The 182,717-nt window shown below is 71.5% G+C and carries 170 protein-coding genes and 3 pseudogenes (1 of these 173 only partly in view); 84 read left to right on the plus strand and 89 right to left on the minus strand.

Annotated features, from left to right (window positions below; translation table 11 throughout):
• Nucleotides 1–2,177: the 3' portion of a hypothetical protein gene (locus QSK37_RS19925; protein ID WP_285623136.1), read on the plus strand. 1,342 nt of this gene lie to the left of the window's left edge; only the last 2,177 of its 3,519 coding nucleotides appear in the window; the start codon falls outside the window, past its left edge; it ends in the stop codon at nucleotides 2,175–2,177.
• Between the two features lie 8 nt (nucleotides 2,178–2,185).
• Here the strand turns inward: QSK37_RS19925 and QSK37_RS19930 are convergent, their stop codons facing one another.
• The 6 genes from QSK37_RS19930 to QSK37_RS19955 all read right to left on the minus strand — a co-directional run bounded on the left by QSK37_RS19930 (nucleotide 2,186) and on the right by QSK37_RS19955 (nucleotide 9,438).
• Nucleotides 2,186–2,542 (minus strand): hypothetical protein, encoded by a 357-nt coding sequence (locus QSK37_RS19930; RefSeq protein ID WP_285623139.1) that lies wholly within the window; start codon nucleotides 2,540–2,542, stop codon nucleotides 2,186–2,188.
• 1 nt (nucleotide 2,543) lies between these two features.
• Nucleotides 2,544–3,185 carry a DUF6585 family protein gene (locus tag QSK37_RS19935; protein WP_285623142.1) on the minus strand — a complete coding sequence of 214 codons (642 nt, stop codon included), beginning with the start codon at nucleotides 3,183–3,185 and terminating at the stop codon, nucleotides 2,544–2,546.
• 227 nt (nucleotides 3,186–3,412) lie between these two features.
• Nucleotides 3,413–4,108, minus strand: a complete 696-nt coding sequence (locus QSK37_RS19940; RefSeq protein ID WP_285623145.1) for an HAD family hydrolase — start codon at nucleotides 4,106–4,108, stop codon at nucleotides 3,413–3,415.
• 650 nt (nucleotides 4,109–4,758) lie between these two features.
• A complete protein-coding gene (locus QSK37_RS19945; RefSeq protein ID WP_285623148.1) occupies nucleotides 4,759–6,033 on the minus strand; it encodes a lanthionine synthetase C family protein in 1,275 nt (424 codons plus the stop codon).
• An 11-nt stretch (nucleotides 6,034–6,044) separates the two neighbouring features.
• Complete coding sequence (locus tag QSK37_RS19950; RefSeq protein ID WP_285623150.1) at nucleotides 6,045–9,008, minus strand: lantibiotic dehydratase; 2,964 nt, start codon at nucleotides 9,006–9,008, stop codon at nucleotides 6,045–6,047.
• 304 nt (nucleotides 9,009–9,312) lie between these two features.
• Nucleotides 9,313–9,438, minus strand: coding sequence for a hypothetical protein (locus QSK37_RS19955; RefSeq protein WP_285623152.1), 126 nt, complete (start codon nucleotides 9,436–9,438; stop codon nucleotides 9,313–9,315).
• Between the two features lie 48 nt (nucleotides 9,439–9,486).
• Here QSK37_RS19955 and QSK37_RS19960 point away from each other — a divergent pair, with 48 nt between their 5' ends.
• Genes QSK37_RS19960 through QSK37_RS19970 form a run of 3 tightly spaced genes read left to right on the plus strand, consistent with a single transcriptional unit; the run spans nucleotide 9,487 to nucleotide 13,642 of the window.
• Nucleotides 9,487–10,542, plus strand: a complete 1,056-nt coding sequence (locus QSK37_RS19960) for a lanthionine synthetase C family protein (protein WP_285623154.1) — start codon at nucleotides 9,487–9,489, stop codon at nucleotides 10,540–10,542.
• On the plus strand, nucleotides 10,542–12,494 hold the full coding sequence (locus QSK37_RS19965) for an ABC transporter ATP-binding protein (protein WP_285623156.1): 1,953 nt from the start codon (nucleotides 10,542–10,544) through the stop codon (nucleotides 12,492–12,494). The genes QSK37_RS19960 and QSK37_RS19965 overlap by 1 nt, the downstream gene beginning before the upstream one ends.
• Nucleotides 12,491–13,642, plus strand: coding sequence for a JmjC domain-containing protein (locus tag QSK37_RS19970; protein WP_285623159.1), 1,152 nt, complete (start codon nucleotides 12,491–12,493; stop codon nucleotides 13,640–13,642). Before QSK37_RS19965 ends, QSK37_RS19970 begins: the two co-directional genes overlap by 4 nt.
• Here the strand turns inward: QSK37_RS19970 and QSK37_RS19975 are convergent.
• Nucleotides 13,639–14,559 carry a serine protein kinase RIO gene (locus QSK37_RS19975; RefSeq protein WP_285623161.1) on the minus strand — a complete coding sequence of 307 codons (921 nt, stop codon included), beginning with the start codon at nucleotides 14,557–14,559 and terminating at the stop codon, nucleotides 13,639–13,641. The two genes, QSK37_RS19970 and QSK37_RS19975, sit on opposite strands and share 4 nt — an antisense overlap.
• Nucleotides 14,560–14,709: 150 nt before the next feature.
• On the minus strand, nucleotides 14,710–16,560 hold the full coding sequence (locus QSK37_RS19980) for a hypothetical protein (protein WP_285623164.1): 1,851 nt from the start codon (nucleotides 16,558–16,560) through the stop codon (nucleotides 14,710–14,712).
• Between the two features lie 112 nt (nucleotides 16,561–16,672).
• On the opposite strand from QSK37_RS19980, the gene QSK37_RS19985 reads away from it, so the two are divergent.
• Genes QSK37_RS19985 through QSK37_RS19995 form a run of 3 tightly spaced genes read left to right on the plus strand, consistent with a single transcriptional unit; the run spans nucleotide 16,673 to nucleotide 21,649 of the window.
• Nucleotides 16,673–20,041: a CHAT domain-containing protein gene (locus QSK37_RS19985; RefSeq protein ID WP_285623167.1), complete on the plus strand. Its 3,369-nt coding sequence runs from the start codon at nucleotides 16,673–16,675 to the stop codon at nucleotides 20,039–20,041.
• Nucleotides 20,038–20,628 (plus strand): CBS domain-containing protein, encoded by a 591-nt coding sequence (locus QSK37_RS19990; RefSeq protein ID WP_285623170.1) that lies wholly within the window; start codon nucleotides 20,038–20,040, stop codon nucleotides 20,626–20,628. Before QSK37_RS19985 ends, QSK37_RS19990 begins: the two co-directional genes overlap by 4 nt.
• A gap of 4 nt (nucleotides 20,629–20,632) precedes the next feature.
• Nucleotides 20,633–21,649 (plus strand): hypothetical protein, encoded by a 1,017-nt coding sequence (locus tag QSK37_RS19995; protein WP_285623171.1) that lies wholly within the window; start codon nucleotides 20,633–20,635, stop codon nucleotides 21,647–21,649.
• Between the two features lie 161 nt (nucleotides 21,650–21,810).
• Here the strand turns inward: QSK37_RS19995 and QSK37_RS20000 are convergent, their stop codons facing one another.
• The 12 genes from QSK37_RS20000 to QSK37_RS20055 form a co-directional block, all read right to left on the minus strand.
• On the minus strand, nucleotides 21,811–22,233 hold the full coding sequence (locus tag QSK37_RS20000; protein WP_285572325.1) for a cupin domain-containing protein: 423 nt from the start codon (nucleotides 22,231–22,233) through the stop codon (nucleotides 21,811–21,813).
• A gap of 31 nt (nucleotides 22,234–22,264) precedes the next feature.
• The gene (locus tag QSK37_RS20005; RefSeq protein WP_285623173.1) at nucleotides 22,265–22,618 is read right to left on the minus strand and encodes an RrF2 family transcriptional regulator; all 354 of its coding nucleotides are present in this window, start codon (nucleotides 22,616–22,618) and stop codon (nucleotides 22,265–22,267) included.
• On the minus strand, nucleotides 22,615–23,121 hold the full coding sequence (locus QSK37_RS20010) for a hypothetical protein (RefSeq protein WP_285623176.1): 507 nt from the start codon (nucleotides 23,119–23,121) through the stop codon (nucleotides 22,615–22,617). The genes QSK37_RS20005 and QSK37_RS20010 overlap by 4 nt, the downstream gene beginning before the upstream one ends.
• A gap of 210 nt (nucleotides 23,122–23,331) precedes the next feature.
• A complete protein-coding gene (locus QSK37_RS20015) occupies nucleotides 23,332–24,087 on the minus strand; it encodes an amino acid ABC transporter ATP-binding protein (protein ID WP_285623178.1) in 756 nt (251 codons plus the stop codon).
• The gene (locus QSK37_RS20020) at nucleotides 24,084–24,968 is read right to left on the minus strand and encodes an amino acid ABC transporter permease (RefSeq protein ID WP_285623180.1); all 885 of its coding nucleotides are present in this window, start codon (nucleotides 24,966–24,968) and stop codon (nucleotides 24,084–24,086) included. Before QSK37_RS20020 ends, QSK37_RS20015 begins: the two co-directional genes overlap by 4 nt.
• Before the next feature lie 25 nt (nucleotides 24,969–24,993).
• Nucleotides 24,994–25,872, minus strand: a complete 879-nt coding sequence (locus QSK37_RS20025) for an ABC transporter substrate-binding protein (protein ID WP_285623183.1) — start codon at nucleotides 25,870–25,872, stop codon at nucleotides 24,994–24,996.
• Nucleotides 25,873–25,990: 118 nt separating this feature from the next.
• A complete protein-coding gene (locus tag QSK37_RS20030) occupies nucleotides 25,991–27,127 on the minus strand; it encodes a M20 family metallopeptidase (protein WP_285623186.1) in 1,137 nt (378 codons plus the stop codon).
• Entirely contained in the window at nucleotides 27,124–28,155 is a 1,032-nt protein-coding gene (locus QSK37_RS20035; protein ID WP_285623188.1) for a ketopantoate reductase family protein, read from the minus strand. Before QSK37_RS20035 ends, QSK37_RS20030 begins: the two co-directional genes overlap by 4 nt.
• Complete coding sequence (locus QSK37_RS20040) at nucleotides 28,152–28,961, minus strand: SDR family NAD(P)-dependent oxidoreductase (RefSeq protein WP_285623190.1); 810 nt, start codon at nucleotides 28,959–28,961, stop codon at nucleotides 28,152–28,154. The genes QSK37_RS20035 and QSK37_RS20040 overlap by 4 nt, the downstream gene beginning before the upstream one ends.
• Nucleotides 28,958–30,277, minus strand: a complete 1,320-nt coding sequence (locus QSK37_RS20045; protein ID WP_285623191.1) for an MFS transporter — start codon at nucleotides 30,275–30,277, stop codon at nucleotides 28,958–28,960. Before QSK37_RS20045 ends, QSK37_RS20040 begins: the two co-directional genes overlap by 4 nt.
• Nucleotides 30,278–30,341: 64 nt before the next feature.
• Nucleotides 30,342–31,262: a polysaccharide deacetylase family protein gene (locus QSK37_RS20050; RefSeq protein ID WP_285623193.1), complete on the minus strand. Its 921-nt coding sequence runs from the start codon at nucleotides 31,260–31,262 to the stop codon at nucleotides 30,342–30,344.
• A complete protein-coding gene (locus QSK37_RS20055; protein ID WP_285623195.1) occupies nucleotides 31,259–32,275 on the minus strand; it encodes an Lrp/AsnC family transcriptional regulator in 1,017 nt (338 codons plus the stop codon). The genes QSK37_RS20050 and QSK37_RS20055 overlap by 4 nt, the downstream gene beginning before the upstream one ends.
• A gap of 299 nt (nucleotides 32,276–32,574) precedes the next feature.
• On the opposite strand from QSK37_RS20055, the pseudogene QSK37_RS51755 reads away from it, so the two are divergent.
• A pseudogene (locus QSK37_RS51755) lies at nucleotides 32,575–32,808 on the plus strand (AAA family ATPase); the annotation flags it as partial.
• 171 nt (nucleotides 32,809–32,979) lie between these two features.
• On the opposite strand, the gene QSK37_RS20065 reads toward QSK37_RS51755, so the two are convergent.
• From QSK37_RS20065 to QSK37_RS20075, 3 genes are all read right to left on the minus strand, one after another.
• Nucleotides 32,980–33,972: a sensor histidine kinase gene (locus QSK37_RS20065; RefSeq protein ID WP_285623199.1), complete on the minus strand. Its 993-nt coding sequence runs from the start codon at nucleotides 33,970–33,972 to the stop codon at nucleotides 32,980–32,982.
• Nucleotides 33,969–34,328: an STAS domain-containing protein gene (locus QSK37_RS20070; protein WP_285623200.1), complete on the minus strand. Its 360-nt coding sequence runs from the start codon at nucleotides 34,326–34,328 to the stop codon at nucleotides 33,969–33,971. The genes QSK37_RS20065 and QSK37_RS20070 overlap by 4 nt, the downstream gene beginning before the upstream one ends.
• A gap of 211 nt (nucleotides 34,329–34,539) precedes the next feature.
• The gene (locus QSK37_RS20075) at nucleotides 34,540–35,508 is read right to left on the minus strand and encodes a glycoside hydrolase family 113 protein (protein ID WP_285623203.1); all 969 of its coding nucleotides are present in this window, start codon (nucleotides 35,506–35,508) and stop codon (nucleotides 34,540–34,542) included.
• A gap of 260 nt (nucleotides 35,509–35,768) precedes the next feature.
• Here QSK37_RS20075 and QSK37_RS51760 point away from each other — a divergent pair, with 260 nt between their 5' ends.
• Nucleotides 35,769–36,512 (plus strand): helix-turn-helix domain-containing protein, encoded by a 744-nt coding sequence (locus QSK37_RS51760; protein WP_432705578.1) that lies wholly within the window; start codon nucleotides 35,769–35,771, stop codon nucleotides 36,510–36,512.
• Between the two features lie 427 nt (nucleotides 36,513–36,939).
• Here the strand turns inward: QSK37_RS51760 and QSK37_RS20090 are convergent, their stop codons facing one another.
• The 4 genes from QSK37_RS20090 to QSK37_RS20105 all read right to left on the minus strand — a co-directional run bounded on the left by QSK37_RS20090 (nucleotide 36,940) and on the right by QSK37_RS20105 (nucleotide 38,943).
• Nucleotides 36,940–37,272, minus strand: a complete 333-nt coding sequence (locus QSK37_RS20090) for a YnfA family protein (protein ID WP_285623205.1) — start codon at nucleotides 37,270–37,272, stop codon at nucleotides 36,940–36,942.
• A 45-nt stretch (nucleotides 37,273–37,317) separates the two neighbouring features.
• Nucleotides 37,318–38,049 (minus strand): MerR family transcriptional regulator, encoded by a 732-nt coding sequence (locus tag QSK37_RS20095; RefSeq protein ID WP_285623560.1) that lies wholly within the window; start codon nucleotides 38,047–38,049, stop codon nucleotides 37,318–37,320.
• 57 nt (nucleotides 38,050–38,106) lie between these two features.
• On the minus strand, nucleotides 38,107–38,463 hold the full coding sequence (locus QSK37_RS20100; protein WP_285572352.1) for an arsenate reductase family protein: 357 nt from the start codon (nucleotides 38,461–38,463) through the stop codon (nucleotides 38,107–38,109).
• A 78-nt stretch (nucleotides 38,464–38,541) separates the two neighbouring features.
• Nucleotides 38,542–38,943 carry an SRPBCC family protein gene (locus QSK37_RS20105; protein WP_285623208.1) on the minus strand — a complete coding sequence of 134 codons (402 nt, stop codon included), beginning with the start codon at nucleotides 38,941–38,943 and terminating at the stop codon, nucleotides 38,542–38,544.
• Between the two features lie 259 nt (nucleotides 38,944–39,202).
• On the opposite strand from QSK37_RS20105, the gene QSK37_RS20110 reads away from it, so the two are divergent.
• The gene (locus QSK37_RS20110) at nucleotides 39,203–40,579 is read left to right on the plus strand and encodes a ricin-type beta-trefoil lectin domain protein (protein ID WP_285623210.1); all 1,377 of its coding nucleotides are present in this window, start codon (nucleotides 39,203–39,205) and stop codon (nucleotides 40,577–40,579) included.
• A 12-nt stretch (nucleotides 40,580–40,591) separates the two neighbouring features.
• Here the strand turns inward: QSK37_RS20110 and QSK37_RS20115 are convergent, their stop codons facing one another.
• The 5 genes from QSK37_RS20115 to QSK37_RS20135 all read right to left on the minus strand — a co-directional run bounded on the left by QSK37_RS20115 (nucleotide 40,592) and on the right by QSK37_RS20135 (nucleotide 44,834).
• A complete protein-coding gene (locus QSK37_RS20115; protein WP_285623212.1) occupies nucleotides 40,592–41,704 on the minus strand; it encodes a winged helix DNA-binding domain-containing protein in 1,113 nt (370 codons plus the stop codon).
• Between the two features lie 67 nt (nucleotides 41,705–41,771).
• A complete protein-coding gene (locus tag QSK37_RS20120) occupies nucleotides 41,772–41,993 on the minus strand; it encodes a ferredoxin (RefSeq protein ID WP_285623213.1) in 222 nt (73 codons plus the stop codon).
• A 16-nt stretch (nucleotides 41,994–42,009) separates the two neighbouring features.
• Nucleotides 42,010–43,218: a cytochrome P450 gene (locus tag QSK37_RS20125; RefSeq protein WP_285623215.1), complete on the minus strand. Its 1,209-nt coding sequence runs from the start codon at nucleotides 43,216–43,218 to the stop codon at nucleotides 42,010–42,012.
• A 54-nt stretch (nucleotides 43,219–43,272) separates the two neighbouring features.
• Nucleotides 43,273–43,914 (minus strand): TetR/AcrR family transcriptional regulator, encoded by a 642-nt coding sequence (locus tag QSK37_RS20130; protein ID WP_285623217.1) that lies wholly within the window; start codon nucleotides 43,912–43,914, stop codon nucleotides 43,273–43,275.
• A gap of 101 nt (nucleotides 43,915–44,015) precedes the next feature.
• Entirely contained in the window at nucleotides 44,016–44,834 is an 819-nt protein-coding gene (locus QSK37_RS20135) for an IclR family transcriptional regulator (RefSeq protein ID WP_285623219.1), read from the minus strand.
• A gap of 105 nt (nucleotides 44,835–44,939) precedes the next feature.
• On the opposite strand from QSK37_RS20135, the gene QSK37_RS20140 reads away from it, so the two are divergent.
• Genes QSK37_RS20140 through dmpG form a run of 3 tightly spaced genes read left to right on the plus strand, consistent with a single transcriptional unit; the run spans nucleotide 44,940 to nucleotide 47,745 of the window.
• Nucleotides 44,940–45,734 carry a 2-keto-4-pentenoate hydratase gene (locus tag QSK37_RS20140; RefSeq protein WP_285623221.1) on the plus strand — a complete coding sequence of 265 codons (795 nt, stop codon included), beginning with the start codon at nucleotides 44,940–44,942 and terminating at the stop codon, nucleotides 45,732–45,734.
• The gene (locus tag QSK37_RS20145) at nucleotides 45,731–46,654 is read left to right on the plus strand and encodes an acetaldehyde dehydrogenase (acetylating) (protein WP_285623223.1); all 924 of its coding nucleotides are present in this window, start codon (nucleotides 45,731–45,733) and stop codon (nucleotides 46,652–46,654) included. Before QSK37_RS20140 ends, QSK37_RS20145 begins: the two co-directional genes overlap by 4 nt.
• Nucleotides 46,651–47,745: a 4-hydroxy-2-oxovalerate aldolase gene (gene dmpG / locus QSK37_RS20150; RefSeq protein WP_285623225.1), complete on the plus strand. Its 1,095-nt coding sequence runs from the start codon at nucleotides 46,651–46,653 to the stop codon at nucleotides 47,743–47,745. The genes QSK37_RS20145 and dmpG overlap by 4 nt, the downstream gene beginning before the upstream one ends.
• A 3-nt stretch (nucleotides 47,746–47,748) precedes the next feature.
• Here the strand turns inward: dmpG and QSK37_RS20155 are convergent, their stop codons facing one another.
• Nucleotides 47,749–48,234 (minus strand): FAD-dependent monooxygenase, encoded by a 486-nt coding sequence (locus QSK37_RS20155; RefSeq protein ID WP_285623227.1) that lies wholly within the window; start codon nucleotides 48,232–48,234, stop codon nucleotides 47,749–47,751.
• Nucleotides 48,235–48,451: 217 nt separating this feature from the next.
• Here QSK37_RS20155 and QSK37_RS20160 point away from each other — a divergent pair, with 217 nt between their 5' ends.
• The 6 genes from QSK37_RS20160 (at nucleotide 48,452) to QSK37_RS20185 (ending at nucleotide 52,460) form a co-directional block, all read left to right on the plus strand.
• Nucleotides 48,452–48,583, plus strand: coding sequence for a hypothetical protein (locus tag QSK37_RS20160; protein ID WP_285623229.1), 132 nt, complete (start codon nucleotides 48,452–48,454; stop codon nucleotides 48,581–48,583).
• A 116-nt stretch (nucleotides 48,584–48,699) separates the two neighbouring features.
• The gene (locus QSK37_RS20165) at nucleotides 48,700–49,119 is read left to right on the plus strand and encodes an ester cyclase (protein ID WP_285623231.1); all 420 of its coding nucleotides are present in this window, start codon (nucleotides 48,700–48,702) and stop codon (nucleotides 49,117–49,119) included.
• Between the two features lie 202 nt (nucleotides 49,120–49,321).
• Entirely contained in the window at nucleotides 49,322–50,083 is a 762-nt protein-coding gene (locus QSK37_RS20170; RefSeq protein ID WP_285623233.1) for a hypothetical protein, read from the plus strand.
• 89 nt (nucleotides 50,084–50,172) lie between these two features.
• A complete protein-coding gene (locus QSK37_RS20175; protein ID WP_285623235.1) occupies nucleotides 50,173–50,520 on the plus strand; it encodes a hypothetical protein in 348 nt (115 codons plus the stop codon).
• An 856-nt stretch (nucleotides 50,521–51,376) separates the two neighbouring features.
• Entirely contained in the window at nucleotides 51,377–51,814 is a 438-nt protein-coding gene (locus QSK37_RS20180; RefSeq protein WP_285623237.1) for a hypothetical protein, read from the plus strand.
• Nucleotides 51,815–51,881: 67 nt separating this feature from the next.
• Nucleotides 51,882–52,460 carry a DUF3885 domain-containing protein gene (locus tag QSK37_RS20185; protein WP_285623239.1) on the plus strand — a complete coding sequence of 193 codons (579 nt, stop codon included), beginning with the start codon at nucleotides 51,882–51,884 and terminating at the stop codon, nucleotides 52,458–52,460.
• A 95-nt stretch (nucleotides 52,461–52,555) separates the two neighbouring features.
• Here the strand turns inward: QSK37_RS20185 and QSK37_RS20190 are convergent, their stop codons facing one another.
• A complete protein-coding gene (locus QSK37_RS20190) occupies nucleotides 52,556–53,830 on the minus strand; it encodes a DUF1963 domain-containing protein (RefSeq protein WP_285623241.1) in 1,275 nt (424 codons plus the stop codon).
• Between the two features lie 83 nt (nucleotides 53,831–53,913).
• Between QSK37_RS20190 and QSK37_RS20195 the strand changes: the two genes are divergently transcribed.
• A complete protein-coding gene (locus QSK37_RS20195) occupies nucleotides 53,914–54,360 on the plus strand; it encodes a GNAT family N-acetyltransferase (RefSeq protein WP_285623243.1) in 447 nt (148 codons plus the stop codon).
• 68 nt (nucleotides 54,361–54,428) lie between these two features.
• On the opposite strand, the gene QSK37_RS20200 is transcribed toward QSK37_RS20195, so the two are convergent.
• Entirely contained in the window at nucleotides 54,429–54,746 is a 318-nt protein-coding gene (locus tag QSK37_RS20200) for a hypothetical protein (RefSeq protein WP_285623245.1), read from the minus strand.
• 67 nt (nucleotides 54,747–54,813) lie between these two features.
• Between QSK37_RS20200 and QSK37_RS20205 the strand changes: the two genes are divergently transcribed.
• Nucleotides 54,814–55,248 carry a VOC family protein gene (locus QSK37_RS20205; RefSeq protein WP_285623249.1) on the plus strand — a complete coding sequence of 145 codons (435 nt, stop codon included), beginning with the start codon at nucleotides 54,814–54,816 and terminating at the stop codon, nucleotides 55,246–55,248.
• A gap of 42 nt (nucleotides 55,249–55,290) precedes the next feature.
• Here QSK37_RS20205 and QSK37_RS20210 read toward each other — a convergent pair whose 3' ends face one another.
• Genes QSK37_RS20210 through QSK37_RS20225 form a run of 4 tightly spaced genes read right to left on the minus strand, consistent with a single transcriptional unit; the run spans nucleotide 55,291 to nucleotide 59,018 of the window.
• Nucleotides 55,291–56,466, minus strand: a complete 1,176-nt coding sequence (locus QSK37_RS20210) for an FAD-dependent monooxygenase (RefSeq protein ID WP_285623251.1) — start codon at nucleotides 56,464–56,466, stop codon at nucleotides 55,291–55,293.
• A 25-nt stretch (nucleotides 56,467–56,491) separates the two neighbouring features.
• Nucleotides 56,492–57,079 carry a maleylpyruvate isomerase N-terminal domain-containing protein gene (locus tag QSK37_RS20215; RefSeq protein WP_285623253.1) on the minus strand — a complete coding sequence of 196 codons (588 nt, stop codon included), beginning with the start codon at nucleotides 57,077–57,079 and terminating at the stop codon, nucleotides 56,492–56,494.
• Complete coding sequence (locus tag QSK37_RS20220) at nucleotides 57,076–57,897, minus strand: fumarylacetoacetate hydrolase family protein (RefSeq protein ID WP_285623256.1); 822 nt, start codon at nucleotides 57,895–57,897, stop codon at nucleotides 57,076–57,078. The genes QSK37_RS20215 and QSK37_RS20220 overlap by 4 nt, the downstream gene beginning before the upstream one ends.
• Nucleotides 57,894–59,018: a cupin domain-containing protein gene (locus tag QSK37_RS20225; RefSeq protein ID WP_285623258.1), complete on the minus strand. Its 1,125-nt coding sequence runs from the start codon at nucleotides 59,016–59,018 to the stop codon at nucleotides 57,894–57,896. The genes QSK37_RS20220 and QSK37_RS20225 overlap by 4 nt, the downstream gene beginning before the upstream one ends.
• A 139-nt stretch (nucleotides 59,019–59,157) precedes the next feature.
• On the opposite strand from QSK37_RS20225, the gene QSK37_RS20230 reads away from it, so the two are divergent.
• Nucleotides 59,158–59,901 carry an IclR family transcriptional regulator gene (locus QSK37_RS20230; protein WP_285623261.1) on the plus strand — a complete coding sequence of 248 codons (744 nt, stop codon included), beginning with the start codon at nucleotides 59,158–59,160 and terminating at the stop codon, nucleotides 59,899–59,901.
• A 6-nt stretch (nucleotides 59,902–59,907) separates the two neighbouring features.
• On the opposite strand, the gene QSK37_RS20235 is transcribed toward QSK37_RS20230, so the two are convergent.
• Complete coding sequence (locus QSK37_RS20235) at nucleotides 59,908–60,405, minus strand: GNAT family N-acetyltransferase (protein WP_285623264.1); 498 nt, start codon at nucleotides 60,403–60,405, stop codon at nucleotides 59,908–59,910.
• 147 nt (nucleotides 60,406–60,552) lie between these two features.
• Here QSK37_RS20235 and QSK37_RS20240 point away from each other — a divergent pair, with 147 nt between their 5' ends.
• Nucleotides 60,553–61,302, plus strand: coding sequence for a CoA transferase subunit A (locus tag QSK37_RS20240; protein ID WP_285623267.1), 750 nt, complete (start codon nucleotides 60,553–60,555; stop codon nucleotides 61,300–61,302).
• A complete protein-coding gene (locus QSK37_RS20245) occupies nucleotides 61,302–61,940 on the plus strand; it encodes a 3-oxoacid CoA-transferase subunit B (protein WP_285623270.1) in 639 nt (212 codons plus the stop codon). Before QSK37_RS20240 ends, QSK37_RS20245 begins: the two co-directional genes overlap by 1 nt.
• Here QSK37_RS20245 and QSK37_RS20250 read toward each other — a convergent pair.
• The 5 genes from QSK37_RS20250 to QSK37_RS20270 form a co-directional block, all read right to left on the minus strand.
• Nucleotides 61,921–62,511: a TIGR03086 family metal-binding protein gene (locus QSK37_RS20250; protein ID WP_285623273.1), complete on the minus strand. Its 591-nt coding sequence runs from the start codon at nucleotides 62,509–62,511 to the stop codon at nucleotides 61,921–61,923. The two genes, QSK37_RS20245 and QSK37_RS20250, sit on opposite strands and share 20 nt — an antisense overlap.
• An 83-nt stretch (nucleotides 62,512–62,594) precedes the next feature.
• The gene (locus tag QSK37_RS20255) at nucleotides 62,595–65,009 is read right to left on the minus strand and encodes a glycoside hydrolase family 95 protein (protein ID WP_285623276.1); all 2,415 of its coding nucleotides are present in this window, start codon (nucleotides 65,007–65,009) and stop codon (nucleotides 62,595–62,597) included.
• Nucleotides 65,010–65,063: 54 nt separating this feature from the next.
• Nucleotides 65,064–65,900, minus strand: a complete 837-nt coding sequence (locus QSK37_RS20260; RefSeq protein ID WP_285623279.1) for an amidohydrolase family protein — start codon at nucleotides 65,898–65,900, stop codon at nucleotides 65,064–65,066.
• 1 nt (nucleotide 65,901) lies between these two features.
• Nucleotides 65,902–66,807, minus strand: a complete 906-nt coding sequence (locus tag QSK37_RS20265) for an aldo/keto reductase (protein WP_285623281.1) — start codon at nucleotides 66,805–66,807, stop codon at nucleotides 65,902–65,904.
• Between the two features lie 10 nt (nucleotides 66,808–66,817).
• A complete protein-coding gene (locus QSK37_RS20270; RefSeq protein ID WP_285623283.1) occupies nucleotides 66,818–67,915 on the minus strand; it encodes an aldose 1-epimerase family protein in 1,098 nt (365 codons plus the stop codon).
• Between the two features lie 273 nt (nucleotides 67,916–68,188).
• Here QSK37_RS20270 and QSK37_RS20275 point away from each other — a divergent pair, with 273 nt between their 5' ends.
• A complete protein-coding gene (locus tag QSK37_RS20275; protein ID WP_285623286.1) occupies nucleotides 68,189–68,767 on the plus strand; it encodes an RNA-guided endonuclease InsQ/TnpB family protein in 579 nt (192 codons plus the stop codon).
• A 93-nt stretch (nucleotides 68,768–68,860) separates the two neighbouring features.
• Here QSK37_RS20275 and QSK37_RS20280 read toward each other — a convergent pair whose 3' ends face one another.
• The 10 genes from QSK37_RS20280 to QSK37_RS20325 all read right to left on the minus strand — a co-directional run bounded on the left by QSK37_RS20280 (nucleotide 68,861) and on the right by QSK37_RS20325 (nucleotide 80,927).
• Entirely contained in the window at nucleotides 68,861–69,601 is a 741-nt protein-coding gene (locus QSK37_RS20280) for an SDR family NAD(P)-dependent oxidoreductase (RefSeq protein WP_285572422.1), read from the minus strand.
• Nucleotides 69,598–70,764, minus strand: a complete 1,167-nt coding sequence (locus tag QSK37_RS20285; protein WP_285623288.1) for a type 2 periplasmic-binding domain-containing protein — start codon at nucleotides 70,762–70,764, stop codon at nucleotides 69,598–69,600. Before QSK37_RS20285 ends, QSK37_RS20280 begins: the two co-directional genes overlap by 4 nt.
• Complete coding sequence (locus QSK37_RS20290; protein WP_285623290.1) at nucleotides 70,749–71,867, minus strand: dienelactone hydrolase family protein; 1,119 nt, start codon at nucleotides 71,865–71,867, stop codon at nucleotides 70,749–70,751. The genes QSK37_RS20285 and QSK37_RS20290 overlap by 16 nt, the downstream gene beginning before the upstream one ends.
• Nucleotides 71,868–73,100: an SGNH/GDSL hydrolase family protein gene (locus tag QSK37_RS20295; protein WP_285623294.1), complete on the minus strand. Its 1,233-nt coding sequence runs from the start codon at nucleotides 73,098–73,100 to the stop codon at nucleotides 71,868–71,870.
• A 65-nt stretch (nucleotides 73,101–73,165) separates the two neighbouring features.
• Entirely contained in the window at nucleotides 73,166–75,052 is a 1,887-nt protein-coding gene (locus QSK37_RS20300; RefSeq protein ID WP_285623296.1) for a right-handed parallel beta-helix repeat-containing protein, read from the minus strand.
• 49 nt (nucleotides 75,053–75,101) lie between these two features.
• Nucleotides 75,102–75,887 carry an RraA family protein gene (locus QSK37_RS20305; RefSeq protein ID WP_285623298.1) on the minus strand — a complete coding sequence of 262 codons (786 nt, stop codon included), beginning with the start codon at nucleotides 75,885–75,887 and terminating at the stop codon, nucleotides 75,102–75,104.
• Between the two features lie 17 nt (nucleotides 75,888–75,904).
• Complete coding sequence (locus QSK37_RS20310; protein WP_285623300.1) at nucleotides 75,905–77,851, minus strand: DUF8034 domain-containing protein; 1,947 nt, start codon at nucleotides 77,849–77,851, stop codon at nucleotides 75,905–75,907.
• Between the two features lie 3 nt (nucleotides 77,852–77,854).
• Nucleotides 77,855–78,769 (minus strand): carbohydrate ABC transporter permease, encoded by a 915-nt coding sequence (locus QSK37_RS20315; protein ID WP_285623303.1) that lies wholly within the window; start codon nucleotides 78,767–78,769, stop codon nucleotides 77,855–77,857.
• Nucleotides 78,766–79,662 carry a carbohydrate ABC transporter permease gene (locus tag QSK37_RS20320; protein ID WP_285623306.1) on the minus strand — a complete coding sequence of 299 codons (897 nt, stop codon included), beginning with the start codon at nucleotides 79,660–79,662 and terminating at the stop codon, nucleotides 78,766–78,768. Before QSK37_RS20320 ends, QSK37_RS20315 begins: the two co-directional genes overlap by 4 nt.
• Nucleotides 79,659–80,927 (minus strand): ABC transporter substrate-binding protein, encoded by a 1,269-nt coding sequence (locus tag QSK37_RS20325; protein WP_285623307.1) that lies wholly within the window; start codon nucleotides 80,925–80,927, stop codon nucleotides 79,659–79,661. The genes QSK37_RS20320 and QSK37_RS20325 overlap by 4 nt, the downstream gene beginning before the upstream one ends.
• A gap of 189 nt (nucleotides 80,928–81,116) precedes the next feature.
• On the opposite strand from QSK37_RS20325, the gene QSK37_RS20330 reads away from it, so the two are divergent.
• Together QSK37_RS20330 and QSK37_RS20335 are read left to right on the plus strand one after the other, a co-directional pair.
• Nucleotides 81,117–82,214, plus strand: a complete 1,098-nt coding sequence (locus QSK37_RS20330; protein ID WP_285623309.1) for an FCD domain-containing protein — start codon at nucleotides 81,117–81,119, stop codon at nucleotides 82,212–82,214.
• A gap of 57 nt (nucleotides 82,215–82,271) precedes the next feature.
• Nucleotides 82,272–83,720 (plus strand): glycoside hydrolase family 28 protein, encoded by a 1,449-nt coding sequence (locus QSK37_RS20335; RefSeq protein WP_285623311.1) that lies wholly within the window; start codon nucleotides 82,272–82,274, stop codon nucleotides 83,718–83,720.
• Nucleotides 83,721–83,733: 13 nt separating this feature from the next.
• On the opposite strand, the gene QSK37_RS20340 is transcribed toward QSK37_RS20335, so the two are convergent.
• Genes QSK37_RS20340 through QSK37_RS20365 form a run of 6 tightly spaced genes read right to left on the minus strand, consistent with a single transcriptional unit; the run spans nucleotide 83,734 to nucleotide 87,659 of the window.
• Nucleotides 83,734–83,937: a ferredoxin gene (locus tag QSK37_RS20340; RefSeq protein WP_285623313.1), complete on the minus strand. Its 204-nt coding sequence runs from the start codon at nucleotides 83,935–83,937 to the stop codon at nucleotides 83,734–83,736.
• A complete protein-coding gene (locus tag QSK37_RS20345) occupies nucleotides 83,934–85,211 on the minus strand; it encodes an NADH-ubiquinone oxidoreductase-F iron-sulfur binding region domain-containing protein (protein WP_285623315.1) in 1,278 nt (425 codons plus the stop codon). The genes QSK37_RS20340 and QSK37_RS20345 overlap by 4 nt, the downstream gene beginning before the upstream one ends.
• Nucleotides 85,208–85,879 carry a hypothetical protein gene (locus tag QSK37_RS20350; protein WP_285623318.1) on the minus strand — a complete coding sequence of 224 codons (672 nt, stop codon included), beginning with the start codon at nucleotides 85,877–85,879 and terminating at the stop codon, nucleotides 85,208–85,210. Before QSK37_RS20350 ends, QSK37_RS20345 begins: the two co-directional genes overlap by 4 nt.
• Nucleotides 85,876–86,799 carry an FAD:protein FMN transferase gene (locus tag QSK37_RS20355; protein WP_285623320.1) on the minus strand — a complete coding sequence of 308 codons (924 nt, stop codon included), beginning with the start codon at nucleotides 86,797–86,799 and terminating at the stop codon, nucleotides 85,876–85,878. Before QSK37_RS20355 ends, QSK37_RS20350 begins: the two co-directional genes overlap by 4 nt.
• Nucleotides 86,799–87,107, minus strand: coding sequence for a hypothetical protein (locus tag QSK37_RS20360; protein ID WP_285623323.1), 309 nt, complete (start codon nucleotides 87,105–87,107; stop codon nucleotides 86,799–86,801). The genes QSK37_RS20355 and QSK37_RS20360 overlap by 1 nt, the downstream gene beginning before the upstream one ends.
• Nucleotides 87,108–87,161: 54 nt before the next feature.
• On the minus strand, nucleotides 87,162–87,659 hold the full coding sequence (locus tag QSK37_RS20365; RefSeq protein ID WP_285623325.1) for a DUF2231 domain-containing protein: 498 nt from the start codon (nucleotides 87,657–87,659) through the stop codon (nucleotides 87,162–87,164).
• A 118-nt stretch (nucleotides 87,660–87,777) separates the two neighbouring features.
• Between QSK37_RS20365 and QSK37_RS20370 the strand changes: the two genes are divergently transcribed.
• From QSK37_RS20370 to QSK37_RS20385, 4 genes are all read left to right on the plus strand, one after another.
• Nucleotides 87,778–88,446 (plus strand): response regulator transcription factor, encoded by a 669-nt coding sequence (locus QSK37_RS20370; RefSeq protein WP_285623328.1) that lies wholly within the window; start codon nucleotides 87,778–87,780, stop codon nucleotides 88,444–88,446.
• Entirely contained in the window at nucleotides 88,443–89,783 is a 1,341-nt protein-coding gene (locus QSK37_RS20375; protein ID WP_285623330.1) for a sensor histidine kinase, read from the plus strand. Before QSK37_RS20370 ends, QSK37_RS20375 begins: the two co-directional genes overlap by 4 nt.
• A gap of 74 nt (nucleotides 89,784–89,857) precedes the next feature.
• Complete coding sequence (locus QSK37_RS20380; RefSeq protein WP_285623332.1) at nucleotides 89,858–90,082, plus strand: hypothetical protein; 225 nt, start codon at nucleotides 89,858–89,860, stop codon at nucleotides 90,080–90,082.
• Nucleotides 90,083–90,163: 81 nt separating this feature from the next.
• Nucleotides 90,164–91,834, plus strand: a complete 1,671-nt coding sequence (locus QSK37_RS20385; RefSeq protein ID WP_285623334.1) for an FAD-binding dehydrogenase — start codon at nucleotides 90,164–90,166, stop codon at nucleotides 91,832–91,834.
• A gap of 35 nt (nucleotides 91,835–91,869) precedes the next feature.
• Here the strand turns inward: QSK37_RS20385 and QSK37_RS20390 are convergent, their stop codons facing one another.
• Nucleotides 91,870–93,633: an ABC transporter ATP-binding protein gene (locus QSK37_RS20390; protein WP_285623336.1), complete on the minus strand. Its 1,764-nt coding sequence runs from the start codon at nucleotides 93,631–93,633 to the stop codon at nucleotides 91,870–91,872.
• Nucleotides 93,634–94,190: 557 nt separating this feature from the next.
• Between QSK37_RS20390 and QSK37_RS20395 the strand changes: the two genes are divergently transcribed.
• From QSK37_RS20395 to QSK37_RS20410, 4 genes are read left to right on the plus strand one after another with little or no spacing between them, the layout of a single operon-like run.
• Entirely contained in the window at nucleotides 94,191–95,411 is a 1,221-nt protein-coding gene (locus QSK37_RS20395; RefSeq protein ID WP_285623339.1) for a cytochrome P450, read from the plus strand.
• Nucleotides 95,405–96,733: an NAD(P)/FAD-dependent oxidoreductase gene (locus QSK37_RS20400; RefSeq protein WP_285623341.1), complete on the plus strand. Its 1,329-nt coding sequence runs from the start codon at nucleotides 95,405–95,407 to the stop codon at nucleotides 96,731–96,733. Before QSK37_RS20395 ends, QSK37_RS20400 begins: the two co-directional genes overlap by 7 nt.
• On the plus strand, nucleotides 96,639–97,865 hold the full coding sequence (locus tag QSK37_RS20405) for a cytochrome P450 (RefSeq protein ID WP_285623344.1): 1,227 nt from the start codon (nucleotides 96,639–96,641) through the stop codon (nucleotides 97,863–97,865). The genes QSK37_RS20400 and QSK37_RS20405 overlap by 95 nt, the downstream gene beginning before the upstream one ends.
• Before the next feature lie 26 nt (nucleotides 97,866–97,891).
• On the plus strand, nucleotides 97,892–98,086 hold the full coding sequence (locus QSK37_RS20410; RefSeq protein ID WP_285623347.1) for a ferredoxin: 195 nt from the start codon (nucleotides 97,892–97,894) through the stop codon (nucleotides 98,084–98,086).
• Nucleotides 98,087–98,110: 24 nt separating this feature from the next.
• On the opposite strand, the gene QSK37_RS20415 is transcribed toward QSK37_RS20410, so the two are convergent.
• Nucleotides 98,111–98,929: a hypothetical protein gene (locus QSK37_RS20415; RefSeq protein ID WP_285623349.1), complete on the minus strand. Its 819-nt coding sequence runs from the start codon at nucleotides 98,927–98,929 to the stop codon at nucleotides 98,111–98,113.
• A 326-nt stretch (nucleotides 98,930–99,255) separates the two neighbouring features.
• Between QSK37_RS20415 and QSK37_RS20420 the strand changes: the two genes are divergently transcribed.
• Complete coding sequence (locus QSK37_RS20420) at nucleotides 99,256–99,669, plus strand: CBS domain-containing protein (protein ID WP_285623352.1); 414 nt, start codon at nucleotides 99,256–99,258, stop codon at nucleotides 99,667–99,669.
• Between the two features lie 80 nt (nucleotides 99,670–99,749).
• Nucleotides 99,750–101,546 carry a glycoside hydrolase family 15 protein gene (locus QSK37_RS20425; protein ID WP_285623355.1) on the plus strand — a complete coding sequence of 599 codons (1,797 nt, stop codon included), beginning with the start codon at nucleotides 99,750–99,752 and terminating at the stop codon, nucleotides 101,544–101,546.
• Between the two features lie 12 nt (nucleotides 101,547–101,558).
• Here QSK37_RS20425 and QSK37_RS20430 read toward each other — a convergent pair whose 3' ends face one another.
• Complete coding sequence (locus QSK37_RS20430) at nucleotides 101,559–103,136, minus strand: FAD-dependent oxidoreductase (protein WP_285623358.1); 1,578 nt, start codon at nucleotides 103,134–103,136, stop codon at nucleotides 101,559–101,561.
• Between the two features lie 131 nt (nucleotides 103,137–103,267).
• On the opposite strand from QSK37_RS20430, the gene QSK37_RS20435 reads away from it, so the two are divergent.
• Nucleotides 103,268–104,113, plus strand: coding sequence for an SAM-dependent methyltransferase (locus tag QSK37_RS20435; protein WP_285623360.1), 846 nt, complete (start codon nucleotides 103,268–103,270; stop codon nucleotides 104,111–104,113).
• A gap of 168 nt (nucleotides 104,114–104,281) precedes the next feature.
• On the opposite strand, the gene QSK37_RS20440 is transcribed toward QSK37_RS20435, so the two are convergent.
• Nucleotides 104,282–105,271 carry a TIR domain-containing protein gene (locus QSK37_RS20440; RefSeq protein ID WP_285623363.1) on the minus strand — a complete coding sequence of 330 codons (990 nt, stop codon included), beginning with the start codon at nucleotides 105,269–105,271 and terminating at the stop codon, nucleotides 104,282–104,284.
• Between the two features lie 361 nt (nucleotides 105,272–105,632).
• Between QSK37_RS20440 and QSK37_RS20445 the strand changes: the two genes are divergently transcribed.
• The 4 genes from QSK37_RS20445 to QSK37_RS20460 all read left to right on the plus strand — a co-directional run bounded on the left by QSK37_RS20445 (nucleotide 105,633) and on the right by QSK37_RS20460 (nucleotide 108,265).
• Nucleotides 105,633–106,061, plus strand: a complete 429-nt coding sequence (locus QSK37_RS20445) for a helix-turn-helix domain-containing protein (RefSeq protein ID WP_285623365.1) — start codon at nucleotides 105,633–105,635, stop codon at nucleotides 106,059–106,061.
• A 66-nt stretch (nucleotides 106,062–106,127) separates the two neighbouring features.
• The gene (locus tag QSK37_RS20450) at nucleotides 106,128–106,631 is read left to right on the plus strand and encodes a hypothetical protein (RefSeq protein WP_285623366.1); all 504 of its coding nucleotides are present in this window, start codon (nucleotides 106,128–106,130) and stop codon (nucleotides 106,629–106,631) included.
• Between the two features lie 13 nt (nucleotides 106,632–106,644).
• Nucleotides 106,645–107,907, plus strand: coding sequence for an MAB_1171c family putative transporter (locus QSK37_RS20455; protein WP_285623368.1), 1,263 nt, complete (start codon nucleotides 106,645–106,647; stop codon nucleotides 107,905–107,907).
• A gap of 136 nt (nucleotides 107,908–108,043) precedes the next feature.
• Nucleotides 108,044–108,265, plus strand: a complete 222-nt coding sequence (locus QSK37_RS20460) for a hypothetical protein (protein WP_285623371.1) — start codon at nucleotides 108,044–108,046, stop codon at nucleotides 108,263–108,265.
• 254 nt (nucleotides 108,266–108,519) lie between these two features.
• Here the strand turns inward: QSK37_RS20460 and ggt are convergent, their stop codons facing one another.
• Nucleotides 108,520–110,499: a gamma-glutamyltransferase gene (gene ggt, locus QSK37_RS20465; protein ID WP_285623374.1), complete on the minus strand. Its 1,980-nt coding sequence runs from the start codon at nucleotides 110,497–110,499 to the stop codon at nucleotides 108,520–108,522.
• 217 nt (nucleotides 110,500–110,716) lie between these two features.
• Complete coding sequence (locus QSK37_RS20470; protein ID WP_285623376.1) at nucleotides 110,717–111,892, minus strand: 4-hydroxybenzoate 3-monooxygenase; 1,176 nt, start codon at nucleotides 111,890–111,892, stop codon at nucleotides 110,717–110,719.
• Nucleotides 111,893–112,060: 168 nt separating this feature from the next.
• On the opposite strand from QSK37_RS20470, the gene QSK37_RS20475 reads away from it, so the two are divergent.
• The gene (locus QSK37_RS20475) at nucleotides 112,061–112,570 is read left to right on the plus strand and encodes a hypothetical protein (RefSeq protein ID WP_285623379.1); all 510 of its coding nucleotides are present in this window, start codon (nucleotides 112,061–112,063) and stop codon (nucleotides 112,568–112,570) included.
• 132 nt (nucleotides 112,571–112,702) lie between these two features.
• Nucleotides 112,703–113,488: pseudogene (locus QSK37_RS20480) on the plus strand (beta-1,3-glucanase family protein); the annotation flags it as partial.
• 44 nt (nucleotides 113,489–113,532) lie between these two features.
• Here QSK37_RS20480 and QSK37_RS20485 read toward each other — a convergent pair.
• A complete protein-coding gene (locus QSK37_RS20485; protein WP_285623382.1) occupies nucleotides 113,533–114,759 on the minus strand; it encodes a styrene monooxygenase/indole monooxygenase family protein in 1,227 nt (408 codons plus the stop codon).
• A 155-nt stretch (nucleotides 114,760–114,914) separates the two neighbouring features.
• Here QSK37_RS20485 and QSK37_RS20490 point away from each other — a divergent pair, with 155 nt between their 5' ends.
• On the plus strand, nucleotides 114,915–115,841 hold the full coding sequence (locus tag QSK37_RS20490; RefSeq protein ID WP_285623385.1) for an LLM class F420-dependent oxidoreductase: 927 nt from the start codon (nucleotides 114,915–114,917) through the stop codon (nucleotides 115,839–115,841).
• Between the two features lie 29 nt (nucleotides 115,842–115,870).
• On the opposite strand, the gene QSK37_RS20495 is transcribed toward QSK37_RS20490, so the two are convergent.
• The gene (locus tag QSK37_RS20495) at nucleotides 115,871–116,530 is read right to left on the minus strand and encodes a nitroreductase family protein (protein ID WP_285623387.1); all 660 of its coding nucleotides are present in this window, start codon (nucleotides 116,528–116,530) and stop codon (nucleotides 115,871–115,873) included.
• Between the two features lie 127 nt (nucleotides 116,531–116,657).
• Here QSK37_RS20495 and QSK37_RS20500 point away from each other — a divergent pair, with 127 nt between their 5' ends.
• The 4 genes from QSK37_RS20500 (at nucleotide 116,658) to QSK37_RS20515 (ending at nucleotide 119,943) form a co-directional block, all read left to right on the plus strand.
• Nucleotides 116,658–117,419 carry an IclR family transcriptional regulator gene (locus QSK37_RS20500; protein WP_285623389.1) on the plus strand — a complete coding sequence of 254 codons (762 nt, stop codon included), beginning with the start codon at nucleotides 116,658–116,660 and terminating at the stop codon, nucleotides 117,417–117,419.
• A 63-nt stretch (nucleotides 117,420–117,482) separates the two neighbouring features.
• Nucleotides 117,483–118,274, plus strand: coding sequence for a maleylpyruvate isomerase family mycothiol-dependent enzyme (locus QSK37_RS20505; RefSeq protein WP_285623392.1), 792 nt, complete (start codon nucleotides 117,483–117,485; stop codon nucleotides 118,272–118,274).
• A gap of 48 nt (nucleotides 118,275–118,322) precedes the next feature.
• Complete coding sequence (locus QSK37_RS20510) at nucleotides 118,323–119,201, plus strand: polysaccharide pyruvyl transferase family protein (RefSeq protein WP_285623395.1); 879 nt, start codon at nucleotides 118,323–118,325, stop codon at nucleotides 119,199–119,201.
• Nucleotides 119,202–119,364: 163 nt separating this feature from the next.
• Nucleotides 119,365–119,943, plus strand: a complete 579-nt coding sequence (locus tag QSK37_RS20515) for a DsbA family protein (RefSeq protein WP_285623398.1) — start codon at nucleotides 119,365–119,367, stop codon at nucleotides 119,941–119,943.
• A gap of 27 nt (nucleotides 119,944–119,970) precedes the next feature.
• On the opposite strand, the gene QSK37_RS20520 is transcribed toward QSK37_RS20515, so the two are convergent.
• Nucleotides 119,971–121,314 (minus strand): MFS transporter, encoded by a 1,344-nt coding sequence (locus QSK37_RS20520; RefSeq protein ID WP_285623400.1) that lies wholly within the window; start codon nucleotides 121,312–121,314, stop codon nucleotides 119,971–119,973.
• 399 nt (nucleotides 121,315–121,713) lie between these two features.
• On the opposite strand from QSK37_RS20520, the gene QSK37_RS20525 reads away from it, so the two are divergent.
• On the plus strand, nucleotides 121,714–122,592 hold the full coding sequence (locus QSK37_RS20525; protein WP_285623403.1) for a helix-turn-helix domain-containing protein: 879 nt from the start codon (nucleotides 121,714–121,716) through the stop codon (nucleotides 122,590–122,592).
• A gap of 137 nt (nucleotides 122,593–122,729) precedes the next feature.
• Here QSK37_RS20525 and QSK37_RS20530 read toward each other — a convergent pair whose 3' ends face one another.
• From QSK37_RS20530 to QSK37_RS20545, 4 genes are all read right to left on the minus strand, one after another.
• Nucleotides 122,730–122,900: a hypothetical protein gene (locus QSK37_RS20530; protein ID WP_285623406.1), complete on the minus strand. Its 171-nt coding sequence runs from the start codon at nucleotides 122,898–122,900 to the stop codon at nucleotides 122,730–122,732.
• A gap of 376 nt (nucleotides 122,901–123,276) precedes the next feature.
• The gene (locus QSK37_RS20535) at nucleotides 123,277–124,203 is read right to left on the minus strand and encodes a glucose-6-phosphate dehydrogenase assembly protein OpcA (RefSeq protein ID WP_285623409.1); all 927 of its coding nucleotides are present in this window, start codon (nucleotides 124,201–124,203) and stop codon (nucleotides 123,277–123,279) included.
• A gap of 23 nt (nucleotides 124,204–124,226) precedes the next feature.
• The gene (locus QSK37_RS20540) at nucleotides 124,227–125,396 is read right to left on the minus strand and encodes a zinc-dependent alcohol dehydrogenase (protein WP_285623411.1); all 1,170 of its coding nucleotides are present in this window, start codon (nucleotides 125,394–125,396) and stop codon (nucleotides 124,227–124,229) included.
• Nucleotides 125,393–125,986, minus strand: a complete 594-nt coding sequence (locus QSK37_RS20545; protein ID WP_285623413.1) for an SRPBCC family protein — start codon at nucleotides 125,984–125,986, stop codon at nucleotides 125,393–125,395. Before QSK37_RS20545 ends, QSK37_RS20540 begins: the two co-directional genes overlap by 4 nt.
• A gap of 226 nt (nucleotides 125,987–126,212) precedes the next feature.
• Between QSK37_RS20545 and ctaD the strand changes: the two genes are divergently transcribed.
• Nucleotides 126,213–127,889: an aa3-type cytochrome oxidase subunit I gene (gene ctaD, locus QSK37_RS20550; protein WP_285623416.1), complete on the plus strand. Its 1,677-nt coding sequence runs from the start codon at nucleotides 126,213–126,215 to the stop codon at nucleotides 127,887–127,889.
• Between the two features lie 92 nt (nucleotides 127,890–127,981).
• Nucleotides 127,982–128,212, plus strand: coding sequence for a hypothetical protein (locus QSK37_RS20555; RefSeq protein ID WP_285623419.1), 231 nt, complete (start codon nucleotides 127,982–127,984; stop codon nucleotides 128,210–128,212).
• A gap of 1 nt (nucleotide 128,213) precedes the next feature.
• On the opposite strand, the gene QSK37_RS20560 is transcribed toward QSK37_RS20555, so the two are convergent.
• Together QSK37_RS20560 and QSK37_RS20565 are read right to left on the minus strand one after the other, a co-directional pair.
• Complete coding sequence (locus QSK37_RS20560; protein WP_285623421.1) at nucleotides 128,214–128,978, minus strand: DUF2267 domain-containing protein; 765 nt, start codon at nucleotides 128,976–128,978, stop codon at nucleotides 128,214–128,216.
• Nucleotides 128,979–129,123: 145 nt separating this feature from the next.
• Nucleotides 129,124–129,555: a DUF2267 domain-containing protein gene (locus QSK37_RS20565; protein WP_285572539.1), complete on the minus strand. Its 432-nt coding sequence runs from the start codon at nucleotides 129,553–129,555 to the stop codon at nucleotides 129,124–129,126.
• A gap of 231 nt (nucleotides 129,556–129,786) precedes the next feature.
• Between QSK37_RS20565 and dnaK the strand changes: the two genes are divergently transcribed.
• From dnaK to QSK37_RS20585, 4 genes are read left to right on the plus strand one after another with little or no spacing between them, the layout of a single operon-like run.
• On the plus strand, nucleotides 129,787–131,685 hold the full coding sequence (gene dnaK, locus QSK37_RS20570) for a molecular chaperone DnaK (RefSeq protein ID WP_285623424.1): 1,899 nt from the start codon (nucleotides 129,787–129,789) through the stop codon (nucleotides 131,683–131,685).
• Nucleotides 131,678–132,277 (plus strand): nucleotide exchange factor GrpE, encoded by a 600-nt coding sequence (locus QSK37_RS20575; protein WP_285623427.1) that lies wholly within the window; start codon nucleotides 131,678–131,680, stop codon nucleotides 132,275–132,277. The genes dnaK and QSK37_RS20575 overlap by 8 nt, the downstream gene beginning before the upstream one ends.
• On the plus strand, nucleotides 132,261–133,190 hold the full coding sequence (locus QSK37_RS20580; protein WP_285623430.1) for a DnaJ C-terminal domain-containing protein: 930 nt from the start codon (nucleotides 132,261–132,263) through the stop codon (nucleotides 133,188–133,190). The genes QSK37_RS20575 and QSK37_RS20580 overlap by 17 nt, the downstream gene beginning before the upstream one ends.
• Nucleotides 133,187–133,507, plus strand: coding sequence for a chaperone modulator CbpM (locus QSK37_RS20585; protein WP_285623431.1), 321 nt, complete (start codon nucleotides 133,187–133,189; stop codon nucleotides 133,505–133,507). Before QSK37_RS20580 ends, QSK37_RS20585 begins: the two co-directional genes overlap by 4 nt.
• A gap of 205 nt (nucleotides 133,508–133,712) precedes the next feature.
• On the opposite strand, the gene QSK37_RS20590 is transcribed toward QSK37_RS20585, so the two are convergent.
• Nucleotides 133,713–134,597 (minus strand): helix-turn-helix transcriptional regulator, encoded by an 885-nt coding sequence (locus tag QSK37_RS20590; RefSeq protein WP_285623433.1) that lies wholly within the window; start codon nucleotides 134,595–134,597, stop codon nucleotides 133,713–133,715.
• 223 nt (nucleotides 134,598–134,820) lie between these two features.
• Between QSK37_RS20590 and QSK37_RS20595 the strand changes: the two genes are divergently transcribed.
• Both QSK37_RS20595 and QSK37_RS20600 read left to right on the plus strand, forming a co-directional pair.
• Nucleotides 134,821–135,612 carry an SDR family oxidoreductase gene (locus tag QSK37_RS20595; protein ID WP_285623435.1) on the plus strand — a complete coding sequence of 264 codons (792 nt, stop codon included), beginning with the start codon at nucleotides 134,821–134,823 and terminating at the stop codon, nucleotides 135,610–135,612.
• Between the two features lie 287 nt (nucleotides 135,613–135,899).
• Nucleotides 135,900–137,525: a thiamine pyrophosphate-binding protein gene (locus QSK37_RS20600; RefSeq protein ID WP_285623438.1), complete on the plus strand. Its 1,626-nt coding sequence runs from the start codon at nucleotides 135,900–135,902 to the stop codon at nucleotides 137,523–137,525.
• An 8-nt stretch (nucleotides 137,526–137,533) separates the two neighbouring features.
• On the opposite strand, the gene QSK37_RS20605 is transcribed toward QSK37_RS20600, so the two are convergent.
• Genes QSK37_RS20605 through QSK37_RS20620 form a run of 4 tightly spaced genes read right to left on the minus strand, consistent with a single transcriptional unit; the run spans nucleotide 137,534 to nucleotide 141,016 of the window.
• On the minus strand, nucleotides 137,534–138,136 hold the full coding sequence (locus tag QSK37_RS20605; RefSeq protein WP_285623440.1) for a 3'-5' exonuclease: 603 nt from the start codon (nucleotides 138,134–138,136) through the stop codon (nucleotides 137,534–137,536).
• Between the two features lie 58 nt (nucleotides 138,137–138,194).
• A complete protein-coding gene (locus QSK37_RS20610) occupies nucleotides 138,195–138,896 on the minus strand; it encodes a 4-carboxy-4-hydroxy-2-oxoadipate aldolase/oxaloacetate decarboxylase (protein ID WP_285623443.1) in 702 nt (233 codons plus the stop codon).
• Nucleotides 138,893–139,627, minus strand: coding sequence for a PIG-L deacetylase family protein (locus tag QSK37_RS20615; RefSeq protein WP_285572558.1), 735 nt, complete (start codon nucleotides 139,625–139,627; stop codon nucleotides 138,893–138,895). Before QSK37_RS20615 ends, QSK37_RS20610 begins: the two co-directional genes overlap by 4 nt.
• 27 nt (nucleotides 139,628–139,654) lie before the next feature.
• The gene (locus QSK37_RS20620) at nucleotides 139,655–141,016 is read right to left on the minus strand and encodes an MFS transporter (protein WP_285623446.1); all 1,362 of its coding nucleotides are present in this window, start codon (nucleotides 141,014–141,016) and stop codon (nucleotides 139,655–139,657) included.
• A 250-nt stretch (nucleotides 141,017–141,266) separates the two neighbouring features.
• Between QSK37_RS20620 and QSK37_RS20625 the strand changes: the two genes are divergently transcribed.
• The 5 genes from QSK37_RS20625 (at nucleotide 141,267) to QSK37_RS20645 (ending at nucleotide 145,992) form a co-directional block, all read left to right on the plus strand.
• Nucleotides 141,267–142,193 carry a DUF6282 family protein gene (locus QSK37_RS20625; RefSeq protein ID WP_285623449.1) on the plus strand — a complete coding sequence of 309 codons (927 nt, stop codon included), beginning with the start codon at nucleotides 141,267–141,269 and terminating at the stop codon, nucleotides 142,191–142,193.
• The gene (locus QSK37_RS20630; RefSeq protein WP_285623451.1) at nucleotides 142,190–142,978 is read left to right on the plus strand and encodes an NAD(P)-dependent oxidoreductase; all 789 of its coding nucleotides are present in this window, start codon (nucleotides 142,190–142,192) and stop codon (nucleotides 142,976–142,978) included. The genes QSK37_RS20625 and QSK37_RS20630 overlap by 4 nt, the downstream gene beginning before the upstream one ends.
• Nucleotides 142,975–143,658, plus strand: coding sequence for a GntR family transcriptional regulator (locus QSK37_RS20635; RefSeq protein ID WP_285623453.1), 684 nt, complete (start codon nucleotides 142,975–142,977; stop codon nucleotides 143,656–143,658). The genes QSK37_RS20630 and QSK37_RS20635 overlap by 4 nt, the downstream gene beginning before the upstream one ends.
• Nucleotides 143,659–143,668: 10 nt before the next feature.
• Complete coding sequence (locus QSK37_RS20640) at nucleotides 143,669–144,514, plus strand: DUF72 domain-containing protein (RefSeq protein ID WP_285623455.1); 846 nt, start codon at nucleotides 143,669–143,671, stop codon at nucleotides 144,512–144,514.
• Between the two features lie 278 nt (nucleotides 144,515–144,792).
• Nucleotides 144,793–145,992, plus strand: coding sequence for a sialidase family protein (locus tag QSK37_RS20645; RefSeq protein WP_285623457.1), 1,200 nt, complete (start codon nucleotides 144,793–144,795; stop codon nucleotides 145,990–145,992).
• Nucleotides 145,993–146,089: 97 nt separating this feature from the next.
• On the opposite strand, the gene QSK37_RS20650 is transcribed toward QSK37_RS20645, so the two are convergent.
• The gene (locus QSK37_RS20650; RefSeq protein ID WP_285623459.1) at nucleotides 146,090–146,857 is read right to left on the minus strand and encodes a FadR/GntR family transcriptional regulator; all 768 of its coding nucleotides are present in this window, start codon (nucleotides 146,855–146,857) and stop codon (nucleotides 146,090–146,092) included.
• A gap of 143 nt (nucleotides 146,858–147,000) precedes the next feature.
• On the opposite strand from QSK37_RS20650, the gene QSK37_RS20655 reads away from it, so the two are divergent.
• The 8 genes from QSK37_RS20655 to QSK37_RS20690 are packed head-to-tail and all read left to right on the plus strand — an operon-like array spanning nucleotide 147,001 to nucleotide 159,207.
• The gene (locus QSK37_RS20655) at nucleotides 147,001–148,608 is read left to right on the plus strand and encodes an ABC transporter substrate-binding protein (protein ID WP_285623461.1); all 1,608 of its coding nucleotides are present in this window, start codon (nucleotides 147,001–147,003) and stop codon (nucleotides 148,606–148,608) included.
• 40 nt (nucleotides 148,609–148,648) lie between these two features.
• Nucleotides 148,649–149,608: an ABC transporter permease gene (locus tag QSK37_RS20660; protein ID WP_285623463.1), complete on the plus strand. Its 960-nt coding sequence runs from the start codon at nucleotides 148,649–148,651 to the stop codon at nucleotides 149,606–149,608.
• Entirely contained in the window at nucleotides 149,608–151,575 is a 1,968-nt protein-coding gene (locus QSK37_RS20665; protein WP_285623465.1) for a dipeptide/oligopeptide/nickel ABC transporter permease/ATP-binding protein, read from the plus strand. The genes QSK37_RS20660 and QSK37_RS20665 overlap by 1 nt, the downstream gene beginning before the upstream one ends.
• Complete coding sequence (locus tag QSK37_RS20670; protein ID WP_285623467.1) at nucleotides 151,572–152,591, plus strand: oligopeptide/dipeptide ABC transporter ATP-binding protein; 1,020 nt, start codon at nucleotides 151,572–151,574, stop codon at nucleotides 152,589–152,591. The genes QSK37_RS20665 and QSK37_RS20670 overlap by 4 nt, the downstream gene beginning before the upstream one ends.
• On the plus strand, nucleotides 152,588–153,520 hold the full coding sequence (locus QSK37_RS20675; RefSeq protein WP_285623469.1) for a dihydrodipicolinate synthase family protein: 933 nt from the start codon (nucleotides 152,588–152,590) through the stop codon (nucleotides 153,518–153,520). The genes QSK37_RS20670 and QSK37_RS20675 overlap by 4 nt, the downstream gene beginning before the upstream one ends.
• A 12-nt stretch (nucleotides 153,521–153,532) precedes the next feature.
• Nucleotides 153,533–155,332: a sialidase family protein gene (locus QSK37_RS20680; RefSeq protein WP_285623471.1), complete on the plus strand. Its 1,800-nt coding sequence runs from the start codon at nucleotides 153,533–153,535 to the stop codon at nucleotides 155,330–155,332.
• 12 nt (nucleotides 155,333–155,344) lie between these two features.
• Entirely contained in the window at nucleotides 155,345–157,144 is a 1,800-nt protein-coding gene (locus QSK37_RS20685; RefSeq protein ID WP_285623475.1) for a sialidase family protein, read from the plus strand.
• Nucleotides 157,145–157,203: 59 nt separating this feature from the next.
• Complete coding sequence (locus QSK37_RS20690; protein WP_285623476.1) at nucleotides 157,204–159,207, plus strand: beta-galactosidase; 2,004 nt, start codon at nucleotides 157,204–157,206, stop codon at nucleotides 159,205–159,207.
• Between the two features lie 44 nt (nucleotides 159,208–159,251).
• Here QSK37_RS20690 and QSK37_RS20695 read toward each other — a convergent pair whose 3' ends face one another.
• Complete coding sequence (locus tag QSK37_RS20695) at nucleotides 159,252–160,460, minus strand: ROK family transcriptional regulator (protein ID WP_285623478.1); 1,209 nt, start codon at nucleotides 160,458–160,460, stop codon at nucleotides 159,252–159,254.
• Nucleotides 160,461–160,557: 97 nt separating this feature from the next.
• Here QSK37_RS20695 and QSK37_RS20700 point away from each other — a divergent pair, with 97 nt between their 5' ends.
• The 6 genes and pseudogenes from QSK37_RS20700 to QSK37_RS51465 form a co-directional block, all read left to right on the plus strand.
• Entirely contained in the window at nucleotides 160,558–164,115 is a 3,558-nt protein-coding gene (locus QSK37_RS20700; protein WP_285623481.1) for an alpha-N-acetylglucosaminidase TIM-barrel domain-containing protein, read from the plus strand.
• A gap of 144 nt (nucleotides 164,116–164,259) precedes the next feature.
• Entirely contained in the window at nucleotides 164,260–165,183 is a 924-nt protein-coding gene (locus QSK37_RS20705; protein WP_285623484.1) for a hypothetical protein, read from the plus strand.
• A 107-nt stretch (nucleotides 165,184–165,290) separates the two neighbouring features.
• Nucleotides 165,291–165,830, plus strand: coding sequence for a MarR family winged helix-turn-helix transcriptional regulator (locus QSK37_RS20710; protein ID WP_285572611.1), 540 nt, complete (start codon nucleotides 165,291–165,293; stop codon nucleotides 165,828–165,830).
• 39 nt (nucleotides 165,831–165,869) lie between these two features.
• Nucleotides 165,870–166,946 (plus strand): trans-sulfuration enzyme family protein, encoded by a 1,077-nt coding sequence (locus tag QSK37_RS20715; RefSeq protein WP_285572868.1) that lies wholly within the window; start codon nucleotides 165,870–165,872, stop codon nucleotides 166,944–166,946.
• A gap of 16 nt (nucleotides 166,947–166,962) precedes the next feature.
• A complete protein-coding gene (locus QSK37_RS20720; RefSeq protein WP_285623488.1) occupies nucleotides 166,963–167,403 on the plus strand; it encodes a GNAT family N-acetyltransferase in 441 nt (146 codons plus the stop codon).
• A 42-nt stretch (nucleotides 167,404–167,445) separates the two neighbouring features.
• Nucleotides 167,446–168,397 (plus strand): annotated as a pseudogene (locus QSK37_RS51465) (IS630 family transposase); the annotation flags it as partial.
• Nucleotides 168,398–168,468: 71 nt separating this feature from the next.
• Here the strand turns inward: QSK37_RS51465 and QSK37_RS20735 are convergent.
• Together QSK37_RS20735 and QSK37_RS20740 are read right to left on the minus strand one after the other, a co-directional pair.
• Nucleotides 168,469–168,846, minus strand: a complete 378-nt coding sequence (locus QSK37_RS20735) for a nuclear transport factor 2 family protein (protein ID WP_285572618.1) — start codon at nucleotides 168,844–168,846, stop codon at nucleotides 168,469–168,471.
• Between the two features lie 113 nt (nucleotides 168,847–168,959).
• Nucleotides 168,960–170,147, minus strand: coding sequence for an ROK family transcriptional regulator (locus tag QSK37_RS20740; protein WP_285623493.1), 1,188 nt, complete (start codon nucleotides 170,145–170,147; stop codon nucleotides 168,960–168,962).
• Between the two features lie 162 nt (nucleotides 170,148–170,309).
• Between QSK37_RS20740 and QSK37_RS20745 the strand changes: the two genes are divergently transcribed.
• Complete coding sequence (locus QSK37_RS20745) at nucleotides 170,310–173,036, plus strand: glycoside hydrolase family 3 C-terminal domain-containing protein (protein WP_285623496.1); 2,727 nt, start codon at nucleotides 170,310–170,312, stop codon at nucleotides 173,034–173,036.
• Nucleotides 173,037–173,081: 45 nt separating this feature from the next.
• On the opposite strand, the gene QSK37_RS20750 is transcribed toward QSK37_RS20745, so the two are convergent.
• Nucleotides 173,082–173,861 (minus strand): phytanoyl-CoA dioxygenase family protein, encoded by a 780-nt coding sequence (locus QSK37_RS20750; protein WP_285623498.1) that lies wholly within the window; start codon nucleotides 173,859–173,861, stop codon nucleotides 173,082–173,084.
• A 129-nt stretch (nucleotides 173,862–173,990) separates the two neighbouring features.
• On the opposite strand from QSK37_RS20750, the gene QSK37_RS20755 reads away from it, so the two are divergent.
• A complete protein-coding gene (locus tag QSK37_RS20755; RefSeq protein WP_285623500.1) occupies nucleotides 173,991–174,812 on the plus strand; it encodes an AraC family transcriptional regulator in 822 nt (273 codons plus the stop codon).
• Nucleotides 174,813–174,859: 47 nt separating this feature from the next.
• Here the strand turns inward: QSK37_RS20755 and QSK37_RS51765 are convergent, their stop codons facing one another.
• The gene (locus QSK37_RS51765) at nucleotides 174,860–174,967 is read right to left on the minus strand and encodes a DUF397 domain-containing protein (protein ID WP_432705579.1); all 108 of its coding nucleotides are present in this window, start codon (nucleotides 174,965–174,967) and stop codon (nucleotides 174,860–174,862) included.
• A complete protein-coding gene (locus tag QSK37_RS20760) occupies nucleotides 174,949–175,737 on the minus strand; it encodes a helix-turn-helix domain-containing protein (protein ID WP_285623502.1) in 789 nt (262 codons plus the stop codon). Before QSK37_RS20760 ends, QSK37_RS51765 begins: the two co-directional genes overlap by 19 nt.
• A gap of 139 nt (nucleotides 175,738–175,876) precedes the next feature.
• On the opposite strand from QSK37_RS20760, the gene QSK37_RS20765 reads away from it, so the two are divergent.
• The gene (locus tag QSK37_RS20765) at nucleotides 175,877–176,509 is read left to right on the plus strand and encodes a hypothetical protein (RefSeq protein WP_285623504.1); all 633 of its coding nucleotides are present in this window, start codon (nucleotides 175,877–175,879) and stop codon (nucleotides 176,507–176,509) included.
• Between the two features lie 415 nt (nucleotides 176,510–176,924).
• Here the strand turns inward: QSK37_RS20765 and QSK37_RS20770 are convergent, their stop codons facing one another.
• Nucleotides 176,925–178,160: a cytochrome P450 gene (locus QSK37_RS20770; protein WP_285623506.1), complete on the minus strand. Its 1,236-nt coding sequence runs from the start codon at nucleotides 178,158–178,160 to the stop codon at nucleotides 176,925–176,927.
• A 376-nt stretch (nucleotides 178,161–178,536) separates the two neighbouring features.
• Between QSK37_RS20770 and QSK37_RS20775 the strand changes: the two genes are divergently transcribed.
• From QSK37_RS20775 to QSK37_RS20790, 4 genes are all read left to right on the plus strand, one after another.
• The gene (locus QSK37_RS20775) at nucleotides 178,537–179,469 is read left to right on the plus strand and encodes an ABC transporter ATP-binding protein (RefSeq protein ID WP_285623509.1); all 933 of its coding nucleotides are present in this window, start codon (nucleotides 178,537–178,539) and stop codon (nucleotides 179,467–179,469) included.
• Nucleotides 179,469–180,242, plus strand: a complete 774-nt coding sequence (locus QSK37_RS20780) for an ABC transporter permease (protein WP_285623511.1) — start codon at nucleotides 179,469–179,471, stop codon at nucleotides 180,240–180,242. Before QSK37_RS20775 ends, QSK37_RS20780 begins: the two co-directional genes overlap by 1 nt.
• 13 nt (nucleotides 180,243–180,255) lie before the next feature.
• Nucleotides 180,256–181,050 carry an ABC transporter permease gene (locus QSK37_RS20785; RefSeq protein WP_285623513.1) on the plus strand — a complete coding sequence of 265 codons (795 nt, stop codon included), beginning with the start codon at nucleotides 180,256–180,258 and terminating at the stop codon, nucleotides 181,048–181,050.
• A gap of 402 nt (nucleotides 181,051–181,452) precedes the next feature.
• Nucleotides 181,453–182,394 (plus strand): S1 family peptidase, encoded by a 942-nt coding sequence (locus QSK37_RS20790; protein WP_285623516.1) that lies wholly within the window; start codon nucleotides 181,453–181,455, stop codon nucleotides 182,392–182,394.
• Nucleotides 182,395–182,717: the final 323 nt, after the last annotated feature.

Raw genomic sequence — 182,717 nt, forward strand, 5'->3', positions numbered from 1 at the left:
CCGTCAAGCGCGACCTGCAGAACACCATGCACGGCCGGACCAAGAAGCAGCTCAAGCCGGTGAAGGACGCCCTCGGCAAGGTGGCCGGTGGCGGCGCGCCGGAGCCGTCGGCCGCGACGCTGGGGCTGCGCGACGCCGTACGGTCGCTGCTCGACACCCCCGGTCCGCGGCGCGAGAGCGGGCCGGAGCCGCCCCGCCCGAAGGCCGAGCCCTCCGGCACCGGCCGGGAGCTGGTCGAGTCGGCGCTCGCCATCGCCGACACGGCCGTGGCCGAGGTGTTCGCGCAGGCCGAGGCGAGCCTCACGGACCTGCCGCCCGGCGGGGCGCTGGACCTGCTCCGCCGTGAGGTGTCCGGCCGGGCGGCCGAGACCGCCTACCGGCTGGGCCGCCCGGTGGCGGCCCGCCGGATCTGGAGCCGGATGCTGGCCGCCGACCCGTACGACCTCGCCGTGCTGCACAACCTGGCGATGGCGCAGACGGCCGCCGGAGACCTGCCGGCGGCGGCGGAGGGCTGGCAGGCGTACCTCCATGCGCTGTACGCGCTGGACGTGGCGGCCGGAGACCCGCGCGGCCACGCGGCGGAGCGGGCGGAGCTGCACGGCGTCCTGGCCGGGGCCTTCGGAACGGCGGCGCTGGCCGTGCCGCCGCCGGACCAGGACGAGCCGCGGGCCCGTGAGGTCATGGCCGTGCTGGCCGGCACCGCCCGGGTCGCCGCGTACGAGCGGCACCTGCGGCTGGAGCTGCTCAACCGGCGCGTCGCCGGGCACGGCGTGCGGCTACGGCTGGGCGTCTCCCCGGACGCGCCGCAGGAGGTACGGGAGGCGGCGCGGGACCGCGCGGTCGCCGACGCCCGCACCGCCTGCGCGCGTCTTCCCGGCCGGATCGCCGAGCCGTTCGCGCTGCTGTGCGAGCGGGTGCTGGCGGAGGACGCGCCGCCCGCCCGCTCGGCGGCCGCCAAGGCCGAGGAGGAGACGCACACCGACCTGGTGAAACGGCTGTTCCAGCAGAAGCGGCGGTTGCGCACCCTCCTCGTCGAGGACCGCACCTGGTGCCTGTCGGTCTACTCCGGCGACGTGATCGCCGGACTCGCCCGGATGGACACGCTGCCGCTCGACGCCGACGACGACGCGACGGTCGCGGCCGTACAGCGGATGGACAGCGGCACCGACCCGGTCACGCTCATCGGGGAGCTCAACCGGCTCGCCGACTTCGCCTGCAGGGTCGCGCTCAACCGGGTGTTCGACGAGGCCGAGGGCGACGACCCGCTGTTCCCCGAGCGGTTCCGGGGCACCGGCAGGTCCTGGGCGCGCAGGGCCGTCTCCTCGGAGTTCATGGGGTACCTCGACGATCCGGGCATAGCGCACCCACAACTCGTCCGGGACGCCGTGTCCATCGCCAACCGCTCCCGCGAAGAGCTCGACGAGGCGTCCCGCGAGGTCCTGGAACGGGCGATCGGTACGCTGGCCACCTGGTCGGACCGCCTGCGCGGCGCGTCCGGCCCGCCGATCCTGCGGGCCGAGCTCCTGAGCGTGCTGGGTCGTCACACCGAGGCGTACCGGGTCCTGGACGCGGCGGCCGAGGAGGCGTTCGCGCCCGGCGCCGGCGAACGCATCGAGGAGGCCCGGATCCACATCGACTTCGCCACCGACGACTTCGCGCGGGCCGTCTCGCGCGTACGCGGACTGCTGGCGGCGGGCGAGACCGACGATCGGAGGCGGCTGCTGGCCACCGCCTACCGGGGCTGGATCAACGTGGCTCCCCCGGGGCCGGACCCGGCGGACATCGCCCGGGACTTCGCCTCCTGGAGCGACCCGCAGTCCGTCCGTGACCGCCGCTTCCTGCTGGCCCGCGCCACCCTGGCCCGGCTGAAGAGCGCGTCAGGGGCCGCCGTGACGGCCGCCATGGAGCGGTTGCTGGCGGACGACCCCGGCAACCGGGTCGCCGAGTTCCAGCTCATCGGCAACGGCCTCGTCGCGCAGATCGAGGAGCTGCGGCTGCGCGAGCGGGAGAGCCTGGGACCCGAGCGACGCCGCCACTTCGAGGCCCGCCGCACGATCTCGGACCAGTGCCGGACGCGCTGCGAGGCCTACCTCGCCGAACCCGACGACCCCGACGACCCGCTGGCCGCCGACCGCCGTAAGGCGCTGACCGACCTGCTGGGCCGGCTCCGGCGCTGAGCGGCCGGTCAGGGTCCGGCCGTGCCTCGGCGCAGGGCCCGGCCGGTGTACACCACGAAGGCCGGGACGAGCGGCAGCCCGGCGAGGCCGAGCACGCTCCCGAGGATGATGAAGAACCAGCCGTGCTGGTGGACACCGTGCGCGTGGTGCTCGGCCATCTCCTCGTAGCCGAAGGTGCCGTGGCCGGTGACGCACTTGTCGCCCGGCGACATCTCATTGACGCCCGTCGCGTAGCCGCAGGTCACGTGGTCGAGGTCCGGGGTCGCGCCGAGGTCGTGCACGCCATGCGCGATCGAGAGGTACGTGAGGAGGGCCGTCACGGTCACCGCGACGGCGCTCGCGAGCGCCCGTGCCGCCGACTCCATGTCAGCGCCGCCAGGAGGCGTCGTCGGTCTCCCGGGTCAGGGTCAGGAACGCCCCGACGTTGGGCACGTCCGGGACGCCCGCCTTCGCCCAGTTGAGCCGTTTGCCGTGCCGGCGGACGCCGACCTTGCCCTCGTGTACGTTCACCTCTTCCAGCTCCGCCCACGGGAGCGATTTGCGGCCCCGTCCGATTCCCTCGGGCCGTACGGTGAACCAGCCGAACTCGACCGGTTCGCCGCCGGCGAGGGCCTCCCGGAACCGCGGAAGCTGGGCCTCGGTCACCAGCGGCCCGACGACCTCGGCGAACCGTTCGAGTCCGGAGGAGTTCCGCCGGGTCCCCACGCCGACCAGGTTGAACAGGCGGCCGTCCGTGTGCACCACGTCGAAGTCGTAGGTGGTACTGGTGTAGGAGCCGTTGGTGCGTTTCTCGGTCACCCGCTGGACGAACCGGGCGACGTCGGCCCACCGGACGGCGTCGGCCGTGTCCTTCTCGTGGTGGCCGTAGACACAGCCGTTCTCGTACACGTGGGCGACCGTGAACTTCCGCAGCACCCGATTGCCCCAGCCGCCCTCCAGCGCGAAGGGCTCGATGAGCCCGCCCAGGCCCGCCTCGTCGGCGGCCCGTTGGATCGATCCGGACGTCATGAATTCCCTCCGCGAGTTCCGAGCGGAGCTCACCCAATCGCCGATTGGTCACGGGACGGCAATGTTCGGGCCCGAGTACGCGAAATGGCGACCACGCATGCGCGCCGTGGCGACTCGTTCCTTAAGTGGCGAGCCCGTGTGCGTGGAATGGCGACTCGCGATCGGCGAACGCGGTGAAGCTTTCGCCGGCGCGCGCCGGTCGAGGCCATCCACGTCCTGCACGGCCTTCAACGAATGCGCTGATGCCAATCCGCCAGAAGCGGTGTCACGGCCCGTAGGTCCCCGCCGTCCACCGTCGTCGAGGCCCTGTCACGCGCCTGCTGGTCCGCGTTGAAGGCGACACTGAGGCCGACCTCGTCGAACAGCGGTAGGTCCGACCGGCTGTCGCCGATGGCGGCGCACTGGGACGGGCCGAAGCCGAGGTTCTTCGCGTAGCGGAGCGCGAAGTCGCGTTTATCGAACTCATCGAAGGTGGTCCGCACTCGGCCGGTGAAGGCCCCGTTGAGGATCTCCAGCTCAGGTCCGCAGTAGGCGGCGAACCCGAACCTCTTCCGGAGATGCTTCCCGATCGGCTGCCAGGCCAGGGTGGCCAGTACCGGCAGCAGACGATGAGCACGGCACCACTGGACCGTCTCCGCGATTCCGTCGACGAGCGGCAGTTGAGTCAGCCAGTCGTCGATCTCCCGTTCGGTGCGGTCCGCCCATGCGAGGGCGTCCACCGCCGCGATCTCGGGGTTGGTCAACTGACCGGCCGCGTAGGCTGCCTCGGCCTTGGCCATCTCCTCCTCCGTGCCCAGATATCGGGCTACGTGGACAGCGGAGCCGGGGGCCGGTACGAGGGTGCCGTCAATGTCGACGAAGACTACGCCGACCCATGCCGACGGGTCGGAAACAGCCTTCCATCCGTCACGGCTTTCCCTCACAACCCGCTCCTTTCTCGTCGGGCGGACGGCTCCGCCGGAGATACGGCGCCGAACGGTGCCCCAACGCTGCTCCCCGCCGCCTCACAATCCCATACCGTGTGAGCAGGGACCGGCCAAGGTGATCAAACTGGCGAGGACACCGGCCCGGTGGGGGCAGCAGTCGGATGAACGCCACCGGTGGGTTACGGGCATGACGGTTCCGGCACCGACCTGCCGGGCGTGAACGATCCCATCGGCGGGGCCGGGACGGGGAACGGGGCCGGCACGGACCTGGCGGGCAGCGGAGCCGCCGGCCACGCTGGGGCGACGCACGCGCTCAGCGGGCCGGCACGGCGGCGCACCGTTCTCGAACACGCCCGCTCACCGCGCGAGACCAGCCGCCCGCCGGAAGAGCTGCACCGTACCCGAACGCGTCCCCTCGCCGTGCGAGACCAGCCGCCCGCCGGAACGGCGGCACCCTGCCCGAACAGGTCCCCTCGCCGCACGAAACGACCCGCCCGCCGGAACGGCCGCACCGTACCCGAACACGCCCGCTCACCGCACGAAACGAGCCGCCTGCCCGAAACGGCGGGGCCGTGCTCGGACGCGTCCCGCTCGCCGCGCAGGACGACCCGAGCGCCGGGACGGCGACGCGTCGTACCCGCTCACCGTCAGTTCAGCAGCAGGGCCGTGTCCCAGCCGGTGTTCGCGGGTCCGTCGTTCGCGTAACCGTGGAGCGCGAGCGCGATGCCGGCCGCGCCCTCCAGGAAGCCCGCGCGGTCGGGTGCGACCGCCGCGCCGGCTCCCGCGGCGTACCGGAAGCCGAACGGGGCTTCGGGGTCGAAGCAGCCGACGACCCGGCGGGCGAGCCCGTCGACCGCATCGTGCAGGTCGTCGGCGCCGTCGTCGGCCGCCATCAGGCGCGTCATGTGCAGCATGCCCGCCCAGCCGTGGCACAGGCCGGCGTCGATCATGTCCCACTCGTCCCAGGGACGCGCGAGCGCGCGGCGCAGCACCGAGGCGGCCGTCTCCCGCCACGACGGGCGGTCCAGCGCGAGGCCGGCGAGCTGGAGCGCGCGGGCGATCCCGGGCGCGCCGTAGCACCAGCTGGGCCGGTCGGGCCGCGTCGATCCGTCCGGGCCGCGGAGCTGCCGGTGGAAGCCGACGACCGATGGCCACGAATCCTCGTGGAGCCACTCCAGCAGCCACGTGACGATCCGTTCGATCGCCGCCTCCTGGTCCGGCAGGCGCAGCCCGTCCCGGTGGGCGATGGCCAGCAGGGCCAGCGGACCCGCGACTCCGTGCGCCAGGCCGAGGTTGAAATGACCCTCTCCGTCGGGCCTGTTCCTCAGCGGAGCGTGGGGCACCCACCAGCCGGGCACGCGGGCGCCGTCGACCTCCACCGGCTCGGTGAGGGCGATGAGGTACCGCACCGCCGGCTCGGCGTGCCCGGTGCCGAGCAGCAGCCGGCCCAGGCCGGTGAGCCCCTGCACGACGTCGTACGCGGCGAAGGCGGTGCCGGGCCGGCCGGCGGTGATGCGGTCGATCTCCTCGCGGGCTCGTTCGTCCGCGGCGGCGCGGACCGCGGGTTCGGCGCGGCCGAGCAGGCTCGCGTAGTCGCCGGGTCGCTTCACCGCAGCGCGCGTGGCGAACACCACGGCGGGCAGGCCGGCGAACAGGCTTCCCTGCCCGGGCATCGCGGCCTTCGCCCCCCGGGCCAGGTACGCGTGCGCGCTCGATCGGTCGCCCAGTTCGGCGTGCAGCAGCGCGATTCCGAGACATCCTTCGTTCAGCGCGGCCGGATGCCAGGTCGGGGGCGTCCTGCCGTCCGGGAACCGGTCGACCGCGCCTTCGGTGATCCGCGCGACGGCGGCCGGGTCGGCCAGCCGCCGCGCCACCTCCGCGACGATCTCCGCCGCCTCCGTCCGCACGGTGCCGGTGGTCACTCCGCCCGGCCTCACTTCGCGTGCCTGTCTCTGTCCCGCAGGGCCTGGAGCGCGCCCCGCGCGATGGCGTACGAGGCGCCCTCCGCCTCCGGGGCCGCGCCGACGAGCCGGTTGTGGTGCATGTGCAACAGCGCGGGAAGCGGCGGCCGGCGGTCCAGCGAACGGATCACTTGTCCGTACGCCGCCACGGCGGGCCGGCGGCGCGCCCAGATCTCGGCCAGGCGAGGATCGACGTTCCGCCCGTCGATGACCTCGATCGCGGTCCGGCGCATCGCCTGGAAGGCGGCGTGGTGCTCGCCCTTCGGGTAGGCGTTCAGGTACCAGTCCCGCCAGTCCGGGTCGCCGAAGCCGCGTACCAGGTCCACGTAGTTCGCCGCCGCGAGCAGTTCGGGCCGCAGGGGAAGGCGCAGGCGGAGCTGCTCGATCACGGCCTCGCTGTCCGCCTGGAAGGCCCGCTCGGCCGCCTCCAGCGCCTCGGGCCCGCCGTAGCGTTCGACCTCGGGCTCATAGGTGTCCAGCATGGTCGTCCGGGCGAGCCCGGCCCGGCACAGCTCGTCCGCCCAGTCGTGCACCAGCGGCAGGACCTCGGCGTTCAGGCGGTCCGGGCTGCCGTGGAACCGGAGCCGCAGGTGCGGTTCGGGATCGAAGTACCGGATGAAGAACCACCGGTCCACCGACGGCGGCAACGCCGCCCGCAACGCCGGCAGCCGCTGGCCGATCAGGTCGGCATGCCGGTCGGCGGAGGCGTACAGCTTGACGAACAGCCACTCTCCGCCCGGCCGGTGCGCCGACGGGCGGCTCCGCACCGTCGCCGACGTACGGACGGGCGGCTCGGAGGGGCCCGTGCTCAACGTGACGACGACCTCGTTGGCGCGCCCGTTCGACCAGCCGGTGCCGAACCCCTCCCCGCCGGGCGACTCGACCAGCAGTGTGCTCGGGCGGCGGCTGAGCTCGTGGCGGAGGATCCGGCGGTGCAGCGGCGCGTCGAGGTCGAGCCCGATGCGGTGGTCGCCGTTCGTCATGAACACCTCGGTCGGCACGCGCCAGCGCTCGCGCCACGCGTCGAGGCGGCGTTGCCATTCCGCCTCGGTCAGCCCGGCGTCGATGAGGCCGACGGCCGGCCGCCAGGTGGCGGACGCCAGGATCGTACGGCCGTGCCGGACCCGGGGCAGGAACGGCAGCATCGCGTCGAGCTCTCCCCAGGTCCACGCGTTGCACGCCCGGTGACGGGCCTCGGTCACGTCGTAGAGGAACCGGGCGATCTCCGGGCCGACCCGGCTCACGACGAGCATGTGAACGGTCGTCGGAGCGATCTCGGTGTCACGGCTCAGCGAGTGCACGAACAGGCGCCCGTGCGCCGCGCCGACGACCAGATCGTCGAGGTCGATCACGGAGGGGTCGCCCGGGTCCGCGAACGTCCCGACCGGCAGGCTGTGGTCGGTCATCAGCGGCACCCGGGCCACGTTGGCGACCCGTGTCCAGTTCGCCTGGAAGGTGAGCTGCGGCCGGACGGTGCGGTCATCGTGCAGGATCCGGGCGGTCTGGTCGCGGAGACCTTCGAGGAGGTAGGCGAAGCGGCCGCTCAGCGCGCCCGCGCGGCGCGACAGCGGCATCGTGGCCAGGGCGAGGCGGAAGTCGCCGTTCTCCAGCGCGGTCACCGACTCGGCCAGGAGGTGGGCCCCGATCTCCAGCGTCGACGGCAGGCGTCCGTCGTCGGCGCCGGAGAGGCGGTCGATCATCTCCGCGTCGAGTTCGACCTCGTGCGCGCCGTCCAGCAGCGCGCGCTGGGCGAGCTCGCCGAAGACCCGCTCGCGGTACCGGTTCGGCTCCGGCCGGGCGACATCGCGGGTCGACGTGCGGTAACCGGCCGGAGTGCCGATCCCCTTCTCCGGGTCCAGCAGTTCCTTCACCGGCACCAGCAGGCCGGTTCCGTACCTGTCCACGAAGTCGTCGTAGTAGGCGCGCATGTGCGGGGCCGCACGGTCGGGCGGGGTGACGCGAGTCAGGACCGCGGCGACGGACTCCAGCTCCTCGGCCACCGCCCGGGGAAGGGTGACATCGGCGTCGAGCCTCACGTCGACGTGAGGGGCGTGCTGCTTGTCACCGAGCCGCCGGGTGGTGCGGAGGACCGCGTTCCACGCCTCCAGCCCCTCGGCCATCGGGGTGACCGCGTAGGCGTCCAGCGCGGCGGCCGCCTCCTCCAGCCCGGTCCGCTCCCCCGCGGGAAGGCGGTCCAGAACGTGCCGCACGGGGTCCGCGTCGTCGGGCGGCATCAGCTCGGTGAGCAGCAGGTACCGCTCGACGAGCTGCAACAAGAGCCGCTCCACGGCCTCCGGCGACCCCTGGGGGAACGCCGCGCGCAGGTGCTCGGTCAGCTCGGTGAATCGCACCGGGCGGCGCGCCCGCTCGATCACCGCCTCGACCACGGGCGTGCGCCGCACGGACACCTCGAGCGCGGGTCCGTCGTCGCCCACGGGCAGGTGCGGCAGGACGAGCCGGTCACCGCGGATGAAGCAGAGGTTGTTGCGGACCACGCGCAGCCGCCGTACGACCTCGGGCTTGCGTTCCCAGTCGCGCACCAGCGCGTGCAGCCAGCCGACGTCGGGCCGGGCGCTCTTCCGGTGGTCGCCGCCGAACTCCACCTTGGCCGCGTGGTCGAAGCGCGCCTCGGACACGCCGGCCATGACGCCGAAGGGCGTGGCACGGGTCGCCATGCGGAGCGCGTAGCGGGAGACCGAGATCACGGCACGCCGCAGCTTCTTGGGGTCGACCGGCCGCCCGGCCTCCAGCGCGTCGAGCGTGTGCGTCAGCGACGGGCTGGACACGGCGATCGCCTCCCGGACCAGCGGGTCGGCGATCATCGAGCGGAGGTAACCGGCCGGGTCGTCGCCATCGCTGCGGGTCCGCGCCGCCGAGTCCGCCGGCAGCACGCTCATCCGTACCAGCACGCGTTCGGCGGCCCTGAGTCTCGGCATATCTGTCATGCAACATCTCTCCGTGCCCGCTGATTGAACTCGGATATCTGACCAGATCCGTTAAGCGAATAGTCGCGATACCCGCCCCAGAAGGTACCAGCGCGATTAGGCGAAAAGGCGCGATTTCGCGACGTCAGCGATCGGTAAGCGAACCATGGCAGACTCTCCGCGCGCCGCCGAACCTGCGGCGTTCTTCATTACAGAAGGGATTACATATGCCCCCGGTCGCATCTCCGGATGTGGATGAGAGCATCTTCGACCTGGACATCGAATTGCTGATGGAATCGGACTCCGTCACGCCGATTCAGTCGTGCAGCGGCAGTGAGAACACCTGCGGCACGCAGGTGTCCTGGAGCGGTACCTGCACCGGGACGCAGGACTGCGGCACCTGCAGCCCCACGTACGGCGCCATGGCCCCCGGCATGTGCATTTGATCGATCCCGCTCGGCGAGCCGCCGCCCGACGAATCGCAGGCGACGTGGCGGCTCGCCTTGCCCTGCGGGGAACGCATGACGGCACGGCACGGCCGGACCACGCCGGATGCGCGCAGCTCTACGCGGCACTGCACGGGCTCGAGCCCGAGGCGGGCTGGGACGAGATCGGCCATCGGTTCCTGCGGAGCGGGCTCACGACGGCCGGACCGGCCGGGCTGTTCAACCGCGGCCTCGCCGGCCTCGGTGTGGCCGCCGCGCTCCTGAAAGGCGGGACCGGCCGCTACGGGAACCTCTTGGCGAAGGTGGACGGGGCGATCGCTCTGGTGGAGAACCATGACCTCATCGAGGGGGTCACGGGCGTCGGGGTCTATCTGCTGATGCGGCCGCTGCCGTCGAAACGGCAGGCCGTGGTCCGGTCGCTGGCGAAGGCCGCCGACGGCGACCCGCCGTTCCACGTGCCGCCGCACCGGGTCCCGCAGGCCTGGTCCCTGCCCCGTGGCTACGCCGACTGCGGCCTGGCCCATGGCGCCGCGGGCCCGCTGGCGCTCCTCGCCCTGCTCAGCGAGGAACACGCCGATGTTCCCGCCGGTACGATCGCGCGGATCGCGGACTGGCTGCGGGACGCGGCGCACACCGACGAGTGGGGCATCGCGTGGCCCGCCGGCATCGCGGGCCGAGACCGGCTGCCGTCGCCGCGCCGGGCGTCGTGGTGCTACGGCGTCCCCGGGATCGCCCGCGCCCTCTGGCTCGCCGGGCGGGCCCTGGACGAGCCGGGCTACCAGGAACTCGCCCGTGAGGCGATGGCGGCGCTGCTCGACCATCCGGAGGCCTGGGGCATCGGCGACTCGCCGAACCTCTGTCACGGGCTCGGCGGGTTGCTACTGGTCACGGCGGCCTTCGCGGTTGACGACCCGCGGTTCGCGGCGCCCGCGAGAGAACTGCTCGACCGGATCCTCGGCGCCTTCGACCCGGACCTGCCGCTCGGCTTCGACACCGACGGCCCGGGCCTGCTGACCGGGGCGGCGGGTGTCGCGCTGACGCTGCTGACGGTGACCGGGGACCGCCCGGATCCGGCCGCTCGCCCGTTCCTGGTGGCGTGATGGGACGGCATCGCGCCGGCGCGGCGCTCGAGGAGACCCGCGACGAGCTCTTCGGCTCCGGCATCCGCCTTGCCCTCGGCCAGCTCCGTCACGAGGGGGCCGGACTGCGGGTCGGCTTCTTCACGATGGCCCGTGAGCTCCCGCGGCTGCTGGCCGTCACGGTCCGGCTGGGGCGGACGGCCGCCCCCGGTGCGCTCGCCGCGATCGTGACCGCCGAACTCATCGGGGGCGTCGCGACCGTCGTGACGCTGATGGCGACGTACCGTGTCCTCGTGCCGCTGATGGCCGGCGGCCCGTCCCGGGAGCGGCTGCTCGCCGCCGCGCCCGCGTTGATCGCAATCGCCCTGGCCGCCGGGACGGCCAGCGCCATGCGGGCGAGCAGCAAGGCCGCGGCGAGCCGCCTCGGCCCGCGCGCCGAACGCCTGGCGTACACGCGGCTGCTGGAGCGGGCCGCGAAGGTGGAACTCGCCGCCCTGGAGGACGCCGGCTTCCACAACCTGCTCGGGGCGGCCCGCCAGGGCACCCGGGCGACCAGGGTCGTGATCACGAACGCGATCGCGCTCCTCACGGGCCTGACCAACCTGGTGGCCTCCGCCGGGGTGCTCACGGTGCTGCACCCGGTCCTCCTGCCGTTGCTCCTGGCGACGATCGCGCCGAAGGGCTGGAGCGCCGTACGGGCCGCGCGGGCGCGGTTCGCCTCGGCCAAGCGCTACATGGACCTGACACGTCAGCTCGAAGTCCTGGGCGACCTGCTCAGCAGCCCGAACACCGGCCCGGAGATCCGGGCGCACGGTGCGGCGCCGTACCTGCTCGCGCACTACGACCGGTTGTCGTCGGTGGCCGAGGAGGAGCAGGAACGGCTGGGCCGGGCCGAGGCGCGCGGCGTCCTGGCCGGTGACGCGTTGTCGGGCCTGGCGAGCATGGCGACCTACGCCGCCCTCGGCGCGCTCCTCCTCATGGGGACCGTCCCGCTCGCGGTGGCCGGAGCGGCGGTGATGGCCATCCGCACCGGCCGGACCAGCCTGATCGGCCTGATCATGTCGACCAACCAGATGTACGAGCAGGGGCTGTTCGTCCTCGAATGGGAACGGGCGTGCACGGAGGCGGAGGAGCGCGCCATGCACACCGGCGAGCTGCCGCTTCCGCCGGGGCCGGTGGAGATCCGCGCCCGGAACCTCAGCTTCGTCTATCCGCACAAGACGCGGCCCGCGCTGGACGGCGTCGACGTCGTGATCCGGCCGGGCGAGATCGTGGCGCTCGTCGGGGAGAACGGTTCGGGCAAGAGCACCCTGGCCAAGCTGCTCTCCGGCCTCTACCTGCCCAGCGGCGGGCAGGTGACCTGGGGCGGGACGCCCATCGAGCTGCTGGACCGGCAGAGCGTCTTCGAGCGGATCGCCCTGGCCGCCCAGGACTTCCCACGCTGGCCCTTCACCGCGCGCGTCAACCTGGCCATCGGGCGTACCGACCACGCCCGCGACCGCGACCGCCTGTGGTGGGCCGGGCTGGCCAGCGGCGCCGACATGGTGGCCGCGTCGCTGCCCGACGGCTGGGAAACCCTGCTGGCCCGGGAGTTCATGGGGGGCACCGAGCTGTCCGGCGGCCAGTGGCAGCGCCTCGGCCTGGGCCGCGCGTGGTTCCGCGACGCGCCCGTTCTCGTCTTCGACGAGCCGACCTCCGCCCTCGATCCCCGGGCGGAGACGGAGATCTTCGCCAAGGTCGGAACCCTGGCCGCGGACGGCCGGACGGTCATCCTCATCACGCACCGGCTGGCCTCCGTACGCCGTGTGGACCGGATCTACGTCCTGCGGCAGGGAAAGGTCATCGAGCACGGCACGCACGAGAGCCTGATGGCCGACGACGGCACCTACGCCGAGATGTACCGGCTGCAGGCCGACCAGTACGTCGACACGCCGGCCTCCACCGCCGACGATAAGAAGGAGTTCTCGCAGTGACGGCACTCTCCACCCTCGTCGGAGACGTCGACGAATTCTTCTCCCGGCACCTCGGAAGGACGGCGCTCCACCGGCCCGGCGCCGCGTCGGAGCTGCCGAACCTGATCTCGGTCGAGGACATCGACCGGGTCCTCACCGGCAGCGCGCTCCGGACGCCCGGCGTCCGGATCGCCAAGGACGGGGCGGTCATCCCGGCGGACCGGTACGTGTCGAAGTCGACGCTCGGGTACGCGGACCTCGGCGACGTCGTCGACCCGGTCAAGGCCGTCCGGCTCTTCCGCGGCGGCGCGACCATCGTGCTGGGCACGGTCAACCTGCTGCTGCCGCACCTGCACGAGCTCTGCAAGGACATCGAGACCGACCTCGGGCATCCGGTGGACGCGAACGTCTACGCGGCGCCGCCGCACGCGCGGGCCTTCGAGGTCCACTGCGACGCCCAGGACATCATCATCGTCCAGATCCACGGCGGTAAGCGGTGGGAGCTGTTCGACGCGATCGTGCCGAATCCCGGCGGCGGAAAGGTCCTCACCGACCTGGGCGCCTCGTCGTCGCTGTACGAACTGCGGGAGGGCGACGTCCTCTACGTGCCCCGCGGCATGCCTCACCTGGTGCGCACGGCCGACTCGTCGTCGATCCACCTCACGATCAGCATCAACACCATGACCTGGGCCGACCTGCTCCGCGGCATGACGCAGGAGATCCTCCGGTCCGACGCCTTCGCCGGCGCGCTCCCCCTGGGGCGCGACGTCGCCGAACGGGTCGCGCCGATGGTCGGGAAGTACGCGGGCCTGCTCTCGGCGGCGCTGATCGACCGCGCCGCCCCGGACTCCGTTCACCGGATCATCTACGGCCGGACCGCCTTCGCCGACGGGCTCGGCACCGGCCTCTTCCGGCAGGCGCTGCTCAACGAACCGATCGCCCTGTCGGATCCGATCTCCCTGCGCCCCGGGACCTGGCCGGTGTTCACCGGCGACGGACGGCTGACGACCGGGACCGGCGAACTCCGCCTGCCCCGGGAGATCGCCGAGACGTGCCGCCGCCTGCACGACGGGCCACTGAAGGTGGGCGAGCTCTCCCCCACGCCGGAAGAGGCACTCAAGATCGCGGACACGCTCGTCAAGCTGGGCCTCTGCACGACGGGGATCTAGAACACCATCGCGAGCAGATCGGCGAACAGTTCCTGCTCATCGACCTCCAGGCCGCGGTTGGTGAACCAGCCGGCCATGTTGTGACAGTCGCGCATCAGGAAGTCCATCCCCTTGGGGTTGCCGACGATGTCGACCACCTGCGGGAGGTCGATCATCACGATGCGCTCCCCCTGGGCGAGGACGTTGTACGGCGACAGGTCGCCGTGCGCCAGCCCGGCGCGGGCCAGCTCACGCATCCCGTCGCGGAGCTGCTCGAAGTACCGGCCGAGCAGTTCCTTCGTCGGCCGGACCTGGGCGAGCCGTGGCGCGGCACCGCCCTCGCCGTCGTCGATGAACTCCATCAGCAGCTCGGTGCCGTCCACCTGCACGGGGTACGGCACCGGAACGCCGGCCTTCCAGAGCCGGTTGAGGGCATCCCATTCGGCGTACGCCCACTGACCGGCCGCGACACTGCGCCCGTGCGCGGTCTTCTTCGCCATCGCCCGGCTGTCCCGGCTGTTGCGGGTACGGCGGCCTTCGGCGTACGCCGTACTGCGGTGGAAGGACCGGTGTTCCTCCGTGCGGTACCGCTTCGCGGCCAGCAGCGAGGACTTCGCCGGGCTGTCGCCGATGGCTTCGACGGCCCGTTCGAGCAGGAAGACGTCCGCTTCCTTACCGGTTTTGAGGATGCCGAGCTCGGTATCGATCGCGGCCTGTTCCGTCACGACCCACGAGGGGCGTGGTTCCGGGCCGCGACAGCCGCGCTCGACGTCCGGCCAGGTGGTCCACCGCTGATCCGGCCCCAGCTCCTCGTCGATCGAGTGGAACTCGAAGACGTACGCGTCGGCCGGATCTGGTTCGCCTTCACCGCTGGTGGAGTCGGCCCAGCGGGAGTCGAGGTCGGAGGAGGTATCGATGAGTTCGTACTCGGAAGACAACGGGAGTGCTCCTGAACGGTGAGGTGGGACTGACGCGGACATGCCGCAGCACAGTGATGGCCATTCGTCAGCCCTCCTTAGGTCCAGGCAGCGCTCGCCGCCGCTCGATCATCCGAGGATGCCCGCCGTACCAGGAACCTCGCAACGTATTTACCGCAGTCGCCCTGAGCCGCGAGTCCTGGGCCGGTTGCGCCGACTCGCGGAGTCAACCAGATCCGCCGCGCCGTTTCGCGCCTGGTCCAGCAGTTCCAGCAGGGCGATCCGGAATGAGCGGCCCCACACAGGAGCGCCCGGGTCCCGGCGTAAGGACACGAGGAGGACGGCGTCGTCCAGCGATGGACCGGGCGAAGGCTCGCACCGCTCGATGGCCGCCCGCGCGATCGTGGTGACGTACTCGATCGCCGGGTCGCCTGCGACGGGCCCCGGGATCGTCTCCAGGTCGCGGCCCGCCGATCCTGGTCGGGCGAGGTGCGCGGCGGAGATATAGGCCGCCGCGGCTGTGGTCAGCGCCGCCCTGTGCGTCGCGCCGATCCTCCGGTACAGATCGCCGGCGTTCCGCAATTCTCCGTAGGCCTTCGGCCAGTGCTCGGCGTACGCGAGGACCATCCCCGTGGCATAGGCGACGTCGGCTCGGGTGTTCCGCTGGGCCTTGCGGAGGGTCTCCAGGTGCTCGCGGGGATAACGCGGGACGACCTGCTCGTCCACCAGGTCCAGGGCGCGTGTGGCGAGGTCCGCCCAGACCAGGGCGGCTGCCCCGGACAGCGGTCGCCGGAGCCCGGAGTCCCTGACGAGATAGTCCTGTCCGGTGATCATCTCGCCGCGGGCCGATCGCACGGCGAAACTCGCGTAGGTGCGCACCAGCAGGTGATCAGGCTTGCCCGGACGTCTCAGAAAGGCGTCGTACTGCCAGGGACGAAGCTGGTAGGTCCACTTCTCGAGGGGCCAACCGGCCGTCCTCGCGGCCCATGCGGCGTTCGCGTGGTCGGGTCGAGGCCTTCGCCGTCCCGCCGCGGCCGCCGCGGCCTCCGCCGTCACGAGCAGCGTCGCGGCGACGATCCGTCCGTGCCCCGGTTGGAAGGCCACTCCCAAGGCGAAGGGAAAGACGGCCGCGGCGAGTGGCAGCCTGACGAGCAGCGCCCCCGCCTGCCACCATCCGCGACCGTGGACATAGCCCAGGTGGGCGAGTGCGGCGATCACGGCGAGGATCAGGCCGCCGGCCACGCCCGGCAACGAGAGCGACCACAGATGTGCCAGCCACCCACCGAACGGACTCGCGGCGACCGCCGCGGCGACCAGGACGGACGCGGTCAGGGCTCCCGTCTGGATGTGCCGGAAGGTTCGTGGCAGCGGAGCCGCGGACCAGAGGGTGCCGGCGAGTTGCCCGGTGACCATCACCGCTGCCGTCCACCGCAGGATCTGGTCGGTGACGGTGGCGCCGGGCATGGGCAAGGCCGCGACGGCTACGACGGGGAGCGCCGCGACGGCCGCCAGGACGGCCTGCCAGAACCGGTCCAGCAGTGTGGGTGGGGCGAGGTCGGCCGTCTGCCGGGAGAGAGCCCGCATCTGCTGGACGCCGGTCCTCCAGAAGTCCGGATCGGTGTGGACCACTCGAATCAGGTACGCGGCGGCGGCGGGAAGGACGAAACCGGTGAAGAGCCGGTCGTCGGGCGTCACGAGTCCGAAGACGACAGCGGCGCCGAGCACGGCCTCAGCCCCTTTGGCCAGACCCAGCGCCAGTCCGACGACGATCAGCGCTCCGACTCCGACCAGCTCCGCGGCGACATCGAGCGGCCAGTGCGACAGCCACATCAGCGGCGCCCACACGACGACCGAGAGCGCCGCGGACAGTTCGAGCTGCAGTAGCGGAGGCATCGCCGAGAAAAGGTCGAGAAGGGTGTTCTCCTCCCGTGCGCTCCGGAACGCGATGCGCCGCCGGAGCACCACGCACTCGACACAGGTCGCCACCACGAGGAGCTTGAGGACGAGGGGAATCGTGGACATCAGGCCGCCCCTGTCGAAGACGCCTGCCGCGGACACGTACGCCCGTCGTACCGCAAAGACCGCCACCGGGCAAGGAGTGTTCTCACCGACCCCGGCCTGGCATGATGACTCAGTGGCCACCCCCGGAGGCCGCCTCGGGATGGCGGCCCGGTTCATCCGCCTGAGCGCCTGCGGAGTCGCGGTCACGCCCTTGGTCATCGCCGTCGTCGCGCAGCTCCGAGAACCGAGCCCGACCAGGTTGGCCTTACTGCTCCTGGCCGTGTGCGTGCTCGTATCGGCGACTGTCCGGTACCGGATCACAGCCGTCGTCACCCGAAGAACGCGCACCCGCATCCTCTTACTGGAGGTTCTGGGCGGTCTCCTCGCCCTCCTGTTCGCGGTGCCGGTGGCCGGGCCGCTGGCAGATCTCTGGGACGGCCATCCGACGCTGGTCGGTGACGCGTGGTGGCTGGCGCCCGCGCTGATTCTTCTCCCTCCGGTGATCGCGAGCTCTGTCCTGCGTCGGATCCCCGTCCTGAACCTCGTCCCTCTTCTGTCCATGGTCTTCCTCGACAAGGGGATCTTCTTCCTCGCCGCCGCGGAGTACAGCGGCGGCCACGGCCTCGTGCGGTTCGCCTGCTGGCTGGTCCCCAGCGAGATGGCCCTGATGCTGTACCTGACCTTCGTGAATCGCGGCCCCGAATGGGAGTACCGGCGTCAGGACGCGGTCGGCTTCATCGGCGCCTCCGACGACGAGCGTGACCACATCGTCGAGGCGTGGTTGGCGGACTCGGTGGTCCGCCGCGTCGCCCGTCACCGAGCCCCGAACCTGGCGTTCATCGGCACCCTGTGCTCCCAGGCGGAATCGGCGGTCATGGGCGGCCAGACCGGAACCCCCGACCTCGTCATCGGCCCGGACGACTGGCTCGACCACGCCGTCGGCTTGGTCGCCCGTGCGCGTCTCCTCATCTCGGACGCAGGCGACGAGCCCACGCGGCGCGCCGTGGACCTGGCCCTGGCCCTCTGCGCGAACACCCGATCCGGTGCGTTCCAGTACGCGAACCGCCTCGACGAGGGATTCGCCGCCCGCCAGGAGGCGCTGCGGATCTGGCGCGAGTACGGCTTGAACGACTTGTGGGCCATGAAGGCCTCCGATTACGCCGCCGCGGCCCGTCAGCAGAAGGAGTCCATCGTCGCGGCGTCTCCCGAGGAGATACTCGCAGGTCTCCTGCCACTGCTGGACAGGCGACTCAGCCCGGCGATGCGCCAGTGGGTGCTGCTGGCGGCGGCGGTCTGCCATTCTTCGCTGAACGAGCACGACGTCGCGAACGAGCTTTACGCCCGATATCGCCAGATCCGCCCCTCCGTCTTGAATCTTCTGTGGCGTTTGAACCGCGATCGACGCGTGGCCGGGTTCGCCCCGATGAACCGGGTGACGTACCGCGTGGTCGACGCCTCCAAGACGGCCATCGCGATGTCCGCGATCGGGCTGTGGCCGATGGAGGAGATCGACGATGAGGCCGCCGGGCTCGGCCCCATGATCACGACTCTCGGCTGGAAGCACGAGGAGTCGCAGGCCCTGGTGGAAGAGGGGAAGCGCCTGTGGTTCCTCGGCCGGTTCCGCGCCGCGGCAGCGGCCCTTGAGCAGGCATCCGCGGTCCTCGAACGCGACCGGCAGCTGACGCACGCCTATACGGTCTCCCTTCAGCTGGGCATGGCGCAGCGGGCGGTCGACCCGGTCGGCGCGGTGCGGAACCTGGGCCGTGCGCTGTCGCTCAGGGAAGAGGCTCGCGTCCTGGCCCTCGACGCGGATCTCCGGATGCGGATCGGAGGTGCCACCGAACCGCTCTATGAGCGGCTGCTGTCCTTGCTGGCCTCGGCGGAGCGGCGGCCGGACCCGGCATGGCCGGACCTGCCCGCCGCCGTCGCGTTCGAGCTCGCCGAGCGGGCCCGCTCGCGCGCCATGCTGGAGTTGCTCGCCGGGAACCTGCCCGAGCTGGATGCCGCCCCCTACCATGACCTGGTCGGACGCGAGCGGCGACTCCTCGCCGAAGCACGGCGGTCCTCGGTCGGAGCGGTGTCCGAGGAGGCACTGGCGGAGGTACGGGAGGCGAGGTCCCGGCTGGAGGACCTCTGGCGCGAGATGGCCGAGGTCGGCGCGGACGGCGCCGAGTACGCGCAGCTCCGCCGCGCCGACGCGATCACCTATGAAGAGGTGCGGGGAATGCTGCCCGCGGACGTCCTGCTCGCCGAGTACTTCGTGGGCGAGGACAGCACGCTGCTCTTCCTCGCCCGCGCCGACCTGCTCCAGCCCCGTCTCGAGGAGATCCCGCTGGGACGGAGCCAGATCCGTACCCTGATCGAGGACGTCTTCGGCCACGCCCAGCCCGCCCGGACGCTGCGGTCCCGCGAACCCGCCGACTGGGTGGAACCGCTCAGCCAGCTCATCGAGCCGATCCGGCGGATGAGCGAACCGCGCGACCTCGTGTGGATCGTCCCGCACGACCTTCTGCACCTGGTGCCCATGCACGCCTTACACGTCGACGGAGGCCCGCTCGCCGACCGCAACGCCGTCTGCTACGCGCCGAGCGCAGCCGTCATGCGGCACTGCCGGGCGAAGGCACGGCCAGGTAGCCGTCGAGTCCTCCTGTACGCCGACACCCGCGCGGACCTGCCGCTGGTACATGCGAGGGAGCAGGCGACCTCGATCGCACGGCTGTTCGCCGCCGACGCGGTCCTGCGCAGCGGAGCGGACGCCACGATCGACGCATTGGAGGGTGACCTCGGTTCCGGTGGCCCGGCGCGCGTCCTCCACTTCGCCTGCCACGGCCGGTTCGACCCGGAGCACCCGCTCAGGTCGGCGATCCTCATGGCGCCCGGCGCCGATGGCGACGGCGTGCTGACCGCCGAACGCATCATGGCGATGCCCCTGCCCGCCGGCCTGATCACGCTGAGCGCCTGCGAGAGCGGCGTCAGCGGACGGCGCCTGGGCGACGAGCTCATCGGCCTGGCCCGATCGCTCATCTACGCCGGTGCGGCGAGCGTCCTCGTCTCCCTGTGGGCGGTCGACGACCTGTCGACGAGCCTGCTGATGCGAGGCTTCTACTCCGGTCTCGTCGAAGGGCGGAGCCGAGCCGAGGCGCTGAGCCTGGCACAGCGGCGGCTTCGCGCGACCTCCCTCGCCGATGTCATCGACTACTGTTCCGAGGCCGTGGCGACCGCCCACGACACGATGCCGTCCGGCGTCCGGCTCCTACTGGAGCGGAACATCGCCGACGCCCGCTACCGGGCCGGCGACTACGTCGCGGCGTGCGCCGACTACGAGCGCCTGGCCGACGCGGTTCCGCCCGGACTTTCCGAGCACCGGCGGTTGACGGCGGCCGTGGCCCGTAGCCGGGCGGCCTCCCGGTACCGGGAGGCCGGCTCCCCGGACTATCTGCTGACCCCGTACGCCCACCCCTACTACTGGGCGCCGTTCGTGCTGATCGGAGACTGGCGATGACGACGGGGAACCACGACGACACCCTGCTGTCGCGAGCGACGGGCTCCTTCATGCTCCTGGAGGCGTCGTCGACGCCCGCGAGCGCGCTGGAGGTCCTCGGCTCCCGTGACTTCGGCATCGTCGTCACCGACGGAGATCCGGTCGCGGTCGTGACAGGGGCCGGCCTGCGGTCCGCGCTCGATGAAGGGATCTCCCCACTGTCCTCGGCGGCGCTCCCGCCGGCGGTCGTCGCCGACGAGGATCTGACCTTCACCGAGTTCGCCGACTCTCCCGGTGTCACCTTCCTCGAACTCGGTCCCCCGGCCATCGTGCTGACGGGCGGCGGAGCCGTCACCGCCGTGCTCCCGGTGAGCGAACTCTTCGCCTTTCTCGGCTCTGGTGCCTACGATCCCCCGCCCGACGAGATGGGCGTGCACGGAGCCAACGACGACGGCGGGCTGCACGGCCCCCCGCGCACGCCGTCGGCCCGGGTGCGATGCCGCGCTGACGGATGCCTGTTCGTCAACGACCTCGACTACTTCGATCCCCGGCATCCTCCACCATGCACGAATCCCGGCCTGCCACCCCACCGGCTGCGGATGAGGTAGGGACATGCTCGGCCAGCTCGGCAAGGACACATTCGGCCTGCTCGATCGCAGGTTCGTCATGAACGCGTTCCTGCCCGCCCTGATCCTCGTCGGATCGATCGCGATCCTGGCGATGGTCTGGTGGAACGGGGCCGCGACCTCGAGCCGCACCTGGGACCGGCTCACCCCCACGGCCAAAGGCCTGGTCATCACGGGCGTCGTGCTGCTGGCCGGAGTGCTCGCCAACGTCGTCGCCGCCCACACCTCCACGCTGATCAGCTGGTACGAAGGCCACTGGAGGTCACCGATCGGCATCCGGGTCGCGAAGGCGGGCCGCCGCTGGCACCGTCGGAGACTCGAGCGCCTCGACCCCGCCGATCCAGCCGACTACGAGCGCATCCACCACACCTATCCGCTGCCGAGCCGGCCCGATGACGTCCAGGCGACGCGACTGGGCAACATCCTGCGCAACGCCGAGCTCTACCCCTACGACCGGTACGGCATCGACGCGGCGATCGTCTGGCCGCGGCTCCACCCGCTCCTGCCGCCCGAGCTCACCGCGCCTCTTTCGGCGGCCAAGGCCGATCTCGAGTTCCAGCTGGTCGTCTCGGCACTGTCGGCGGTCTTCTCCGTGATCGCAGGAGTCCTCGCCCTGGCAGCGGGCGAATCCCCAGGGGTCTTCCTGGCCTGCTACTGGGGCGGCGGCCTGCTGGCGTGGGCCGCCTACGTCGGCGCGCTCCGTTCCGCACGCCTGTACGGGATGCGGGTCAAGGTCGCCTTCGACCTGTACCGCGGCGCACTCCTCGACCGGCTGGACCCGTCGGAGCCCGACCGCGGCGAGGAACGCTGGCGAAGGCTGGCACTGTGGTGGTACCGCGGCCTGCCGCCCGACGCCGACCTCCTCGACGAGGACCTCCCCGCCTCTCCGGCCGCCGGAACGACCACCGCCCGTCGCCGGCTGTGCCTCCCGGCCATCCCTTTGACGGGGTGGATCGCTCTCGCGGCACTCTGCACGGGCCTTCTGGCACTCACGATCCTCTGACCTCGGGCGCGCAGCCGGTGGCGGCGAGTCGTGGGACGGCACCGACCTCGGCGGAGAAGTAGTCGAGCAGGCGGGGCGGCGCGAAACCGGCGGACCTTCGGCTCCGAATCCCAGGCACGCCGGATCGGTGAACTCCACCACGGTCAGCGGACCGCCGGAGGTCATGGGCGCTCGACCGGCGCCCACAGACTCGGCAGGTTCACCACGACGCCCTCCTGGCTGGTACGCGAGATCACCACGACCGCTTCCGTGTCGCCGGGGTTCTCCTCGCGATGGGGGGCGTACGGCGGAACGAAGATGAAGTCGCCGGGCTCGGTCTCCAGCCGTACCTCGTCCTCCCCGTCGGCGAAGACGAACACCGGATTGCCCGACACGACGTAGATCGAGGTCTCCGTCTCACCGTGATGGTGGTCGCCGGAGTTCGTGGCGGGCGCCACCAGGGTCTTGCCGGTCCAGAGCTTCGACGAGCCCACCGTCTTGCCGGAGATCGCCTCCAGCCGCGTCATGCCGGAGGTCTGACTCGTCTCACCGGTCAGGTCCACGCCGCGGATGTGCCGCAGTTCGCCATGCCAGTCGTCTGCCACCAGATGCCTCCCTCTCGGGTCTGTTCCGCCGTCACGCGCTGAGGGCCGCGTCGCGCAGCAACGACACGGCGGGCTCGGGCGGGTCGTCCGCCAGCAGGTCGGCCAAGGTCACGCCGTCCAGGATGTCCTCGAACCGCTTCTGCAGGCCCGCCCACAGCTCCGACAGCCGGGCGGCCGGGCCCGGATAACGCTGGTCGCCGAGGCTCTCCCCGTGCACGGTCATCAGCCGGCCGTCGACCGCGGCGACGACGGCCGCCAGCGAGATGGAGGCCGCGTCGCGGCTCAGCCAGTAGCCGCCCTCACAACCCCGCTGGCCGCGCACGAGCTCGGCCCGCCGCAGGTCACGGAGGACCGCCTTGAGGAACCGCCGGGTCCGCCCCCTCACGCCATCAAAATAGCCCCTTCCAGGTATCTATTACGACCTTCGGCGGTCCGCGCTCCGCATCCGCTGGCGACGCGGTAGTCGCGCGCGCCGTGTTCGGTGATGGCGACGTCCTCGCCCGCGGTGGTCACGTCGAACGTCACGCAGTGGGTGGCCGGCCGTAGCAGGCGGACGCCCGTGCCGGCGTCGTACACGAGGATTCCTGTGCCCGCCAGGACCAGCAGCACGTCACGGCCGTGCGGCCGGCCGGTACGCGCTCCGTGCGAAGTGCCGCGCGGCGCGGGGATCGGCGCGTCGAGGCGCGCTCCGGTGGCCATCTCGTACCGGTGCAGCGTGCCGTCGGGACGGCGAGGAGGGATCCGGCCGTGGGCGTACACGAACGCCCCGTCGTGCCCGTGCCCGCGCGGGGCGTCCCCGTCGCCGGTCCCAGCGGCTCGCCGTCGGCTGCCCGGTCCGCGGCGCAGCCGGTGCCGCCCTCCCTGACGGCGAACGCCTCGGTCGCGCACCGCGACTCCCCGTGCCCACTCCCCCGGCGGCTCCATCGCCGCGTCCCGTCCACGGCATGGCCGGACATCCCGGTCGGCAAGAGCCCGATCAGCAGCGGTTCCGGTCCGCCGGACATGCCCCAGCGCGTGCGCTCGGGTGCGTCCCAGGCACGCAGGGGCGTGCCGTCGTTCAGATCGGTCACGCGGACCGTCCGAGCGGCGTCTTCGGGCCTAGATCCGGCGGGCCTCCAGCACGCGCTGGAGGAACTCGCGGGTCCGCGGCTCCCGCGGCTCGGTGAAGATCTGTTCGGCCGGGCCCGTCTCGAGGAGCACGCCGTCGTCGAGGAAGCAGACGGTGTCGGCGATGTCGCGGGCGAAGCCCATCTCATGGGTGGCCAGCACCATCGTCATGCCGGACTCCTTGAGCTCGCGGATGATGCTCAGCACCTCGGTCACCAGTTCGGGATCGAGTGCGGAGGTGACCTCGTCCAGCAGCATCAGGCTCGGCCGGGTGGCCAGGGCACGGACGATGGCGACGCGCTGCTGCTGGCCGCCGGAGAGCCGATCCGGGTACTCCTGTGCCTTGTCCGCCAGGTCGAACCGCTCCAGCAGCTCCTTCGCCTGGGCGACCGCCGTGGCGCGTGGTGTCCGGTGCACACGGATGGGCGCCAGCGTGATGTTGTCCAGCACCGACATGTGCGGGAACAGGTTGTACGACTGGAAGACCATGCCGATGCGCCGGCGTGCCCGGTCCGCGTCCGCGCCCACCTCGGTGAGCTCGGCGCCGTCCAGGTAGATCGCGCCGTCGTCGACGGTCTCCAGGAGGTTGACGCAGCGCAGCAGGGTGGACTTGCCCGAACCGGACGCGCCGATGAGGCAGACCACCTCATGGGGTGCGACGTCCAGATCGATGCCGCGCAGCACGGGCTGAGAGTGGTACGTCTTCCAGACGTTCTCCATGCGGAGCAGCGCGGGTGTCTCGGTCATGTGCCGCCTCCCGGTGCGCGTCGCCGCTCGGCGCGGGCCGCGAGGTGGTCGGTGAACCGGGCGAGCGGCACGGTCAACGCGATGAACAGCACCGCCGCGGCCAGGTACGGCGTGTAGTTGAACGTGTCGGCCGAGTGGATCTGGGCCTGCCGGAGCGCTTCGAGCGGACCCAGCACGGCGACGAGGGCGGTGTCCTTCTGCAGCGAGGCGAAGTCGTTGAGGAGCGGCGGCACGACCCGCCGCACCGCCTGGGGAAGGACCACGAACCGCAGGCTCTGCGCGTGGCTCAGCCCGAGTGAGCGCGCCGCCGCCCGCTGGCTGGGATGGACCGAGTCGATGCCGGCCCGGAACACCTCCGCCACGTACGCGCCGTAGGACAGGACGAGCGCCGCACCGCCCAGCACGGCCGGATCGCTCGGAGCGCCCCGCAGGTTGAGCGCGGGAACGCCGAAGCCGACGAGGTAGACCAGCAGGATCGTCGGGATGCCGCGGAAGACGTCGGTGTAGCCGACGGCGAGGGCCCGGATCGGGAAGAACACCGGGCCGGTCAGGCTTCGGGCGAGCGCGACCAGCAGGCCGAGGCACAGGATCAGCGGTTCGGCGATCAGGAAGATCTCGGCGTTGAGCCAGAATCCGCGGAGCACGTCGGGGAACGCGTCGCTGAACCGGCCGGCGGAGAAGAACGTCTCCCGCACCCGCGGCCAGCCGGGCGAGGAGACGACCACCCCGATCACGACGGCCAGGAAGAGGACCGTCGAGGCGGTCGCCACGGAGGCGGACCGGCGGCCGGTCCGCCTCAGCCGCCGCTCGCGTTCGAGCTGGCGTGCGCTCTTCACCCAGGCGGGCGGGTTCGCACCGGACTTCGCACCGGACGTGGTCACGTGAGGGCGGTCTTCTCGGGCCGGGTCACTTCAGCACCGCGGCGCCCGCGGACGAGGTCAGCCACCGGTCCTGGATCCGCGCCAGCTCACCGGAGGACTTCAGCTGCCCGAGGGCGACGTTGAGGCAGCCGACCAGCGGGTTGCCCCGTTGCAGCAGCAGGCCGAACTGCTCGTTCCCGTCGGCGCTCCGCGGGAGCTGACCGACGATCTTGGAGTTCTTCACCTGGGCGGCGGTGACGTAGAAGGCCGTCGGCAGGTCCAGTACGAGCACGTCGACCTGCTTGTTCTTCAGGGCGTTGATGGCGTCGATCTCGTTGTTGAAGACGCGCGGCTGGGTGGCCGGCTGGATCTGCCGCCGGACCGCCTGCAACGCGGTCGTCCCGACCTGGACCGCGATGCGCGCGTTCTTGAGCTCGTTGACGCTCGTGGCGCCCGCGTACGTGCCGCCGTCGGCGGCCACCACGGCCTGTGCGACGTCGTAGTAGCCGTCGCTGAAGGTGACGGCCTTCCGCCGCTCGGGGGTGACCGAGATCTGGTTGATGTCGAAGTCGAACTTCTTCGGGCCCGGCGCGTAGGAGGAGTCGAACGACTCGGTCGTCCAGGTCACCTCGTTCTTGGCGAAGCCCAGCTTGTTCGCCACGGCATAGGTGACCGCGCTCTCGAAGCCCTGTCCGTTGGCCGGGTCGTCGTTCTTGAACCACGGCGCGAACGCCGGCTTGTCGGTGGCGACCGTCAGCGTGCCGGGCTTGATCAGCTTGAGCTTGTCCTTGACGCAGGCCGCGGTGCCGGTCGCCGTGGCGCTCGTCTTGGTGTCGCCCGTGCTGTCCGCCGGGGCGCAGGCCGGAGCGACGACGGTGAGCGCGGTGAGCCCCGCGACGACCAACGGCAGCGAGGATCGGGGCAAGGACGCCTCCTGGAACACCCGGATTTTGTAGATCGGTTAAGCGTGGATCCATCCCACCGGGAGATTACTCGTCTTCGGCTCCGCCGTCGTCCCTCCGTGCCCGCGCGGGCGCCGGGCGTCAGCCGAACGACTCGATGACGGCGGCCGCCAGGGCGGCGCGCTCGATCATCCCGGACACCGTGGCGTGCTCGGTACGGGCGTGGGCGCCGGCGCCCACCGCGCCGAAGCCGTCGAGGACCGGGACGCCGAGGGCGGCCGCGAAGTTGCCGTCGCTGGCGCCGCCGACCGCCGTCTCCCGCAGGTCGAGCCCCAGGTCCTTGGCGAGGTCGCGGGCCCGCTCGTACAGGTCCGCGACGGCCGGGGTGCGGGCCATGACCGGGCGGTTCCAGCCCCCGTCGACCCGTACGCCCACCCGCGGGTCCGCCGGCCGCCATTCGGCCAGCGCCCGCTCCACCCGCCGCGCCTCGGCCTCGTCGGCGACGCGCACGTCGATGCCGGCGTGCGCCGATCCGGCGGTGACGTTGCGGCGGGTACCGCCGCCGGCCACGCCGACGTTCACGGTCGTGCCCGCCGCCAGGTCGGTCAGGGCGGTCGCCGCGAGCACGAACTCCGCCAGCGCGGTGATCGCGCTGGCGCCCGCGGTGGGGTCGAGACCCGCGTGCGCCTCGACGCCGGTCAGCGTCACGTCGAACAGGCCGACGCCCTTGCGTGCCGTCTTCACCGCGCCGTCCGCGCTGGCCTCGAAGACCAGCACGGCGGCGGCGTCGCGGCAGGCCTCCTCGATGACCGGGCGGGACGACGGGCTGCCGATCTCCTCGTCGCCGTTCAGCACCAGGCGTACGGGCGGGCGGCTCCGGCCGGTCGTACGGAGACCGCGCAGGGCCCAGACCGCCTGCACGAGGCCGGCCTTCATGTCGAACACCCCCGGACCGCGGATCACGTCGCCGTCGACGGAGAACGGCAGCTCGGCGAGCGTGCCGACCGGCCACACGGTGTCGTAGTGCGCCAGGATGACCACGGTGCCGGAGCCGCTTCCCGGATAGTCGACCACGACGGTGTCGCCGTGCGGCGCGCCGGTGTACGCGCGCAGGGACGCCGGCGCGCCCAGGCGGCGGCCGAGCCACGAGACGACCCACTCACGGCCGGCCGCGAGCCGGTCCCGGTCGTCGCTGGGGGTCTCCAGCCGGACGTACTCGCCCAGGTCGTCGAGCATCTCCCCGACGCCGGCGCGCATCCACTCCAGCAGGTCGCTCATCGCACCGGTCCGTTCGCCGCGGCGGCGTCGAGCCGCTCGACACGCGACTCGGCCATCGAGGACGCGTCGGCCTCGACCTCGGCGAGCTGGTCTAGCAGCAGGCGCAGGACGGGGACCTCGATGCCGTGCCGTTCGGCGGTGGCGACCACGGGCCCGTACTGTGTCGGCACCTCCGTCGGGCGGCGGCGCACCACGATGTCGCGCCAGATGCCGCTGCGGGTCTTGGTCTGGGTCCGCAGCCACGCGACCAGCCGGTCGGTCGCGGAGGCGGACTTGCCGGGGTCGGCGCCGTCGACGTACGCCGAGGGCTCGAACGCGTCGAACGGTTCCAGGGTGACGCCCTCCGCGGCGGCCACGGCGAACACCTCACGGGCGAGCGCGTGCGCGGCCGGGCGGTGCCGGTCGAGAAGGTCGCCCATCGCGTCGTCGGCCAGCGCGGTGGCGGTCAGCATCGCCCCGAAGCCCAGCTTGGCCCAGAGGTATCCGGGGACGTTGCCGGTGACCTCGACGGGTCCCCACGCGCCCAGGTCGGCGGCCAGCTCGCGCACCCGCGCGGAGACCGTACCGTCCATCTCCCCGATCGCGATGGCGCCCGCGCCGCCGTCGCCGATCACGCCCGGGGCCAGGACGTCGGCGAACAGGTCGACGAACGCGCCCACCGTACGCTCGGCGCCCACGTGGGAGGCGATGAGCTCCTCGTTCAGCCCGTTCTGCAGGCTGACGACGTACCCGTCCGCGGCGAGGCGCCCGGCGATCCAGCCGGCGGCGGTCCCGGTGGCCTGCGCCTTCACCGCGAGCAGCACCCGGCCGAGCGGCGCGTGCACCTCGTCGGGCGTGCGCGCCGCGGCGACCGGCTGCGGCGTCCGCACGCCGCCGCGTTCGAGGATGACGCCGTCGCGGGCGATCGCCGCGACGTGCGCGGCGTCGGCGTCCACGACGGTCACCGGGTGTCCGGCACGGGCGAGATGCCAGGCGAGGGTGCCGCCGATCGCGCCCGCGCCGACGACGGTGTACTCACGAGAGCTCACAGGTGTCCTCCTTCAGGGTCGAGGCCGGGGGTCTGCACGTCGGTGAGCCCCGGCCAGTGGGTGGGGAGGGTGGTCGTCCCGGCGGAGGCGCCGCCGTCGACCCGCAGGATCGTGCCGGTCACCCACTCGGCGGCCGGGGAGACGAGCCAGCGGACCGCCGCGGCGATGTCGCCCGGCCGCCCGCGCCGCCCCAGCGGGTTGACCGACACGGCGGCGGCGTACGCCTCGGTCACCGGGTTCGCCGCGCTGTCGACCGTGACGAAACCGGGGCTGACCGCGTTGACGCGGATGCCGGCTCCGCCGAGCTCCACGGCCGCGGCCTTCGTGAGCATCTCCAGCGCCGCCTTCGACGTGCTGTAGTGCGCGGCGCCGGGCCGGGCGCGCAGGGCCGCCCCCGAGCTGATGTTGACGACGCTGCCGGGCCGGCCGGCCGCGACGGCCAGTGCGGCGTACGCGCGGACGGCCAGCATCGGCGCCCGCACGTTGACCGCCTGGACGCGGTCCCACAGGGCCGCGTCGAGGTCCAGGAAGGCGCGGGCCGGGTAGATGCCGGCGGCGTTGACGAGCGCGTCGAGGGGCCCGCCGGACTCCCACGCCCGGCGTACGACGCGCTCGGGCGCGTCGGGTTCGGCCAGGTCGGCGACGATCGGCGTCGCCGCGAGGCCCTCCAGCGAGGCGCGGAGCGGAGCCTCGCGCAGGTCCACCCCGGTCACCGTCCAGCCGTCCGCGGCGAACCCCGCCGCGACGGCGGCGCCGATGCCGCTCGCCGCCCCGGTCACCAGTACATGGCGGCTCTCGGTCGTCACTCGATCTCCTTTCCCTTGGTCTCGGGCATCGTGGTGTAGACGACGACGCCGATGGCGGCCGCGATCGCCGTGTAGACCCAGACCTTCTCGCGGTACCCGTGGGTGGCCATCCAGGTCGTGACGTACGGCGCGGTGCCGCCGAACAGCGCGACGGCGAGGGCGTACGGCAGGCCGATGCCCGTCGTCCGCACCTCGGCGGGGAACTGCTCGGCCATCACGACCGCGCAGTTGGCGGAGTAGCCGACCAGGAAGAACATCCCGGCCAGCTCGACCAGCAGCAGCGACCAGAAGCCGTTCCCGACGAGCTGGAACAGTGGCCACGACAGCACGAGGAACCCGGCCGCGAACGCGGTCATCGTCGGCTTGCGGCCGAACCGGTCCGACAGCATCCCGCCGAACGGCAGCATCACCAGGAAGGCGACGATCGCCAGGGTGTTGGCGAGGAAGGCGCGGCTGAGCGGCACACCCTCGGCGGCGTGCGCGTACCCGGGCATGTAGCTGACCCAGACGTAGTAGAGCAGGGTTCCGGCGATCGTGATCCCGATGACGCGCAGCGCGGCGCGCGGGTGGCGCGCCACCATGTCCCGGAGCGGAGTCGGCCGGGCGTCGCCATCGCGCTTCCCGGCCAGTTCGGTGAAGGCGTCGGTCTCCTCGACGGCGGTGCGCAGCCACAGGCCGACGAGCCCGAGCAGCCCGCCGACGCCGAACGCCGCGCGCCAGCCCCACGCCGACAGCGCCCCGTCGCTCAGCGTGCTGGTGAGCAGGGTGCCCATCAGGGAGGCGATGAGCGTGCCGGCGCCGACCGAGACCTGCTGCCAGGACCCGATGAACGCCCGGCGGCCCGGTGACGCCGACTCGATGAGGAACGCCGAGGACGTGCCGAACTCCCCTCCGGCGGAGAAGCCCTGCACCAGGCGGGCGATGAGGAGCACCGCCGGGGCGACGACGCCGACCGCGCCGTACGGCGGGCACACCGCGACCACCAGCGCCGCGGCGGCCATCATCGAGATGGTCAGCGTCATGCCCGCCTTACGGCCGCGCCGGTCGGCGTAGGCGCCCAGGACCGCGGCGCCGACCGGCCGCATCACGAATCCGACGGCGAACACCGCGAGGGTCGCGAGGAGGTCGGCGGTCTTGTCGCCCTTGGGGAAGAACTGGGTGGAGAAGATCGGTGCGAACGCCGAGTAGACCGCCCAGTCGACCCACTCGACGGTGTTGCCGACCGCCCCGGCGACGACCGCGCGGCGCTGCTTGTCGGTCATCCGGACGGTCCGCCCGCCCGTACGGACGGCTTCGCGCGAGTGCGTGACGCTCATGAGTCCTCCTTCGTCGGAGGAGTGACCAGGCGCGCGTGTTCTTTGATTCGCTCGCTCCACTCGCTCATGAGGCCTCCCCGGGCGGCGCGGTCTGCCGCGGAAGGGCCGTGCGGACGTGCTCGGCGACCTGGGCGTGCGTGGCGAACCAGACGTCGTCGAAGCCGGCGATGTGGTCGAGCAGACCGGTCAGCACGACCATGCGCGAGCGGTGCCCGATGATGTGCGGATGCATGGTGAGCTGGAACAGGCCGCCTTCCGCGCGCGCGGCGTCGAACTCGTCGCACCACAGCCGGAGCACCTCGCGCGGCGGCGTGTACGGGCGCAGTGAGCCGTAGCGCTCCATCATGAAGTACGGCGCGTCGTCGCGGATCCACTCGACGGGGAGCTCGACGATGCCGGTGGGCTCGCCGTCGGCGAGGAGTTCGTAGCAGTCGTCGTCGGCCATCAGGGACGAGTCGTAGACGAGCCCCAGCTCCCGGATGATGTCCAGGGTGGCGTCGGAGAAGTCCCACGAGGGGGTGCGCAGGCCGACCGGGCGTACGCCGGTGATCTCCTCCAGGGTGTCTAGGGCGCGGACCGCGAGCAGCCGCTCGTCGGCCGGGTCGAGCAGCATGTTGCGCTCGTGGATCCAGCCGTGCGCGGCGATCTCGTGGCCGGCCGCGACATAGCCGCGCGCCTCCTCCGGATGCAGCAGCGCCGACACCGCCGGCATGAAGAACGTCGCGGGCACGCCGTGCCGTTCCAGCGCGGCGAGGATGCGCGGCGCTGCGACCCGTGAGCCGTACTCGCCCTGGGCGAGCTTGCCGGGCCGGGTCTCCCCCTCGCGCAGGGGGATGGTCTCGTGGTCGGAGTCGAACGACAGCGCCACGGTGACCTTCGCCCCGCCGGGCCACGGTGGCGTCAGCCGGCGGCCGGCCCGGACCCGGTCCACGTGCCTTCGCCAGGTCGTCTCATCCCACTGCCAGGGTTCGCTCGTCGCGTTCAACGGCCACTCCTTTCCTTACGGGGCTCCGGCGCGGTGGGGACCCAGGCGCGCTTGAGCGTGTCGAGCTGAAGAGTCGTGTCGGCGCGGCGTACGCCCGGTAGCGCGCCGACCACGTCGGTCGTGAAGCGGTACAGGTCGGCGAAGTGCCGCAGGGACACCTGCCCGCACAGGTTGAACCGGCCGGCCGTGGCCGACAGGTACTTGACGCCGGGCCGGGAGGCGAGCCGCCGCCCGGCGGAGTCCAGGTGCGCCGGCTCGACGTCGAGCCACAGCATGAACTCGACCGCGAAGCCGAGGAGCGCCGGCTCGACGAGCGTGCGGAAGCGCAGGCAGCCGCGTTCGACCATCGAGTCGATGCGGCGCGCCACCGTGGACTCGCTGACGCCCACCCGGCCGGCGAGTTCCTTCACCGGCATCCGGCCGTCCTCGCCGAGTTCGGCGGCGATGGCCAGTTCCAGGTCGTCGAGCCGGTCCGGGGGCCGCTCCCACACCTGGTCCTCGAACGGGCGCACCGGCTCCGGGCGCAGCAGCGCGGCGGCGTCGGGTTTCAGCAGCCCGGGATCCCAGTCGTGCGCGGAGGTGAAGGTCCGCATCACGGTGAACGTCTCGGTCTCGGTGAGCTGGTCGTGCGCCGGCACGTCGCGGGTGAGCAGCTGCGGCAGGTGACGGTGGGTGGGCACGACGAACTCGGCGACGGCGTCGGCGGCGCCGGTGACGACCGCCACGAAGCGCGCCTCCGGCCGAGCGGCCAGGGACGCGGCGACGTCCTCGGCGGTCCCCGGGCGGCAGGAGACCCGCGTCAGGACGGGGACGCCGAGCCCGCAGCGCAGCACGTCGACGACGCCGATCACGCGGGCCGCGCCGCGTTCGCGCAGCGCGGCGAAGCGCCGCTGCGCCGTGGACTCGCTGACGCCGACGGCGCGGGCGACGAGATGCCAGGGGGCGCGGCCGTCGAGCTGGAGCGCCGCCATCACCTGGCGGTCCACCTCGCCGAGCCGGGTGTCATCGACCATGGAGCCATAGTGGACGACCGAAACCGGCTATTCAAGGCCATCCATGATGGAATCTCGCATACTGAGCCGGATTCTGCGTTTTTCCCGCATTGAGCTCGGCTCTGTGCGGGGATTAAGGTCGCGACGGGCCTAGTGGATCGGCGGCCCATAGGAAGACCGCGACCCGGTCGTCGAAGGAGAGGTCCCGCCGGCCGGGCGCCGCGGCCTTCGCCGCCGCCACCGCCATCGTGGCGTCGGCCTGGGTGCCGTCGCGCGGCACGATGTGCCGGCCGGCCCCGCTGATGCTCGACGAACCCTCGATGGGCCTGTCCCCGTGGGTGGCCGGACACCTGGCCGGGACGCACGTGGTGGTGAGCAAGGACCAGTGGCCGAACGCACGTCGGCGAGAGCGCCGGCAGCGGCGGCTGGTCGACGAACTGCTGGCCGCCGGGCGCGACGTCGTGGTCGACAACACCAATCCGTCACCCGGCGAGCGGGCGCCGCTCATCGCCGTCGCCAGGGCGCACGGCGCGGTCGTCCGGGCCGTGTACGCCGACGTGCCGCTCCCGGTCTGCCTGGACCGCAACGCCGCCCGAACCGGACGCGCCCGGGTGCCGCTCGTCGGCGTGCTCGCCACCGCCAAGCGGCTGGTCGCCCCACGGTGGAAGAGGGCTTCGACCGCGTCGAGGTGGCCGGCGGCTGACCGGCTCAGCGTCCCGGCACGGTCACAGCCGGAAGTAGGCGCGTATGGTCGTCGCGCCGGGGACGCTGTGCGTCCGGACCAGGTCGGCGAGCTGGTTGACCAGCAGCAGCCCGCGGCCGCCCGGAGTGGCCGGGTCGACCGGGCGGCGTCCGGCCAGCGGATCGGTGATCTGCCCGCCGTCGCTGATCTCGCAGACCAGCCGCCCGCCGGCGATCCAGACCCGGAGTGTGCCCGAACCGCCGCCGTGCGCCAGGCTGTTGGCGGCGAGTTCGTTGACGGCCAGTTCGACGTCCAGGACCCGGTCCGGATCCAGCCCGCCCGCGGCGGCCTCGCGCACCGCCAGGGCCCGGACGGGAGCCAGAGTCGTGTGGTCGAACCGCACCGTCGCCACCCCCTCCGCGCCGCGTTCGCGGCCGGAGTCGCCGAAGGGATCGGGCAGGGGCACGTTGCCGGCCGCGATGGCCCGCCGCGGGGCGAACCCGCGGCTGACACGCTCAGCCGCACGGTCGACCAGGACCGGATGGGTCGTGGCGGCGTCGGCCAGCACGCGGGGATCCAGTGCCGCGGCGTCGTACGGGCACAGGATCGACACCGGCCGGCCGGCGAACGCCAGATTGATCAGCGCCTCGTGCTGGAGGCAGGCGGGGTACTCCTCGCCGGTGCGGCCCGCCCAGATCGGCTCACCGATGATGCGTATTCGGCCGTGCGGGTGCCGGTCGGCGAACGCCCGCAACACCCCCGGGATGATCCGTCCGGGGTTGCGGCCGACCTGAGCCATGTCCAGCAGCTCGACCCGCTTCAGGTCACCGCCCAGCTCGCGGCCGAGCGCCTCCCGCAGGAGCTCCAGGTTGGGCCGCGGCACGGCGACGGCGACCGGTTCGCCGGCGGCCAGGCCGCCGGTGACGAACGGCACCGTCGTGGCCAGATACTCCTCACGCCCCCGGTAGAACAGGGCCGGATGCCGGAAACTCTCGCCGGACCTCCCGGTGGCGGCGCCGGGCGCGTCGACGCTCATGGCTCCACCTCGATTCCGGGCACCCGCGGCCACAGGACATCGAGTATTCGCGGCAGGTGCGGGGGCGGGCTGTGCAGCACGATCCGGCCGTCCGGCCCGAGCCGTCCGGCGGACGCCGCGACCGCCGCCGCGCCTCCGGCGTCCACACGCGTCAGCTCCGACAGGTCCAGGTGAACCACCGGGCCGGCGAGGGCACCCGATCCCGCCGCCGCGACCGACGCGTCCAGCGCCGACTCCCACATGCTCCGGTTGACCGCGTTCACCTCCCCCGTCGCCTGGAAACCGGTCCGCCCGATCAGCGGCTCGACTCGCAGCCCGGCCGCTGGAGCCGCCGGGTCCGGCGTCGGCTGCGTCATCGCATGACCCCTGGGTAGCTATGACCGGAACAGACGCCGACAATCCTACGGACTCTTCCAAGGTGGGCACACGACAAGCGGATGACCGAAATGTCAGGATCCGGTCGACCGGGCCGCGGGACGGCGCATAAACCGCCGACCGCGGGTAGAGCCCGATCGCCGTACGCCCGGCATCGAGTGAGTCTCGGTGCGGCACGAGGAGGCGTGGGCTTCATTGGTAGGCCTTGGCCATGGCGTGGAAGGAGGCCTTGGGGGCGAGGCCGCCGTCGGGCATCAGCTTGCACACCCCGTAGGAGGCCATGTCGAGGTCGAAGCGCGGGTCGGGGTCGTGCGGGTACTCATAGCCGGCGAAGGTGAACCAGAAGGCGGTGTCCACGCCTTCATCGTCGAAGACGGCGAGCATCTCGCGCAGGTAGTGCGCCTGTTCTTCCTCGTCGCGGACGTAATCGCCGTTGACGCGGGGCGGATCGGCGTCGTGATCGACGACACCTGTCCAGCCCATGCCGCCGCGCTCGGCTGCGCCCCGGTAGGTGCAGCAGCCGAACTCGGTCGCCGCGAGCGGCTTACCGTGCCGGAAGTATTCCCGCAGGCCCCGGCGGAAGGCGTCCCCGGGATCGCCGTAGGCGTCCGCGCTCACGATGTCGAAGGGCGTCCAATCGATCTGTTCCCATGTTCCGGAGGCGTAGGTGATCTTGCCCCGGAACCGTTCGCGCACCGTCGCCGCGGCGTCGGCGAGCAATGGGTCCAGCTTGGCGGGCACCTCGGCGACCTTGGCCAGTGACTCAGGGGCGCCGCCCACCAGGGTGTCGATCCTGGCGAGGCTGTCGTCTCCCGGGAAGAAACCGGGGATGAACAGGCTCAGCTCGCAGCCGGTGACGAAGACCTCCGCCCCCACCTCCTGGGCGTGGTCCGCGCAGTCGGCGAAGTACGGCAGCAGCTCCGTTGCGGGCAGCTCGCACGGGAACGGGGAGAACCAGACCTCCAGCCCGGCGTCGACGGCATGCCCGGCGGCGACCGCCAGCCGCTCGGGGTCGCCGCCGGTGATCCGCACGGCGTCGCAGTGCAGGTCGTCGGCGATGACACGGATCTCCCGACGCACCGCCTCGGCGTCGAAGACGGGCCGCGAACACCGCCCGCCAGGGGTGAATCCGGTGTCGTAGGTGATGCCCTTGGCACGCATGTCATCGCTCCTCACCGGGTGACCGGAAACGCGGTCACCTCTCGTGCTGCTGCCCGGCCGGCGGATCCGAACGTTAGGCAGGTCGTGAAACCCGAGTCAACGAAGCCTCCTCCTTATTCACGTTGTTCTCGCTGTTCACAGCCGCTGTCGGCGATTGCAATGACGTTGCCGGCTAATGCACGCCGGGAGCCGCCCGTTGCAACGGTTGGCGCCTGGCTCGCATACTGACCGCGAGCCGACCGGATCGGGGGAACCGCCGGATGCCAGGACGCAGACTGACCAGAGCCGACCGGCGGCAGATCGCCGCCGGGTTGGAGCAGGGCCTGGACTACGCCGGCATCGCCCGCCGGCTGGGCCGCCCCACCTCGACGGTCAGCCGCGAAGTCGCGCGCAACGGCGGGCCGGGCCGCTACCGCGCGGACCTCGCCCACCTCGCCACCATCCACCGCGCCCGGCGCACCCCTCGCCCAGCGGCGGCCGCGCGGCGGGCCGGCGACCACACCGGCCCCGACGTGACGGCCGCGTTCGTGGCCGACCTCACCACGGCTCTCATCGAGACCGGCATGCCGCGCACCGCCGCCGGTGTGATGGCCTGTCTGTTCACCTCCGAGACCGGCAGCCGCACGGCCGCCGAGCTGGCGCGGCACCTGCAGGTCAGCGCGGCGACCATCTCGCACGCGGTCGGCCTGCTGCACGAGCACGGGCTGATCCTCCGCGGCCGCGACAGCCAGAGCCGGCGCCACCGGTACTTCCTCGACGAGAACGCGGGCGTCCGCTCCGCGGTCGTCGGCGTCCGCTCCAACCAGCGACTCGCCGCCACCGCGCTGCGCGGCGCCGACATCTTCGGGTCCGACACCGCTGTCGGAACCCGACTCGCCACCGCGGGCCGATTCCTCGAACAACTCGGCGACGACATCCTCCGCGCCGCCGAAAAACACGCACGCGCCACCACCGGCACCGGGCCCGAGCACACCCGGACAACCCACTCAACGACCACCCGATGAACGCCGCGAAGCGGTGCCAAACCCGGCCGCGTCAGAACATCCGGTCGTGCCACGTAACGCCGAGCTCCGCGCGGCCCACGACCAAGAGACCGCGCCGTACGGGTGGTGCCGGAACTCGTGGACGGACCCTCGCCGCGGTTCAGGTGCGGGCCGGCCGAGCAGGATCCGGGCGGCATGTCCATCACCCCGGACGAGAGCACCCGGTACGCACCGCACCGTACGACGACGACCGGCGGCTGCTGGTCGTCACCGGTGAGTCTCCTCGGGCGCCGCCGGTGACGTCAGCGCCCGGTAGCGGCGACCTGCGCCCACCTGGGATTCCTCGTCGGGTTCAACGACGCCGAGCCGGCCGGGGAATGCCCCTGCGACGGGTCGTTTCTCCAGGGTGCGGTAAACCGTCCGCTCAAGACGCCCGACCGGCTGAGGCTCAGGTGCGCGGGGCGTACATGATGACGGCGACGCCGATCAGGCAGATCACGGCGCCGATGACGTCCCACCGGTCGGGGCGGTAGCCGTCCATGACCACGCCCCAGGTGAGGGAGCCCGCGACGAAGACACCGCCGTACGCGGCCAGGATGCGGCCGAAGTGCGGGTCGGGCTGAGCGGTGGCCACGAACCCGTAGACGCCGAGCGCGATCACCCCCAGGCCGATCCAGACCCAGCCACGGTGCTCGCGTACTCCCTGCCAGACCAGCCAGGCACTGCCGATCTCGAAGACGGCGGCCAGGAGGAAGAGCGCGATGGAACGGAGGACGAGCATGGCCTTCTCACGGGTCGGCCGGCGAGGTCACGCGGCGGCGGTGGATCAGGAGTGGGAGAACAGTTCGGTCAGCAGGGCGGTGCCGTCGGCCGGGGCCCGGACCTCCAGGTGCACGACCGGGCCGTCGAGGTGGAGGCGGAAGTCGAAGAACGGACAGCAGCGCTGCTCGTCGGCCGCGAGCGCGGTCAGCGCGGCGGCGCGGTCGGCGGGCAGTGTCAGCCGGACGCCCTCGTCGATCTCCCGCCGTCCGGCGCCGTCGAGAAGCCCGCGCCAGCGCCGGGCGCGGTCGGCCATGGCGCCGCCGGTCAGCGAGCAGGCCACCGGCGCCTCCCGCCACCGCTGCCCGCCGGCGTACGGCGGGGGCTGGGACGGACCGTTCGCCGGGCCGGGGAAGCCGCAGTGCGGGTCACAGCGGCCGGACCGGTCGGGCAACGCGTCCAGGTGGGCCAGCGCCCGCCGTAGCGAGGCGGCGAACGCGGTCAGCTCGCCGACGCGGGCGTCGGTCTCGGCCAGGCGATCGGCGACGCGCGGCCGGAGGCCGGCCTTGACGTCCGCGCACGACCCCGAGGACCACACTCGCAGCAGGCCGGCGATCTCCTCCAGCGGCAGCCCCAGGTGCTTGGCCGCGCGGATGAACGCCAGGCGTTCGATCGACTCCTGACCGTAGAGGCGATATCCGGACCGGCTGCGCCCGGCCGGCAACAGGCCCGCGGTCTCGTAGAACCGCAGGGTGGTGGCCGGGACGCCGGTGCGCTCGGCGAGCTGGGAGATCCGCATGCTGGTCACGACGTTGACCGTAGACCTTCGACCCGGCTCGAAGGTCAAGGCCGGATCTCACGTGAACAGTGACCGTACGGCCTCGTCGGACCGGCCGATCACCGCCGTACCGTCATCCGCGGTGATGATCGGCCGCTGGATGAGGATCGGGTGTGCGGCCAGGGCCTCGATCCAGCGGTCCCGGGTCGCGGCGTCCCGCGGCCAGTCCGCGATCCCCAGCTCCGCGGCGACGCGCTCGCCGGTACGGGTGATGTCCCAGGGCTCCAGCCGGAGCCGGGCGAGGACGTCCTGAAGCTCCTTCGCCGTCGGCGGATCGTCCAGATACCGGCGCACGGTGTACCCGGCCCCCTGCGCGTCCAGCAGGGACAGCGCCGAACGGCACTTCGAGCACCTCGGATTGATCCAGATCTCCACCGGCGACAGCCCCTTTCCCTCACCTGGACGGCGTGACCCTGTGAGGACCCTAGAGGAAGCGGCTGCCGCGAGGCCGGGTCACCCGCCGCCCTTTCCCACCTTCTCGGCCAGGCGGTCCAGGCTGCGGTGCAGTGCCGCCTCCACGTCCGGACCGGGCGGCGCGTGATCGGGGTCGAAGAAGGACAGGTGGACGACCACCTCGCTGGGGCCCGTGCCCATGCCGGTGACCTGGAGCCATCCGGCGTACTCATCGGTGTCGCGGGTGCCCCACTCGACCCTGAGCTGGTCCGGGTCGGCACGCAGCAGGGCACGCTCCCGGTCGACGTCCGCGCCATGGGTCACGGTCACCTCCGGCGGTTCGGCCGACTCCACGTGGACGTCACGGGGCAACCAGTCGTCCATCGCCCCCACGTCGGACGCCACCGCGAAGACCGACTCCGGAGCCGCGGCGATGCTCCGGGACGCCTCGTACTCGGTCACGGTCTCTCCCTCCTGCCGGGGCGGCGCTACGGCACGCCGCACTGACCGCTCGGCTACCCGGCCCACCCGCCCCCGACACATCCGCGCTGTCAAGCGAACGGCGACGCGGTATTGACAACATTCTTAACAGAGGACGACCATGCGATAGAGCGCTCTCTCCGCCCCGCCCCCGCCCCTGTCACGTCTCGGTGCCGCGGACTCCCCCGTCCACGGCCGGCACCGTCGCGTCCGGCAGCGGCTGCCTGAGAAGAGGTACGTCGTGATCGCGGATCCCCCTGCCATATCCGCGCGGAGACCTCGGCCAACGCGCCTTCGCCGACTCATCCTGGCCGCCGTCACGGCGGCGGCCACCCTGACCGCGACCGTCGCCGTCGCGCCGAGCTCCGGCGCGTCGATCCCCCCACCGCCCTCGGGCTGGAGCACCGTCTTCAGCGACGACTTCACCGGCGCCTCCGGCACCGGACTCAACACCGCCAACTGGCTCTACGACACCGGCACCGGCTATCCGGGCGGTGCCGGGAACTGGGGCACCGGCGAGGTCGAGACCATGACCAACAGCACGCAGAACGTCTACCAGGACGGCAACGGCGACCTGGTGATCAAGCCGCTCCGCGACGGCAGCGGCCACTGGACCTCCGGCCGGGTGGAGACCCAGCGCACCGACTTCGCCGCCCCCTCCGGCGGGAAGCTTCGCATGGAGGCCTCGATCCAGCAGCCGAACGTCTCCGGCGCGGCGGCGGCCGGCTACTGGCCGGCGTTCTGGGCGCTCGGCGCGGCCGCGCGGCCGGTCGGCGCGACGAACTGGCCGAGCATCGGCGAGATCGACGTGATGGAGGACATCAACGGACGCAGCTCGGAGTTCGCCACCCTGCACTGCGGGACGAACCCGGGCGGCCCGTGCAACGAGACCACCGGCATCGGCAGCGGTGAACGCGCCTGCGGCGGCTGCCAGACCGGCTTCCACCAGTACGCGGTGGAGTACGACCGCAGCGTCTCCCCCGAGCAACTGCGCTACTACCTGGACGGCAACAACTTCTTCACCATCAACGCGAACCAGGTCGACGCGACGACCTGGAACAACGCCCTCCACCACGGCTTCTTCATGATCCTCAACGTGGCGATGGGCGGCGGCTTCCCGGCGGCGTTCGGCGGCGGACCCACCGGCTCGACGCAGTCGGGCGTGCCGATGCTGGTCGACTACGTTCGGGTGCTGACGAGTGGCGGAGGCGGCACGACGCCCCCGCCGTCGGGCGGCAAGGCCATCACCGGCTACGGCGGCCTGTGCCTGGACGACCGCTCCTCCGACACGACGAACTTCAACCCCATACAGGTCTACACGTGCAACGGCACGGCGGCCCAGCAGTGGACCGTCGTGGAGGCCGGCAGCACGCTGCACGTCCTGGGCAAGTGCCTGGACATCAACGGCGGCGGCACCGCGAACGGCACGAAGGTCGACCTGTACGACTGCAACAACACCGCCGCGCAGGTCTGGATCCCCCAGTCCAACGGCTCGCTGTACAACCCGCAGTCGAACCGGTGTCTCGACGACACCGGCTGGTCCACGACGCCGGGCACCCAGGTGGAGATCTGGGACTGCACCGGCGGTGCGAACCAGGTGTGGCACCTGCCGTCCTGACCCGCCGGCGGGCTACGCCGTCCGTACCTTGACGGTGTCGAGGCCGCTCACGCGCGCGACGTGAGCGGCCTCCGACTCCAGGGCCTCGACCGGTGGTTCGCCGGCGCCCGGGAACAGCGACACGACGATCTCCTCGCCGGTCGCCTCCCAGACGCCGGCGATCCGGCCGCCCACGATGACGACCGGCGAGATCCAGCCCCCGGCGCGGCTCACCCTGGCGCGGTGCTCCGCGGGCAGCATGCGGGTGTCCGTGGTCCCCGGGCCCAGGACGTACTGGTCGAAGGCCCCCAGGAGCCGCACCGACCGGCTGGGCGCGCAGTCGGCGAGTTCACCGGCGTGTTCGGTGAGGACGTACGCCGGCCGGCCGTCGACCTCAACCTCGGTGAGCCGCTCGCCCATCTCCGCGAACCACCGGCGCACGACCGTTCTGCGCAGGCTGCCCCGCGTCAGCCAGGCGTCGAACACCTCCGGTGTGGCCGGTCCGTAGGCGCCCAGGTACGCCGCGATGGCGACGGGCGCGGCCGCTTCGGGCTCCGGCAGCCCGTCCCACCCGGGGATGAGACGGGCGGGGCTCGTGAAGGTGACGTTGCCGCTCCGGATGGGGCCGTGGCACAGGGCGCCCTGCCACGCCAGCGGCTTGAGGAGCGCGCCCCAGCCGGACCGCAGCTGCTCCTCCATCCCCGTGAACCGTTGGTCGGCCACCAGGGCGGTGACGAGTTCGTCGCGGGTCAGCGCCGCACCGTCGAGGATCGCCGGGACCGCTTCGGCGAGCTCGCCGACCTGCTGCGGCGTCGCGCCGAACGTCCGCTGCCAGGCCGGTTTCTCCCAGACGCGGGCCGAGGCGACCAGTGACAGGAAAGCGCCCAGCTCGGCGGGCCGGAGCAGGTGCAGGGTGCCGCGCATCGCCCAGGTCTTCACCAGCGACCGGTCGGCGAGGCGGCGCTTCACCTCGCCGATCCTCGGCGTCGCCTGCCGGAGCCCGACGGCCGTCTCCGCGGCCGAGGCGACCTGCGCCTGAACGCCGCACAACCTCCCGGCCACGTCGACCGCGCCCGCGTCACCACGGGGATCGACGAACTGCCTCCGCATCCGCCAGGCGAACACCTGGCCGGCGGTGACCTTCACACCGTCTCCTTCACGCCGTGGTGGCTGATGTCGATGAGACAGTATGTGGGCCGCGGAGGCGGGCCGGTCACTCCTCGGGGGCCAGGGTCCTGCCGGTCTCCTTGTCGCGGATGGTGATGGCCTCGACCGGGCACGACTCGGCGGCGTCGAGCGCCGGCTCGGCCGGGTCGGTCTCCGGGCGCAGGGGGTGGGAGACACCGTCGACGACCTTGAAGTGGTCCGGGGCGGTGCCGGCGCAGATCCCCGAGCCGATGCAGGTCCCCGCGTCCACCTCGATCTCCCAGGTCATGAGTCCTCCTTCGTGCTCATGGGCGGTCCCAGGTGATCGGCAGTCGCGCCGGTCCTCGGGTGGCCGTTCCCGTCTTCCAGACGATGTCCTGTTCGGTGCCGGCGAACCGCAAACCCGGAAGGCGTTGCACCAGCGCGCCGAGGGCGACCTGGAGCTCCATCCGGGCCAGCTGGGCGCCCAGGCAGTGGTGCGGGCCGTGCCCGAAACCGACGTGGGACGCCTCCCGGCGGTGCAGGTCGAGGGTGTCGGGGTCCGCGTAGATCGACTCGTCGCGGTTCGCCGACTGCAGGGCGACCACGACGGGCTCGCCGGCCCGTACCGTCACGCCGCCAAGCTCGACGTCCTCGAGCGCGTAGCGCGCGCTGCCCGCGCCGCCGCCCAGGGGCACGTAGCGCATGAGCTCCTCCACTGCCTGCGGTATCAGCCCGGGATCGGCGCGTACGGCGGCGAGCTGTTCGGGGTGGGTCAGCAGCGTGTAGACGAAGTTGGGGATCTGGGAGGCCGTCGTCTCGTGCCCGGCGACCAGGATCCCCTCGGCCATCGCCAGGAGCTCCTCCTCCGACAGCCGGTCCTGCTCGTCGCGCGCCGTGACGAGCGCGCCGATCAGGTCGTCTCGCGGCTCCTCGCGGTGCTCGGCGATCAGACCCGCCATGTACTCCCGCATCCGGCCGACGTACTCGGTCACCTGTTCCGGCGTGAACCTGGTGGTGGACAGGAACGCGTCGGACCACAGGCGGAAGTCGACCCGGTCCTCGACCGGCACTCCGAGCAGCTCGCAGATGACGGTGATCGGCAGCGGCAGCGCGAAGTCCTCGACCAGCTCGGCGGGCGGGCCCTGGGCCATCATGCGGTCGATGAGCTGGTCGGCGATCTGCTGGGCGCGGGGCCGCAGCCCCTCGACGCGCCGGGCGGTGAACGCCTTGGCCACCAGCCTGCGCAGCCGGCTGTGCTCAGGCGGGTCATGGCGCAACAGGCTGCCCGGCGATCCCACGTGGTACCGGGTCCGGGGTTCGTCCCGGCCGTTGGCGGCGGCCCGGCTGAACCGCGGGTCGCCGAGGACGACCTTGGCGTCCTCGTAGCGGGTGACCAGCCAGGCGGGCTCGCCGTACGGCAGGCGTACGCGACGGAGCGACTGTTCCCTGCGCAGCTCGGCGAACTCCGGATCGATGCTGAGGCGGTCGGGCTCACCGAAGATCTCGGACCAGGACCTTGCCGTCGTCGTCATCACCAACTCCTCCGTGTCGTGTACACCTTGGGCGGGCGGGTTCCTTCGAGGCCGTCAGCCCGGTCGTTCGCGCAGCGCGGGCCCGAGCAGGTGGCAGATCGCGTCCGTGAGCAGGTCGAACGGGTCGTCGGTCGCCAGCGGCCAGCCACCGGCGATCCAGATCGACAGGAACGACTCCACCTGAAGCACGGCCATCAGGGCTCGCTGCCGGGCCTCCGCGGGCGGCGTGTCCGGCCAGTGACGGGGGTCGGCCAGCAACGCCACGTAGCGCTCGTGCGCGGCGAGGGAACGGTCGCGGGCACCGCCGGGGTCGCCGACCGCCGTGGACCCCGCCGCCGCCAGCACCCTGATCACCGGCGCCATCTCGCGCCAGCCCGCCGCGGCCTCGTGCAGCCACGCGCGGACCTCCTCGCGCGACCACTCCTCGCGGGCGGCCAGGGAGGCGCACACGCCGTCGGCGACCGCGTACACGCGCGCGACGAGCGCCCTCAGGATCTCCACCTTGCCGGGGAAGTAGGCGTACACCGTCGCCCGGGTGACCTTCGCCGCCCTGGCGATGTCCTCCATCGTCACCTCGACGAAGGACTTGTCGCCGAACACCGCCACGGCCCCGTCGAGGATCCGGTCGCGAGTCGGCTTCTTACGCGCGTCGGACTGGGTTGGTGAACCGCTGTAAAGGCCGGTGTCATGCCCCATGGGATGACCATACAAGCCGGATCGCCGCTATACAAGATGTATAAACACCGAGGTCACCGCACTGGATCCACGGGCCGTGGCCGGTGCCGCCCATCGCCCCGTCAGGGACCGATTCCGGCCATCTGTAACCCGCGCTCAGCCCGTACGTGGCCGGTCGACGGTGTCCGGGGACGGTCCCGGTGGCCGAGCGTGCGGGAGAGGGCGAGCGCCGCGGTGTGCACGGCCGGGGCGACTCCGGCCGGGCGCATCCGGTTGACCCAGCCCGACACCGACAGGGCGCCCAGCACCTCGCCGTCCGGGCCGAGCACCGGGCTGGCGGCGCAGACGATGCCGCGGCCGGACTCCTCGTAGTCGTAGGCGACACCGTCGCGGCGGATCCCGGCGAGCTCCCGGGCGAGCAGGCCGGGAGCGATCACGCTGCGCTCGCTGAGCCTGGCGAGCTCCCCGTCCAGCACCGCGCGCGTCACCGGCGGTGGGGAGTAGGCCAGGATCGCCTTGCCCACTCCGGTCGCGTGCGCGGGCAGCCGGCCGCCCACCCGGGACGGCATCACGGGACCGCCGGGCGTGCCGAGGATCTCCACGTAGACGACCTCGTTGCCCTCCAGCACGGCGAGGTGCACCGTCTGCCGGGTCGCCTCCCGCAGGTCCGTCATGTACGGCAGGGCGGCGTCGCGCAGCACGCGCTGCCGGGGCACCCGCTGCCCGATCTCGAACAGCCGCAGCCCCAGCCGCATCGCGGAGCCCTGCCGTTCGAGCAGGCCCTCCTCGGCGAGGGCGACGGTGATCCGGTGCACGGTCGACTTGGGCAGACCGGTACGCCGGGCCAGCTCGGCGGCGCCGACCTCGCCGTCCTCGGCCCGGAAGGCACCCAATACGGCCACCACCCGACGGAGGTACGAATCGTCCGGAATCTCAGGCATACCCATCACTGTAGGAGTCGCGTCCCATGAGGTGGGACGCATCCTTTGGCCGAAGTGGACCTCGGAAACCAGGATTGAGCTGCGAAAAGGACGAGAGGAACGATCATGGACCCGGGCTCCGCGGAGAAAGCCGCCGCCGAACTGCTGACCGCCTACGACACCGGCGAGGCGATTCAGCCGCTCACCAGAACATTTCCGGACCTGTCACTGGAGGACGCCTACGGGATCCAGCGGATCCAGGTCGACCGGTGGCTGCGCGACGGTGCCGTGATCAAGGGCCACAAGGTCGGCCTGACCTCGGCGGCGATGCAGCGCCAGCTCGGCGTGGACCAGCCGGACTACGGCCACCTCGTGGACTCGATGTTCCACACCGACAGCGCTCCGATCGACGCCGGCCGGTTCCTCCAGCCGAGGATCGAGCCGGAGATCGCCTTCGTGCTGGGCAGGCCGCTGGCCGGGCCCGGCGTGACGGCCGCCCAGGCGATCGCGGCGGTGGACTTCCTGCTGCCCGCCCTGGAGATCATCGATTCCCGGATCGCGGACTGGAAGATCACCCTGGCCGACACGATCGCCGACAACGCCTCCTCCGGCGGCGTAGTGCTCGGCACCCGGCCGACCAGGCTGGACGCCGTGGACCTGGTCACGGCCGGCTGCCTCCTGCACCGGAACGGCGAGCTCGTGCAGACGGGGGCGGGCGGGGCCGTGCTCGGCAGCCCGCTCAACGCGTTGATCTGGCTGGCCAACACGCTCGGCGCGCTCGGGGTCACCCTCGAGGCCGGCCACGTCGTGCTGCCCGGCTCGATCACCGCGGCCGTCGACGTCGCGGCGGGCGACATCGTCACCGCCACGTTCGCCGGCCTCGGCAGCGTCACCGCCGACTTCCGGCAGGTGACCGCGTGAGCGGCGGGAAGAAGCTGAGCGCCGCGATCGTCGGCCCGGGGAACATCGGCACCGACCTGCTCGTCAAGCTGCTCCGCAGCGATCTGCTCGAGGTCCACTCGATGGTCGGCGTCGATCCGGCGTCCGACGGGCTGGCCCGCGCCCGTGCCCGCGGCGTCGAGGCCTCGGCCGGCGGGGTGGACTGGCTGCTGGCCCAGGACACGCTGCCGGACCTGGTCTTCGAGGCCACGTCGGCCAAGGCGCACCTGGCCAACGCCCCGCGCTACGCCGAAGCCGGCATCAAGGCCATCGACCTGACTCCCGCCGCCGCGGGGCCGTTCGTCTGCCCGCCGGTGAACCTGGAGACGCTGGCCGACGCGCCGAACCTCAACATGATCACCTGTGGAGGCCAGGCGACCATCCCGATCGTGCACGCCGTGTCGAGCGTGACCCCGGTGTCGTACGCCGAGATCGTCGCCTCCATCGCCTCCCGGTCGGCCGGCCCCGGCACCCGGGCCAACATCGACGAGTTCACCGAGACGACGTCGCACGCGATCGAGCAGGTCGGCGGCGCCGCCAAGGGCAAGGCCATCATCATCCTCAACCCCGTCGACCCGCCGATGATCATGCGGGACACGGTGTTCTGCGCGATCCCCGCCGACGCCGACACCGAGGCCATCAGCGCGTCGGTCCACCGCATGGTGGCCCGGGTCGGCGAGTACGTCCCCGGCTACACCCTTCGCGCCGAGCCGCAGTTCGACGGGCCGCGCGACATCTGGAACGGCAACGCGCGGGTGGCGGTGTTCCTGGAGGTCCGGGGCAACGGTGACTACCTGCCGCCGTGGGCCGGCAACCTCGACATCATGACCGCCGCGGCCGCCCGGGTGGGCGAGCAGCTGGCGCTGGAGAAGGCGACCGCCGAAGTGGAGGAGGCCCGATGAACGACGGCGGCCACGTGGCCAACGAACGCAGGACCAAGGTGGCGGCCGCGGAGGGCCGTACCCCCGCGAAGATCAGGATCACCGACTCCACGCTGCGGGACGGCAGCCACGCGATGGCGCACCGGTTCACCGAGGAGCAGGTCCGCGGTGTCGTGCACGCCCTGGACGGCGCCGGGGTGGAGGTCATCGAGGTCACGCACGGCGACGGGCTCGGCGGGTCGTCCTTCAACTACGGGTTCTCGCTGGAGGACGACATCAAGCTGGTCGCCGCCGCGGTGGACGAGGCGGCGAACGCGAAGATCGCCGTACTGCTGCTGCCCGGCCTGGGCACGGTGGAGGACCTCAAGCGGGCGCACGCCGCCGGCGCGTCGGTGGCCCGGATCGCCACCCACTGCACCGAGGCGGACGTCTCGCTGCAGCACTTCGCCGCGGCCCGCGAGCTGGGCATGGAGACCGTGGGCTTCCTGATGCTGTCGCACCGCGTCGGCCCGGAGCAGCTCGCCGCGCAGGCCCGGATCATGGTGGACGGCGGCGCGCAGTGCGTCTACGTCGTGGACTCGGCCGGTGCCCTCGTGCTCGGCGACGCGCAGGCGCGGGTCGCCGCCCTGGTCGACGAGATCGGCGACGAGGCCCAGGTCGGCTTCCACGGGCACCAGAACCTCTCTCTCGGCGTGGCCAACTCGGTGCTGGCCACGCAGAACGGCGCCCTGCAGATCGACGGCGCGCTGTGCGCGCTCGGCGCGGGGGCGGGCAACTCGCCCACCGAGGTGCTGGTCGCCACGTTCGAACGGCTCGGCGTCCCCACCGGCGTGGACGTCCAGGGCGCGCTGGCCGCCGCCGAGGACGTGGTCAAGCCGTTCCTGCACCGGCTGCCGTTCGCCGACCGCGGCGCGATCACCCAGGGCTACGCGGGCGTGTACTCCAGCTTCCTGCTGCACGCCGAGCGCGCGGCCGAACGCTACGACGTGCCCGCCCACGAGATCCTGCAGCGCGTCGGCGAGGCCGGCTACGTCGGCGGACAGGAGGACATGATCATCGACGTCGCCCTCCAGCTCGTCGCCGAACGCGACCGCGCGGACGCCACCGTCTGAGTCTCAACCGCCGTACGGCCAGTCGATGTAGCGGTAGTCGGCCGGGTCGCGGTCGATGAGCAGGGCGTTGCGGACCGCGCGGAACAGCCCGTCGCAGTGCCACAGCTCGCCCCAGGTGCGGGCGGTGCGCTGGACCCGCGCCTGGTCGGTGTAGTCCGCCGGCACCCGGTCCCAGTCGGGGTCGCCGGCGCCGTCGTGCTCGCCGGCCGGCGTCGCCAGGGTGTCGGTGTCCTCGATCCCCTGGCAGGCGCCCTGGGCGAGATACCGCAGCGGGGGTGGGCGGCGTCGCCGGTCAGCGCCGGGTCCACGTGCCGATCGGCTCGCGGTCGTACATCCGCCACCAGCGTTCCCGCCACAGGTGGGGCCGGGCAGCACCGCCCGCTCGGTGATCTCGTCGAGCAGGCCCCATGACCGCAGGATGCGTGTCCCGTTGGGGCCCAGCCGCAGCCCGAACCCGATCTCGCCGAACTCGGCGGCCCGCTCCAGCACCCGACCCGCAGGCCGGAGCGCGCCGGCGCGAGCACGCTGCCCAGTCCACCGATGCCGCCGCCCACGATCACCACGTCGGTCCCGGATGTCTGTACCACCGTCGCCGCCTCCTCCGAAAGCCCTGGTGGCAGGCGGGCGGACGGGACACCGGCCGCCAGATCCGACGTTACGCTCCGGCCGCGCCGCGGTTGCTTACGGCCCGGATCCGGGCAGTGCCATGCCAGAGCTCCCCCGGTCCCCTGCCCGACGGCACGAGAGGCACGGCATGCCGGGACTCATCGCGCTGGAGGAGCACCTGTCGACTCCGCGCAACAACGAGCTGTTGGACGGGAACATGCTCCAGCACTGAGCCAGAGATCGCCAAGCAGGGATGGGCACCGGCAACGAGCCGACGTGATTGGCCTCCCGATCGGCACGGCCGGAGGAACCGGGGCCCACGCCGCACGCCCGACTAATGTCCGGAACATGTCTGATGAGAGTTCGAAGCATGACTTCATCCGTCGCTTCCTGGACACCTATGAGCGGCACGACCTCGACACCCTGTGGACCTTCTACCACCCGGACTGCCGCTTCACCGTGCTCAGCCGGTTCGGCATCGATCCCACCTGGGACAACTACAAGGCCTTCATGACCACCTTCATCAACGCCTTTCCCGACATCCACCACACGATCGAGAAGCTGGTGGTCGACGGCCCCGACGTGTGGGCGCTGTACACGATGGAGGGCACGCACCGCGGGGCGCTGCGCGGCGTCGAGCCGACCGGGCGGAAGGTGCGGTACTCGATCGTGGCGATGTACCAGGTAGACGGTGAGCAGATCACCGAGGCCGACTTCGTCTCGGACGACCTGCGCATGATGCGCCAGCTGGGCGCGATACCCTCCTGACTCTCTACGCAGGAACCCGCCAGGCCGGTGAGCCGCGCGACGGTGCTGGACGGACTGTCCGCCGTCTTCCCGAGTCTGCGGCCGGCCGGGTCATCAGGAGCCTGAGGCGATGCCTTGACCTCCGTGTGAGCCTGGGGCCGGCCCGCTAGGATGACAATCTTCGACTGGCGTAAAGCCCGCGGAGTCCTGAAGGCGAACGCCAATGACGAACCTCGATCGGACGCACGCACGACTTCGCCTCGACGCCGCGCTGGATGGCATGGCCGCCACTTTTGGTGGGATGACCGCCCGTCCCGACGAGCACAATTGTGAGTGCCACTGGGGCAGCGCAGAAGACCTCGCCCGCCTGAAGATCCCAGATGTGGAGCTGAGCCCTGACCTCCTCGGGCGAACGTGGCGGGCTCCCGGCTGGAACGACCACGGAGCGGTGCTGCGCCGCATCCTGCCCCAACTCGTGACGGCTCTCGTCAGCGGCCGTGTGGAGCCTCTTTTCGGCCTGGAGGAAGTCGGCCAATCGTTTGCCCACGGTCAGTGGCAGAAATGGCCTGCCGAGCAGGCTGCGGCGGTGCAGGAATTTCTCCTGGCCTGGTGGGCGTACAGCCTCGCTACCCCCAAAACCCCCGTGCCCGCGTACGAGGTCCTGGCGCTGTGCGCGGAGGCCTCCAGAACGCTCAGCCCCTGGCTTGCCTTTTGGGAGGCGCTGGCCAACCCCGTGGCCGACCAGCATCTGGCCGAAGCCGTGGCCCACTGGCAATACGACCTGCTGCTAGACGACCTCCCTTGGGACGCTTGGATCAACAAGGAAGACATGTGTGACGTGCTGACCGCCTGGCTGATTCGTCACGCCCCCGCACGTCTCCGGTCTCACGGCGCGCCTGAGGAGTTGCTTCACCGGGTGCGGCTTCTCAGCCTCGACGCGCCCGCGCGTTGGGAGGACCCGCACTGGCCCTACCCCCCAGCCTGAGCCTCATGCGTGTGCCCGGGAGTGACCGCTGTTGACAGTTGTTCACCGGGGCTACTGGCACGTTAATGGCACGATGGCAGACTGACTGCGTGGATCGAACGACCCTCGTGGAACTGCTGGATCCCCGCTGGGCGACGGACTCCGCCTGTCGGCAGGCGCTCCTCGGCGGAGCTCCCTTCAACTTTTCCGAGCACGAGCCCATCCCGGTAGACGACTTGGTGGCCACCTACCGGGTGCGCGAACGCACGACCACCGAAGCGGGCATCTCTACCCTTGGTTTCGCTGAGGCCCTGCTACGCCTCCGGACCAGTGGTCTGGAGAAGGTCCGGATCGGCTCTGTCAACGACCTCGACCACCGCCGCAGCTTCGTTTGCTTCGTGGCCGCGGATGGCTCCCGAATCGTGTCCTGTATCGGCGTCAGCCAACGATGCGGGTAGACCACCCGCAACACGCGCCCGCTCTCCCCCGCCGGAGGCATTTAAGCGCTCAGCCCCTGGCCGTTGGGATGAGTAGAGTGTGGGCAGTTCCGCCTGTTGCCTTAAAGAGTGCCGATGCCGCGGAGGCGGCCTCGTGAGCTTCGGCGGTTGGCTCGTCACCGTCCTGGTTGGCACGACGTTCCCCACGTTCCTGGTCTCCCTGGCTTCGTTCAGCAAGAGGTACAGCAGGTCGAGTTGCGGTCGGCTTCGGATTGGGCGCGCTTCGGTCTGTGGCCGGGGGTGGTCGTCGATGCTCTTGCTGGGTGGTCCCGGACGTCTCGTTCGCCGGCGGCCCTTGAGTTTCATCCATGTGGTTGCTGCGGTCGTTCGAGCCGTCAGATCCTCCAAGAGGTCATGGATCTGTTGTCCGCTCCGTCCGCGCGCGCTTTGGAAGCGCTTGTCGGGCCGCTTGATGAGGCGTTTCTACGCCGGACTTTGCCGGACCCGCTGGCGCCTTACGACCGGCCGTGGTGGCAGCGGCGATGCGAACAACAGGCGTGACGTGCGACTTCGTGAGCCGCCCGCTCCGGCACGGCCGAAGCGGGCGGCCTGCGGCGGCGCGCAGCGTCGCCGCAGGACTTTCAAGAGGCCACCGCCAGGTCGTTCGACGCTCACTGCGAGGGCCCGTCCGAGTCATGGATTCCGCCGAACCTCACCGCTCTGGTCCTGGCCGCGAGGAACACCGGCCTTCGCCGCTTCTTCCCCTTCACCGCTCATGAGAATCTCCGCTTCGGCCTCCGGAGCCTCGCGAGCGGTCGGCCGACCGCATCAGGTGCTCGGGGATGACATGGCCTGGGACGGCAGGCAGGATGCGGCGGTGAGCATCATCGTCGAGTTCTTTGTCGCGCCGGACGATGCGGCTGCGGCCGGTGTGTTGGATGCCGGACCGGAGGGTGTCTTCGAGTCGGTGCCGTTCGGTAACTTCGTCGCCGGTACGGCTGTGATCGAGTGGGAGAGCATTCTGACCGGCCGTGCCTCCGCCGACCTTGTCGCGCTCGGTATGCCGCGCATCGTCGCCGATGCACGGGACGGTGGCTTGAGCCTGGTCTTCGCGTTCTCCTCTGCCCTTCGCTCCGAGTTGGCTGCGGCCGATGACGCCCGGCTCGACCGTGTTGCCTCGGAATGGGCTCGGCGAGATGCCGTCGACGGCGACGCGTTCGACCCGGAGATGGCGCGGATCATCCTCGATGATGTCGCCGGCTTGGCACGGCTGGCCGAACAGGACGATCACGAGGTGTACTGCCGGCTGGCATGACCTTCGACGCAGGTGCCTGGTCGGCGAGGTAATAGCCTGCGGGCGTCCATGAAGGCTTGGAGATGCCTTGGATCAGAAGCGCTTCGATGCGCTGACGGCGCTGTGGAGCGACCGGTGGGGTGGGGCACCGTCCGCCTACGAGCTGAAAGATCGATTTCGGGACAGGTGGGTGAGGTTCCACAGCCTTCCCGGCTCGAAGCGGTATCCCGACACCGAAGAGCAGCTTGGCGTCGTGCTCGGACGGCACCACACCATCCTTCAGGAACTCGGCACCGCAGAAGGCCTGTATGTCATCGCCGACTCCTACCACGGGCCCGAGTGGCGCTGGCGGCCGGACCGCAGCCTGCACCCGGACGCGGTGCTGTGGTACACGCTGACGTCAGAAGACGGCACAGAGCTTGAGCCTGCGACGGAGATCGAACTCCGCGCGAGTTGGATGCCCTACGAGCCGGCTCTGCTGGATCCACTCTTGCGGGCCGTCGCGGACGACCAGCTCGGCTTCGTGATCCTCGCTCCGAGTGATCTGCGCTGGCTGTATCACCCCTACGACGGCGGCGCAGACCTCATCACCTCCACGGTCCAAGAACGGGATGCGTTCGAACAGCGACACAGCGCCTGGCTGTCGAGCCACCCATTGGGGCTCTAGCCCGGCTGCTCAAGACACAAGGTCGTGCATCGTGACCGTGATCGGGCACGCGCGCAGCCGGGCTGAACCTCTGACCTCCTGCGCCGGTCATTCCATCAGTCGCGCTGCCAGGTGAAGAGCGCCGCATCGAATCTGCGGGTCGCCAGGTCATGTGGGCGCATCAACCAGTACAGGCATCCGGCGCCGCCCCATCTCATTCCGGCCTGCTCGTCGCTGTCGAACTGAGCGAGCAGGGTCCAGCGCAGGGCCTCTTCACGCAAAGCCGGGTTACCGTAAGGCACGGCACCGTCGAGCCGGGTATGAGCGACGTCGAGTTCGACCGCCTCCTGGATCGGGTCGGCATGACCACTGATGCGATGCCGCCCCGGAGCCTTGGGCATCAGGTCCCACAAAGCCTCCCCGAACGACTTCTGGTTCGAGGAGTCGCTCATGAACGCGTGGATGTCGTCGTCCAAATGAGCGATCGCTTCCCTGAAAACGGGGCTGTCCCAGGCAGGCCCGGTGGTGAACAGCTCTCCCGCCAACTCGACAAGGGAATACGGTTCGATACCAGCCGGACCATTGCGCTCACTCACCGGCGTGCCGGCCGGTATGTAGACCACACGTGCCGCGGCACGGTTCTCCGGGTCTCCTCGAACCGTTGGCGGCCATCCGGAATACGGATCGCTGCCGACTTGACCATCCGCGCAGAAGAACAACAGCGTGCCGGTGCGTGGCATGGACAGTGTGCTCGACGGCAGCTGACCGCAGTCGATCTCGGCGACGAAGGCCAACGGCCCATAGCCGTCCCAGTGCGGCCAGGCGAACCCGTCCGGAAGAACAGGAACACCGCCGAGCTGGCCGACGAGAGGCTCATCCTCATCTGCTGCCCTGAGGTGAAGGCTCGGACGCAGGAGACCGACCCACTGATCGGCAACTGCGGGAGGAAGCTCACGTCGCGCAAGCCGCACCAACGATGCGTGCCCTATCGCCATGCGCGTGATGCTCTCATGGCCCGAAGGCGGCAAGGCGTGCGGAGGGGCCTTGACCCCGAACTTCGGACACGGGTTCATCCGGCCAGGGACAACGTGGTCGACTTCGCGATCAAGGTGTTCTCTTAGTCGATCGGGGACATCTGCCCGAGGTGGGAGTGGCGGCGGCGGGTGTTGTAGCGGTGTGCCCAGCCGAACACGGCCGGCGGCGACCCGCGGGGCGCCGTAGGTGCCGGACGAGTCGGTGTGGATCTCGCGGATCTGCTCGGCCAGAGCGACATCGGCCGCCTCGCGCGCGGCCGGGCCGGTGCGGTGTTCACTCAGTGGTAGAAGCTGACGCGCCTGCGGCAGCGCCGCGGGGGCAAGTCCCGAGAGAGTGATCAGGCGGGCAACGATCACACGGAGGGTACGCGGAACGGGGCCCCGCCTACGGGCCCGAAAAGATGAAGAGATCCGCTCCGGTCTTTGGCAGAGTGCCGGGTGTGACGAACAGCGCCGAGGATGTCCTTATCGAGACAGGGGCCGGTGATCACGCGCTGTCGGCGCGGCTCAACCAGGAACTCCATGATTACAACGTGCAGGTGACCGGTGCGGACGACCAGGCTGAGCTCTCCGTGCGGGCCGTTGATGCCGACGGTGAGCTGGTCGGCGGGCTGACCGGCTGGACATGGGCCGGCTGCGGCGGCGTAGAACTGCTGTGGGTCCGCGCCGACCGTCGCGGTGAGTCCTGGGGGCGGGCGCTGATGGACGCGGCGGAGACCGAGGCCCGGCGGCGGGGCTGCACGCAGATGATCGTCTCCACGCTGTCGTTCCAAGCTCCCGGCTTCTATCGCAGCCTCGGATACGTCGAGACCGGCCGTACGGAGGGACATCCGATCGGCCACGCCGACCTGCACTTCACCAAGCAACTCGGGCCCGCCGTCGACTGACGGCACCTCAACCACCCACTCAGCTCGGCTCCCGCGGTGCAGCCGCTCGGAGCCGGTGGCGGTTTCGTCTAGAGGCGGATGAGGTCTTCGCGGCTCCCGGGGTCGGTGGCGGTGCCGTAGCGGACGATCGCGTAGGCCGGCCTGATGGTGGAGTCGCGGAGGGCGGGCTCCATTGCTGTGAAGAGGTCGCCTGCGTGAGGGCCGTAGGCGTAGAGCACGGCTTCGCCCCCGCCGAACTCATTGCCGTCGAACTCTCCGGCGTCCGCGTCCTCGATTGCGGCGGCCAGTGTTCGCTGAAGGGCGTAGACGGCGGCGCGTTCATCCTCGGACCCGTACCTGTCGTCACCGAGCTTGAGATGGACGATGACTGCGTGTTCGCCGACCATGATGCTCCCTTGGCCATTGGGCCGTTCCGCGCCCGTTCCGTGCTGATCGCGACCCTATGATGGCCCGATGGCGTCGGTTAAGCAGGTCCAGGTCACCTTCGACTGCGCGGAACCTGAGCGCTTGGCTCGCTTCTGGTGCGAGGTGTTGGGGTACGTCGTACCGCCGCCGCCGGAGGGGTTCGCCACGTGGGACGAATACGATCGCACGCTGCCGCCTGAGCGTCAGGGTGCGGCGTTCGCATGCATGGATCCCTCAGGGGTGGGCCCGCGGCTGTTCTTCCAGCGCGTTCCCGAAGGCAAGGTCGTCAAGAATCGGGTGCATCTCGACGTGCGGGTCGGCACCGGGCTCGTGGGTGAGGAGCGCCTGGCCGCGCTCGAGGCCGAATGCGCACGGCTGGTCGCGCTCGGCGCGGTACGCGTGCGACTGTTGCGGGCGGACGAGTACAACGAGTCGTGCCTCGTGATGCAGGACATCGAGGGCAACGAGTTCGATCTCGACTGATGACGATGCGGCCGCGTCGCTGCGGATGGGCCCGGAAGCCCTTCAGCCGTACAGCCAGTCGGTGTACCGGTGGTCGTGCGGGTCGCGCCGGCGGAACAGTTCGTTGCGCAGCAGCCGGCCTACGCCGTCCACGTGCCAGATGTCGCCCCAGGTCCGGGCGGTGTCCTGTACCCCGGCGGTGCGCTCGGTGCGTTCGGCCTCGTACCGCTTGAGTGCGTCCGTCCACTCCGGCGGCGCGGTGTCCCCAAGCTCGCGGGCCAGGCAGTGGGCGTCCTCGATCGCCTGGCAGGCGCCCTGCGCCAGATACTGCAGCATGGGATGCGCGGCGTCGCCGGTCAGGACCAGCCGGCCGTCGGTCCACTTCGGGATCGGCGGGCGGTCGTACATCGGCCAGCGGCGGTCGCGCCACAGTGACTCCAGCCCGGTCCGTACGTCCGCGCACGCTCCGGCGAACGCCGTGTCCAGCTCCTCCGGGCCGCCCCACTCCGGCTCGCCCCGCCGGTACGCCGGGGACGCGAACACCGCGACCGTGTTGAGGACCTCACCGCGCCGCAGCGCGTACTGCACCAGGTGGCAGCCGGGGCCGACGTGGACCACGACGTCGCGGAAGGTGTCCCGGTCGATCCTCGAGCCGAGGTCCGCCACGGGGAACGCGCCCCGGTAGGCGACGTACCCCGAGCAGACCGGGCGGTCGTCGCTGAGCCTGGCCCGCAGGGTGGAGTGCAGCCCGTCGGCGGCGACGGCGAGGGGTGCCCGGTGCTCGCCCAGTCGGCTGCGCACCGTCGCGCCGTCGGCGTCCGGCACGACGTCCTGGACGTCGCAGTCCGCGACCATCTCCACCCCCGCCCGCTCGCAGGCGCGGACCAGGATGGCGAGCAGGTCGCTGCGGTGGATGACGACGTACGGGGCGCCGTAGCGACGCACGAAGTCGTCGTCGAGATCCTGATGGGTCAGCTCGCTTCCGTCCAGCGCGTCCTTGAACAGCAGCCGGCGGGGCACGACGCCGGCCTGGAGGACCTCGTCGAGCAGGCCCCAGTCCTTCAGGATCCGCGTGGCGTTGGGCGCCATCTGCAGGCCGGCGCCGACCTCGGTGAACTTCGGGGCGCGTTCGAGGACGGAGACCGCGTGCCCGGTGGAGGCCAGCGCGTAGGCGGTCGCGAGCCCCCCGATGCCTCCACCGACGACCACGATGCCGGCGGGACCGGGTGCGGAGTTCATCGTCGTGTTCCTTTTCGTCGTTCGTTCAGAGCCAGGGACCGAGCACGGGCGCCTGGGCGGCGCGTCCGCTGAGCCAGGCGGCCAGGCCGGCGGCGTGTCCCCGCGCCGCGTGCCGGGCCGCGGCGTCGGCGGCCAGCGCGGCGTTGAAGCCGTCGGGCAGGTCGGCGAAGCCCACCCCGTGGTCCAGGTCGACGGCGTGCACCGCCACCTCGCGGGCCCGCATCCACGGGATCTCCTCGGCCGGTACGGTCCGGCCCTGCGCGGTCACCACGGGGCTGCGCCACGCGCTCTCCGGCAGGGCGTCCATGTCGCCGGCCAGGGACGCGGCCGATCCGTGGACGAGGGCGCGGAGCTCGTCCGCCGGCAGCCGCGCGGCGGTCTCGATCTCCTCCGCCCGCTGCCGCGGCCCGGAGTACATCCGGTTCTCCACGCCGGTGGCGGCCCAGCCGAGCAGCCGGCGCAGGGCCTCGGCGTTGCCGTGGACGTGGGCGATGACGTGCCGGCGCGTCCAGCCGTCCAGCGCGGTCGGCGCCGCCAGCTCGTCGTCGGTGAGCCGGTCGACGACGCCGAGGAAGAGCTCGGTGCCCCGGTCCATCCAGAACCGCGTGCTCACGCCGTCCTCGCCGTGTTCTCCAGCCGCCCGATGCCCTCGATCTCGGTCACCACGGTCGCGCCGTCCGACAGGTAGCGCGGCGGCCTGCGGGCGTGGCCCACACCGCCGGGCGTGCCGGTCGCGATGACGTCGCCCGGCCGCAGCGTGAGGATGGTCGAGGCGTAACGCACCAGGTCGACCGGGTCGAACACCAGGTCGGAGGTGTCGCCCTTCTGCATCACCTCGCCGTCGACCCGGCAGGTGAGCGCGAGGGCGGCACGCACACCGCCGGGCAGCTCGTCCGGCGTGACCAGGACGGGGCCCAGCGGCGTCGTGCCCTCGAACGTCTTGCCCTGCAGCCACTCCTTGGTACGGAACTGCCAGTCCCGCATCGTGACGTCGTTCATGACGGTGAACCCGGCGATGGCCCGGGCCGCCTCGTCCTCGGACGCCCGCCGGACCGTACGGCCGATCACCACGGTGAGCTCTGCCTCCCAGTCGACGGCCGACGACTCCGGCGCCAGCCGGATGTCGTCCCGCGCGCCGATGAGGGCGTCGGCGAACTTGGCGAACAACGTCGGGTACTCGGGGAGGTCCCGGCCCATCTCCAGGATGTGGTTGCGGTAGTTGAGCCCGACGCACAGGACCTTACCCGGACGCGGCACCACGGGCGCGAGGGAGCCCTCGTCCAGCGGGCGGACCTCCCCGTCGGCGGACGCCGCCCCGTCCTCGCGCGCCAGGAGCGCGCCGACGTCGGGATCGTCCAGCAGGACGCACCCGCCGGGGACGATGCGGGCGGCACGGGTTCCCTCGTCCGTATGGACGGTCGCGAGCTTCACCGCGGGTTCTCCTGACGGTCGTTCTGGGCGCGGTGCTGGTACAGCCGCTCGAAGATCGGGGTGTCGCTGAAGCGGAACAGGTCCAGGCCGTTCTCGGTGGTGAGCGTCAGCGGCTGCCACGACGGCACCACGAACAGGTCGCCGCGCTCGACGGACCACGAGCGCTCCCCCACGGTGACCCGGCCCGTACCGTCGAAGACCTGGAACACCGAGGAGCCGACCTCCCGGGCGGCGGCGGTCTCCGTGCCGGGCGCGAGCCGGTGGAACTCGGCGCGCAGCGTCGGCATGACGTCGTCCCCGGTGGTGGGGTTGGTGTAGCGGACGGCGGCGTGACCGGGTTCGACCGTGGCCCGGTGTCCCTCGGCCTCCAGCGCGAGCTGCTCGGTCAGCGCGCGGTCGGTGTGCTCCCACCGGTACGCCAGCAGCGGTGTGGCGGGCGCCGGCCGCAGGTGCGTGAGCGGGCGCAGGCCGGGATGACCCCACAGCCGCTCCGACCGCGACCGTTCCGGGGCCTCCCGCGTCTCGACCTCATCGGGCCCGAACTCGAAGAACGTGGACTCGGCGAAGTGCTGGAAGGGGATGTCGAGCCCGTCGATCCAGGCCATCGGCCGGTCGGTGACGTTGTGGTGCCCGTGCCAGTGCCAGCCGGCCTGGGGCAGGAAGTCGCCGCGCCGCATCGCCACCGGGTCGCCGTCCACCACCGTCCACACGCCCTCACCCTCGACCACGAAACGGAAGGCGTTCTGGGTGTGCCGGTGCACCGGGGCGTCCTCCCCGGGGTTGAGGTACTGGATCGCCGCCCACAGCGTCGGCGTCGCGAACGGCCGGCCGCCGAGCCCGGGATTGGCCAGCGCGATCGCCCGCCGCTCACCGCCGCGCCCGACCGGCACCAGTTCCCCGGCCCGCTCCGCCATCGGCAGCAGCGCCTGCCATCGCCACAGGTGCGGCAGCGCCTTCGACCGGGGAGACGGCGGCATGAGATCGCCGATCTCGGTCCACAGCGGGACGAGCAGCTCGGACTCGAAGCCCCGGTACAGCGCCTCGAGCTCCGGTGTCCGCGTGGGCTGGTCGTCGGCGTCGGTCGCGACGATGCTCACCGGCGATCCGTCGGTAACGGTCATGGGCCCTCCTTCGTCGGAGGGAGTGACCACAGGGCCGTGTCTTCGATTCCCTCGCTCCGCTCGGTCATGGGCCCTCCTCGGTTCGGGCGGTGACCCCAGGATGCCGGTCATTCCGCATGGCAGATAAGCTTTTTCTGCTATGAGGAACAAGCCGCCGTACGCGCTCACCTCGGTCGACCACGCGCTCCAGCTCGCCGCGCTGTTGCAGCAGGAGGGGCCGCTGCGGGTGACCGACGCGGCCGAACGGCTGGGCGTGGCGGTCTCCACCGCTCACCGGCTGCTGGCGATGCTGGTGTACCGGGACTTCGCCGAGCAGGGCGCCGACCGGCGGTACGGGCCGGGGAAGGTGCTGCGGCCCGCGGAGATCTCCGGCGCGCCCATCGCCCTGCTGCGCGCGGTGTGCGACGCCCCGCTGAAGTGGCTCGTCGAACAGACGCAGGAGTCGGCCAACGTCGTGGTGCCGGCCCGCACCGAGGTGCGCTTCATCGCCACCGTCGAGTCTCCGCGCGTCCTGCGCGTGGGCGACCGCGTCGGGCGGTCGCTGCCGGCGCACCTGACCTCCGGCGGCAAGGCGATCCTCGCCGCGCTCCCGCCCGAGGAGGTGAGCGCGATGTACGAGGACGCCGGCGAGGTCGATCTCCCGCGACTGCGGCGCGAGCTGGCGCTGGTGCGCAAGCGGGGGTTCGCGATCAACGATCAGCTCACCGAGACCGGCCTGACCGCGATCGGCACGGTGGTCGAGGACGCGGAGGGAGTCCCGCTGGCCGGGGTGTCCATCGCGCTGCCGACCGCGCGGTTCGACCGGGACGCCCTGCCCGCGTGGGTCAACGCGCTGTCCACCGCGGCGCGGCGCGTCGAGGACGCCCTGGCGGACCACCGCTGACCTTGCTCACGCCGAGCGCAGCGGGAGTTCCAGTTCGAGCTCGTGCCGGATCGGGATGCCGTCGTGGCCGATCGCGGGGATCGCCGGTTTCAGGGTCCGGCTCCGGGCGACCGCGTCGTGGTGCACGGCGACGAGGTCGAAGCCGTACCGCTGGTAGAAGCGCAGCGCCGGAAGGTTGTCGTTGGTCGTGACCAGCCAGAGCCGGACGGCGCCGGCGACGCGTGCCGCCTCGGCCACCGCGTCGATGAGCGCGGTGCCCACGCCGGCGCCCTCCCGTACGGAGTCGAGCGTGACGAGTTCGCACTCCCGGCCGGCGATCCGGTAGGTGGCGACGCCGGCGCGCCGTCCGTCGAGGCGGGCGACGAAGCCGGGCAACGCGGTCGTGTCGTGGGCGACGCCCCGGCTCACCGAGACGACCCCGCCCCATCGTTCGGCGAACAGCGCCCGCACCCAGGCGAGGTCCTCGCCGGTGAGTGCCCGCACGGTCGGCCGGTCGTCTCGCAACGGCGCTCCTCTCATCGGGGCCGGACTCGCCACCAGTGTGCCGTCCGCACGGCCGCCGGTTGACATCGCAGGTGACGGCGGCGGAGACTGCCTCGATCCGTTTTTGAAGGAAAGTTCACCAGGCGAACAGACGACGGCGGGTGGGGCATGGGCAAGGTGGTGGCGAGCGCCGCGACGGCGGTCGCCGACGTACGGGACGGGGCCTCGCTGGCCGTCGGCGGGTTCGGGCTGAGCGGCGTGCCGAACGTCCTCATCGAGGCGGTGCGCGTGGCCGGGCCCCGCGAGCTGAGCGTCGTGTCGAACAACTGCGGGGTCGACGGCGGCGGTCTCGGCCTCCTGCTCGAGGCGGGCATGATCGCCCGGGTGACCGGCTCCTACATCGGCGAGAACAAGACGTTCGCCCGCAAGTACCTGGGCGGTGAGGTCGAGGTCGAACTGGTTCCGCAGGGGACCCTGGCCGAGCGGCTGCGCGCCGGCGGCTGCGGGATCCCGGCCTTCTACACCCCCGCCGGGGTCGGAACGGCCGTCGCCGAGGGCGGCATGCCGTGGCGGTACGCGGCGGACGGCACCGTCGCCGTCGCCTCCCCCGCCAAGGAGGTCCGTGCCTTCGACGGCGTCGACCACGTGCTGGAGCGCGGCATCACCACCGACTTCGCGCTGGTACGGGCGCTGCGCGGGGACCCGTACGGCAACCTGGTGTTCGCCAAGGCTTCCCGGAACTTCAACCCGCTCGCCGCGATGGCCGGCCGCACCACGATCGCCGAGGTCGAGGAGCTCGTGGACGCCCTCGACCCTGAGGAGGTTCAGCTGCCGGGCGTGTTCATACAACGGGTCGTGGCCCTGACACCCGAGCAGGCGGCCGCCAAGGGGATCGAGAAGAGGACGGTGCGCGCCTGATGGCCTGGACCCGTGACGAGATGGCGGCCCGCGCCGCCGCCGAACTGACCGACGGCGCCTACGTGAACCTCGGCATCGGCCTGCCCACCCTCGTGCCGGGACACGTGCCGCCCGGTGTGCGGGTCGTCCTGCACTCGGAGAACGGGGTCCTCGGCGTCGGCCCCTACCCGCGCGAGGACGAGGTCGACCCCGACCTGATCAACGCGGGCAAGGAGACGGTCACCGTCCTTCCGGGCGCGTCCTTCTTCGACTCGTCCCTGTCGTTCGGGATGATCCGCGGCGGCCACATCGACGCCGCGATCCTGGGCGCCATGCAGGTGTCGGCCCGCGGCGACCTGGCGAACTGGATGATCCCCGGCGCGATGGTCAAGGGCATGGGCGGCGCGATGGACCTGGTCCACGGCGCGCGCCGCGTGATCGTCCTGACCTCGCACAACGCCAAGGACGGCCGCCCGAAGATCGTCAAGGAGTGCGACCTGCCGCTGACCGGCCGGGAGTGCGTCCACCGGATCATCACCGACATCGCCGTCCTGGACGTCACGCCGGCGGGCCTCGTCCTCGTCGAGACCGCCCCCGGCGTCGGCACCGGAGAGGTCGCGGACCGCACCGGCGCGCCGATCACCTCCGCGGTCGGGTAGCGGGCGGGCCGGTGTCCGCCGGCCGGCCCAGAAAGCACAGGAGGCGCACACGGGCGGACGCGCCCGGTGCCACCGGCGCCTCCGGGGCGTAGTGGCGAGGGTCGCGCCGCTCGCCGATGACGCGCCGGGCGGCGTCGAGTCCGGTCTCCCACGCCCGGGGCGAACAGGTGAAGGTCGCGCCGGTGGCCTGGGCGATGTCCCAGCCGTGGGCGAGCAGGTCGAACAGGTTGATGCCGGCCGCCAGCTCGGCGGGGAACGTGCCGAAGGGCAGGTGGCAGCTCCGGCGCGGATCGGCGTGACGCCACGCGGCCCGTGCGTCGTCGGCGGCGGCGTCGAAGGCGGCGGGGTGATCGGCGGCGACGAGGGCGCGGGTGCGCGGCCGGTCGGTCGTGCCACGGGCGAAGGCGGTGAACTTACGGGTCACCGCGATCGCGTGGTCGACGACGTGGGCGACGTCCCAGCCGGGGTTCGGCGTGGGGAGCCCGAGCTCCGCCGGGGTGACCTGGTCGAGCAGACCGCGCCACGCCTCAAGGGCGGCACCCAGCGCGCGCACGGTCGGGTGGTCGTCCATTCCGCCCACGGTAGACGGCGATCGGCTCGGTACCGCCCCCACGCGACACCGAGCCGATCGGGATCATCCCCGCACCATCGAGGTCAGGACGGCCGGATCCGGTACGTCTGACCCGGCCGGGTGTCGAAGACCACCACGTTGGCCTCGGGTCGTTCGACGCGCGCACCCGTCACCGACACCGGCGACTGGGTCCGGATGCGGACCTGCTCGCCGAGGTCGGAGCGGACGTCGGCCTGGGTCAGGCGTCCCTGCGACCACTCGATGCCGACCTCGAAGCCGCCCCGCGCCCGCAGGCCGCGCACGTGGCCGGTCGGCCACGCGTCGGCGGGCAGCGTCGGGAGCAGGAACAACTCCCCCGCGTGGCTGTGCAGCAGCATCTCGGTGATGCCCGAGACGCCGCCGAAGTTGCCGTCGATCTGGAACGGCGGGTGCAGGTCGAACATGTTGGGCGCGGTCCGTGCCGGGGTGAGCAGCCTGGACAGGTGCTCGTAGGCCTTCGCGGAGTCCTCCAGCCGGGCCCAGATGTTGATCTTCCAGGCCAGAGACCATCCCTGGCCGGCGTTTCCGCGCAGTTCGAGGCTCCGCTTGGCGGCGTTGACCAGATCGGGGGTCTGCCGGGGCACGATCTGCGCGCTGGGGAACACGCCCCACAGGTGGGAGACGTGCCGGCTCTGCACCAGCGCCGCCTCCCGCCAGTCCTCCAGCCACTCCTGCAGCTGGCCCAGGTAGCCGATCTGCATGGGCGCGAGCCGCGCGCGGGCCGCCTTCACCTTCGCGCGGAAGTCGCGGTCCTGGCCGAGGATCTCCGACGCCTCGGCGCAGGCGTCGAACAGGTCGCGCAGGATCTGCATGTCCATCGTCGGACCGGCGCAGATGCTCACGCTCTCGCCCTCGTCCTGGTGGTGCGTGACCTCGGGCGACTGTGACGGGTTGGTGATCAGCCAGCCGTGCTCGGGGTCCTCCACCAGCGTGTCGAGGAAGAACTGCGCGGCACCCTTCATCACCGGGTAGTCGTGCCGCAGCAGGTTCTTGTCGCCGGTGAACCGGTAGCGGTCCCACAGCACGACCGACAGCCACGCGCCGCCGCTCGGCCACATGCCGTACTGCGCGTAGTCGACCGGCGCCGTGCCGCGCCAGCCGTCGGTGTTGTGGTGGAGCACCCAGCCGTCGGCGCCGTACTGCGTCTTCGCGGTACGGCGGCCGGACTCCGCCAGCTCGTGGACCATGGCCGCCGCGGGTTCCCAGCAGTCGGCCAGGTTCGTCGGCCCGGCGGGCCAGTAGTTCATCTCGAAGTTGATGTTGACGGTGTACTTGGACTCCCAGGCCGGGGTCATGCTGTCGTTCCACAGGCCCTGCAGGTTCGCGGGTTGACCCGGCGAGCGCGAGCAGGAGATCAGCAGGTAGCGGCCGTACTGGAAGTAGAGGGCGGCGAGCTGCGGGTCGGCGCCCGAGGCGAACAGCGGGATCCGTTCGTCGGTGGGCAGGCTCACGTTGTCGGAGGTGCCCAGGTCGATGTCGACACGGCCGAACAGCCGGTGATGGTCCGCGACGTGGGTGCGCCGAAGCAGGTCGTAGGGCTTGGCCACCGCGTGAGTGAGCGGCCGGCGCGCCCGTGCCGCCGGGTCCGCGCCGACGTCCTGATAGTTGCGGTAGCTGGTGCCGACCGAGATGACCAGGGTGACGGAGTTCGCCTCCTCGACGATGAGCTTGCCCTGATCGGTGTGGATCTTCCCGCCGTCCGCGGTGGCCCGCGCCAGCGCCTGGAAGCGTACGGCGCCGGCCCGGCCCTGCCACTCGCCGCTGACACCGTCGAGCGCGATGGTGTGGCCGTCGGAGGCCGACGTGGTCGTCTGCTGCGGGCTGTCGAAGTTCGCCTGGAAGGAGATCGAGCCCGGCTTGTCGGCGGTCAGGCGCATCACGATGACCTGGTCGGGCGTGCTGGCGAACACCTCACGCGTGTGGCGGACGCCGCCGCGCAGGTACGTGACCTTCGTGATCGCCGTGGTGAGGTCGAGCTCGCGCTGGTACTCGGTCACCTCGCCGGTGTCGGGGAAGGTGAGGTTCAGGTTTCCGACGGGCTGGTACGCCGCCTGCTCCGACGGGCGGCCGAGGAACTTGGCGTCGACCAGCCTCTGCGCCTGGTTCCACTTGCCGTCGAGCACCAGCTGGCGGATCTGCGGAAGGGCGGCCAGGGCGTCGGGGCTGTCGTAGTCGTGCGGGCTGCCCGCCCAGATGGTGTCCTCGTTGAGCTGGAGGCGTTCGGTGTCGGTCCCGCCGAAGACCATCGCGCCCAGCCGGCCGTTCCCGACCGGGAGGGCCTGAAGCCATTCCTGCGCGGGGCCCTTGTACCAGAGGCGGAGCGGATTGGTCTCCTGGCCGGCGGCGGTGCCGGCGAGGGCCGAGTCAGCGAGGGCGCCGCCGGCGACCATGGTCGCCGAGGCGACCGCCGCGCCGACGCCGGCGGCCTTGAGGACGTCACGCCGGGATGGTTTGGACATGTCGGTCCCTTTCTTCGTTACTGCGAGCGGTGGACCCCCCGAGAGACAGAAGGTTCAGGGCGGCGCGAGGTGGTACGCGCGGGCGGCGGTGCCGCCGAAGACCGCCTCCCGGTCCTCGTCCGGCAGATCGCCGGTGAGGCCTTCCGCGGCGGCGACGACCTCCGCGTACGAGGCGGCGAGCAGGCAGACGGGCCAGTCGGAGCCGAACATGACCCGGCGCGGGCCGAACGCCTCCAGCACCACTTCCGCGTACGGTGTCCAGGCCGCCCGCGGGGCCGCGGTCAGCATCCCGGACAGCTTGCAGAACGTCCCCGGCTCGGCGGCGAGGGCGCGAACCTCCGCCGCCCACGTACCGAACCCGCCGTCGGCGGGCCGGGGGACGGCCAGGTGGTCCAGCACGAACGTCAGCCCGGGGACGGCGCGCGCGGCGCGGACGGCGGCCGAGAGGTGGTGCGGCCGGATGAGCAGGTCGAAGACCAGGCCCGCGTCGCGTACGGCGGTGAGCCCGCGCAGTACGTCGGGCCGGCACAGCCAGAGCGGGTCGGCCTCGGTGTGCGCGGGATGACGGAGCCCGGCCAGGTGCTCGCCGCCGCGGGCGGCTCGCAGCTTCGCGAGGGCGTCGGCGACGCCGGGCGCGGTGAGGTCGGCCCAGCCCACGACGCCCGCGACGAGGTCCTCGCGGTGCGCGAGTTCGAGGAGTTCGAGGGTCTCCTCCACGACGCTCGCCGTCTGCACCACGACCGTCCCGGAGACGCCCGCCGCCCGTGCGGCCGGGCGGAGGTCGTCGACGGTGAAGTCGCGGCGGATCGCGGTCATCGACGGCCCCGCGATCCACGGCTGGTCGCGGAGGCCCAGGTCCCACACGTGGTGGTGGGCGTCGATCCGGGGCATGTCAGAGCTCCTCGAGTTCGGCCCACAGCGGCTCGGGGACCGGCGGGGCCGTCGTCGCCGCGGACACCTCCGCGGGGGTGCGGGCGCCGACGACCACTCCCGTCACGGCGGGATCCCGGAGCGGGTAGCGCACGGCCGCGGCGCTCAGCGGCACCCCGTACGCGGCGCATCGGCGGGCCATGGCCCGCGCCCGGTCCAGCACGGCCTCCCCGGCCGGGGCGTAGTCGAAGTGCGCGCCCGGCCGCGGGTCGGCCAGCACCCCGCTGTTGAACACGCCCGCGACGATCACCGCGACGCCCCGCTCCCGGCAGCGCGGCAGCAGGTCACGGGCCGCCTCACGGTCCAGCAGCGAGTAGCGGCCCGCCACCATGACGCAGTCCACGTCGGTCTCGGCCACGAAGCGCGACAACAGGTGGGTCTGGTTCATCCCCACCCCGATCGCCTTCACCGCGCCCTCGTCACGGAGCCGTTCCAGCGCCGGGTACGCCTCGCCGACCGCCTCGGCCCAGTAGTCGTCCGGGTCGTGGATGTACAGGAGGTCGAAGGCGTCCAGGCCGGTCCGTTCGAGGCTGCCGGCCAGGGAGCGGTAGACGCCGTCGCGGCTGTAGTCGCGGACCTGCGTCCCGTCCGGCCGCAGCAGCCGGCCGACCTTGCTGGAGACCACGGCCTCGGCGCGCCGGGCCGGGGTGAGGAAGGCGCCGAGCCGGCGTTCGGCCAGCCCGGCCCCGTAGTGCGGCGCGGTGTCGAAGTAGCGGACGCCCGCGTCCCAGGCGGCCTGGAGGGTCGCCGCCGCCTGGTCCTCCCCCACCGCCTCGAACAGCCCGCCGATCGGCGCGGTGCCCAGCCCCAGCCGGCCGACGGTCAGGCCGCCGCGGCCGACGGGGCGGAGGTCCGGTGTTCCGTCCATCCCGGGCACCTCAGGAGAGACGGGCCTGGAGGGCGGCGATCTGCTCGGCGCCCTGGTGGACTCGGAAGCTCGTCCGGTACGTCCGGGACTCGCCCGGCCCGAGCCAGATCATGCTTCCGTCGTCGCGGGCCGCCGCGTCGCCGGCCACGTGGTGCGTCGACGGCTCCACGCCGACCGCGTAGTCGCCCGCGCGCAGGTTCAGCCACTGGAAGAAGCAGGGGAACTCCGCGGCCCGCCACTCGACGCTCACCGCGAGGCCGAGCCGGTCGTTGACGAGGGCGGCACCGGTCACCCCCTCCTCGTCGGAGGCGAGTTCGTGCTCGTACACCTGCTCGACGAAGCCCGGCAGCGGCGCCGGGAGGACGCGGTTGTCCACGCCCTGCTCGGCGACGCTGTCCGACCGCCACACCGTCTCGCGCACCGGCGCGAGGAACCGGCTGCCCTGGTCGAGCAGCGGCCAGCCGAGGTTGATGTGGTACAGGAACATGTGCGGGACCGGGTCGAACCCCGGGTTAGTCACGGTGTCGACCAGCCGGATCTCGTCTCCGCCCAGGTCGGCCTCGATGCGGCGCGTGAGCCGGAGGTTCTCGGCGAACACCGCGGCCTGCCGCACCTCGCCCTCGGCCCACAGCACGCAGCGGTCGCCGTCCCACCGCTCGCCGTAGCCGGTCAGCCGCGCGGGAATGTTGCCGACCCGGCCGTGCAGCCCGTGCCGTACCGTCGGCCGCGGCGGATACCGGTACGACGCCGAGCCCACCTCACCGCCGAACAGCGTGTGGTCCAGCCCGCCCGTCACGGTCAGGCCGGAGAACGAGCGGAGCCAGGACAGCCCGTCCTCGTCCGCGTTCTCGTGCAGGCCGGGGTGACGGAAGCCGGTCCGTGACCGCCAGCCGAACGCCCGTCCGGCGTGCTCGGCCGCGCCGATGTCCATGCACCGGTCCACGAGCACGTCGAACGCCAGCCCGCTGCCGGTGCGGAACTCCAGCGTCCGGATCCCGCGCTCCAGGCCGTCCCCGAGCGTCACCAGCCGGACACCACCGGCCGCCGCCACGTCACCGGCCCGCGCGGCGAGCTCCCGCCGCCCGGTCTCTTTTCCGTACAGGTTCATCGGCTGCGCGGCGTGAATACCCCGGCCTTGCGGCCGGGGAGGGAACGCCGCTCCCTCCTCGAAATGTCGGTGGTGGTGGTTAGCGTCGTGGCATGCGATTTCGGCTTCAGCCCGCGCCCGCCTAGGAGGCGGCGTTGCTGGAGCACTGCGCGCACGCCCGATATGTGTGGAATCTCGCGTGTGAGCAGCACCTGCACTGGCGGCCGGGGCGGGTGAGTGCGCCGGGGCATGCCGAACAGTGTCGGCAGCTGACCGAGGCCAGGAGAGATCGCGGTGATCCCGCCACCGATCGACGGGCCGGGGACCGGTGCGGTCGTCGGTGTAGACCGTGGCGTGGCCGTCTCGGCCGCCCTGTCCACCGGTGAGCCGTCCTCGGTGCCCGGCCTGCGCGAGACCGAGGCCGAACGCCAGGGGCGGCTGCAACGCCGGCTGGCACGCGCCGCACAGGGGTCGAATCGGCGCAAGCGCGCCAAGATCGCGATCGCCCGGTTGAAAGCCCGCCAAACCAACCGGCGCAAAGACTGGGTGGAGAAGACCTCCACCGATCTGGCCCGCCGCTTCGACCTCATCCGCCTCGAAGATTTGAAAATCGGCGACATGGTCCGTTCCGCACGCGGCACCATCGCCGCACCGGGCGTGAACGTGCGGGCCAAAGCCGGACTCAACCGCTCCATCCACGCAGCCGGATGGGGCCGGCTGGCGACCCGGCTGGAGCACGAAGCCGCTTGCGGGCATACCGATCACGCGGACGTGAACGCGGCCAAGAACATCGCGGCAGGACGTGCCGTGACGTGCCTGCCCCGACCAACCGACCCCGACCGACCTCCCCTGCGGGGAGCCCTCCAGCCGTGAGGCGTGGCCATAAACCGCGAACCTCAACCTGCTCTCTCCTCTGTGTAGTGATCGATCGGGTTGGAATCCCCCGCCTTCAGGCAGGGGAGGACGTCAAGTCATCACCCAGCCGCCGTTGACCTCGATCGTCTGGCCGGTCACGAACGACGCGTCCGGGCCGGCCAGGAAGGCCACGACGGACGCGAGTTCCTCGGACCTGCCGCGCCGTTGCAGCGCCTGCCGTTCCAGCACGAACCGGGTGTAGGCCTCCGGGTCCGGGTGGATCTCCTCCGCGGCGGTCGGGAAGGCGCCCGGCGAGACCGCGTTGACGCGGATGTCGTGGGGCCCGAGCTCGCGGGCGAGCGCACGGGTCAGGGCGGTCACCGCGCCCTTGGTCGCGACGTAGGCGGCGAGGTTCGCCCACCCGCCGTGCATGGTGATGGACGCGATGTTGACGATCGCGCCGCCGCCGCGCTCGGCCATCCGCCGGGCCGTGGCCTGGGCGGCGACCCAGTACGCGCGCTGGTTGACCGCCTGCACGTCGTCGTACTCGGCGAGCGGCACCTCCAGGAACGGCCGGCTGGGATAGACGGCCGCGTTGTTGACGAGGATCCCCACCGGGCCGAGCCCGGCGGCGGCCGCCGTCACCGCCGTCTCGATCGCCGCCGCGTCGCGCAGGTCGACGGTCAGCGGCAGGACGGTGCCGCCCGCGCCCTCGATGAGACGCACGGTCTCGGTGAGCGAGGACTCGTCGACGTCGAGGGCGGCCACCGGGTGTCCGTCGGTGGCCAGGCGCAGCGCCGTGGCACGGCCGAGGGCCCCGCCCGCACCGGTAACAAGGGCACTGGTGGTCATGGGCATCTCCAGGAGCGGTAGAGAGTGTCGAGGTCACGAAGAAGGCTTCGGGGCCGTACGCGGCCGGCGATCCCGTCGCGGAGCAGGCGCGACGCGGCGTCCTGGAACGGGACGTAGCCGGCGCCCGTCGGCCGCACCCAGGCCGCCTCGACGGTGGCGAGGGTGGCGCGGTAGAACCCGCCGCTCAGCGCGCTCGCCTCGGCGTCGGTCCAGGTGGAGCGGGCCGCCGGCTGCCCGCCGGCGGCCGGGTACAGGTCGCGCTGCACCGCCGGGGAGCAGAGGCGGCGCAGATGGTCGCGGATCGCGTCGCGCACCGCGGGGTCGGCCGCGCGCGGGCGTGAGACGGCCAGCCCGGTGCCGCCGAGGACGCTGCCCGGCCGCCCGCCCGGCTCCCACGCCGGCGCGTCGGCGTACCGCAGGCCGCCGGCGTAGGTCACGTAGCCGTCGACGAGCGGGCAGTACGCCGGGCCGTCGCCGGCCGCGATCGCCTCCAGGACGCCGACCGGACCGCGCCGCCAGACCTCGGAGCCGCAGCGCGAGACCAGTTCGGCCATGGTGTCCAGCGCGGCCTCGCCCGCGTCCGGCGGGACGACGGTGCCCTCGTACCGGCAGGGCGGGGCGCCCTGGGCCACGCAGAGCGCGCAGAAGGTCAGGAAGGCGTGGGGCCCGCCGAGGCACAGGGTCACCGGGTACGAGCGGGCCAGTTCCCGCACCTCCGCCCAGGTGCCGGGCAGCGCGGCCGCGAGGTCCCGCCGGGCGGCGGCGACCTGGGCCGCGGCGTCGACCGGCAACGCCCACGGGCGGCCGTCGATCACGTGGCTGTCGTAGGAGGCGCCGACCGAGCCGTCCCGCCACGCGGCCAGCTCCGCCTCGTCGAACATCTCGTCCAGGGGCAGCAGGCAGCCGTCGGCGACGGCCGTGCCGAGGACCGCGTGATCGACGACGAGGACGTCGTGGCCGGGCGTGAGGGCCGCCAGGGAACCCGACTCGAGGTCCTCGATCGGGCGGCGGTCCCAGCGCAGCGGGTGGCGTACGGGCTCGTAGGGGTACGGGCCGCGCGGGCCCGACCGGTCGTCCAGGCGCGCCAGCGTGTCCAGCGGCGCGTACCCTCGCGGATGATCCCAGGTCATGCCGCGCAGTTCGGCGGTCATCCGGTCAGCCACCGGCGTAGGTGGTCGATCGCGGACTCCTGCAGGGCGCGGTCGAACCGGTGCGGGCCCGGCACGAACTCGCCCACGTACGCCTCGGCCGCGCCCGCCCGGCGGTAGTGCCCGGCGAGCCGCCGGTGGGCGGCCTCCATCCCCGCGAGGGGGAACAACCGGTCGTCGCGCAGGTACTGCACCAGCAGCGGGGACGGCGCGCGGGCGGCGGCCAGGTCGGGCCAGTCGCCGGCCCGCCGCAGGTCCGGCGGGAAGAACATCCAGGTGTGCCCGGCGACGTGCCGGTCGAGCAGCGCTCCGTGCGTGCTCATCATCCCGGTCACGACCGCCGCGCCCACGTGCGGGCTCGTCGCCTGGAGCAGCGCCGACCGGCACCCTCCGCCGGAGAAGCCGACGCAGCCGATCGGCCCGTCGCCGACGTCCGGCCGGGCCAGGAGATACGCGGCGGCGATCCGGTCCTCGTACACGGCGACGCCGGCCAGGCTCAGGCCGAGCACCGCGCAGTGCTTGGCGACCACGTGCTCGTGCCGCGCGGCGAGGCGGTTGTACGAGCGAAGATCCGCCGGATCGCCGTCGGCGGGCTCGGCCGCGATCCACTCACCGTCCGGTGCGGGGTCGATCATGTGCTCGGCGGGGAACCGGCGGCTCCCCCACAGGAAGACGTCGGGGACCAGGACCGTGAAGCCGGCGCGGGCGACGGCGTCGGCGAACGGACGGCCGCCGTAGAACTCCCGCCGCAGGCCCGCGACACCGGGGACCTCGCCGTCCGGGCCGTCCGCGATCTTCTCCTTGCCGTGGTACTTGAAGGCGTCGTGGCCGTGCAGCGCGAGGACGCCCGGCAGCGGCCCGCGCGCCCCGGACGGGCGCAGCAGCCACGCGTGCGTCCGCGGGCCGTACCCGGCCGACCAGGACACCTCTTCGCCGTCGATCCCGTCCCTGGACCAGCGGCGTTCCACTCTTGGCGCGATCGGGGCCTCGTCGCGGTCGGCGCCGACGATCCGGCGCGCCGCGGCCATGTCGAGGCGGCCGTCGCCCGGCGGGGCGAGGACGGCCGCGGCCTCGGCGAGATCGCCGAACGCGCCGAGGCCCGCGTCGCTGTCGGTCACCTACTCTCCGTCCGTCCCGTGCCGGTCGCAGCGCAGCAGGCCCAGGTCGACCGAGTCGGCGATGGCCTGGTATCCGGCGTCGCTGAGGTGCAGGTGGTCGCCCGAGTCGTCCGCGGGAAGCAGCCGCGTCGGGTCGTCCGGGTCGCGGGTCGCCCGGTCGTAGTCGACCACCCCGTCGAACACTCCGCTCGTGCGGATGAACGCGTTCACCTCCTGGCGGACGGCCTCGTTACGGTCGCCCTCGTAGACCGACCCGCCGAACGGCGTGATGGTCGCGCCGATGAGGCAGCGGCCCGCGGCATGGGCCTTCGCGACCATGTCCCGGTAGCCGGCGATCAGCGCGTCCGCCGAGGCTCCGCCCGTGCCTATGTCGTTGACCCCCTCGAAGAGGATCACGGTCCGTACGCCGGGCTTGGTCAGGACGTCCTGGACCAGCCTCGTCCGCCCGCTGCGGCCGACACCGTCCTTGAGGACCTGGTTGGCCGAGATCCCCTCGTTGGTCACGGCGAGCCGCCGCGCGGGCGACAGCGCGCGCATCCGGTCGGCGAGGAGGTCGGGCCACCGGTGGTTCGCGTTCTGGGTGGAGCCGACGCCCGAGGTGATCGAGTCACCGAGGGCGGCGACCGTCGAGACGGTCCTCGGCGCGGTCACGACGACGGCGTCCAGCCAGAACCACACGGCCGACTGCGTCGGGAACGACGTGCCCGACTCCTCGGCGGCGTGGTCGCCCGTCGTGGACTTGTAGGTGTACTGCATGGTGCGGTTGTGCGCGGTCAGCTTCCCGCTGGTGCCCTGGAGGTACAGGCTCACCTCCAGGTCGCTCCCGTCCGGCACCCGGCCCGGAAGCGGGTCGCTGAACGCTACGGCGCCCGCCGGGACCGTCACCGACGACCGCCCGCCGAAGCTCAGGCGGCGGTTGGACCCGGGCACGAGTTCCGGCCCCGACCGCCGGCGGCCGACGTACGCGGCGCCGAACGTCACCGGCTGGTCGCCCATGACGTTCGACAGCCGGATCCGCAGGCCGGTGCCGCCGCGGCTGATGTGCACGGGGTTCCGCACGGTCATCTCGGTGAGGGTGCCGCCGGTGGTGTCGTCGGCGGCGGCCCAGGTGGACACCTCGTTCGCGCGCCCGCCGGCGGCGTGGGCCGGCGCACCGGCCAGACCGGTGGCGAGCGCCGTGAACACCACGCCCGTGGCCATGCCGAACCGGCGCGTTCTTTTCTTCGAGATCAACGTCGCTCCTCGACGTCCTGGCGCGGGGCGGGCCCCGTACGGGCCCGCCCCGGCGCGTCGGCGGCTCAGTGGGCCGGGGTGTTCTCCGGGAGCGGATACGGGAAGTTCGGGGTGACCCCGATCTTGTCGAGCTCCAGCTTGGACTCGTCGAACCCGTCGTTCCAGCTGTCGTTCTCGAACGTGTTGCAGTGCGTGTCGCCGTGGAAGGGCGCCTTGTACTGGGCGTTGGTGACCTTGATGTTGCTGAAGTTCCAGCCGCAGCCGCCGGCGTCCATGTGGATGCCGCTCGGCACGACGTCCGGCATCGACGGGTCGGCGTTGACGTCGTCGACGGTGATCTGCGACATCTGGCTCTCGATGGTGTGCGGCTCGAAGTTCTGCACGCCGTAGGAGTCGATCGCGCCCATGTCGCCGCTGTCCTGGCCGGCGTGCGCGATCTTCAGGTACTTCAGCACGTTGCCGCCGGCGTAGTTGTCCGCGTTGGCCACCGTGGTGATCGCCTTGACGCTCACGGCGTACCGGGCGCTGTGCTGGATGACGCTGTTGCTCAGCTCGTTGTGGCCGCTGTCGACGACCTCGTAGCCGGAGGCGTCGCCGGGCACCAGTTCGCCGACCCAGTTGATGAAGTTGTCGGTCAGGACGTTGTCGTGCGAGAGGTTCCCCTCACCGGGGTAGCCGCCCTCGAGCTTGACGCCGTCGCCGCCGAGACGCTCGAAGAGGCTGTCGGAGATCGTGTCGTGGTCGTTGGCGAACAGCATGAACACGCCGGTCCAGCCGGTGTCGGCGAAGTGCATGCGCCGCAGGGCGACGTGTGTCGTGTTGGTCAGCGTGACGGCCCCGTACCGGTTGCGCGTCATCTCGATCTGGCGGTCGTAGTCGGGGTACTTGTGGATCACGCCCGAGTCGCCGACGCCGTTCCAGCCGTAGCGGTACCAGTCGGTGAAGTCGGTGTACTGCACGGTCAGCCCGTCGAGCGACAGGTCGTGCACCTTGGCGTTCGGCGAACTGCCCGCGACCGAGAACACCGTCTGCACGGTCGGCGCCCAGACCTGCGAGTTGTCGATCGAGCCGCTGCGCGGCCAGTAGTAGAGCTCACCGGTGGCGTGGTCGAGGTAGTACTCCCCGGCCTCGTCGAGGAAGTCGAGGGAGTTCTGGAGGAAGTACCTGGACCCGACGTGGGAGTACAGCGAGAACCTCGTCGGGTAGCGAAGACTGATGAACTTCTTCGTCCAGTTGACGTTGAGGATCGGGTCGGTGTCGGTGAACCAGCTCCAGTGGCCGCCGGACCAGACCACGACCTGCGCGTCGTGCAGGTCCCAGTTCTGGTCCAGGTCGCCGTCCTTGTAGGCCATCCACTGCTGGGAGTTGGTCAGCGCGTCGTCGGAGCTCTCCACGGCCTGGAAGTACGGGCCGAGCGTCTCGGTGGACGTGCGGTTCGGCGTACGCGCCGTCGTCGCCCGCTGACCGTTGTCGTACAGCGTGTAGAAGGGCTGGTTCTTGTCGACCTGGGTCTTGTAGATGTTGCCCTTGTACTTCTGCCAGCCGGTGATCTGCCGGGCGCCGAGGAAGCGCGCCTTCCCCGGGCCGTCATAGCTCTGGTAGACGACCGAGTGACCGTTGCTGCCGGAGTCGGCCTCGTTGAACTGGATGGTCTTCGCCACCGGGTAGTCCCCGGCCCGCAGCTCGACCTGGATGTCGCAGGACATGTTCTTGTTCAGCCCACGCTGACGAATGACGTCACGCGCGTGCTCGACGGTCTTCCACGGCTTGCCGATCGTGCCGTTCGCGCCGTCATCTCCCTGCGTGGAGACGAAGAAGCGCTTCGGGGTGCAGGTGCTCTGACCGGCGTCGGCGGCACCGGCGGTGGCGGCCGCCGGTACGGTCAGGCACGCGAGCGCGGCGGCCGCGCACACGGCGCCGCGCAGAAATCTCTTACGGGATCTGCGGAACAATGAGCCCTCCTCGGGATCACAGGTGAACGGGCCCCCCGATGTCCTGCGGTCAGTGCCGGTCGGCGCGCCAGCGTTCGTACTCGGCGCGGGTCTCCTGCGTGAGCGGGTAGTAGTCGACGAGCGCGCCGCCGTCCTCGATGCGGGACCGGCTGAACTTCTCCCACTCCTCGTGCTCGCCGGCCGACTCGATGACCTCGCGGGCACGGCGGCGCGGCACGATGACGGCGCCGTCGTCGTCGGCCACCACCAGGTCGCCGGGCAGCGTCAGCACGCCGCCGCACGCGATCGGCACGTCGTACGCCCACGGGAACAGCTCGGACTGGGACGCGTAGTGCGGGGTGACGCCGGTCGTCCAGATGGGCACGCCGAGCTGGCGCACGCGCGGCGCGTCCCGGATGCAGCCGTCGACGACGATGCCCGCGCCGCCCTTCTGCTTGAAGTAGCGGACCAGCATGTCGCCGAAGCAGCCGGTGTAGGCGCTGCCGTAGGCCTGCACGACGAGCACGTCACCGGGCTGGACGGTCTCCAGCACCGCCCACAGCGCGGTGTGCCGTTCGATGTACTCCTGGCCGAGACCGGAGGCGATGTCCTCCCGCTGCGGCATGAACTGCAGGGTCAGCGCCCGCCCGGCGACCTTCTGCCCCGGCTCCAGCGGCCGCGGTCCGGCGACGAACGTCCGGCGTATTCCCTGCGCGTGCAGCTTGGCGCAGGCCGTCGCGGCGCTGACCGCGGAGAGCCGTCGCACGAGGTCGGGGTCGGCCGGCTCCGGAGCATCGCCCCGTACGGGCAGGTCCCACACCGAATCCTCGTCGGCACTTCGGCCGCTGTCTTCCACTGACGACTCCTTCATGGTCATGCGTCCGCCGGGATGGTCCCGGCGTGCTGATGGGCGGGCCGGACGGCCCGCGGGGCCAGGTGCAGGTCGAGCCGGATCCGGCGGCCCGGCGGCAGGACGACCTCGATCCGCGATCCGCCGACCACGACCTCCCGGCTGACGACGGCCGCGTCCGGCGCGACGTACGAGGTCAGGTCGCCGGGGTAGGCCGTCTCCGCGGCGGTGACCACCGCGCGCGTGATCCGGTGCTCGCCGAACGCGCCGGCCTGCACGACCACACGGCGGGTGCCGGTCAGTCCGGTGTGCACGAGCTCGACGCCGGTACGGTCGGGGCCGACCTCGTCGACGAGCGCCGCCACGTCCGGCGGCAGGCCCGGCCGGCGGCGGTCGGCGTCGAAGTAGGCCAGCCGCGCCGGCAGCAGGCCGCCGTTGTAGAGGACCTGCGGCGTGCCGGTGGTGAGCTGGAGCAGCGCCTCGGTGAGCACCGGGTTGAGCCGCTGCCAGTGGTGGACGTGGATCTCGCCGGGGTCGACCTCGTCCACGTCGATCAGCGCCATCCGCCGCTGCACCTGCCCGAGCGCCGTGGCGAGCATGGCCTCGGGGAAGCCGGGGTTGTCGCCGCGCAGGAACTCCAGCCACGGCGCCTCGTGACCGGCCTCCTCCTTGTTACGGAAGGCGCGCACCACCCGCCAGTCGTAGCCGGACTCCCGCCGCAGCCGGTCGAGACGGTCGCGGTCCGGCTCGGCCATGCCCGCGTGCCACAGCCATACCGGCAGGCCGAGCTGCGGAGGCTGGAAGTCGAACCAGCCGCCGTCGTCGTGCCGGTTCGGCACGAGCAGGGTCTCGCGGGCGGCGTCCTCGCCGAGCTCGGCGTACCACCGGTCGCTGATGCTCATGTCGGTCCCGCTGACCGAACCGCGCCGGCTCTCGCCCAGGACCAGGTCGATCGGGCCGCGGCCGAGGTCCAGGTGGTCCGTGCCGCCGGTGAGGATGACGGAGTTGACCGCGGCGACGGCCGCCGCCGCGCCGACGCTGTAGATGCCGTGCGGCCACTGCCAGCCGTAGTTGCCGCCGTACCAGTGTCCGCCGTGCAGCTCGCCCACCCGGCCGGACGGGCCCACGTTGTCCGGGAGTATCCCGCCCAGCTCGGCGGCCCGGCGCTCCCACGCGCCCATGTAGCGCAGCGCCCAGTCGCGGAACCGGTCCTCGTGGCCGTACAGCCAGGCGTTGGTGGCCAGGCTCGTGGCGGCCAGGTTCACCGCGACGTCGCCGCGGCCGATCCGCTCGTTCATGGCGGCGCCCATGCGGGCGGCCTTCGCCGGGTCGGCCAGGTCGTCCCACTTCTCGATGCCGGGCAGGTCGCGCAGCGGCAGCCCGAAGGGCCGCATCGACGGCTGGTCCGGGCGGTACGACGACGCCCACTCCTCGTTGACGCCGTAGCGCGGCCCGCCGCCGCCGTTGTGCGGCGCGCGGATGATGTCGTGCTCCGGGTCGTAGTTGCCGGTCGGCGAGTCCGGCAGGTACAGCTCGGCGAAGCGGTGCGCGCGGGCGGCGAACTTCTCGTCGCGGGGGTCGGCGGCGCAGATCCCGTAGAACAGCAGCAGGGACTCGCCCTGATGGAACCAGTCGTAGCCGCGCTCGAACTCGTCCACCAGGTAGCCGAATCCGGTGAGCTGGGCCGTCACCCCCTCCCAGTGGTGCTTGCAGGCGTCCAGCAGGTCGTCGGCGCCACCGAGCTGGTACAGGACCGGCCAGTTGAAGAACGCCTCGTAGAAGTCGTCGGCGCCGTCGCGGCTCGCGATCTCGCCGTTGTACCGCAGCGCGCCGTCGGGCAGGCAGTAGTGCGCGGCGAACGCGCGCCAGGCCTCGTCGAGCACGTCGAACAGCCGGCGCTCCAGCACCGCCCAGGCCGGCGGCGCCCCGGCGGGCACACTCGCCACTACACGCGGGACATCTTGAGACACGGGTCAGCCCTTCGTCGCGCCGGCCGTCAGGCCGCTGATGATGTGCCGCTGCATGACCACGAAGAAGACGAGGAGCGGGGCGATCGCCAGCAGCAGCGTCGGGAAGACCACCGAGTAGTCGGTGGAGTACTGGCTGACCGCCGCGTAGACGCCCGTCGTGACCGTGTACAGGCCGCTGCCCGGCCCGAGGATGATCTGCGGGTTCACGAAGTCGTTCCACACCGAGAAGGTGTTGAGGATGACCATCGTGGCGACCACGGGCCGCATGAGCGGGAAGATGATCTTCCAGAAGGTCCGCAGCCGCCCGGCGCCGTCGACCGCCGCGGCCTGGTCCAGCGTCGGCGGGATCGTGCCGATGTAGCCGGCGTACAGGAAGACCGAGAAGGGCAGCGTGAGCGCGGTCTCGAAGAGCACGAAGCCGCGGATCGTGCCCATCAGCCCCAGCGTCTTGAGCACGTACACGACCGGGATGACCAGCACCTGGCCCGGGATGAACGTGCCGGCCAGGAAGGTCAGCAGCAGCAGCCGGTAGCGGCGGCGGGAACTGCGGGCGATGACGTACGCGACGGGCCCGGCCAGCGCCACGGACAGCACGTTGACCGCCACCACGAACAGGATGGTCACGGCGTACCCGCGCACGATGTTGAACTGCGGGTTGTGCAGCGCGTGGGAGAGGTAGCGGGTGGTGAGGGCGCCCACCGGCAGGCCGAACGGGTTGGCGAGGATCTCTTCCTGCGGCTTGAACGCGTTGACCACCAGGACGTACAGCGGGGTCAGCATGAAGATCGCGACCAGGCCCAGGAACACCGCCCGCGGCAGTCCGCTGCGCCGCCGGACGCTCCGCCGCTCGGGAGCGGCCGCCTCCGAGACGGCCGTTCCCTCCTCCGCACGACTTTCCGTCACCGTCAGCTCGCTCATGAATAGACCGCCATTTCGCCGCGACGGCGCATGCGGGTGACGACCAGGGCGAGGATCCCGGTGACGATCATGAGCACCACGGACTGCGCCGAGCCGAACCCGAGCCGGTTGTCATGGAAGGAGTTCCACAGGATGAGGTAGGCGACCGTCTGGGTCTGCCCGGCCGGTCCGCCGGCCGTCAGCGAGACCACCAGGTCGTACGTCTTCAGCAGGGTCACCAGCGACAGGACGATGTTGACCGTCACGACCGGCCCGAGCGCCGGCAGCGTCACGTGGCGGAACACCTGCCACCGCGTGGCGCCGTCGATCCGCGCGGCCTCCACGAGCGAGCGCGGAACCGCCTGCAGCCCCGCCAGGTAGAGCACGACGTTCACCCCGAAGCCCGCCCAGACCAGGACCGCGATCATCGTGATCAGGGCCCAGGTGGGATCGGACAGGAACGGCAGGACGCTCCCGCCGTGCGCGGTGAGCAGGCTGTTCACCGCCCCGGTGGTGCCGAGGATGGCGCTCCACAGGAAGCCCACGACCAGCGCGCTGAGCACGTGCGGGTAGAACAGCACCACGCGCAGGAACCGGTTGATCCGTGACGTGCCGTTCACCAGGAGGGCGAAGCCGAGCCCGAGGAGGTTCATCCCGGCCGTGCCGGCGACCGCGACGAGCAGCGTGACGAACGCGGCGTGCCGCATCACCGGGTCCGAGAACAGGTGCGTGTAGTTGGACCCACCGATGATCTTCGGCTGGGCGCTGTAGCCGTCCCAGTCGGTCAGGCTCAGGTAGAACGCCAGACCGACCGGGACGACGAGCATGACCACGAAGACCACGGTCGCCGGGACGACCATGAGCAGGGTGGCGGCACCGTCACCCGCCCGCTTGGTCCGCTTCACGAAATTCATGAGTGCGCGCTGACCCACTCGTCGACGGCGGAGGCGACCTTCTCGGGTGAGCGGCCGACGTAGAGGCCCTGCACCTGGGTGTTCCACGCGTCGTTGAAGCCGCTCGGCAGGGTGTAGTCGCCGTAGCCCTCACCCTGCGGCACGCCGGAGGGCGCGGCGTCGAGGATCTGCTGCACCTGCTGTTCGAGCGGGGTGAACTTCCGGTCGTAGCCCTTGCGGAAGTTGCCGTCCTGCTGGAGCTGGCTGGTCACCGCGGCTTTGTCGGTGACGAGCCACTGGACGAGCTTGAGCGCCAGCGCGCGGTGCTTGGTCGACTTCAGGACCATGTACGGCGCGGCCATGGTGGCGCCCTGCGGGCCGGGGCTCTTCTGCCCCGCCTGGACCGGTGCCGGGAAGACGCCGACCTCGAAGTCCTTCTTGGCCGTCGCCTCCGACGCGGTGAACCAGCTGCCCATGACGTACATCGCGGACTTGCCGGAGAAGAACCTGGTCTGGGAGTCCGGGTACTTCAGGCCCATCGCGTTCTTGTCGAGGTAGCCCTTGTCCAGCCAGCTCTTGTAGAGCTTGAGGTAGGGCAGCATCGAGTCGCCGACCTTGAGGCGCTTGGCCCGGATGTCCTGATACCACTGCGGGTGGCTCTGGGCGAGCGAGGGGTCCGCGAGCTGGAGCATCTGCAGGCCGGTGACGAAGTCGCCCGCGGTCTGCAGTGGAAGGTAGCCGGCGCTCTTGAGCTTGCCCATGTCCTGGGTCAGCTCGTCCAGCGTCGTGGGCGGCTGCGCGATCCCGGCCTTGGTGAAGGCGGTCTTGTTGTAGAAGATCAGCGACTGGGCCTGCTCACCGACGCCGACCGTGTAGATCCTGCCGCCGAGAGCGGCCTCCTGGACCAGCGGCGTGCCCTTCGTCCACGACTGGTCGGTCAGGTCGAGCATCTGCGGCGCGAGCGTGCGGTCCGCCATCAGGGTCTCGACCACGTCCGGAGCATTGCCCGCCGCCAGCTGCTGTGGCAGCGTGTCCGCCACCGTCTTGCCGGTCGGCGCCTCGATCTTCACGTCCACACCCGGATTCGCCTGCTCGAACGGCTTGACGAGCCCCTCCCAGTAACTCTGGGTGAGGTTCGGGGTGATGTTGACGAGCATGCGAACCGTGCCCTTGTCACCGCCGTCCGACGAACTCTTGCCAGAGAAGCCTCCCCCGCCGCCACAGGCGGCCAGTGCGAGGGCCAGCACGGTTCCGACGGCAGCCCGGCTCAGGTGTTGTGCGCGCATCACGCCTCCTCCCCGTTGAGCCCCCCGGCCTTCAACGTTCTAATGGGTCAATCATCGAGTAACGATGCATTAATAAATGGGGGCGAGGCGCGGTGTCAAGGGTTACCTTGGTGTAACAAACCGAGGTACAGTGCATTTCGTACTCGAAATGAGTCATAAGTCCATGCATCCGCGGAGTACTCTGATCCGATGACGACCACGTCCAACCCCTCCTTCGCCCTGAGTGACGCGGACCGCTCGACGCTGCTGGCGTGGGCCGCGCAGGATGACGGAGCCCTGAGCCTGCGTAGCCGGATCGTCCTCACGCTGGCCGAGGGCCTGTCCAACAAGGACGTCGCCACCCGGCTGGGCGTCAGCCCCGCGACCGTCGGCAAGTGGCGGAGCCGGTACACCGAGCACGGCCTCGACGGACTGGCCGACGCACCGCGGCCGGGCCGCCCGCGCAGCGTCGAACGCGAGGAGGCCGAGCGCCTCATCGCCGCCGCGCTCAGCGAGGCCGAACGCGGCGGCACCGTGCCCTCCACCCATACGCTCGCCCGCAGCCTCGGCCTGTCCCAGTCGACGGTCTCCCGCATCTACCGCGACGTGCAGGAGGCCGGGCCGCCGGCGGTGCCGGTCGGATCACCCCAGCCGCAGGCCGTTCCCGGCACCGACGACCTGCTCCCGCGCGAGCTGCTGTCCGACCGCGTGTACGAGATGCTCCGCCGCTGGATCGTCGAGGGGCGGCTCACGGCGGGCCAGCGCCTCAGCGAGTCGGAGATCGCCCGCCGGCTCGGCACCAGCCAGGCGCCCGCTCGCGAGGCGATCAAACGGCTGGTGCATGAGGGCCTGGTCCGCTACCTGCCCCACCGGGGCAACTACGTCACGCAGGTCTCCGAGGAGCAGGCCCGCGAGGTCCGCGACGTCCGTCTCCTGCTGGAAGAACACGCCGCCCGCAGCGCGACGATGTGCATCGAACCGCAGGCTCTGCAGCGGCTCACCGATGACGTCGAGCGGATGCGCCGGGCCGCGGGCCACGGCGACATCGGCGGCTTCCGCGACGCCGACATGGCGTTCCACCGTGACGTCTGCGCGGCCAGCGGCAACTCCTTCCTGCTCCGCGTCTGGCGCATGATCGAACCCAGCCTCTGGGGCCTGCACGTGCTCGGGAACCCGCTGTACGCGGGTGACTGGGTGGCCATGGCCGAAAATCACGCGACTCTCGTGGCCGCCCTGGCCGGCGGCGACCCGGATGAGGCCGGGCGCCTGTTCGCGAAACACGTGCGAGGCGAGTCCACCCGTACCTGACACCACCCCGACTCACCGCAGGAACCCCCTCCTGCCCTCTCCCGCGAGGAGCCCTCCATGGCCCGACCCGTAAGACGAGACGTACTCCGGATGGGCGCGCTGATGGCAGGCGGGCTGCCGCTGCTGGGCACCCTGCCGAGCGCCGCCGCGCAGGCCGACGACGCCGCGGCGATCGTGGCGCGGGTACGCCCTCCGCGCTTTCCCGACGCCTGGTTCCGGATCGACTCCTACGGCGCGGTCGGCGACGGCACCACCGACTGCACGCGCGCGATCGACGCGGCCGTCCGCGCCTGCCACGCCGCCGGCGGCGGCCACGTGCTCGTCCCGCCCGGCCGCTGGGCCACCGGCCCCATCCATCTGCTGAGCCGGGTCGACCTCCACGTGGAGGAGGGGGCGACGCTGCTCTTCAGCACCGACCCCGCCGACTACCTCCCGGTCGTGCTCACGCGCTGGCAGGGCGTCGAGGTCTACAACTACTCCCCGCTGATCTACGCCTACCGCCAGCGGGACATCGCGGTGACCGGCCGGGGCGTCCTCGACGCGCAGGGCGACAACGCGCACTGGTGGTTCTGGATCGGCTCCGGGCAGTACGGCTGGAAGTCCGGGATGCCCAACCAGCGGGCGGACTGGGCCGCGCTGGAGAAGATGGGCGAGGACGGCACGCCGCTCGACCAGCGGGTGTTCGGCGACGGCCACTACCTGCGCCCGAGCTTCATCCAGCCGCACTCGTGCCAGAACGTCCTCATCGAGGGCGTCACCCTGCGCCGGTCCCCGATGTGGAACATCCATCCGGTGCTGTGCAAGAACGTCACGATCCGCGACGTCTCGATCGACAGCCTCGGGCCGAACGGCGACGGCTGCGACCCCGACTCCTGCCAGGACGTGGTCATCCGCGGGACGACGTTCGCCACCCACGACGACTGCATCGCGATCAAGTCCGGCCGCGACCAGGACGGCCGCCGGGTCGGCGTGCCGTCGAAGAACATCCTCATCGAGGACTGCGTGTTCCGCAGCGGCGGTGGCGCGGTGGCGATCGGCAGCGAGATGAGCGCCGGCGTGTCCGACGTGGTGGCCCGCCGGCTCCGGATTCCCCTCGACCCGTCCCTGGACGAGGCGAGCGTCCAGTGGATCCTGTCGGTCAAGTCGACCTCGACACGCGGCGGGTACATCCGGGACATCAGCGTCTCGGACGTCTCGTGCCCGGCCTGGACGTACGTGCCGTTCGAGGTCACCTTCACCTACCAGGGCGGTGCGGGCGGCGACCTGTACCCGGACGTGTCGCGGCTGTCGGCGAAGAACTGGTCGGTCACCGGGCAGTGCGACCACCCCATCCGGATCCGCGGCGTCGAGACCGCGCCCGTGCACGACGTACGCCTGACGAACCTGAGGTTCGACCAGGCCGCGAACCAGCCGCTCGTGCAGAACACCACCGGCGTCACGGCCCGCCGCGTCGTGGTCAACGGCACTCCGACGGCCATGGGCACGGCCACGGCCACGACACCGTGAGCGCGACGTCCGGTCAGGGCGCGGGCTCGATCGCCAGTGCCAGCGTCGGGCAGTCGGCGACGGCACGGCGGGCCAGGGACAGCAGTTCGTCCGGCACGGGGCTCAGGATCGGGTAGCCCCACTCGTCCAGGACGATCACCTCGGGCAGCAGTTCGGCGCACAGGGCGTGCCCGGTGCACAGGATCGGGTTGAGACGCAGCCGCCACGGCACGGTCATCGTCCCCCTCTTGTCGGCAGGAGACCGGGCCCCTGGGCGGCCGGGCAGTTTCCGGGATGCCGATGCGCGGCGAGGTGCGGTCCGAAGACCCGCAGAGCGCTGGTCGCGAACCGCACCGCGCCGTCCGGGTGGCGGCACGCGCCTCGTCCCGCCACGGCCGACAGGCGCCCGTGGAGCCGTCGCCACACCGTCTCGCCGGCCCGTCCGTCGGCGAGGGCCGCGAGGTCCTCGGCGATGGCCGGGAGCCCGAAGGTGCAGGGCCCGCACTGGCCGGCCGTCTCATCGGCGAGCCATCGCATGATCCGCGCGGACTCCGCCACCCCGCACACGCGGGCGGGCAGGGCGACGATGATGCCGGGTCCGAGCGCCGCTCCGGCCGCCGCGAACGCCGCGGGGGTCGCGGGCGTGCGCGCCCGCCGGATCGGCAGCCACGCTCCCCCGTACCCTCCGGTCAGGATCGCCTGCAGCTGCTCGGCGGGGCCGCCGGCCATGCGCAGCAGGCCGGCCACGCTCGTGCCCAGCGGCGCCTCGATCACGCCGGGGCGCAGCACGGCGCCCGACACGGTGAACAGCGCGGTGCCGGGCGCGTCCGGCGTGCCACAGGCCCGGAACCAGCGGGGCCCGTAACGGGCGATGAGGGCGATGTGGGCGTAGGTCTCCGCGTTGGCGACCAGCGTGGGGCGTCCGCCGACCCCTCGCTCGAACGGGCGGGGCGGGGTGAACGCCGGCTTGGCCTCGCGGCCGCTCAGGTGGTTCACCAGCGCCGTCTCCTCGCTCGCGACGTACCGCCCCGGCACTCGCACCACCCGCACGGCCACGGACCGTACGGGCCCGCGCTCGGCCAGGGCGCTCTCCACCTGCGCGGCCGACTCGGCCGAGTGCACGCACACCGCGATCCGCCGGGCCCGCAGTGCCGACGCGGCGAGGACGGCTCCGTCCAGCACGAGGTGCGGCGCCACCGCGAGCAGCAGCCGGTCCTTGCCGCTCAAAGGCTCTCCCTCGGCCGCGTTGACCACCACGACCGGGGAGCGTCCCGACTCGGCCACCGAGCGCAGCTTGCGCCCGGTGGGGAACGCGCCTCCCCCACGCCCGGTCAGCCCGGCCTCGTCGAGAAGACCGATCAGCCGTGTCCCGGCTCGCTCCCCCGGCTCCGGGCCCAGGGACGGCAGGGCGCCGTACCGCGCCCGATGGTCGCGCAGCCCGGCGGGCCGGCCGAGCGCGTGGTACCCGGCCAGCAGACGCCGCTCGGACGGAGCCGTCGCGGGGGCCGTCATCGCCCCGCGGAGTCTGGCGTTCGCGCGGGGGTTCCCGCCCGCTTCGCCCAGCCGGGCCGGAGCGGGCCGTCGGCGCTCCAGCCGATGACGAACACCAGCACGATCAGCGCGGTCAGGGCCGCGCCGGCGCGGAGACCGCGGCGGCGCGGCCCCGGCGCGGCGATCCGCCACGCCACCACCGCGAGCACGACGGCACCGCACACCCCGGCGAGCAGGAGGAAGACCGGGACGCGGACGTCGCTGCCCGTACCCAGGGCGTGGACGAACGCGGTCACCCAGCACGCGTACGCCGACCAGTGCAGGACCCGCCACCGGCGCACGCCGATCCTCGTACGGAGCAGGCTGGTCACGGTGAGGATCAGGAGCGTGTCGAAGGCGACCGTGCCCAGGCCGAGCCAGATCGGACGGTAGGCGGAGGCGAACGGCACCACCGCGTCGGCGAGGTCGATCGGCGCGTACGAGTCGAGGATCGCGGTGCCGGCGTGCACGGCCAGGAAGCCCAGGCCGGCGAGGGTGAGGTTGCGGTGCATCCCGGCGATCACGAAGCGGGGAACACGCCGTCCCCCGAACCGCACCGCCGACAGCACCCCGAGGACGACCACGCCGGTGAGGAACAGCAGGGCGACCTCGCCGGTCGCGCGGGTGGAGTACCACAGGAGTCCGTTCACCGCGGCACCGTGACCTCGGCGGACGGCCAGCCGGCCACGGTGAGCACCGTCCCGTCCAGCCGGACCAGACGGGCTGGCAGTGCCTGCTCGGCGAGCCGGCGGTCGGCGCCGCGCCCTTCGACCAGCGCGGCCGTGGACGCGGCGTTGGCGTCGAGGCAGCTCCCGGCGGCGACGCTGACCGTGCGCCACCACGTGCCGGCCGGCGCGCCGGTCGACGGGTCGATGATGTGGTGCCACCGCCGGTCGCCGTGCCGCCAGTGACGTACGGTGAGCGACGACGTCGCGAGGCCGCCATCGGTGATCACGACGGTCTGGCCCGGCTCGTCCGGCCCGGCTCCGTGGTCGTCCGTCACGCGTATCCGCCAGCCTCCGGACGGCGCCGGGCCGCTCACCGCGATGTCACCGCCGAGGCCGACCAGCACGCCGCATCCGGCGGCGGACGCGGCCCGCGCGACCGCCCGGTCCACGGCGAGCGCCTTGGCCGTCGCCCCCAGGTCGAGGCTGACCCCGCGCGGAAGCCGCACGACCCGGTCGTGCAGCTCGACGACGGGCCAGCCCGCCGCCGGTCGCGGCACGACGTACGGCCGTGAGGCGCCACCGCGGACCTCGGCGAGGTCGCGGTCGTAACCGGCGGAGATCAGCGCACCGCCCACCGTCGGATCGACCAGGCCGCCGGTCGCCCTGGCGACCGCCAGCGCGCGGCCGAGGGTCTCGGCGAACAGCGGCGAGACCTCGACCGGACGGCCGCACGCGCCGTTGACCCGCGACAGCTCGGAGTCCGACCGGAACCGATCGCACGCCTTCCCCATCGCCGTGACCTCGTCCTGGAGGGCGCACCAGGCGGCGTTCATGCGCCGCGCGTCCGTCACCACCAGGCACCCGGTCATCCCCCAGATCGGGAAGTCCCGCCGGCGTTCCATCACGACCCGCCGGAGGTGGCGTGGGGACGCCGGTGCGAGGGGCGGGGAGCACGGTGCGGCGGAGTGAGCCGGGGCCGGCCCGCCTCGGCTGGGGGCGAGGCCGACGCCCGTCCCCCGGAGGCGTCGCCGGTCCCGGCCGGGGAGGGCGCGTCGGACGGGGCCGCCTGTCCCGGCAGCAGGTGGGCCAGGCCCATCCCCAGCACGCCGGACAGCACGACACCGGCGGCGACCGCCCTCCGCGTCCACCTGGTCACCGCGGCGAGCCCGGCGTCACGCGCGCGGCGTCGCGAGCGTTCCCAGCGGTCCATGATCCCTCCCCTTGCCGGCCTCCGGCCGGTGGCCGGGGGCCCATGTGCGCCGGGTCAGTGATGCGGCCCGGAGACCTGCCCGGATGAAGTGGCGACGCCGTGCCACGCCGCGCGGGCGCCGCTGTCGCCGATCCGTGCGACCTGAACGCCGCTGGCGACCGCGCCGACCACCGCGACCACCGCCGCCCCACCGGCGAGGTACCGCGGCCAGCTCACCTCGCGGGTGGCGCCCAGCCGGCGCGCCGCGACCAGCACGGCCAGCCCCAGCCAGAGCAGGCCGGCGAACGGCAGCAGGCCGTCCGCCATCGACGTGTGCTGTTCCACGAAGGCCGAGGGCCGTACGTGGCGCTCCAGCTGTTCACCGGTGTGCGTGGCCAGCGGGACCGAGATCAGGGCGAGTGTCGCGATCACCAGCGCCGCCGGCGCGTACCTGTCCCGCGCCGCCGGCCACACGGCGACGACGAGCGCCGACAGGGCGGCCAGCGGCACGAGGACGACCACCGCGTGCACGACGAGCGGGTGCGCGGGCAGGCCGAAGATGGTGGAGAACATCGGTGTCCTTCTCGAGGGGGGTCCGAGGTACTCCAGCCTCTCGGGGGAGGTGCCAGGAGCGGGTAAGGGAAATGTTCGGAAGTCGTTCAGATACCTGGAATGCCCGTACGGTAAGACCGTGACCAGCGCTTCTGCACGGATACTGATCGTGGAGGACGATTCCGGGATCGCCGGCTCGCTCGACCGGGGGTTGACGCGCGTGGGCTACACGACCCGGACCGTCGCCACCGCCGAGGAGGCACGGTCGGCCGAGGACTACGACGTCGTCCTGCTCGACCTCGGCCTGCCCGACGGCGACGGTGTCGAGCTCTGCCTCGAACTGCGGGCGCGGTCCGACGCGGCGATCCTGGTGATCACCGCGCGCGGCGAGGAACCCGACCGGGTCGCCGCGCTCGACGCGGGCGCCGACGACTACCTCGTCAAGCCGTTCGGGTTCGCGGAGCTGACCGCCCGGATCCGCGCCGTCCTGCGCCGCAGCCGGATCACCGGCACGCAGGTGCTGGCCCACGGCCGGCTGCGGATCGACACGCGTACGCACCAGGTCACATGCGACGGAACGGAGGTCCCTCTCACGCCGACCGAGTTCGACATCCTGGAGTGCCTCGCGACCGACCCGGGCCGGGTCGTGACGCGGCAGGAGATCATCGAACGGGTCTGGAACACCCGCTGGTACGGGCCGACGCGGGTGCTCGACGTGCACATCGCGGCGCTGCGCCGCAAGCTCGGTGATCCATCGGCGATCGTGACCGTCTACGCGCGCGGTTTCCGCCTCGGGGACCCGCAGTGACCAGCCGGATCCTCGCGGCGCTGCTGGTCCTCACCGGCGGTCTGCTGCTCGGCGCGCTGCTGCCGCTCGGCTTCGCGATGGCGAACCAGCACGAGCACGACTACCGGACCGGCACCCTCACCATCGCGCACACGCTCGCGGCGGCGTCCGAAGAGCAGATCGCCGACCATGAGAAGTCCACCATGCTGCCCCGGACGCTGCGTGCGCTGCGCGCCGAGAACGAGGACGGCGCGCGGCTGACCGTCGCCGTGACGGACGACGACGGGCACGTCGTGGCCGGTGGGGACACCGGGCTGTACACCCCGGCGCGGGCGGCGCCGGCGCTGGCCGGCCGGACCCGCCTGACCCGGGACGGCGACCGGCTCATCGCCGCGGTGCCGGTGAACGGGCATGCCGAGGCGGTGGCCGGCGCCGTCCTGCTGTCCCGGCCGCTCGACCCGCTGCACGAGCGCGTGATGTGGCTGTGGGGCCGCCTCGCGATGGTCGCCGTGCTCGCGGTGATCGCGGCGGTCGTCCTCGCCATGACGCTCGCCCGCTGGGCCGGCCGCCCGCTGCGCGCCCTGGAGGTCGCCGCCGAGTCCCTCGGCACCGGCGACCTGACCGCGCGCGCCGACCCGCCGCGGCAGCCCGCCGAGGTACGGCGGCTCGCCGAGCGCTTCAACGTCATGGCCGCCCGCCTGGAGGGCCTCGTCGACGACCACCGCACCATGATCGCCGACGTCTCCCACCAGCTCCGGACGCCGCTGGCCGCGTTGCGGCTGCGCATGGAACTCCTCTCTGCCGAGACCACCGACGCCACCGACTTCGACGGCGCCCTCGACGAGCTCGCCCGCCTGTCGCGGATGGTCGACGGCCTGCTCGCCGTCGCACGAGCCGAGAACGTCACCGAGACGCCGGAGCATGTGGCGATGACCCGCATGCTGGACGAACGGGCCGAGGCATGGCGGCCGGTCGCCGCCGAGCGCGGTGTGCGCCTGTCCGTCGAGACGCGCCGCCCGGTCGCGGCCCACGCCGTCCCCGCCCACCTCGAGCAGGTGATCGACAACCTCGTCGACAACGCGCTGACCGCCACGCCGCCGGGCGGGCACGTACGGCTCGACGTCCGCCGCTCCGGCCGCCGGACGCATGTCACCGTGGCCGACGACGGCCCCGGGATGAGCGCCAAGGCCATGGCCGAGGCGTTCCGGCGCTTCCGCAGCGGCAGTCCGGCCGGTACCGGACTCGGCCTGGCGATCGTCCACCGGCTCATCACCGCCGACGGCGGAACGGTGCGGCTGTCCGACACTCCGGGCGGTGGACTCACCGTGACGCTCGACCTCCCGGCCGCGGCCCGATAACGGTTTCCGGGGCCCGGCAACGGGAACCTGAGTCCGGAATCCGGCATCGGATCGGGAAAGGGAAGGAGCCACTCATGTCACATGACGGCGGAGGATCCGTAGGCCACCACGGCGGCTTCAGCGGAGGGCACCACCACGGCGGCGGTGCCGGCCACCACCATCACCATCACGCCGGCGACGGCGGGTTCATCCCGCCCGTGGTGAGCGGCGGGCGGACGCGCGGGGTGTCGCCCGTGGCCGGCGTCGCGCTGGTCCTGGCCCTGGTCGCCCTCGCGTTCGTCATCGCGTACGCCGGCTGACGCCCGGGGCCCGCTGCCGGTTCGCCGGCGCGGGATCTACGATGGCGCATCACCATCTTCGGGCCGGAAGGGAGCGCCGCCGTGGACGCGGACGTCATCGTGGTCGGAGCCGGGCTGGCAGGACTGGTCGCGGCGCACGAGCTCACCAGCCGGGGCCGGAAGGTGGCGCTGGTGGATCAGGAGAACGCCGCCAACCTCGGCGGTCAGGCCTACTGGTCCTTCGGCGGGCTGTTCCTCGTCGACTCGCCCGAGCAGCGGCGCCTGCGGATCAAGGACTCCTTCGATCTCGCGTGGAACGACTGGCAGGGCAGCGCGGGGTTCGACCGGCTGGACGACGAGGACTCCTGGGCGGTGCGCTGGGCCCGCGCGTACGTCGAGTTCGCCGCCGGGGAGAAGCGCTCCTGGCTCGCCGGCCACGGCATCGAGCTCACGCCGGCGGTCGGCTGGGCCGAGCGCGGCGACCTGCGCGCGGACGGCCACGGCAACTCCGTGCCGCGCTTCCACATCGCCTGGGGCACCGGAACCGGCGTCGTGCGGCCGTTCGTGCGCAGTGCCCTCGAGGCGGCCGACGCCGGTCTGCTGACGTTCCACCACCGTCACCGGGTCGACGAGCTCATCGTCCACGACGGCGCCGTCACCGGGGTCCGCGGCACCGTGCTCGCCGGGGACGACTCGGCGCGCGGGGTCGCCAGCAACCGCGACGCGGCGGGAACGTTCGAGCTGAGCGCGCAGGCGGTCATCGTCGCCAGCGGAGGGATCGGCGCCGACCACGACATCGTGCGGCGCTACTGGCCCGAACGCCTGGGCACCGCGCCGAAGAACATGGTCACCGGGGTGCCGGCCTACGTGGACGGGCGGATGCTGGACATCACCGCCGACGCGGGCGTGCGGCTCGTCAACCGCGACCGGATGTGGCACTACACCGAGGGAGTGCGCAACTGGGACCCCGTCTGGCCCGGCCACGGCATCCGCATCCTGCCGGGACCCTCCCCGATGTGGTTCGACGCGCTGGGCCGCCGCCTGCCCGACCCCTGCCTGCCCGGCTACGACACCCTCGGCACGCTGAAGTACCTGCGCACCACCCCGGACATCGCCGGGTACGACCACTCGTGGTTCGTCGTCACCCAGAAGATCATCCAGAAGGAGTTCGCGCTGTCGGGGTCGGAGCAGAACCCCGACCTCACCAGCGGCGACCGCAAGGCGGTCCTCCGCGAACGTCTCTCCCGTGGAGTGCCCGGCCCGGTGGAGGCGTTCAAGCGCCGCGGCGCCGACTTCGTGGTCTCCGCGACGCTGGACGACCTGGTGACGAAGATGAACAAGCTGACCGGCGAGCCGCTGCTGGACCCGGCCGTGCTGCGTCGCCAGATCGAGGCCCGCGACCTGCAGATCGCCAACCCGTACAGCAAGGACTCCCAGATCCAGGGGATCCGCAACGCGCGCCGCTACATCGGCGACCGGCTCGGCCGCGCCGCGGCCCCGCACCGCATCCTCGACCCGCAGGCCGGGCCGCTGATCGGCGTGAAACTCCACATCCTCACCCGCAAGACGCTCGGCGGCATCCAGACCGACCTCGACTCCCGCGCCCTCGGCCCGGACGGGCAGCCCGTGGACGGCCTGTACGCGGCCGGGGAGGTCGCCGGCTTCGGCGGCGGAGGCGTGCACGGCTACAACGCCCTGGAGGGCACCTTCCTCGGCGGCTGCCTGTTCTCCGGCCGCAAGGCGGGCCGCGCCGCCGCGGCGGCCACCGCCTGACCCGAGGCCCGTCGCGGCCCCGACGGGCAATGGGGTCATCCTCGTGACGCGGCCTCCGGCGTGCGTCCGTACCGGCGGGCGACCTCTCTCGGGGCCGCGGGCCCGCTTCCGGTGGACGGTCTTCCCTCCAGGACGACGATCCGATCCGCCTCCGGGGCCAGATGGAGGTCATGGGTGATCAGGATGGTCGTGCGGCCCGCCATGAGGCGGCGCAGCGGGGCGAGGACGCGGCGGGCGGTCGGGGCGTCCAGGCCGGTGGTCGGTTCGTCGAGGATGAGCACCGGGGCGTCCCGCAGCATCGCGCGGGCGATGGCGATCCGCTGGCGCTGTCCGCCGGACAGCAGGCGGCCCTGGCGGCCGACCGGCGTGTCGTAGCCCTCGGGCAGGGCGGTGACGAAGTCGTGGGCCTCGGCGGCGCGCGCGGCGGCGACGATCTGCTCTTCGGTGGCGTCCGGGCGGCCGTACGCGATGTTGTCGCGCACCGATCCGGGGAAGAGCATGGTCTCCTGCTGCAGCACGGTGACGGTGTCGCGCAGGGTCGTCAGGGAGAGTTCGCGGATGTCGACGCCGTCCAGCCGGATCCGCCCGCGTTCGGGGTCGTAGAACCGCAGCAGCAGCCTGGCGATCGTGGACTTGCCCGCGCCGCTGGGGCCGGTGACGAGGACGAGTTCCTCCGGCCCGGCGCGGAAGGAGAACTCCTCCAGCGCGGGCCGGCCGCCTCCCGGATAGCGGAAGGTGACGCCGTCGAAGGCCACCCGTCCGCGGCGCGCGGCGCGGGTACGGGGCACCGGGGGGTCGGCGACCGCGGGCGGTGTCTCCATGATCTCGATGATCCGGTCGGCGCTGGCCGCCGCCTCGGAGGCGGTCAGGCCCACGTCGCCCAGGCTCTGGAGAGGCGGGTACAGGTAGCCGAGGTAGGCCGCGAAGGCGAGCAGGCCGCCGAGCGTGACGCGGCCACGCGCGAGCTCCCAGGCGCCGAAGCCGAGGACGAGCAGGACGCACACCGTCTCGATCACCTGGACGAGCGGCTCGTACAGCGCGGACAGCCGGTTCTCCGCCATCTTCGCCTCCAGCCACGTCAGCCCCTCGCGGTGCAGACGCCGCCGCTCGGCCGGCTGCCGGTTGTACGCCTGCACGAGGGCGTGGTTGGACAGGCTCTCCTCGACGACGCTCGTCATGGCGCCGTTGCTCTCTCGCTCCCGTACCGCCGTCTCCCGGAACCGCGCGGTGAAGCGTCGCACGGCGAGCCAGAACAGCGGCGCGAGCGCGAACGAGACGAGGGCCAGGTCCCAGCGGACGTACAGCGCCGCGCCCGCGAAGAAGACCGCGCTGACGACGGAGGTGACGGTCTTGATCAGCCCGGAGGCGACGAACTGCTCGATCGCCTCGACATCGTCGGTCAGCCGCACCATCAGGTCGCCGGTCCGGCCACGGTCGAAGAAGTCGGGCGACAGCCGCTGGACGTGGGCGAAGACCGAGTCCCGCAGCCGCAGGAGGAAGCGCTCGCCCACGAGGGCGGTGAGGTAGTCGCCGCCGAAGGAGGCGACGGCGGTCAGCACCGACAGTTGCAGCCACACGAGGGCGGGCGTCCAGAACGCGGCCAGGTTCTTCGCGGCCAGCACGTGGTCGGTGATGAGGCCGAAGATCCAGATCGCGGCGGCCTCGCCGGCGGCGGCCAGGACCAGCAGCAGCGCGCCGACGACGAGCCACCGGCGGATCCCGCGCGTGTACGGCCAGAATCGGCGGAACGCCTCCCGGGCGGAGACGCCATTCCGCGGAGCCTTCGATCGCGATTCCATGTTCCCTCCCGCGACGAGAAGGGAGCCGGCGGTCGCCGGCTCCCCGTTCCCTCGTTGATTCGTCAGCGGGACGTCCGCTTGGCCGGCTTCTTGTGGCGCTTGGGCGCCGGCTTGCGCGGCGGCTCGACCTTGCGGTTCTTACGCGGCACGGGCAGTTTGCGGAAACTCATCATCGGGTCCTTTCAGTACCCCTTCGTCGCCTTTCGGCGCTGACAGGAATGACATTAGGAACCGACACTGAGAATCAGCCGAGACCACGATGAGATGAGCTTTGAATCAACGTGATATCAGGCTGAGGGGGCGCGGTTTTACGGAGCCGGCGGGTCGCCGCCGCACCAGCCGGACCAGAACCGAGCGCATCGTGCCTCGCGTCGTGCAGCCGCTCCGGATTCCGGTGCGTGAGCTTGAGGTGCAGGCCGGCGATGTCATCCACCGGCGGACAGCGGAGCCCCGCGAGGAGCAGGATTTAAATCAAGCGATTGACTTACGTCGTGGTTTCGGGTTGGCTGGTCGGGTCCGGGCCTTACAGGCGGGTCTGACCCAGAGGAAGGTGCGCGGTGGAACACGGCGACGGCCGGCAGGCGCTCAGCTATCCGATCCCGAGCCCGGCGGCGTTGGAGCCGCCCGTGGAGTGGGCCGACCTGCGGCGGGAGTGCCCGGCCGCCCGCGTGACGCTGCCCAGCGGTGACGAGGCGACGCTGCTCACCCGCTACGCCGACGTACGGAAGGTGCTGTCCGACCCGCGGTTCAGCCGGCGGTTGAACGCCGAGGACGCGGCCCGGATCGGCGACAGCGAATCGGGTGGAGTGTTCAACGGCGAGATCTCCGAGACGCTCCCCCAGACGGGTGAGGAGCACCAGCGCTGGCGCCGGATGATCACCAAGTGGTTCACCGCCCGGCGGATGGCCGCGCTCCGGCCCGCCATCGAGACGATGGCCGAGCGGCTCGTCGACGAGATGGTCGAGCACGGCCCGCCCGCGGACCTCAAAGCGAGCCTGGGCTTCCCGCTGCCGGTGTGGGTGATCTGCGACCTGCTCGGGGTCGACGACGCGGACCGCGACCGGTTCGCGTACTGGTCCGACACCTTCCTCAACCTGACCCGCTACACGGACGAACAGGTCGCGGCGGCGCAGGCCGAGTTCGTCGAGTACATGACCGCGCATGTCACGGCCAAGCGGGCCGACCCGGGCGAGGACCTGCTCAGCGAGCTGACGACGGCCACCGACGCCCGAGGCGGCCGGATGCCGGACGCGGTCCTGGTGGCCACGGGCCAGGCACTGCTCGTCGCCGGGCACGAGACCACGGCGAACATGATCGCCAAGATGGCGGGCCTGCTGCTGGCCGACCGGCGGCGCTGGGAGCGGCTGGTGACGGACCGGTCCCTGGTGCGCTCCGCGGTGGAGGAGGTGCTGCGGTTCGACGCCAACGCCGGCATCGGCATGCCGCGCTACATCGGGGAGGAGGTCGAGCTGGCCGGCACCGTGCTCCCCGGCGGCACGACCGTGATGTGCGGCATGGCCGCGGCCAACCGGGACGAGAGCGCCTTCGACGACGCGGACCGGATGGACCTGGCCCGCAGCCCCAACCCTCATCTGGCCTTCGGCTCCGGGGCGCACTCCTGCCTGGGCCAGGCGCTGGCCCGCACCGAGCTGCAGGCGGTGCTCGACGTCCTGCTGCGCCGGCTCCCCTCCCTGCGCCTCGCCGTCCCGCCCGCGGAGCTGCGCCGGATCGAGGGGCTCGCCGTCGGGGGGCTGCGCGAGGTCCCGGTCCGATGGTGAGCGTGGCCGGCCCGTCGAGCGTGCTGGTCGTCGGCGCCTCCGCCGCCGGGCTCTGCACCGCGGAGGCGCTGCGGCGCAAGGGCTACACAGGACGCCTCACGGTCCTGGGCGACGAACCGCACCTGCCCTATGACCGGCCGCCCCTGTCCAAGCAGGTCCTCTCCGGCGCCTGGACACCGGACCGGGCGCGGCTGCGCACGGAGGACGCGCTGGCCGGACTGGACGCGGAGTTCCTCCTGGCCGACCCGGCGATCGGCCTGGACCCGGCCACCCGTACGGTGCGGACGGCCTCCGGCCGGACGCTGCGAGGCGAGGTCGTCGTCGTGGCCACCGGCGCACGCCCCCGCGAGTTGCCCGGGCAGGCCGGCCTCGCCGGAGTGCACGTCCTGCGCACGCTCGATGACGCGCTCGCCCTGCGGGCCGGTATGGCGGGGTCGTCGAGGCTCGTGGTCGTCGGCGACGGGGTGCTCGGGGCCGAGGTCGCCGCGACCGCGCGGACGCTGGGCCTCGACGTCACCCTGACCGGTCCCCGGCCCGCCCCGATGGCGGGGACGCTCGGCCCCCTGGTCGCGAACCTGCTCGCCGAGGTGCACGCCGAGCACGGCGTACGCCTGCGGATGGGCGGTCGCGTCGCCGCCCTGGCCGGCCAGGACGGCACGGTGACGGGCGTTCGCCTGGAGGACGGCGAGGTGCTGCCGGCCGACATCGTCGTCGTCGCGATCGGCGCGGACCCGGCCACCGGGTGGCTCGGCGGATCCGGGCTGCCGCTGGACGACGGGCTGGTCTGCGACTCGCGCTGCCGGGCCGCGGAGGGGATCTACGCCGTCGGCGACGTGGCCCGCCGGCACGACGAGCGGCTCGGCGGCCTCGTCCGCCTGGAGAACCGGACCAATGCCGCCGAACAGGCCCGCGTAGTCGCCGCGAACATCCTCGGCGCGGACCTGTCCTACTCCCCCGTCCCCTACTTCTGGACCGACCAGTTCGCCGCCAAGCTCCAGATCCACGGCACGCTGCCCACGCATGCCGACGCCGATGTGACCGTCGTCGACGGTGACCTCGCCGGGCGCCGGTTCGTCGCCCGCTACTCCCACGCCGGACGCGTCACCGGCGTACTCGGCTGGAACATGCCCAAGCAGACCCGGCTGCGCCGCCAGGAGCTGCTCGAGACGCACACCGACCGCACTTCCCGTTCCGTGCTCACGCCCACCGCAGTCCCTGGAGGAGACGATGCCCCAGACCTTCGATCCGGCCACCGAGCGGGCCGACCTCCCGTTCTTTCCCATGGCCCGGGCGGCGGGCTGCCCGTTCGACCCGCCTCCTGAGGCACGGGCCGGGCAGCAGGAGGACCCGCTTCGCCGGGTCCGGCTGTGGGACGGCAGCACGCCCTGGCTGGTGACCGGCCACGCCGAACAGCGGACCCTTCTCGCCGACCCGAGGGTCAGCTCCGACCCCGACCGCCCCGGCTACCCCAGCTCCGTGCCGCGCGACCCCGGGGGCTCCTCCATCAGCTTCATCCTGATGGACGACCCCGAGCACGCCCGGCTGCGGCGCATGGTCACCGCGCCGTTCGCCATCAAACGGGTACGGGCGCTGCGCCCCGCCGTACAGAAGATCGTCGACGGCCTGATCGACGACATGCTGGCCGGCCCGAAACCGGCCGACCTGGTCGAGGCGTTCGCGCTGCCCGTGCCCTCCCTGGTCATCTGCGAGCTCCTCGGCGTGCCGTACACCGACCACGGCTTCTTCCAGAGCAAGAGCAGCACCATCATCAAACGCGACGCCGCGCCGGAGCAGCGGTTCGCCGCCTCCCAGGCGCTGTCCGCCTACCTCGACGCCCTCATGGGCGACAAGCTCGACCGTCCCGGCGACGACCTGCTGTCCGGCCTGGCCGAGCGGGTCAGGGCCGGGGAGCTGACCCGCGGCGAGGCCGCGCAGATGGGCGTCCTGCTGCTGATCGCGGGCCACGAGACCACTGCCAACATGATCGCCCTGGGCACGCTCGCCCTGCTGGAGCATCCGGACCAGCTCGCGATCCTGCGCGAGACCGACGACCGCGCCGTCGTCGCCTCGGCCGTGGAAGAGCTGCTCCGCTACCTGAACATCACCCACAACGGCCGGCGCCGCGTGGCCCTGGAGGACATCGCGATCGCCGGGCGGCTCATCCGCGCGGGCGAGGGCGTCATCCTGGCCAACGACGTGGGCAACCGCGACCCGCGGGTGTTCCCCGAGCCCGACCGCCTCGACCTGCGGCGCGACGCCCGCCGCCACGTCGCCTTCGGCTTCGGCGTGCACCAGTGCCTCGGCCAGCCGCTGGCGCGACTGGAGCTGGAGGTCGTCTACGGCACCCTCTACCGGCGCGTACCCACACTGCGCCTGGCCACGGAACTCGAGCGGGTCCCCTTCAAGCACGACGGATCCGTGTACGGGGTCTACGAACTGCCCGTGACCTGGTAAGTCACCTCGCCTCTCGGAAGGAACCCATGAAGGTCAACCTCGACCAGGACAAGTGCGTCGCCTCCGGCCAGTGCGTGGTCGCCGCCATGGAGGTGTTCGACCAGCGCGACGAGGACGGCATCGCCGTGCTCCTGAACGACAGCCCGCCCGCGGACCAGGCCGACGACGTCCGCCACGCCGCCACCGTCTGCCCGGCCCTCGCCATCACCGTCGAGGAGTGAACACCGGGACCGGCGCCGGTCCGCTCAGTGCGCCCGGCTCTCCGCTCGCGCCGACGAACCGGCGCCCGTCCCGTTCTCTCCCTTGGGGGACCATCCGATGTTGACGAGCCCGAGGCCGGCGAGCGAGACGGGGATGCCGAGCCAGGCCCAGCCGGTGAGCCGGCTCAGCCGGTGAGTCGAACCCGGTTTCCGGCGATGCGCCGCGTGCGGCGTGTAGGCGTTCCGCCCGCGCACGTACGCCTTCACCGAGTCGACGTGCGCGGCGCCGCCGCCCGCGGCCATGCCGCCGGCGATCTCCCCGTACGTCCCGTGCAGCGTCCCCGAGACCGAGCGGCCGTCCGGCGTCACCCAGCTGGCCTCGGAGCAGGTCGTTTTGTCGTTCACGGACACGAGGGGGTTGTTCCGTACCGTGCCGCACGAGCCCGAGATGGCCACCTCCACCGGCTTCGCGCCGTAGGCCTCCGTATGGTATCCGCCGATGAATCCGGCGACCTTCAGCGCGAACAGGGGGATGCCCACCGCCGCGACGACGGCGCCGATGACGACCGCGACCCGGCGCAGGACCAGCGTCACGGCGCCGCCCGGACTCCGCCATGCTCCGGTGGGGGCGGCCGAGTCGGCGGCGAGGCCGAGCGCGGTTCCCAGCAGCCCGGCCGCGAGACCCGCGGTGAGGACGAGCACCCAGGCGTAGACGGCGTCGGCGATCAGAATGCCGCCGAGGCCGACCACGACGGCCAGGACGCCCAGGCCGAAGAGGGCCGGGCCGACCGTGCCCAGCACCCGCCCGGACGGGGTACGCGGAGTCGGGTCCTTCTCGCGTTCTTCCGCCGCTCTGTCCGGCACGGTCGGGCTCCTTCTGGTTCGGCTTCATCGTCGGCCGGTCGGGCCGGCGCAGCAGAGTAAGACCGTCCGCGGCATCCGGTTCGCCGATACCCGCACGGAAGGTCGCCGATTCGCGCACGGCGGGCCGGCGCGGAGACGGCGGAGGCGCGGGTGAGAGCGGTGGCCGCTGTGGCCCGCGTACCGCGAATCGACCGGGTACAGGTCGTACGGCGGCGGGTACGGGTTCAGCGGGGCGCGCGGCCGTTGTCAGGGGAGAGCGGCCGGACCCACGCGGGCCTCGCCCGGTTCCCGTACAGGGCCCTTCGGTGTGAGAAGGGGGATCTCACATGGCACAGAAGGTAAGCGACGTGATGACGCCGGCCCCGGTGAGCGTGTCGGGGCAGACGTCGTTGTCGCACGCGGCCGGCCTCATGCGCGCGCACGACATCGGCGTGGTGCTCATCCTGGACGACGGCCGGCTGCTGGGAATGGTGACCGACCGCGACATCGTGATCCGGGCCGTCGCCGATGGCCGGGACGTGACACAGACGACCGTCGCGGAGATCTGCAGCTGCGACCTGATCACCGTCTCCCCCGACGACGACGCGGACACCGCCCTTCGCTCGATGCGCGACCACTCCATCCGCCGGCTGCCCGTCGTGGAGGACGACCGCCCGGTCGGAGTGCTGTCCATCACCGATCTGGCGGCCGGCGGCGACGCTCTCTCGCCGGCCTCGGCGACACGCGGCCGGTTCTGGTAGCCCGGCGTCGCTGATAGAAGTCGCCGGGCGCGGGTATGCGTGTGTGCTGTGACCGCGGCACCCACCGGAGAGAAAGAGCATTGGCCGATCACGACGACGTTCTGATGTACCCGCCACAGGTGCTGCGGCAGTACGCAATGCTCGCGGACGGCGAACGCGGAGTCATCGTCGGTCCACGCGGCGACTTCTGCTGGATGTGCGTCCCCCGCTGGGACAGCGACGCCGTCTTCTCCTCCCTCATCGGCGGCGGCGGTATCTACGCGGTGACGCCGGAGGGGCCCTTCGTCTGGGGCGGCTACTACGAGCGGGCGTCGCTGATCTGGCGCAGCCGCTGGGTCACCACCAGCGGCGTCGTTGAGTGCCGCGAGGCGCTGGCCTTCCCCGGCGATCCCCGGTGCGCCGTGCTCCTGCGGCGGATCATGGCCGTACGCGGCGACGCCCGCGTCAACGTGATCTGCGACCCCCGGCCGGAGTTCGGCGCGCACGGCCTCCGCTCTCCGCGGCGCGGGGACGACGGCGTCTGGCGGACCGAGCTCGGCGGCCTGCACATGCGCTGGTCGGGCGCCGGCGACGCGTCCGTCCGCACGACCCCGCACGGCGACCGGCGCCTGGAGACGAACCTCGAGGTCCCGGCCGGCGGCCACCACGACCTCGTCCTCGAACTCGGCGACCGCCCGCTCACCGGCCGGCACCCCGACGCCGATCGCCTCTGGGAGGCCACCGAGACGGCCTGGCGGGAGACCACCCTCCGGACCGGGACGATCGCCGATCGCGACGCCCGGCACGCCGTCGCCGTGATGCGCGGCCTGACCAGCAGGGGCGGCGGCATGGTCGCCGCCGCCACGACGAGCCTGCCCGAACGCAGCGGCGCCGAACGCAACTACGACTACCGCTACGTCTGGATCCGCGACCAGTGCTACGCCGGGCAGGCCGCCGCGGCCGCCGGCGTCGACGAACTCCTGGACGACGCGGTCCGCTTCGTCTCCGCGCGGCTCCTGGACGACGGGCCCGATCTCAAACCCGCCTACACCGTCGACGGCGGGCCGCTCCCCGACCAGCGCAGCCTCGACCTGCCCGGGTACCCCGGCGGCCACGACGAGATCGGGAACCGCGTCACCCACCAGTTCCAGCTCGACACGTTCGGGGAGGCGCTCCTGCTGATCGCGGCCGCCGCCCGGCAAGGACGGCTCGACGACGACGCGCGGCGCGCCGCGCACGCCGCGGTCACCGCCATCGAGCGGCGCCGGCACGGCTCCGACGCCGGCATCTGGGAACTGGAGGACCGCGTGTGGACGCACAGCCGGCTGATCTGCGCGGCCGGCCTGCGCGCGCTGGCCGGCGCCGTCCCGGACGATCCGATGGCGGAACGCTGGACCGGCCTGGCCGACACCATCGTCGCCGAGACCGTCGCCTTCGGCGTTCACCCGTCCGGACGCTGGCAGCGCGCGGCCGACGATCCGCGCAACGACGGCGCGCTCCTGCTGCCGGCCATCCGCGGCGCCGTCCCTCCCGACGACCCACGGGTGCGCCCCACCCTGGAGGCATACGTCGAACAGCTCACCGACGACGGCTACGCCTACCGCTTCCGGCATGACGAACGCCCGCTCGGCGAGGCCGAGGGCGCCTTCCTGCTGTGCGGATTCCTCCTCGCGATCGCCACCCACCAGCAGGGGGACGACCGGCAGGCACTGCGGTGGTTCGAGCGCAACCGCGCCGCCTGCGGCCCGGCCGGCATTTTCTCGGAGGAGTACGACGTCACGCAGCGGCAGATGCGCGGCAACCTCCCGCAGGCGTTCGTCCACGCCGTGCTCCTGGAGGCCGCGGCCCGGCTCGCCGGCCCGCCGTGCGGGCACACTGGCGCGGCACCACCGCGCTGAACGGTCCTGCGGTTACAGCGGCTGCCCGTCGGCGGCGAGACGCTCCTGGAGCCGGCCCACGTCGACCCGCTGCACCGACGTGCCTCCGATCGCGGCGAGGGCGGCGGCCACACCGGTGGCCTGGCCCAGAGCCATCAGGGTGGGCTCGGTCCGCGTGGACGCGAACGCGACGTGGCTCGCCGAGAGGCAGATCGGCACCAGGAGGTTGGCGCAGTCCTCCGCCGAGGGGACGACCGCGCGGTACGGGATGGCGTACGGCTCGATGCCCACCGAGACGTACCCCTCGTTGAAGACCGCGGGAACGCCCGGCCGGCTCACCGGTCCGGTGGCGCTCGCCGGGAGGGGGTCGAGGTACTCGGGGAGGTACCGCCACGTCCGCTCGATCTCGCGGATGTCGATGTTGTACGAACCCACGGCGATCGTGTCGGGCTGCCGGACGCGGTTGAGCAGGTCGTGCTCGGTCAGCACGGCCGCACCCACCATGCGCCGGGCGTCCCGTACGTACAGCTGGTGCGGCCAGCCGTCCGTGTCCTCGAACTCGTCGGCGCACAGGAACCACCCGCCCAGCTGCTCGCGGATCCAGGCGGGGACGCCGTCGTCGTTCTGCAGGTAGTAGAGCAGCTCATGGCTGTAGGCGAGGTGCCGGTCGCGGATCTCCTGCCGGGTCTCCTCGTCGCCGTCGGGATAACCGCGGTTCGACCCGTCCAGCAGGTTGAGGGAGAACGGCCCGACCGAGTTGACGTCGCACTTGCCGCCGGGCAGCAGGTCCCTGCGCAGCCCCAGCAGCCAGCCCTCCGCGCTGTCGTGCGCCGGGTCGGCGGTCAGGTAGCGCCGCAGCAGTTCGAAGCGGGCCGGATCGTATCCCTTCGGCTCCTCCAGCGGCCGGCCGTTCGCGGGCCGGTCGGTCATGCAGAGCCGGAAGCCGTACGCCTGCAGCCCTCCGTCGCCCTCGCCGAGCCGCTCGGCGGGCCAGCCGTGCCGGTCCAGCTCGGGCGGGCGGATGAACGGCAGCAGCCCTCCTGAGTCGCCATCGCCGAACGGCGACAGGATGACGGAGAAGTTGTGCCGGCTCGGGCGGTACGCGGGCTGGCGGCCCGCCCAGATCTCGCCGTGCAGCTCACGGCTCTCCCGCCCGACGCGGTACGGCACGCCCGCCGCCGCCAGCAGGTCGCCCTCGTAACCGGCGTCCACGAAGACCCCCGCCGGACGCCGGCCCCCCGTGGTCCGTACGGCCCGGATGCGGTCGCCGTCCATCTCCGCGTCGATCAGCCGCTCGCCCAGGACGAGATCGACGCCGGCGTCCGCGAGCATGCTCGTCAGCAGGTTCTCGGCGACGTGCGGCTCAGGGCCGGGGACCTCGAACAACCCGATGTCGTAGTGCTTGGCCACCAGCTCGTAGAACCGGCGGGTCAGCCCGCCGATGGCCTCGAGCGTGCCGACGTCGGTCCAGCTCAGCCCGCCGGACACCATCCCGCCCACGTGCCGGCCCGGTTCGACGAGCCGGACCGTGGCGCCGGCCTCCGCCGCGGCGACGGCGGCGAGCACTCCCGCCCCCGTGGCGCCGTACACGAGCACGTCTGGCTCACCCATGCCTGTCCTCTCCCACGGCTGTTCGTCTCACCTGCCGGAACCGGACGTCCGGAACCTCTCGGCTCCGAAGGTTACGGCACGCCGGAGGCCGCTTGTCCTGCGGAAACCCGCGCCGCGGATAGGGTGCGGGGGTGAGTCCCGCACCGGAGCCGAAGCCGGAGCCGGAGCGCGCAGAGGCGCCGGCCGGCATCGACGCCTCCGTGGCCAGCCCGGCGCGCATGTACGACTACTACCTCGGGGGCACGCAGAACTTCGCGTCCGACCGGCGCGCCGCCCAGGAGATCTACACCCTGATCCCCGATCTGCCGGAGATCGCCCGCGACAACCGCGCCTTCCTGCGGCGCGCGGTGCGGACGCTGGCCGCCGCGGGGATCCGCCAGTTCGTCGACATCGGCAGCGGCCTGCCGACGCAGGGCAGCGTGCACGAGATCGCGCAGGAGGCCGACCCCGCGTCACGGGTCGTCTACGTCGACAACGACCCGCTGGTGCCGGCGCACGCGCGCGCACTGCTGGCCGGCGGCACCGAGGGCACGACCGCCTACGTCGCCGGCGACCTGCGTGAACCCGACGCGGTCTTCGACCATCCGGACGTGCGCGCGCTGATCGACCTCGACCGGCCGGTCGGCCTGCTCCTCGTCGCCGTACTGCACTTCATCACCGACGAGGAGGATCCCTGGGCGCTGGTGGGCCGTTACCGGTCCCGCCTGGCACCCGGCAGTCACCTCGCGATCGCCCACGCGACCAGGGACGGCCGGCCGCCGGAGGCCGTACGGAAGATGACCGACGTCTACCGGCGGGCCTCGGCGCCGTTCACCTTCCGTACGAGAGAGCAGATCCTGGCGTTCTTCCACGGATCGCGGCTGCTCGATCCCGGCCTGGTCCACTCTCCGCGCTGGCGGCCCGAACCGGGCGGCCCGCTCTCGCCGTCGGCCGCCTGGAACTACGCGGGCGTCGGCGTGATCCCCGCCGAACGGTAGCCCGGCACGAGGCGGTTCAGGGGGCGATCGAGCTCCGGATCCGTCCCGGGCGGCCACGTGACTTCGACGTGCACGAGGAACTCCACGAGGTCTCCTTCTCGCCGGCTGCGCGGCCGGGCGTCACCCGGCCGTCCTGACCGGGGCGAGCGTAGCCCGCGCCCCCGGCGGTCAGATCGGGCCGGGGCCGGACAGCAGCTCGCCGATCTCCCGGGTGAGCCGCTGTTCGAGGTCGCGGATGGACCGGTAGAAGAGGCACCGCTGGCCGTGGACGTCGAACGGCAGGGGCGTGTTCTGGTGGCAGACCAGCACCGTGGGGACGCCGCGTCCCCAGGCGTAGCCGACCTCCAGGTAGACGTTGGGATTGGCGTTCGTCAGGTCCGCGACGACGATCCGGGCGGCGTCGATGCGCTCCTTCAGCCGCTGGACGACGTCGCCGGTGAAGCTCAGCTCGTCGACGCGTTCGCAGATCAGGCCGGCCCCGCGGATCGGCGGCACGATGCCGTAGTGGAAGACGTCCTCGAACGAGTCGGCGAACGGCATCGCGACGAACGCGTGTTCCTTCGTGTCGGCGTCGTACCCGGCGGACCGCAGGCGCCGGTAATCGTCCCCGGCGATGGTGACCGCGCTCCCCGACCGGCCGGTCCGCGGGCGCGGGATGCGCGCCATGTCCTTGAGCAGGGCGTCCAGCCGCTCGGCCCGGCGGGCGTTGATCTCGACGAACGACACGGTCCGCAGGCCGGCGGGAAAGGCGCCCTCGGACACCGCATCGGCGATCCCGGCGAGCTCCGACTCGAACGCCTCGGTCTCGTCCAGCCCGTATCCGGGACCGTGCAGGGTGAGGCACACGTCCCGCACCCGGGGCCGCTCGGTCGCCGCGACCGTGAGCGCCCGGCGCCCGAACTCCCGGATCTCGCGGTAGGCGAATCGGTCCAGCGACGGCACCCCGAGGAACAGGACCGCACCGGCCCCGACGCCGGTGCCGTCGACGAGAAGGTGCTCGCCCTCGCGCGGAAGCCGGTGCGGGGTCACGCCGAGACTGGTCGCCGCATCGAGGTCCACCCCATGGGATTCCTGTGCGTATTTCAGCACCAGCAGATCGGTCTGGTAGGACAGCGCGCCGGCCTGCCGCACCTGAACGGTGAGGTGATCATCGCTCAACCGAACTCCTCAGGGACGCCGGGGCCAGCGCGGGAAACGGGGCGTTCCCCGACGATACGCCGACCGCGGCGCGGTGGAGCGGCACGCGGATCACGGTCCGCGCCTTTCCCCTTTTCGGCTCCCGGCGGAAGGGAACCCGGCCGGGCGGCCGGCGCCGGAGGCCGAGGCCCCCGCACTCGGAACCGGCACCCACCCGGCGGAGGAGCCGCGCGCCTCGACCGGCGTTCGACTCACGTAGAGGTCGCGACGGACGAATCCTTCACATCAGTGAACGCGCTCTCATTAGACTTGACCTTCAGGATCACTGTCAACAAGTATGAATTAACGGGCTTTTATCTTCACGGCAGTCGTAGGGGTGGGGTTGGGCGACGACGAGTCGCGGCGGACGCTCGCCGAGAAGCTGGAGTACCTCTTCCGCACGGTCCGGGAGACGGACCGGCGTGAGTACAGCAACGAGGACGTGGCTGCGGCCATCGTCCGGGACCAGCAGGTGACGATCTCCGCGTCCTACATCTGGTACCTGCGCACCGGGCAGCGGGACAACCCGACGTTCAAGCACCTCAACGCCCTCGCGCGGTTCTTCGGCGTACCGCCCGCGTACTTCTTCGACGACGAGACCAGCGCGCAGGTCGAAGCCGAACTCGGGCTGCTGGCGGCCATGCGCGACGCGGGAGTGCGCGACGTCGCCCTCCGCGCGTCCGGGCTCTCGGCCAAGAGTCTCGACACCATCAACGACGTCATCAGCCGCGTACGGGAACTGGAGGGACTCCCCCCGTACGAGCAGAAATAACGGCCGGAAACACAGGGGTCACGACAAGGACCGAATCCGCGGTCCTTTACCCGGCATAATCGAGATGTGGACTTCGCGGCGCTGACCGAACGCTGCCGGACGACGTTAGCGGCACTGGACCTACCGCGTCCGTTCGACGTGCACGCGTTCTGCGAGCGCCTCGGCCGCGACCGCGGCCGGCCCCTCTCACTGCTGGTGATGGACCTGCCGCCCGACGCGCCCTGCGGCCTGTGGGTCAGCACCGAAGAGCGCGACTACATCGTCTACGAACGCGCGACCACGCCCCTGCACCAGGAGCACATCATCCTGCACGAGGTGGCCCACCTGCTGTGCGGGCACGTCGAGGGCGCCGGGCTCGGCGACGAGCACGCGCGCCGGCTCTTCCCCAGTCTGTCGCCGGGGACGGTGCGGCGTGTGCTGGGCCGCGGTGCGTACTCCAGTGAAGAGGAGCAGGAGGCCGAGCTGCTCGCCTCCATGATCCTGCAGCGGGCCGGCCGGACCCGCCGGTCGCCACGCGTGACGGATCCGGACGCGGCCGACCATCTCCGGCGCCTGGAGTCCGGCATTTGAACGAGGTGATCCCGTGAGCACGCCGGTGCTGCCGTACGTGATCATCACGGGACTGCTCCTGTGCGGCCTGGCGCAGAAGCTCTACGGGTTGCGCCGGCGGCGCGACGACCCGGTCCGCTGGGCGGTGTGCTTCTGCCTGGCGAGCCTGACCATGGCCACGGCGGTCCAGTGGTTCACCGGCGCCATCGACGAGCGAACCGGCGTTCCCCATCTCGCCGACGCGCTGAGCGACGTCGGCGCGATGTGCGCGGCGGGCGCGGGCCGGGTGTTCCTCACTCACGTCTACTACCCGGCGTCCTCGGCGCGCGTACGGGCACGGCGCAGCTACGTGGGGCTGGCGGCGGCCGTGGTGATGGTCGCGGTCCTGTTCGTGGCGGTGCCCCCGGAGCCCGACACGGGACGCTCCGGCACGCACGTCGACGCGGTCTACCTCTACGTCTACATCTGGTACATCTCGATCGCCCTGCTGTCGGTGTCCCGGATGGGGCTGCGTTACTCCCGGCTCGCCGACCGGTCCTCGCTTCGCCTGGGGCTCCGGGTCCTCGTGGCCGGAAGCGCGTGCGGGTTCGCCTTCCTCGCCGTCAAGGCCGTGATGCTGGTCGGCGAGGAGACCGGCAGGCCGCTCGGGTGGCTGGACAGGTCCGTGGACCTGCCGCTGGAGCTGGGCACGGAGGCCCTCCTGCTGGCGGGGGTGACGATCCCGGCGTGGGGCGACCGGCTCGGCACGCTGGTCCGATGGGCCGGTGACTGCCGCTCCTACCGCCGGCTCCATCCGCTCTGGCTGGCCCTGCACGAGACCAACCCGGACCTCAGCCTGATGCCCCACCACCGGACCGGCCGCCGGTTCTGGCGCCGCGACGTCGGTTTCCTGCTGTACCGGCAGGTCATCGAGATCAGGGACGGTCAGCTCGCGCTACGCCCGTACGTCCATCCCGCCGCCGTGGAGGTGGCCAGGGCCCTGGGACGTCGCGCCGGGCTCTCCGAGGAGGAGGTCCGCGCCGCCGTCGAGGCGGCCACGATCGCCGCGGGCATCGCGGCGAAGGCGGGCGGCCGGGGCACGACCGGTACGCCGTCGCCGCCGCCGGCCCCGCCCCTCGGTCCCGATCTCGACGCGGAGATCACCTGGCTCACGAAGGTCTCCCGCGCCTTCGCCGGTTCACCGGTCGTCCCGGCGACCGTGGCCTCGCTTGCCGCCTCCGAGCGAGCCGCCCGCCACGAGGGGAACGAACCGATGCCCCATCCGCACGGAGGGCCCCGCGAGGAGCGACCCGGCTGAGCACCGGCCCGGCGTCCGTCACCGCCATCGACACGCACGTCCACATCGAGGCCTGCGGCCGCATGCGTCCCTGCAGGCGGTCGCGCCGAACGATCCGGCCGTCCATCCCCTGCACGAGGCGGCGGCGCGGGCCGGCGTGCCCGTTGTCCTCCACACCGGGCAGACCGGTATCGGCGCCCGGCTGCCCGGCGGACGCGGGATCAGGCTGCGCCTCTCCGACCCGATGCTGATCGACGACGCCTGGGAGGACGCCGCCGTCCCGATCGCCACCCACCAGGCCGGCGTCCTCATCGACCTGTCCGGCTGGTCGTCGAAATACTTCCCGCAGCAACTCGTCCGCGCGACGAACGGCCGCTGAAGCGGAAGGTGCTGTTCGGATCGGCCTACCCGGTCATCACCCCGGACCGCCGGCCGGCGGCGTCCGCCCTCCATCTCAGCGCCACGTCGACACGGCCGCGCGCCAGGCGGCGCGCGGCCGAATCGGCGATCCGCCCCTTGTCGTCGGTGACGGTGTGGGGCCGTCGCGATCTGGCCGCCGGCGCCTGGGCCGTCCTCCTACGGCAGCGGGCACGCTCGCGAACCCGCGGGTTCCTCGGCCCGGACGAGGTGCGCTCACCAGCCGACGGCGCTGCCGTCCTTCCTGAGGTCGGACGCGACCCGGTAGACGCCGTTGACCGGAGGCGGAGGTGGAGGACCGGGCGGAGGCGGAGGCCCGGGGGGAGGTGGGGGCGGGGAGGTACCTTCGGTCGCCGCCCGCTCGGCGGAATGCGCCTGGGCCTGTTCTCTCCGGTCGCCGTCGGTCTCCCGGTCGAACAAGATCGCCTGGTATCCGCCCATCGGGTCGCCGTTCGACTCCGTGACGTGGTGACCCATTGCGGAAAGCTGCTTTCCCACCAGGTCGAACAGCTCGGATTCGAGCTGGAGGACATCGGTGTTCTGATCATGGTTGAACCGTGCCGCGTCGGCGGCGGCTTGCGGGTTCATGCCCAGATCGACCATGTTGATGATCTCGGTGGCCTGCGCCTGGACCTGTTCACTGCCGCCCACGTTCCCGAACGCCATGACGGGGTGGCCATTCTGCATTATGAAAGCAGGGATGATCGTCTGGAAGGGACGCTTACGGGGAGCGACGACATTCGGTGACGATGGGTCCAGCGAGAACAGCGCCGCACGGTTCTGCAGGGGGAACCCGTAGCCGGGAACCGTCACCCCCGACCCGAACAGTTCAAAGAGGCTGTAGATGAACGAGACCATGTTGCCCCACCGGTCGGCCACCGCGATATACACGGTTCCCGAGTTGTTCGGCCCCTTGACACGCGGCGGCGTGGCCTGACGTGGGTTTATTTTCTTGCACTGAGCGATCGCATAGTCCGTCGAAAGGAGTCGATCGAGCGGGACCGTCGTGAATCTCGGGTCGCCGTTGTAGGTGTAGAGGTCGTCGAAGGCGAGCTTCTTGGCTTCGACCAGCAGGTGCCAGAACTCCGGTGAGCGCGGCCCGAGTTCGGCAAGATCCAGGCCGAGGACGGGCCCGCACTGCTGAAGGATGTTGAGCATCTCCAAGGCGGCGAAGCCCTGGGCGTTCGGCGGGACCTCATACACGTCGTAGCCGTGGTAGTTGACGCTGATGGGGTCGACCCATTCGGCGTGGAACTCTGCGAGGTCCGCCGACGTCATCGCTCCATTCAGCTTCTTGATCTTGGCCACGACAGCGTCCGCGATCTCGCCGGCGTAGAAGGCGTCACGGCCCTTTCTCTGCAGGACCCGGAGAGCATGTGCGAGGTCCGGATTGCGGAAGATGCCGTACAGCGGTGGAGCCTTACCGTCGCGGAGGAACACCCGAACCGAGTCGGCATCGGTCTTCAACACGTCCACACCGTTCTCCCAGTCGCTGTGGACCTGCTCGGTGATTCCGAAGCCCTGTTCGGCGAGCGTCACGGCGGGTTCCAGGACGACGTCGAAGCCGCGAGTGCCGAACCGCTCGAGCAACCGATGCCAGCCGTCGACGGCACCGGGCACGCTGATGCTGTTAACACCGCGTTCCGGCATCCCGGTCTTCTCATTGAAACCGCGGGCGTGAAAATAGTCGAGGTTCCAGGCTTTGGGGGACCAGCCGCTGGCGTTCAGCCCGAATAGCTTCCGGTCCTTCGCCGAATAATAGATGGCGAACATGTCGCCGCCCAGTCCCGCGCTCTCAGGCTCGATCAATCCGAGAACCGCCGCGGTCGCCACCGCCGCATCGACGGCGTTCCCGCCCTCCTGCAGAATTCGCAGGCCGGCCTGCGCGGCAATGGGTTGACTGGTCGCGACGGCGCCGTGCCGCGCGATGACCTCTGATCGAGTCTGGTCCAACCAATTGCTCGCGCGGTCTCCGCGCACGGCCGTGATCCGGGCCCCCGGATTGGGAATCGAATCGGTCGGCCGGCCGAACGGCGTCGGGCTCGCACCTCCGGCGCCGGCGGTGAGCCGCGTCGCGCCTGACGCACTCCTCACGCCGATATCGACCGTATCCCCCAATGTCGCCAACCCCACTGCGGCGCCGCCTACTTTCAGAAACGAACGGCGTGACGTTTCACCGGCTGATCTCTCGGACATCAGGCTTCCTTTCTGGACGGCCTTGGCCTCGGCCAGGGCCGCACAGTCAGGACGGTAGCTCAGGCGCCTACTCTTCCCCGGTCGACCGTGCGCGATAACAGGGATTCCTTGACGCGGATCTGGGAGTCTCTTGTCCGGCGTTGACCTCCACCGCACAATGCCAGCGAATTAACGCGAATAAGGAAACGAGGGCGTGTGCCGCCCCGCCCGGCGATGCTCACATGCCGATGGGCAGACCCGCGTAGTTCTCCGCGAGCCCGGTCGCCCCGGCCTCGCTGCCGGCCACCCACCGCAGCTGGGACAGCTGGAGCCGCGCGTCGAAGGGGTCGCCGCTGGTGTGCAGCATCGTCGTCATCCACCAGGAGAAGTGCGTGCAACGCCAGACCCGCCGCAGCGCGGTGTCGGAGTAGGCGTCGGCGAGGGCCGTGTTGTTCTTGCGGAGCATCGCCGTCAGCGCCGGCGCGAGCAGGGCGACGTCCGCCACGGCGAGGTTCAGCCCCTTCGCGCCTGTCGGCGGCACGATGTGCGCGGCGTCGCCGGCCAGGAACAGCCGCCCGTACCGCATCGGCTCCATGACGTAGCTGCGCATCGGCAGCACGCTCTTGTCGGTGATCGGCCCGGGGGTGAGCTCCCAGCCGTCCTGCCCGTGCCCCAGCCGTACGGCGAGCTCGTCCCAGATCCGGTCGTCCGGCCATTCGGCGATGTCCTCACCGGGGGCGACCTGCAGGTACAGCCGGCTGACGGTCTCCGAGCGCATCGAGTGCAGCGCGAAGCCGTTCGGGTGCCAGGCGTAGATGAGCTCGTCCGTCGAGGGCGCCACGTCGGCGAGGATCCCGAGCCAGGAGTACGGGTAGGTGCGTTCCCAGGTCCTCTTCACGGCGTCGGGCACCGCGCCGCGGCTCGGGCCGAAGGAGCCGTCACACCCGGCGATGACGTCCGCGTCGAGGCGCACGTCCTCGCCGTCCGCCGACCGGAACGTGACGTAGGGACGGTCGGTCGTCAGGTCGTGCACGGCCGTGTCGCTCACGCCGTAGCAGAACTCCTGGCCCGCCTCCTCGCGCGCGCGGCCCAGATCCTTGGTGACCTCCGTCTGCCCGTACACCCAGACGCTGCGTCCGGCGAGGTCGACGAAGTCGACGTGGTGCCGCTCCCCCGGCCACCGCAGATAGATGCCGCGATGCTCGTCCCCCTCCTCGCGCAGCCGGTCGCCGAGTCCCACGGCGTCGAGCAGCTCGACGGTCGAGCTCTCGAGAATGCCGGCCCGGATCCGCGCCTCCACGTACTCACGCGTGCGGGTCTCCAGGACCACCGAGTCGATGCCTTCGAGGGAGAGCAGGTGGGAGAGCAGCAGACCGGCCGGACCGGCACCGATGATGGCGACCTCTGTACGCATGGGGGTCAGTGAAACCCGGCGGCATATCGAAACCGTCACGCTCTTTCACTGAGCGGAAGGCGCACGCATGGTGAAAGCGCCCTACGTCCGCGATGAGGCGGATGAGGACCCCCGGCAGCCGTGATCCTGACGTCCCAATGGCCGTCGGCAAGGGGTAAGCATGGGGCCATGACCGATGGACGACCCGAGTCACTCGCCGCCCTGCTGCGTCACTTCGCCGATCTGCGCGACGGCACACACGGGGATGCCGGACCTCGCGCGGACAAGGAACGGCTCTTCACCGCCGCCGTCGGGCTGCTGGATCCGTACGCCCGCCAGGTGCTGCACGAGATGAACGCGCACCTGCTCCTCGACACCGGCGAGGTGACCGCGACCGGCGTGCGCCGTGACGGTGACGGCATCGACGCCGTCTGGACGCTCTCCTGGCCGGAGCAACGCGCCGCGGGCGTCGACCCGATCACCGTCCGCGCCTGGTTCGGGGCCGGATTCCATCACCCGCACCTGCGCGGCGCGACCGTCGGCGACTGGCCCCTCAACGTCTTCACGCCCGACCAGGCCGCCGGCGAGGTGCCGACGCTGCGCGCCATCGTCGCCGCCGACCTGCACAACCTCGTCTTCCAACGCGACTACCGCATCGTCCCGGCCACCACGAACGGAGGGCCCGCGGGTCCGGCCTAATTGGAAGGACTCTTGACAGTACATTCCTGGATCGAAAACCTTGACAGTCGCCATCTTCCGCCATGACAGGCCTGTCAAGACAACGGCGACCGGACCGACCCCGCCAGGAGGTTCCGTTGGTCACCCGCAGACCCGGCCGACGCCAACTACGGCAGGACCTGGTCGTTCTGCGAGTTCACGTTCAACCCGTCGCAGCTGTTCGCCAACATCTCCTACGTCGACCTGCTGACCGCGCTGCCGATCGGGCTCGAACTCGTCGGCGACTCGACGCACGCGGTCGCCCCCGCGCCCGCCGGGGCGGTCGACGCGGTGGCCGACGCTCTCGTCGCGCAGAAGAACGCCGACGGGCAGCCCTGGGACCGGCTCGTCGTCCGCGACGGCGGTGGCGTCCTCCGAGTCATCGCGCCGCAGGACCACATGGCGAGCGACTCCGGCGCCTTCTCCTCGTACTGGGACGGCTACGTCGGCCGGGTGTGGGACAAGTACGCCACGACCGACCTCAGAGTCGACCTCCAGGGCGGGCGCGGCGTCCTCACCGGCCGCGTCAGCGGCGGCGTGCTCACGTTCGACGACGGGAGCACGTTCGCACGTCCGGCGGGCAAGGACATCTTCACCTGCAACGACGGCCCGTTCGCCAACAACCCGGGCGACTCGGACCTCAAGAAGGGACTGCTCGCGCGCATCGCCGCGGCGTTCAACCGCAGCACCATCCTGAGCAGCGCCGACCAGCCGAACGGCACTCCGGCGTCGGGGTTCTACCAGGACCCGACCACCGACCACTGGGCGCGGATCGTGCACGCCCACACCCCGATCGGCTACGCCTTCCCGTACGACGACGTCTGCCCGGACGGGCAGCCGGACGTCTCCGGCGCCGCGAGCGACGGCGACCCGCGCCACCTGACCGTCACCGTCGGCTGAGCGGCGGGCCCGGCCTGGCGACGGCCAGGCCGGGCGCGTGCGCGTCAGGAGAACGACGCCAGGTAGGCGGCGGCCTGGTCGGGGTCGAACAGCCAGTCGTCGAGCGTCGAGGGCCGGGCGTACCCGTCCGCGAAACGAGCGGCGACCTCCGGATGCCGGGTGGCCGCCTGGAGAACCCGCTGTACGTGCTCGGGCAGTGGCCCGAGCAGCGTGTTCGACAGGCGCGTGCCGTGCCGCGCGTGGTCCCAGTACGCCTCGAACGTCTCCCGCATCCACGGCTCGTCGAAGGGTCCCTCTCCGCGCTCGCGGATGCACCGGTGGTAGATCGCGGCGCAGTGGGCCGCGTTGTTGCTCCCCTGCGCGGCGATCGGGTCGTTCAGGACGACGACGTCGGCCATCCCGAGTACTCGGGAGCCGGCCGGCAGGCGGCCGATCGGGCGGCGGACGACGGGAGAGATCCCGCCGTACAAGGTGCAGAGCGGGTCCGTGGGCTCGGCCTCGGTGATCCGTTCGTACTCCCACGGCAGCAGTTCGCGCGTCAGCTCCCGGCTCCGCGCCAGGTGCTCCTCCGGTGACGGCCGGTCCTGCCAGCAGTCCAGCGGGCCACCGGGGACGGCCTCCCACAGCAGGATCGTGCACGGGCCGGTGCGGGTGAGGGCCGGCATGACGAACAGCTCGCCGATGCCGGGAAGCGCGTTGATCCGTACGTGTGGTTCCGGGTGGTCCGGCCAGGGCGTCACACCGTGGAGGTAGACGCACGACAGCATCCGCTGCGGCCGGTCGAAGACCGTACGCCGCGGATCGCGGTCGAAGAGCCCGGCCAGTTCGCCCCGCCCGGCCGCGATCAGCGTGAGGTCGTGCGACGCCGCCGGCCCCTCCAGGTCGGAGGCGGCGACGGACCGGTAGACGACCCGGCCTTCGCGGTCCTCGAACAGCTCCAGCCAGGCGGCCATCTTGAGGCGCTGGTCGACCGACTGGGCGTGCTGCTCCCAGCTACCGAGGAACTCCAGCGCCCGCCGGCCCGGCGGGTCGGCCAGTGTGACGCGCTGACCGACGGCGCGAGGCGCCTCGTCGTCCCACAGGTGCAGACCGCGTGAGCGTTCGAGGGCGAGCGCGGGCCCGAACATGTACTGGGTGGACATGACCCGGCCCCGGCGCAGATCGTCGGGGGTACGCGCGGAGACGACGGTGACCTCGTAGCCGTCCTGCCGCAGGCTGAGCGCGAGCATCAGGCCGGCCTGACCGGCTCCGACGATGAGGATCCTGCGCATCCGGTCCTCCCCTGCTGGACCTGTGTCGAGGACGCGACTCCCGTCTCATCGAGCGTAGGCCGCACGGACGCGCCCGTCGATCGCCGCCCTCGACCGGGCCCAAACCAAGTCTTCCGATGGGAATACCTGGGAAAGTGGCGGGGTTGCGGCCTGGCATGACCATCGGTGTGGCGCTGTATCCCCCGGAGTCCGGCAACACGGTCGACGTCGTGGTCGGACAGGCGCGGCAGGCGGCCGAGGCCGGCCTGCGCACGGCCTGGTTCGGGCAGCGGTTCGACTATGACGCCATCGCGCTGGCCGGCATCGTCGGCCGGGAGGTCCCCGGGCTGACCGTGGGCACGTCCGCCGTGCCGATCTTCCCCCGGCATCCGATCCTCATCTCCAGCCAGGCACAGACAAGCCAGGCCGCGGCGCACGGCCGGTTCCGGTTCGGGCTCGCGCTCGGTAGCAGGACGATGACCGAGTCGGTCTTCGGCGTCCCGTACGAACGGCCGATCGCCCGGCTCCGCGAGTTCCTCGTCGCGCTGCGCTCGCTGCTGGAGACCGGCGGTGCCGAATTCACGGGCGAGACGCTCACCGCCCGCACCTCGATGCCCGCGGCCGTGCCGGGCGCCGACCCCGCGCCGCCGGTGCTGGTCGCCGCGATGGCACCGCAGGCGCTGCGGGTCACCGGTGAGCTCGCCGACGGCACCCTGCCCTTGCTGGCCGGTCCGCGGACGCTCGGCGAGCACATCGTCCCCGAGATCACCGCCGCCGCCGAACGCGCCGGGCGGCCCGCTCCGCGTGTCGTCGCGTTCGTGGCCGGGGTGGTGACCGACGACGTGGACGCGGCGCGGGAGGCCGCGGCCCGCCAGACCGCCTTCTACGACCGGGTGCCGTCCTACCGGCGGGTGATCGAGCTGGAGGGCGCCGTCAAGGCCGCCGACCTGGTGGAGATCGGCGACGAGGCCGCGATCGCCGCGGCGGTCCGCCGCTACTTCGACGCGGGCGCCACCGAGGTCGTCCTCACCCAGACCGACCTGGCCGGCGACGCCGGCCGGCTCCGCACCTGGAAGCTCCTCGGCGAGCTCGCCGGGGGCTGACCCGCCGCGTGAACCCGGCCGTGAGGGGCCTACCAGCGGTCCCAGTGCAGCACCTCGCTGGTCGGGACGCGCCGCGCGGGCCGGAAGTCGGTGCCGACGGTGTGCGCGACCGGGATGAGCGCCGCCTGCATCACCTCGGTGTACGGGATGCCGAGGACCTCGGCCGCCTCCCGTTCGCGGCGCAGGTTGCCGCCGGTCCAGCAGGTGCCCAGGCCGCGAGCGCGCGCCGCCAGCATGAAGCTCCACACGGCGGGCAGGATCGAGCCCCACGTGTTGGCCTGCCCGACGATCGACGCGCCCTCCGTACGGCCCTCGATGCACGGCACCACCAGCGCGGGCACCTCGTGCAGGTGCCGGTAGAGGCGCTCCAGGCCCGCCCGGTCGCGCTCCAGGGTGACGCCCTCCGCGTACATGCGGCGCTGGTCCTGTTCGGTCAGCGCGGCCGCGGCCGCGTCGATCGGGCCGCGCATCCCGGCGCGCCAGACGTCGGCGAGCGCGCGTCTGCGCTCCGCGTCCGTGACGACGATGAAGTGCCAGCGCTGCCGGTTACGCCCGGTCGGGGCCTGGACCGCCAGGTCGACACACTGCCGCAGCAATTCGTGGGACACCGGGCGGGTCAGGTCGAGACGCAGCCGGACCATGCGCGTCGTCGACAGCAGTTCGTCGGGGGTCAGGTCCAGTACGGTCATCGAGGACTCCTCCACACAGGGCACCAGGGGGTTCGTGACGTCGAGCCTGCGGGCCGCCGCCCCTGTACGGAAAGGGCGGCCTTTCGGCCAGTGAAAGCCGCGGTTCGCGGTGGGGAGGACGGGTGTGATGGCGGGCAACGCGCGTGAGGCGGGACGCACCGTCGCCAGCAAGATCTTCTCGGTGGTGGACGCGTTCGCCGGCCCGCAGGAGTCACTGCGGCTGGCCGACATCGTCCAGCGCACCGGACTTCCGATGCCCACGGCCCTGCGCCTCGTACGGGAACTCGTGGAGTGGGGCGGCCTCGAACGCTTCCGCGACGGCTCGTACCGGATCGGGCAGCGCATGTGGTGGCTCGGGAACGCCGCCCCGTGTCCCCGGCGGCTCCGCGCGTCGGTCCTGCCCACCCTGCGCGACCTCGCGACGCGGACCCGGGCGGACGCGTACCTGGCCGTCCTCGACGGCACCGAGGTCAGGATCCTGGAACGCGTCCGGTCGTCGAAGGGGTCTCCCGACGACGGCTCGCTGCCCCCGCACGCGACGGCGGCCGGGAAGGTCCTGCTGGCCCGCACGCCCGCCCTGCTGCGGTCGCTGGACTTCCCGCTCCCCCGGCTGACGCCGTACACGATCACCACGCCGGGCGCGCTGGACGCCGAACTCCGGCGAGTCCGCGCGCGAGGCATCGCCGTGGAGAAGGAGGAACACCGGCACGGCGTCGTCTCCGTCGCCGCGCCGCTGCCCGGCGCGGACGACGCCGCGATCGCGGTGGCCGCCCCGTCGAACGCTTCACCGCCCCGCCTCGCCGCCGTCCTCCGCGAGGTCCTGCGCCGCCGGAGCGAGGACGGCGGAGCGTCGCCTCCGAATGGCGGGGAACGGCGCGCCACGGTCTAACCTTCTCGATCAGAGCCGCGTGCCACGCGGCCGACGCGGCCCGACCCCCAGGGGAGACACCGAATGAGCGACCGAGCGGACGAGACGATTCACGCCCTGCGCACCGGCCACGACGACCTCGCGGGAATGGTGCGCGGTTTCAGCCCCGACGACCTCGCCCGGCCGTCCGCGGCCTCCGAGTGGGACGTCTCACAGGTGCTGAGCCACCTGGGCAGCGGCGCGGAGATCGGCCTCGCCGCGCTGGAGGGCGCGCTGAACGGCACCGGCAACCCCGGCGGTGACTTCAACCAGCAGGTGTGGGCGCGGTGGGACGCCATGTCGCGCGAGGAGCGGGCCGAGACCTTCCTGACCGCCGATGAGACGCTGGTGCGCCGGTACGAGGCGATCGACGCGCCGACCAGAGAGAGTCTCCGCGTCGACCTGGGCTTCCTGCCCGCGCCCGTCGACCTCGCCTTCGCCGCCGGGCTGCGGCTCAACGAGGTCGCCCACCACGTGTGGGACGTCAAGGCGGCCTTCGACCCGGAGGCGACGCTCGCGCCGGAGGCCACTCCGCTGCTGTTCGAGCAGGCGGCACAGCTCATGGGCTTCCTCGGCCGGGCCGCCGAGCTCGACGGCCGGCCGGTGACGATCGCGGTCACCACGACCGCGCCGGAGCGGTCCTTCGGAGTGCTGGTGGACGAGAAGGTGACGGTGACGGACGTCCCCGCGGACCCGGACGCGTCGCTGACCGCACCGGCGGAGTGGTGGCTGCGCCTGGTCACCGGCCGGCACGCTCCCCGGCACACCCCGGACGCCGTGAAGCTCACCGGCAGCGTCACGCTGGACGACCTGCGCCGCGTCTTCCCCGGCTTCTGACTCCGGCCCCGGCCGTGGAACCCCGTGCGCGACGGGTACGTAGCGCACGTGCGGATCCTTGTGACGGGTTGGTTCAGTTTCGTCGACGGCGAGGCCACCGCCGGTGACGTCCTCAGCTTGGAGGCGGTACGGTCGGCGCTGGCCGACCTGCCGTACGACGTGGCGTGGAGCCCGGTCTTCCGGCCCGGCGCGCTGACCCTCGACGACGCCGCTCCGCAGACGTACAGCCACCTGGTGTTCGTCTGCGGCCCGCTGCACGGACCGCAGCTCCGGCGGCTGCACGAGCGGTACGCCGCGTGCCGGCGGATCGCGGTCGGGGTCTCGGTCATCGATCCCCGCGATCCCGCGGTGACCGGCTTCGACGTGGTGCTGCCCCGCGACGCGCCGGACGCGGCACCCCGCCGGGACCTGGCCGCGCTGCCCGCGCACGCCCCGGTACCGGTGGCCGGGGTGGTGCTCGCGCCCGGCCAGGCGGAGTACGGCTCGGAGCGCCGCCACGACGAGGTGCACGACCGGCTGACGTCGTGGCTGGCCCGGCGCGACTGTGCCCGCCTCGTCCTGGACACCCGGCTGGACCACGACGACTGGCGCTGCTTCGGCACGCCGGACCAGCTGTTGTCGGTGGTCGGCCGCCTGGACGTCGTCGTCACCACCCGGCTGCACGGCCTGGTGACCGCCCTGCGGTGCGGCGTACCGGCGCTCGCGGTCGACCCGGTACGGCGGGGAGCGAAGGTCTCCGCACAGGCACGGACCTGGCGCTGGCCCGCGACACTGACCGCCGAGGAGATGACCGAGGACACACTGGACCGGTGGTGGCAGTGGTGTCTCGGCACGGAGGGACGCCACGCCGCCGCACGGGCGTCGCGCGACACGGACGACGCACTGCTCGGGGACCTCCGTACGGCCCTGGGCGCGCCGTCGAGCTGACCGGGTGTCCGGGGCCGTCGAGAGCGGGGCACACTGGGATGTGAGGCCTGGTCAGGACGGCCACCGCTCGTGCCGGCCGCAAGGAGCCGGCCATCGGCGGCGGGGCCGGCCGGTACCTCAAGACGCGACGCCGGCCATCTCCTGCCGGGACGGGGGGAGCCACATGACGACATGGATGCCACAGGCGCCGGCGCCGGAACGGGTGCCGAGAGGCGCCCCGCCCGACGGGGACGGCGTCGCCATCGGCGGCGGGCCGGTCGTCGTCGACGCCTACCTCGACTTTCGGTGTCCGTTCTGCAAGCAGTTCGAGGAGACCGCCGGGCCGGCGCTGGACCGTCTGGTCGCGAGCGGACTGGCCACCGTCGTCTTCCACCCGATGGCGTTCCTGGACCGCCTGTCGACCGACCACTACTCGTCGCGCGCGTCGGCCTCCTCCGGCTGCGCGGCGGACGGCGGCCGGTTCGTCCCGTACGCCCGTGCGCTGTTCGCCGCACAGCCGCCGGAGGGAGGGCCGGGGCTCACCGACGAGGAGCTGGTCGACGTCGGCGACTCGGTCGGCCTGGCCGATCCGGCGTTCGCCCGGTGTGTGGTCGGCCGCACCTACCTCGACTGGTCCGCCTACGTGACGTTCACGGCCGGCCGCCGCGGAGTCGCCGCCACGCCCACGGTCCTGGTCGACCGCGTCCCCGTACCGGCCAACCCCCGCGCCATCACGATCGCCGTCACCGCTCTCACCGGCTGATCACCCAGCGACGCAGGTCACCGTCCGTCAGGGGGACGGTTGCCCGACCGGGGGTGGGGACAGGTCGGGGGCGGCTCCGTCCGGGGCGGGGTCGGCCGGGAGTTCCTCGACGGCGGGCGGGTCGGCGGTCACGAGGGTCAGGGTCCGTACGTCGCGGCTCAGCAGGGGCGCCAGGCTGGCGACGGCCACGATGATCCCGCACATCAGCAGGGTGGCGCGGATGCCGATCGCGTCGGTGACGGGCGCGACCAGAAGATAGCCGACCGGGGTCAGGGCGATCTCGGCGATCTCGGCGAACGCCGACACCCGGCCCTGCTGGTCCAAGGGGACGTCCTGCTGGATCGCGGTTCGCCACGCCACCACCGACATGCTCAGCCCGCACGCCGCCACGACGACCGCGGCCATCACCGCCGGCAGCGGCGCCCCGGCCGCCATCAGCGGCTCCGGCAGGGCCAGTGCGGCCGTGCCGAGGCAGTTGGTCCACCCCGCCAGGCGCGGACGCCAGATGAGCGACACCGCCGCGCCCAGCGCCATGCCGCAGCCGAGGCTGGAGGTGATCAGTCCCCACGCCCACGCGCCGCCCAGGCGGCTCTCGGCGTACGGCGGGCCGAGGATGCCGTAGCCCACGTGCCAGGCCGGGATCATCATCCCGGCGCCGATGAGGCAGGTCCAGATCCAGCGCCGGGTGCGGATCGTGGTCCAGCCCTCGATCAGGTCGGCGCGCATCGTGGACGGCTGCCGGTCGGCGCACGGGGCGTGGATCCTCGCCATCAACGCGGCGGAGACGAAGAAGGAGATGGCGTTGCAGCCCACCCCGTAGCCGGCGCCCGCCATCGCGACGACGGCCCCGCCGATCGCCGGGCCGATGGTGAGGATGATGTGCCGGGCCAGCTGGCTGAGGGCGTTCGCCTCGCTCAGCTGTGACCCGGCGACGATCGCGCCGACCAGGCCGGTACGCGCGGGCCCGGAGAACGACGCCGCGGCGGAGTTCGCGCCGGCCAGGGCCGCGAGGTTCCACACCGCGGCCCGCCCGGTGAAGATCAGCGTGGCCTCCACCACCGTGATCAGGCCGATGATGACCTGGACGACGGAGATGACCAGCGCGCGGGGGAACCGGTCGGCGACCACCCCGCCCATCGGGCCCGCGAGGATGCCCGCCGCCATCGTGGCCAGCAGCACCATGGCGATCCCGCTCGCGCCGCCGCCGATGCCGAGGACGGTGAAGGCCAGTGCCCCCGTCGCCACGGTCGTACCAGCGGCGTTGACCTGGTCGGCCACGAAACATCGACGGAACCGCGCGTCGGTCCGCAGCGGACCGGCGATCCGGGTCATGTGCGCGGCCGCCCGGCCGGTGAAAGTGAGGCCGCGCAACGAGTCGATCACGGCCCGGGCTAGGCGCCGTGTCGCGGATCAGGGACCGGCGACGTACCGCGAACAATGCCGGTCAAAGGACGAGACCCGGACGAAAGAGGGTCGTTCATCGGTGGCGCCTTTCCCCCGAACGGTGCGTGCACTCGCGGGGACTTTACGCGGACGGAATCGAGATCATGCCCACAATGCCGAGCCATCATCGCCGGTTGACGAAACCGCCGGTGGCCTCGCGCGGCCGGTGCGCATGACTTCGGGACCGGCCCTGGCCCCGTTCCCTCACACGTGCACGTCGCATGTGGTGGGATTGGTACCGCATGGCGTGGGATGGGAATTACGCCGGACGGCAGCCCACGTCGGCGTCACAACGCTCGGCCGCGCAAACGGATGGGATTCGTTGGAATGAAACGGCCTGCGGAAGAACCCGGTCCGAAGCCGTCGAAATCAGCGGACTGCGACGCCGGACCACGGCTCGCCGCCGAACTGCAGACGCTGCGGGCGCGCACCGGAAAGAGTCTCAAGGAGCTCGAACAACTCGTCCACGCCAGCGACTCGTCGATATCGCGCTATCTGTCCGGGCGGATCGTCCCGCCGTGGACGGTCATCGAGCGGCTGTCCCGGCTGGCCGGGGACGATCCCGCGCGGCTGCGCCCGCTGTGGGACCACCTCACCGGCGACGGTCACCGGCAGGGCGACTGCCCGCCGCCGCCCGAGCCGTCCCCGGACCCCGCCGCCGAGCCGCCCGCCCCGGGACCGTCCACGGCGACCGTCGAGCGGGTGCCGCTACGCCGGGTCGACCGCCGCGGCCGGCTGGTCATCGCCGCCCTGGTCGCGCTGACCGCGCTGGTCTTCGGCGGGTCCGGTGTGCTCGTCGGGCGGTGGCTGGCGCCCGGTTCCCGGCCCGTCCCGGTGGTGCAGCAGTTCGCCGCCTGCAAGGACTGGCCGTGGCCGGGCCGGCCGGACGGCCAGGCGGCGCTCGCGCCCGTCCAGGTTCACGGCCGCGACCACACGATCACGGTGCAGCTGCTCACCCGGAGCATCGACGGCCACGAGATGGTCTGGGCCCAGATCACCCATGCTCGGTACGGCGACCGGGTCTGGATGGACTGGACGCGCAACGACGGCAAGACCTGGACCCAGTGCGGCCCGTTCACCACGACCGGCGCCACCTTCTCCAGCCGCGCGCACGAGATCGCCCCGGGGTGGCGGTTCCGCGCCTGCGGCGACACACCGCGCCGGTCGGTCGACCTGCCCCGCGACGCCTGCACCGACTTCTGGTGACGGACCGGACCCGGCTACCCGATGCGCGCGCCGCCGCGCTGGTGGCGGCGCAGGCGGCCGGCCTCGTCGCCGATGCGGACCCCACGACCCGGCCCGCGGCCTCCCACTCGTCCTGCCCGGAGCCCCGGTCGCGACGTTCAGGTGGCGTCCGGGTCGCCTTCCGTACGGGCCGTGGCGGCCGGCCGCAGGTGGCCGACGGAGGCGGCGGGTTCGGACCTGGACTCCACGAGCGTCCGCGCGACGGTCTCGCGCTCGGAGGTGCGTCCCTCCGCGGCGTACCAGACCGCGAGCGCGTCGGCGTTCTCCACGATCGCCGACCCTCGACGGTGAGCTCGCGCAGCATGGCGTCCGCGAAGGCGAGCAGGCACGTGCCTCGGCGTGGCCGGCGGCCGGTTCCGCGCAAGAGGCAGCCGGCGGACCGCGCGGTCGCGGCGTCGTCGCCCGAAGTCCAGCCAGCGTCCCGGCTGCTCGGCCTACACCGCCGGGCCGCGATGCACCAGAGCGCGCGGCGAGGTCGGCCACCGCCGCGTCGGTGCGGGCCGCGAGAGCGCTCGGCTACCAGGCCGGAGACCGAGAGTTCCGGGGCGGCGTCGGCCGGCCCTCTCCAGGATGCGCGGGCGCGGCAGGTGGTTCGGACGAGATCGGCGGCCGTGGGTCTCACCGGCCGGCGCGGCCGGACGCCGCTCAGGGCACGCCGGCGGGGACGCGGAGGGTGACGTTCTCCGGCCAGCCCACGAGGGCCTCGCGGTAGACCTCGTCGGGTTCGAGGCGGCGCAGTTCCTCGGCGATCAGCTCGGCCTTCGGCCGCCGGTGCAGAGCCACCTGCCGCTGGGGCTGGCCGGGCCGGCTGAGCGTCGCCACCCGCCCGTCCGGGCGCGTCACGGAGAGGCGTCCGCCCGTCGTCTCCAGCGCGACCGACGTCACGCCGGGCCCGCTGGACCAGCCCACCTCGGCCGGCACCACCAGCCGCGCGGACAGCCAGGAGGCGAGGAGCACGGCGCTGGGGTTGCCGGTCGCCGCCTCGACGGAGATCGCGGTGATCTCCTCGTGCGGCTTGTCCAGCCCGGTGGCCAGCAGCGAGCGCCACGGCGTGAGCCGGGTCCAGGACAGGTCGGTGTCGCCGGGCCGGTAGGCCAGCGCCAGCCGGGTCAGCGCGTCGAGGGGGTCGGCGTTGCCGGTCACATCGGTGACACGCCGCTGGGCGAGGCCACCGAGAGGTTCGTCGGCGGGACGGCTCGGGGCCTCACCGGGCCACCACGTGATGACCGGCGTGTCGGGCAGCAGCAGGGGCAGTACGGCCGACTCGGCGTGCTGGGCCAGCGACCCGTACATCCGCATCAGGACGGTCTCACCGGGGCCGGTGTCGCCGGCGTGGACCTCCGCGTCCAGCCGGGGCTCCTCGCCGCCGCGCCGGATGACGGCGAGGATGCGGCTGGGGCTGTCCCGCGACGCCTCGGCCGAGAACCGCAGCGCGTCGTACTGGCCCACCTCGTCGGTGACGATCACGAGCGTCAGCACCTTGCCGCTCGCCGGACCGCCCACCCGGTGACGTACCGCGGTGAGCGCCTCCTCGATCCTGACCGTCGTCGTGTTCACCAGATCGATGATCATGGTCGGCTCCTCCCGTGCGGGCGCTACGGAGTGAGGACCACCTTGAGGCAGTCGTCCTCCTTCTGCCGGAACATCTCGTAGCCGCACGGGGCGTCCTCCAGCCGCATGCGGTGGCTGATGACGAAGGCGGGATCGATGTCCCCGGCACGGATCCGGTCCAGCAGCGGGCGCAGGTAGCGGTGGACGTGGCACTGTGCGCCCCGCAGAGTGATCGACCGGTTCATCAGCGAGCCCATCGGGAACTTGTCCACGAAGCCGCCGTAGACGCCGACGACCGCGACGACGCCGCCGTTGCGGCAGGCCATGATCGCCTCGCGCAGCGCGAACGGCCGGTCGGTCTCGACCCTGGCCGCCTGCTTGGCCCGGTCGTACCCGTACATCAGCGGAGCGGGATGGTGCGCCTCGACGCCGACCGCATCGATGCACGCATCCGGCCCCCGGCCGGCCGTCATGTCGCGCAGCGCCTCGCGGACGTCGGTCCGCTCGTAGTCGAGGACCTCCGCGCCGGAGCTCTCGGCCTTTCTCAGCCGGTAAGGGAAGCGGTCGATCGCGATCACCCGCTCGGCGCCCATGAGGAAGGCCGACGCGATGGCGAACTGCCCGACCGGGCCGGCGCCCCAGACCGCGATGACATCGCCCGGCGTGATGTCGCACATCTCCGCGCCCATCCAGCCGGTCGGGAAGATGTCGGACAGGAAGAGCACCTGCTCGTCCGGAAGGCCGTCGTCGATCCGGATGGGCCCGACGTCGGCGAACGGCACCCGTGCGTACTCCGCCTGACCGCCCGGGAAGCCGCCCAGCATGTGCGAGTAGCCGAAGATGCCCGCCGGGCTGTAGCCCATCATCTTCTCCGCCATGCCGGCGTTCGGATTGGAGTTCTCACAGACCGAGAACAGGCCGTGCTCGCATGCGTCACAGGCGCCGCAGGCGATCGGGAACGGCACCACGACACGGTCGCCGACCCTGAGGCCCGTGACGTCCGGTCCCGTCTCGACCACCTCTCCCATGAACTCGTGGCCGAGCACGTCGCCCTTCTCCATCGTCGGGATGAAGCCGTTGTAGAGGTGGAGATCGGACCCGCAGATCGCCGTGGAGGTGATGCGGACGATCGCGTCCCGGGAGTTCAGGATCCGCGGATCCGGGACGTCCTGGACCTCGACGTGACTCCGGCCCATCCAGCAGTTGGCCCTCACGGCGCACCTCCTGTCGCCACCGGTCGCGCGGGACGCCGACGGAGCAGGCGCATCGCATGCGCGCCCTCCGGGGCGCCCTCCGAGCGCACCACCTCGCCGGTCTCCATCACCTGTTCGAACCGCCGCGGGTCGTCGCGTACCCGCTGCTCGGGGTGCTCGCCCAGCAGGCGGGCGACGGTCGCCCCGGCCGCGCGGTACGGCGGCTCGTAGCGCAGCCGGACCCGCACCTCGGTCCCCCGGCGGCCCGGCGCGTCGGCGAAGCGCACCTCGCCGCCGCCGGTCACTCCGGCGCCGCGGGACGAGCGCCAGGCGACGACCTCGCCGGGCCGGTCCTCGACGATCTCCGCAACCCATTCGACCGTACCTCCGGCCGGTCCGCGGACGGCCCAGCGGGAGTACCGCAGGGCCGCGTGGCACAGCTCCCGTACGCCCGCGAGCGGCACCAGCAGGCGGGCCCACGCGGAGTCGTCCACTCCGGCGAGCCGGCGGACGGCGCCCGGCGCGGCGAGCTGGGCGGCCCCCAGCCCCAGGCTGGTCCAGCCGGGTGCGCGGGGCGGCCGGTCGTCCTTGCGATGGCGTGCCTCGTTCATGACGTCCTCCCCCCGTCCGCGGATGCCGGACCGGGACACGGAGCGTGACGCGCCTCCCCTTCCAGGGCACCTCTTCAGGCCCACCAGATCAAACGGCGCAAGGTAAAACTTGGGCAGGCTCCCCCGGATACGAAGCCTCTGACCTGGTGCGACGCGGCGAGGTTGGCCGCCAAGCCCAGCGGGAACGGCTGGGGATGGCGATGCCGGACGGCACTGGAGACCCGTCATGGTACTTACGGGGCGTACCCCACCGATCGCTCCGGCGCGGCCCCGGCACGCCCAGGGCGGACGCATCGTCTCCGTGCTCAGCACGACCGACCACAAGGTGATCGGTTATCTGTACCTGACGACGTCCTTCGTCTTCTTCCTCATCGCGGGCCTGCTAGCGATGATCATCAGGGCGGAGCTCGCGGCGCCGGGCCTGCAGTTCGTCGGCGAGAACCGCTACAACAGCCTGTTCACGCTGCACGGCACGCTCATGCTGCTGCTGTTCGCGACCCCGCTGTTCGGCGGTTTCGCCAACTTCCTGGTGCCGCTGCAGATCGGGGCGCCCGACGTCGCCTTCCCGCGGATGAACGCCCTCGGCTACTGGCTGTTCCTGTTCGGCGGGCTCATGGTGCTGGCGTCGATGTTCACCCCGAACGGCGCGGCGGCCTTCGGCTGGACCGCCTACACGCCGCTCAGCGACTCGGTCCACTCGCCCGGGATGGGCGGGGACCTGTGGATCATGGGCCTGGTGCTGTCCGGCCTGGGCACGATCCTGACCTCGGTCAACTTCATGACGACCATCGTCGCCATGCGCGCGCCGGGGATGACGATGTTCCGGATGCCGATCTTCACGTGGAACATCCTGTTCACCGGCATCCTGGTGCTCCTGGCGTTCCCCGTGCTGACCGCGGCGCTGCTTGTCCTGGAGGCCGACCGCAAGCTCGGCGCGCACGTGTTCGACGCCAGCTCGTACGGGGCGATGATCTGGCAGCACCTGTTCTGGTTCTTCGGCCACCCGGAGGTCTACATCGTCGCGCTGCCGTTCTTCGGCATCGTCACCGAGATCATCCCGGTGTTCGCCCGCAAGCCGCTGTTCGGCTACGTCGGCATGGTCGGCGCGACGATCGCCATCACCGGCCTGTCCGCCACGGTCTGGGCGCACCACATGTTCGCCACCGGGCAGGTGCTGCTGCCCTTCTTCTCCTTCATGACGTTCCTCATCGCGATCCCGACCGGTGTGAAGTTCTTCAACTGGGTCGGCACGATGTGGCGGGGGCACCTGTCGTTCGAGTCACCGATGCTGTGGTCGGTCGGGTTCCTGGTGACCTTCCTGTTCGGCGGCCTGACCGGCGTCATCCTCGCGTCTCCCCCGCTGGACTTCCACGTCACCGACTCCTACTTCGTCGTCGCGCACTTCCACTACGTCCTGTTCGGCACCGTGGTGTTCGCCATGTTCGCCGGGTTCTACTTCTGGTGGCCGAAGATGACGGGACGGATGCTGAACGACCGGCTCGGCAAGATCCACTTCTGGATGCTGTTCATCGGCTTCCACACGACGTTCCTCGTTCAGCACTGGCTCGGCGCGATCGGCATGCAACGGCGCGTGCCCGACTACTGGAGCCCGTTCACGACGCTGAACGCCGTCTCCAGCGCGGGGGCGTTCCTGCTCGGCCTGTCCACGCTGGTGTTCATCTACAACGTCTACTGGACCACCCGGCACTCGCCGAAGATCATGGCCGACGACCCCTGGGGATACGGCAACTCGCTGGAGTGGGCCACCTCGTCCCCGCCGCCGCGCCACAACTTCCAGGAGATCCCCCGCATCCGGTCCGACCGGCCGGCGTTCGACCTGCACTATCCGCACGCGCCGCTGCCGGCCGGCGGCACCTCGTCCGAGCTGCCCGGCGAGGGGTGAGGCCTGTCGCCTCGGGCTCGACTATGCCCAGGTCAAGCCGGGTAGTGGAGCAGTACGCGGTTCTTCGCACGAACAGCCGACAGGGGGCGCTCATGACTGTGCGACACGAGGAGACCGGGCAGATCACCGGCACTCCGGACAAGGAATACAACCTGATCTGGTTCACCGAGACGTGCCTGAAGAACGCTCTGCGGCTGGAGACCTACATCGCCGACGCCGACCGGTCGGGCGACTCGGAACTGGCCGACCTGTTCCGCCGTGCCCAGGCCGAGAGCCGCAAGGGCGCGGAGCAGGGCAAGGAGTTCCTCCGCCGGCGCCTGTGAGTCACGGCGGGGGCAGCAGCACGTTGTGGTCCGGCGGGAGCCCGGCCGTCAGGGTGAAGTAGTCATCGTCACCGACCGCCTCGCGGAGGACGGCGAAGACGGCGCGGGCGTGCTCACTCGCCTCGAACGGTTCGACGCCCTCGATGTCGCCGATGAGCGCGAGGAAGCGGTCCAGCGTCATCCGCTCCGCCGCCCCGCCGCCCCGCCGGAACGGTTCCCGCAGCTCGAACGGGAGCCGCGGGATCAGATCGTCGATCTCCCCCGCGGTGACGCGGTGCGCGAGCGCCTCCAGGACCGCGTCGGCCGCACGGCGGGCCGCCGACGGGTCCAGGCGGGCGCGTTCGGCCACGGCGGCCACGAACCGCTCGGTGGGCATCACCTCGGAGAAACGGCTCCGGGCCTCGGCGATCAGCGGTTCGAAGTCCCGGGGCAGCTCCTCGGCGACGGCGGCGATCGCGTCGTCGCTCACCGCCCGCCCGAGGGCGGCGAAGACGGCGCGGGCGTCGCGTTCGGCGGACTCGGGGTCCACGCCTTCGCGCTCGGCGACCCGGCGGAGGAATTCGGCGAGGTCGAAACGCTCGGCGGAGCGCTCGGTGTCCAGCCAGGGCTTGATCTCCGTGGGGAGCTGCCGGAGCAGGTCGTGCGCCCTGCCGCGGGACAGGCGTTCGGCCAGGGTCGTCAGGACCGCACGCGCGGCGCGTTCCGTCTCCGCGGAGTCGCCACCGGCCTCACTCTGCGTGATCTGGAGGAATCCGGAGTACTCCATGCACCACCCCTCACCGATCCTCACCCGCGGCGAAGCCACCGACGGAGCGGCGAGCACGCGACATCCCTGAACCAGGTGGTGAGCCACGCACAGCACCATCGCCGCAGGGCGTTGGAGCAGCGCCCACGGCTTCCCGCGCCGGCCGTCAGGGCAGCATCTCCGCCAGGTCCTTGGGCAGCTCGGCCTTGACGCCCTCCCACTCACCGTCGGTGACGTAGAGCCGCAGCGCCTGGGTCACCGAGCTCACCAGCTTCTCGACTCCGCCTTCGACCTCGTACGGCGGCATCTCGCGGCGAATGTGGTCGAGGAACTCCTCGCGGTGCATCTTCATGGGCACCTCGCTCGGATTCCACCCGTCGTAGTAGACGCCCCGCACCAGCAGCGGCAACTGGGCGGCGAAATGGGCCGTCTCGTCGACGGTCAGGCGGTCGCGCACCGCGTGCAGCACCGCGCGCATGGCGTTGTACGACTGGTTCCGGCGCTCCTTCGGCCAGCCGCACGACTCTTCGATCTGGCGCAGCATGCGATTCGTCTTGTGCAGCGTGGTGTCGAACGATGAATATCCCGTCTGAGTCATCCCGATGCCCCGTTCCTTGGGAGTTCGGCAGCGTCCCCAGACCGCTATAACGGCCCCTCCCCCGAGGTTCCGCGGCGCAAACGAACAGCGAGAAGCCCGGCCGGAAGCGATCGACGGCCCGGGAACCGTCCGTCGCGGCGACCGGCGCCACCCGGTCTACCAAGGTTGAGGATGCGGCCGGTGCCGACGGCGAGGAGCGTCGTCCGAAAGGGGACAGTACGGAGGTGGGCCATGCCGAAGGCCGCGGGGATCGATCTGGGCACGACGAACTCGGTGATCGCGGCGATGGTGGAGGGCCATGCGTCGGTGGTGCCGAACAGCGAGGGGTCGCGGACCACGCCGTCGGTGGTGGCGTTCACGCCCGAGGGTGAGCGGCTGGTGGGGCAGCTGGCGCGGCGTCAGGCGATCCTGAACCCGAAGGGGACGATCTATTCGGCCAAGCGGTTCATCGGGCGGCGGTTCGACGAGGTGGCCAGTGAGCTGACCGCGGTGACGTTCGACGTCGTCGCGGGGCCGGACGGCGCGGTGCGGTTCCAGGTGGGGGGCAAGCAGTACGCGCCGGAGGAGATCTCCGCGCTGGTCCTGCGGAAGCTGGCCGATGACGCCGGCAGGTTCCTGGGCGAGCGGGTGACCGAGGCGGTCATCACGGTCCCGGCGTACTTCAACGACGCCCAGCGGCACGCGACCCGTGACGCGGGGCGGATCGCGGGGCTGGAGGTGCTGCGGATCATCAACGAGCCGACCGCCGCCGCACTCGCCTACGGGCTGGACAAGAAGGGCAACGAGACGGTCCTGGTGTTCGACCTGGGCGGCGGGACCTTCGACGTGAGCATCCTCGACGTCGGGGACGGCGTGGTGGAGGTCCGGGCCACGTCCGGTGACGGGCACCTCGGCGGGGACGACTTCGACCGGCGGATCGTGGATCACCTGGCGGACGAGTTCAAGCGCGACACCGGGATCGACCTGCGGGACGATCCGCAGGCGTTGCAGCGGCTGTTCGAGGCGGCCGAGAAGGCGAAGGTGGAGCTGTCCTCGGTGACGCAGACGACGATCAATCTGCCGTTCGTCACCGCGGACGCCTCCGGCCCCAAGCACCTGAACACCACGTTGATGCGCTCGACGTTCGAGCAGTTGATCGCGGATCTGCTGGCGCGCTGTGAGGGGCCGCTGCGGCAGTCGATGGGCGACGCCAAGATCACGTCCGACGACATCGACGAGGTGATCCTGGTCGGCGGGTCGACGCGGATTCCGGCGGTCCAGGCCCTCGTACGGCGGCTGACCGGCGGCCGGGAGCCGAACATGACGGTCAACCCCGACGAGGTGGTCGCGATCGGCGCGGCGATCCAGGCCGGGGTGCTCAAGGGCGAGGTCGAGGACGTCGTGCTGCTGGACGTCACGCCGCTGTCGCTGGGCCTGGAGACCCTGGGCGGGGTGATGACCAGGACCATCGACCGCAACACCACGATCCCGGCGCGGCGCAGTGAGACCTTCTCCACCGCGGAGGACGACCAGACGGCGGTGGACGTGGTGGTGCTGCAGGGCGAGCGGGAGCGCGCGGCGGACAACCGGACGCTGGGCCGGTTCCGGTTGGAGAACATCCGTCCGGCTCCGCGCGGCGAGCCGCAGATCGAGGTGACCTTCGACGTGGACGCCAACGGGATCTTGAACGTCTCGGCGCGGGACAAGGACACCGGCGCCCAGCAGGCGATCACGATCAGTGAGAGCACCAACCTCGATCCCTCGGAGATCGACCGGATGATCCGGGACGCCGAGGCGCACAGCGACGAGGACGCCCGGATCAAGGAGACCATCGACGCCCGCAACACCCTGGACTCGGTCGCCTACCAGGTCGAGCGGCGCCTGGGCGAGCTCGGCGACCGGGTGCCCGAACACGAGCGGGCGCGGGCGCGGATGCTCATCGACGACGCCCGCCAGGCGATCAAGGAAGAGGCCGCGATCGACCGGCTCCGTTCCCTGACCACCGAACTGCAGCAGATCTACCACGGCCTGGCCGCCACCGCCGCCGCCGGAGAGCCGGGCGCGCCCGGTGGTCCGGCAGGGCCCGGACAGCCGCCGCCGGCCGGCGGCGGCGAAGACGTGATCGACGCGGAGTTCACCACCGATGAATGAGACGGCAGGCGGCGGCACCGGCGAGGCCGGTCCTCCGCCGCGCGAACCGCGCACCTGGCCGCCGGACCCCGCGGTCTCGCCCGCTGAGGCGCCGGCCGAAGCGGCCGGGCCGACGGAGGACGCCGGAGAGGTCGGGGAGGACATCGCGGCGAAGGTCGCGGAGCTGGAGGACCGGTGGCGGCGGGCGCTGGCCGACCTGGACAACTACCGCAAACGCACCGTCCGGGCCCTGGACGAGGAACGCGACGCCGAGCGCGCCCGTACCGCCGCGCGATGGCTGCCGGTCCTGGACAACCTCGAACGCGCCGTCGAACACGCCGACGCCGAACCCGGTGCCGTCGTCCAGGGCGTCCGCGCGGTCCTCGACCAGGCCCGTGACGTGATCGCCCGCCTCGGCTACCCGCGCCAGGACGACGTCGGCGTGCCGTTCGACCCGTTCCGGCACGAGGCGGTGAGCACGCTGGCCGGCACCGGCGCGCCCGAGGGGACGGTCGTCGCGGTGACGTTGCCCGGCTACGGCGAGGGGCCGCGGCAGCTGCGGCCGGCGCAGGTGGTGGTCGCCAGGGAGCAGTCCGATGGCGCCGCCCCGTGACTTCTACGCCGGCCTCGGGGGGCCGCGCACCGCGAGCCAGGACGAGATCCAGCGCGCCTACCGAAGGCTCGCTCGCCGGTACCACCCCGACGTCAACAAGTCTCCCGAGGCCGAGGAGCGGTTCAAGGACGCCTCCGAGGCGTACTCGGTGCTGTCCGATCCCGAGCAGCGCAGACGCTACGACGCGTTCGGCCCCGACTTCCGGCGGGTCCCCGAGGACGTCGATCCCGAGACGCGGGCGCGCGCCCGTACCGGAGCCGGCCGGGCCCGTGCCGGGGCGGGAGCCGCCGGAGGGTTCGGCGGGATCGACTTCGAGGACCTGTTCGGGGACGTCTTCGCCGGCCGCGGCGCGGGCGCACGGCGGACGCCGTACGGCGGCGGTTGGGGGCCGATGCCGGGCGCGGACCAGGAGGCCCAGGTCGAGCCCGCCGAGGCCTACCGGGGCACGCGCCGGCAACTGACGATCTCCAGGCCCGAGGGCACGCGGACCGTGGAGGTGAACATCCCCGCCGGGGTCACCGACGGGCAGCGGATCCACCTGGCCGGGCAGGGCGGCCACGGGACGGACGGCGGGCCGTCCGGCGACCTGTACCCGGTGGTCTCCATCCGGCCCGACGAGCGGTACCGCGTCGAGAGCCGCGACATCTTCCTGCGGCTGCGGGAGGCGACTCTGGGCACGACCGTGCCGCTGGAGACCCCCGGTGGCGAGGCCAAGGTGAAGGTCCCGGCCGGCAGCTCGTCGGGGCGGCGGTCGCGGCTGCGCGGCCGCGGCCTGCCGAACCCGCGCGGCGCGCCCGGCGACCTGTTCGCCGAGATCCAGACCGTGGTGCCCCCGCACCTGACCGACGAGGAGCGGCGGCTGTTCGAACGGCTCGCCGCGGTCTCCACCTTCGATCCCCGGGAGCGGCGATGACCTACGCACTGATGCGGCCACTGCGCCTGGACCTGGACTCCTTCGCCCGGCTGTGCGGCGCCCATCCCGACCTGATCCGCCGGCTCGTCGCCCTGGAGCTGGTCGAGGCCGAACGGGACGCCCGCGGGGACCTGTGGTTCATGCCCGCCCAGATCGCCGAGGTCGGCCGGATCCGCCGGCTGCGGTCCGCCTTCCCCCTCAACTACGCCTCTCTCGGCCTGGTGTGTGAGCTGCTCGACCGCATCGCCACGCTGGAGTCGGCCATGCAGCATCGTCCGAGACGTCTGGGGGACCGAACATGGACATCGACAAGCTGACCGAGAAGTCACGGCAGGCCCTGAAGTCCGCCCAGCCCCACGCGGTCGAGAAGGAACACAGCGGGTCACCTCCGCCACACCCGAGGCGGCGTACGAGGCGCTGGAGAAGTACGGCCGGGACCTGGTCACCGAGGCGCGCGAGCTTGTCATATCGCGTCGCGACGGCCCGGTTGCGTTGAAACAGGCCCTAGCGGGGTGACGATTGTCAGCGCTGAAGTGCGGTCGAGCCGGTCCAACTGGCCAGAAGATCGAGTGCCTGGCGTTCGGGTGAGTCGGGCGCGGGCGAGTAGATGGTGATACAGAGCCCGGGGTCAGCGGGCAGATCGAGGGCTTCGTAGGGCAGGGCCAGGTCCCCGACGAGCGGGTGGTGGAGTCGCTTCACGCCGGAGCGGGGGAACTTCACGTCGTGCCTCGCCCAACGCCGGGCGAACTCGTCGCTCTTCGTGGAGAGCTCGCCGATCAGGTCCGTCAGGCCCTTGTCTCGCGGCGAGCGGCCGGTCTCGGTGCGCAGGAAGGCGACCGAGTCGCTGGCCGCCTTCTCCCACTCGGACCAGAAATCGGCGGAACCAGGATCGAGGAACAGGAACCGCGCGGTGTTGACCGGACCACGCTGCGCGAACAACGGGGAATCGTAGACCGGGGCATACAGAGCCCGGCCGAGAGAGTTGGCGGCGAGGATGTCGAACCGTTCGTTGCGGATGTAGGCCGGCAGGCCGGTCATCGCGTCGAGCATCCGCAGAATCACCGGTCGGATCCGCCCAGACGCAGCGGGTGGTCGGCGCTCGGACGCCGTGGCCGCGCGGGCCAGGTCGTAAAGGTAGGCCCGCTCGGCATCGTCGAGCCGAAGTGCGTGGGACAAGGAGTCCAGCACCGAGTCCGAGGCGCCGCTCAAGTTCCCGCGCTCGAGGCGGATGTAGTAGTCGATGCTCATCCCGGCCAGCAGTGCCACCTCCTCCCGGCGCAACCCGGTCACACGTCGATTGCCACCGAAGACGGGCAGCCCTGCCTGCTGCGGCGTGATGCGGGCGCGACGAGTACTGAGGAACTCCCGCACCTCGCCGGCCCGCTCATGCCTCTCGCTGTCGGTCACATCACCACCGTAGGTCGTGCGGCGGTGTGCCGGGAGGTACTGCCGTTACCCGGAAGAGCAGGAACTCCCACCCACGCACGAATACGGGTTTCGTGGGAGGGACCCGGCAAGGCGGAGAGACCCTGCACGGCTTCGAGAAGTCAGCCGGCAAGCTCGGCGTCGAACACATCGACCTGCTGGTCCTCCGCCAAGCCCTCCCGTACACCTGGAAGGACCGCAAGTGGTGGACAACCAATTCACAACGCATGCAGAACTTTTCGATCTGAGTGGAAAGCGCGCGCTCGTCACCGGTGGCACCAGAGGCATCGGAATGATGATCGCGCGTGGCCTTCTCCAGGCGGGCGGCCGCGTGGTCATCAGCTCACGCAACGCGGAGGCGTGCGCTCAGGCGCAGGAGCAGCTGTCCGAATTCGGTGAGGTGCGGGCCATCCCCGCCGACCTGTCCCGCCACGACGAGTGCCGGCGACTGTCCGACCTCGTCACCGCCGACTCCGAGCGTCTCGACATCCTCGTCAACAACGCGGGCGCCATGTGGGACGAGCCGCTGGCGACGTTCCCGGACGCGGCCTGGGACACGGTCGTCGACCTCAACCTGAAGTCGCCGTTCTGGCTGGTCCAGGCGTTGCTGCCCGCACTTCGCAGGGCGGGCACCGCCGACGACCCCGCGCGGGTCATCAACATCGGCAGCATCGCCGCCATCCACATCCCCCAGCGGCCCAACTACTCGTACTCCAGCAGCAAGGCCGCACTGCATCAACTCACCAGAGTGCTCGCCAAGGAACTAGGACCGCAGCACGTCACCGTGAACGCCGTGGCGCCGGGACCGTTCCCGTCGACGATGATGGCCGCGACGCTCGATGAGTTCGGCGAGGCGATCGCGGCGTCGGCCCCACTACGCCGGATCGGCCGCGACGACGACATGGCGGGTGTCGCCGTGTTCCTCGCCAGCCGGGCAGGCGCATACCTAACGGGCGCCGTGATCCCCGTCGACGGCGGCATCGCCACAACCGCGTAGACCGCCTAAGCGGCCTTACCTATTCGACGGACTGGTAGGCGTCGTGCTCGGCGTAGTAAATGATCGCCCGCGTCGCCTCCTCGGCCGTCGGCCGAAATACGCGTCCCACCGAGCGAGGTCGGGACGAAGGCCGTCGCTGATTCGCCCAGCCGTCAATTTAGGGTGGCTGTCACCGACTCTCCTGGGCGAATCGCCCATCGAGAGACAGTAGCCCTGTGAGCTGGCCGTTTGTGTTCGAGTAAGCGGTTGTCAGGTCCGCGTGCGTCCGGGCCGGAGAGGAAGCCACCGTGACGGAGACATCGGTCGCCCGCCGGGTGCTCGAGGCGTTCGAGCGGGCGGGCGTACGGCATGCGTTCGGGCTGCCCGGGGTGCACAACCTCGCGTTCTGGCGTGACGCCGGGCCGGGCACGCCCGAGATCGTCGGCGTGCGGCACGAGCAGACCGCGGTCTACGCGGCCGACGGGCTGGCGCGGGCGACCGGGGGGCTCGGCCTCGCCCTGACGACGACGGGCCCCGGCGCGGCGAACGCCGCCGGTGCCTTCGGCGAGGCGGCGGCGGCCGGCTCGCCGGTCGTCCTGGTGGCCAGCGAGGTGTCCACGGCGCTGCGCCGGCCCGGGACCGTACGCGGCCTCCTGCACGAGTCGCGTGACCAGGCCGGCATCTTCGCGCCGCTCGCCAAGGCCGTCTACCGGCCGCGGACCGCGGACGAGGCCGGCGCGGCGGTCGCGGACGCGATCCGGACCGCACTGTCGTGGCCCCGCGGCCCCGTCTACGTCGACATCCCGACCGACGTGCTCGATCGGCCTCTCGGGCCGATCGAGGTTCCCGCGCCCGCCCGCCTGTCTCCCGCCCCGCCGCAGGTGGAGCGCCTGGCGGCACTGCTCGGCGACGACGGCGACGGCACCGTGATCTGGGCCGGCGGAGGCGTCGTGCAGTCGGGCGCCGAGGCGGAGCTGCTCGCCCTGGCCGAGCGCCTGGACGCGCCGGTCGTGACGACCTACGCGGCGCGCGGCGTGCTCCCGGCCGGCCATCCCCTTCTCGTCGGCCTGCCGCCGCACGAGCCGGAGGTGGCCGAGCTGATCGGCACGGCCGGGCTGCTGCTCGCGCTGGGCACCGACTTCGACGGCATGATGACCAGGAACTGGCGGATGCCCCTCCCCGGCCGGCTGGCCGCCGTGAACTGCGCCGAGGAGTACCTCGCCAAGAACCTCACCCCGGACGTCGCCGTGCTGGGCGACGTCCGCACCGTGCTGACCGAGCTGCTCGGCGTCCTGAAGCCCCGGCGGCGGGAGACGGCCCCACGGCCGGCGGCGCTGCGCGAGGCGGTCCGCGGACGACTGGCCGCCGACCCGCGCACCGCCGAGGCGATGCGGTTCCTCGCGAGCGTGGAGTCCGCGGTCGGCGACGAGACAGTGATCGTCTGCGACATGGCCATCCCCGGCTACTGGTACGGCGGCTACGGACGGGTCGCGGGCGGACGCCTGCTGCAGTACCCGGTCGGCTGGGGCACGCTCGGCTACGCCCTGCCCGCGTCGATCGGACCCGCCACGGACGGGCGGCCGGCACTCGTCATCGCGGGCGACGGCGGCCTGATGTTCGCCCTGGGAGAGTTCATGACGCTGGCCGAGCGCCGCCTGCCGGTCACCGTCCTGGTCCTCGACGACGGCGGGTACGGCATGTTGCGCTATGACCAGGAGGTCGCCGGCGACCAGATCCGCGGCACCGACCTGCGCAACCCGGACTGGGAACGTCTGGGTGAGGCGTTCGGCGTCCCGCCGGCCGTCGTCGACGGGGTCGGCGAGGCACTGGCCCGCGCGCTCACCGAGGCGCTCGCCGATCCGGGGCCGCGGCTCGTCGTCGCGCGGGCGGCGCTCACACCCCCGAAGACGACGTCGCCGCGATGGTTCGAATGAACGGCCGCTCAGGACCCGCCCGGCCAGGTCATCAGGTTCTGGAAGAGCTCCGCCTGCTCGATCGCGTCGTCGAGGGCGTTGTGCGTGTGCGGGCGCCGGGACAGCAGCTCGGGCGGCATCTGCCTCTTCGTCGCACGCGCGACGGGGACACCGGCCTTCACCGCGTACAGCGTCTTGACGTCCAGATGGCGGGAGTGGCCGAACGGCGAGCCCGAGCGGGCGAACCGCACGAAGTACCAGTAGAGCCACATCCAGTCATAGGCGAGCGGGTAGGCGACCAGGACCGGCGTCGCGCCCGCGGCGGTCTCGCTCACCCACGCGGACGCGGCGTTCATCGCCTCGGCCGGGTCGAGGCCGTCACGGGCGAGCCGGTCCCGGTCCAGCCCGCTGACCGCCAGCGCCTCCGGGTCGAAGCCGTCGCTGATCGGCCTCAGCTCCGCGTAGAACGTCCGCTCGGCGGGATCGCTCGCGGTGAACCCGGCTCCGTCGAAGGCCCCACACGCCGCCATCCCGAAGCTGAGCATGGAGTACGGCCCCGGAATCGGCCCGTCGGCCTCGACGTCCACAGAGACGTACACCTCACGCTTGGCCACCAGCGTCCCTCCGATCACCGTGCCGAGCCGTCATCCTCTCGGGTGCTCATGCCGGGCCGCCAGTCATCTCGCCGAGTCACTCCTCCTCCGCGTACTCGGCGGCGGTGAGGTACTCCACGCCCTGCTCCCGCAGCAGCGACCGGAGGTCGTAGCGGTCCAGGCCGAGCCGCCCGCCGGCCAGCGCCTCGCGGGTCGCCTCCTCCTTCTCGATCCGTGCCCGCGCCTTCCGTACGCCCTCGGCGGCGTCGGCGCGCGGGACGCACAGGACGCCGTCGTCGTCGGCGACGATGACGTCGCCCGGCCGGACGAGTCCGCCGCCCACGACGACCGGCACGTTCACCGCGCCGGCGGTCGCCTTCACCGTGCCCTGGGCGCTCACCGCGGCGGACCAGACGGGGAAGCCCATGGCGTTCAGCTCGGCGACGTCGCGGACGCCCGCCTCGATGACCAGTCCCCGCACGCCGCGGGAGCGCAGCGACGTGGCGAGCAGCTCACCGAACATCCCGTCGGTGCACGGCGACGTGGTCGTGACGACGAGGAGATCGCCGGCCGTGCACTGCTCGACCGCCGCGTGGATCATCAGGTTGTCGCCGGGGGCGCACAGTGCGGTCACCGCGTTTCCGGCGATCCGGGTGCCGCGCTGGATCGGGCGCAGGCCCGTGCCCAGGTACCCGATCCGGCCCAGGGCCTCGTGCACGGTCGCGACCCCGTACCCGGCGAGGTCGTCGACCAGGGCCAGGTCGGTGCGCGCGATGTCGGTGACGACCACCTTCCTCATGAAAGCTCCCCCGTGACCTGCGGGTACAGGCGCATGTACGCCTCGGCGCGCGTGTCGTGGGGCAGACCGAGGTTCGGCCCGGCGTTGCGCTTGAGCTGGACGCCGCGCCGCTTGGCCAGGTCGGTGTAGTAGTCCCACATGTGCTGCTGGGCCGGCAGGCACTCCATCGCCCGGCGCTTGCGCTCGAACACGCTCGTGATGTCGAGCAGGACCTGCGGCTTGAAGTCGCACATCTCCGGCTGGTGCGGCTCGAAGAAGAACACGGGTGGCGCGCCGAGCGGCTCGCCGGGCGCGGGGTAGCCGATCGCCTGCGCCAGCACCCGCGCCTCCAGGGCCATGCGGGCCGCGGCGGGATGGTCGCCGTTGTACGGGTCGGTCAGCGGGTGGGTGAGCACGACCGTCGGGTCGACCTCGCGGTAGACCCGCACGATGCGGTCGACCAGCTCGTCGGTCTGGCGCAGCGGGTAGTCGCCGGCGTCGAGGAACTCGATCTCGGCGCCGAGGGCCGCGGCGGCGTTCTCGGCCTCCTCTCGCCGCTGCGCCTTGATCTGCTCCAGCGACTTGCCCTCGCGCCAGGCGCGGGCCGACTCCCCCCGCTCGCCGTACGTCAGGCAGAGCACCTTGGCGCGCTGCCCGCGTTCGGCGGCGAGCGCGATGGCGCCCGCGGCGCGCCACACGAAGTCGCCCGCGTGGGCGCTCACCACCAGCAGGGCGCCTTCCGGCTCGGTCATGAATCCTCCTTCATCTCGGTGTGCATCTCAGACGGCGCTCGGCGCGGCCGCCGGCTCGGCGTTCGCGTCGAAGTCGACGTCCCGGGTCTCGGGCCCGATCAACGCGCCCGTCAGGATCAGCGCCCCGCCCAGGACGAGCAGCACGACGGGCGTGTATGCGTAGGGAACGAGGTGCTTCAGCCAGTCCTGGTAGTAGGCGTAACCGGCCGTCACCAGCAGCGGAAGGCTGTAGCCCATGCCGAAGCCGCTGCCACGGACCGCGGCCGGGAACCGTTCGCAGATGTAGGACGGCGTCACCGCGAACATGCTGGCCCCGCTGAGCCGGATCAGCAGGGTCAGGCCGAACACCAGCGGCAGGCCGGACCACGGGCCCGCGGCCAGGAACGCGAACGCTGCGGCGCAGACGACGCCGACGCTCACCCCGCAGGCGATGAAGAACGTGCGGCGCCCGATCCGGTCCGTCAGCGCGCCGATCAGTGGGAAGCAGAGGGTGTGGACGAACTGGGCCAGCACCAGCGTGCCGGTGACCTGCGTCGGGGTCAGCGTCGTCTGGGAGCCGAGCAGCGCGGGGAGCAGCCCGGAGGCCATGTTGGAGGCGAACCAGACGCCGGCCATGAGGACGAACACCTGCCAGAAGCTGCGCCGCGCCGAGCCGAACAGCACGGTCTTGACCGGGTTCTCGCGCTTCTTGTCGCGGGCGGAGGCGAGCCAGACCGCCGACTCGCGCACCGTACGCGAGTAGTAGAAGAGGAAGACCACGCCGAGGAGGGCACCGGCGACGAAGGGGATCCGCCAGCCCCACACGGCGTAGGCCGAGTGGGGGCCGCCCGCCGGGGCGAGGTGCAGCATCAGGAAGCTGAGCAGCGAGATCGCGCAGTACGACAGCGGGAACCCGATGCTGACCAGGCTTCCGTACAGACCGCGGCGGCCTCGCGGGGCGATCTCCATGGCGAGAGGGATGGCGCCGGTGTACTCGCCGCCGAGGAAGACGCCGTCGACGAAGCGCAGCAGGATCATCGCGGCGACGGCCCACAGGCCGATCTGCGCGTGGCCGGGCAGGGCGGCGATGATCCCGGTGGTGACGGCGCAGCCCGCCACCGACAGCAGCGTCACCCGGCGGCGGCCGACGCGGTCGGCGAGCCGGCCGAAGATGAGCGAGCCGAGCGGGCGGCCGATCAGCGTGGAGACGAAGACGCCGGCGGTGATGATCGCCTTGGTCCCGGAGGGAACCGAGGCCGGCACGAAGTAGGACAGGGCGGGCGCGAGCGCGATGGTCGGCAGGTAGACGTCGAACATGTCGACGAAGAAGCCGAACGCTCCGCCGATCACGGCGGCTCTTCGCTGGGCGGCGTCGGGGGCGGGGGCGGGGGCGGGCGGGGTCGAGGTCATGAAGCACCAAGTCCGGAGCCCGTGCCGAGCAGGCGAGCAAGCGAGCTCCAATTGTTGACAATCGTGTGGCCAATCGTGGGACGACGGACCGCGACTGTCAAGGGTCCACCGCAGACCTTCCTTCCCTTCAGCCTGATCTAGCTGCACGTTCTCGCACTGTACGGGCGCGGCCCTCACGGTACCGGCATTGCAGGTCCGGCCCCAGTGAGGCTAGATTGTCAACATTATTGCCGTACATCCGGAGACGAACATGACCAACGCCTCGCCCCCGTCCTCGCGGGCGCGCGCCCTCGTCGAAGGCGCGTACGACACGCACATCCACGTCGCCCCGGACGTGATGGAGCGCCGGATCGACGACGTCGACCTCGCACGGCGGTTCGCCGACGTGGGGATGGCGGGCTTCGTGCTCAAGTCCCACTACGTGCCCACCGCGGAGCGGGCCCAGGTCGTCCGCAAGGTGGTGCCCGGCGTCCGCGTCCTGGGCGCCATCACGCTGAACGGCTCGGTGGGCGGCCTCAACCCGTCGGCGGTGGAGATCGCCGGCCGCCTGGACACACGCGTCGTGTGGATGCCGACCGTGGACAGCCGCAACCAGCGGGACAGCCGGGCGAAGGACCCGGCGGGCGCCAAGCCGCCGATGTGGGCCGCTCTGCAGGACGACCTGAGGTCCGCCGGCATCGAGCCGCCCGCCGTCGACGTGGTCGACGCCGAAGGCGCGGTCACCGGGGCGGTACGCGACGTCCTGACCGTCATCGCCAAGCACGGCATGACCCTCGCCACCGGGCACCTCAACGCGGCGGAGATCGTCGCCGTCGCCGACGCCGCCTTCGACGCGGGCGTACGCTGTGTCGTCGTGACGCACCCGGAGTTCACCTCGCAGCGTCTCCCCGTGGACGTGCAACGCCGCCTCGCCGAACGCGGCGCCCTCCTCGAACGCTGCTTCACCACCGCGCACACCGGCAAGGTCACCTGGCGGCGGCTGCTCGACAACATCCGGGCCGTCGGGCCGGAGCACTCGGTGCTCTCCAGCGACCTGGGGCAGCCGTTCAACCCGCCGGTCGAGGACGGCCTGGCGATCATGGCCGACACGCTGCTGGAGGACGGGTTCTCCGAGGAGGAGATCCAGACCATGGCGGTCGCCAACAGCCGCCGGGTCGCGGGCGAGGACACCCGATGACGGCCGCGGGATGCGTCGCCGTGCTGGGGCTCGGCGAGGCCGGCGGCGCGATCGCCCGGGACCTGGCCGCCGCGGGCGTCCGCGTGCGCGCCTACGACCCGCTGCCGCTGCCCGCGGACGGCCTGATCTCCTGTACGGACGAGGCCGACGCGGCACGCGGCGCCGACCTGATCCTCAGCGTGAACAGCGCGAAGGCCGCCGAGGACGCGCTGCGGGCGGGCCTGGCCGGGGTGGGCGAGGGCGCCGTGTGGGCGGACCTCAACACCGCCGCGCCCGCGCTCAAGCGCCGGCTCGGCGAGGTGGCCGCCGAGGCCGGGGTCGCGTTCGCCGACGTGTCGCTCATGGCGCCCGTGCCGGGCAAGGGACTGTTCACGCCCATGCTGGTGTCCGGCCCGGCCGCGCGCGCGTACGCCGAGCTGCTGGGCCCGGTCGGCGCTCGCGTCACCACGCTCGACGGTCCCGCCGGCGAGGCGGCCACCCGGAAACTGCTGCGCAGCGTGTTCTTCAAGGGCATGGCCGCGGCCGTGGTCGAGGCGCTGCACGCCGCCCGCGAGGCCGGGCTGGACGACTGGCTGCGGCGGCACATCGCCGAGGAGCTCGCCTCCGCCGACGAGAAGTTCGCCGAACGGCTGGAGACGGGCAGCCACCGGCACGCGGTACGCCGGGCCGAGGAGATGCGCGCCGCGTCGCAGCTGCTCGGCGAGCTGGACGTGCCGGCGCGGATCAGCGACGCGAGCCGCGCCTGGCTCGACCAGCTCGCCGGAGAGCCGGCGCCGGACCGGTGACCACGACACCGCGCGTGCCCGCCGAGGGGCGCCCGGCTCCCCTGACGGGCGGCGCCGGGAGCGACGGCGTGCTCGGGGCGATCCGCGAAGCGATCCTCACCGGCGAGTTCGGGCCGGGCCAGCGCCTCGTCGAGGCGGACCTGTCCGCGCGGTTCGGCGCGAGCCGCGGAAGCGTGCGCGCGGCGCTGTTCGAGCTGGCCAACGAGGGCGTCGTCGAGCGCGTCCAGAACCGCGGCGCGCGCGTCCGCGCGGTCACGCTGGAGGAGGCCATCGAGATCTCCGAGGTCCGCATGGTGGTCGAGGGGCTGTGCGCGGCCAAGGCCGCCGAGCGCATCACCGACGAGCAGGCCACCGAGCTGCGCGCGCTCGGCTCGGCGATGCGCGCGGCCGTGTCGGCGGGCGACGTCATGCGCTACTCCGAGCTCAACCAGCGGCTCCACGGGCGGATCCGGCAGATCAGCGGCCAGTCGACCGCCGCCGGGGTGCTGGAGCGGCTCCGCGCGCAGAACGTCCGCCACCAGTTCCGGCTCTCCCTCATCCCCGGACGGCCGCACGTCTCGCTGGCCGAGCACCTCGCCATCATCGACGAGATCTGCGCCCGCGCCCCGGAGGCGGCCGAACGCGCCGCCCGCCGCCACCTGCTCAGCGTCATCGACGCCCTCGCCTCGGCCGTGCACTAGCGTCTTTCGCATGCGGCTTCATGTGGGATGCGCGATGTGGACGCACACGTCGTGGCAGGGGCGGTTCGTGCCCGCCTCCTCACGGGAACGGCTGCGGTCGTACGCGAGCTGGTGCAACGCGGTGGAGGGCAACACGACCTTCTACGCGACGCCGGCGCGGGAGACCGTACGGACCTGGGCGGAGCAGACCGATCCCGGCTTCCGCTTCGTGGTCAAGCTGCCCAAGACGATCACGCACGAGCGCCGCCTCGGGGACGTCGAGCAGGAGCTGCGAGCCTTCCTGACCGCGATCGAGCCGCTCGGGCCGCGGATCCACGCCCTGTGGGTGCAGCTGCCCAAGTCGTTCGCGCCGGGTGACGCCGGTGTCCTGGCCGGCTTCCTGCGCCGCCTGCCGCGCACGTACCGCTCCGCGGTGGAGGTCCGCCACCCGGCGTTCTTCGAGGACGCACGCGCGGCCCGGCTCCTGGAGCGGGCGCTCGCCGGTCCCGGCGCCGAGTGGGTGCCGTTCGACACCGTCACGCTGTTCGAGAGCCCGCCGACCAGCGACGCCGAACGCGACGCGTGGCTGAAGAAGCCACGCGTGCCACGCAGGACGACGGCGCTCACCGACCGCCCGATCGTCCGCTACCTCGGCCGCGACGCCACCGAGCGCACGGTCGAAGGCTGGCAGGAGTGGGTCGGCACGGTCGCCGGCTGGCTGCGCGAGGGCCGCTCCCCCACCGTGTTCGTGCACACCCCCGACAACGCCGACGCACCCGAACTCGCCCGCCGCTTCCACGACGAGGTACGCGCGCGCGTGCCGGAACTCGAGCCGCTGCCCGAGCCCGCGCCGATCGAGCCGCTGAGCCTGTTCTGACCGTACGGCCGGGTCACTCGCTCATTGCCGGTGAGCCCCGGACCTCCCGTCCGCAGTGCTTCACGCAGTTCGTCCGCTCGCAGGTACGGGACGTAGTACGTCGAATGTTCCCGGAGCAGATCCTGGGCGAACGCCGTGTCCACCGGATGGCCGGGCCCCGCGACGACGGCCTTCCCGCGGAACATCGCGTCGAGGGCCGGCGCGGTCTTGACGCTCTCCGCGGGCACCGTTAGCTTTCCCGGGACATAGGACGTCCTATGTCCAGATTGGGGAAACTGATGCGTCTGCACAAACGCGGCGGCCCGGCGGCCGCCGCAGGAGTCACGGCCCTGCTCGCGGCCGTGACCGCCGGCGTGACACCGGCTCAGGCGGCACCGCGCGGATGCGAGGTGTCCGTTCCGTACACGGCCGGAACCGAGGGGTACAGCGCGTTCCGCATCCCGGCGGTCATCACCACGAAGTCCGGTGACCTGCTGGCGTTCGCCGAGGGCCGGTCGGACGGGCTCGGCGACGCGGGGAACATCGACACGGTCGTGAAGCGCTCGGCCGACGGGGGCTGCACCTGGCAACCGCTGCGGGTCGTGCAGGACAGCGGCCCCAACACCTCCGGCAACCCCGCGCCCGTCGTCACTGCGAGCGGCCGCATCGTGCTGCTGACCACGTACAACGCGGGCACCGCCACCGAGACGCAGATCCTGCGCGGCCAGGTGCCGGCCGAGGACGGCAGGCGCGTGTTCACGCAGTACAGCGACGACGACGGGGCCACCTGGACCGCGCCACGCGAGATCACCGCGTCCGCCAAGCTCCCGAACTGGCGCTGGTACGCCACCGGCCCCGGGCACGCGACGCTGCTCACCCACGGCCCGCACCGCGGCCGGCTCGTCGTCCCGGCGAACCACTCCATCGCGCCGCCGGCGGGCTCCACCGACCTCGGCTCGGAGGCGAAGTACTACGGCGGGCACGACCTGTACAGCGACGACAACGGCCGGACCTGGCACATCGGGTACGTCGACGACAACACCGACGGCGAGGTGAACGTCAACGAGACCACCGCCACCGAACTGCCGGACGGGCGCGTCTACTTCAACACGCGCGACCAGAACGGCACCGCGGCCGGGAACCGCGCCGACGCCTACAGCCTGGACGGCGGCCGTACGCTGCGCCGGCCGTTCCAGCCGCAGCCGGCCCTCGTCGGACCCGTCGTCGAGGGCAGCGTGCTGCAGGCGCGCGGTCCCAAGGCGCCGCTGCTCTTCTCCGGCCCGGCCGACCCGGCCAAGCGGGCGGTCATGACGCTGCGCGCGAGCCACGACGGCGGCGTCACATGGCAGTCCGCGCTCACGCTCTCGCAGCTGCCGGCGTCCTACTCCGACCTCGTCCAGGTCGACGCCCGTACCGTCGGCCTGCTGTACGAGACGGGCAACACGGGCGCCAACGAGACGATCACCTTCCGCCGCATCGATCTGCGCGACCTGTCCTGAGCCGCCGCCCCGGGAACCCGTCACGGGTTCCCGGGAGAGCCGTCGGGCCCGGGGCGAGGCGCCCCGGGCCCGACTCGTGCCGGCGGACCTGGTGAGGTCAGCCGCTGCGCAGGCGGGCGAGCCGGGTGCGGATGCCGGCGAAGTGCGCGCTCATCGCCGCCGTGACCGCCTCGCGGTCCTCGGCGACGACCGCCTCGTAGATGTCGCGGTGCTTGCGGGCGACCTGCTCCGGAGTCTCGTCCGGGGTGCCCAGCTCCTCGCTGAGCTGGTGGTAGACCTGCCAGAAGGCACCGAGGAGGCGACCCACGAGCGGGTTGCCCAGCGGCCGGTAGAGCAGGTCGTGGAAGAGCCGGTCGGTCTCGGGCGCGACCGCGCCGACGAGCGACTCCTGCTCCATCCGCTCGATCACCTCGCGGACCGGGGACAGCGTCTCGGCGAGGTCGGCGCCGCCGTGCCGGTCGATCAGGCGCCACGCGAGCCCGTTCTCCAGGATCTCGCGGATCTCGGTGAGGTGGCCCAGGTGGTTCGGCTCGTCCTGCGGGGAGATCCGGCTGTGGAAGGCCAGCTCGTCGACCAGGCCGTTCAGCGACATCTCGCCGACGAACATGCCGAAGCCGTGGCGGATGTCCACGATGCCGACGGCCTGCAAAGCCTTCAGCGCCTCGCGGATAGAGTTGCGCCCGATGTCCAGCTCCTGCATGAGCTCGGACTCGGTCGGCAGCGGATCGCCGGCGGCCAGGCCGCGCCGAACGATGATCTCTTTGACCGCCTCCTGCACCTCGATCGCGCGGCTGAGCCTGCGACTCCGGGAGAGGGGCGGCCCGCCGGCCTCGGGGAGGTGACGACGACCGTCGCGCAACGTCACGGAAATCTCCTGATCATCTGCTCTTGACTTGGCACAGAACCGACTTCTAATCTCCAACGCTACAGGAGATAGGACGTGGGACGTCCCATATCTGCCCCCAAAATTTTCCGCCGCCTTCCTGACCGTCGACACCGGGAGACACCGTGAGCGCCCCTCGATCCGCCTTCAGCCGCCGCGACTTCCTGCGTTACAGCGGGACGTTGAGCGCCGCGGCCGCCATCTCCACCACGATCTCCGCGTGCGGCGGCCCCGCCTCGACCGGTTCGGCCGGCTCCGGCGGCAACAAGGACCTCGTCACCGTCGTCATCGGCTACGGCAACGACCAGACCTGGGACCCGAGCATGACGGCGTCGGCCTTCGCCATGGCCGGCATCAACCACATCTACGAGGGCCTGGTCGACACCGACCCGATCACCCGCGCGCCGTACCCCGCGCTCGCCACCGCCCTGCCGTCCGACACCTCGGCGACGTCGTGGAAGTTCCAGCTGCGTCAGGGGGCGACGTGGCACGACGGCAAGCCGGTCACCGTGGACGACGTCCTGTTCACCTTCGACCGCGTCATGGACCCGTCGACGCTGGCGTCCTCGTTCTTCAACACCTGGCTCAAAGAGGTCCGCAAGGTCGACGACACCACCGTCGAGCTCGTCTTCAAGTTCCCGTTCCCGGACGCGCTCCCCCGCCTGACCATCGCCAAGATCATGCCGAAGCACGTGTTCGGCGCGCCGGGCGGCTGGGACGCGGCCAAGAACGGCAAGGCCGTGGGTTCGGGCCCGTACAAGATGACCGCGCACAACCCCAAGTCCAACACCGCGTTCGAGGCCTACCCCGCCTACAACGGCCCGCGCAAGCCGGCGATCAAGGAGATGAACTGGCTGTCCATCGTGGACGCCTCCGCCCGCGTGGCGAAGATCTCCGGTGGCAGCGCGGAGGCGCAGATCGCCGACAACGTGCCGTACGCCAACATCGACCAGCTGCGCAAGCAGGGGCTGACCGTCGACGGCGGCAAGGGCATGAACCACATGTTCCTGATGTTCAACACGGCCCAGAAGCCGTTCGACGACGTGCGGGTCCGCCAGGCGCTGTTCTACGCGATCGACACCAAGAAGATGATCGAAGTGGCGCTGAAGGGGCACGGCACCCCGGCGAGCAGCTTCCTCAACCAGGAGAACCCGGCGTACACGCGGGCCAAGACGGTCTACGACTACAACCCGGACAAGGCCAAGTCGCTCCTCGCGGCCGCGGGCGTCAAGAACCTGTCGGTCAACCTGATGGCGGTCAACGTGAGCTGGGTGGCCGACTGCCTGCCGACGATCGCCAACTCCTGGAACGCGATCGGTGTGAAGACCTCGCTGGAGCCGCAGGACACCAGCGCGCTGTTCACCAAGATGGACCAGTCGCAGTCGTACCAGGTGGTCGCGGCGGCCTCGAACCCCAACCAGTTCGGCCTCGACGCCGACCTGATCCTCCGGTACAACTACACGTCCGGCGGCACCTGGATGAAGTACACCAAGTGGGACAAGAGCTCTGACGCCAAGTCGCTCTTCGCGCTGATGGACAAGGCCACCCAGGAGCCGGACAAGCAGAAGAAGCTGGCGCTCGTACACCAGTACATCGACGTCATCGCCGAGCAGGCGGTGCTCTACCCGGTCCTGCACACCGAGCTGATGACCGCGTGGAACCCCAAGAAGCTCACCGGCGTGCGCGCCCAGGCCTACCCCGGGGTCACCCTGCTGCAGGCGAAACGCCTCTGACCGTCCGCCGCACCCCGACCCGATCTCCCAGGAGGCATCCGTGGCAGCGATCGCCAGAATGCTGGTGCGCCGCGTCCTCATCCTGATTCCCCTGCTGCTGGGCGTCGTTCTGTTCGTCTTCATCATCATGCGGTTCTCCGACAACAAACCGGAGTACGCGTATTTTGAAGGCTCCAATCCCACCCCGGCGCAGATTCACCAGTTCCAGGTCGACAACGGCCTGCTCGATCCGCTGCCGGTGCGGTACGTGCGGTTCGTCGGCCAGCTCATCCGCGGTGACATGGGGACGAGCGCGCTCACCAAGGCGCCGGTGAGCAGTTCGATCGCGACCGCGCTTCCGCTGACACTGCAGCTGACGCTGTTCGGCGTGGTGATCGCGATCGTGCTGGCAGTGATCTTCGGTGTGATCGCGGCGATCTTCCGGGACCGGTGGCCGGACCAGCTGATCCGGCTGGTGTCGCTGATCGGCGTCGCCGCGCCGGCGTTCTGGCTGGCGCTACTGATGATCCAGTACCTGGCGGTGGACCGCGGCTGGTTCCCGACCAGCGGCTACATCAATCCGGCGGACTCCGTCAGCGGCTGGCTGCGGTCGCTGACCATGCCGGCGCTGGCGCTGTCGCTGCCCGTCGCGGCCTACCTCACCCGGATCATCCGCACGTCGATGGTCGAGGAACTCGACAAGGACTACGTGCGGACCGCGATCGGCAGCGGCCTGCCGCCGATCGTCGTGGTGGGCCGCAACGTGCTGCGCAACGCGCTGATCAACCCGCTGACCGTGCTCGGCCTGCGGGTCGGTTATCTGCTCGGCGGGGCGGTCGTCATCGAGACGATCTTCGCGCTGCCCGGCATGGGCCAGCTCATGATCACGGGGGTGCGCAACGGCGACCCCGCGGTGGTCCAGGGCGTCGTGCTGACGATCGCGACCGGCTTCGTCGTGGTCAACCTCATCATCGACGTCCTCTATCTCCTGGTGAACCCCCGACTGAGGAGCGCCGGCTGATGCGCAGCGGACTGGCCAGAAGACTGTCGCGAGCGGGCATCGGCTTCCGGCGGCTGGGTCCCGCCTCCTGGGTCGCCCTGGGCGTGGTGGTGGTCGTCGCCATCGCCGCGATCTTCGCCCCGGTGCTCGCGCCGCACTCACCGTACGTCCAGGAGGCCACGGGCGGCGGGCCGAGCGCCTCGCACTGGATGGGCCTGGACAGCGCCAACCGCGACATCCTCTCGCGGCTGCTGTACGGCGCGCGCTGGTCGCTGGTGATCGGCCTCGGCTCCACCGCGATCGCGCTGGTCTGCGGCGCGCTGATCGGCGCCGTCGCCGCGACCTCCCGCCGGTCCGTCGACGAGGCGATCATGCGCACGCTGGACGTCATCATGGCGTTCCCGGGCATCGCCCTCGCCGCCGTGCTGGTCGCGGTCTTCGGCGGCAGCATCCTGGTGCTGGTGCTGGCCATCGCCTTCCTCTACATGCCGCCGGTGGCGCGGGTGGTGCGGGCGAACGTCCTGGCCCAGTACGGCGAGGACTACGTCGCGGCCGAGCGGGTCATCGGCGCCCGCGCCCCGCACATCCTGCTCCGGCACATCGCGATCAACTGCGCGGCCCCGGTGCTGGTGTTCTGCACGGTGATGGTGGCCGACACGATCGTCTTCGAGGCGTCTCTGTCGTTCATCGGCGCGGGCGTGCGCCCGCCCAACCCCTCCTGGGGCAGTGTCATCGCCGACGGCCGGAACATGGTGCTGCTCGGCGGATGGTGGGCCACCGTCTTCCCCGGCCTGCTGATCCTCGTCACGGTGCTCGCGCTGAACGTCCTGGCCGAGGGCGTCTCCGACGCCTGGGCGGCGCCGGCCGAGCGGCGCTCGGACACACCCGGCACGCCGGCGGACCGGTCGCCGGTCGCCGCGCCGGCGGCCGAGCAGGCGGCGCTGACCGGCCTGACCGAGGCCGCACGCCGCCTGGCCCAGCGAGCCCGGCCCCTGCCGGAGGGCCGGCCGGTCCTCAGCGTGGAGAACCTCACCATCGCCTTCGAAGATCGCCACAACGGCGTGAACGTCGTCGACGGCATCGGCTTCGACGTACGGCCGGGCGAGGTGCTCGGTCTGGTCGGCGAGTCCGGCTGCGGCAAGTCGCTGACCGCCTTGACGATCATGGGCCTGGAACCCGCCGGCGCCCGCGTCGGCGGCCAGATCCGCTTCGACGGCAAGGACCTGCTGGAGCTGCCCCGGTCGGCGCGGCGCCGCCTGCTCGGCCACGAGATGGCGATGATCTACCAGGACGCGCTGTCGTCGCTGAACCCCGCGATGACCATCAAGGCCCAGCTCAAGCAGGTCGTCCGGCGAGGAGGCAAACGCAGCCCCGCCGAGCTGCTGGAGCTGGTCGGGCTCGACCCCGCGCGCACGCTCTCGTCGTACCCGCACGAGCTGTCCGGCGGCCAGCGGCAGCGGGTGCTCATCGCGATGGCCCTCTCCCGCGACCCCAAGCTCATCATCGCCGACGAGCCCACGACGGCACTCGACGTGACCGTCCAGGCTCAGGTGATCGAGCTGCTGCTGCGCCTGCGGGCGGAGCTGGACTTCGCGCTCATCCTCGTCTCGCACGACCTGGCCCTGGTCGCCGACGTGACCGACCGGGTCGCGGTGATGTACGGCGGGCAGATCGCCGAGATCGGGGTGACGTCCGCGCTGGTCGGCGCGCCCGCGCACCACTACGCCCGCGGGCTGCTGGGCTCGGTGCTCTCCATGGAGGCCGGCGCCGACCGCCTTACCCAGATCCACGGCGTGGTGCCCTCCCCCGCGAACTTCCCCAGCGGCTGCCGGTTCGCCGACCGGTGCCCCGCCGCCACCGAGGTCTGCCGTACGGAGACGCCACGCCTCGCGGGCCGGGACGACCAGCACTCGGTGGCCTGCCACCACCCCGCGGTCGACATCCCGGCCTCCCTGTCCGCCTCCGCTGCTCCGAAGGAGGGCTCATGACACAGGCGGGAGAGTCGCTCGTCGAGCTGGCCGACGTCCACGTCGTGCACAAGGCGCGCTCGGGCGGCCTGTTCAGCCGGGACCGCGTGTACGCGCTGACCGGCGCCGAGCTGACCGTCGCGCCCGGCGAGACCGTCGGCATCGTGGGCGAGTCCGGCTGCGGCAAGTCCACGCTGGCCAGAGTCCTCATCGGGCTCCAGCGGCCGACCTCGGGCACGGTCCACTTCGAGGGACGCGACGTCTGGTCGATGCCGGGCGCCGAACGCCGCGGCGCGATCGGGACGAGCATCGGCATGATCTTCCAGGACCCGGCCACGGCGCTGAACCGCAGACTGCCGGTCCGCCAGGTGCTCCGCGACCCGCTCGACGTCCACCGCGTCGGCACCCCGGACGAGCGCGACGAGCGGGTCCGCGAACTGCTCGACCTCGTGGGCCTGCCCCCGGGCGCGGCGGACCTGCTGCCCGGCCAGATGTCCGGCGGGCAGCGGCAGCGGGTCGCGATCGCCCGCGCGCTGGCGCTGCGGCCGCGGCTGCTGGTCGCCGACGAGCCGACCAGCGCGCTCGACGTGTCGGTCCGCGCGCAGATCCTCAACCTGCTGGGCGACCTGAAGGAGCAGTTCGGGCTCGCCATGGTGTTCGTCTCCCACGACATCCAGACGGTGCGGCGGATGAGCGACCGGGTCGTGACGATGTACCTCGGCCGCATCGTGGAGCAGACCCCGGCCGCGGCGGTGCCCGGCGCGGCCCGGCATCCGTACACGCGGGCGCTGTTCTCGGCCACGCCCGGCCTGCTGTCCCCGATCGACCCGATCCCTCTCGTGGGTCCGGTCCCGTCCGCGACCCGGCCGCCGAGCGGCTGCCCCTTCCGCACCCGCTGCTGGAAGGCCGACGACGTCTGCGCCACCGAGATGCCCCCCGCGGAGAAGGACGGAGACGGCCTCTTCCGCTGCTACCACCCGGTGCTCTCCGGCGCCACCGACCGCGAACTGATCAGCCAAGCACAGGAGCGTTCATGACCCACGCCGCCCCGTTGTCCGGCGTCATCCCCCCGGTGTGCACCCCTCTCACCCCGGACCGCGAGGTCGACACCGCCTCGCTGACGCGCCTGGTGGACCACCTGCTGGAGGGCGGGGTGAACGGACTGTTCGTCCTCGGCTCCACCTCGGAGGTCGCGTTCCTGCCCGACGAGCATCGCCGCATCGTGCTGGAGACCGTGCTGGGCCACGTCGCGGGGCGGGTGCCGGTCCTCGCGGGCGCCATCGACATGACCGCGCCCCGGGTGGTCGACCACGTGCGCGTGGCGGTCAAGGCCGGAGTGGACGGCATCGTCGCGACCGCGCCGTTCTACGCGCGCACCCATCCGGCGGAGATCGCGATCCACTTCCGCACCATCGCGGCGCAGGCGGGCGGCGTCCCGGTGTACGCCTACGACCTGCCCATCTCGGTGCACAGCAAGCTGACCGCGGACCTGCTGCTGGAACTCGCCGCCGAGGGCGTGCTCGCCGGCCTGAAGGACTCCAGCGGCGACGAGGCCGGGCTGCGCGAGGTGATCCTGCGCCGCCGCGACCGCGACCTGCCGTCGTTCGCGGTGATGACCGGCTCGGAGCTGACCGTCGACTCGGCCCTGTGGATGGGCGCGGACGGCGTGGTCCCCGGCCTCGGCAACGTCGACCCGCACGGCTACGTCCGGCTCTACCAGGCCGCCTCGCGCGGCGACTGGGAGGCCGCGCGGACCGAGCAGGAGCGCCTGTTCCGGCTGTTCCACCTCGTGAACGTCGGGGGCCCGCACATGGGCCGCAGCTCCTCCGCCCTGGGCGCGTTCAAGGCCGCCCTGTTCCTTCGCGGCGTCATCGAGCACCCGACCACCGCTCTGCCGCAGATCCCGCTCGACGCGGACGACATCGCCCGGGTCAAGGAATTCCTCTCCGAAGCCGCCCTCATCTGACCGGAGGACACCGTGGCCCATCTCAGATCCCCCAGACGGGCGGTGGCCGTGGGGCTCCTCGCCGCCGCGCTGCCGCTGGCGACCGCCGGCGCCGCCTCCGCCAAGACCACGCCGGAGTTCTCCCAGCAGGTCATCTTCGCCCAGCACACCGACGGCTACTACTGCTTCCGCATCCCCGCCGTCGTGCGGGCGAACGACGGCACCCTGCTCGCCTTCGCCGAGGGCCGCGTCAACAGCTGCGGTGACTCCGGCGACATCGACCTGGTGCTCAAACGCTCCACCGACGGCGGCCGCACCTGGGGACCGCTCCAGGTCGTCCTGCCCGGCAACGGCGACACCCGCGGCAACCCGGCCCCGGTCGTGGACCGGCGGACCGGGCGCGTCGTCCTCATGACGACCTGGAACCCCGGGAACGACGACACCATCCGGCACCCGTTCGTGCAGACCAGCGACGACGACGGCGCGACCTGGTCAGCCGCGCGTGACCTCACCGCTGAGCTGGTCAAGCCGCAGTGGAACTCCTGGTACGCCACCGGTCCCGGCCACGCGGTCCAGCTCCAGCACGGCCCGCACAAGGGACGTCTCATCGTCCCGGCCAACCACGAGGGCGACGGTGGGGCGCTCAAGGGCGGGCCGCAGGGCGGTCACCTCAACTACAGCGACGACGGCGGCCTCACCTGGAAGATCGGCGCCGACGACACCCGCACCACCAACGACGTCAGCCCCGGCGAGCTGAGCGCCACCGAGTTGGCCGACGGGCGGATCTATGTCAACGCCCGGGACAACACCGGCACCGACCCCGGCAACCGGAACACCGCCACCAGCAGCGACGGCGGGCTTACCTTCGACGCCCCGTTCCGCACCCTGCCAAAGATCGACGCCCCCAAGGTGCAGGGCTCGGTGCTGCGCGCCGGGAAGAAGATCTACCTGTCCGTCCCGGACCACCCGGTCACCCGCGAGGTCATGGCGATCCGCAGCTCGACCGACAACGGCAAGAACTTCCAGAAGATCGGCAAGGTCATCAACTGGGGCCCCTCCGCCTACTCCGACCTCGTCGACCTGGGAAGCGATCAACTCGGCCTCCTGTACGAGGCCGGACAGGCCGGACCGTACGAGGAGATCCGCTGGGCCCGGTTCAACACCGCCTACCTCGCCACCCCCAACGGCACTCCCCCGGGCCTGCCCAAGCCACCCGAGCCCGGCCCGACAACGCCAGACCAGTCCGTATACAAGAACGACGGATACGTCCGCGGCGGAATGACGTCGCCGAGTGAGTTCGACGGCGTCAACGACTACATCCAGGTGCCCTGGGACAAGTCGTTGGACCTGGGCGCCGGCGACTTCACCTGGTCGGCCCGGTTCCGCTACAGCGACACCACCGGGACCCACACGATCCTGTGGGCTTACCGGGTGGGCAGCGGTGCGCCGGAGATCTGGCTGCGGGCCGAGCCCGCGAGCAACCACATCCGCGGCGTGATCACGACCGAGAACGGCCAGGTCGTGGCCGACACGACGAAGGCCTACAACGACGGGCAGTGGCACGACGTCGTCCTGCGCCGCGCGGACGGGAAGCTCACCATCAGCGTCGACGGCCAGGCCACCTCGGTCGCCGACCCCGGCGGATCGACGACGCTCGGCAAGCAGTTCACCATCGACGGCATCGACGTCGGCCAGCGCCTCGACAACGTCTACCGCTTCCACGGCTCCATCTCCGACGTGCGGGTCTTCGCCCGCGCCGTCCCCGACGACCAGATCGCCACCACCCACCGCGATCTGCGGCTGTGGCTGCCGCTCGAACGGATCGGCTCCTGACCGGAGGACCTCGTGCCCCACTTCCGTCTTCCCCTTACCGCCGCCGCGGCGCTCGTCACCGCCGTGCTCCCCATCGCGACCGCCGGCGCCGCGGCGGCCAAGACCGCGCCGGAGTTCACCGAACAGGTCATCTTCGCCCAGCACACCGACGGCTACTACTGCTTCCGCATCCCGGCCGTCATCCGCGCGAACGACGGCACCCTGCTCGCCTTCGCCGAAGGGCGCGTCAACAGCTGCGGTGACTCCGGCGACATCGACCTGGTACTCAAGCGCTCGACCGACGGCGGCCGCACCTGGGGACCGCTCCAGGTCGTCCTGCCCGGCGACGGCGACACGCACGGCAACCCGGTGCCGGTCGTGGACCGCCGTACCGGCCGGATCGTCCTGATGACCAGCTACAACCCCGCCGCCGACCAGACCGAGCGGCGCGAGTTCACGCAGTACAGCGACGACGACGGCGCCACCTGGTCCACCGCGCGGGACATCACCGGCGAGGTCACCAAGCCCGCCTGGAACTCCTGGTACGCCACCGGGCCCGGTCACGGCATCCAGCTGTCCAGCGGGCCGCACAAGGGGCGGCTGGTCGTCGGCGCGAGCCACGAGGGCGACGGCGGGGCGCTCAAGGGCGGACCGCAGGGCGGCCACCTGCTCTACAGCGACGACGGCGGCACCACCTGGAAGATCGGCGCCGACGACACCCGTACGACCAACGACATCACGCCGCAGGAGCTCAGCATCACCGAGCTCGGCAACGGCCGGATCTACGCCAACGCGCGCGACAACACCGGCACCGACCCGGGCAACCGCGACATCGCGACCAGCAGCGACGGCGGGCTGACCTTCGACCGGCCGTTCACCCCGATACCGAAGGTGTCGGCGCCGAAGTCGCAGGGCTCGGTCCTGAAGGTCGGCAAGAAGGTCCTGCTGTCCGACGAGGCCCATCCGGTCACCCGCGAGGTCATGGCCATCCGGTCCTCCTCCGACGACGGCCGGAACTTCGGATCAGTCGGCAAGGTCGTCCACTGGGGTCCCGCCGCCTACTCCGACCTCGTCGACCTCGGCGGGGGCGAGATCGGCCTGACGTACGAGGCCGGCGACGCGAGCCCGTACGAGGGGATCCGGTTCGCGCGGTTCAACGAGGCGTACCTGGCGACGCCGAACGGCACTCCCCCGGGCCTGCCCAAGCCGCCCGCGCCCGGCCCCACGACGCCCGACCTGTCCGGGCACCGCAACGACGGGTACGTCCGCGGCGGGATGACGTCGCCGAGCGAGTTCGACGGCGTCGACGACTACGTCCAGGTGCCCTGGAACAACTCCCTCGACCTCGGCGCCGGTGACTTCACCTGGTCGGCGCGGATCCGCTACACGGACACCGGCGGGACCCACTCGATCCTGTGGGCGTACCGCGTCGGCAGCGGCGCGCCGCAGATCTGGCTCCGGGCCGAACCGGCGAACAAGCGGCTCATCGGCACCGTCGGGACCGGCGCGGGCACCGCCACCGTGACCACGGCGCAGCCGTACAACGACGGGCAGTGGCACGACGTCGTGCTGCGGCGCTCCGGCGGGACGCTGACGCTCGGCGTCGACGGCCAGTCGGCCTCGGTCGCGGACCCGGGCGGCTCGGTGACCGAGGGCCGGGAGTTCGCCATCGACGGCGTCGACGTCGGCCAGCGCCTCGACGGGGTCCAGCGCTTCCACGGCTCCATCGCCGACGTGCGGATCTTCGCGCGGGCCGTCCCCGACGACCAGATCACCACGACCCACCGCGACCTGCGGCTGTCGCTGCCGCTCGACCGGATCGAGGGTGCATGAGTGAGCGCAGCGAACGAATCGACGAACACGCACCCCTGGTCTCTCCTCCGCGAGGGCTCATGAACGACCGTATGGATGCGCTGCGGGAGCGCGTCGGCATCGCCTACGGAGGCGACTACAACCCCGAGCAGTGGCCCGATGAGGTGCAGGAGGAGGATCTGCGGCTGATGAAGGAGGCCGGGGTCTCCCTCGTCAGCGTCGGCATCTTCTCGTGGGCGTCGGTCGAGCCGCGGCCCGGGGAGTACGACTTCGACTGGCTCGACCGCGTCATGGACCGGCTGGCGGGCGGCGGCGTCGCCGCGTGCCTGGCGACCATGACGGCCTCACCGCCGCCCTGGCTCACCACACGCCATCCCGAGATGCTCACCGTACGGGCGGACGGGTCGACCATCTCGCCGGGCGGACGGCAGCACTACTGCCCCTCCAGCCCGGTCTACCGTTCGCATGCGGTGCGGCTGGCCGAGCAGGTCGCCACGCGCTACGCCGATCATCCGGCGCTGGCGATCTGGCACGTGAACAACGAGTACGGCAACGTCATCCCGTGTCACTGCGACGTGTCCGCCTCGGCGTTCCGGCGCTGGCTGGCGGACCGGTACGGCTCCGTCGAAGGGCTGAACGACGCCTGGTCGACGCGGTTCTGGGCGCAGGGGTACTCCTCGTTCGAGGAGGTGCTGCCGCCGCGCTCGCCGGCGCCGTTCGCCAATCCGGCGCACGCGCTGGACTACGCCCGGTTCACCTCTGACGAGCTGCTGGCCTGCTACCTCGCGGAGAAGGAGGTCCTGCGCCGCGTCACGTCGGACGTGCCGGTGACCACCAACTTCCCGCCGTCGCTGCGGCCGGTCGACCAGTGGACCTGGGCGCCGCACGTGGACGTCATCGGCTACGACGCCTACCCCGACCCGCTCGACGCCGACGCCGCCCAGAAGGTCGCCTTCTCCTACGACGTGATGCGCTCCCTGCGCGGCGGACAGCCGTGGCTGCTGATGGAGCAGGCGCCGGGCGGGGTCAACTGGCGGCCGCGCAACGCCGCCAAGCCGCGCGGCGCGATGCGCCTGTGGAGCTGGCAGGCGGTCGCGCACGGCGCGGACGCGGTGATGTTCTTCCAATGGCGGCAGTCGCGGGGCGGCGCCGAGAAGTTCCACTCGGCGATGGTCCCCCACGGCGGGCCGTCGACCCGGCTGTTCGGCGAGGTGAGCGCGCTGGGCCGGGAGCTGGGGGCCGTCCGTGACCTGGCCGGCGCGGAGTCGCCGCGCGCGGACGTGGCGATGGTGCTGGACTGGCCGAGCTGGTGGGCGCTGGAGGGCCCGGCCCACCCGAGCACGGACGTGCGCTTCCTGGACGCCGCGTGGTCGTGTCACCGCCCGCTGTTCGACGCGGGCGTGGCGTGCGACGTCGTACGCGCGGACGCCGACCTGTCGGCGTACCGGCTGGTGGTCGTGCCGAACCTCTACCTGACCTCCGATGAGGCCGCGCGCGCCCTGACCCGGTACGTCGAGGAGGGCGGCACGCTGGTCATGTCGTTCTTCTCCGGCATCGTCGACCCGTACGACCGCGTCCACCTGGGCGGCTACCCGGCCCCGTTCCGCGCGATGCTGGGCCTGACCGTCGAGGAGTTCCACCCGCTGGCCGAGGACGCGTCGGTGGGCCTGACGGACGGGTCGGGCACGGTGTGGTCGGAGGAGGTACGGCTGGAGGGCGCCGAGGCGGTCGCGCACTTCACCACGGGACCGCTCGCGGGCGAACCGGCCGTGACGCGGCACCGCTTCGGCCGGGGTGAGGCGTGGTACCTCGCCACCCGTCCCGACCCGGCGGCCATGCGCGGCCTCTTCGACCGTGTCCGCGAGGCGGCCGGCGTCGCACCCGTCCTGCCCGGTCTGCCGGACGGCGTCCAGGCGCGTGCGCGAGAGACGGAGGAGGGCCGGTGGTACATCGTCCTCAACCACGGCGCCACGGCCGCCGACGTACCGCTGCCCGCGCCCATGCGCGACGTGCTGGCCGGCGCCGAGCCGACCGCCTCGCTGCGCCTGGAGCCGAACGGCGTCGCGCTGCTCCGCCCGGGCTGACCGTCCGGACCCGCCGATCGCGGTCCTGGCCGCGCCCGGCGGGATCAGGCCGGGAGCTGGTGCCAGACCTCGTCCAGGGCCAGGCTCAGGGCGCCGGTCAGGATCGTGTCCTCGGCCAGGCCGGAGATCCCGACGTCGGGCGGGGTGAGGGTCAGGTCGGCCAGGTGCCGGGTGATGGCCGTGAGCAGGACGGATCCGGCGCGGGCGACACCTCCGCCGATCACGACCGCGTCGGGGGCCAGCACCAGGACGGCCGGTGCGATGGCGTGGGCGAAGGTCCGGGCGACGTCGTCCACGACCCGCTCGGCCACCGCGTCGCCGGCGGCGGCCGCGGCGAACACGGCGGCGGCGTCGATCGGGCCGCCGCCCAGAGCCGATTCGGGATGCGCACCGGCGGCCCGGCGGGCCTGTTCGGCGATGGCCTCGGCGCCGATGGCGCGTTCGAGCGGGCCCCTGCCGTCATCGGTGTCGGGGACGCGGCCGGACGGCCGGATGAAGCCGATCTCGCCCGCGGCTCCGGTGCCCCGGTGGAGGCGGCCGTCGATCACGACGCCGGCGCCCAGCCGCTCACCCCACTGGACGGCCAGCAGGGTGCCGGGTCCCGCGCGTTCCCGCGCGACGGCCAGGGCGGCGAGGTTGGCGTCGTTCTCCACCCGTACCGGGCAGCGGAAGCGGTCGCGGAGGTGATCGGAGAGATTCACCGAGGTCCACCCCGGCACGCTGGGCGCCAGGAGGATCCGGCCGGAGCCGGCGTCGACGATTCCGGGCGTGGCGACGACCAGCGCCGCGATCTCGTCCGCTTCGAGGCCGGCCTCCTCCAGGGCCCGCGCGATGACCCCGTCGACGACGGTGAGGAGACGGCTGGCCCGGTTGCGGTCGACCGATCGGCGTACGGCGGCCAGGCGGCGGCCGGCCAGGTCGTCGATGCCCGCGCTGACCGTGTGCGGGCCGACGTCGAGGCCCAGCACGGGCGCGGCGCGGCCCCGCAGGGAGACCCGTACGGCCGGCCGGCCGCCCTTCCGCGAGGCGGCGATCGGGTGGTGGTGCTGGAGCCAGCCCGCCTCGACCAGGTCCTCCACCGCCTGGCCCACGGTGGGGCGGGTGAGACCGGTCAGCTTGACGAGTTCGGCCAGCCGGATGGGGTCGGGCGCGCACTCGCGCACCGCGCGCAGCACGGAAGCGGTGTTGAGGCGGCGCAGAACGGGCGTGCCCACCGCGTGCTCTTCTTCCATCGCTCCCTCCGGAAGATCCATCGGACCCCCTTGACCGAAGGATCCCGCACGGACATTATGAATCGGCCGGTTTTGTAAGGACTTTAATAAACCCCCCTTTTCCGGTGGAGGTGCCCCCATGATGTTGGGCCGACGACTACGAAGACGACCGGGCACCGGGCGCCGATCCCGGGCGCTCATCGCCGCGATGGCCGCGGTGCTGGCCGTACCGCTGGCCGCGGCGCCGCCGGCGGCGGCGCGGACGAATCCCGCACAGGCGCCGGTCGCGGCGCACGACACCGGACCGGCGGCCCAGGCGCTGGAGCGCGTCCTCGGAAAGGGCCGGGCCGCTCAGGTCACGCTGCGGACGATCGACAAGGGCACGGGCGCGGACCGTTTCCAGATCTCCGCCGAGCGCGGTCACCTGGTGGTCGCGGGCACCTCCCCGGCCGTACAGCTCACCGGCTTCGGCTGGTACCTGCGCAAGGTCGCGCACGCCAACGTCGCGATCGGCGGGACGCAGCTCGACCTGCCCGCACGGCTGCCGCTGCCGTCCGCGCCGATCGCGGAGGACGCGTCGGTCGCCAACCGGTTCGCGCTCAACGACACCAACGAGGGATACGCCGGCGCGTACCTGAGCTGGCAGGAGTGGCAGCGCCGCATCGACGTGCTCGCGCTGCTCGGCATCAACCAGGTGCTGGTGTACGAGGGGCAGGAGGCCGTCTACCAGAAGGCCTTCCAGCAGTTCGGCTACAGCGCCGCCGACATGCGCGAGTGGATCCCGGAGCCGGCCCACCAGGCGTGGTGGCTGCTGCAGAACATGTGCTGCACCGGCTCGCCGATCTCCCAGCAGCTGATCGACAGTCGCACCGTGCTCGCCCGGCGCATCGTCGACCGGCTGCGCGAGCTGGGCATGACACCGGTGCTGCCCGGCTACTACGGCACCGTCCCGACCGACTTCGCGAAGCGGAACCCGGGCGCCAACACCGTCCCGCAGGGCACCTGGAACGGTCTACAGCGCCCCGACTGGCTCGACCCGACCGGGCCGGAGTTCGGCAAGGTGGCGGCGGCGTTCTACCAGGCCCAGACCCAGCTGTACGGCGACAGCACGATGTACAAGATGGACCTGCTGCACGAGGGCGGCACGGCCGGGTCAGTGCCGGTGGGCCCGGCGTCCAAGGCCGTCCAGAACGCGCTGGAGGCCGCCCACCCGGGCGCGATCTGGGTGATCCTCGGCTGGCAGAGCAACCCCCGCACCGAGACGCTCCAGGCGGTCGACCGGTCGAAGATGTTCATCGTGGACGGCCTCAGCGAGCAGCCCACCGTCACCGACCGCGACAAGGACTTCCTCGGCACGCAGTACGCCTTCGGGACGATCTGGAACTTCGGCGGCCACCAGAACTTCGGCGCCGGCCTCAGCGTGTGGAACGAGAAGTTCCACGCCTGGCAGGCCAAGCCCGGCAACGCCATGAACGGCATCGCGCTGATGCCCGAGGCCATCGACAACAACCCGGCCGCGGTGGCGTTCTTCGCCGACATGCCGTGGGAGAACGGGCCCGTCGACCTGGACGCCTGGTTCGCCGAGTACGCCACCGCCCGTTACGGCGCCGCCGACCCGCACGCCCTCGCGGCCTGGAAGATCATCGAGCACACGGCGTACTCCTGGCCGGCGGGCAAGGACACCCGGCACGTGACCGCCCTGTTCGACGACCAGCCGAGCCTCACCGACACCGGGCAGGCGGCGCTGCAGTACGACCCTGTCGAGTTCGAGAAGGCGCTGCGCGAACTGCTCCAGGTGGACCCGCGGCTGCGCCGCTCCGACGCGTACCGCTACGACCTGGTCGACGTCGCCCGGCAGGTGCTCGCCAACCGCAGCCGGGCGCTCCTGCCGCAGATCCTCGCCGCCTACCGCGACGGCGACGGCGCCGCCTTCGGCCGGCTCACCGACCGGTGGATGGGCGAGATGAAGCTGATGGACGAGGTGCTCGGCACCGACCCGAACTTCCTGCTCGGCACGTGGCAGCGGGAGGCGGCCCGCCAGGCCGCGAGCCCGAAGGAGGCCGCGACCCTCGACTACGACCTGAAGTCGCTGGTCACGCTGTGGCAGACCGAGAGCCCCGGGCTTCAGGACTACGCACGGCGTGACTTCAACGGCCTGGTCGGCGGCTACTACGCCAAGCGCTGGAAGATGTTCTTCGACGTGCTGAAGACCTCGCTGAAGACGGGCGAGGAGCCCCAGCCGATCGACTGGCGCGCGGTCGCCGAGAACTGGGCGCACGCGGGCACCCGCTACGCCGCCGAGCCGCACGGCGACGCGTACCGCCTGGCCACCCAGGTGGCCGAGGAGCCGTCCGGCGCGCTGGCCCTCACCTCCGACCGGAAGGGCGTCACCCCGGGCGGTACGGTCCAGGTCACCGCGACCTTCACCAACGACTCGACGCTGAACACCGCGCACAAGGTGCGGTTGGAGCTGACCGCACCGCGCGGCTACACCGTCCGCCCCGCGTCGGGCTCCACCGGAGGCGACGTCGATCCGGCCGGGACCGCGACCGCGACCTGGACGGTGACCGCCCCCGCCGACGCGGCGGCCGGCTCGCTGCCCGACCTAGAGGCCACGGTCTCCTGGCGTACCACCGGGGGCGAATCCGGCCGGGCGACCGCGCACTCCCTCCTGATGGTCGGCGGGAGCACGGTCTCGCCGCCCTACAAGACGGCCGCCTCCGCCCCGGCCGAGTTCGCCCGGACGGGCGACACGACGGGCATCGCCGCCGGCGGCAAGGACGTGTGGGGTGCCACCAACGAGCTCGCGACCGTCTACCAGAGCGGCGGGCTCACCTCGGGTCACGCGGTGTCCACGAAGGTGACCGAGCTCGACGGCGCGTCCCCGTACAGCCGCGCGGGCCTGGTCGTCGGCAACGACCTGTCCAAGACCGGGTCCGCCGGGTACGCCGACATCGCCGTCACCCCGGAGCACGGCTGCGTCTTCTCCTACGACGCCGACGGCGACGGCAGGCTCGACCACGTGACCGAGGTCGGCGGATTCACCGCCGGCGACCTGTACGTGCGGCTGCGCACGGACGGCGGCCGCGTGACCGGCTCGTGCAGCTCCGACGACAAGAACTGGACCGTGATCGGCTCCGGCACGGTCACCGGCGCGTCGGCCACGCAGGACGTCGGCATGTTCGTCAGCGCGGTCAACAGCCACACGTCGCAGGAGGCGATCGCGCTGTTCGACGGCGGCATCGCGGCCGCGACGGACACGTCCCGCGACGGGTCCGGTGACGTCCTGCAGAGCCTCCACAAGCCGGTGACGGCCCTGTCCTCGGAGTCGGGCCGCCCGCCGGAGTCCGCCAACGACGGCAGCCGCGCCAACTCGCCCTACTGGGGCGGCCCGATGACCTACGGCCAGACCTGGTGGCGCGTCGACCTCGGCGCCGTCAACGACGTGTCCCGGGTCAACGTCCGCAACTACGTCGACGGCACGCGCTATTACACCTACCGGCTGGAGGGCAGCGTCGACGGCACGCACTGGTTCACCCTCGGCGGCCGCAACGGGCCCAACCCCGCCACCGACGCGGGCGACACGATGAACACCGAGGCCAAGGCCCGGTACGTCCGGGTGATCGGCCTCGGCAACACCGCCAACGCCACCTTCCACCTGACCGAGGTCGGCGTCTACGGCACACCGGTGGCCTAGTCCACCCCCTGGCGAAGCGAAAGGCGGACTCTCCAAGTCCGCCTTTCGCTTCCTCGCATGATCTCTGACATTCGCCGGGACCGGGACGGCATACTGGCCATCTCGCCACGACGGACGTTCTCCCCCACATGAGGTCTCTGCGGCATGCGGCTACTCAAAAGCTGGAAATTCTATACCGCCATCGCTTGCACGATCTTTGTTGGGGCCTATTTCCAGGCGATCGACCATACTTTCCTGAGCGGCAGATCAGCCGGCACGCTCCGCTTTTTGAATTGTCCGGTCATCTGGTGGGGCAGGATCGGGAAGTTCCTTCAGTTCCTCGCCGGCCTGCTGGCACTCCTCGATGTCGTGGAACCGGATGACCTGCGGGCGCTCGGAAGGAAGGCGAAGGCGATACGCACGGGGCTCATGAGAAATCTTTCCGATGCGGTCGCCGTCGAATCGCTTCTTGCGAAGGAAGCCTTCTTGCGGCAGCTGATCACGGAGACCAACAGCATCGAGAGCGTCCCCGACATGCCATCGATCACCTACACCTACCTCCGGAAGGACGGGGTGGAGAGCCTACCGCCGGCCTCCCCGTACTCGATGGAGGACTATCGCGCCCTGCGTTCTCGGTTCAGCCGAGAAAGACAGCTCAACCATGATTGCACCAGGAAAGACCACCAGGACGTCTGTGAGCAACAACGCCACTTCCTGGACAGGCTTATCCGGGACCTGTTTCTCGATCGCCTCGAAGAATCAGACGCGGAGTTGCTTCGGCGTAAGGGCAAGGAGGATGGCAGCGGCATCGTAGCCCTCTACGTCATCCTTCTGGGCGCAATGCTGATATTCGCTCTCGTCGGCCATGCACCCGGATACGCCGTGATCTCAGTTCTGATCGCCTGCATCGTCGTCCCTCCTCTGTTCTTCCGAGCGGGAGTCATGCACAGGGTGCTGTATTGGATGCTGGAGAGGGCCGCGGGTCTCGTCGCCTCGCTGCTGGACAAGCCGAAGCCGGATCACGGCTTGAGGTGGGCGGGCATCTTCTTGTTCCTGGTCGGCTTCTGGCTCGACTTCTTCTCCTCTTGAGCAGAAAGGCGCGCGTCGCACGTGGCAGGCGGACCACGCGGCGTCCAGGCGCCCGGACACTCGGGCGGGGCCTAGCTATATATGACTGAGTCAGTCATCATAGGTCCATGCGTGAGGAACTTGCGGCGAACTGGCTGGGAGCGTTGGCGTCCGCCGTGGACGGCGGCATCGCGGAGGCGGCGGCCGAGCACAGCGGCACTGCGATGGCCGCTGTGCTGACGCTGTCGTACTTTCCGGACACGACCGTCGGTGAACTGGCGAATGTTCTCGGACTCACCGGGTCCGGGGCGGTAAGGCTGCTCGACCGGCTCGAACGCGACGGGCTCGTGCGGCGGTATGCGGGGCAAGGCAGGTCGGTCATGGCACGGCTCACCGACGATGGGCGACAGCTCGCCGAAAACCTCCAGCGCCGCCGGCTGCACACGCTTGAGTGGATGCTCGCCCCACTCACCGACGACGAGCGACGGCAGTTCACCACCCTCGTCGACAAGATTCTTCGGCATGCCGCGCTGCCCGCAGATCGGGCACGCACCGTGTGCCGACTGTGTGACCACATGCGCTGCGACGGTGATGCGTGCCCGGTCGGCGGTTCGCTCCGTGACAACGGTGAGGCGCCGCCGCGTGCCGGCGTCCTGGAGGTGGAGTAAGTGAGGAGTCCCAGAAGGTGGCGGCCGCAAACGCTTGCAGTGACGGCCGGTCGTGATCACTCGCCGGGTGCGCCCCTGAACATCCCCCCGACGTTCGCCTCTACCTACCGTGATGGCGGCCCCGTCGGGTACGGACGATGGGGTAATCCGAGCTGGACGGCATTCGAGGAGGCACTAGGCGTTCTCGAGGGCGGACATGCTGTGGCGTTCGCCTCCGGCCAGGCCGCGATCGCAGCGTTGATCGAGCCCCTGCGGGTCGGCGCCATGGTGACTGTTCCAGCAGACGCGTACCTGGGTACTCGGGGGTTGCTACGCGACCTGGAGAACCGCGGCCGGGTGCGGCTGCAGCCGGTCGAGGTGACCGACACCAGCGCCGTCCTTGCCACGTTGGCCTCGACCGAACTGCTGTGGCTCGAATCCCCGACCAACCCCATGCTCGGCGTCATCGAGTTCCGGCCGATTCTCGCCGCCGCGAGCAAAGCAGGGGTGACGACGGTGGTGGACAACACCTTCGCCACGCCTCTGTTGCAGCAACCGCTCGCCTGGGGCGCCGACGCCGTCCTCCACTCCGCCACCAAATACATCGGCGGCCACTCTGACCTGCTACTCGGCGCCGTCATCACCGCCGACGAGGACCGACGAGCATCGCTCCTTACGCACCGGACGCTGCACGGCGCGATCCCCGGCGTCATGGAGACCTACCTCGCGCTGCGCGGCCTGCGGACTCTGCCACTGCGCTTCGCGCAGCAACAACGAACCGCACAGGAACTCGCCGAGCGCCTCACCGGCCACCCGGCAGTGACGTCCGTCCGCTACCCGGGTCTGTCCAGCGACCCGAACCACGACCGGGCACGCGCCCAGATGAGCGGGTTCGGAGCCATCATCTCGTTCGAAGTGGCCGATGCTGAAATCGCCGACCGCCTCACCGGGGCACTTGAACTCATCGTCGGCGGAACCAGCCTCGGAGGCGTCGAGACCACCATCGATCGCCGCCGGCGATGGCCAGGCGAAGAGGCTGTGCCCGCCGGCCTGCTCCGACTCAGTGTGGGACTCGAACACCCCGAAGACCTGTGGGAAGACCTCCAGCACGCGCTCGACACAGCAGCCCGCCCCTGACAAGCGCACAGTCATCGTGCGGCACCTTGACCTGGAGGTTCTGCTCGACTCCGACCCCGAGGTGCTTCGCTATCTCGCTGGACAGCCGCCGACCAGGGACGAGGTGGTCGCCTCTCATGAGCGGCGGATGGCTCTGACAGGCAAGGTGGACGGCTTGGGCTTCTGGTTGGCCTTCGTCCCCGATAGCAAGGAGCGAGGCGCGACGCCGCCGGCGTGGGAGGAGGAGGGCGAGTTCATCGGGCTCATGATGCTGCCGCCGGCGCATGGTCGCGATCAACCTGACGATCCCACCGTCTCAGATCTGGGATACCGCCTCGTTCGCCGGTACTGGCGGCAAGGCTTTGCCAGCGAGGCGTCCCGTGTCCTCCTGCGGCATGCCTTCGAGACGGTCGGGCAGAGTCGCATGATCGCGCAGACCATGGCCGTCAACGCCGGATCCAGGGGAAAGATTCACTGAGGCGGCGGCACCGGGGCCTGCGTATCTACGACGCCTGCGCAGGCCGACGAGGACACCGTCCGGGACGTGATCCACCGGTTCAACGAGATCGGCCTGGCCTGCCTGGACCCTCGCTGGGCGGGAGGCCGTCCCCGCTGACTCAGCCCTGATGAGGAAGACTTCGTCATCCAGACGGCCACCACCGGCCCCACCGAGCTCGGCCAGCCCTTCACCCGCTGGTCGTTGCGCAAGCTCGCCGCCTACCTGCAGAAAGTGCACGGACGTGTCATCCGCATCGGCCGTGAAGCCTTACGGTGCCTGCTCCGGCGCCGCGGCATCACCTTCCAGCGCACCAAGACCTGGAAGGAGTCACCCGACCCTGATCGCGACGCCAAGCTCGACCGGATCGAGCAGGTGCTGGAACGCTTCCCGGACCGGGTCTTCGCCTTCGACGAGTTCGGGCCCCTGGGGATCCGGCCCACCGCAGGCTCCTGCTGGGCGAAGCAGGGCAAGCCAAACTGCCGGCGACCTACCGCCGCTCCCACGGCGTCACCTACTTCCACGGCTGCTACTCCGTGGGCGACGACCGCCTGTGGGGCGTCAACCGCCGCTGCAAGGGCACCGCCAACCCCCTGGCCGCGCTCAAGTCGATCCGCGCCGTCCGACCCGACGCGCCCCCATCTACATCATCCTGGACAACCTCTCCCCCCACACCGGCGCGGGCATCCGCCGCTGGGCGAAGAAGAACAAGGTCGAGCTGTGCTTCACACCGACCTACGCTTCCTGGGCCAACCCGATCGAGGCCCACTTCGGCCCGCTGCGGCAGTTCACCCTGGCCAACTCCCACCACCGCAGCCACCCTGCGCAAACCCAGGCACTGCACCGCTACCTGCGCTGGCGCAACACCAACGCCCGCCACCCCGACGTCCTCGCCGCCCAACGCAAGGAACGCGCCCGCACCCGCAGTGAAAAGGGCATTCGCTGGGGCGGACGCCCCCTCAACACCGCGGCCTGACCAACCGCGAACAGCAGCCCCCGAACGCCGACGGGGCAAGTTCAGGAGAAGGACAGCGACAGAAGGATGACTCAGGAGGCGAACGGCTCGATCTCCCCCGCGAAGACGATGACCTGGTCGATGTGGCTCCGTCGCAGATGGACGACATCCGTTCCCGCCAGGCGGGGGCCTCCATCAGGCGTGGTGAAGACCCACTGGTAACGGGCCCATTCGTCAGGCATGTCCACCGCTGAGCAGCGCACCATCGTGCCGGTCCCCGCCGGGTGGCGTCGGATGTCCAGCACGAACCGCTCGAACGCCCCGATTCCTTCGCTGCGACCCAATGGCCCCCAGAAGACCACGTCTGAGGTCAGGGCCTGGGAGAGCAGGGCAGTCACATCGCTGTCGTCCGAGGCGTTGAACGCGGAGATGAACGTGTCGATCGCGGAGCGTGCGGTCTCTTCCTGCATGCCCCAGTAATACCAGCCGTTTCGCGTGCGCTCGTCCCACGAGCCGCCTTCCGATCACGGTGAACCTTCCCGGTCACAGCACTAGACAGGAGCTTGGGGCCCCGCCACCTTGATCAAGAAGGGGCGAGCAGGTGCGCGGAGGTGCGGCGCGTGGCGAGTGCGACGGCGCCGAGCACCTCGGCGTGGTCGCCGAGACGGCTGGCGGTGACCACCACTCCCTGGCTGATCGCCGGTGGGAGCCGCCTGGCGAGGACCTCCCGTACACCGTCGAGCAGCGGCGCGCCCGCGGCGGCGATGCCGCCTCCGACGATCACGAGCTTGGGGTCGAGCACGGCGCAGAGGCCCGACAGGGTCCGGCCGATCGTGCGGCCCGCGTCGGCGACGACCCGATGGCATCCGGGATCGCCGGCCACCGCCAGCTCGACCACGTCCGCCAGCGTCGTGTCCGGGCCCCGGCTGTGCGCCACCGCCGCGACGAGCGCGCGGGTGCCGACGACCGTCTCGAGGCAGCCGCGGTTGCCGCACCGGCAGACGTAGCCGCCGTCCACGACGGTGACGTGACCCAGCTCGCCGGCCGCGCCGGCGGCGCCCTCGTACGGCCGGCCGTTCAGGATCAGGCCGGCGCCGACGCCGTCGGACAGCATCACGTAGATGAGGTCGTCCGCGCCCCGGCCGACGCCGAACGTCCACTCCGCGATCGCGCCCAGGTTCGCGTCGTTGCCGACGTGGACCGGTACGCCGACGCGCTCCCGCAGCCGCGCGGCGATGTCGACGTCACCCCAGTCGCGCAGCATGGAGGGGTTGCGCAGCGCGTGTGACACGCGCTGCACGGGCGCCGAGACCGCGACGCCCATGCCGATGACGCGCCGCATGCCGCGCCCCCAGTCCGCCACCAACTCCAGCGCCGCGTCCGCGACGTACGCGAGCGAGTCGGCGGGCCGGTGGTCGACGTCGATCGTGCGCTGCCGTTCGCCGAGCACCTGGCCGGACAGGTCCGCCAGCACCACGCGGACACCGTCGTGCCGCAGATGGACGCCGAGCACGCCGCCACCACCCGGGTTGAGGGCGAGCAGGGTGGCCGGGCGACCGCCGCCGGGTGAGGAGGTGAGCGGCTCGGCGAGCTCGCTGAGGACTCCCTCGGACAGCAGCTCCGTGACCAGGCTGGAGACGGTCGTACGGGACAGTCCCGTCGTCCGGGCGATGTCGACACGGGTGATGGCGCCGCGTTGCTGCACCGTTTCCAGCACGCGGAGGCGGTTGCGGGATCGCAGGGACTCGAGGGAGCCGGGGGCGCTCGTCATGTCGCCAGGTTAGAGGAGTTATGCCGAGCTTCGGAGAAACTCATGCGACATTTCCGGCAAGTTACTCATTGACGCGAATAAACCCTGATCCTTAGAGTCCGGATGTCGATTGACCGGGCATCGGGGGCGTGCCGGTGAGAATCACCCGCAATGGGGAGTGCCATGCACAAACGAGCATTCGCGATCGTGGCGGCCGGAGCGGCGCTGAGCTGCACCGTCGTGGCGGCCGCACCGAGCGCGCTGGCGAACGGGCCGGCCCGCGCGTCGGCCACGCCGATCTACCTGAACCCGCACTACCAGCCCGCGGAGCGCGCCGCCGACCTCGTCTCACGTCTCACGCTGGTCCAGAAGGCCCAGCAGATGAACAGCAGCGCGGCGCCGGCCATCCCCGAGCTGGGCGTGGCGGCCTGGGGCTGGTGGAACGAGGCCGCCCACGGCGTCGCCCGGGAGCAGACCAACACGGGCGCGAACCCACCGGTCCTCACCAACACGACGTCCTACCCGGTGGACCTGTCGCTGGGCAGCACGTGGAACCCCGACCTGGTGCACGAAGAGGCCGGCCGGATCTCCGACGAGGCCCGCGAGGTGGCCAGGAACAACACCCAGGACCTCGACTACTACTCCCCCACCGTCAATCTCGCCCGGGACCCGCGCTGGGGCCGGAACGACGAGACGTGGAGCGAGGACCCGACGCTCACCGGCGTGCTCGCCTCGCAGTACGTCAACGGGCTGCAGGGGCAGGACGAGAACGGCAGGCTGCCCGCGTCCGCGGGCGGCTACCTCAAGGCCATCGCCACCATCAAGCACTTCGCCGCGAACAACAGCGAGTTCAACCGGCGTACCGGATCCTCGGACATGGACCAGCGGACGCTGCGTGAGTACTACACCGCCCAGTTCCGCGACATCATCAAGAGCAGCGACCCCGGCTCGATCATGAGCTCCTACAACAGCGTCAACGGCGTCCCGGCCGCCGCCAACGTGCAGCTCATGGACACGCTCGCACGCCAGACGTTCGGCTTCGGGGGCTACTTCACCTCCGACTGCGACGCGGTGTACGAGATCCAGGCCGGGCACCACTGGCAACCGCCGGGCGCGCCCGCGCCGCTGGACCAGTACGGCCGGACGGCGTACGCCAACGCCGCGGGTGAGGACCTGGACTGCAACCAGGGCTACCACGACTCCTACAGCTACGCGAACACGATCCCGACCGCGGTCGCGAACCACATCACCACCCAGACCGACGTGTACAACGAGGGCGACGTCGACGTCTCACTCGTCCGGCTGTTCACCGCGCGCATCGAGACCGGTGAGTTCGACGCCGAGAACACCGTGCCGTGGGTCCGCGACGCGCGTAAGCGCCTGGCGCCGGGCACCTGGACCAACACGGACGCCAACAACGCCGTGACCGAGACGGCCGACCGGCTCGCGCTGGACCAGCGCGTCGCCGACCAGAGCCTCGTGCTGCTGAAGAACGAGGCGGTCGCCGGCAAGAGCCTCCTGCCGCTGAAGGTGCCCGCCTCCGGCGCCTACCGCGTCGCCGTGATCGGGGCGTACGCCAACCCGTCGTCGCTGTACCTCGGCGGCTACTCCAGCAACCAGGGCCCGGCGGGCGTGGCCAAGGAGGTCAACGCCTACCAGGGCGTGAAGGCGGCCGTGCAGAAGGCCGACCCCGACGCGACCGTCGACTACTACCCGGGTGTCACCGGCGCGAAGCTGGACACCGTCGACCCGGCGTCCGTCGCGGCGGCGAAGAACTACGACGTCGTGATCGTGGTGGCCGGCACCGACCAGAACACCGCCGACGAGGGCGCCGACCGCAGCACGCTCGCGCTCCCCGGCGCCCAGTCCTCGCTGATCAGCCAGGTCGCGGCGCAGAACCCGCACACGATCACGTACCTGGAGACCATGGGCCAGGTCGACACCGGTGACTTCCAGTCCAAGGTGCCGGCCCTGCTGTGGAGCTCCTACAACGGGCAGCGTCAGGGCTCGGCACTCGCCGATGTCCTGCTCGGCACGGCGAACCCCAGCGGCCGCCTGCCGTTCACCTGGTACCGCAGTCTCGACCAGCTCCCGGCGATCGGCGACTACGCCATCCGCCCGACGGCGACCTCCGCCGGCCGTACGTACATGTACTTCACCGGCGACGTCACCTACCCGTTCGGGTACGGGATGAGCTACAGCGACTTCACCTACTCGCACCTGCGGGTCGACCACGGCAAGGCCGACGCGAACGACACGCTCCGGGTCACGGCCGACGTCACCAACCGCGGTTCGCGGGCCGGTGACGCGGTGCCGCAGCTCTACGTGGCGACACCGTTCGAGCCGGCGTCGGCGCAGCGTCCGGTCAAGCGTCTGGAGGCCTTCCGGAAGGTCACGGTGGCGCCGCACCGGACCGAGCACGTGTCGTTCACGGTGCCGGTGTCCCAGTTCGCCTTCTACGACGAGGCGGCCAAGCGGTACAAGGTCGACCCCGGAAAGTACGAGCTGCAACTCGCGACCTCCAGCTCCGACGTCGCCGCGCGAACGTCCGTCAAGGTGGGCGGCACGCTGCTGCCGACCCCCGCGGTCGTCACCGCCAAGCCGGCGCAGGCCGGTGACGCCGCGCAGGGGATCGTCCAGCGCGTCATGTTCGACCGCGGCACCACCATCGACCCGCACCTGACCGTGTCGACGGCGGACGAGAGCGTCTACGGCTACGTCACCAAGGGCGCGAGCGTCCCGCTGCCGCAGGGCCTGACGACGACGTTCCACAGCGACCGCCCGCAGGTGGTGCGGGTGGACGCCGACGGCACGATCCGTACGGTCGGGGCCGGAGTCGCCATGGTCACCGCCAGGGTCCACTACAAGGGGAAGACGGCCTCGACGAGTTTCGTCGTCCACGTCTCCTGACCGAACGAAATCGGGGACGGATCCCTTCGGGGATCCGTCCCCTTCTCATTGGTCGGCGAAGCGTGGGAAGTGCTCGTCGGGAAGGGACTGGCCCACGGTCAGGCCGAGCGGGTCGGTGACGGGGTGGGCGGGTTCGGCCGCCAGGGTCAGGTTCGCGTCCGCGTAGATGACGACGTGGGCGATGCGAGGGTCGTCGGTGAAGTTGGGTGTGGCGCTGTGGGCGAGGCGTGAGTTGTGGAACGTGCAGTCGCCCGCGCGCAGGGGGACGGTGACGCGTTGTTCCCACTGCAGGTCGGGCGCCACGGTGAACATGTCGCCGTGGTCGGACAGATCCTGCGGCCGCAGGCCGTCCAGGTGCTGGGAGCCCGGAATGAACGTCATGCAGCCACGGTCGACCGGCACGTCCACCAGCGCCACCCAGGCCGAGAGGGCATGCCGTGAACCGGCGTGCGGCCAGTACGGCTGGTCCTGGTGGAACTCCGTCGCGGCTCCGTTGCGCGGCTCCTTGATCAGCAGCTGGTCGTGCCACAACCGCAGCGGGATCCCCGCCAGGCGGGTCGCGATGGCGGCCAGGTCCGGGTTCAGGGTGAGCTCGCGCAGGGTCTCGTCGTGACGCCACAGCTGGAGCAGCTGCGTGAAGATCGCCCCGTCGTGGTGGTCCCGTACGGTGTCGCGGGCGGCCAACGCCGCTTCGGCGAACCGGGCCGCGTCCGTACGGGAGATGACGCCGGGCAGGTGGACGAAACCATCCCGGCGGTACGCCGACACGACGTCGTCGGAGAAATCGCCCGGCGTGGTGCGCGGGTCTTCGGCAGCGACAGTCATGCTCGTCTTCCTTACCTTTTCGTGGATTGCCGTCTCGACAACCGTCGCCGTCGCCTCGACCATGGGGCTAGCACGAGAGCCCGACAGGTGTAGCACGATCTTGACGGCGATCCGGCGAGGAGAGGCCCGATGCATCGCGTGCGGCTAGCGGAGATCTTCCCGCCGGGCGGGCCGCCCATCGCCGCCGAACGGTACGAACTGCGCAGCGACACCTCCGCCCACAGCCACGACTTCATCGAGCTCGCCGTGGTCACGGACGGCACCGCCACGCACGTCTCCGCCGCGGGCGAACAGCCCCTGGACCGCGGCTCGGTGACGATGCTCCGGCCGGGCGACTGGCACGGCTACCGCGACTGCCGCCGTCTGGTCGTCTACAACCTGTACGTCAGCCCGGAGGCGTTCCGGCGCGAGCTGGCGTGGATACGCGCCGCCCCGCACCTGGGCCGCATACTGCACGGGCGATCCGACCGCCCGCTCCGGCTCGACCCCGCCACGCTGCGCATCGTCGAGACCGGCCTGGCCGAAACCGCGGCTCATGCCGGACCGGTCTATGCCGTACGGGTGGGAATCCTGCTCTGCCTGCTGGGCGGCACGGCCGTCTCCGAGGACGCCACTGGTCAGGTCCACCCCGCCGTACTGGCCGCGGCGAAGCTACTGGAGAACGACATCCAGCGCGCCTGGAACCTGGACGAACTCGCAGCCACCGTGAGCGTGTCACCGCCGTACCTGACGCGTCTGTTCACCGCGCAGCTCGGCGTCCCGCCGATGAGCCATCTGGGGCGGCTGCGAGCGGAACGCGCCGCGGCACTTCTCCTCGAGACCGACCTGCCCGTCGCGGCGATCGGAAGACTCGTCGGCTGGGACGACCCCAACTACGCCAGCCGCCGATTCCGGCACTTCTTCACTCTCAGCCCGGCGGCCTACCGCACCCGCTTCCGCCCCGGCAGCTGACGCGATGGGCGGACTCGGGAGTGAGCCCGCCCATCGTTCTTCCGCCGCTAGGCGTTCCTGTCGTCGTCGCGGTCGACCCGAGCGACCTCGACGCACTCTCCGCCGTTCGCGTTGCTCCGCGACGACTTGCGCCAGTTCAGACCTTGGCTTTCCATGCTTCTGCCACTTCCCTAATGAGACGGAGGGATGCCTCTTCGCTCAGCGCATGCTTTCGCAGCATCTCGAACATACGCCGGAGCTGGGACACTTCATCGGGGGTCTCGACGACGTCACCGCTGAGCGCATCGTCTATGTACCCGACTTCAGACTCGCCGATCGCGAGACTGAACGTGCCACTGAACTGGGCGCCGACGGCAGAGCTCAGCTTGATGACCTGAATGATCACATGATCATGAAGCGCCATCTCCTCAAGGTGGTCGAGCTGATCGGCCATGACCGATGGACCACCTACGTTACGGTGCAGCACGCTCTCGTCAATGAGCGCAACCAGGACCGGCGGATTCTCTTTGACCATCACCTTCTGACGCGCCATTCGCGTGTTGACCTGTTCTTCGTCCCGAAGTATCGCCTGGGCGTACTCTTCGATCTGCAGGAGGCCCGGGAAGACGTCGAACGAGAAACGTAAGAGCAGAGTCGCCCGCGCCTCGGCTTGCGCCCACCGGCCCATGTACTCCTGGGGCTTCTCTCCGGTGACGATGTTCTCGGCGATGTCTTCGAGGAGTCCGCCGGTGCCGAGGATGCGTTCGACGTTCACCAGCGTTTCGGGGTCTGGGATGTTGCGGCCCGACTCCCATGCGGCGATCGCCGAGTCCGACAGACAGATCCGTTCGCCCAGGGCGCGACGGCTCATCCTCGGTACCTGCTGCTCTCGGGCGATGCGGAGCCGCCGCCCGAAGAACTCTCTCCCTGTCATGCGTGCTGACATCGAGATTCCTACCCTTTCGCACTCACCTTTACCTGCCTCGGACTTGTCATTCGTGCACACCGGAGTACTTCCCAGCCTATTGGAGGAACGCCATTCTTTGCAAAGAAAGACCCGCAATCAGATAAGGCGAAAATGCCCCATGAACGACAATTCCGATAATGAAAGCCGCCTGGTCCGCGCCGGGCTGGTTCCGTACATCGTCCGCTGGAGTGGCGAGCGGCCGGTCCGGACGCCGGTGGTGACGAAAGGCCGTTCCGGCATCGGCTATCCGAGTGAGCGGCCCGGCGACCGAGACGAGCGCGGGGTGCTGTGGAGCCGCTACGTCCACGCGCCGGGCGAGGGCGTGCCCGAGTTCGGCGGGGTGCACCCGTACCGGCAGCGCCACGCCATGCGACACCTGCTCTGCCAGGTCTGCGGCGAACCGGCCGACCGGGACGAACGAGGCGTCCTGTGGCTCGTGGGCGACGCCGGGCGCGGCTGGTCCGACGAGGACGTCACCGGCCATCCCCCGGTCTGCCTGCGCTGCGCGGGAACGTCACGCCGCGCCTGCCCGTACCTGCGGAGCCGCGGCGCGCTGGCACTGCGGGTCCGCGACGCCCCACTCGTCGCCGTGTCCGGCACCCTGTACGAACCCCGCGGCCGGAGTCTCATCTGCCTGGGACCGGCCACCCTCGCCTACGACGACCCACGCGTCAGATACCTGAAGGCCGCCCAGCTCATGCGCGCGCTGCGCGACTGGACGGCCGTGGACCTGGACCGGCAGCCGACGTGACCGGCTCGACCAGCCGGACCTCCCGGCCTGGCCGAACACGCGCTACGCGGGCCGCTTTGTTCGGTGTCGCGGCCTCCTGCCTTTGAATGGTCAGCACGCTGCGGAGCTTGGGCGGGAAGCCCTTCATCGCCCTGCCGTGGCGGACGCCGGCGTCGCGGAAAGCGGCCGGCGGCGCGGATGAACCACGGCGGGCCGGGTCGCCTACAACGTCACTCGTGCCCGACCTGGAGCGGATGGGCACCGAACCGGGCTTGGCCTTCCGCTGGCCACTCGTAGGCGGGTCGGCGATGCAGCCGCGGAGACACGGAACGGCGGGAATCGCGCACCGCCCGCAGCTCGATCATCCACTCGTCTACGTCGAGCGCCCGCCGTCCGCGCCGCAGACGGCGGGCGTGCGTCACCTTCTACGGCGTCATCACCAGACGACGGGCAGGGCCACCGGGCTCGTCAGGGTCTGGCCGTGCTTCCACCGCACGTCCGCGGAGGGGACTCCCAGCCGAAGGCCGGGCAGTCGCCGCATCAGCAATCGCATCGCGGTGCGGACCTCGAGGCCGCCGAGGTGCACGCCGATGCAGTAATGCATGCCGTACCCGAAGGAAAGGTGAGGGTTCGGGTCGCGGGTGAAATCCATTCGCTCCGGCTCGGGGAAGACCCGGGGGTCGCGGTTCGCCGCGTCATGGGACGGAATCACTATTTCGCCCTGCCGGAGCCTTCCCCCACTGGGCAACGTGAAATCCTCCGTGACATAGCGCGGCATGTCATCGCCCGCCGTCGTTGAGTAGAGACGTTCCAGCTCGGTGACCGCGGAGTCGATGTCGTCCGGGTGGGCGACCAGGTGGTCCCACGCCGTGTCGTGGCCACCATAGGGGCGGGTGAGCAGAACATAGACGAAGCGTGCGATCGAACCGGCGGAGGTTTCCCATCCGCCGACGATCAGGGCGAGTGCGAGCTTGACGAGGGTTTCGAGTGAATGCCGGTCGCCGGCGGTGGCTATTCGCGACATCAGGTCGTCCTGCGGATCGCCCTGGCGCCGGCTCAGCTGCTGAGCGAGATAGACGCCCATGGATTCCGCCGCGGCGGCGGCCTGGTCGCGCGTCAGATCGGAGGTTCCGAGGAATGCCTGTCCCCATTCTTGGAAACTCGCCCGATCCTGGTCCGGCACGCCGAGCATGTCGCAGATGATCCCGAGCGTGAGGGGGACGGCGTAGTCCGAGGCCAGCTCGGCCCGATGACCCAGCCCCATCATCGCGTCGAGCTGGGCGGCCGCGTTGGACGCGATCATGTCACTGAGGCGTGCCGTCGCTGGTTTCGTGAAGGCGTCTTTGACGATGGCGCGAACATGGGCGTGTTGTTCACCGTCCATCGCGAGTATCGTCCCGGATACGTCAGGGTCGTCCGCGATCCGCGCCTCGGCGCGAGAGAACACGGGGTTGCGCAGGACTTCCTTGACATCCGAGTGGCGGCAAATGAGCTTCGCCTCGATCCGTCGGCCATTGACGGTCCGGACGATCGGCACGACGCCCGATCCCGAAGAGGCGAACAAAGCATAGTTGGGATGTTTGTCCGGGGAGGTCGGCCGGTTGACTCCGTCGCCGTCCACGTAAAAAGGATGCCGAAGGCTGGTCGGTGCAGGCTGTGCGCTGATCGTCATGCGGCGTGCACTCCTTTTGATGCCGGGTGACGGGTCACGAGAGCTGCGAAAAAGCGCTAAGACGCGCGTAATTCGTGGCGCGCGGCCGCGCTGTCGTGTCCGGCTGATTTCCATGTCGTTTCGAAATGACGTTCGGAGACGTCGACCTCGTCGCCGGCGGGAGTTCCAGTCTGCGCCATCGATCCCAAAGTACGTGTCCGATCAGAAGTCGGGAAGTCCCCAATCCAGTGATCTTGGCGACGACGCATCGCCGCTCCAGTCCCGACCGGCTGCGCAAGTACCGGACGATCATGCGTTAGCTTCGCGATATTTCATTGCAAGAAGTTGCGTGAGATCGGTAAGTTCACATCATGCTGCCGAGCGTCAGGGGAACCACGTGACCGCGGGCCCGGTGCCGATCCTGGCCGAGGGCCTGACCAAGACGTACGGCGGCTTCACCGCCGTCGACGGCATCGACCTGGAGGTACGCCGCGGCGAGGCGTTCGGGGTGCTCGGCGCGAACGGCGCCGGCAAGTCCTCCACCATGCGGATGATCGCCTGCGTCTCGCCGGTCACCGCCGGCAGCCTGCGCATCCTCGGCCGGGACAGCGCGACCGATGGGGCCGCGATCCGGGCCCGGCTCGGCGTCGTCCCGCAGGACGACACGATCGACGGCGAGCTGACCGTACGCGAGAACCTCCTGATCTACGGCCGTTACTTCGGGCTGTCCTGGAAGGTCCTACGCGAGCGCAGCGCACGGCTGCTGGAGTTCGCGCGGCTGGAGGACAAGGCGGGCGACGCGGTCGGGACGCTGTCCGGCGGCATGCGGCGGCGGCTCACCATCGCGCGGGCGCTCATCAACGAGCCCGAGATCGTGCTGCTCGACGAGCCCACCACCGGCCTGGACCCGCAGGCCCGCCATCTGCTCTGGGAACGCCTGCACCGGCTCAAGCAGGACGGCGTGACCCTGCTGCTCACCACGCACTACATGGACGAGGCCGAGCAACTGTGCGACCGGCTCGTGGTGATGGACGCCGGGAGGATCGTGGCGTCCGGCACCCCGGCCGAGCTGATCGCCCGCCACACGAGCCGCGAGGTGCTGGAGCTGAAGTTCGCCGCCGACGAACGGCAGGTCATGATCGACAAGTGCCGTGGCCTGGCCGAACGCATGGAAGAACTCCCGTACCGGCTGCTGCTCTACACCGACGACGGCGAGGAGACCCTGGCGGCGGTGAACGCGCGCGGCGTACGGCCGCGGACCGCGCTGATCCGGCGTTCCACGCTCGAGGACGTCTTCCTCACCCTCACCGGCCGCTCCCTGGTCGACTGATGGGCACGTCGGCACCGGCCTTCCGCGAGCTCGGCTACTGGCTGTTCCGCTACCGCCGCACCTGGCGCGGCTCGATCGTGATCAGCGTCGCCAACCCCCTGTTCTTCCTCACCGCCCTCGGGCTCGGTCTCGGCAAGCTGGTCGACCGCGACGGCGCGCTTCACGGGGAGTCCTACCTGCGGTTCATCCTGCCGGGAATGCTCGTCGCCGCGGTCATGCAGACGGCGTTCCTGGAGGCGGCCGGCCCGGTCCTGCAGAGCGTGCGGCAGCGGGGCAACTACCGCGCGGCCGCCGCCACCCCGCTCTCGCCCGAGGACATCCTGTACGGACACCTGATGTTCTGGGCACTGCGGGCGGTGCAGAACGCCGTCCTGTTCACCGGCGTCAGCGTGGTGTTCGGCGCGGTCGATCCGGCGCGCGCCCCGCTGCTCGTGCCGATCGCGTTGCTGGTCGCGGTCGCGTTCGCCACGCCGGCGGCGGCCTGGTCGGTGACCGTGACCCGGCCCTCACAGATCAGCGCCGTCTTCCGGTTCGCCGTCCTGCCGCTGTACATGTTCTCCGGCACGTTCTTCCCGGTCGAACAGCTGCCGTCGTGGCTGCGCCCGCTGGCCTGGGCGACCCCGCTGTGGCACGGCGTCGACCTCGGCCGCGCCGTCGCCCTCGGCACCGCCACACCGTTCCGCGTGCTCGTCCATGTCGGCTACCTGACCGCGATGGCCGTCGCCGGGCTGCTCGTCGCCCGCCGCAACTACCGCCGTACGCTGCACGTCTGACCTGGAGCTCCCCGTGACGGTGACCGCGAACCCGCCCGTACGGCCGCGCCACGGCCGGCCCTGGACGATGGTCGAACGCAACCTGATGATCTACCGGCACACGTGGCCGGTCATCCTCGCCGAGATCTTCGAGCCGCTGCTGTACCTGCTGGCGTTCGGCCTCGGCATCGGAGCCCTCGTCGGCCATGTTCCGGGACTGCGAGGCGACGTGCCGTACCCGGAGTTCGTGGCGCCGGCGCTGCTCGCCACCGCCGCGATGAACGGGGCGATGAACGAGACCACCTTCAACCTGTACGCCAAGCTCACCACCGACCGGACGTACGAGTCGATCCTCACCACGCCGATGTCGGTACGTTCGGTGGCGCTCGGCGAGGTGTCCTGGGCGCTGCTGCGCGGCACGCTCGTCTCGACCGCGTTCCTGGCGGTGGTGAGCGCGTTCGGCCTGGTGCACACGCCGGCGGCGCTCCTGGTCGTGCCGAGCGCGCTGCTCATCGGCTTCACGTTCGCCTCGACCGGCCTGCTCGTGGTCACGTTCCTGCGGAGCTGGCAGGACTTCCAGCTCATCCAGCTCGTGATGCTGCCGATGTTCCTGTTCGCGACGACGTTCTTCCCGCTGAACGTGTACCCGCGCCCGATCCAGGTGTTCATCGAGGCCCTGCCGCTGTACCACGGCATCGAACTGACCCGGGCGGCCTTCCTGGGCACGACCAGCGCACACCTCGCCGTTGCGGTGGCCTACCTCGCGCTCCTCGGCACCGCCGCCCTGACGTGGGCCGTACACCGCCTCGAACGCACCCTGCGCGACTGAGCTCCTCTATCGCCGCGCAGCGGAACTCGAATCCTTCGTTGGGTCGTCCCGACGGGAAATCGAGTGGATTGAGTGAGCCGCCGCCATTCGCCGGAGCCTCAATTACCCGGTTACATATTGAGGCAAGTAAACTGCACGACAAGGCAGGTGTATATACCACTTTGGTGGAAGATCTGTGGCGCGGTGCACGAGCGTGGCGATGACCTCGACCTCGATGACTTCTTCACGGTCAGTTGCGATAAGGCCACGGAAATAGTTCTTGGCGAGGGACGCTTCCAAGCTCTAGGCTCATCCACTCCGAGAGGGTTTCGTTGCTAGAACAATGAAAGGGCGTTTGTGTTCATCAAACGTTTTTCAGCAGCAATAGCAGCCGCAGCAACCGGCACTGTGCTACTTCTTGACATGGCGACACCTGCGTCGGCGATCGTCGGCGGCGTTCCGGCGACGACTCCATACGCGACTTCGTTGCAGAGCTTCTCGAGTACCACCTCCGGCGGAGCCGACGGTGCCGAGGCCACCGCCAACTTCGAATGCGGCGGCGTGCTGATAGCCCCGACCTGGGTCCTCACGGCGGGGCACTGCATCCCGTATACGACGGGTCAGGCTCGACTGAATTCGCTTTCCTGGAAGGAGGGTGGCGAAGCCATCCCGATCAAGGCGGTGTTCCGCGATCCGGCCTCGGACCCCACCGGCGCCCGCTTCAACAATGACGGCGGCCTGGTACAGCTGGCAGAGCCGGCTCACTCCCAACCGCTGCCGTTGGCGGCGTTCGAGCAACCGAAGACCACGCCGGGAACCCTTCAGGGCTGGGGCCTCACCTGCGACGACCTTCTCGGTGACTCAACGGACCCGTGTTGGAAGTCCAAACCGGAGCACCTGCAGGAACTGTCCATGAAGCGAGTCGACGATCACGTCTGCGATCTGCTGAGCCCGTCGGGCACCCAACTCATGGAGCCGGACACCATGATGTGCCTGGTGCCGTCCAAGGACGGCAAGTCCGGCGCCTGTTTCGGCGATTCCGGTTCGCCGGAGTTTCTGACACTGCAGGTGCTGGACAAGGCGACCAAACGGCGACGGTCGCAGCCGGTGGTGTTCGGGATCCAGAACGCCATTATGAACGCCTCGTCGTTCAAGGACGGTTCCGGGAACCTCATACCGAACGTCTGTTCGGTGGGGCCGAACGGTGCGATCAACCGAGACGCTCTCACCAAGGTGTCACCCGAGTTGCCGTGGATCATCAACACGATCGCGGCACACGACCGTTCGGCGTCGGCGTCCGTACAGCGGAATCTGATCACTCCGGGTGATCTCGCTCCGGACACGCTGGGCGCCCCGGGCACGTGACCGAGGCGGTCCGACTGATCCCGGGCCGGTCACACTGATGGTGTCCGCGACCACGCCTCGAAATCGCGACATCGTGGCCTTGCCGGCGAAGTACGGGTCCGTCGAGCGCCGGTTTCCGGTCTGGCTTTGCCGCGGTTCGGCTGTCACGTACGGGGCGACCCGCCGGCGCTCGGTGCGTCGGCGGGTCGCAGCCGGGCGGATGCTCCTATGGATGTCAAGCCGCTGAGGCGGTGACGTCGTTGGGACTTGGCGGGCAGATGATTTTGAAGATCTCGCGGGCGACGTAGCGTTTGAGGCAGCGCATGATCTCGGGTTTGGACATG

This window comes from Actinoallomurus iriomotensis (assembly GCF_030269445.1).
GTDB classification, from domain to species: Bacteria; Actinomycetota; Actinomycetes; order Streptosporangiales; family Streptosporangiaceae; genus Actinoallomurus; species Actinoallomurus iriomotensis.

Bases quoted from the DNA above. Each gene is read 5' to 3' on its own strand.
- QSK37_RS20475 (WP_285623379.1), top strand. From the start codon at position 112,061: ATGACCGATGGACGACCCGAGTCACTCGCCGCCCTGCTGCGTCACTTC.
- QSK37_RS20245 (WP_285623270.1), top strand. From the start codon at position 61,302: ATGGCCTGGACCCGTGACGAGATGGCGGCCCGCGCCGCCGCCGAACTG.
- QSK37_RS20585 (WP_285623431.1), top strand. From the start codon at position 133,187: ATGACCTACGCACTGATGCGGCCACTGCGCCTGGACCTGGACTCCTTC.
- QSK37_RS20380 (WP_285623332.1), top strand. From the start codon at position 89,858: ATGTCACATGACGGCGGAGGATCCGTAGGCCACCACGGCGGCTTCAGC.
- QSK37_RS20225 (WP_285623258.1), bottom strand. From the start codon at position 59,018: ATGACCGTTACCGACGGATCGCCGGTGAGCATCGTCGCGACCGACGCC.
- QSK37_RS20565 (WP_285572539.1), bottom strand. From the start codon at position 129,555: ATGACTCAGACGGGATATTCATCGTTCGACACCACGCTGCACAAGACG.
- QSK37_RS20675 (WP_285623469.1), top strand. From the start codon at position 152,588: ATGACCCACGCCGCCCCGTTGTCCGGCGTCATCCCCCCGGTGTGCACC.
- QSK37_RS20625 (WP_285623449.1), top strand. From the start codon at position 141,267: ATGACCAACGCCTCGCCCCCGTCCTCGCGGGCGCGCGCCCTCGTCGAA.
- ggt (WP_285623374.1), bottom strand. From the start codon at position 110,499: ATGTCCGAGAGATCAGCCGGTGAAACGTCACGCCGTTCGTTTCTGAAA.
- QSK37_RS20140 (WP_285623221.1), top strand. From the start codon at position 44,940: ATGGACCCGGGCTCCGCGGAGAAAGCCGCCGCCGAACTGCTGACCGCC.
- QSK37_RS20490 (WP_285623385.1), top strand. From the start codon at position 114,915: ATGACCATCGGTGTGGCGCTGTATCCCCCGGAGTCCGGCAACACGGTC.
- QSK37_RS20280 (WP_285572422.1), bottom strand. From the start codon at position 69,601: ATGACCACCAGTGCCCTTGTTACCGGTGCGGGCGGGGCCCTCGGCCGT.
- QSK37_RS20745 (WP_285623496.1), top strand. From the start codon at position 170,310: ATGCACAAACGAGCATTCGCGATCGTGGCGGCCGGAGCGGCGCTGAGC.
- QSK37_RS20170 (WP_285623233.1), top strand. From the start codon at position 49,322: ATGACGAACCTCGATCGGACGCACGCACGACTTCGCCTCGACGCCGCG.
- QSK37_RS20405 (WP_285623344.1), top strand. From the start codon at position 96,639: ATGCCCCAGACCTTCGATCCGGCCACCGAGCGGGCCGACCTCCCGTTC.
- QSK37_RS20710 (WP_285572611.1), top strand. From the start codon at position 165,291: ATGCGTGAGGAACTTGCGGCGAACTGGCTGGGAGCGTTGGCGTCCGCC.
- QSK37_RS19950 (WP_285623150.1), bottom strand. From the start codon at position 9,008: ATGCCGAGACTCAGGGCCGCCGAACGCGTGCTGGTACGGATGAGCGTG.
- QSK37_RS20470 (WP_285623376.1), bottom strand. From the start codon at position 111,892: ATGCGTACAGAGGTCGCCATCATCGGTGCCGGTCCGGCCGGTCTGCTG.
- QSK37_RS20560 (WP_285623421.1), bottom strand. From the start codon at position 128,978: ATGGAGTACTCCGGATTCCTCCAGATCACGCAGAGTGAGGCCGGTGGC.
- QSK37_RS20630 (WP_285623451.1), top strand. From the start codon at position 142,190: ATGACGGCCGCGGGATGCGTCGCCGTGCTGGGGCTCGGCGAGGCCGGC.
- QSK37_RS20095 (WP_285623560.1), bottom strand. From the start codon at position 38,049: ATGCGGATCTCCCAGCTCGCCGAGCGCACCGGCGTCCCGGCCACCACC.
- QSK37_RS20340 (WP_285623313.1), bottom strand. From the start codon at position 83,937: ATGACCGTGCCGTGGCGGCTGCGTCTCAACCCGATCCTGTGCACCGGG.
- QSK37_RS20750 (WP_285623498.1), bottom strand. From the start codon at position 173,861: ATGACTGTCGCTGCCGAAGACCCGCGCACCACGCCGGGCGATTTCTCC.
- QSK37_RS20640 (WP_285623455.1), top strand. From the start codon at position 143,669: ATGCGGCTTCATGTGGGATGCGCGATGTGGACGCACACGTCGTGGCAG.
- QSK37_RS20070 (WP_285623200.1), bottom strand. From the start codon at position 34,328: ATGACGCAGCCGACGCCGGACCCGGCGGCTCCAGCGGCCGGGCTGCGA.
- QSK37_RS20045 (WP_285623191.1), bottom strand. From the start codon at position 30,277: ATGAGCGTCACGCACTCGCGCGAAGCCGTCCGTACGGGCGGGCGGACC.
- ctaD (WP_285623416.1), top strand. From the start codon at position 126,213: ATGGTACTTACGGGGCGTACCCCACCGATCGCTCCGGCGCGGCCCCGG.
- QSK37_RS20120 (WP_285623213.1), bottom strand. From the start codon at position 41,993: ATGACCTGGGAGATCGAGGTGGACGCGGGGACCTGCATCGGCTCGGGG.
- QSK37_RS20740 (WP_285623493.1), bottom strand. From the start codon at position 170,147: ATGACGAGCGCCCCCGGCTCCCTCGAGTCCCTGCGATCCCGCAACCGC.
- QSK37_RS20330 (WP_285623309.1), top strand. From the start codon at position 81,117: ATGACGACCACGTCCAACCCCTCCTTCGCCCTGAGTGACGCGGACCGC.
- QSK37_RS20670 (WP_285623467.1), top strand. From the start codon at position 151,572: ATGACACAGGCGGGAGAGTCGCTCGTCGAGCTGGCCGACGTCCACGTC.
- QSK37_RS20030 (WP_285623186.1), bottom strand. From the start codon at position 27,127: ATGAGCGACCTGCTGGAGTGGATGCGCGCCGGCGTCGGGGAGATGCTC.
- QSK37_RS20505 (WP_285623392.1), top strand. From the start codon at position 117,483: ATGAGCGACCGAGCGGACGAGACGATTCACGCCCTGCGCACCGGCCAC.
- QSK37_RS20770 (WP_285623506.1), bottom strand. From the start codon at position 178,160: ATGACGATCAGCGCACAGCCTGCACCGACCAGCCTTCGGCATCCTTTT.
- QSK37_RS20545 (WP_285623413.1), bottom strand. From the start codon at position 125,986: ATGAACGAGGCACGCCATCGCAAGGACGACCGGCCGCCCCGCGCACCC.
- QSK37_RS20210 (WP_285623251.1), bottom strand. From the start codon at position 56,466: ATGAACTCCGCACCCGGTCCCGCCGGCATCGTGGTCGTCGGTGGAGGC.
- QSK37_RS20260 (WP_285623279.1), bottom strand. From the start codon at position 65,900: ATGCCCCGGATCGACGCCCACCACCACGTGTGGGACCTGGGCCTCCGC.
- QSK37_RS20610 (WP_285623443.1), bottom strand. From the start codon at position 138,896: ATGAGGAAGGTGGTCGTCACCGACATCGCGCGCACCGACCTGGCCCTG.
- QSK37_RS20325 (WP_285623307.1), bottom strand. From the start codon at position 80,927: ATGCGCGCACAACACCTGAGCCGGGCTGCCGTCGGAACCGTGCTGGCC.
- QSK37_RS20200 (WP_285623245.1), bottom strand. From the start codon at position 54,746: ATGGTCGGCGAACACGCAGTCATCGTCCATCTCAAGCTCGGTGACGAC.
- QSK37_RS20160 (WP_285623229.1), top strand. From the start codon at position 48,452: ATGCCAGAGCTCCCCCGGTCCCCTGCCCGACGGCACGAGAGGCACGGC.
- QSK37_RS20735 (WP_285572618.1), bottom strand. From the start codon at position 168,846: ATGCAGGAAGAGACCGCACGCTCCGCGATCGACACGTTCATCTCCGCG.
- QSK37_RS20355 (WP_285623320.1), bottom strand. From the start codon at position 86,799: ATGGAACGCCGGCGGGACTTCCCGATCTGGGGGATGACCGGGTGCCTG.
- QSK37_RS20690 (WP_285623476.1), top strand. From the start codon at position 157,204: ATGAACGACCGTATGGATGCGCTGCGGGAGCGCGTCGGCATCGCCTAC.
- QSK37_RS20765 (WP_285623504.1), top strand. From the start codon at position 175,877: ATGAACGACAATTCCGATAATGAAAGCCGCCTGGTCCGCGCCGGGCTG.
- QSK37_RS20270 (WP_285623283.1), bottom strand. From the start codon at position 67,915: ATGAACCTGTACGGAAAAGAGACCGGGCGGCGGGAGCTCGCCGCGCGG.
- QSK37_RS20485 (WP_285623382.1), bottom strand. From the start codon at position 114,759: ATGCGCAGGATCCTCATCGTCGGAGCCGGTCAGGCCGGCCTGATGCTC.
- QSK37_RS20615 (WP_285572558.1), bottom strand. From the start codon at position 139,627: ATGACCGAGCCGGAAGGCGCCCTGCTGGTGGTGAGCGCCCACGCGGGC.
- QSK37_RS20495 (WP_285623387.1), bottom strand. From the start codon at position 116,530: ATGACCGTACTGGACCTGACCCCCGACGAACTGCTGTCGACGACGCGC.
- QSK37_RS20165 (WP_285623231.1), top strand. From the start codon at position 48,700: ATGTCTGATGAGAGTTCGAAGCATGACTTCATCCGTCGCTTCCTGGAC.
- QSK37_RS20315 (WP_285623303.1), bottom strand. From the start codon at position 78,769: ATGAGCGAGCTGACGGTGACGGAAAGTCGTGCGGAGGAGGGAACGGCC.
- QSK37_RS20700 (WP_285623481.1), top strand. From the start codon at position 160,558: ATGATGTTGGGCCGACGACTACGAAGACGACCGGGCACCGGGCGCCGA.
- QSK37_RS20335 (WP_285623311.1), top strand. From the start codon at position 82,272: ATGGCCCGACCCGTAAGACGAGACGTACTCCGGATGGGCGCGCTGATG.
- QSK37_RS20665 (WP_285623465.1), top strand. From the start codon at position 149,608: ATGCGCAGCGGACTGGCCAGAAGACTGTCGCGAGCGGGCATCGGCTTC.
- QSK37_RS20390 (WP_285623336.1), bottom strand. From the start codon at position 93,633: ATGGAATCGCGATCGAAGGCTCCGCGGAATGGCGTCTCCGCCCGGGAG.
- QSK37_RS20535 (WP_285623409.1), bottom strand. From the start codon at position 124,203: ATGATCATCGATCTGGTGAACACGACGACGGTCAGGATCGAGGAGGCG.
- QSK37_RS20125 (WP_285623215.1), bottom strand. From the start codon at position 43,218: ATGACGACGACGGCAAGGTCCTGGTCCGAGATCTTCGGTGAGCCCGAC.
- QSK37_RS20580 (WP_285623430.1), top strand. From the start codon at position 132,261: ATGGCGCCGCCCCGTGACTTCTACGCCGGCCTCGGGGGGCCGCGCACC.
- QSK37_RS20430 (WP_285623358.1), bottom strand. From the start codon at position 103,136: ATGGGTGAGCCAGACGTGCTCGTGTACGGCGCCACGGGGGCGGGAGTG.
- QSK37_RS19980 (WP_285623164.1), bottom strand. From the start codon at position 16,560: ATGTCCACGATTCCCCTCGTCCTCAAGCTCCTCGTGGTGGCGACCTGT.
- QSK37_RS20090 (WP_285623205.1), bottom strand. From the start codon at position 37,272: ATGCTCGTCCTCCGTTCCATCGCGCTCTTCCTCCTGGCCGCCGTCTTC.
- QSK37_RS20575 (WP_285623427.1), top strand. From the start codon at position 131,678: ATGAATGAGACGGCAGGCGGCGGCACCGGCGAGGCCGGTCCTCCGCCG.
- QSK37_RS19995 (WP_285623171.1), top strand. From the start codon at position 20,633: ATGCTCGGCCAGCTCGGCAAGGACACATTCGGCCTGCTCGATCGCAGG.
- QSK37_RS20255 (WP_285623276.1), bottom strand. From the start codon at position 65,009: ATGTCCAAACCATCCCGGCGTGACGTCCTCAAGGCCGCCGGCGTCGGC.
- QSK37_RS20365 (WP_285623325.1), bottom strand. From the start codon at position 87,659: ATGTTCTCCACCATCTTCGGCCTGCCCGCGCACCCGCTCGTCGTGCAC.
- QSK37_RS20205 (WP_285623249.1), top strand. From the start codon at position 54,814: ATGGCGTCGGTTAAGCAGGTCCAGGTCACCTTCGACTGCGCGGAACCT.
- QSK37_RS20265 (WP_285623281.1), bottom strand. From the start codon at position 66,807: ATGGACGGAACACCGGACCTCCGCCCCGTCGGCCGCGGCGGCCTGACC.
- QSK37_RS20410 (WP_285623347.1), top strand. From the start codon at position 97,892: ATGAAGGTCAACCTCGACCAGGACAAGTGCGTCGCCTCCGGCCAGTGC.
- QSK37_RS20780 (WP_285623511.1), top strand. From the start codon at position 179,469: ATGGGCACGTCGGCACCGGCCTTCCGCGAGCTCGGCTACTGGCTGTTC.
- QSK37_RS19930 (WP_285623139.1), bottom strand. From the start codon at position 2,542: ATGGAGTCGGCGGCACGGGCGCTCGCGAGCGCCGTCGCGGTGACCGTG.
- QSK37_RS51760 (WP_432705578.1), top strand. From the start codon at position 35,769: ATGCCAGGACGCAGACTGACCAGAGCCGACCGGCGGCAGATCGCCGCC.
- QSK37_RS20075 (WP_285623203.1), bottom strand. From the start codon at position 35,508: ATGCGTGCCAAGGGCATCACCTACGACACCGGATTCACCCCTGGCGGG.
- QSK37_RS51765 (WP_432705579.1), bottom strand. From the start codon at position 174,967: ATGGAAAGCCAAGGTCTGAACTGGCGCAAGTCGTCGCGGAGCAACGCG.
- QSK37_RS20525 (WP_285623403.1), top strand. From the start codon at position 121,714: ATGAAACGGCCTGCGGAAGAACCCGGTCCGAAGCCGTCGAAATCAGCG.
- QSK37_RS20515 (WP_285623398.1), top strand. From the start codon at position 119,365: ATGACGACATGGATGCCACAGGCGCCGGCGCCGGAACGGGTGCCGAGA.
- QSK37_RS20420 (WP_285623352.1), top strand. From the start codon at position 99,256: ATGGCACAGAAGGTAAGCGACGTGATGACGCCGGCCCCGGTGAGCGTG.
- QSK37_RS19935 (WP_285623142.1), bottom strand. From the start codon at position 3,185: ATGACGTCCGGATCGATCCAACGGGCCGCCGACGAGGCGGGCCTGGGC.
- QSK37_RS20230 (WP_285623261.1), top strand. From the start codon at position 59,158: ATGAGGAACAAGCCGCCGTACGCGCTCACCTCGGTCGACCACGCGCTC.
- QSK37_RS20055 (WP_285623195.1), bottom strand. From the start codon at position 32,275: ATGGTCGATGACACCCGGCTCGGCGAGGTGGACCGCCAGGTGATGGCG.
- QSK37_RS20130 (WP_285623217.1), bottom strand. From the start codon at position 43,914: ATGGGGCATGACACCGGCCTTTACAGCGGTTCACCAACCCAGTCCGAC.
- QSK37_RS19965 (WP_285623156.1), top strand. From the start codon at position 10,542: ATGGGACGGCATCGCGCCGGCGCGGCGCTCGAGGAGACCCGCGACGAG.
- QSK37_RS20135 (WP_285623219.1), bottom strand. From the start codon at position 44,834: ATGCCTGAGATTCCGGACGATTCGTACCTCCGTCGGGTGGTGGCCGTA.
- QSK37_RS20250 (WP_285623273.1), bottom strand. From the start codon at position 62,511: ATGGACGACCACCCGACCGTGCGCGCGCTGGGTGCCGCCCTTGAGGCG.
- QSK37_RS20695 (WP_285623478.1), bottom strand. From the start codon at position 160,460: ATGGATCTTCCGGAGGGAGCGATGGAAGAAGAGCACGCGGTGGGCACG.
- QSK37_RS20320 (WP_285623306.1), bottom strand. From the start codon at position 79,662: ATGAATTTCGTGAAGCGGACCAAGCGGGCGGGTGACGGTGCCGCCACC.
- QSK37_RS20555 (WP_285623419.1), top strand. From the start codon at position 127,982: ATGACTGTGCGACACGAGGAGACCGGGCAGATCACCGGCACTCCGGAC.
- QSK37_RS20760 (WP_285623502.1), bottom strand. From the start codon at position 175,737: ATGTCAGCACGCATGACAGGGAGAGAGTTCTTCGGGCGGCGGCTCCGC.
- QSK37_RS20400 (WP_285623341.1), top strand. From the start codon at position 95,405: ATGGTGAGCGTGGCCGGCCCGTCGAGCGTGCTGGTCGTCGGCGCCTCC.
- QSK37_RS20645 (WP_285623457.1), top strand. From the start codon at position 144,793: ATGCGTCTGCACAAACGCGGCGGCCCGGCGGCCGCCGCAGGAGTCACG.
- QSK37_RS20065 (WP_285623199.1), bottom strand. From the start codon at position 33,972: ATGAGCGTCGACGCGCCCGGCGCCGCCACCGGGAGGTCCGGCGAGAGT.
- QSK37_RS20790 (WP_285623516.1), top strand. From the start codon at position 181,453: ATGGCGACACCTGCGTCGGCGATCGTCGGCGGCGTTCCGGCGACGACT.
- QSK37_RS20360 (WP_285623323.1), bottom strand. From the start codon at position 87,107: ATGGACCGCTGGGAACGCTCGCGACGCCGCGCGCGTGACGCCGGGCTC.
- QSK37_RS20620 (WP_285623446.1), bottom strand. From the start codon at position 141,016: ATGACCTCGACCCCGCCCGCCCCCGCCCCCGCCCCCGACGCCGCCCAG.
- QSK37_RS20705 (WP_285623484.1), top strand. From the start codon at position 164,260: ATGCGGCTACTCAAAAGCTGGAAATTCTATACCGCCATCGCTTGCACG.
- QSK37_RS20755 (WP_285623500.1), top strand. From the start codon at position 173,991: ATGCATCGCGTGCGGCTAGCGGAGATCTTCCCGCCGGGCGGGCCGCCC.
- QSK37_RS19990 (WP_285623170.1), top strand. From the start codon at position 20,038: ATGACGACGGGGAACCACGACGACACCCTGCTGTCGCGAGCGACGGGC.
- dmpG (WP_285623225.1), top strand. From the start codon at position 46,651: ATGAACGACGGCGGCCACGTGGCCAACGAACGCAGGACCAAGGTGGCG.
- QSK37_RS19955 (WP_285623152.1), bottom strand. From the start codon at position 9,438: ATGCACATGCCGGGGGCCATGGCGCCGTACGTGGGGCTGCAGGTGCCG.
- QSK37_RS20015 (WP_285623178.1), bottom strand. From the start codon at position 24,087: ATGACCGAGACACCCGCGCTGCTCCGCATGGAGAACGTCTGGAAGACG.
- QSK37_RS20500 (WP_285623389.1), top strand. From the start codon at position 116,658: ATGGCGGGCAACGCGCGTGAGGCGGGACGCACCGTCGCCAGCAAGATC.
- QSK37_RS20240 (WP_285623267.1), top strand. From the start codon at position 60,553: ATGGGCAAGGTGGTGGCGAGCGCCGCGACGGCGGTCGCCGACGTACGG.
- QSK37_RS20345 (WP_285623315.1), bottom strand. From the start codon at position 85,211: ATGACGGCCCCCGCGACGGCTCCGTCCGAGCGGCGTCTGCTGGCCGGG.
- dnaK (WP_285623424.1), top strand. From the start codon at position 129,787: ATGCCGAAGGCCGCGGGGATCGATCTGGGCACGACGAACTCGGTGATC.